The sequence below is a fragment of the Tunturibacter gelidoferens genome, from assembly GCF_040358255.1.
Classification (GTDB): Bacteria; Acidobacteriota; Terriglobia; order Terriglobales; family Acidobacteriaceae; genus Edaphobacter; species Edaphobacter gelidiferens.
The window spans coordinates 1,787,817-2,018,502 of sequence record NZ_CP132938.1 but is presented as its reverse complement, the minus strand read 5'-3'; the positions used below and the strand labels follow the sequence as shown (position 1 = coordinate 2,018,502).

At 56.5% G+C, this 230,686-nt stretch carries 182 protein-coding genes and 3 pseudogenes (2 of these 185 only partly in view); 95 read left to right on the top strand and 90 right to left on the bottom strand.

Going from position 1 to position 230,686, the window contains the following annotated elements; all coding sequences use genetic code 11:
• On the bottom strand, positions 1-1,391 hold the 5' portion of the coding sequence (locus tag RBB81_RS09000) for a phosphoketolase family protein (protein ID WP_353073440.1). The gene continues 1,027 nt to the left of window position 1, outside the view; only the first 1,391 of its 2,418 coding nucleotides appear in the window; the start codon lies at positions 1,389-1,391; its stop codon lies off the left edge, out of view.
• A 68-nt stretch (positions 1,392-1,459) separates the two neighbouring features.
• Entirely contained in the window at positions 1,460-2,659 is a 1,200-nt protein-coding gene (locus tag RBB81_RS08995; protein ID WP_179581608.1) for an acetate/propionate family kinase, read from the bottom strand.
• Between the two features lie 251 nt (positions 2,660-2,910).
• Here RBB81_RS08995 and RBB81_RS08990 point away from each other — a divergent pair, with 251 nt between their 5' ends.
• The 3 genes from RBB81_RS08990 to RBB81_RS08980 all read left to right on the top strand — a co-directional run bounded on the left by RBB81_RS08990 (position 2,911) and on the right by RBB81_RS08980 (position 7,137).
• Entirely contained in the window at positions 2,911-4,119 is a 1,209-nt protein-coding gene (locus RBB81_RS08990) for an O-antigen ligase family protein (RefSeq protein WP_353073439.1), read from the top strand.
• Positions 4,116-4,850, top strand: a complete 735-nt coding sequence (locus RBB81_RS08985) for an FkbM family methyltransferase (protein WP_353073438.1) — start codon at positions 4,116-4,118, stop codon at positions 4,848-4,850. The genes RBB81_RS08990 and RBB81_RS08985 overlap by 4 nt, the downstream gene beginning before the upstream one ends.
• A 67-nt stretch (positions 4,851-4,917) precedes the next feature.
• Entirely contained in the window at positions 4,918-7,137 is a 2,220-nt protein-coding gene (locus RBB81_RS08980) for a glutamine--fructose-6-phosphate aminotransferase (protein WP_353073437.1), read from the top strand.
• 58 nt (positions 7,138-7,195) lie between these two features.
• Here RBB81_RS08980 and RBB81_RS08975 read toward each other — a convergent pair whose 3' ends face one another.
• Positions 7,196-8,956 (bottom strand): hypothetical protein, encoded by a 1,761-nt coding sequence (locus RBB81_RS08975; RefSeq protein WP_353073436.1) that lies wholly within the window; start codon positions 8,954-8,956, stop codon positions 7,196-7,198.
• Between the two features lie 183 nt (positions 8,957-9,139).
• Entirely contained in the window at positions 9,140-9,277 is a 138-nt protein-coding gene (locus RBB81_RS08970) for a hypothetical protein (RefSeq protein ID WP_353073435.1), read from the bottom strand.
• A 211-nt stretch (positions 9,278-9,488) separates the two neighbouring features.
• On the opposite strand from RBB81_RS08970, the gene RBB81_RS08965 reads away from it, so the two are divergent.
• The 4 genes from RBB81_RS08965 (at position 9,489) to RBB81_RS08950 (ending at position 14,410) form a co-directional block, all read left to right on the top strand.
• The gene (locus tag RBB81_RS08965; protein ID WP_353073434.1) at positions 9,489-10,274 is read left to right on the top strand and encodes a hypothetical protein; all 786 of its coding nucleotides are present in this window, start codon (positions 9,489-9,491) and stop codon (positions 10,272-10,274) included.
• A 1,415-nt stretch (positions 10,275-11,689) separates the two neighbouring features.
• Positions 11,690-12,211 (top strand): S8 family serine peptidase, encoded by a 522-nt coding sequence (locus tag RBB81_RS08960; protein WP_353073433.1) that lies wholly within the window; start codon positions 11,690-11,692, stop codon positions 12,209-12,211.
• Positions 12,212-12,681: 470 nt separating this feature from the next.
• On the top strand, positions 12,682-13,545 hold the full coding sequence (locus tag RBB81_RS08955) for a hypothetical protein (RefSeq protein WP_353073432.1): 864 nt from the start codon (positions 12,682-12,684) through the stop codon (positions 13,543-13,545).
• A 433-nt stretch (positions 13,546-13,978) separates the two neighbouring features.
• Complete coding sequence (locus RBB81_RS08950; RefSeq protein WP_183789716.1) at positions 13,979-14,410, top strand: TetR/AcrR family transcriptional regulator; 432 nt, start codon at positions 13,979-13,981, stop codon at positions 14,408-14,410.
• A 213-nt stretch (positions 14,411-14,623) separates the two neighbouring features.
• Here RBB81_RS08950 and RBB81_RS08945 read toward each other — a convergent pair whose 3' ends face one another.
• The 5 genes from RBB81_RS08945 to RBB81_RS08925 all read right to left on the bottom strand — a co-directional run bounded on the left by RBB81_RS08945 (position 14,624) and on the right by RBB81_RS08925 (position 21,375).
• Positions 14,624-17,161: a beta-glucosidase gene (locus tag RBB81_RS08945; RefSeq protein ID WP_353073431.1), complete on the bottom strand. Its 2,538-nt coding sequence runs from the start codon at positions 17,159-17,161 to the stop codon at positions 14,624-14,626.
• Between the two features lie 793 nt (positions 17,162-17,954).
• On the bottom strand, positions 17,955-18,302 hold the full coding sequence (locus tag RBB81_RS08940; protein WP_179581601.1) for a hypothetical protein: 348 nt from the start codon (positions 18,300-18,302) through the stop codon (positions 17,955-17,957).
• A gap of 132 nt (positions 18,303-18,434) precedes the next feature.
• The gene (locus RBB81_RS08935) at positions 18,435-19,778 is read right to left on the bottom strand and encodes an ATP-binding protein (RefSeq protein WP_179581600.1); all 1,344 of its coding nucleotides are present in this window, start codon (positions 19,776-19,778) and stop codon (positions 18,435-18,437) included.
• Positions 19,756-20,451 (bottom strand): response regulator transcription factor, encoded by a 696-nt coding sequence (locus tag RBB81_RS08930; protein WP_183789724.1) that lies wholly within the window; start codon positions 20,449-20,451, stop codon positions 19,756-19,758. The genes RBB81_RS08935 and RBB81_RS08930 overlap by 23 nt, the downstream gene beginning before the upstream one ends.
• 342 nt (positions 20,452-20,793) lie before the next feature.
• Positions 20,794-21,375, bottom strand: a complete 582-nt coding sequence (locus RBB81_RS08925) for a TetR/AcrR family transcriptional regulator (RefSeq protein ID WP_179581598.1) — start codon at positions 21,373-21,375, stop codon at positions 20,794-20,796.
• A gap of 80 nt (positions 21,376-21,455) precedes the next feature.
• Here RBB81_RS08925 and RBB81_RS08920 point away from each other — a divergent pair, with 80 nt between their 5' ends.
• Positions 21,456-21,845 carry a DUF5367 family protein gene (locus RBB81_RS08920; RefSeq protein WP_353073430.1) on the top strand — a complete coding sequence of 130 codons (390 nt, stop codon included), beginning with the start codon at positions 21,456-21,458 and terminating at the stop codon, positions 21,843-21,845.
• 493 nt (positions 21,846-22,338) lie between these two features.
• Positions 22,339-22,614, top strand: a complete 276-nt coding sequence (locus tag RBB81_RS08915) for a hypothetical protein (RefSeq protein ID WP_179581596.1) — start codon at positions 22,339-22,341, stop codon at positions 22,612-22,614.
• Between the two features lie 115 nt (positions 22,615-22,729).
• Here the strand turns inward: RBB81_RS08915 and RBB81_RS08910 are convergent, their stop codons facing one another.
• Both RBB81_RS08910 and RBB81_RS08905 read right to left on the bottom strand, forming a co-directional pair.
• The gene (locus tag RBB81_RS08910) at positions 22,730-23,167 is read right to left on the bottom strand and encodes a hypothetical protein (protein ID WP_353073429.1); all 438 of its coding nucleotides are present in this window, start codon (positions 23,165-23,167) and stop codon (positions 22,730-22,732) included.
• Positions 23,168-23,190: 23 nt separating this feature from the next.
• The gene (locus RBB81_RS08905; protein ID WP_353073428.1) at positions 23,191-23,769 is read right to left on the bottom strand and encodes a DUF362 domain-containing protein; all 579 of its coding nucleotides are present in this window, start codon (positions 23,767-23,769) and stop codon (positions 23,191-23,193) included.
• Between the two features lie 12 nt (positions 23,770-23,781).
• Between RBB81_RS08905 and RBB81_RS08900 the strand changes: the two genes are divergently transcribed.
• Complete coding sequence (locus RBB81_RS08900) at positions 23,782-24,180, top strand: hypothetical protein (RefSeq protein ID WP_353073427.1); 399 nt, start codon at positions 23,782-23,784, stop codon at positions 24,178-24,180.
• A gap of 72 nt (positions 24,181-24,252) precedes the next feature.
• Here RBB81_RS08900 and RBB81_RS08895 read toward each other — a convergent pair whose 3' ends face one another.
• Positions 24,253-24,444, bottom strand: coding sequence for a hypothetical protein (locus tag RBB81_RS08895; protein ID WP_353073426.1), 192 nt, complete (start codon positions 24,442-24,444; stop codon positions 24,253-24,255).
• A 51-nt stretch (positions 24,445-24,495) separates the two neighbouring features.
• Positions 24,496-24,732 (bottom strand): hypothetical protein, encoded by a 237-nt coding sequence (locus RBB81_RS08890; protein WP_179581592.1) that lies wholly within the window; start codon positions 24,730-24,732, stop codon positions 24,496-24,498.
• 237 nt (positions 24,733-24,969) lie between these two features.
• Between RBB81_RS08890 and RBB81_RS08885 the strand changes: the two genes are divergently transcribed.
• Both RBB81_RS08885 and RBB81_RS08880 read left to right on the top strand, forming a co-directional pair.
• Positions 24,970-26,358 carry a di-heme oxidoredictase family protein gene (locus tag RBB81_RS08885; protein ID WP_353073425.1) on the top strand — a complete coding sequence of 463 codons (1,389 nt, stop codon included), beginning with the start codon at positions 24,970-24,972 and terminating at the stop codon, positions 26,356-26,358.
• Between the two features lie 1,064 nt (positions 26,359-27,422).
• Positions 27,423-27,953 (top strand): hypothetical protein, encoded by a 531-nt coding sequence (locus RBB81_RS08880; protein WP_183789734.1) that lies wholly within the window; start codon positions 27,423-27,425, stop codon positions 27,951-27,953.
• 166 nt (positions 27,954-28,119) lie between these two features.
• Here RBB81_RS08880 and RBB81_RS08875 read toward each other — a convergent pair whose 3' ends face one another.
• Positions 28,120-28,539 carry a VOC family protein gene (locus RBB81_RS08875; RefSeq protein WP_183789736.1) on the bottom strand — a complete coding sequence of 140 codons (420 nt, stop codon included), beginning with the start codon at positions 28,537-28,539 and terminating at the stop codon, positions 28,120-28,122.
• A gap of 82 nt (positions 28,540-28,621) precedes the next feature.
• Here RBB81_RS08875 and RBB81_RS08870 point away from each other — a divergent pair, with 82 nt between their 5' ends.
• The 3 genes from RBB81_RS08870 to RBB81_RS08860 all read left to right on the top strand — a co-directional run bounded on the left by RBB81_RS08870 (position 28,622) and on the right by RBB81_RS08860 (position 30,944).
• The gene (locus tag RBB81_RS08870) at positions 28,622-29,449 is read left to right on the top strand and encodes an AraC family transcriptional regulator (RefSeq protein ID WP_353073424.1); all 828 of its coding nucleotides are present in this window, start codon (positions 28,622-28,624) and stop codon (positions 29,447-29,449) included.
• 264 nt (positions 29,450-29,713) lie between these two features.
• Positions 29,714-30,118 (top strand): GlcG/HbpS family heme-binding protein, encoded by a 405-nt coding sequence (locus RBB81_RS08865; RefSeq protein WP_179581588.1) that lies wholly within the window; start codon positions 29,714-29,716, stop codon positions 30,116-30,118.
• 25 nt (positions 30,119-30,143) lie between these two features.
• Complete coding sequence (locus RBB81_RS08860) at positions 30,144-30,944, top strand: SDR family oxidoreductase (protein ID WP_183789741.1); 801 nt, start codon at positions 30,144-30,146, stop codon at positions 30,942-30,944.
• A 245-nt stretch (positions 30,945-31,189) separates the two neighbouring features.
• On the opposite strand, the gene RBB81_RS08855 is transcribed toward RBB81_RS08860, so the two are convergent.
• The gene (locus tag RBB81_RS08855; RefSeq protein ID WP_423248056.1) at positions 31,190-32,455 is read right to left on the bottom strand and encodes a sensor histidine kinase; all 1,266 of its coding nucleotides are present in this window, start codon (positions 32,453-32,455) and stop codon (positions 31,190-31,192) included.
• Between the two features lie 338 nt (positions 32,456-32,793).
• On the opposite strand from RBB81_RS08855, the gene RBB81_RS08850 reads away from it, so the two are divergent.
• Positions 32,794-33,156: a hypothetical protein gene (locus RBB81_RS08850; RefSeq protein ID WP_353073422.1), complete on the top strand. Its 363-nt coding sequence runs from the start codon at positions 32,794-32,796 to the stop codon at positions 33,154-33,156.
• Between the two features lie 261 nt (positions 33,157-33,417).
• Here the strand turns inward: RBB81_RS08850 and creD are convergent, their stop codons facing one another.
• From creD to RBB81_RS08830, 4 genes are all read right to left on the bottom strand, one after another.
• Positions 33,418-34,773, bottom strand: a complete 1,356-nt coding sequence (creD, locus tag RBB81_RS08845; RefSeq protein ID WP_353073421.1) for a cell envelope integrity protein CreD — start codon at positions 34,771-34,773, stop codon at positions 33,418-33,420.
• Between the two features lie 126 nt (positions 34,774-34,899).
• Positions 34,900-35,289, bottom strand: coding sequence for a transcriptional regulator (locus tag RBB81_RS08840; protein ID WP_353073420.1), 390 nt, complete (start codon positions 35,287-35,289; stop codon positions 34,900-34,902).
• Entirely contained in the window at positions 35,279-35,893 is a 615-nt protein-coding gene (locus RBB81_RS08835) for a hypothetical protein (RefSeq protein ID WP_353073419.1), read from the bottom strand. The genes RBB81_RS08840 and RBB81_RS08835 overlap by 11 nt, the downstream gene beginning before the upstream one ends.
• A gap of 82 nt (positions 35,894-35,975) precedes the next feature.
• Positions 35,976-36,710, bottom strand: coding sequence for an MgtC/SapB family protein (locus tag RBB81_RS08830; RefSeq protein WP_353073418.1), 735 nt, complete (start codon positions 36,708-36,710; stop codon positions 35,976-35,978).
• Positions 36,711-36,846: 136 nt separating this feature from the next.
• Between RBB81_RS08830 and RBB81_RS08825 the strand changes: the two genes are divergently transcribed.
• The 4 genes from RBB81_RS08825 to RBB81_RS08810 all read left to right on the top strand — a co-directional run bounded on the left by RBB81_RS08825 (position 36,847) and on the right by RBB81_RS08810 (position 38,685).
• Positions 36,847-37,188, top strand: a complete 342-nt coding sequence (locus tag RBB81_RS08825) for a hypothetical protein (protein ID WP_179581582.1) — start codon at positions 36,847-36,849, stop codon at positions 37,186-37,188.
• Between the two features lie 318 nt (positions 37,189-37,506).
• On the top strand, positions 37,507-37,767 hold the full coding sequence (locus RBB81_RS08820; protein WP_179581581.1) for a GlsB/YeaQ/YmgE family stress response membrane protein: 261 nt from the start codon (positions 37,507-37,509) through the stop codon (positions 37,765-37,767).
• Positions 37,768-37,923: 156 nt separating this feature from the next.
• Positions 37,924-38,466, top strand: coding sequence for a hypothetical protein (locus RBB81_RS08815; protein ID WP_353073417.1), 543 nt, complete (start codon positions 37,924-37,926; stop codon positions 38,464-38,466).
• Between the two features lie 42 nt (positions 38,467-38,508).
• Positions 38,509-38,685: a hypothetical protein gene (locus RBB81_RS08810; RefSeq protein ID WP_179581579.1), complete on the top strand. Its 177-nt coding sequence runs from the start codon at positions 38,509-38,511 to the stop codon at positions 38,683-38,685.
• A 57-nt stretch (positions 38,686-38,742) separates the two neighbouring features.
• Here the strand turns inward: RBB81_RS08810 and RBB81_RS08805 are convergent, their stop codons facing one another.
• From RBB81_RS08805 to RBB81_RS08780, 6 genes are all read right to left on the bottom strand, one after another.
• Positions 38,743-39,513 (bottom strand): hypothetical protein, encoded by a 771-nt coding sequence (locus tag RBB81_RS08805; protein WP_179581578.1) that lies wholly within the window; start codon positions 39,511-39,513, stop codon positions 38,743-38,745.
• Positions 39,514-39,699: 186 nt separating this feature from the next.
• Positions 39,700-40,281, bottom strand: a complete 582-nt coding sequence (locus RBB81_RS08800; protein ID WP_353073416.1) for a YceI family protein — start codon at positions 40,279-40,281, stop codon at positions 39,700-39,702.
• A gap of 70 nt (positions 40,282-40,351) precedes the next feature.
• A complete protein-coding gene (locus tag RBB81_RS08795) occupies positions 40,352-42,226 on the bottom strand; it encodes a CRTAC1 family protein (RefSeq protein WP_246373590.1) in 1,875 nt (624 codons plus the stop codon).
• 164 nt (positions 42,227-42,390) lie between these two features.
• Entirely contained in the window at positions 42,391-44,169 is a 1,779-nt protein-coding gene (locus RBB81_RS08790; protein ID WP_183789757.1) for a tetratricopeptide repeat protein, read from the bottom strand.
• A 218-nt stretch (positions 44,170-44,387) separates the two neighbouring features.
• Positions 44,388-45,365 carry a tetratricopeptide repeat protein gene (locus RBB81_RS08785; protein WP_348641591.1) on the bottom strand — a complete coding sequence of 326 codons (978 nt, stop codon included), beginning with the start codon at positions 45,363-45,365 and terminating at the stop codon, positions 44,388-44,390.
• Between the two features lie 194 nt (positions 45,366-45,559).
• Positions 45,560-49,204, bottom strand: a complete 3,645-nt coding sequence (locus RBB81_RS08780) for a TonB-dependent receptor domain-containing protein (protein ID WP_353073415.1) — start codon at positions 49,202-49,204, stop codon at positions 45,560-45,562.
• Between the two features lie 520 nt (positions 49,205-49,724).
• Between RBB81_RS08780 and RBB81_RS08775 the strand changes: the two genes are divergently transcribed.
• From RBB81_RS08775 to RBB81_RS08765, 3 genes are all read left to right on the top strand, one after another.
• The gene (locus RBB81_RS08775; RefSeq protein WP_353073414.1) at positions 49,725-50,930 is read left to right on the top strand and encodes a GntR family transcriptional regulator; all 1,206 of its coding nucleotides are present in this window, start codon (positions 49,725-49,727) and stop codon (positions 50,928-50,930) included.
• A gap of 140 nt (positions 50,931-51,070) precedes the next feature.
• Positions 51,071-52,921, top strand: coding sequence for a glycoside hydrolase family 13 protein (locus RBB81_RS08770; RefSeq protein WP_353073413.1), 1,851 nt, complete (start codon positions 51,071-51,073; stop codon positions 52,919-52,921).
• Between the two features lie 26 nt (positions 52,922-52,947).
• Entirely contained in the window at positions 52,948-54,747 is a 1,800-nt protein-coding gene (locus RBB81_RS08765) for a glycoside hydrolase family 13 protein (RefSeq protein ID WP_353073412.1), read from the top strand.
• Positions 54,748-54,794: 47 nt separating this feature from the next.
• Here RBB81_RS08765 and RBB81_RS08760 read toward each other — a convergent pair whose 3' ends face one another.
• Both RBB81_RS08760 and RBB81_RS08755 read right to left on the bottom strand, forming a co-directional pair.
• Positions 54,795-55,196 carry a hypothetical protein gene (locus RBB81_RS08760; RefSeq protein WP_183789767.1) on the bottom strand — a complete coding sequence of 134 codons (402 nt, stop codon included), beginning with the start codon at positions 55,194-55,196 and terminating at the stop codon, positions 54,795-54,797.
• Between the two features lie 282 nt (positions 55,197-55,478).
• Positions 55,479-56,285: a methyltransferase domain-containing protein gene (locus RBB81_RS08755; protein ID WP_183789768.1), complete on the bottom strand. Its 807-nt coding sequence runs from the start codon at positions 56,283-56,285 to the stop codon at positions 55,479-55,481.
• A gap of 338 nt (positions 56,286-56,623) precedes the next feature.
• On the opposite strand from RBB81_RS08755, the gene RBB81_RS08750 reads away from it, so the two are divergent.
• Positions 56,624-57,496: a GNAT family N-acetyltransferase gene (locus tag RBB81_RS08750; protein WP_183789770.1), complete on the top strand. Its 873-nt coding sequence runs from the start codon at positions 56,624-56,626 to the stop codon at positions 57,494-57,496.
• A gap of 338 nt (positions 57,497-57,834) precedes the next feature.
• Here RBB81_RS08750 and RBB81_RS08745 read toward each other — a convergent pair whose 3' ends face one another.
• Complete coding sequence (locus tag RBB81_RS08745; RefSeq protein WP_179581569.1) at positions 57,835-60,351, bottom strand: MGH1-like glycoside hydrolase domain-containing protein; 2,517 nt, start codon at positions 60,349-60,351, stop codon at positions 57,835-57,837.
• A gap of 33 nt (positions 60,352-60,384) precedes the next feature.
• Between RBB81_RS08745 and RBB81_RS08740 the strand changes: the two genes are divergently transcribed.
• From RBB81_RS08740 to RBB81_RS08695, 10 genes are all read left to right on the top strand, one after another.
• Positions 60,385-61,023, top strand: coding sequence for a hypothetical protein (locus tag RBB81_RS08740; RefSeq protein WP_179581568.1), 639 nt, complete (start codon positions 60,385-60,387; stop codon positions 61,021-61,023).
• A gap of 16 nt (positions 61,024-61,039) precedes the next feature.
• Positions 61,040-62,869 carry a tetratricopeptide repeat protein gene (locus RBB81_RS08735; protein ID WP_353073411.1) on the top strand — a complete coding sequence of 610 codons (1,830 nt, stop codon included), beginning with the start codon at positions 61,040-61,042 and terminating at the stop codon, positions 62,867-62,869.
• A gap of 282 nt (positions 62,870-63,151) precedes the next feature.
• Complete coding sequence (locus RBB81_RS08730) at positions 63,152-64,927, top strand: CRTAC1 family protein (RefSeq protein WP_423248071.1); 1,776 nt, start codon at positions 63,152-63,154, stop codon at positions 64,925-64,927.
• The gene (locus tag RBB81_RS08725) at positions 64,924-66,663 is read left to right on the top strand and encodes a CRTAC1 family protein (RefSeq protein ID WP_353073409.1); all 1,740 of its coding nucleotides are present in this window, start codon (positions 64,924-64,926) and stop codon (positions 66,661-66,663) included. Before RBB81_RS08730 ends, RBB81_RS08725 begins: the two co-directional genes overlap by 4 nt.
• A gap of 309 nt (positions 66,664-66,972) precedes the next feature.
• Positions 66,973-68,691, top strand: a complete 1,719-nt coding sequence (locus RBB81_RS08720) for a CRTAC1 family protein (protein WP_353073911.1) — start codon at positions 66,973-66,975, stop codon at positions 68,689-68,691.
• A 108-nt stretch (positions 68,692-68,799) separates the two neighbouring features.
• Positions 68,800-71,013: a tetratricopeptide repeat protein gene (locus tag RBB81_RS08715; protein ID WP_353073408.1), complete on the top strand. Its 2,214-nt coding sequence runs from the start codon at positions 68,800-68,802 to the stop codon at positions 71,011-71,013.
• Positions 71,010-71,336 (top strand): c-type cytochrome, encoded by a 327-nt coding sequence (locus tag RBB81_RS08710; RefSeq protein ID WP_353073407.1) that lies wholly within the window; start codon positions 71,010-71,012, stop codon positions 71,334-71,336. Before RBB81_RS08715 ends, RBB81_RS08710 begins: the two co-directional genes overlap by 4 nt.
• 77 nt (positions 71,337-71,413) lie before the next feature.
• Entirely contained in the window at positions 71,414-74,380 is a 2,967-nt protein-coding gene (locus RBB81_RS08705; RefSeq protein WP_353073406.1) for a sensor histidine kinase, read from the top strand.
• On the top strand, positions 74,373-74,999 hold the full coding sequence (locus RBB81_RS08700) for a response regulator transcription factor (protein ID WP_353073405.1): 627 nt from the start codon (positions 74,373-74,375) through the stop codon (positions 74,997-74,999). The genes RBB81_RS08705 and RBB81_RS08700 overlap by 8 nt, the downstream gene beginning before the upstream one ends.
• 11 nt (positions 75,000-75,010) lie before the next feature.
• Positions 75,011-75,535 carry a hypothetical protein gene (locus tag RBB81_RS08695; protein ID WP_353073404.1) on the top strand — a complete coding sequence of 175 codons (525 nt, stop codon included), beginning with the start codon at positions 75,011-75,013 and terminating at the stop codon, positions 75,533-75,535.
• A 114-nt stretch (positions 75,536-75,649) separates the two neighbouring features.
• On the opposite strand, the gene RBB81_RS08690 is transcribed toward RBB81_RS08695, so the two are convergent.
• The 3 genes from RBB81_RS08690 to RBB81_RS08680 form a co-directional block, all read right to left on the bottom strand.
• Positions 75,650-76,222 carry a hypothetical protein gene (locus RBB81_RS08690; RefSeq protein WP_353073403.1) on the bottom strand — a complete coding sequence of 191 codons (573 nt, stop codon included), beginning with the start codon at positions 76,220-76,222 and terminating at the stop codon, positions 75,650-75,652.
• Positions 76,219-82,788, bottom strand: a complete 6,570-nt coding sequence (locus tag RBB81_RS08685; protein WP_353073402.1) for an Ig-like domain repeat protein — start codon at positions 82,786-82,788, stop codon at positions 76,219-76,221. Before RBB81_RS08685 ends, RBB81_RS08690 begins: the two co-directional genes overlap by 4 nt.
• 570 nt (positions 82,789-83,358) lie before the next feature.
• On the bottom strand, positions 83,359-83,688 hold the full coding sequence (locus RBB81_RS08680) for a DUF962 domain-containing protein (RefSeq protein ID WP_353073910.1): 330 nt from the start codon (positions 83,686-83,688) through the stop codon (positions 83,359-83,361).
• A 127-nt stretch (positions 83,689-83,815) separates the two neighbouring features.
• Here RBB81_RS08680 and RBB81_RS08675 point away from each other — a divergent pair, with 127 nt between their 5' ends.
• Complete coding sequence (locus RBB81_RS08675; protein ID WP_353073401.1) at positions 83,816-84,307, top strand: hypothetical protein; 492 nt, start codon at positions 83,816-83,818, stop codon at positions 84,305-84,307.
• 21 nt (positions 84,308-84,328) lie between these two features.
• Here the strand turns inward: RBB81_RS08675 and RBB81_RS08670 are convergent, their stop codons facing one another.
• Positions 84,329-84,592 carry a hypothetical protein gene (locus RBB81_RS08670; RefSeq protein ID WP_353073400.1) on the bottom strand — a complete coding sequence of 88 codons (264 nt, stop codon included), beginning with the start codon at positions 84,590-84,592 and terminating at the stop codon, positions 84,329-84,331.
• Between the two features lie 189 nt (positions 84,593-84,781).
• Between RBB81_RS08670 and RBB81_RS08665 the strand changes: the two genes are divergently transcribed.
• A complete protein-coding gene (locus RBB81_RS08665; protein ID WP_353073399.1) occupies positions 84,782-85,396 on the top strand; it encodes an outer membrane beta-barrel protein in 615 nt (204 codons plus the stop codon).
• Between the two features lie 111 nt (positions 85,397-85,507).
• Positions 85,508-86,176 (top strand): BON domain-containing protein, encoded by a 669-nt coding sequence (locus RBB81_RS08660; protein WP_353073398.1) that lies wholly within the window; start codon positions 85,508-85,510, stop codon positions 86,174-86,176.
• Positions 86,177-86,838: 662 nt separating this feature from the next.
• Here the strand turns inward: RBB81_RS08660 and RBB81_RS08655 are convergent.
• From RBB81_RS08655 to RBB81_RS08640, 4 genes are all read right to left on the bottom strand, one after another.
• Positions 86,839-87,642, bottom strand: a complete 804-nt coding sequence (locus RBB81_RS08655; RefSeq protein WP_179581553.1) for a LytR/AlgR family response regulator transcription factor — start codon at positions 87,640-87,642, stop codon at positions 86,839-86,841.
• An 8-nt stretch (positions 87,643-87,650) separates the two neighbouring features.
• A complete protein-coding gene (locus tag RBB81_RS08650) occupies positions 87,651-88,127 on the bottom strand; it encodes a zinc ribbon domain-containing protein (RefSeq protein ID WP_406707434.1) in 477 nt (158 codons plus the stop codon).
• A gap of 68 nt (positions 88,128-88,195) precedes the next feature.
• On the bottom strand, positions 88,196-88,579 hold the full coding sequence (locus RBB81_RS08645; RefSeq protein ID WP_179581551.1) for a hypothetical protein: 384 nt from the start codon (positions 88,577-88,579) through the stop codon (positions 88,196-88,198).
• Positions 88,576-89,268, bottom strand: a complete 693-nt coding sequence (locus RBB81_RS08640) for an RNA polymerase sigma factor (protein WP_423248055.1) — start codon at positions 89,266-89,268, stop codon at positions 88,576-88,578. The genes RBB81_RS08645 and RBB81_RS08640 overlap by 4 nt, the downstream gene beginning before the upstream one ends.
• A 115-nt stretch (positions 89,269-89,383) precedes the next feature.
• On the opposite strand from RBB81_RS08640, the gene rlmB reads away from it, so the two are divergent.
• A complete protein-coding gene (gene rlmB, locus RBB81_RS08635; RefSeq protein ID WP_183789804.1) occupies positions 89,384-90,172 on the top strand; it encodes a 23S rRNA (guanosine(2251)-2'-O)-methyltransferase RlmB in 789 nt (262 codons plus the stop codon).
• Positions 90,169-92,115 carry a M1 family aminopeptidase gene (locus tag RBB81_RS08630; RefSeq protein WP_353073395.1) on the top strand — a complete coding sequence of 649 codons (1,947 nt, stop codon included), beginning with the start codon at positions 90,169-90,171 and terminating at the stop codon, positions 92,113-92,115. Before rlmB ends, RBB81_RS08630 begins: the two co-directional genes overlap by 4 nt.
• Before the next feature lie 486 nt (positions 92,116-92,601).
• Here the strand turns inward: RBB81_RS08630 and RBB81_RS08625 are convergent, their stop codons facing one another.
• Positions 92,602-94,311 carry an AsmA family protein gene (locus tag RBB81_RS08625; protein ID WP_353073394.1) on the bottom strand — a complete coding sequence of 570 codons (1,710 nt, stop codon included), beginning with the start codon at positions 94,309-94,311 and terminating at the stop codon, positions 92,602-92,604.
• A gap of 297 nt (positions 94,312-94,608) precedes the next feature.
• Positions 94,609-95,409 carry a signal peptidase I gene (lepB, locus tag RBB81_RS08620; RefSeq protein WP_353073393.1) on the bottom strand — a complete coding sequence of 267 codons (801 nt, stop codon included), beginning with the start codon at positions 95,407-95,409 and terminating at the stop codon, positions 94,609-94,611.
• A gap of 423 nt (positions 95,410-95,832) precedes the next feature.
• Here lepB and RBB81_RS08615 point away from each other — a divergent pair, with 423 nt between their 5' ends.
• Both RBB81_RS08615 and RBB81_RS08610 read left to right on the top strand, forming a co-directional pair.
• Positions 95,833-97,878 (top strand): S53 family peptidase, encoded by a 2,046-nt coding sequence (locus tag RBB81_RS08615; RefSeq protein WP_183789810.1) that lies wholly within the window; start codon positions 95,833-95,835, stop codon positions 97,876-97,878.
• A gap of 807 nt (positions 97,879-98,685) precedes the next feature.
• Entirely contained in the window at positions 98,686-102,945 is a 4,260-nt protein-coding gene (locus RBB81_RS08610; protein WP_353073392.1) for a chitobiase/beta-hexosaminidase C-terminal domain-containing protein, read from the top strand.
• Between the two features lie 31 nt (positions 102,946-102,976).
• On the opposite strand, the gene RBB81_RS08605 is transcribed toward RBB81_RS08610, so the two are convergent.
• Complete coding sequence (locus RBB81_RS08605) at positions 102,977-104,131, bottom strand: PP2C family protein-serine/threonine phosphatase (RefSeq protein ID WP_179581543.1); 1,155 nt, start codon at positions 104,129-104,131, stop codon at positions 102,977-102,979.
• Positions 104,128-107,721 carry a response regulator gene (locus RBB81_RS08600; RefSeq protein ID WP_353073391.1) on the bottom strand — a complete coding sequence of 1,198 codons (3,594 nt, stop codon included), beginning with the start codon at positions 107,719-107,721 and terminating at the stop codon, positions 104,128-104,130. The genes RBB81_RS08605 and RBB81_RS08600 overlap by 4 nt, the downstream gene beginning before the upstream one ends.
• 660 nt (positions 107,722-108,381) lie before the next feature.
• Between RBB81_RS08600 and RBB81_RS08595 the strand changes: the two genes are divergently transcribed.
• The gene (locus tag RBB81_RS08595; protein WP_353073390.1) at positions 108,382-111,138 is read left to right on the top strand and encodes an MGH1-like glycoside hydrolase domain-containing protein; all 2,757 of its coding nucleotides are present in this window, start codon (positions 108,382-108,384) and stop codon (positions 111,136-111,138) included.
• A 93-nt stretch (positions 111,139-111,231) separates the two neighbouring features.
• On the opposite strand, the gene glgX is transcribed toward RBB81_RS08595, so the two are convergent.
• Entirely contained in the window at positions 111,232-113,340 is a 2,109-nt protein-coding gene (glgX, locus tag RBB81_RS08590; protein WP_353073389.1) for a glycogen debranching protein GlgX, read from the bottom strand.
• A 443-nt stretch (positions 113,341-113,783) separates the two neighbouring features.
• Between glgX and RBB81_RS08585 the strand changes: the two genes are divergently transcribed.
• The 8 genes and pseudogenes from RBB81_RS08585 (at position 113,784) to RBB81_RS08550 (ending at position 124,525) form a co-directional block, all read left to right on the top strand.
• The gene (locus RBB81_RS08585) at positions 113,784-115,013 is read left to right on the top strand and encodes an efflux RND transporter periplasmic adaptor subunit (protein ID WP_179581540.1); all 1,230 of its coding nucleotides are present in this window, start codon (positions 113,784-113,786) and stop codon (positions 115,011-115,013) included.
• A 2-nt stretch (positions 115,014-115,015) separates the two neighbouring features.
• Positions 115,016-118,180 (top strand): efflux RND transporter permease subunit, encoded by a 3,165-nt coding sequence (locus RBB81_RS08580; RefSeq protein ID WP_183789824.1) that lies wholly within the window; start codon positions 115,016-115,018, stop codon positions 118,178-118,180.
• A complete protein-coding gene (locus RBB81_RS08575; protein WP_179581538.1) occupies positions 118,177-119,565 on the top strand; it encodes an efflux transporter outer membrane subunit in 1,389 nt (462 codons plus the stop codon). The genes RBB81_RS08580 and RBB81_RS08575 overlap by 4 nt, the downstream gene beginning before the upstream one ends.
• 360 nt (positions 119,566-119,925) lie before the next feature.
• Positions 119,926-120,309: a DUF3300 domain-containing protein gene (locus RBB81_RS08570; protein WP_353073387.1), complete on the top strand. Its 384-nt coding sequence runs from the start codon at positions 119,926-119,928 to the stop codon at positions 120,307-120,309.
• Complete coding sequence (locus tag RBB81_RS08565; protein ID WP_353073386.1) at positions 120,239-120,682, top strand: DUF3300 domain-containing protein; 444 nt, start codon at positions 120,239-120,241, stop codon at positions 120,680-120,682. Before RBB81_RS08570 ends, RBB81_RS08565 begins: the two co-directional genes overlap by 71 nt.
• Positions 120,621-121,419, top strand: a pseudogene (locus tag RBB81_RS08560) (DUF2950 domain-containing protein). Before RBB81_RS08565 ends, RBB81_RS08560 begins: the two are co-directional and overlap by 62 nt.
• A 1,025-nt stretch (positions 121,420-122,444) precedes the next feature.
• Complete coding sequence (locus RBB81_RS08555; RefSeq protein ID WP_179581537.1) at positions 122,445-123,737, top strand: PAS domain-containing sensor histidine kinase; 1,293 nt, start codon at positions 122,445-122,447, stop codon at positions 123,735-123,737.
• Between the two features lie 146 nt (positions 123,738-123,883).
• The gene (locus tag RBB81_RS08550; RefSeq protein ID WP_353073385.1) at positions 123,884-124,525 is read left to right on the top strand and encodes a response regulator transcription factor; all 642 of its coding nucleotides are present in this window, start codon (positions 123,884-123,886) and stop codon (positions 124,523-124,525) included.
• 135 nt (positions 124,526-124,660) lie between these two features.
• Here RBB81_RS08550 and RBB81_RS08545 read toward each other — a convergent pair whose 3' ends face one another.
• On the bottom strand, positions 124,661-125,011 hold the full coding sequence (locus RBB81_RS08545) for a response regulator (protein ID WP_179581535.1): 351 nt from the start codon (positions 125,009-125,011) through the stop codon (positions 124,661-124,663).
• A 365-nt stretch (positions 125,012-125,376) separates the two neighbouring features.
• Entirely contained in the window at positions 125,377-126,354 is a 978-nt protein-coding gene (locus RBB81_RS08540) for an OmpA family protein (protein WP_246373602.1), read from the bottom strand.
• A 375-nt stretch (positions 126,355-126,729) separates the two neighbouring features.
• On the opposite strand from RBB81_RS08540, the gene RBB81_RS08535 reads away from it, so the two are divergent.
• Together RBB81_RS08535 and RBB81_RS08530 are read left to right on the top strand one after the other, a co-directional pair.
• The gene (locus RBB81_RS08535; protein WP_257025358.1) at positions 126,730-127,473 is read left to right on the top strand and encodes a DinB family protein; all 744 of its coding nucleotides are present in this window, start codon (positions 126,730-126,732) and stop codon (positions 127,471-127,473) included.
• 170 nt (positions 127,474-127,643) lie between these two features.
• Entirely contained in the window at positions 127,644-127,937 is a 294-nt protein-coding gene (locus tag RBB81_RS08530) for a DUF1330 domain-containing protein (protein ID WP_353073384.1), read from the top strand.
• Between the two features lie 201 nt (positions 127,938-128,138).
• Here RBB81_RS08530 and RBB81_RS08525 read toward each other — a convergent pair whose 3' ends face one another.
• From RBB81_RS08525 to RBB81_RS08510, 4 genes are all read right to left on the bottom strand, one after another.
• Positions 128,139-128,567, bottom strand: a complete 429-nt coding sequence (locus tag RBB81_RS08525) for a hypothetical protein (protein ID WP_353073383.1) — start codon at positions 128,565-128,567, stop codon at positions 128,139-128,141.
• A 156-nt stretch (positions 128,568-128,723) separates the two neighbouring features.
• Complete coding sequence (locus tag RBB81_RS08520; RefSeq protein WP_353073382.1) at positions 128,724-129,152, bottom strand: ester cyclase; 429 nt, start codon at positions 129,150-129,152, stop codon at positions 128,724-128,726.
• 115 nt (positions 129,153-129,267) lie between these two features.
• Complete coding sequence (locus tag RBB81_RS08515; RefSeq protein WP_423248054.1) at positions 129,268-130,176, bottom strand: DUF4238 domain-containing protein; 909 nt, start codon at positions 130,174-130,176, stop codon at positions 129,268-129,270.
• A gap of 87 nt (positions 130,177-130,263) precedes the next feature.
• A complete protein-coding gene (locus RBB81_RS08510) occupies positions 130,264-130,764 on the bottom strand; it encodes a nuclear transport factor 2 family protein (RefSeq protein WP_353073381.1) in 501 nt (166 codons plus the stop codon).
• A 431-nt stretch (positions 130,765-131,195) separates the two neighbouring features.
• Here RBB81_RS08510 and RBB81_RS08505 point away from each other — a divergent pair, with 431 nt between their 5' ends.
• Positions 131,196-133,298, top strand: coding sequence for an alpha-galactosidase D (locus RBB81_RS08505; protein ID WP_353073380.1), 2,103 nt, complete (start codon positions 131,196-131,198; stop codon positions 133,296-133,298).
• 52 nt (positions 133,299-133,350) lie between these two features.
• On the opposite strand, the gene RBB81_RS08500 is transcribed toward RBB81_RS08505, so the two are convergent.
• On the bottom strand, positions 133,351-134,406 hold the full coding sequence (locus RBB81_RS08500) for a LacI family DNA-binding transcriptional regulator (protein WP_353073379.1): 1,056 nt from the start codon (positions 134,404-134,406) through the stop codon (positions 133,351-133,353).
• A 368-nt stretch (positions 134,407-134,774) separates the two neighbouring features.
• Here RBB81_RS08500 and RBB81_RS08495 point away from each other — a divergent pair, with 368 nt between their 5' ends.
• Together RBB81_RS08495 and RBB81_RS08490 are read left to right on the top strand one after the other, a co-directional pair.
• Positions 134,775-136,814 carry a hypothetical protein gene (locus RBB81_RS08495; RefSeq protein ID WP_353073378.1) on the top strand — a complete coding sequence of 680 codons (2,040 nt, stop codon included), beginning with the start codon at positions 134,775-134,777 and terminating at the stop codon, positions 136,812-136,814.
• Positions 136,811-137,977 carry a hypothetical protein gene (locus tag RBB81_RS08490; protein WP_353073377.1) on the top strand — a complete coding sequence of 389 codons (1,167 nt, stop codon included), beginning with the start codon at positions 136,811-136,813 and terminating at the stop codon, positions 137,975-137,977. The genes RBB81_RS08495 and RBB81_RS08490 overlap by 4 nt, the downstream gene beginning before the upstream one ends.
• Before the next feature lie 329 nt (positions 137,978-138,306).
• Here the strand turns inward: RBB81_RS08490 and RBB81_RS08485 are convergent, their stop codons facing one another.
• On the bottom strand, positions 138,307-138,465 hold the full coding sequence (locus RBB81_RS08485; RefSeq protein WP_353073376.1) for a hypothetical protein: 159 nt from the start codon (positions 138,463-138,465) through the stop codon (positions 138,307-138,309).
• A 280-nt stretch (positions 138,466-138,745) separates the two neighbouring features.
• Between RBB81_RS08485 and RBB81_RS08480 the strand changes: the two genes are divergently transcribed.
• Positions 138,746-139,198, top strand: a complete 453-nt coding sequence (locus RBB81_RS08480) for a hypothetical protein (RefSeq protein WP_353073375.1) — start codon at positions 138,746-138,748, stop codon at positions 139,196-139,198.
• Positions 139,199-139,228: 30 nt separating this feature from the next.
• On the opposite strand, the gene RBB81_RS08475 is transcribed toward RBB81_RS08480, so the two are convergent.
• From RBB81_RS08475 to RBB81_RS08460, 4 genes are all read right to left on the bottom strand, one after another.
• A complete protein-coding gene (locus tag RBB81_RS08475) occupies positions 139,229-139,954 on the bottom strand; it encodes an SGNH/GDSL hydrolase family protein (protein WP_179581526.1) in 726 nt (241 codons plus the stop codon).
• 51 nt (positions 139,955-140,005) lie between these two features.
• Positions 140,006-142,252 (bottom strand): alpha-galactosidase, encoded by a 2,247-nt coding sequence (locus RBB81_RS08470; RefSeq protein ID WP_353073374.1) that lies wholly within the window; start codon positions 142,250-142,252, stop codon positions 140,006-140,008.
• Positions 142,253-142,264: 12 nt separating this feature from the next.
• Complete coding sequence (locus tag RBB81_RS08465) at positions 142,265-144,694, bottom strand: glycoside hydrolase family 95 protein (RefSeq protein WP_353073373.1); 2,430 nt, start codon at positions 144,692-144,694, stop codon at positions 142,265-142,267.
• Between the two features lie 149 nt (positions 144,695-144,843).
• Complete coding sequence (locus RBB81_RS08460; RefSeq protein ID WP_353073372.1) at positions 144,844-148,383, bottom strand: TonB-dependent receptor; 3,540 nt, start codon at positions 148,381-148,383, stop codon at positions 144,844-144,846.
• Between the two features lie 563 nt (positions 148,384-148,946).
• Between RBB81_RS08460 and RBB81_RS08455 the strand changes: the two genes are divergently transcribed.
• Complete coding sequence (locus RBB81_RS08455) at positions 148,947-150,383, top strand: sodium:solute symporter family transporter (RefSeq protein WP_423248070.1); 1,437 nt, start codon at positions 148,947-148,949, stop codon at positions 150,381-150,383.
• Between the two features lie 91 nt (positions 150,384-150,474).
• Here RBB81_RS08455 and RBB81_RS08450 read toward each other — a convergent pair whose 3' ends face one another.
• Genes RBB81_RS08450 through RBB81_RS08435 form a run of 4 tightly spaced genes read right to left on the bottom strand, consistent with a single transcriptional unit; the run spans position 150,475 to position 154,303 of the window.
• Positions 150,475-151,275 carry an IclR family transcriptional regulator gene (locus RBB81_RS08450; protein ID WP_179581523.1) on the bottom strand — a complete coding sequence of 267 codons (801 nt, stop codon included), beginning with the start codon at positions 151,273-151,275 and terminating at the stop codon, positions 150,475-150,477.
• A gap of 47 nt (positions 151,276-151,322) precedes the next feature.
• Positions 151,323-152,681, bottom strand: coding sequence for an enolase C-terminal domain-like protein (locus tag RBB81_RS08445; protein WP_353073370.1), 1,359 nt, complete (start codon positions 152,679-152,681; stop codon positions 151,323-151,325).
• Positions 152,678-153,427 (bottom strand): glucose 1-dehydrogenase, encoded by a 750-nt coding sequence (locus RBB81_RS08440; RefSeq protein WP_183789857.1) that lies wholly within the window; start codon positions 153,425-153,427, stop codon positions 152,678-152,680. The genes RBB81_RS08445 and RBB81_RS08440 overlap by 4 nt, the downstream gene beginning before the upstream one ends.
• A 27-nt stretch (positions 153,428-153,454) precedes the next feature.
• On the bottom strand, positions 153,455-154,303 hold the full coding sequence (locus RBB81_RS08435; protein WP_353073369.1) for a fumarylacetoacetate hydrolase family protein: 849 nt from the start codon (positions 154,301-154,303) through the stop codon (positions 153,455-153,457).
• A gap of 223 nt (positions 154,304-154,526) precedes the next feature.
• Here RBB81_RS08435 and RBB81_RS08430 point away from each other — a divergent pair, with 223 nt between their 5' ends.
• The 6 genes from RBB81_RS08430 to RBB81_RS08405 all read left to right on the top strand — a co-directional run bounded on the left by RBB81_RS08430 (position 154,527) and on the right by RBB81_RS08405 (position 162,066).
• Positions 154,527-155,363 carry an amidohydrolase family protein gene (locus RBB81_RS08430; RefSeq protein ID WP_353073368.1) on the top strand — a complete coding sequence of 279 codons (837 nt, stop codon included), beginning with the start codon at positions 154,527-154,529 and terminating at the stop codon, positions 155,361-155,363.
• Between the two features lie 68 nt (positions 155,364-155,431).
• Positions 155,432-156,667, top strand: a complete 1,236-nt coding sequence (fucP, locus tag RBB81_RS08425; protein WP_353073367.1) for an L-fucose:H+ symporter permease — start codon at positions 155,432-155,434, stop codon at positions 156,665-156,667.
• Positions 156,664-157,761 (top strand): Gfo/Idh/MocA family protein, encoded by a 1,098-nt coding sequence (locus RBB81_RS08420; protein WP_353073366.1) that lies wholly within the window; start codon positions 156,664-156,666, stop codon positions 157,759-157,761. The genes fucP and RBB81_RS08420 overlap by 4 nt, the downstream gene beginning before the upstream one ends.
• Positions 157,762-158,697: 936 nt before the next feature.
• Positions 158,698-160,368: a sensor histidine kinase gene (locus RBB81_RS08415; protein ID WP_257025355.1), complete on the top strand. Its 1,671-nt coding sequence runs from the start codon at positions 158,698-158,700 to the stop codon at positions 160,366-160,368.
• Positions 160,365-161,087 (top strand): response regulator transcription factor, encoded by a 723-nt coding sequence (locus RBB81_RS08410; RefSeq protein ID WP_179581517.1) that lies wholly within the window; start codon positions 160,365-160,367, stop codon positions 161,085-161,087. The genes RBB81_RS08415 and RBB81_RS08410 overlap by 4 nt, the downstream gene beginning before the upstream one ends.
• A 31-nt stretch (positions 161,088-161,118) precedes the next feature.
• Complete coding sequence (locus tag RBB81_RS08405; RefSeq protein ID WP_353073365.1) at positions 161,119-162,066, top strand: PP2C family protein-serine/threonine phosphatase; 948 nt, start codon at positions 161,119-161,121, stop codon at positions 162,064-162,066.
• Between the two features lie 511 nt (positions 162,067-162,577).
• Here the strand turns inward: RBB81_RS08405 and RBB81_RS08400 are convergent.
• Positions 162,578-162,946 (bottom strand): hypothetical protein, encoded by a 369-nt coding sequence (locus RBB81_RS08400; protein WP_353073364.1) that lies wholly within the window; start codon positions 162,944-162,946, stop codon positions 162,578-162,580.
• A gap of 358 nt (positions 162,947-163,304) precedes the next feature.
• On the opposite strand from RBB81_RS08400, the pseudogene RBB81_RS08395 reads away from it, so the two are divergent.
• Positions 163,305-163,684: pseudogene (locus tag RBB81_RS08395) on the top strand (transposase); the annotation flags it as partial.
• 115 nt (positions 163,685-163,799) lie between these two features.
• Here RBB81_RS08395 and RBB81_RS08390 read toward each other — a convergent pair.
• From RBB81_RS08390 to RBB81_RS08365, 6 genes and pseudogenes are all read right to left on the bottom strand, one after another.
• Positions 163,800-163,982: pseudogene (locus tag RBB81_RS08390) on the bottom strand (YgjP-like metallopeptidase domain-containing protein); the annotation flags it as partial.
• Positions 163,983-164,026: 44 nt separating this feature from the next.
• Positions 164,027-164,224: a hypothetical protein gene (locus RBB81_RS08385; protein WP_353073363.1), complete on the bottom strand. Its 198-nt coding sequence runs from the start codon at positions 164,222-164,224 to the stop codon at positions 164,027-164,029.
• Positions 164,209-165,534, bottom strand: coding sequence for a type I restriction enzyme subunit R domain-containing protein (locus RBB81_RS08380; protein WP_353073362.1), 1,326 nt, complete (start codon positions 165,532-165,534; stop codon positions 164,209-164,211). Before RBB81_RS08380 ends, RBB81_RS08385 begins: the two co-directional genes overlap by 16 nt.
• A gap of 84 nt (positions 165,535-165,618) precedes the next feature.
• Complete coding sequence (locus RBB81_RS08375) at positions 165,619-166,122, bottom strand: hypothetical protein (RefSeq protein ID WP_353073361.1); 504 nt, start codon at positions 166,120-166,122, stop codon at positions 165,619-165,621.
• Positions 166,122-166,637 (bottom strand): hypothetical protein, encoded by a 516-nt coding sequence (locus RBB81_RS08370; RefSeq protein ID WP_353073360.1) that lies wholly within the window; start codon positions 166,635-166,637, stop codon positions 166,122-166,124. The genes RBB81_RS08375 and RBB81_RS08370 overlap by 1 nt, the downstream gene beginning before the upstream one ends.
• Before the next feature lie 220 nt (positions 166,638-166,857).
• Positions 166,858-170,259, bottom strand: coding sequence for a vitamin B12-dependent ribonucleotide reductase (locus RBB81_RS08365; RefSeq protein WP_353073359.1), 3,402 nt, complete (start codon positions 170,257-170,259; stop codon positions 166,858-166,860).
• 554 nt (positions 170,260-170,813) lie between these two features.
• Here RBB81_RS08365 and RBB81_RS08360 point away from each other — a divergent pair.
• Positions 170,814-172,328, top strand: a complete 1,515-nt coding sequence (locus RBB81_RS08360) for a glycosyltransferase family 39 protein (RefSeq protein WP_353073358.1) — start codon at positions 170,814-170,816, stop codon at positions 172,326-172,328.
• Between the two features lie 6 nt (positions 172,329-172,334).
• Here RBB81_RS08360 and RBB81_RS08355 read toward each other — a convergent pair whose 3' ends face one another.
• On the bottom strand, positions 172,335-172,811 hold the full coding sequence (locus tag RBB81_RS08355) for an HNH endonuclease signature motif containing protein (protein WP_353073357.1): 477 nt from the start codon (positions 172,809-172,811) through the stop codon (positions 172,335-172,337).
• 222 nt (positions 172,812-173,033) lie between these two features.
• Between RBB81_RS08355 and RBB81_RS08350 the strand changes: the two genes are divergently transcribed.
• Genes RBB81_RS08350 through RBB81_RS08340 form a run of 3 tightly spaced genes read left to right on the top strand, consistent with a single transcriptional unit; the run spans position 173,034 to position 175,302 of the window.
• Positions 173,034-173,681 (top strand): thioredoxin family protein, encoded by a 648-nt coding sequence (locus RBB81_RS08350; RefSeq protein ID WP_246373608.1) that lies wholly within the window; start codon positions 173,034-173,036, stop codon positions 173,679-173,681.
• Between the two features lie 59 nt (positions 173,682-173,740).
• The gene (locus tag RBB81_RS08345; RefSeq protein WP_353073356.1) at positions 173,741-174,391 is read left to right on the top strand and encodes a carbonic anhydrase; all 651 of its coding nucleotides are present in this window, start codon (positions 173,741-173,743) and stop codon (positions 174,389-174,391) included.
• Complete coding sequence (locus tag RBB81_RS08340) at positions 174,388-175,302, top strand: bestrophin family protein (RefSeq protein ID WP_353073355.1); 915 nt, start codon at positions 174,388-174,390, stop codon at positions 175,300-175,302. Before RBB81_RS08345 ends, RBB81_RS08340 begins: the two co-directional genes overlap by 4 nt.
• 57 nt (positions 175,303-175,359) lie before the next feature.
• Here the strand turns inward: RBB81_RS08340 and RBB81_RS08335 are convergent, their stop codons facing one another.
• Together RBB81_RS08335 and RBB81_RS08330 are read right to left on the bottom strand one after the other, a co-directional pair.
• Positions 175,360-175,620, bottom strand: coding sequence for a hypothetical protein (locus RBB81_RS08335; RefSeq protein WP_179581510.1), 261 nt, complete (start codon positions 175,618-175,620; stop codon positions 175,360-175,362).
• Between the two features lie 135 nt (positions 175,621-175,755).
• Positions 175,756-176,640, bottom strand: a complete 885-nt coding sequence (locus tag RBB81_RS08330) for a magnesium transporter CorA family protein (RefSeq protein ID WP_353073354.1) — start codon at positions 176,638-176,640, stop codon at positions 175,756-175,758.
• Positions 176,641-176,966: 326 nt separating this feature from the next.
• On the opposite strand from RBB81_RS08330, the gene RBB81_RS08325 reads away from it, so the two are divergent.
• Complete coding sequence (locus tag RBB81_RS08325) at positions 176,967-177,092, top strand: hypothetical protein (protein WP_257025352.1); 126 nt, start codon at positions 176,967-176,969, stop codon at positions 177,090-177,092.
• Positions 177,093-177,165: 73 nt separating this feature from the next.
• Here RBB81_RS08325 and RBB81_RS08320 read toward each other — a convergent pair whose 3' ends face one another.
• Entirely contained in the window at positions 177,166-178,017 is an 852-nt protein-coding gene (locus tag RBB81_RS08320) for a JmjC domain-containing protein (protein ID WP_179581508.1), read from the bottom strand.
• Positions 178,018-178,235: 218 nt separating this feature from the next.
• The gene (locus tag RBB81_RS08315) at positions 178,236-179,024 is read right to left on the bottom strand and encodes an ABC transporter ATP-binding protein (protein WP_353073353.1); all 789 of its coding nucleotides are present in this window, start codon (positions 179,022-179,024) and stop codon (positions 178,236-178,238) included.
• Positions 179,025-179,048: 24 nt separating this feature from the next.
• Between RBB81_RS08315 and RBB81_RS08310 the strand changes: the two genes are divergently transcribed.
• The 5 genes from RBB81_RS08310 to RBB81_RS08290 all read left to right on the top strand — a co-directional run bounded on the left by RBB81_RS08310 (position 179,049) and on the right by RBB81_RS08290 (position 183,963).
• Complete coding sequence (locus tag RBB81_RS08310) at positions 179,049-179,654, top strand: hypothetical protein (RefSeq protein WP_353073352.1); 606 nt, start codon at positions 179,049-179,051, stop codon at positions 179,652-179,654.
• A gap of 564 nt (positions 179,655-180,218) precedes the next feature.
• Positions 180,219-181,502, top strand: coding sequence for a hypothetical protein (locus tag RBB81_RS08305; RefSeq protein ID WP_353073351.1), 1,284 nt, complete (start codon positions 180,219-180,221; stop codon positions 181,500-181,502).
• 73 nt (positions 181,503-181,575) lie between these two features.
• Positions 181,576-181,986 (top strand): hypothetical protein, encoded by a 411-nt coding sequence (locus RBB81_RS08300; protein ID WP_353073350.1) that lies wholly within the window; start codon positions 181,576-181,578, stop codon positions 181,984-181,986.
• A complete protein-coding gene (locus RBB81_RS08295) occupies positions 181,986-182,666 on the top strand; it encodes a C39 family peptidase (protein ID WP_353073349.1) in 681 nt (226 codons plus the stop codon). The genes RBB81_RS08300 and RBB81_RS08295 overlap by 1 nt, the downstream gene beginning before the upstream one ends.
• 16 nt (positions 182,667-182,682) lie before the next feature.
• Positions 182,683-183,963 carry a transporter gene (locus tag RBB81_RS08290; RefSeq protein WP_353073348.1) on the top strand — a complete coding sequence of 427 codons (1,281 nt, stop codon included), beginning with the start codon at positions 182,683-182,685 and terminating at the stop codon, positions 183,961-183,963.
• 15 nt (positions 183,964-183,978) lie between these two features.
• On the opposite strand, the gene RBB81_RS08285 is transcribed toward RBB81_RS08290, so the two are convergent.
• Positions 183,979-184,344: a hypothetical protein gene (locus RBB81_RS08285; RefSeq protein ID WP_183767720.1), complete on the bottom strand. Its 366-nt coding sequence runs from the start codon at positions 184,342-184,344 to the stop codon at positions 183,979-183,981.
• A gap of 232 nt (positions 184,345-184,576) precedes the next feature.
• Here RBB81_RS08285 and acpS point away from each other — a divergent pair, with 232 nt between their 5' ends.
• From acpS to RBB81_RS08255, 6 genes are all read left to right on the top strand, one after another.
• Positions 184,577-184,957 (top strand): holo-ACP synthase, encoded by a 381-nt coding sequence (acpS, locus tag RBB81_RS08280; protein ID WP_353073347.1) that lies wholly within the window; start codon positions 184,577-184,579, stop codon positions 184,955-184,957.
• A 222-nt stretch (positions 184,958-185,179) separates the two neighbouring features.
• Entirely contained in the window at positions 185,180-186,265 is a 1,086-nt protein-coding gene (locus RBB81_RS08275; RefSeq protein ID WP_179581500.1) for an MlaD family protein, read from the top strand.
• Positions 186,266-186,462: 197 nt separating this feature from the next.
• Positions 186,463-188,541, top strand: coding sequence for a M13 family metallopeptidase (locus tag RBB81_RS08270; RefSeq protein ID WP_179581499.1), 2,079 nt, complete (start codon positions 186,463-186,465; stop codon positions 188,539-188,541).
• Between the two features lie 277 nt (positions 188,542-188,818).
• The gene (locus RBB81_RS08265) at positions 188,819-190,048 is read left to right on the top strand and encodes a beta-propeller fold lactonase family protein (RefSeq protein WP_179581498.1); all 1,230 of its coding nucleotides are present in this window, start codon (positions 188,819-188,821) and stop codon (positions 190,046-190,048) included.
• 105 nt (positions 190,049-190,153) lie between these two features.
• On the top strand, positions 190,154-191,476 hold the full coding sequence (locus RBB81_RS08260; protein WP_179581497.1) for a lactonase family protein: 1,323 nt from the start codon (positions 190,154-190,156) through the stop codon (positions 191,474-191,476).
• Between the two features lie 530 nt (positions 191,477-192,006).
• Positions 192,007-192,249 (top strand): hypothetical protein, encoded by a 243-nt coding sequence (locus tag RBB81_RS08255; protein ID WP_353073346.1) that lies wholly within the window; start codon positions 192,007-192,009, stop codon positions 192,247-192,249.
• A gap of 47 nt (positions 192,250-192,296) precedes the next feature.
• On the opposite strand, the gene RBB81_RS08250 is transcribed toward RBB81_RS08255, so the two are convergent.
• Together RBB81_RS08250 and pyrH are read right to left on the bottom strand one after the other, a co-directional pair.
• The gene (locus RBB81_RS08250) at positions 192,297-193,481 is read right to left on the bottom strand and encodes an acyltransferase family protein (protein ID WP_353073345.1); all 1,185 of its coding nucleotides are present in this window, start codon (positions 193,479-193,481) and stop codon (positions 192,297-192,299) included.
• 250 nt (positions 193,482-193,731) lie between these two features.
• Positions 193,732-194,436, bottom strand: coding sequence for a UMP kinase (gene pyrH / locus RBB81_RS08245; RefSeq protein WP_179581495.1), 705 nt, complete (start codon positions 194,434-194,436; stop codon positions 193,732-193,734).
• A 189-nt stretch (positions 194,437-194,625) separates the two neighbouring features.
• Between pyrH and RBB81_RS08240 the strand changes: the two genes are divergently transcribed.
• The 3 genes from RBB81_RS08240 to RBB81_RS08230 all read left to right on the top strand — a co-directional run bounded on the left by RBB81_RS08240 (position 194,626) and on the right by RBB81_RS08230 (position 197,017).
• Positions 194,626-195,090 carry a hypothetical protein gene (locus RBB81_RS08240; RefSeq protein ID WP_353073344.1) on the top strand — a complete coding sequence of 155 codons (465 nt, stop codon included), beginning with the start codon at positions 194,626-194,628 and terminating at the stop codon, positions 195,088-195,090.
• Positions 195,091-195,304: 214 nt separating this feature from the next.
• Positions 195,305-196,264 carry a hypothetical protein gene (locus RBB81_RS08235; protein ID WP_183789891.1) on the top strand — a complete coding sequence of 320 codons (960 nt, stop codon included), beginning with the start codon at positions 195,305-195,307 and terminating at the stop codon, positions 196,262-196,264.
• Positions 196,265-196,552: 288 nt separating this feature from the next.
• Entirely contained in the window at positions 196,553-197,017 is a 465-nt protein-coding gene (locus tag RBB81_RS08230; protein WP_353073343.1) for a hypothetical protein, read from the top strand.
• A 144-nt stretch (positions 197,018-197,161) separates the two neighbouring features.
• Here RBB81_RS08230 and RBB81_RS08225 read toward each other — a convergent pair whose 3' ends face one another.
• From RBB81_RS08225 to RBB81_RS08185, 9 genes are all read right to left on the bottom strand, one after another.
• Positions 197,162-197,746, bottom strand: coding sequence for a beta-class carbonic anhydrase (locus tag RBB81_RS08225; RefSeq protein ID WP_183789895.1), 585 nt, complete (start codon positions 197,744-197,746; stop codon positions 197,162-197,164).
• A gap of 70 nt (positions 197,747-197,816) precedes the next feature.
• Positions 197,817-198,257, bottom strand: a complete 441-nt coding sequence (locus RBB81_RS08220) for a hypothetical protein (protein ID WP_183789897.1) — start codon at positions 198,255-198,257, stop codon at positions 197,817-197,819.
• A 419-nt stretch (positions 198,258-198,676) separates the two neighbouring features.
• A complete protein-coding gene (locus RBB81_RS08215; RefSeq protein ID WP_353073342.1) occupies positions 198,677-199,339 on the bottom strand; it encodes a translation elongation factor Ts in 663 nt (220 codons plus the stop codon).
• A gap of 143 nt (positions 199,340-199,482) precedes the next feature.
• Positions 199,483-200,418 carry a 30S ribosomal protein S2 gene (gene rpsB / locus RBB81_RS08210; RefSeq protein WP_353073341.1) on the bottom strand — a complete coding sequence of 312 codons (936 nt, stop codon included), beginning with the start codon at positions 200,416-200,418 and terminating at the stop codon, positions 199,483-199,485.
• Between the two features lie 184 nt (positions 200,419-200,602).
• Entirely contained in the window at positions 200,603-200,998 is a 396-nt protein-coding gene (rpsI, locus tag RBB81_RS08205) for a 30S ribosomal protein S9 (protein ID WP_353073340.1), read from the bottom strand.
• Between the two features lie 76 nt (positions 200,999-201,074).
• A complete protein-coding gene (rplM, locus tag RBB81_RS08200) occupies positions 201,075-201,578 on the bottom strand; it encodes a 50S ribosomal protein L13 (protein WP_353073339.1) in 504 nt (167 codons plus the stop codon).
• Positions 201,579-202,160: 582 nt separating this feature from the next.
• A complete protein-coding gene (locus tag RBB81_RS08195) occupies positions 202,161-204,068 on the bottom strand; it encodes a hypothetical protein (protein WP_353073338.1) in 1,908 nt (635 codons plus the stop codon).
• 15 nt (positions 204,069-204,083) lie between these two features.
• Positions 204,084-205,226 carry an acyltransferase family protein gene (locus RBB81_RS08190; RefSeq protein WP_353073337.1) on the bottom strand — a complete coding sequence of 381 codons (1,143 nt, stop codon included), beginning with the start codon at positions 205,224-205,226 and terminating at the stop codon, positions 204,084-204,086.
• A 103-nt stretch (positions 205,227-205,329) separates the two neighbouring features.
• The gene (locus RBB81_RS08185) at positions 205,330-207,009 is read right to left on the bottom strand and encodes a hypothetical protein (protein ID WP_353073336.1); all 1,680 of its coding nucleotides are present in this window, start codon (positions 207,007-207,009) and stop codon (positions 205,330-205,332) included.
• 188 nt (positions 207,010-207,197) lie between these two features.
• Between RBB81_RS08185 and RBB81_RS08180 the strand changes: the two genes are divergently transcribed.
• The gene (locus tag RBB81_RS08180; RefSeq protein WP_353073335.1) at positions 207,198-208,202 is read left to right on the top strand and encodes a hypothetical protein; all 1,005 of its coding nucleotides are present in this window, start codon (positions 207,198-207,200) and stop codon (positions 208,200-208,202) included.
• Positions 208,203-208,657: 455 nt separating this feature from the next.
• Here the strand turns inward: RBB81_RS08180 and RBB81_RS08175 are convergent, their stop codons facing one another.
• The 3 genes from RBB81_RS08175 to RBB81_RS08165 all read right to left on the bottom strand — a co-directional run bounded on the left by RBB81_RS08175 (position 208,658) and on the right by RBB81_RS08165 (position 213,847).
• On the bottom strand, positions 208,658-210,592 hold the full coding sequence (locus RBB81_RS08175) for a sulfatase-like hydrolase/transferase (protein ID WP_353073334.1): 1,935 nt from the start codon (positions 210,590-210,592) through the stop codon (positions 208,658-208,660).
• Positions 210,593-211,063: 471 nt separating this feature from the next.
• Positions 211,064-212,155, bottom strand: coding sequence for an ABC transporter permease (locus RBB81_RS08170; protein WP_179581481.1), 1,092 nt, complete (start codon positions 212,153-212,155; stop codon positions 211,064-211,066).
• A 171-nt stretch (positions 212,156-212,326) separates the two neighbouring features.
• Positions 212,327-213,847, bottom strand: coding sequence for a hypothetical protein (locus tag RBB81_RS08165; RefSeq protein ID WP_183789919.1), 1,521 nt, complete (start codon positions 213,845-213,847; stop codon positions 212,327-212,329).
• Positions 213,848-214,193: 346 nt separating this feature from the next.
• Between RBB81_RS08165 and RBB81_RS08160 the strand changes: the two genes are divergently transcribed.
• The 3 genes from RBB81_RS08160 to RBB81_RS08150 all read left to right on the top strand — a co-directional run bounded on the left by RBB81_RS08160 (position 214,194) and on the right by RBB81_RS08150 (position 216,808).
• Entirely contained in the window at positions 214,194-214,610 is a 417-nt protein-coding gene (locus RBB81_RS08160) for a helix-turn-helix domain-containing protein (protein ID WP_183789921.1), read from the top strand.
• A gap of 352 nt (positions 214,611-214,962) precedes the next feature.
• The gene (metK, locus tag RBB81_RS08155; protein ID WP_353073333.1) at positions 214,963-216,135 is read left to right on the top strand and encodes a methionine adenosyltransferase; all 1,173 of its coding nucleotides are present in this window, start codon (positions 214,963-214,965) and stop codon (positions 216,133-216,135) included.
• Positions 216,136-216,328: 193 nt separating this feature from the next.
• Positions 216,329-216,808, top strand: a complete 480-nt coding sequence (locus RBB81_RS08150) for a hypothetical protein (protein WP_353073332.1) — start codon at positions 216,329-216,331, stop codon at positions 216,806-216,808.
• Between the two features lie 8 nt (positions 216,809-216,816).
• Here the strand turns inward: RBB81_RS08150 and RBB81_RS08145 are convergent, their stop codons facing one another.
• Positions 216,817-218,469 carry a hypothetical protein gene (locus RBB81_RS08145; RefSeq protein WP_353073331.1) on the bottom strand — a complete coding sequence of 551 codons (1,653 nt, stop codon included), beginning with the start codon at positions 218,467-218,469 and terminating at the stop codon, positions 216,817-216,819.
• A 272-nt stretch (positions 218,470-218,741) separates the two neighbouring features.
• On the opposite strand from RBB81_RS08145, the gene RBB81_RS08140 reads away from it, so the two are divergent.
• Positions 218,742-219,671, top strand: a complete 930-nt coding sequence (locus RBB81_RS08140) for a transglutaminase-like domain-containing protein (protein ID WP_179581475.1) — start codon at positions 218,742-218,744, stop codon at positions 219,669-219,671.
• Here RBB81_RS08140 and RBB81_RS08135 read toward each other — a convergent pair.
• Positions 219,653-220,177, bottom strand: a complete 525-nt coding sequence (locus RBB81_RS08135) for a DUF3455 domain-containing protein (protein ID WP_353073330.1) — start codon at positions 220,175-220,177, stop codon at positions 219,653-219,655. The genes RBB81_RS08140 and RBB81_RS08135 overlap by 19 nt on opposite strands.
• Positions 220,178-220,264: 87 nt before the next feature.
• On the opposite strand from RBB81_RS08135, the gene RBB81_RS08130 reads away from it, so the two are divergent.
• The 4 genes from RBB81_RS08130 to ahcY all read left to right on the top strand — a co-directional run bounded on the left by RBB81_RS08130 (position 220,265) and on the right by ahcY (position 225,099).
• Positions 220,265-221,386 (top strand): bifunctional transcriptional activator/DNA repair enzyme AdaA, encoded by a 1,122-nt coding sequence (locus RBB81_RS08130; protein ID WP_353073329.1) that lies wholly within the window; start codon positions 220,265-220,267, stop codon positions 221,384-221,386.
• Positions 221,387-221,416: 30 nt separating this feature from the next.
• Positions 221,417-221,701 (top strand): hypothetical protein, encoded by a 285-nt coding sequence (locus RBB81_RS08125; RefSeq protein ID WP_353073328.1) that lies wholly within the window; start codon positions 221,417-221,419, stop codon positions 221,699-221,701.
• A gap of 416 nt (positions 221,702-222,117) precedes the next feature.
• Positions 222,118-223,440 carry an MFS transporter gene (locus RBB81_RS08120; RefSeq protein ID WP_353073327.1) on the top strand — a complete coding sequence of 441 codons (1,323 nt, stop codon included), beginning with the start codon at positions 222,118-222,120 and terminating at the stop codon, positions 223,438-223,440.
• Between the two features lie 216 nt (positions 223,441-223,656).
• Positions 223,657-225,099, top strand: coding sequence for an adenosylhomocysteinase (ahcY, locus tag RBB81_RS08115; RefSeq protein ID WP_353073326.1), 1,443 nt, complete (start codon positions 223,657-223,659; stop codon positions 225,097-225,099).
• Between the two features lie 127 nt (positions 225,100-225,226).
• On the opposite strand, the gene RBB81_RS08110 is transcribed toward ahcY, so the two are convergent.
• The 4 genes from RBB81_RS08110 to RBB81_RS08095 all read right to left on the bottom strand — a co-directional run bounded on the left by RBB81_RS08110 (position 225,227) and on the right by RBB81_RS08095 (position 229,806).
• A complete protein-coding gene (locus tag RBB81_RS08110) occupies positions 225,227-225,565 on the bottom strand; it encodes a hypothetical protein (protein ID WP_179581470.1) in 339 nt (112 codons plus the stop codon).
• A 198-nt stretch (positions 225,566-225,763) separates the two neighbouring features.
• On the bottom strand, positions 225,764-226,501 hold the full coding sequence (locus RBB81_RS08105) for a DUF4397 domain-containing protein (RefSeq protein ID WP_353073325.1): 738 nt from the start codon (positions 226,499-226,501) through the stop codon (positions 225,764-225,766).
• Positions 226,502-226,749: 248 nt separating this feature from the next.
• On the bottom strand, positions 226,750-229,380 hold the full coding sequence (locus RBB81_RS08100) for a PP2C family protein-serine/threonine phosphatase (RefSeq protein WP_353073324.1): 2,631 nt from the start codon (positions 229,378-229,380) through the stop codon (positions 226,750-226,752).
• A 117-nt stretch (positions 229,381-229,497) separates the two neighbouring features.
• A complete protein-coding gene (locus RBB81_RS08095; protein ID WP_179581467.1) occupies positions 229,498-229,806 on the bottom strand; it encodes a ComEA family DNA-binding protein in 309 nt (102 codons plus the stop codon).
• 90 nt (positions 229,807-229,896) lie between these two features.
• Here RBB81_RS08095 and RBB81_RS08090 point away from each other — a divergent pair, with 90 nt between their 5' ends.
• The 3 genes from RBB81_RS08090 to hisG form a co-directional block, all read left to right on the top strand.
• On the top strand, positions 229,897-230,046 hold the full coding sequence (locus RBB81_RS08090) for a hypothetical protein (protein WP_179581466.1): 150 nt from the start codon (positions 229,897-229,899) through the stop codon (positions 230,044-230,046).
• Positions 230,047-230,135: 89 nt separating this feature from the next.
• The gene (hisI, locus tag RBB81_RS08085; RefSeq protein ID WP_179581465.1) at positions 230,136-230,477 is read left to right on the top strand and encodes a phosphoribosyl-AMP cyclohydrolase; all 342 of its coding nucleotides are present in this window, start codon (positions 230,136-230,138) and stop codon (positions 230,475-230,477) included.
• A protein-coding gene (gene hisG / locus RBB81_RS08080) for an ATP phosphoribosyltransferase (protein ID WP_179581464.1) crosses the window boundary here: on the top strand, positions 230,474-230,686 show its beginning. Its footprint extends 669 nt past the window's final position; 213 of the gene's 882 nt are visible here — the first part of the coding sequence; its start codon is at positions 230,474-230,476; its stop codon lies off the right edge, out of view. Before hisI ends, hisG begins: the two co-directional genes overlap by 4 nt.

The window sequence follows — 230,686 nt, the reverse complement described above, 5'->3', positions numbered from 1 at the left end:
CCGTCCGCATCCTCTGGCAGAAGCTTCGCCATCCAGGTCTTTCCACTCGCCTCATAAATAGCCTGCAACTTATTAGAAGCCGTCTCATCCGGTCCGAAGACGCGAAAGCTCGTCATGTTCCTCTTCATCGCATCACGCAAGAAATGTGCCAACACATCAGTCGGCGAAACCTCAATCTGCCCCGGCTTTTCCACCTTTACTGCATAGTCGCGAAAGTCCGGCAGCTCCATCGGTTTCCGCAGCAGGCCGCCATTCGCGTGCGGATTCGCAGTGATTCTTCGCCGCCCGACAGGAGCCATCTCCCTCAACTCCGCAATCAACTTGCCGGATTCATCAAACAAATCCTCAGGCTTGTAACTCTTCATCCACTTCTCAACCAGCTTCAAGTGTTTCGGATTCGTCACGGGATCGAGAACCGGCATCTGGTGCGCTCGCCACGAGCCCTCCAGCTTGTGCCCATCAATCTCCTTCGGGCAAGTCCATCCCTTCGGCGAACGCAGAATAATCATCGGCCACCGCGGCCGCTCCGGCGCTGTCCCCTTCGGCGCACTCCTGGCTTTCTTCTGAATCGCGCGAATCTCCTTCACGCAATCCTCCATCACTCCCGCCATCAACTGGTGCATCGTCGCCGGATCATCTCCTTCGACAACATGCGGCTCCCAGCCAAATCCCTTGAACATCCACTCCAACTCTTCGGGAGAAATACGCGCCAGCACTGTAGGATTAGCTATTTTGTAACCGTTAAGGTGCAGTATTGGCAGCACCGCACCATCCCTTACAGGATTCAAGAATTTGTTCGAGTGCCAGGACGTAGCCAGCGGCCCCGTCTCAGCTTCTCCATCTCCCACCACTACGGTCACAATCAAGTCAGGATTATCAAACGCCGCGCCAAACCCATGCGACAAGCTGTAGCCCAGCTCGCCCCCCTCATGAATCGACCCCGGCGTCTCTGGCGTGCAGTGACTCCCAATCCCACCCGGAAACGAAAACTGTTTGAAGAACTTCAGCATTCCCGCAACGTCTTCGCTCTTATCTGGATACACCTCCGAATACACACCCTCCAGATAACTGTTCGAAAGCGTAGCTGGCGCCCCATGTCCCGGACCCGACAAATAAATTAAATCCAAATCGTACTTCTTGATGAGCCGGTTCAGATGCACCCACACAAACGTCTGCCCAGGGTCCGAACCCCAGTGCCCCAACAGCCGGTTCTTAATATGCTCCGCCTTCAACGGCTCCCGCAACAGGGGATTCGCCCGCAAGTAAAGCATCCCAACACAAAGATAGTTGCACGCCCGCCAATAGGCATCCAGCTTCCGCAGTTCCTCAGCCGAAAGCGGCTTACCACCCTGACTCTTGTCTTTAACCAGTTCCTTGGACACATTACTCATAAATAACTCCGTCAATCGTAATCAGTAGATCCGGAAGCAATCCTAGAAAATTTGTAACCGGAAAAGACTCATTTCGCAGATTGGGCCATTCGATGAACATGCATCGCGATCATCCAATCTTCCTTAGCCGGAACGACAAGCACTGCCGTCACTGAGTCAGATGCACTTATCTGTCGGACAGCGTCGCCCCCTGCACCGTTCAACTCAGAATTAACAGAAATACCCAAATCGTCCATCCCGGCCAGTATCTCCGGCCGCGACCGCGTATCATGCTCTCCGATTCCACCAGCAAACACCACCGCATCAATTCCGCCCATCAACGCAATAAAGCCGCCCAGCGCCTTCTTCACACTCCGAGTAAATATCTCCACCGCCAGGCTTGCCTGTGCGTCGCCCTTCACCACCGCCTCCCGCACAGCCTTCATATCGTTCAGCATCCCAGAAAGCGCCACCATCCCCGCATCATGGTTCAGCATCTTCTCCAGCGCCGCAACCTGATCTCCCTTCATCTGCCGCAGCAGATAGAGCACCAGCCCCGGATCGAGATCACCCGGCCGTGTCCCCATCACCACTCCACCCGTAGGCGTCAGTCCCATTGTCGTGTCGATAGAGCATCCATCCACCAACGCCGTAACGCTGCATCCGCTCCCGAGATGCGCAATCACCATCCGCTTCGGAAACGAAAGCTCCTTCTCTGCGCGTAACTGCCGCACAATCGACTCGCAGCTCAATCCATGAAATCCATATCGCCGAACTCCCCGCTCGCGATACTCCATCGGAATCGGATACGTCGTCGCAGCCTCAGACATCGTCTGGTGAAACACCGTATCAAAGCAGGCATAATGCGCTACCCCAGGAAACTTCACCATCATGTCTTTGATCACTTCAATCACCGCAGGATCATGCAGAGGCGCAAACACCACCGCCTCCTCGAGATCCTTCAGCACCTCTTCGGTAATCCGCTGATGCCGGTCAAGCTTCGCTCCCGGATGCACGACCCGATATCCCACCGCATCCACAGTCGGCAAACCCTGCCCACTCACCGCTCCAACCACCAGCCCGATCGCCTCTAGCGCAGTCTGCGCCTTTACCTCGTTACGTCCTCCGCTTAAATCTCGTCCACCAGCGTCGCGAAATTTGAAACTCGCCTTCACCCCACCAATCCCGATCACCTCACCCTCAAACAACGACCGAGGTTCCTCTCCCTGAGCTTCAAACAGGGAAAACTTTATCGACGAAGATCCGCTATTGATAACGAGTATGTGCACAGCACCCCTGTCGCGAAACCCTTCCCTACGTTACACCCAGCCCATCACAGGCCCGTAAATTCTCCACAAGCGCGTTCCTCACCAGATGACGTCCAATGTCGAACATTTGTCTCGTCGCTGTAAAAAGATTGCAGTACCAGCCTGAGCCTCGACCTGCGGCCTCCAACAAGCCATAAACTCACAGCAGACCAAAAGGAGCGGCCCTTCGCATCCCGCAACCTTTTCTCATGGCATCCGCTCGCGCGCAGCTTATGGCATCAACAGTCGATAAAACCCGCGACGACCTCCCTCTACTATCCGCCGCAACTGGCTTCATCTTCGCCTTCAGAGTCTCGCTGACTTTCCTCTGGTTTCAAGATGAGCCTCAGTCAGGAACCATCGTCTGGCTGGCGCTAAGCTTGATTCTTCTCTCCCTCGCAACGCTCTTCACTATAGGCAGCGCAACAACCTCCACCGCGTCATATCGCACCACACCCATTCGCTGGGCCGCCGCCCTACTCAGCCTCAGCTTCGTCAGTATCTTCTGGTCCCAGGCACCCCTCGATGCGGCCGCCGGTTACTGGCTCTCCTGGGCCGCAGACGTCGCCACCGTCTGGATTCTCCTGCGTGACGGCGACCCTGAGATCAAAGCAGCGGCCATCATGAAAGGTTTCGCCTACGGAGCCTGCATCGTGGCCATCGTCGCCTGGGCCATCCCTGCCCGAGACGACTTGCGCCTCGGGGATGAGATCTTCCTGCATCCAAACACACTCGGCTTCCTCTTCGCCATCGCCACGCTGCTGGCAATCCACCTCGCACACGAGACCACGCTCTGGCGATGGCCCGCACTCTTCCTTGCGACAACGCTTCTGCGCACCATCAGCAAAAGCGCCATCTTCGCCTTCCTCCTGGCCTTCTGCTTCTATCTCCTCCGAGACTCCACTCTATCCCGCAAAATAAAGATCAGAATCGGCATCGCCGCTGCAGCCGTCCTTGTCTCTCTCTCCGGTCTTCTCGAGGCCTACTTCACCACCTACGCCGCAGGCACCGATCCCGAAACCCTTACCGGCCGAACCATCATCTGGGCCATGTCTCTCGAATACGCCCTCAAAAAGCCCCTCTTCGGCAATGGCTTCTACTCCTACCGATTCGTCGTCCCACCCTTCGGACTCTTCGAAGCCCAGCAAGCCCACAACGAACTCCTTCAGCAGTTCTTCGCCTTAGGAGCCGTCGGCGTCCTCCTCACGATTGGCCTCTACTGGACCTTCTTTCGCCAGGTTCGCCGCGCGCCTGCATCTCATCTCAAAACACTCGCCGGCACAATACTCCTCTTCGCTCTCGTCCGAGGCCTCACCGACACCCAGATCTACGACCTCTCTCTTCCTCTCTGGCTAATGATCATGCTCTCCATCCTGCTCTCCATCCGTACTCCCCTATCCCGGCCCGCAGAGACAGCCCTCTACGAGACTTCCACCACATGACGCACTCCCTCAAACGCTCCCTCCGCTCCGTAGTAGAAGCCACCGGCCATCAGATTCGGAAGACCGATGTCTACAGCTCGCAAAGACTCCGCTACCGCCGCCTCTTCTCTCTCCTCGACCTCAATCTCATCCTCGACGTCGGCGCCAACGCCGGTCAATTCGCAACCCTCTGCCGAACCATCGGCTACCGCGGCAACATCCTCTCCTTCGAACCCAGCAGCACTTCGTTCCAGAAGCTTCTTGCCGCTGCCTCATCCGATCCGCACTGGACCGTAGCCGGCATCGCCCTGGGATCCACGACTGGCGAAACGGAGATCAACGTCTCCGCCGACTCCTTCTGCAGCTCCATCCTCCCCATGCTCGACTCGCACCTCTCCGCCGCCCCCAGCTCCGGCTACCTCCACAAAGAAAAAGTCTCTATCCGCCGCCTCGACGACGTCCTCCCTCCCCCCGCCTTCACCAGCAAAGCTCTCCTCAAACTCGACGTCCAGGGCTTCGAGCTGCAAGTCCTCACCGGAGCCCCCAGAATCCTCTCCCAGGCCCTCGCCGTCCAGCTCGAGATGTCTCTCCTTCCCCTCTACCAGGGCGAAACCCTCATGCCCGAGATGTCCGCCACCATGTGCAATCACGGCTTCCAGCTCTGGGACCTCGAACCCTCCTTCCGCGACCCCGCCACCGGCAGACTCCTTCAGGTCGACGGCATCTTCGTTCGCAGCTCCGCCATTGCGTAACACCCTCCCCCAAAAGTCCCAGCCGCTTCCTCGCGCAAAATTCCTCGTCGCCATCTAAACTCATTCCATGTGTGGAATCGTTGGATACATTGGCCCTCAGTCTGTCGTCCCCGTCATTATTGAAGGTCTTCGCCGCCTCGAGTACCGCGGTTACGACTCCGCCGGCATCGCCGTAGCCGGAGGCCCCAGCGGCCTCGAACTCCGCCGCGCCCCCGGCAAGCTCCGCAACCTTGAAAACGTCATCCGCGACTCCCCCATCGACGGCACCTTCGGCATCGGCCACACCCGCTGGGCCACCCACGGCCGCCCCACCGAAGAGAACGCCCACCCCCACCGCGACGGCTCTGGAACCCTCGTCGTCGTTCACAACGGCATCGTCGAAAACTACCTCGCCCTCAAAAAAGAGCTCATCGCCAAAGGCCACAAGTTCGTCTCCGAGACCGACACCGAGATCATCGCCCATCTCATCCAGGACGCCTACGAAAACGGCGAGCCGCAAGTCATCGGACACGGCCGCGCACAAACCGCCAGCCCCTACGCCGCCAGCGAATCCGCCAACGAATCCGAAGCCGTCGTCACCACCCTCCACCCCGACGGCACCCGCCCCACCATGTCCCTCGAAGAGGCCGTCCGCCGCGCCGTCAAGCGCATCACCGGAGCCTTCGCCATCGGTGTCCTCTCTGCACTCGAGCCCAACAAGCTCGTCGCCGCCCGCATGGGCCCGCCCGCCGTCATCGGCATCGGCGACGGCGAATTCTTCCTCGCCTCCGACGTCCCCGGCATCCTCCACCACACCCGCAACATCCACTTCCTCGCCGACGGCGAAGTCGCCATCCTCACCAAAGAAGGCGTCACCCTCACCGACTTCCAGGGCGCGCCACTCCCCCTGAAAGTCCAGCGCATCACCTGGGACCCCATCCAGGCCGAAAAAGCCGGCTACAAGCACTTCATGCTCAAAGAGATCAACGAGCAGCCCCGCGCCATCCGCGACACCACCCTCGGCCGCGTCTCCCTCGACACCGGAAAAGTCTTCCTCGAAGCCATGCAGATCTCCGACGAAGACCTCCGCAACGCCAGCCAGATCACCATCGCCGCCTGCGGAACCTCCTGGCACGCTGGCCTCGCCGGCAAGTTCATGATCGAGCGCCTCGCCCGCCTCCCCGTCGAAGTCGACTACGCCTCCGAGTACCGCTACCGCGACCCCATCGCCGACCCCCGCGCCATCGGCCTCCTCATCACCCAGTCCGGCGAAACCGCCGACACCCTCGCCGCCCAGGCCGAGCTCATCGCCAAAGGCTCCAAAACCCTCGCCATCTGCAACGTCGTCGGCGCCGCCATCACCCGCAAAGCCCAGGGCACCCTCACCACCAACGCCGGCCCCGAGATCGGCGTCGCCTCCACCAAGGCCTTCACCGCCCAGCTCACCGCCCTCTTCGTCCTCGCCCTCCACCTCGCACAGGTCCGCGGCACCATCTCCGACGAAGAATCCCTCCACCTCGTCACCGAGCTCTCCAAACTCCCCGGCAAGCTCGCCTCCCTGCTCAACATCAACTCCCCCGACGCCCCCGGCTCCTCCGAAGGCGTAGCCGCCCCCACCCGCCTCTCCCAAAATGCCCGCTTCGGCTCCACCCAAAATGTTGGTCATAACAAAAATCTGTCATTTCGACCGGAGGCGCAAAGCGACCTCTCTGGCCTTACCCAAAATGTGTCATCCCGACCGGAGCGGAGCGGAGTGGAGGGACCCCCGCATTTTGCAACCGACCGCCGCTCCACCACGCGCCAGCCCCTCTCCGCCCAGTGCGAAGAGCTCGCCCGCCTCTTCCACACCTCCGACGACTTCCTCTTCCTCGGCCGCGGCATCCACTACCCCATCGCCCTCGAAGGCGCCCTCAAGCTCAAGGAGATCTCCTACATCCACGCCGAAGGCTACCCCGCCGGCGAGATGAAGCACGGCCCCAACGCCCTCATCGACGAATCCCTCCCCGTCGTCTGCATCGCCACCAAGGACCCCAACGATCCCTCCAGCGTCCTCAAGTACGAAAAAACCCTCTCCAACATTCAAGAGGTCACCGCCCGCTCTGGCCGCGTCATCGCCATCGCCATCGAAGGCGACACCGAGATCAGCCAGCTCGTCGAGCAGACCATCTACATCCCCCAGGCCCCCGAACTACTCCTACCCATCCTCGAAGTAGTCCCCCTCCAACTCCTCGCCTACCACATAGCCGTCCGCCGAGGCTGCGACGTAGACCAACCCAGAAACTTAGCAAAATCCGTCACAGTCGAATAGGTCCTATCGCCAAAAAATTTGGGAGAACACTACTGCTCGCATTTCGATAGTGCCTGACTTAGTCACAAATGCTGGCCCCGCCGTCCTTGAGAATCGCCGCCCGTGGATCCAATCCGTTATTTTTGCGCACCCATCGGCATGGACCGGGACAGTGAGCCTTAAATGCAACCCCATCGCCATCTTCGGCCGCTAGATAGCGTTCTCGAATTCCCTTTGCATCTATGAAACTAACCTCATCAGCAATAAAAGTAATAGGACCTGCTTCAATGTCCTCACCAAAGATCCGGAAATTCGTCCCATCTGGCGAATGATCAACTTTCATTGAGAATGAAGATTGCATAAGGCTTTCCAATACGCGATCCTGTAGCGCCAAGTCTTTCTTCAATACAGCATCAATGTTTACATCGCTGAAGTTTTCTCCAGTGGCAATTAGCTTCAGCGTGCTAAGATCGCCGACTTCGTTTTCACTGATACGTTCGGGGACTCGAAGAGACTTTCCAAAGGTCTTTGAGACTGTAGCAGCATTGCTTAGAATCCTACGTATTTCTGGAGATATCCCGAGACTGGACTTGAATTCTCTGCCTTCCTGTTTCAATATCACCCCTTCTATCTCCAAACTTATTACCTCTAATTCTCCTGTCCTTTCTAATGTGTCCAAAAACTGCATCACGTTATCGAGAACCTGAACATCAGCTCCTGGCAGTATGGGTGAGAAGTTGACGCTCGCACCTTCTTCGGAGTTGAAGCGTAGGATGACCGTAATTTCAATAGGCAGATTGCCCCGACTTGATAGGGTAATTTCCCCGGTTCCAGCGCGAGTAATTTTAAATGGGACGTAACGAAGCTCTTTCAAAAAAGCTCCAGATCCAGCAACAAAACGTAGCGGAGTTTCCTTTGCTGCAAGTTGTTCCGGTATTTGCGGAGTCATATCCATCCGAATTGCGGTAGGCTCGCTTCGTTGGATAAAAGAGTTCATCAACGGAGATGAGGATTGAATCTGTAAGACATTCCCCGGTAGCAGCGAAAATGGCTGACCTGTTTCGATAGCTTTTCCTAGCGCCATTCGATCTTCTGGCCTCATCTCAACGCTGAATCTAATAGGGTCCAGATTGAAAGATTTAGGATCACGCGCAAAAAGATGCGTTGTCCTTTCCCCTTCGTTGATGGACATCACCAAACCATGCTGATGGGGAGGCATTTGACGCATTTGCACATCACCTCCGATAGTAACGATAGATTTGAGCCGAGGTTCTATATCTGTGCTGCTATCAAGGTACTGCTGTGCGTACTCCGTCATTGCTGCGCCGAGTTGTTCCTGGCTCCTACCCTCGGTGAGCGTTACGATTTTTCTGATGTCCTGCATTTTAGAAAGGGCGTGCAGCGGAAAAAAAGCATCGCGAAGTCTTCTGTTGTGCTGGAGCTCAGTAACAAAGTTGGATGCCTGGATCAGTTTGACTCGATTAGGTCCTCCATAGGCATTTACGATTCTGGTCTGGAACCACTTGTGTTCAGGCGTCCGTAGATTGATTGGAAGGCACAAAAACCACAGCGAAGGGGCGTTTTCTTTGAATGCCCTTTTGATGGACTTAAGGATCTGCTGTTGTTGCGTCTGCTTTATCCGGTTGGGAAAGTGTTTGCTCTGCCAGATGGACGGGCCGGTATCGAGTTGCCCTTGGAAACTGTCTACGCCGCCATCTCCGCCCGCTCCATCAACGCGCTTAATTTCGGCTCCAGGATACTTAGCCACTAAATACTGGTGGACAAACGACTCAAACTCTTCTTTACCTAGTCCTCTAAGTTGCTGTTCAATCTCGTTCACTCGTCTCCCTAACTGCTCCACTGAATAATAAAACCAGAGAAAATACTACATCGATAGATATGAGAGTAGCTGGCGGGCGGGTGGCCCACACATAAAACCAACCCACACTTTGGGTGCCCATTCATGCAGTCTCACCGCATGAGTGGGCATTCGTGCGAAAGCACGAACCGCTCCAACAAAATGCTATTCGCCGCCTGACCCCGACTCCTCATAAATCGCGTGCAACTGTTTTGCCAGCATTACAGCTGTCAACTGTTTCATCGCAGTTAGATCGATGCCGCCCTCAGCGAATGCCTGATCCGCAGCTTCTTCATTGCTCACGAGTCTCTCAAATGCGAGTAGCCAAACACTACTCTCCATGAGAATATGAGCGAAAAGCCCGCATATGTCTTAGTGCCAGTCAAGCGCTTTCGACACAGCGGCCGGGAGGACAAGAGTGTCTTTTCTATCGATTCTATCGACGACAAGCCGCAGACTGAAGCCGGTCCGAAGGAGAGGCCCAACGATCATTCACAGAGCCATATTGTGTGTAGTGGTTACGGTTGCGTGCGCTGTTCCAACATTAGCCCAGTTCGAGCAAGAGGGTGAGGTCGGCTACCACTCAGTTGCTTGCATCAAGGTAAAGCCGGAGAAAGCCAGCGAATTCCGCGCGTGGGCGGCTTCAGATTTGCATAAGTACGCGCAATCAAGGGTGGAAACAGGATTCCTGTCAGGGTGGTTCCTATTGAGATCGGTTCAGCCTCAAGGCACATCTGCAGAGTGCGACTACCTGGAAATTTCAATGTATCCCACCACACCGCCCGAGCCCCTCAGTCCTGAGGCACTGGACGAGGTGCTAAAAAAGGCGCGGCTCACAATGACCGGACAGCAATTCATTGATCGCCGCGATTCCCTTGCCACACTTGTCTCGAACAGCCTCTTCCAGAATCGCGCCTCAGTGGGAGCTTCTCCTAAGATAGGAAACTATCTGGTAGTGAATTACATGAAAGCAGTGAACGTTGATGATTGGATTGCTTTTGAGAAGGAGGTCTGGCGACCGGTCGCCGAGGCAATGGTAAAAGATGGTAAAAGAACAGGCTGGTCGCTCAACGTACAGGTTCTGCCTGGGGGCGCCGATTTGAAATTCCAGGGAGTGGCGATAGATGTGTACCCACGTTGGGACGACGTCTTCAAAGCCGACCCGCAGGCGAGTGAGCGTTTTAAGAGGGTGCATCCAGACAGGGAGTTGGGAGCGACCTTCGGGCAGTTCCAAAAGCTGCGTACCCTCGTTTCAGTCCAATTGTTCACTGCAATCGACGCGGTGACACCGATAAAGTAAGCCAAGCCAAAGGCCCCGAGGCATCCGGGCGGGTGGCCCATACCTACTCTCGGGTGCCCCATATCTCGATTCTGAGATGTGGGCATTCGTGCGAAAGCACGAACCGCATCTAACCCACAATCTGGCGGGTGCCCATACATTAACCACCCCACAAACTTGGGTGCCCCATTCATGCAGTCTCACCGCATGAGTGGGCATTCGTGCGAAAGCACGAACCGCCTTCCCTCCCAAGCGGATAAAATCCGTCCATGCCCTCAGGCTTAGAACGACGGCGGGTGGCCCATACATAAAACCAACCCACAACCTTGGGTGCCCCATTCATGCAGTCTCACCGCATGAGTTCGTGCGAGCCTGGGAGCCGGGAGAGGACATGTGATCGGCACTAACCCTGCCCTCAGAAACAAAGCCAGAATTCCCAAAACGGGAAGCCCAAAAATAAATCTCAAAACCTGGCGCATTTTTCCATCCCGGAAAAATGACTGCCAAAACACCACGTCTACCACGCATTCCACCACGTTCTCACCACGAAAAAACCACCTCAAAACACTCTTTGTTCGCAAAATACCCTGAAAAACACCCCAACTCCCCGCCCAGAAAAAAATCTGAGCAAGCCGATGAATAGGCTTTCGATGATTGCCGCTCTTCCACTCTGGACGCGGATGTATGCCGTGGCTCGGCCTTCTTTGTTCGGTGAGTCAGCGGAAGCCGTCATGCGTGCGGAAGTGATAGCTTATTGGATACCGGCCACTCGGAGAGCCACTGTGCGATGCGCCACGACCACAATGCTCGCGGCTCCGATGATTGGGTAGGATCATTACGTTGGTCCGCTTGGGATTGCGGGCACAACGAGGGGGCTGGAGCGGCGATCAAGCTCGCAGTCAAGAATGGTTTGTCATATCCGGTTCCGATCCTCGAGGCGTGGCCGTCAAGAAAGCTGCCAAGAAGGCCGCTAGGTAGACGATGACTCCGTTTTTGCTCGTGAAAGCAATAAAACATTCAAGAGGTCTTCGATCCTGAGTTGCCCCTCTGCTGTGTTCCCGTTTTGTGTGGAGTTGACGCTTTTGACAGGAAAGGAGAGCTCAAAATGCCAATAAGCGTTCCCACATCTCCCATTGGACAGCCACATGACCCAACGTTGCGGAAGAAGCGGATCGTTCAAATCGAGTTAAAAGTTTCGCTGATGCCCTTGGGCGCGCGCGCTAAGTCGCCATCTGCGTTTCGATTCACCACACCGGACGGCGGGCATATTGCGGGGCTGCACGAAATTGTGCAGGAGCACGAGATGCATTCGGCTTATCCGGCAATCCAGCTGCGCTATCCCGGGAAGCTGAGACGACGGAAGAGAGGAGAAAAAGCGCGGCTCAGCCGATTTTGTGCATTTGCACTTTCCCGCGCATGCGGATGTGGAGGAGATCGTGCGCAGGCTGCGCTCATTGCCCGAAGTGACGCATGCGACAGAGTACTTCGGATTCTCGGCGCCATCAGGAGCTGGTCCTGGGCTCGTGGCGCCTGTGTTTCCCGCGGATCCACTCCTGGGGACAACGGATCAGGTCACCGATCCTGAGCAACAGTGGTACATCTTTCGGTGCAAGATTGACGGCGCATGGACGCGGGTTTCGGGAGCCGGAGTGGTGATTGCGGATGTGGATAAAGGTTTTTTTCTGGGACACGAAGACCTGATCAACCAGGTCGAGCGAACGTACAACGCATGGGATGGCACGACAAATGTTTCCGCGGGAGCAACGGATCATGGGACCGGTGTGCTTGGTCTGGCAGGTGCGGAGAGCAACACGGTTGGGATTGCCGGCGTGGCGTTTAGCGCCAAACTCTGGGCAATTCAACACAACACCGGCACCGGGCAGGAGCTTCAAGGCAACTCACTGGCGAGCGCAATCGATTGGGCAGCGCTACAGGATTCGGGTGGCAGGCGAGGGTGATCAACGTAGAGGCACAAACGCCTCTTCCAGCCCTTGGCAACTGTGAGCAGGATACCCTGTAGCTACGGTGATCCAGAATGCCATCAGCAAAGGTTGCGTGGTGTGCGTAACGGCGGGAAACGGAGGGCGGGATGCGGGCCTCGCGGACGATGGAGCGCCGATACCGCCTACCGGGTCCATCCTGGTGGGCGCAACGGCCTTTGACCCGGTTGACAATCCGCGCGCGATCGCGCCGGGACTGCCGAGCAACTATGGAGACCGGATTGTTGTGAGCGCGCCAGGGGGACGCCATGCACGACCTTACCTGCCGGAATCTCAGTCCCTCGGACTACACGAACCGATTCGGTGGGACCTCAGGGGCAGAGCCAAAATTGCGGGGACGATTGCACTGATCCTCGAGGCTAATCCCACATTGACGCACGAGGATGTGAAGACGATTTTAACCACGACCGGGATCCATCTTCGAGACGATGACACACAGAGGGATCGTGAGGGTGATGATTCTCGCGCCGGCTGCGCTCTGCACATCGCATGTCGCGGTGGCGCAGGGCGCAGCCGGCGGGGGAACCTCAGCTGGAGCGGCATCGATTCCGGCCAGCAGCGGAACCTATTCCATTGAGTCCGAGATTCTTGCATATAAGGCGCTTCGTGCTAACAGCACTGAGATAGCAGGCGAAGTCGTGGCGCTGCGTGGCTCCTACAAAGATGCCCAAAATAATGACCAAGGCCGGAACCTGATCCTAGTGCCTTCGTCATCGACAGCCGTGCCGGCGTTTCAGCTTTGGCGGTCGCACATGCTGATCGTACGCAATTTCCTCAAGCAGGCAAATGATCTGCTACAGGGAGGAGATGGCTGCCCGACCGGCCCTCCGGCAGCTGGAGCTGCTGCGCCGAGCTTTGCCGGATACACAACCGCGATCGGGGAGGGCGTGACGGCCTTGCAGAGCATCCTCTCGTTGTTTACCAGTAGCCAGAGCGTGAACGAATTTACCGGTACGATCCAGGACCAGGCGCTCATGCTGGCTGTTGCGCGCTCTTTAAAAAAGAGCGATGTAACGATTTTGACTCCTGACATCTATGGGCCTTCGACGATTGCTGCAATCGACTCAAACAGCTATCCGTTCATCTCAATCCTCGGTACCCTTATCGACCAGCACAGCGCGTTGCAGAAGGCTTACGTCTGCAATGCGGTGGCCGCGACGGCGGCCGGGCAGCTGCAACAGACCGAGATTGCGCGGGAAACCGACTACGCGAAGCTGGCAACGCTCAGCAACGCCGATGTAGCCAAGGCCCGGTCAATTCTGGACGATATTGCGATGCAAGCGGCATATTAGCCTTCCTGAGACAGAGAATTGGACTGCCACCGGATGACCTCGCAAAGATCACCACGGACGAGGAGGACATCGTCAGTCAGGTACAGATTGTCGGAAACCTGGGAGGCGCCGCTAAGCCAAGGAGCGACGCGCTCGGGATAATTCACAGCGATGACGTGGATATTTCAAACCGCGAGTTGCCGGTGATCACTCAGATCAACCTAAAGGTAGCGCGGGTCATGAGCTTAGTGACGGGGATCGAGTCGTATCTCGCCGGGCTGACTGGTGGGTCGATTACGCTGACACCTCCAGCGGCGCCTTCGTTCACAAACTGCTTCGCCGTCGCAAGACCGATGCCGCTATTACCACCGGTTATGAGTGCAATTTTCCTTCAAGCTTGCCCATGTCGTTCTCCTTTGGTAGTCATCTATAGCTGTTACTTGTTCGCTGTGCTTTGCGAGCATCACATGCAGCGAATGTCATCGAGGTAGACGCGTTCTATGCACACTCCGCTTCGAAGCAAGAACTCCAGGAGGCTGCAGTTGCCGACGGACAGGCCGTTTCGCTAGGCCGCGTGCAGCGCTGCGACACCAAGAAGGGCAAAAGATCGTACGCTGACCAGTATCTGAGCCTATGGCACCGAGATAATCCAGGCGACGGCTGCACCATGGCAGCACTGGGGCAGGAGGTGGCTCGCTCGACGCCTGAACTCAAAGGAGTGTTCGAGCAGGGGCTTGAGGAATATCTCTCGGCGATGGGTGGGAACTGGAAAGAAGCCATCTTTCAAATCGCCGCGATGATCGGTGGCGTCGTGCTGGCTCGCGCCGTACAGGACCCGCAGTTCTCTGACGAGATTCTTATGAGTGTCCGACAGAAGCTCAGCTGATCGAATCCGAATTGAGAACGCGACCACGTGTGCCGAGTCACCGTGCACTGCTCGAACTCAATCAAGGGCTTTCTAACTGATGCAATGAGCGCTAAATCGACGAGGCGCTCGTCGAGCATTCCAGATGTATCGGATGATCTCCAATCTTCCGGGTTACGGGCTATACGGAAGTAAACTGACGAGCCGACTCACAGGACTGAGGCTATTTTCGTCTCAGTTCGGTGCTGGGCTGGCGATCTGCTCCGCGACTCCTATATGAAGCGTTCGACTAAGTTGCACAAGGGTTTTGGCAAGGATTTCATTCACGGAGTTGCCGAGAGATAAAGTGTAAGATCCTGCATCGGCCTGCCAGTCACCGGCCTTCGTATCGAAGTATGCAAAGCTGCGAGGGTCGAGTTCAACCGTCACGTGCTTCCGCTCACCTGGGTCTAGTTCTACCCGAGAGAAGCCCTTCAACTCTTCAGCAGGTCTTGGTACGGATGGGTTCTTCTGCGAGACGTAGAGTTGCGCTACAGTCGCGCCGGCCACCCTGCCAGTATTCTCTACATCGAAACTCGCCAGAACATGACCATCCGCATTCGATGTTGTTTTAAGATTAGACATGGCGAAGGTTGTATACGAGAGCCCATAGCCAAACGGAAACAACGGTGCCGTCCCACTGTGCTCATAGCCGCGATACCCAACGAAGATTCCTTCCCGGTATACGATCCTGTTCGTGCCTGGGTCGGGATAGTAGTGAGCGAAGCTGGGGTTATCGGCGATGCGACGTTCCCAGCTGATCGGCAGGTGACCCGAAGGATTGACATCACCGAACAACAGTCTTGCGAAGGCATCTCCGCCCTCCTCCCCGGAGTACCACGTCGCGAGGATGGAACGAACCTTGTCCTTCCAAGGCAGCACATCAACGCTCCCACCTGCGGTGATCGTCACAATCGTGTTCTTGTTGACTGCTGCCACCTGCTCAATCAACTCCTGCTGACCGAGGGGAAGTTCAAAGCTGCGATCTCCACCCTCAGACTCCGAGGTATTGTCGAATCCAACGGCGAGCACAACCACGTCAGCCATCTGAGCCATCTTGATTGCGTCCGGGTCCACAATTGTGGCCAGACTGACGATACCCATGCTCACCCCAATGGACGAAGCTCGGCGCTGAGCATATACCTCTAGCACTACCTTGTGGGATACCTTAGTGAGATCTACCGTGGTCTGATTGAGGATGTACTTTGGGATGGTGACATTATCGAAGGTCAGTCGATCATCAATATAAAGACGGAAGCGACCATCCGTATGCACAGAAACGGCATGTAGCCCGGCCTGCTCAGGTGTGTAATAGCCAGTCCAACGATCCGACTCAGAAGGAACGACGAAATCAGAGCCCTTGTGTGAGTAAAAGGCGTTGATCTCCTGCTCCTCAGGCCTGCGATGTGCGCTCCCTGGGACAATAGCGACGGGCTCAATTGTGGTCGAACGTACCGGGCCTTGCAAATTGAGCTGAGAATAGTGCTCAACGGTAAGACCTGCTTGCTCTCCATCGCTTGTCGTCGTGAAATGAGTCAGGCGCGCGAACTGGTCCAGCGTGTACATCCCCCGAGCGTATAAGGTCTTTTTCTCGCCACCAAATATATTGCTGATTCCGGTAATAAGATTCGTATTCGCGAAGCTCACTACTTCGCCGCTGCCGCCCCCAGTCGTGAGGGTTTGCGCCGCAGTGGGACCGATGACCGCAATCGTTTGCACCTTAGTCCGGTCGAGCGGGAGAAGATTTGCCGTGTTCTGCAATAGAACTGTCCCTTCCAACGCAGCTTGCAGCGAGACCGCTCTGCCCTGCAGATTGTAACGAGGAATGCCCAGGTCTTTTGCTGGATGATCTAGCCACCCAAAGGTCGCTGCTACGCGCAGAATTCGCCGGACTTTGTCATCGAGCGTGGTCTCAGAGATCGTTCCATTTGCCAGATGCTGTTTGATCTTTTCGCGAGAGAAATACACCCCAAAGGGCATCTCGAGGTCGAGTCCGGCATTCGCCGCGGCGACGGTGTCATGAACTGAAGTCCAGTCCGACATCAGAACCCCCGGAAACTGCCATTGTTGCTTGAGAACCTCCAGATCGAGCGGACGGTTTTGCGTCATGTGATCGCCATTTGTGATGTTGTATCCGTCCATCACTGCGCCCACGTGCGCTTCTTTCACCGCCGCCTCGAACGCCGGCATGTAGATCTCGCGCAGGGAACGTTCATCGATGACCGAATCGCTGTCATAGCGAAGATACTCGGAGTTGTTTCCGAGATAGTGCTTTACCGTGGCTGCCACTCCCTCACTCTGAACGCCGCGAATATAACCAACTGCCATCCTTCCGGCGAGGAACGGGTCTTCTCCGAAATATTCGAAGTTCCGACCGTTCATCGGAGCACGATAGATGTTTACGCCAGGCCCGAGCAGAAACACTGCACCGCGAGATCGAGCGTCCCGACCCAATTCGCGGCCGAGACGTTCAGCCAACTCTGGATCCCATGTTGCAGCTAATCCGATGCCCGCAGCATACGCGATAGTAGGCGCTGGTATGTGTGCCCCTACAGGTCCATCGGCCATTTGGAAGTAGGGGATGTTCAATCGAGCGATGGCGTGAGTGCGAAAAGGGGTATCGCCGCTGATGAGGTCAATCTTCTCATCCGTCGTCATCCGTTCGAGCAGGTCGTTCACCCGCGCTTCCATGGCATGACTATCTGGAGCGGGAGCTTGCGAAAATGCAGCCACTCCTGGAATCCACAACGGGCAGACAAGACAAAAAAGGATCAGGACAGTGCGGTTCCCGGCTCTCATCAAAAATTGGCCTCACTCAGGGTTCGTTGTTCGACATCCTCGAACGTGATGGAATTATCCCAGACTTGAGGTACGTGGGGACAGAGACTGTTTGCTCGGGTACTGCGGAAACACTCGGCAGCGGGTATGCACGAGACCGCGTATCGGAAAAACCCGCGTCGATTCGCCAGTCCGAGTACAGGTGAACGCGCATCTCTGTACCGGTCGGTCAACGTCCGAGTTGCCGACCAACCGGGAACTACTCCATTCGTGGATTGCGCGGACAAAACAGATAGAGACTTGTCATCCGTCTGCGAAATTCGTGATCGATTTTGCGCGCGCCAAGTCCTACGCGCCGAGCTCTTTAGCATCACCAACGCCCCCGCCTTCTCACAGCCCAACGGCAGCTTCGGCGCCGCAGCGTTTAGCAGCATCACCAGCACCGCAACCGGCCCTCGCGTCTTGCAACTAGCAATCCGCCTCAGCAAGTAACCGAGCGACGGGTTCTCCAACGTTCACCTACAAGAAAGTGGATCGCGGCTCCCAGTACTCATCTTTATCGCGAAGCGTATCTTACTCGCGTGGAGTAACCTTCCTTGCGATGAAAAAGCCGTCGCTTATCGCCGATACAGACCTTTCACGCCGCAAAAAAAGCCCTTCGAAGAAGGGTGAATGGCGGTTACAACGTTATCTTTACTGTCCATTCATGGGCATGAAGTTGAATAGGTTCCGAAGGGGGTCTGTCGTCCTATTTTTCGGATGAGGACGGACCTTCAAATACCAAAGTCATGTTTCTCATGTGAATTGATTCGAGAGTTTCGACTGTTCCCTGGACTTTGGTATCCAATGCCTCGTTCTTATTGCTCTCCACGACAAGTTGGGCCGGTACCGTCGCGAGGACCTTGTGGTTTTGCGTAAACGTGACTTGAGTGTTGGGTCCGGTACCTGTCCATGTCACGTTGTAATCACCCGCGGCAAGCTGGGTGTTTCCAGCTTTCATCGGCTCGGGAATGTTCACTGTTTGGGAGTTCCTGCCCGCAAAAGCGGGGGCAGAAAGGAGTGTGAGCATCATTGCGAAACCAAGAGATCGCTTCATAGGTGTGTCCTCCAACGCCTTACAGATTTCCCTTTCGGGTCTGGCATTGAGAGAAGTACACCATGTTCAGTCGCCACTGAACCTTAAGAATTCTTAAGCCCGAACTGAAGAGATCGGCAGTGACACGTATCGTCAATCCTGCATGGTCGCTTTGAAAAACGGAATCCTAATTCGAACGCGCAGACCAGGCAATGCATTCTCTGCAGTGATCGTGCCATGATGCACCTGCACGGCCCGTTTTGCGATCGATAAGCCGAGCCCTGATCCTCCGCCCTGTGCGTCACGTGCCTCTTCAGCCCGGAAGAATGGATCGAATATCCTTGTAAGTGTGTCTTCAGGAACACCCGATCCGTAGTCACGAATTGCGATCTCCGCAGCGTTTGGATCTCCAACGAGGAACACATCAATTGTTGATTGTTCCGGCGAGTAACGAATCCCGTTGCGCATGACATTCTCGATCGCACGCCGCAGCAACTCACGATTGCCAAGAATTTCGCCGGCGGGCGAACCATTCAATGCGATACGACAACCCCGAACCTCAGCCTCCAAAGTGCTATCGCGAATGACTTCATCGAGAACCTCTCCGAGGCTCACAATCTCTAAGCCCTGGGCCTCAGGGTCGCCTTCGACGAGAGTGATCTCCACGATGCCAGCCACAAGCGAGGCGATTCGGTCCACATCGCGGTCTATGCGATCAAACGCCGCGTCGGTGTCCGTGGATTTTCTGCCCAACTTAGCGGCGAACTTTAACCGCGCTAACGGCGATCTGAGTTCATGGGATATGTCCGCGAGCAGTCTTCGCTCACTTATGATCATTCGCTGCAGGCGTTCGCCCATTTGATTGAACGAAGCACCTAGCTGTCCAATCTCATCCTGCCGTTTGCTAGGCACGCGAACAGATAGATTGCCTTGTCCGAAGAGCGCAATAGAGGCAGCTATCCTGCGGATCGGCGACACCACTGCAACCGAGGCCAGCCAACACAGAACGCCCGTGGCACCGAGCACCAGAAAATAGTACGGTAGAAACGTCCAAATCTGCGGACGGCTAGGCTGGCCTACTGCTGCAAACCAATACCGGCCGTCCTCGGATCGTTGCGCTGCGACCGAATGGCCACCGGTCCGGATGCGCCATTTGGACGCTGGATAAGGCGGTAACAGCTCTGCCTTACTGCCGCCGCCTATGAGATCGATACCATTTGCGTCGAGTAAATAATGATGTGCCCCAGAAATACGATCCAGGCCTGTCAGATAGTTTGCCAGCGCCTTCTGGCCGTCGTTGTTCAATATTCTGCTCGCGGTCTCCAGTTGGAGTTCGTCTAAGCGGTCATAAACAGGATCGAAATGCTTCCTCTCCAGACGAACTGAGATCTGTCGAAATACGAAGAACGACAGCGACAGCGTGCCCACCATCGCGAGAAAGACGGCGAAATAAAGAGACCTTGTTGGCGACAACCTAAGCCGCTCGCGCAAAGACATAGCCGACTCCCCGAATCGTGCGAATCAGACTTCGACCGCCCTCCAGCTTCTTGCGCAAATGGCTTATGTGGACGTCGAGAATGCGATCATACGGTGCTGCTTTGCGTTCGAACAGAGCCAGAGTTAATTCATCTCGCGAGACGACACGTCCTGCAGAGCGCATCAGTATCTCCAGTAGGTCGAACTCCATTTCAGTCAGTTCTGCGGGCGATCCCGCGATCCACACTTCGCGCTTAGTTGCATTGATTCGGATGTCACCGATGGTTACATCTTTGCTGCCTTTCGTAGCATCAGTGCGGCGCAATACCGCGCGGATCCGTGCCTGGAGCTCATCTGGATCGAAAGGCTTCGGAAGATAGTCGTCAGCACCCGCATTCAGCCCAAGAATCCTGTCGTGGTGCTGGACACGCGCCGTCAAAAGGATTACAGGGACGTCCTTTCTGCGTCGCAACTGTTGCAGCACACTGAAGCCATCAATGACGGGGAGCATGACATCGAGAATCACCAGATCATATGTTCCGCTGGCCGCAGAGGCGAGCCCTCGGCGGCCATCATATTCGCAGTCCAGGCGATGTCCGGCTCCGGCAAAAAACTCCTTCATCATCCCGCATAACTCTCTGTCGTCATCAACGACCAACAGCGATAGCTGCGCGTCTTTTTCCGCAGTCTCCATCGGCTATTAAGCCTCGCACGTTTCAAATGCGCGGCAACCTACCTTAAGGTAGCAACCCAATTCGCGGCCTGTCTACCACGACCTGGACCTCGCCCTCGTAAACACGCACCAAAGGCGACCTTCAGCCCTGGGGATTGTCTTCTTGTCCACCTGCGAGTAGATCCGCAGATTCGAAAAGGTCGACTGGGAAGGGACGGACGTGGAGCCGGATGTGAAGGTGAAGGCAGCGGATGCACTTGAAACGGTAGGTTTCTCCGAGGTCGCGGTAGTGTTTTGAGCGGATGACGGGCAATTCGGAAGTAATTACGCTACTTCTTGATTGCCGGTAGACCGAAAATCGGCTCAACCTATCCGATGCTGCTTTGTCTCTTTAGCGGACTTCCGGCGCGTCTCAAGTCTCGTGCATAGTCGGTTTAGCATGCGTCTTCCCGGTTCGGGGTTGCCGGTGATGAGGTATGCGAGAACTGCTCCCTGAAAGGACTGGAGTACCTCCTCCACCGCGTCCTTATTCGGCAGATACCTCAATAGCAGCTCAACCCATAGGCGCTGTTGCTCTCGGTAGAAGGATTTAGCCCGTGGAGAACCGTTCCATGCTCGTCGTGAGAGGTCCATGACTAGCAACAGGACTCCCTTGGACTCAGGATTCGTCGTCCTGTCCCAAAGTGCATTGAGGACTGTCTGTGCGGCGATTCCGGCCGGAAAACTTTCTGGAGCGAACTGGGCACGCAGTCGGTTCTCCAAAAGCGTCATCGCTCGTTCTTCAATGGCCTCTCGCCCTCCGAAGTAGTGCACCAGCATGCGCTTACTGATTCCAACGGCGCTCGCCAGCTGATCCAGGCTCAGGTCGAGTGTTCCAGACCGGATGAAGGCGCCGAGGCAGCTCTCGATGAGGTCGCTATGGTCCGTTGTTTCCTTTTTCGCCACTTGATCTCCAGAATGTACCATGTGGTACATTAACGGCGTGTACCAGGTGGTACATCCATCCTATCTCTGAGGGACTCCTGATGAAAACACAAGACAGTGTCGTCCTAATTGTCCTCGGCCTCATTATTTGGATTCTCGGTTCGGCCTACTACGCCTACCGCGGTCCCTTCGTCCTTGAGACAACAAGCCTGCGTTACTGGATCAGCTTCTTCATTTCGCCGTTAGTAAGTGCGATCATCTGCATCGCTATTCTCAAACTGCGTCACGTGCCGCCGTCTGCTTGGACTTCCGGTATGCTCCTCCTCGCGATTCCAGGGATGATTGGAGAGGCCGTCGTTCTCTCTCACCTATCGACATTCATGCCAAGGATTCAGGCCTCATCGGGAGGCCGCTACGGGGCTTTTCTATTCGCTGCATATGCGCTTGTGCTTGGAATAGCAGAAGTGGTCACATTAAGGGCGAACCCATAGCGGCCTTAGCAAAGGTCAAAAGCCTGCCCAGCAGAATCACTAGTTCCTGAATGACCGGCATCAATGTAAGTCAGTGTCAAGGGGACGCTGATCCTCAGTCGGGCTATCAGATTCAGGTGGACGGGAGTCCGGCATCTTCGGCGGGACCAGTGCGGCCGCGCCACTGTGGGCAGGCCTCATTGCCTTGATGAATCAGAAGCTCGGACAGCCCGTGGGTTCCTGAATCCCAGGCTGTACTCCATCGCTGTTACCCAAGCAATGCGACATCACCAATGGCAACAATCGTGCCTTTAAAGCCGGGCAAGGAGGGGATGCATGTACTGGACTCGGATCGCCGAACGGCGCACCGTTGGCCGCGGTACTTAGCCAGCCGTCCCCACAAATGCAGTCTGGACAGGAAGCAGGACACTCCGGATAGTTCATTCAGTTCGTTCCGTTAAGTATTCTCCTATCCGTTTCCACGCATCATAATGACCAGCAATCAGGAGGATTTATGCATACATTCTCTCTCCATTTTCGTCACGAATCTCCAGACGGTCCATGGATCGCCTCATGCCCCGTTCAAGCCGATCTGGAGGGCTTTAGCGGACTGACACGTAGTTTCGCCAGCGAAGGAGCAATGGTAACCGCTCTCGAGGCTGCCGGCGTAAAAATTGATCGGTCGAGAAAGGCTTTGGACGAAGTTCAGAACGGCCATGCGTCGTCCCTGGAAATTAGCCAGAATGAGGCACAGAAGCTCGGCATTCTTCACACCGATTCGCCGGAGTAGCCCATCCTCGCAGCTCTGTCTCACTATTCCGTGTGAGCAGCAAACGCCTATCGCCTGGGATAGTCACCTAAACCCTTATCCGTGGGTTCCTAATGGATCCGCGCAGTGGGTTGGTTCACACCCTCGAGCTTTTAGTGACGACCCTTCTGTTTAACCATTCTCCGGGTTCGGTCCAGCCAACATAGGGCAAGTCTTGAGGAGGAACAATCTTGTCGTAGGGGTTATCGTCAATCGGATCCGGCTTGCGATTGAACGTCGTGTAGGAAGTATCCACCCCCTCATGGATACGAAATTCATTGAGGTAGGTACCATCGGCCGGATTCAAATCTCCACTGCCATGATTCTTCGGGTCAGTATCGTGATACGCCACTCCTTCGCCTCCCAGGTCGTAATAGGCGCACAACACCCGACCTGGTATCTTCTGTGGGCCGGCTTGATAACGGCTGTCGTGATAGGGCACGCCCTTATACTGGCTCAAAAATGACTGAGAAAACGCAGTCGTCGCTAGCATCGACGCGGCGAGAAAACATGAGAAGAGGACTCTCCGGTTCATTCTTCAACTCCCGTCAATACCGGTCAAATGACCTTAAAAAGTTCGATCCCGTGCGCTTTTCCGAGATTGCCCGAGTACTTCTTGTCTGTTCCATTGTTCCAATGCTCAAATACCCCAAGGCTGCGGCATCGGATGCCATCGCGCTCTGGATCATAGAGCGTCTTGGAAGGTGGATCGTTTGCGAGAGCTGCTTCGCGCAAGTATTTGTCTGCGTTCGCGATATCCACGAGATCGGGCCATTCCGAAGTTAGGAAGTCGAAGCCCACCGAATCGATGGCCACGCCGTCAAGTGACGTGAAGATGCTGCTCGGCCAGGCATCGTTGAACGGCGCCATCTTCCACTTGCGACGAGGCGGACCATCCGCATTGTCGCTGCCAGAGAGCCCGTCGACGAGAAACAGAATGGTTTTCTCGCCGAGATCCTTATGACCCAAATAATCTACAAATGCAGCGTAACTTGCCGAGCCGTCAACGTTATGGCGAAAACCATCGTGCGCATTCTTGTGCCAGTCGGGGTTGATGCTTGTAGCCCCGAACAGATTCTTCGCGCAGAGCGTCACACCAGAGCTAACATGTCCTTTCAATAAGGCCGCATCGACCAAGTAGGAGCATCGATGACTGTGGTATCAAGCCCCGAAGCGTTCACCATCCAAAACAAAGGGCTCTCGGCTATTGGACCAACGGGAAGCGGTCTGGGCTACGGAGGAGGGACCGCTGGAATCGGAAATAGCCTGGCAATTAGGTTTGATATCCATAACAACTCCGGCGAGGGAACTAACTTAACCGGGTTCTATCCAGATGGGGCATCGCCAACGATACCCGCTATCGATCTGACACCTTCCAATATTGTCTTGATCAGCGGGGACGTTATACATTCGCATGTCAGTTACGACGGTGCAAATCTTACACTGCTAACTGACGCTACAACATCTGCAAGCTTTATTGCGACGTATGCTGTGAATATAGCCAGCGTAGTTAGTAGTACAACAGCTTACGTTGGTTTTACAGCATGAACTGGTGCTTCAACCATGAACGCGAACATCCTTGACAGGACTTATCACAACTAGCAGATGCAGGGCCCAGCGTTAGTCGTGATCGTGATCGTGGTCGCCGTGGCCCATGCTACTGATCTGCCTGCTGCGTCCGTCGCGATTGAGGTCCAGGAAGGAAATGAGATTTCCCAAGGTTTGATAGTGCTCTCGTTCATCAGCGATCACTTCCTTGAGAATCGCGACGCTTGGTTCATCGCCGAGCGCCTGGCGCAGGGCGAGGTTCACTCCGCCTATCCGTGTCGCCAAGGATTCGGCCTGTCCAGATTCACTCCCCGTTTACTTGGGCACTTGTCCACCGAGTTCCAGAATGCGTTCAGCCCAAAGGCCGGCATGATGCTTTTCTGCAGCGGCCAGACACGTGAAGCGTTCCGCCGCTGTGGATTTAGTCTCTCCTTTGGCCAGCGCCGAGTAGGTGTAATGGCCTTCCATCTCCGCCTGCCAGTTGGCCTCCAGCGCTGCGAGTAGTCTCTCATTGTCCGAATCGGTCTTCGCCTCTCCCTCGGGCCTGAGCAAATATCAATATTTTGACTACCTATTCGATTGTTGATTTCTTCCCCAATCAAGAAGATCCCGCCATGGGTGCCCCTCACGTCCGTAACAGACTAGTCACAAAAGACATTTTTGCAAACTGGAATTTTAGAGATGTTGATCGATGTACAATTACCGGCATTCCTGAGTCAGCGAGGGATAGATAACGTGCTGATAATACTCCGGAGCATTGCACTCAAGAGTTTCGGCCGAATCGTTGCTGTGGCCTTGGCCACATGTGCGTATACATCGGCTCAAACCAAAGCAGGCCCGGTAGACCCCGGCGTGCGCGGTGGCGTGGCCGGTGCCGGCGATCCGCTCAAGGGCCTTACTGCGGATGAAGCTGCGTTCTTCCAGGATGGAATGACGAGGTTCGCTCAAGTCGAGGCCGTGAGCAAAGGCGCGAACAACGGCCTCGGGCCCCGCTTCAACTCAAACCAGTGTCTCTCCTGCCACGCGCAGCCGACTGCAGGTGGATCGAGCCCTTCGCAAAATCCCCTGCTGGCAGTTGCCACCTTGAATGGCGCGAAGAACACCGTGCCCTGGTTCATCACGCAAAACGGTCCTGTCCGCGAAGCGCGATTCAAACGGAGCCCCAGCGGAGCCAGCGACGGCGAGGTGCACGATGACTTCGTGATCACCGGGCGAACCGACGCCCCCGGTTGCACCATCGCGCAACCCGACTTCCTGCCCGCGGGAGATCCGCTCACTGGCCAGCATGGCAATCGGAATATAATCTTCCGAATCCCGACTCCCCTCTTTGGCGCAGGGCTCATAGAATCGATCCCCGACTCAGCCATTCTTGCCAATCTGGCGTCCGATGCAACCACGAAGTCGTCCCTGGGTATCTCCGGCCATGCGAATGCACACCTGAGCGGAAATGTGAACCTCAGTGCAAACGATGGCACCATCACCCGTTTCGGCTGGAAGGCGCAGAACAAATCCCTCCTCATGTTCGCGGGCGAGGCCTACAACGTCGAGATGGGAATCTCGAACCAGCTCTTCCCGCAAGAGCGCGACGAGACGCCCGGCTGTCGCTTCATCGCCACTCCCGAGGACACGCTCAACTTTACGACTGCTTCGCCTACCACCGGATCCCCGACCACCGGCAATTCAAACACCGCAGCCCTCTCAGACATCGAAGCGTTTGCCAACTTCATGCGGATGCTGGCCCCGCCCACACCGGCTCCCGCCACCCCGTCCAGCGAAAAGGGACGCAACACGTTTGGGCAGATAGGATGCGCCCAATGCCACACCCCCTCGTTCACCACCGGCACAATGATCGCGAGCGGCTCCTCTAAAGTCCCGAGCGCCGCGCTCTCCAATCAGACCGCGAATCTTTTCTCCGACCTCCTCGTCCACCACATGGGCGAAGGTCTCGCCGATGGCATCACGCAAGGCGGTGCCGGCCCTGACGAGTTCCGAACAGCCCCCCTGTGGGGCGTCGGCCAACGTGTCTTCTTCTTGAATGATGGACGGACCACCAACTTGGTAGACGCCATCAGAGCGCACCAAAGCCGTGGCAGCGAAGCAAACAAGGTCATCGAACGCTTCAATAAACTAAGCACTCAGGAGCAGCAGGAGATCATCGATTTCCTGCGCTCGCTCTAGCAAGAACAGCACTCTCAACCCCGTTGCCAGCCGTGCACTCAAAGCTCGTCGCTTGGCTGCAAGCAGCGGATTCGGTCGGCGGTCAAGGATCGCATCGGAATCGAACCAAATCGCTGAGTCGCCGGAACGTTATGGAAGAGTTGCCGACTACCCGGCGCTAATCACTGAGGGGCTCAACGCTCTGCGTCAATAAATTCCCCGAACGCAGACGCACTTTGTGTTCTGCTACCTGGCAGCGTCTTCCAACCTCTTGTATTGGTTTGCTTTGTTGAGATCAACGAAGAAACCTCGGTTTTATTGGGCAAATCAAGCTGATGCAAGTGTACAGACCCTTTACGAGAAGTCCGCAAAACCAGCATTCACGCATGATTATTTGCCCCTAATCGCTGTACGGCTCGTCATAGTAATCCTTGATCCTCAACTCCGGGCCACTTTCTAGCAAATCATCCGGCTTCCTACGTCTAGAAATTTGTGAGGGGGATGCCGTCGATGACGAACTGGGTCTGGTACTCGGAGCCGCGCGGATGGAGGACGGCGTTGCCCTCGTAGAGCCAGCCGGGTTGGGTGTCGACCAGGTCCTGGATGGACCCTGCCGGGCAGGGAGGTTTCGCGGTCCTGTATCTGCTGCGAGCCGATCTGCATGACGGATGAGGGACGATAGGGATCGATCAGCGGTGCGGAGGCGTTGACCTGTACCGATGTGTTGACCGGGGCAATGGTGAGCTTGATGGTGTGCTCGGCGGGGACTGCGGATCTTACTTCGATTGTTTCGGTGGTTGCCGTGAAGCCCTGGCTCTCTGCGCGTAAGAGATAGATCCCATAGGGTAGGGTCTCAATATCAACTTCGCCACTTTTACTGGTTGTTAGTGAGTTGAGGTATTGGCTTGAGTTGCTGGAGATCGTGATGGAGGCGCTGTGGCTCGATCCGCCAGGTAACCACGTTTCCAGGATGCGCGGTCTCAAATCGCTAATTGGCGATTTTCCATCAAGTGGTCTGTCCTTTGTTGTTGTGAGTCCTTCGTGTTATTTTCGCCGCGTACTCGGATTGGTCTAGCGGGAGTTTTATGAAGCACGCCGTCCTTGGTTTTCGAGCCCATTTCGGATGGACCGCTCTTGTCGCGATATCGCTTGAAGACGGCTTTCCGCAGGTACTTCTGCGTGAGCGCCCTCACGCCGAGGCCCGCGGCTTCATCTCGGGCGTGCGCGCCGAAGCAAGACATCTCGCATATCGAGCCATCCAGTCTGTACTGGTAAACCTTCAGAAGCAAGGCTATGAACTCAAGCGCTGCAGTCTTCTTCTAGCTTCCGGAAGGCCGCTTCCGGGTCTCGCTCAAATCCTGGCGTCTCATGCGCTGATTCACGCTGCTGACGGGGAAATTTTCCGCGAAGCACTGCTCCACGCAAGCAAGCGGTGCGGCGTCGAGACGTTCACTGCGAAAGAGAGCGACCTGCTCGAACGGGCCGTGCATGCTCTTCGCCTGCAACCTGATGAGGTTGCCCGTCGTCTCGCCGATCTAGGCCACCCGCTTGGTTTTCCTTGGTCACAAAACGAAAAATTCGCTGTGCTTGTCGCTTGGGTTTCTCTCTGTAGGTGATTCGTGCCGAGTGACCGGCTACCCGAAAACTGAGTTTCAGTTGGTGAGAATAGGACCTTTCGCACATTGAGTAAGAAGGCGATTTCGCAACAGTTGACCCCTGTATGCTCGATTTAGCTTCCGGTTAGCCGACGATCCGGAACTTACCGGCACAGTAGGAATCGAATCAGAGGTCTTGTGTTCCGATCTTCAACTCAGGATGTTCTGAGATGCTCAGAATATTTCCGTCTGGGTCTTTGAACCAGGCGACCTTAGCGCCGGTAGGTGAAGTCCAGACACCCAACTCATCCTGATCCATACCCCCATAGCGCTCGAATTGGACTCCAGCTTGCCCCAAGTTTTTGACGGTTGCGCTGATCTCCGGGACTTGCCAACCCAAGACCGTGCCATGCGCTGGCGCAATCTCGTTAGCCATCCCAAGTCGAAGCATGATGCCGTTGGCGTCAAAGACCAACGCGAACGGCGGTTCTTCTATCACCAGCCGCAGGCCAAGCGTGTCCCGATAGAAAGCTCTTGCGCGGGATACGTCTACGATGGAGACGAATCCGATGATATTGTACTTGCCGAGTCCGAACGGTTGTGACATGCGACCATGATGAGCTTCTTCATCGGTTGTCGCAAGAGTGCCCTTACGTCATAATATATCTCTATTGCGACAGAGTACGCTTTTGACGGAATACGACCCGAAGCGCGGCATTTCTGTTGCGACGCTCGCCTATGAATACCCTTCCAGGTTTGAGGTGTTAGAACACGCACATGGGTCGGATCAACTGATCTACGCAATCAGTGGCCTCATGGAAATATCTTCCGATCAGAGCATGTGGTTGATCCCGCCGCATTTTGCGTTGTGGATTCCAGCCAGAACCCACCATCGGATTCACATGCCTGGACCTGTTTCGATGCGCACGCTTTATCTGCGAACAGGCCTGACCGCGAGATTGGATCCGCGGTGCGCCGTGCTGCACGTGACTCCGCTGCTACGAGAACTTATCGTGGAAACCGTACGCGTCAGTCAGCTTCGTGTGCGGAATCGCTACGAGTGCGCTCTTCGCGACCTGCTTATTTCTCAGATTCAGAAGGCCTCCCCGGTGCCCACCTTTGTGACGCTGCCACGAGACGCGAGAGCATTTGCTGTGGCTCAGGCAGTCTTGCGGAAACCGGCTGAGTCGATGGCGATGGCGGATCTATGTTCCGAGGCAGGTGTCAGTGTCAGAACGATCCAGAGGGTGTTTCGTAAGGAGATCGGCATCGACTTTGAATCGTGGCGACGACAGGTCCGATTGACCAAAGCCGTGGAGCTATTGGTTTCGGGATATTCGATCAAGGAAGTAGCCCACAAGGTCGGTTATTGTCAGCCGAGCGCCTTTGTCGAAATGTTCCGCCGGACATTTGGAACAACTCCAAAGGCGTGGATGTTAGCATTGGAAACCCTAGCCAATGATCCACCAACCACACACAAGCCGCCCTCAGCGCCCCAACGCTCTGGCAAGCAGTGATGATAACTTCTGTGTCTAAAAAAAGATTGGCCTGGATCACGGGCAAACCGGAAGGAATCGGACCACTTCTTGTTGACCGACAATCCACGCGTTACCAATGCCACCAGCCGGTAAGCATCAAGCAGCGACATTGGAAACAGTTCAAACTGCTCTAGCAATCCTGACGCTGCATTCTGGTTCCATGGACATTTGAAGCTTCCAGGGATACCGCCCTTGATATTATGGTCGCCGAGTCGTCTAGTTGACCCCAAAGGAGCAAAGGGCATGCAAATTACGACGGAGCAAGCGGAGCGCGTCTTGAAGGCTTCCATACTGAAGGCTCGCGAACTAGGAGTTTCAGTTTGCATCGCAATCCTTGATTCGGGAGGCCACTTGAAAACATTTCATCGTATGGATGGAGCATGGCTTGGAGTGATCGATGTGGCCATTAAGAAAGCGAAGACATCCGCTCTGTTCGAAATGGAGACGCAGGTCCTTGATAACTACAGCAAAGCAGGGGCAGATGCGCATGGAATTGAGCTCACCAATGGCCACCTTGTAACATTTGCCGGTGGAATCCCCCTTAAGGACGTCGATGGACAAATGATCGGTAGCATCGGCGTGTCCGGGGGGCAGGTGGCTCAAGATTATGCAGTCGCTCAAAGCGGTCAATCAGCATTGAAAGGCTAGCTAAAAGAGAGGAGAGGTAACTCACATGAAGGAAATATTGATCACGGGAGCAGGTTCAGGATTTGGCGAAGGGACCGCTCTCGGACTAGCGCAAAAAGGGCACAACGTAATAGCAGCTGTTCAGACCTGGCCACAAGTTACAGCTCTGCGTGAAAAAGCTGGCTCACTCGGCCTCAAAACACTAAGGGTCGAGAAGCTCGACCTGCTCGACACTTATGATGTCGCACACGCGCTGAAATTGAAGTTTGACATTTTGGTGAATAACGCCGGCATCGGCGAGGGAGGACCGATGTCTGAGATTCCCGTCGAGCTGGTGCGCAAGAACTTTGAAACAAACGTCTTCGCGGCTTTGGATTTTACACAGCGCGTGGTGAGGAGTTGGGTAGCCGCAGGCATTCATGGAAAGGTGGTATTCGTCTCCTCAGCCGTCGGACTTCTCACGGTCCCACCAATTCCCGCATATGCCGCGAGCAAGCATGCCGTGCAATCTATCGCTGAAGCGATGTACGAGGAGCTGAAACCCTTCGGAATTCAGGTCCAAACGATCAATCCCGGACCGTACCTTACCGGTTTCAACGAAACTGTGGTTGAAGCGGGTCTACGTTGGATGAGCGATGACGTCAACTTTATCAAGCGCGAAGCCTTCAAGAAAATCGTCGACGGGCTGCTAGGGAAACCAGAAGGGAGACTCGATCCAAAAGACATGATCGCAAAGATGGTTGAAGTGATCCCTTCTCGCGAGGGGAAGTTTCTCAACATTTTTCCTCCTTCGTCGGAAGACTGGGTCAAGAGCTACCAGCAGCAACTTTTCGATCGCACTATCTAACAGGCAACTATTGGCGAACGATGACGATCGAGCTTTCGTCATCGTTCGCGGTATGCGCATGGGAGTCTGCGCCGCTTCGATCTACCAACTAAGGGATAAAGCCCTTCTCATCAAGGGCGACACTGTTCCGCGGCCAGTCGGTGTTCGGGGGTTTGACTGCGACGAGGTCCACGTAACTTCCGAATTGCCGGCCATCCGCCCGTCATCCAAAATGACGTGAAGGTCCAGTTGTCGTACAACTCCCGCTAGATTTCTGCGATCGGCAGCGTTACCCGAAACTCCGTCCGGCCCGGTTGCGATTCGAAAGTGATCGCGCCGTCGTTGTGACGCACGAGGCGCCGGGCGATGTCGAGCCCGAGGCCAATTCCTTGTCCCATTGGTTTGGTGGTGAAGAATGGATCGAAGATTCGGTCGCGGATCTCGGCCGGAACGCCGGCGCCGTCATCGAGGATTCGCACCACAACACTTTGGTTCTCTCGATTCGCAAGCACCTGCACGTGGCCTCCATTGACCGCGGCGTCTAAGGCGTTGTCGATCAGATTTCCCCATACTTGATTCAATTCAGCAGCGAAGCCACGGACCTTTGGTAGTTCGGCCTCCAACTCCAGCGTTACATTCACCGACTTCTCATGCGCCTTCGACTGAAGTACCGCCACTGTGTTCGCCAGGCATGACCCCAGATCCACCGGGTCCGCCACGTTCGCCTGGTCCATGTGGGTAAATCCCTTCACCGCATTCACCAGGCTAGAGATGCGCGTTGCCGAATGCTGAATCTTCGAAGTCAGATGCCGCACCGCACAGTCGGCACCGGCCCACCGCAACACCGCGTTCAATGCCGGTCGCTCCACCCCAGCAGCCAGCAGCTCCAGCGCCTCAAATGTCACCTCGGTATCGGCGAGCATCTGTGCGTTCGACGTGTCCAGTCCGTGCCCGGCAAGCCACTCTTCAATCGCCTCTTCGTGATCAGACTGTTCCAGCGGAGAGCGCACCTCACGGCCCTGTTTCGCGATGCAGGACCTGCGAACCGCCTCCACAGCGGCAATCTGCTCATCGTTCAGCGTCTCCGCAGCCAGATCGCGCGTGGCCTCTTCGGAGTCTTTCAGACGATCCTCAAGCATCGCCGCGCAACGCTCGATCGCCGAGGCAGGATTATTGAGTTCGTGCGCCAAACCCGCCGAGAGTTTGCCCAGCGAGATCATCTTTTCGTTTTGCAGCTCACTTGAGGTAAAAAGCCGGGCGCGATCAAGCATCCTATGCACCAAAATCGCAGTGACTTCGTAACATTCTCGCGTTATCGACCTGAGATGCTCGCGGGGTATCGCGAAAACCTCCACAGGTTCCAGGGCACGCACATCTCCGGGCGGAGTCACCATCCGCGAATACGGCAACATACCCGTGACATCTCCTTCACGCCACTCAATAAATTTGCTCGGCCCGTCGCCACGATCGACAAACACAACCAGTCGTCCGGAAAGAATGATGTAAAGGCCCTCCACCGGGTGGCCCTTCATACTTAACGCGTCTCCAGTATTCAGATTTCGAATGGACCCATGCGCTGCCAGCCACTCCAGCTCGGTCCGGGACGCTGCGCTCAGAGTTCTGTGCTCCGCCGGCCGATCGATAAGATCACGTGCTATCACGGGCGTGCAATCTCCCTATAAGAGGAAAAAGCTGCTGCCTAACAACATATCAGAGAGAAAATCGCCTTTCGTGGGCGGCTCGTCCAGTCTCAGGAAAATCTTACGATCGGATTGGAGAGAATCGAAAGTCAAAAACGATCCAGGTTGCCGAGTGAGAAAACTTCCTACACCTATTCGAACACCTGATTGTCATTCTCGAAGCAGCTCAAATGGCCGAAGCGCGAGCGAATCTCATCGCCAAGTGGTCAGAGTTCACGGGTTCTAAAGCCGGCCTTCGTCAGACAGAGCAATTTGGTGACTTCGATCATCTGGATAACCCTGTCCTCACATACCTTGATCGACTCGTATCCGCCTTGCGGATGACGGTTAGCAACCAGATCACCAGCGAGGAAGCCTGGACGCTGACTAGGCTTGAAGAAATGCTCGAAGACACCAGTGCGCTAGTCCACCGACGAGAGAAAGCCCCTGCCAACGAACGTGACCAGTCCGTCCCATATGCAAGGAATGGATACTGCGTATTGTTTCGGAGAGAGCGTGGTGCACGCGAGCGATCCAAGGGAGCAGATGAGTAGTTTCAGCGATTCGTCGTACGGGCGGGGTCTCGAGAATAGACAATAGCCAACGGAGTTCGGTTTGTAACGGAAAGGCCGTGACTCCGCTGAGAAACAGACCTGCCATAAAAAGGACCAGCCAGAATCGAATCGCTCGGAGATGGTTACACGCCAGGGACTAAAATTCCTTTCCAAAGTCTGTCTGTATCTCGTTGGACTGCTCATATCGTGGTCTCAAGCTGAATTACTCCCCCTGCCGCTAAGGCCCATTCGTTTTTGACTCTACAGTCCCAACCCTTGCGTCGGACGCGGTGGTGGTGGTGCCACGGCGGCCTTCATCAAATCCGATCCACCTTTGTACCAATCCACCTTCCGCGTCACCACCATCACAACGGCCAGCACTGCGAACAACATCAGAGATCCCAGGATGAGCGCGTTGTCCTCGCTGATGAGCAGTCCGTAGACTGCCGCATAAAGGGCCGTCAGTATCGCTCCAAAGCCGACCCCACGCGTCACGCTTCGCAGGACATACGACAGATAGAACGTCAGCAACCCGATACAAGCCGCGCTGGCAATCAGGTAGGACAACGCAAACGCCATATGTTCCGAGAAGCTGACCAGCAGCAAAAAGAAGATCGCTAGCCCAAACCCAACCAGCAGATACTGCACCGGGTGAATCGGCAGCTCTTTCATCATCTCGAACAGGAAAAACCCGCCGAACGTTAGCACCACAAATAAAATTCCATACTTCGTCGCCCGATCGCTTAATTTGTACGGATCAATCGGCGTCAACAGACTCACATTCATCAGATCGATCGGCTTCACCGGGTTCGACTCCATCTGAACCTGCGTTCCTGTCGCCAACGAAGAAACATCCCACGCCGCCGAAAACCCGTTTTCGCCCACCTCTCGTGTCCGCGGCAGAAAGCGCCCGGCAAATAATGGAGAACGCCACGTCGAACTCAGTTCCACATGATTCGAATCGCCAACCGGTGCCACGCTCAGCTGTTCCGTCCCTGCCAGATCTATGTCGATCGCAAACTCCAAATGCCCATTCAGCTCCTTCATGCCGCGCAGAGGCACCCGTAGATTCCGCTGCCAACCCATTGTTGACTCAGCTCCTTGGAGCATCGTCTGTGGCGTCCCATTGACCACTACCGTCGGCGTACCCACAATCCCGCGCACGTCCTCAACGGACATCGCGAGGTATGGCTCACCCCACTCTACGGTTCCCGTCGTCTGCGGCTGTGCGATCTCCACCGTCCCCTTCAGATGCCCTGCAAACTCATATACCGTGACCATATACAGCCCATGCCGTCGCTCCGTCGGCGTCAACCTTCCGCGTACGTCCAGCACATGGGGAAACGACGTTGCCGTCAGCGTAGTGACATGCTCCACTCTCTTCTTGACTCCCTTCTCACCATCCTCCATCGTCACGGTCGTCTGTGTATACGGCCTAACCAGTACAGGCCCGATCACCGTCTGCGGCCCTGCATAGCTCGCCTCGATACTCTTCACCGCATCATCCCGGTATTTCTGTCGATCGGTGATCGTACCATTCACCATCGCCAAGGCAATCAAGATCGCACCCGTCACCACACCAATGACCAGCAGCTTCAACGCCAACTTGAGGTTCATCTCATCTCCTTTGGAAATCCGTGTGTCTTCAATGCGTCAATATGTTCGTGAATCAACTTTGCAATGCAAAGTGAATGGTTGTAGCTAGGATACTTTGCATCGTAAAGTAACCTCCGAAAAAAAGGTTTAGGCCTTGGAAGGAGTCAGACCGCGCAACTGGTTGGGGGAAGCCTCTTGTTTGCTTCCCTTCGCCGCGTCCTTCACTACACGTTCGAGCGTCGAAAGGTATTCAAGATAACGCTGTCGGCCTTCAGGCGTGATGCGGCAGATGGTTTGTGGACGGTTGTGGTCATGGCCTTTCACAATCTCAACCATCCCTTCTGTCTCCAGAACTCGCAGATGCCGACTCAGATTGCCGTCGGTCAGCGAGCAAAGCTGCTTCAAATCATTGAAGATCAGGCCCTTGGGATTTGTAATCAGAGACGTCAGAACGCTGAGACGGGCTCGCTCATGAATCACTCGATCAAGGCCTTCATAGGCGAAGCGCCCTTCGCTCGATGAAGCTTTAGTTTTCATCCGCACCCTCCGGTGTGGCAACGAACAGAATGCCGGCCACCAGCCACTGCCCCGCTCCATAGGCAAGACCCATGGTCCACGGAGCAAGTGCGCGGCTATCTCCGAAAGAAATGCAGACCAGCCCCGTGAGCAGGTACCAGGCCCCTGCGGCGATCATTGGGCGCGGTAGAAAACGACAGGACGAAAAGATGCCCAGGCTGAAGATCACCTGCCAGAGTCCGGGAAGCATCCAGACGACTGCAGGGACAAAGCGTACGAGAGCAATGGTGACCAGTACTCCCGCGCCAACTGCAGGGAGGAACTGTTCGACCGCCATACAGATCATCTCATCGGACAGACCAGAATGCATGCGGCGGGTTCGGGCATACATCTGCACTCCGGTCAATGCAGCTGATAGCACAGCAGTGGAGATCCAGATACCCGCGTATGCCGAGACGTGGTTGGCCGGGTCCGGCAGCAACACCGATTGCATTGACGCCGCCAGAAGTGCGATTACTCCCGTAGCTGCGAGCGTTGCAGGCCCATAACCCCGAAACTGCGTACTTTGGGCCATCTGCCTGCGTATGTTGCTGATGTCACCAAGCGCCTTATGGAGATCACTCATAGGGATTTCACTTTACATCGCAAAGTAGACCAGATGACAAGGTGCGTGTCAATTGCTGGGGCATTCCCGCGCAAACTCGGATCTACTCTGCCTCGCTACCAGTCTCGGTCCATTCCACCGATTGGGTCCAAGGAAATGTCCGCAGCTCTTCAACAATTTCGTCCAGAAGAGTGGCGTCATGCGTCTGCGATTCGAGAATGACCTGGATCACTGAGTTTTCCGTATCTTCAACCTTCTCCGAGAGTGTCTTTCGCAGTACCAGCGAGCGCGCAGCGATCTCGCGGGTCAATTGATACAGAGCCTCCCCCTGATGCTCCGTCTCGCAGAAGAGCCTCAATCGATAAAACGTGTGAGTCTCCAACACCGACAAAGACCGTTGATCGATATAGCGGGAGAGCGGACGCAACACCGAATTAATTGCTATTAGCAGAGCCGCCACAAACACCGCATCGAGCAATTCACCCGCACCCGCACATGCACCTACGGCGGCCGAACACCATAGCGTGGCGGCAGTATTCAATCCACGCACATTTCCGCCGTCTTTCATGATCGCCCCCGCACCCAAAAAGCCCACGCCGGAAACTACATATGCGATCACCTGTGTCGTTCCCGGAGCGATCGTCAACCCCAGATCGACGAAAGCCGCGGATCCAAAGCAGACCAGCGTATTGGTCCGCAAACCAGCCGCACGCTGACGCCACTGTCGTTCCGCTCCAATGCAGGCGCCCAGAATTAACGCCACCATTAGACGTGGAAACGTCGGCTGTTCCAGGATTGACGTCGAATCCGTCCACCAATGGAGCCAGGGATTCATCATAGATTACCTATTGGCCTCTCCCGTATAGCGTCGCACATTCACCCGGCGGAAGCGCGTACAGTGATTGGTGGCCGATCTCGCAAAATACCAACCGCCTGCGCGCTTCCCCACGGTTACAATTGCCGTGAGGTGAACCATGCGAAAAGCAGCTTCAACTGCGATCCTCGCGATCGCCGCCCTCACAACACTCCCATCCTTCGCTGACAAAATCAAGGGAGACTCCACCCTCAAAGACTCCCAACCCTACGGCACCAAGGACAAGGAGCATAAGCATCAAGGCTATGACCTCTCCTTCGACGCCCAGGGAAAGACCTACACCTGCCGCACCGACCCCAGCCATTCCATGAATGCCACCGACTTCGTCGTAGGCGGGCCCATCCACTACGAGATCGACAAAAACAAAGCCAATATCAAAACCCCAGACAACAAAAAAGTAGACTGCAAGATCGTCCGCGCCGAAATCTCTCCAGCCCCTTAAAAAATACCCAGATCTCAACGGCCCATCCTGATCTGCATCTATGGAGGTCTACCACGACGTATCGTAACTTTTCGAGCGCCTCGACCAGAGCGCCCTCATGCGCTACGTCTGGCGAGCGGTTTCCCTGGCCCCCTATACTGACAACCTTCCCTGAAATTTAACCGAATCTAGACACAAAATACTGAATACAAACAACTCGCGAGGACGCAAATGCCCTCTGATAGATTGCACCCCCGGATGTGAGCTGCAGGTATCGATCCGAACGCCACTCCAAAACAGCTGCGCGGGCCCCTATCTCAACTCTCAGGAGAGTACGAAATGTTTATCATCTGGTGGATCATTGTTGGCCTCATCGCTGGTTTCCTCACCGGAAAGCTCATGAAGGGCAGCGGCTATGGCGCAATTGGCGACATCGTCATCGGCATCATCGGAGCCATCGTAGGCGGCTTCATCATGCAGAAGCTCGGCTATTCAGGATCCGGCGGCCTTATCTACACTGTCATCGTCGCCATCGTCGGCGCAGTCCTTCTCACCTTGCTCCTTCGCCTCGTCACGGGCAACAGAGCTCGAAACTTATAAGCCAACTGTTCGAACGGATACTTCCAAAGCATCCCATCTACCCGCGTGCCCACTTCTCAATCCGGAGATGTGGGCATTCGTTCGAAGCGCGCGCAATCGTCTCACTCCCCTAAAGGTCGTATCGCTAAACCCCTCATGGCATACGAAGCTAATACCATGAGCCAATGGAAAGGCATCCTCCTCGCAATCAATATCTCCTTCGCAGCGCACGTTCATGCAGAGGACTGCCTGAACAACCTCCCCGCATCCATCCGTTCCGCGGTCGAGCAGGACAACTGGACCATCCTGCAGCCGCAGGACCTCGCAGGCACCGACCCTCAAAGATGGAAGGGCAATCATCCCGGCGAATGCCCTGGAGTAACCTCCGGAAACTTCTACCCCAAAGGCAAGACCTCCTACCTCGTGGCACTCATCCAGCGTGACCCCACGCAGGGAAGCGAGCAGAACAACCAGCTCGAAAAGCTCACTCTCGTCTACCTCAAGAAGGACAACCCCATCACCATAGCCGTCGTCCCTCCCACCCAGATCCCAGCCCCAATGGTCGTCTGGAAACTCCGCCCCGGTGGCTACCAGGACCTATACGGCTCCAAAAAAGTGACCATCTCGCGGGAATCGTTCGTCTACGAAAAACTAGTGGGCCCCGCAAACCAGTTCTACTACGACGGAAGCCACCTCAAATCCCTGGTCCTCTCCAGATAGACCCTCCCATATTCAGTCAGTCAAAGTGATAGGCTTCTCATCATGAATGGCCCCACCCTACAGGACCGCCTGGCCCACATCACCCAGGGCCTCGCCGAGGCCGAACGCAGATACGCCGCTGGGGAGCCCTATCCCGACCCCGAAGGCTCCTGGCCCCACAAGATCTCCCAGCTCAAGCAGCACCTGGCAGACGTTCGCGAGATGATCGCCAACGAATAGCACTCACACCGCCTGAAGAACAATCATCATTGGTCTCATTATTGGTTCCAGACTCGATCAATGCACATGAGCCACATCGTCATTCATCGAGAAGACATCTTTGAAGTCGTCCTCATACGGAAAGACGTGAATCATCCAGGTGAACATATAAGGATGGAAGATTCCGCCCTCAGCCTCGCAGGCATCTTTAGTGTGGATCGATCCAAACATGCCGAACTTTGGATGAGCAGCTTGATAGTCTTTCACACGGTCTGCTGGAGCCTCGCAGAAGTTGGTGTGCTCATGCCACCGCGCCACACTGAGCGGAATCCGCTCATTCAGCTCCTCCTCCGTTGCGTTCGGCCGCGCCGTATACATCACCCCCTCCAGCCTGTACTGCTTGTACTCAGTGTGCCGGTAAAGCAACGAAGTCGGCTTGCTCGGATCGAAGTGTAGATCGGACGCCCGGGCGTTGGCCTCATTGTTAAAGTGATACTGCGGCTGCTCAAGCTTAGGATTAGCAATGACGTATCCATCCGCCAGAGCCTTCCGGTAGTCCTTGTACCGCTCCATCGTCGCCTTCGCTTCGGCCACCACTTCCCGCGCCTTCACCTCGTCGCCAGGCTGCTTTGGCCACACCGGCGTGATGCTCATGTGGCCAGCCATGGCGGCCATGCTGGGCCCCATGCTCTTCATGTCAGCCATGTCGCCCATCTTGCCGCCGCTCATGTCCATCCCAGCCATACTGTCTTTCCCCTGCCCCTGTTGCAATCCGTGCCCCGGCAAAGCAACCAGCAAAACCGCTTCCACCAGCAGCGCCGCTGAAAACATCGAACGAATGTTGAACATCGCAATCTCCGTCACGACTATCTATGGCCGCCCAACTCGGCCACATCCATTCATTCACGATTCGTCGTCCGCGAACAGTTCCACCTCGCCAAGGTTCCGCATAGCCACCCTGCTAAGGGTCAAGTACAGAAAATCACATTGGACTAGCAGGCTCTCCGTAAGCAGAGCAGGGCTCGATGCAAGCGGCTATTCTTTATAGACCAACCGTGGTCCGCTGACCTGTTCTACCTTCAGATCAACATCCACTTCAACCCGGTCTGCGATCTTCACAAAGGGAATCCCACTCGTCATCCCATACTCTTTGCGATCAAATGCCATCATCCCTTTGATGACGCCCCGTCCCGTCCCCTTGCCTGAAACCGTCAGCTTTAGCGTCTCTGATTTCGAGACACCTCGTATGGAGAAGTCTCCCAGCACGTCGAACGATTCAGGGCCAGTCTGCACAATCTTCGTCGAACGAAATGTAATGTAGGGTGCCTGCTCAACATCGAAAAAATCCGCACTCTTCAGCTTCTTATCCTTCATCCCGCTTCCAGTATTTACCGTAGCCGCTTGAATTTGGATATCCAGAACGGCGGTAGTCACATCTCGAGACGAAAAGGTCAGAGACGCCTTCCACTTGTCGAAATCCCCCACGAGAGCGACCGAGGCCTTCACGTAAAACTTGATACTGCTGTCCTCGGGCGTTGTCTTAAAAACGGGGACCTGCGCATGGGTGGGCAGCGGCAGCAAGGCAAACGTCAAAAGAGTGAGAAGGGCTAGTCGCATGGAGCTTGAGTGTCAACTTTCCCCGCTGCCATGTCAAATAAAAAGCAAAGTAAAAAGCAAAGCGCAAACCCTAGCCCTTACGTGTCGCCACCTTCAGCGGGCCCGCCTTCAGGATCTTTCCACCTTCCTGCACAACATACAGCTGGTTCACCTCAAGATTCTTGAGTTGATCTATTTGCCCGCTAAGCCACCGTATCTCCACCAGCTCTACCTTCTTGGCTTGATCCAGACCGAAGTGCATCCGCATATCGTTTTGCGAAAAATAGCTCCCCCCGCTCCGTAGTTCATCAAGCTGTCTCGACGGCTTGGTCGCATCAGGTGTCGTTGTGGCAGTAACAATCACCCTGCTCCCAATTCCCGAACGGTTCGACTTCACTCCCACTAATTTGATCTTGATCCAGTTACGATTTAGTGTCGAATCGCAGCGCAGAAGCTGTGGCCCCGCGTTAATACAGTTCACAACGATATCCAAATCACCATCGTTATCGTAATCGCCAAACGCACATCCACGAGCGGGTACATCCTCAAGTATCCCAGGGCCACCTTTATTCGTAACATCCTGGAATCGGCCATTACGCAGATTGCGGTATAGATATTTATGTTCTGCGTACTTTAGATCGGCCTTTGACTTGTCCACCTCCGGATAAACATGGCCATTCGACATCAGGATATCGAGCCACCCATCGTTATCCATATCAAAGAAGCCGACGCCCCATCCAAGCAGCCGCGTATTCTCGCCCAATCCGCTGGGATAAGTATGGTCTTCAAACGTCGCATCCCCCATGTTGGTGTAAAGCGAATCAGTATCGCCAGAAAAATTAGTCTTCACAATGTCGAAGCTGCCGCTGTGGTTATAGTCCCCGATCGAAACGCCCATCCCCGCCTGTGGTTTAGCCTCGGCCGAAAGCGCCGCTCCCGCCTCGATCGCGATGTCTCGAAACGTTCCGTCCCTCTGATTTAAATAGAGCGTGGCTGGCGCCGAATCATTTGCAACATAGATGTCAGGCCAACCATCATTATCCAGATCCGACGCGGCAACACTAAGCCCATACGTCCCAACGGCGGTCCACATTCCAGACTTCTCGCTCACGTCACTGAAAGTCCCGTCGCCGTTATTGTGATACAGAATATTCCTGCCGCCAGCCAGTCCTGGCGGACCGCACGCTACCAGTATCCCCTTATAGGTACACGGCCCGTCTTCCGGCAGAGGCGCTGTCTTCAGATCGAAATCGACGTAATTGGCGACGAATAGATCTAGGTGCCCATCGCGGTCATAATCGACAAACGTGCACCCCGTATTCCAACGCACCTTTGGTCCAGGCTGTATAAGGCCCACCTGCTGTGTCACGTCCGTAAACTTTCCATTACCGTTATTGCGGTACAGCGCATTCTGACCGTAGTAAGTTACAAACAAATCATCGTTGCCGTCGTTGTTGTAGTCCCCCACGCAGCAGGCTTGCCCCCAGCCTGTCTTGTGCTCCAGGCCGGAGCCAGCCGTCACGTCAGTGAAGGTTCCATCTCGATTGTTCTTGAAGAGATGGCATCGCGGCTCCTGCCCCGCCGGAAAACCCTCCAGTCGCCACCCATTAACGAGGAACAGGTCAAGCCAGCCGTCATTGTCGTAGTCATAAAAGGCCAATCCACAACCGGTTGTCTCCAGCAGATACTTATTCTTTGCTTCCCCTCCATAGATAGTTTTGCTTGTAAGACCGGCTTCCTTCGCAACGTCGAGAAAACTCACGCCCAGCGGCATATCCTCTATCGGAGACTTCTCTCCAGGCGGAGGCGGTGCGGCCTTCGCATCATAGCTGCGTTCCTGCGGGCCAATGCCTTTGGGCGGGGGCGCAGCCTGCTGCTGCAACGGCGAAGCCAGTGCCAGAATATCTGCGAACGGCAGCACGAGAGCAGTGCGACTGAGAGATCGAATAAATTTACGGCGATTCAAGTCAGTGAATTTTGTTCTCAAGGTTGCCCGGATCCCATGAAAGGTGAGACTCAGTGAGTCATCCCTTCCTCTGTGCGCTGAATTATAGCGAACGCTTCAATCCACTGTACACAAGCTGTTCGTCGCTATTGATATCTGCTCTGTGCCGATTTCCTGGCTTGCGATTAGGGATTTCCCAATGTCTTCACTGCCTCAGCCTTCTGACGCTCCGCCGCCGCCTCTGCGGTCTTACCCTGCCTGTCCAGTGCCGCCGCAAGACCAAGATGTGCCTCCGCGTAATTCGCGTCGTAGCTCAATGCATCTTGAAACTGTGTAATAGAGCTCGCCACGTCGTTGTTTCTCAGCGCAGAGTTCCCCGCATTCGTAGCAACCTCCGCGCGCTGACGGTTCATGTTGCTCCGCATAAGCTCAGCTGCTTTCCTGCGTTCCGCTGAGGCCTCTCCCGGCTGATTTTGCTTGACGAGCACAGCCGCGAGCGTCAGGTGCGGATCAGGCTGACCCGGAAGTTGCCGGATAGCCTCCCGCAGAGCCGACGTAGCTTCGGGCAATTTGTTCAACTTGTCGTAGACACTACCCAGCGTCGCCCATCCGTCTCCATTCTCAGGACGAAGTTTCAGCGAGACATTCATCTCACGCGCCGCATCCTCATACCGTCCGGTTTGCATGTAGAGCACGCCCAGAAGATAAGGAGCCTCAGGCGCCGACGGATCAAGCCTCTGCGCAGTCTCTAACTCCGGGATAGCGCCCACCGCATCATCCTGCAGCTTGAACGCAAGACCCAGGTTGTAGTGCAGTTGAGGCGCGTCAGGCTCCAGTTTGAGCGCCCGACGCAGTTCCACCACCGCATCGCCAAACTGGCTCAATTGAACGTAGGCCGCCGCAAGGTTCTGATGCGCCGTCACACTCTCCGGGGCAAGCGCAACGGAGCGCTCCAGTACCGGCAAAGCATCTTTAGCCTCTTGCGCCTGGCAAAGCGCCATCCCGAGATTAGTCATGGCTTCGGCATTGTTCGGCTCGGCGGCAACTACTTTTCTCAGCAGCACAATCGCTTCTGGTGCCCTGTTCGATCGCTGTAGAGCGAGAGCAAGTTGATACGAAGCTGCGATAGAGTTTGGCTCCAACTCCAGCGCCTGTTGGAAGACCGGAATCGCCTGTTCGTCCTTCCACTCTGCCACAAGCGCTTTGCCAAACTCAAGAGCAATCATCGCATCCTGCGGAGCCAGTTGCGCTGCCTGCATCAACTCGGACATCCCGTCCTTGTCACCCTGGGCCTGCATCACCAGGCCAAGATGCAGATGCGCAACCGCTAAATTCGGATTCAGTTGAATGGCCTTCGCAAACTCCCCTCGTGCATGCGCCCAATCCTTCTGCTGCGCATGCAGCGAACCAAGCTCGTCGTGCAGCCCCGCGTTCTGTGAATCTGTCGTAAGCGCAGCTTTCATCTTTGTGACAGCAAGACCGATCTGATGATTCGCTGCAAGAGAACGTGCATATCCGGCGAGTACATACGACGGCAGCGGGCGCTTCTCGAGGCGCGCCTCCACCTCCCATCTGGAAAATAACGGGATCGCCTTCTCTGGCGAACCGATCTGCTCATACGCCATCGCGAGATTCATCTGCGCGGTGCTGTCACTGCTTTTTATCGCAAGCGCTCTTTCAAGTTCGTGAATACCTTCCTTCACCTGTCCGCGACTTACTAAAACTGCTCCGAGCGCGCTGTGCCCCTGCTCAGCCTGCGGAGCCAACTGGACCACCTGCTCGAAGTCGGCCTGTGCTGCACTCAAATCCTTTTGAGCCAAGGCAGCCTGCCCTGCCCGATACGCTGCATCTGCCTTCTTCAACGCCGCCGAAGGTTCCTGCGAGAACGCAACCTTCGAGAGAGCCATCCAGCCAATTAACATCGCCTTCGCGACAAAGAGCCCGTCTTGTGGAAGCTTATCCATGGGATTGTAGCGACCCCGATCTTATCTGTTCGAAGACTCCCCTGTCCTTCGCCAATGCCGAACTACCTGATCGGATGATCTTCGAACGCCGAGCGGCTCCGTATTGATAATCAAAGACGGACCAGACTCGCCTCCTACCCACCATGCAGTGCGAGAGACGAAGACCCGTCCGCGTCGAAACCCGCCTCGGCATTGTTCCTGACAAGAATGCTCCAACTTCAATGAAGTGTCTCGAGCTTAGGTTCGTTCGCAGCCTGTATCTTGTGCGAGACCTCGGTCTCTCGACTCGCGTCCTCTGCCCTTCCTAGCGACCGGTACGCCTGTCCCAGCAGACTGTGTGTGATGTAGTTACTAGAGTCCATCTTTTCGGCCCGTTCCAGGTACATCACCGCGCTTGCCGGATCTTGCCGCTTCAGCAAAACCTTCCCCAGCAAAATATACGGTCCCGTCGTGGTCGGTTCGAGCAGCAACGCACGCTGGAGCGATTGCTGCGCCTTCGTATAGTCCCCGGCTCGGCTATAAGCGTCACCCAGCCTGTCATAGATGCTCCCATCGAGCGGATTACGAAGCCGTTCCTTCTCAAACTCCGCAATCGCCGTATCCAGGTGCTCCCCAGCCAGCGCAACTTCGCCAAGCAGGGAATGCGCAAGCGGTAACTGCGGCTCCAGTTCCAGCGCCTTTGTAGCGAACTGCTGCGCCACGATCAGATAGTCCCGACGCAGCAGCATTCGCGCAGTCAGAAGATAGGCCGGAGCCGAATCAGCTGCGAAACCATACTGCGTCGCAAACGCCCGGCGTGCATTGTCGTACTGGTTGGTATCGATGTAACAAAGAGCGAGCACATAGTTGGGGTCCACTCTGGTCTGCGACGTCCAGTTAGAAGCAGATTCAAGAAAGGGGATCGCAGCCGCTGGTCTCCCCATCCGAAACAACGTCAGCCCTCGCAACTGCGCCGACTCTTCATCATGAGGATCCTGCTTCAAGGCACTCGCGAACGCAACGTCCGCATCCGTAAAGTCATTGGTCGAGTACAGAGCAAGACCGCGCAACCGATTGACGCCCGTCGGCACCGGCTGTTGCGCAGCCAGCACATCCAGTTGCTTCAGAGCATCTACTGCCAGCCCACGATCGATCATCGCGCGCAGCTGCGTCAGACTTGGTGTAGCCTCAACAGCGGCAGCGCCCGGTGAGGACACCAGAGGATCCGGTGCTGCAGGTAAAGTTTGTGTCGGACTCTGTGCAAGTCCAAATGGCAGGGATTGTGCCGCAAAGAAAGACAGGCAGCCCGATAGCACTACTTTAAGCACGTGACGCATAGAAGATCTGGACCGAGTGTAACCGAAACAAAAGGGAGAGCCGTAGCTCCCCCTTTTTTAAATCCCTGCTAGGTCTAGAACTGGAAACGCCCAGAGAACTGCAACTGCCTCGGATTGGCCGAGTTGTTCGGGAAGGGTCCGTTCGTAATCGAGCCTCCCTGGTCCACATTGCCGCCAGGTGTGCCCCAGTTGATATGGTTGAAGGCGTTGAAGCCATCCGCTCGCAGCTGGAAGGTTAGCTTCTCACGAATAAGGAAGTTCTTCTGAATCGACAGATCAGCGTTGAAGAAATGCGGCCCGAAGACCGTGTTCCGTCCCACATTGCCGATCTGGTCGAGACCCGGTCGCGAGAAAGGCCCGTTGCCACTATCGATATTATAAGTCTGGTAAAACAACAGGTTGTTACCCGGGATTCCTGTCTCTTGGGAGTGGAAACGGCGAGTATCGCCGTTCACTCGACAGGGCGCATCTGACGGAACCTGCTGGCTGCAGGTCGAATAGGTCAAGGTAAACGGCAAGCCGCTGGAGTAGTTGATCACCGGACTGATCTGGATCCCGCTCACGATCTGATTGACCACTCGGTTCGCGTTCGAGAGCAACAGCTTGTTCCTGCCAAACGGTAACTCGAACAGTCCGTAGACGATAATCTGCTGCTGACGCAGCGCGCCGTCGCGGCCCGCAACGATATGCTTGTCCCAGGACGAGTAGTTTACCGAGTCGCTAAGTGCCTGCTGCCAGGCATAGTTTGCATTGAGCGAAATACCGTGGGCATAAGTCTTTGCCACCGTTACCTGCAGCGCGTTGTAGTGCGTATCGAGATTGTCCGAGAAATCCGTTACATCGTTACTCCATCCGCAAGCGCCCGGAGCGAGGCCTTGCCCAGTCGGTTGCGAATAGTTCGGATCGGCGCAGGCCGCCAGCTTACCGCCGTAGTACCGCCGCAGCAGGTTCTGGTTGTTGACAGCGCCACCCGGGCCAACACCATTGACATACTGACTCACACCACCCGGAAGATTGGGCAGCGTCGGATCCCAGTGCAGTGCCTCACCGTTGAAGCTCTGATTTGAGGGTAAAGCGATTGCGGCCTCGTTCGGGTTGGTCGTATTACCCGAAATGTCGCCGAAGGTATGAGTTCCTTTATTGCCGACATAGGCGACCGTCATCGACAATGTGGGTGAGAACGACTGTTGCACACTCAAATTCCAGGCATCGAGAGTTGGCAGGCGAAGGGTCGTTGGCCGCGCGCGCGAAGTCACCTGATAACCCGGGTTCGGCAGCAGACCGCTCGCTGGTACTGCGACCGGCGTCGCCAAAGGTGGTCCCACTGCTAGGTCGAACGTAGAAGCCGTACCGCTGGCCGTGATGGCCTGGTTCTGCAGCACTGGAAGGTTCTGCGTTGCCGCGTGACCGAAGATCGAACCGAATACACCGATGTCGAAGCTGCGTCCGTATCCTGCCCGGATTACAGTCAAAGGAGTCGCCTGATACGCAACGCCGATGCGTGGGTTATAGGCGTTACCCGGGCGGTTGTAGTTCATGTTGCTGCCAATGTTGCCATAACCTGCCACCTGGAGGTAACCGGTGGTGGGGTTCAGAAGCGCTCCATTTCCCTTGGCGTTCACACTCTCTGGGAAGTACAGCTCATAGCGTAAGCCCAGGTTGACCGTGAGCTTCGAAGTAACTCGCCACGTATCCTGGGCGTAGAAGAAGTCCCGCTTCTGAAACTCCTTGGCATTTGTCGTTGTACTCACATATCGCTCAAACTCAGTTGGGCTGCCGAGTGCGAACGATGCAAACCCCAGTCCGGTCGATCCGTTACCCCCGTTCGACGATGGACCAGTACCGAAGAAAAGAAGACCCGTGCGGTCGTTGTCGCTTGGCACTCTCAGGTTGCGTGCATAACGCAGGTCCATGCCGAACTTCACGCTGTGGTTGCCTATCGTCTTGGTCCAGTTGTTCGCAAGCTGGAACTGGTCCTCGCGCTCGATCAGCGGGCAGTTGCAACGGTCCACGTTCAACCCGGCACCGTATTGCGGTCCCTGAGTTTGGCTGTTGTTCGGTGGTCCAAAGCTGCCGACTTCCGTTAGCTGAAACGACGGTGAACCACTCGTGATGGGATCTCCCAGATTCAAACCCGGCGCTCCAATGTTCGTAGCCAGATTTGTACCCGCGTCATACTTCGATGTCCCAATGTTGTACCGGAAGTAGCCAAGGCGAACGTCGGTAACCAACTTCGAATTGACGGCAATATCTACGCCCGCCGCTGCGCTGTCGTTTGCTCCCTGCGAGGTGCCACCATAACCACCCAGGCCAAACCCCGATCCTCCAGCAGCGCCAAAGATCGTCTTACCGGTAAGTGTATCCGTGAAGCGGCTGAAGCGTCCGAAGACATGTATCCGATCGTTGGCCGTCCAATCACCTCGAACATCCCACTGATCGCTGTTGAAGCCGCCGGTCCCGCTACCCGCATAGTTGTTCTTGATACCAGTGATTCCACCTACCGGAGAGCCGGCCGTATTCGGAGCGTAAGGCGCTAGAAGCTTGAAGAAGTTCACTGCCGGCACCGACAGGTCCGATGCCGGGATAACGTTGTTCGCGAACGCAACGGACTGGCCGTTTACCTGGTGGTAGAGCTGTCCGACTGCCGGAGTATATTCACTGAAATCGCATCCGGGCTGTCCAGTTACGGTTGTGGCCGCGCCAATGCAGGTCGAGACGAGGTGCGCCGTCGGAACAGTCTGCACGTTCGCTATACCAACCTTCTGCCTAACTCCTTGGTAGTCTCCAAAGAAGAACAACTTATCCTTGATGATCTTTCCACCAATCGATCCGCCAAACTGATTCTTCAATCCCTGCGGGAACGGGTTCGTCGCCGAAAGCTGGGATGGACCTTGTGAGAACGGCTCGCGGGCAAGGTTCGCGTTACTCTCGCGGTAGTCGAATGCCGATCCATGCCAGCTGTTAGACCCCGACTTCGTCTGCGCCGTCACTACCGAAGACACTGCCTTGCCAAACTCAGCGTCGAAGTTCTGTGTCGTAATCTTCGTCTCGGACAGCGAGTCGGAATTTGGATTGACCACAATAATTCCAAGGATCGGATCCTGGTTGTCGGTTCCATCCAGCTGGAAAGCGACTCCGGCAAACGCCTGGCCGTCCACTTCGATCTGCTTCGAACCCTGCGGATTTTCACTCGCCGCATGGCTCCACCCAAGCAGTTGTGCCCCTGGCAACAGCAGTTGCAAATTCGTAAAGTTCCTGTCCGGAATAGGAAGGTCTGTGATCTCCTTCGCCCCGAATGTCGTGGATACGTCCGCGCGGTCCGTCTTTAACTGGGGAATCGCGTCTGCGTCCACTTCAATGGTTTGATCGGATCCTCCGACCGTCAGAGCCGCCTCAACCTTGATAGAGGTGTCTGCAGTGACCCGAATGCCCTTCTGCTCAAACCCCTTGAAACCCGGCGCGCTCACCTTCACGTCGTAAAGGTCTGGGATGAGATGTTCAACAGTAAATTCGCCGCTCGCGTTCGACTGCACGTTGACCGACGTTCCTTTCGCATCGTCGATCACGGTTATCGTCGCGCCTGGAACGGCCGCACCCGTGGTGTCGAGGGTCGATCCAAAGATCGAACCATAAACCGCTTGGCCATATGCAATCGGCGAAGACGCCAGAGCACACACGGCAAAGAGCAACCCGACTGTTACGCGCGTCACAAATCTCATCTCAAACCTCCAAAAAGTGCTTCACGTTTGCTTACTGTTGGCAATCATCAATCATCCTTTAACTGCTGCCGAACATCACTTCAAAGTCGCTAGCGGCATAAATCTTTAACGGACACCAGGTAAACATCGCCTGCGTACAATCCGAAACAGTTGGCCCTTTGAATCGCAACGAAAAATACCCGACAGCTCTAGAAGATGTCAACGAGTTTGATCGGTAAATATTTGCAAGTTGTTGACAAAGCAACCCTCAAGGAACGGACGGGGCAAAAATGGGTAAAGTGGTCAGACCTATTAACGGGATTTATCCCACCTAGCCCTGAGTAATCGACCGTCAAATCGCAGATAAATAACAACTTATCCCGCATCGACGAAAATCAAATGGGCCTCGGGGTGCAGCTAAATATCAACCGAAAGGTTGACCACCTCCCGATCACCAAATCAAGCTCGCATTCGTCTGATGAAAGATTTGTCTATACATTATCGACAGATCCTCAAACCGAACCCTCTCGGAATGGATTACATGAAGAACGATCAGGGCCGCCGAATCGAGACCAGACCACCGACAGTCGCCGATTCACAAGTAAGCTCCGCTAGCAGGAAACAGTCTCCTGCTCCTCCCGTCATGCCAAAGTACCGGCAGGTCCTTGAAGATCTGCATTCCGCAATCAAAGCGGGGACGCTTCGTCGCGGTGATCGCCTCCCAAGCGAAGCAGAACTCGGAAAGCGCTACAACACCTCACGTATCACGGTGGCCAAAGCCGTCCATGAACTCCAGTTGCAGGGCCTCGTATCGCGACGACCAGGTTCAGGCACCCACGTGCTCGCTCCCATCGCCTCGACCGATCATGTATTCGGTCTACTGATTCCCGATCTCGGGAGAACCGAGATCTTCGAGCCAATCTGCAACGGCATGATGCGGTCGCCTCTCTCCAAACCCCACTCTCTCCTGTGGGGACACTCCATGGGCGAGTTAGCCCAGCAGCAGAAAGAGGCCGAGCAGCTCTGCCACAAGTACATCGCGCAAAAAGTCTCCGGAGTCTTCTTCGCGCCGCTCGAATTCACTCCGGAAAAAGACATCGTCAACCGACGCATCGCCTCTGCGTTCGATCGCGCAGGCATTCCCGTCGTGTTGCTCGACCGGTGCTTCGCGCCCTATCCCTTGCGTTCAAAATATGACCTCGTCGGCATCGACAATCGCAGTGCCGGCTTCCTCATCACGCAGCATCTGCTCCTTCATGGAGCAAGACGCATCGTCTTTGTCGCCAGGCGCCTCTCTGCCTCCACCGTTCACGGAAGAATCGCCGGCTATCGAGAGGCTCTCCTCTCTCGCGGAATCCACCCGCAACAGGACCTCGTACGCCTCGGCGATCCGGAAGATCCTCAATTCCTCCAGACTCTGCTCAAAGACTGCCACCCCGACGCAATCGTCTGCGCCAACGACATCACCGCGGCCCGCATCATGCAGGGCCTCGCCGCTCGTGGAATACGCGTCCCGGACGAGATCCGCATCGTCGGAATCGACGACGTAAAATACGCGAGCCTCCTGCCCGTGCCACTCACCACACAGCATCAGAACTGTGCCGACATCGGCGCCATGGCCATTGCAACAATGCTCCAGCGGCTGGAGAAACCCGATCTCCCCACACGCGACATCCTTTTGCAGACGAAAACCGTTCTTCGCAGCTCTTGCGGAACCCATCCCTCACCCAACCACAAACTTTCATAGATCTGCCGCCAATTAAACCCGGTGCGCTCAACCCATGCCGCGAAATTTTCCGCTCCACAGCCCACACCCAAAATGCCATGTCGATCGGTCGCGACCCGCATCCCAAATGCTATAGTGTTGCGAACTCCCCGGAGGCTGTTTTGACCACCAAGTTACGCCATCGCAACGCATCATCTTCAAGCTGGCTGCCTCTCCTCGCAATCCTTGCCACCAGCGCGCTCTGGACCTCCGGAAGCATCGCACTAGGTCAGACACCGCAGCCATCGACCGCAACCGCTGCCGCGCACAACGACGGCCCCTGGTGGAAGCATGCCGTCCTCTACGAGATCTATCCCCGCAGCTTTCAGGACTCCAACGGCGATGGCATCGGCGATCTCAACGGAATCACCCAGCGGCTCGACTACCTCAAAAGCCTCGGCATCGACGCCATCTGGATCGCGCCTATGTACCCCTCGCCCCAGGTCGACTTCGGCTACGACATCTCCGACTACCAGGCCGTAGACCCGCAGTACGGCACCCTGGCCGATATGGACCGCCTCATCGCCGAGGGCAAACAGCGCAACATTCGCGTCGTTCTGGACATGGTCCTCAACCACACCTCAGACAAACACCAGTGGTTCATCGACTCCGCCAGCTCCCGCACCAACCCCAAGCATGACTGGTACGTCTGGAACGACGGCGTCCCCGCCAACGGCCCCAACGTCACCGCCTATCAAAAGCGCTTCGAACACGAAGGCCGCGTACCGCCCAATAACTGGATCTCCGGCTTCGGTGGCTCCGCTTGGGAGTGGGTCCCGGCAGTTCACCAGTTCTACTATCACAAGTTCTACAAGCAGCAGCCCGACCTCAACTGGCGCAACCCCGCCGTCGAAAAAGCCTGCTTCGACGCCATGCGCTTCTGGCTCGACCGCGGCGTGGCAGGCTTCCGCCTCGACGCCATCCCCACCCTCTTCGAAGACCCCCAACTCCGCAACGAGCCCGAAGCCGGCGGCATAAATGCCCAGGGTGATCCCAACCTCAAAGACATCTACACCAGCAACCTCTCCGAGGTCCACGGAGTCATCCGTCGCATGCGCGCCATGGTAGAAAAATACCCCGGCAACCGCGTCCTCATCGGCGAGACCTATCTCCCCGACACCGCCGCGCTCAATGAGTGGTACGGCGGCGCCCGGCACGATGAGCTGCAACTCCCCATGGATATGCTCCTCGGCTTCCACGGTGACCACGACAAGCTCGACGCCACACGTTTTCGCAAACTCATCAACGAAGCCGAGACCCAGCTCAATGGCTCTCAACCGCTCTTCGTCTTCGACAATCACGACAACGTCCGCAGTTGGGATCGCTACAGCAACGGCGATCACAATCAGGCCATCGCAAGGCTCCTCGCCGCCGTGCTCCTCACCTCACGCGCCACCGCCCTCATGTACTACGGCGAAGAGCTAGGCATGGTCACCTCCACGCCCACGCGCAAAGAAGACGTAAAGGATCCCATCGGGGTCACCGGCTGGCCGAAAGAGAAGGGCCGCGACGGAGAGCGCACACCCATGCAATGGGACGACTCAAAAAACGCCGGATTCAGCAGCTCCTCCACAACATGGCTTCCCGTCCCATCCAACTACTCAACCATCAACGTGAAGGCGGAAGAGCTCGAACCCGACTCGCTCCTCAACTGGCACAAGCAGTTAATTGCGATGCGCAGGGACAACCCCACACTCCGCGATGGAAAACAGGTGATGCTCGATGAGTCGAACCCATCCGTCCTCTCCTACGTTCGCGAAGGTGTCGCTGGCAATCCTGCAATCGTCGTGGCGCTCAACTTCACCGATCAACCCCAGACAATCTCACTTGATCCCAGCAAAGCGAAGGTCTCCGGCAATACCGTAAACACGCTCCTCACCAATGCACCCGGTCTCAAACAAACCACCAGCCTGCAAAACATCACACTGCCGCCGTATGCCTCATGGATTGGACAGATCGGCTCCAACAAATAACACCAGCACGGCAAAAGGGGTCGCTAGTGAACGAACCGCGGTTTCGCACCTCAAGCATCACGAACTATCTCCTCTATGCAGCCCTTGCGCTCGGTGCTCTCATACCGAGCGCACATGCGCAGAGCACCGCTCAACACGCCCCCCCCGCAGCAGATCAAAAAAACACGGCAGCCGACCCATGGTGGAAGCACGGCGTCATCTACGAGATCTACCCCCGCAGCTTTCAGGACACCGACGGCGACGGCATCGGCGACATCAAAGGCATCACCTCGCGTCTCGACTACATCAAGCAACTCGGCGTCGACGCCATCTGGATCAGCCCCATGTACCCCTCGCCCCAGATCGACTTCGGCTACGACATCGCCGACTACGTCGCCATCGACCCCCAATACGGCACCATGGCCGACTTCGAGCACATGACCGCCGAAGCCAAGCGCCGCAACATCCGCGTCATCATGGACTACGTCCCCAACCACACCTCCGACCAGAGCGCATGGTTCAAGGAGTCGCGCTCCTCCCGCGACAATCCCAAACGCGACTGGTACATCTGGCGCGACCCCAAGGGCTTCACCGCCGACGGCAAACCCATCCCGCCGAACAACTGGCAAAGCTGGTTCGGCCACTCCGCATGGGAGTACGACGCCACCACGAAGCAGTTCTACTACCATCACTTCTACGTCCAGCAGCCCGACCTCAACTGGCGCAACCCCGAAGTCGTCAAGGCCATGATGGACGTCCTCCGCTTCTGGATGAATAAGGGCGTCAACGGCTTCCGCATCGACGCCGTCTCACGCCTCTTCGAAGATCCCGATCTCCACGACGACCCCATCCTGCCCGGCACCAACGCCTTCGGCGATCCCAACATCGTCCACAAGTACACCGACAATCTCCCCGAAGTTCACGACATGCTCCGCGAGATGCGCAAAGTCGTCGACGAGTACCCCGGCAATCCCGTGCTCATCAGCGAAGCCGACGAACCCAACATCCTCGAGCTCTCCAAGATGTACGGCGCCAACAACGATGAGGTCCAGCTCCCCATGGACTTTCAGGTAGCCGACGTCAACGAGCTCTCCGCACCAAAGTTCCGCGAACTCCTCAAAGAGGTCGAGAACAATCCAGCCCACGGCCAGCCCTACTTCTTCTTCGGCAATCATGACCAGGACCGCATCTGGGACCGCTACAGTCCAGGCGTCACCGACCCCGCCATGAAGGCACGCATCGCCCGCATGATGGCTGCCCTCCTCCTCACCTCTCGCGCCACGCCGCAGATGTACTACGGCGACGAGATCGGCATGGTCACCACAACTCCCACTCGCATCGAAGACGTTAGAGACCCCGAAGGCATCACCGGCTGGCCAAAACAGAAAGGCCGCGACGGCGAACGAACCCCCATGCAGTGGAACGACACACAGAACGCAGGCTTCAGCACCGCCGCCACCACCTGGCTTCCCGTCGCTCCCGACTACAAAACCGTCAACGTCGCCATCGAGTCTCCCGATCACGAGTCCATGCTCAGCTGGTACAAACGCCTCATCGAACTCCGCCGCACCAACGCTGCCCTCTACGAAGGCAGCATGCAGATGCTCAACCCCAACGAAGACGTCGTCTCATACCTTCGCCAAGGCCCACCCGGCAAGCCATCGGTCCTCGTAGCGCTAAACTTCTCCGAAAAACCCCAAACCCTGAAGTACGACTACGCCGCCCTCGGACTAACCAAAGGCGCAACCGCAACACTCGAAACCAACGACCCCGCAATCAACAGCGCCCCCCTCACCAAGCCAATCACTCTCGCCCCCTACGCAACCTGGATCGCCGAAGTCCAGTAAACACTGGCCGAAATGCAATCGGCTTTACAAATCGGCCTACCTTACCCTCAAACGAGGAGGCGAACGATGGCCACGCCAAAGGCGAACGCAAATCCATATCCGAAACTCTCAATCCGAACCGTTTGCTTGCCCTTTCGACGAAGCACGATACCCACCTGCGACATCACCAAACCTGTAACGACGGGACTGACTAACAGGCTGATTCCGCGAAACTTTGATGGGTGAAATATTGGGTGTGGAAAGAGCAAAAGGCTCGCAATCCCGAAGGCGATGCCCAGCAACAAGTAGCCTATGGCAGCTAGGATCGGATTGATGGCGGTTGATTCCTTAAGCACATTTCGAATTGATCGTACGATGAAAGCAACTAACGCTTCCGTGACAACCTGAAAGAACACCTCGTACAGCAGTTCGGCAGCGGCAGAAAGCAACGCAAGAAAGAATTCGTCCATACCTCGATATTATCGAAGCGTCTCCGGACCAATGCTTTCGGCAACTTCGGTTCTCATTTAGCGAGAACAGACCGATGCCCTCAGCGAAGGTTCACATCTGTGCGTTCAGGATCGGCCGCCTCGCGTGTAAATCGACGATTTAGCAACAGCTGAACTTGCTCTGCTTGCGTGTACGCTGGATGCCGCGCTGGTAGACTTCTCGCGCCCCCCTCACCAAATCAATCACCCTGGCCCCCTACGCAACCTGGATCGCAGAGGTCCAGTAAACACTGGCCGAATATCTCACGAGTCTTTATTCGCAAAGTACAGATACCTCAGTAGGCGCTTTTCGCCCGTTAAGGTATGTACGCAGGACAGGAACCGCTGCAGCCCCTCGAAGTTGATATTGCCTTCCGCTGCGACCAGTTCCTCTTTCCTTTTCTCCCGTGCATCATGCCACTGTTTCGCCACCCGGGACGCACCCTCGGTTGTGTCGGTTACGCGGAGCCGGCGAAACCCTGCTCGCTCGATGAGTCGTTCATTCTCTCCGGGCGGACTGTACACATAAAAGCCAATCGAGCTGCGCGTGGCGATCTCTTCGTTGGAAAGCAATCCGCCAACTACCAGAGCGTCACTGAACAGCATCCGTCCGCCGGGCTTCAGTATGCGAAACATCTCACCCAGCACCTCAGGACGTCTTGGAAGATGGCACAAAACGTCATTCGAGAACACAGCGTCAAAGCTACCGTCGTCAAAAGGCAGATTTTTCGAAGCGTCACACTGCTCAAAACGGACCACTGAACCAAGGCCTCTTGCCAGCGCAAGTTGGTTTGCATTGCGAACTCCCAGTGCATTAATATCTAACCCGACGAGGCGGCAGCCCATCTTCTCCGCAAGGTGCAAGGCATAGCCACCCGAACCGCACCCCACTTCCAGCGCAAACGAATCGGGTCTCAGGTCCAGCAGTTGGGGGATTTCGTTGGATTCTTCCGTTGTAACCCAGCTCGTTTGTCCAAAATCCTCGCCGTAGGTCTCGATGCGCACCTGTCGGTACGTATCCGACACATAATTTCCATACGCACTGTCATAGAGATCCACTTTCTGTGACACGTTAGAGATCCTCCTCAACCTGTTTCTATTGGTGGATGAATTGGCTAACAGACTAGCAACCTACTTTGGGATTTTCAAAAGCACGTAAAGCCAAACGAGCCTGACTAGGTACAAGTGAAAGGCAAACCGGAGGTAATCCTTAGTGCCCGCAAAGTCGGGTTTTCGGCAACGTCGGTTTTTATGTGGCGAGTACAGCCCCATGCCCTCAGCCGACGGTTCACAGCTGCGCGTTCAGGTCGCCCAATCCGGCGTGTAACAACGACCTTACTCCTGCTAGCGCCTACGCGGAATGCCGCACTGGTAGACTTCTCGCACCAAACTGGGAGGTGCGTTTCACAATGCCATCGAACGGTACGTCTGTCGCTGTCAGGCCTGCTACAGCAGAGGATGTCGCAACCTGTGGGCAGATCTGTTACGACGCCTTCGCCGCGATCAACACCGCTCACGGCTTTCCACCCGACATCCCCCAACCTGAGGTAGCGACGGGTCTCATCTCCTCGGTATTTTCAGACCCTGACCATTACTGCGTCGTAGCAGAGATTGACGGCCGGATCGTCGGCAGCAACATCCTGGACGAGCGCTCCATCATCCGCGGTGTTGGACCCATCACGATCGACCCAGCGGTACAGAATATGGGGGTTGGCCGTCTGCTGATGCAGGCCGTGATGGATCGCGCCCGCGATCGAGGCGCCGCCGGAGTCCGGTTGGTTCAAGCAGCCTTTCACAACCGCTCCCTCTCCCTGTACATCTCTCTCGGCTTCGACGTCCGTGAGCCCCTCTGCTGTCTGCAGGGGCGGACTCGCGAACGCAACATCCCGCGATGCCATGTGCGTTCTGCAACACCGGCAGATCAGGCTGCCTGCGACTCTCTCTCTCACCGGGTTCATGGCTTCAACCGTGCCCTCGAGTTGGAACAGGCGATCTCCGATGGCACAGCCCTTGTGGTCGAACGAGAAGGAAGCGTTACTGGATACACAACCCATCTCGCCCACTTTGGCCACTCCACTGCTGAGACGAATCTGGATATGCAGGCGTTAATCTCTTCGGCAGATTCCTTTGCCGGTCCCGGGATCCTCGTCCCCTCCCGCAACAGCGCGTTGCTGCGGTGGTGCCTGCAGAATGGTCTCCGCGTTGTTCAGCCCATGACGCTAATGAGCACTGGGCTGTATAACGATCCTGCCGGCGCGTGGTTGCCGTCCATCCTGTTCTAACTTCCACCCAGCACCGGCGCGACCCATCGAGAACCCTGGCAGCACTGAAAGAATCGCCGTGGGGACGGGCTAAAAACTTGTCAAGCCCCTGAAGCACTCAACTACATCCAACGCAAGTACTTACGCGTGGCGCATTAGTTCCACCCCAAAAGCTCTACTTAGATAGATACAGCGAAAGATCCCGCTCCCACAGCGGGTTCTTTCGTTTTAACCCATAAAACCCTTTAGAAAGAAGAATTTACCGATAACCCTTTTGGTATGACGATTTTGCAAATCCAAAATTTCATATCCGACTCAGAATAAATGACTTCCACGGAGATACCCCCCAGGGGTACCCCTCACCAGCTCAAGGTCACAGCACTCTGCTGGTAGCCAGTACCCTGGGGAAACTTCACAATCAGCTTCTCCAACCCGGCACCCCTACCTGCGGCAGCATCCACGATCGTCCCACCCTCAACATGGAGCCCCAGCTTGGCCTCATTACGCCGCACCGTCAGCTCGACAACCGTCCCCGCATCAGCCTCCAGCTCCAGCTTCAACGAGTGCGCCTCGGAGACCTCACTCAGCACCTTCATCTGCGACGTCCGCGCTCCCGGCAGTGGCAACCCATGCGGCACGGCAACCTCAATCGCCGGCAACGCAAAGACCACAGACGAACCATCAGCCGAAACCCGCGAACCCTTCACCGCGCTGGCCAGCCGAACCGCAGGACCAGAGAGCGTACTCACCTTCACCACCAGGCCGCGCGCCTCACGCTGGTACTCCAGCGAGCAAACAGATCCACCAACATGAAGCCGATCCACCGCAGCATGATCCCAATCCGCAGGCAGATGCGGATCAAGATGAAGCGAACTCGAGAGCCCATCCACCTCAATACCAAACAAACCACGCAACGCCGGAGTAATCACCATCGCCGAAGACCAGAGTTGATGACTCGTACTCCTCCCGAAAGGTTGAAAGAACGCACCCGACAGCAACTCCGTCACCGCGCCTAGGTCCTGCGCCGTAGTCAGATCGGCATTCTGCATCAGGTGCGCATACCCGGCCAGCGGATGTCCCGCACGATACTCCGCCACCGACGCCCACCCGGTAAACAAAGGCCAGACCGATCCCTGGTGATAGCTGATCGGATCGTAGAAAGGATCGCTCTCCGCCACATCCCTCAGACCCCAGTCGGTAGAAAAATCATGCGAAGCCCACCGTCGAAAGCTCGCCCCTGGATGAGCCAGCCCTTCACCACCATTCCACCACGCAATCGCCGGATAAACCGTAGCTGTACGATCAAGAGTCCCATCAGCGTTCCGGCTGAAGGCATAAGCCTGCCGCGCCGAATCGTAATACTCCGCCTCAATCTTCTTCGCCAACTCAACACCCCGCGCTGCGGCGGAGTCAGCCGTCGCCTGATCCCCCAGCAAACGAGCCAGCTTCGACATCGCAACCGAAGCCTGCTGATCCAGCAGCGCGAGGTAAACCTCCTGATGCGGCATCCCACCCGGCCAGCTCTCCACCCACCCGGTACCCTGCGAGTTGTCATAGATGCCATCACCATCGGAGTCATGCGTCGTCTCAAAACGCCACGCTTTTTCAACAACCTCCCGATGTTCACGGAGAAAACTGACATCTCCGCTGCTCTGCACATAGTCCAGCATCGCCGTCAGAAACAGCGGCGTCGAATCAGCCGCAGCATAAGCGTAAGAGAAATCCTTCCAGTCAAAGTAAGCCGCGGTCTGCGGATACTCGTGCATGATCTTCCCATCATCACGCTGCCGCTTCATCAGGAACTCAAGCTCATCGCGACTCAACCCAAAGTCGCCAAAGCCATTCACCGCATAAAGCGTATACAAGCTGTCACGCCCAAAGTACCAGCCAAAGCCGGGCCTCGCCGAGTCTCCGGACGAGTAATATCCCGCGACCAACCCGATCTCGCCGCCAGGCTGCGCCTTCGCCCTCAACTGCTCAATCGACATCTCAGCCCAACCGAAGTCATCGTTCAACCCGGCATCCGGAGTGCGAATCGCCGTCAGCCTGTCTCCCATCTGCCGGTATCGCTCCGCGTGCTTCGCATAGATCTGCGGCAACTCCGCATTCAATCGCTCCAGCTTCCCTTGCAGCATGCCGTTGGTAGCCGTCTCGACGGTATTTCCCATCGCCATCAATAGCGGAAAGTAGTGATTCGTATCTCGCTTGGGGTCGTAATGAAGCTTCAGCTCCAGCGGATAGAACTTGGGCTTCTCCTGATACGGAGCGAGAATCCCCGGCTGCGTGTTCGGCATCGCCACAGCCCCCGCCAGGTCAGGAAAGTCCGTATGAAGCACATAAAACCCGCCATCCTGTCGTCTCACCCACTCCGCAGATGGAACCCCCTGGCTACGCTGTGGCCACATAGGCCGCATCTCCGGCGTAAAGCTGAAGGTCAGATCCATCGGCCGCGTCGAATCGATCTGAAACATCACAACCGCACCTGTACCATCCTCTGCATCGTCCTGCGCAAACATAATCTGCTTTACCGTGAAGGCTATATGCGAATACGTAATCACCGTGTGATCGGGGAACACCCCGATCTCAGCAGCGTCTGCATTCAGGTCGATCGGTACCGAATAGCCCTCCACATCAGCTCGAATCGCGAAGTGGCTCAGCAACTTCACTGGCAGTATCCAAGCCTCAAACGTCCCCTCCTGCTGTCCAGGCATGACGCCGCGCGATCCCGCCACAGTAAATGGCTTTCCTGCTTCAACATGACGTTGAATCGCTAGCCCGTCTTCGTTCACCGGAAAAGCATCGACCGGCCGCAAAGCCCCAGTCTGGGCGGCCGCGATCCCGCCAAGCATTGCGACCAAAGAAAAAGCAGCCCGCATGGTGTCTCCCTCTCCAAAAGATCACCAGTCTACATGCTGGCACGCTCTCTCACGACGAAGTCCGACGCGACTGATAAGATGCCGCTCATGCTCCGTAAATCGTTGCGCTCCATCCTGCTGTTTAGCATCGCAGCTCCTTCTTTACACGCAGCGCCTCCAGCCCTTGGCCCATATCAGAACGATTCGACCCCTGTGATCGGAACGAGAGTTCTGACCGCCACAGAAGCAGCGCAGTTCCTGCCTGCCACGGTCTTTTTTCGAGGTCAGAGCGCGCCCATTCAAGCCAGAAACTCTGGGGGAGTGCAATTCACGAAGGACGCGCTTCTCCTAGTCGCCTTGGTGGATACGGCAGGCTACTCAAGTTCGGTCCAGGAGAAATATCAGGCCTATCTAATCACTGAGGCATCCATCGACATCCAAGGTCATCAGCTCCAGCCAGGAGCATATGGCTGCGGCTTCGTGGCTGGCAGTACCTTCGTCGTCATGGACATCGGAGGCCACGATCTCTTCTCCGTCCCCTCCGCCAAAGACGCCACCCTCCGCCGTCCAACTCCTCTGCAAATCTTGCCAGGGCCCGACAGCACCGGATACCGACTCTACATCGGCCGCGACTATGCCGTCTTTGCGCAGGCCCCAGCTCAGACCAGCAACCCCACTCCCCTCCATCCATGATTACAATCGGGCTGAGATGCAACTCCTCCAGACACCTTCGCTTCTGCTGTGCAGCGTCCTCGCAACGATCATTCCGCTAGCGCGGGCACAAACCGCCACCACGCCGGCAGCTTCTTCACAGACCGCCCCACCCGACAGAGTAAAGGAAGCCGAAGAAGCGTTTCGTGCCGGCTCCGCAGCATATCGTCAGAACGACCTACTTTCAGCACACATCCAATTTGCGAAAGTCGTAAAACTTGCACCCGAGGTTGCCGCCGGCCACAGTGCCTTCGGAACTGTACTACTTGCTGAGGGAAATCTCGCATACGCGGTGGACCAACTCGAACTGGCCCACAAACTCGATCCGCAGAACTCTGATGCCTCACTCAACTTGGCGATCACCTACTCTCAGCTTCGCGAATATCAGAAATCAATGCAGATGTTTCAACTCCTCGACGGAGCAAAGAGCGATGCGTCACAGGCGCTCACGCCCCAAGCCTCCATCGCCTACGCCGCCGCCCTCGCGGCAACGGGAGAGCCAGCCACCGCGCAAAAGCAGCTGGAGTCGGCTCTCTACAATTCGCCTGACAACGCGGCTCTGCACGATAGTCTAGGCACGATCCTCGCACAACAACAGACCTATAGTGACGCCACGGTCCAGTTTCAACGTGCTATCTCACTAGAGCCATCACTCGCAGCCGCGCACTATCACCTTGGCTCCGTCTTTCTAAATCAAGGGGACCTCGCAAACGCGGTCAGCGAGCTTACCAAAGCGAATAACCTGTCCAAAGAAAATGTCGAGTATGCACTGCAACTTGGTCGTGCCTTACTTGCAAGCGATCAGGAAGACGCGGCCATCACGGTACTGCGACATGCGATGGCCGTTGATCCTGCGTCGACGGATATCAAATACGAACTCGCCCTCACCCTGCAAGCGAATGACAATCCTCGTGAAGCTATACCTCTCTTTCAACAGGTCGCCGCCGCACGACCCCAGGACTCTGCCGTACTCACGAACCTCGGACTCGCTCTCGTACAGACAGGCGACGCAAAGGGAGCCATCATCTTCTACCTGCGAGCCCTTGCACTGGATGAGAAAAATCCGACCCTGCGCCAAGACCTCGGCGTTGCGTATCTTCAACAGAGCGATCTCAACCACGCCATCGAGCAGTTTCGTGCAGGTCTCCTGATCGAACCTGACAACTCACATCTCCACTACGATCTTGGACTGGCCCTGAAGTTGAAAGACGATCCAACCGCAGCGGTCGCGGAGTTCCTTCGCGCGGAGCAACTCGATCCCACGTTGCCTGATCCGCCCTACACGCTCGGCGTACTCTACATGCAGCTCGGACGTTTCGCAGAATCTCAGGCCGAACTCGAGAAGGCCACCGCGCTACGCCCCAACAACGGTGAGGCATGGGCGCTCCTTGGCAATGTCTACAAAAACAATAACGATCCCGAAAAGGCCGCATCAGCCTTGCGACGCGCCATCGATCTTCTACCCAACCAGCCCAGTCCACACATCAGCCTCGCCGCCATCCTCAGCCAGCAGGGAGACTCTGAAGGCGCAGCAGCCGAACGCAAAAAAGCCGCATCCCTCAGCCGTATCGCTGTCAGTCGACAACGTGCCAACTTTGCCCTCGACAGCGGCAAGGCACTCCTCAAGCAAGGCAAGACCGCGGATGCGATATTTCAATTGCAAACCGCAGTCGAAGCAGACCCAAACTACAGCGAGGCACACTCCGCGTTGGCCGACGCTCTCGACAGACAGGGACGAAGCGCCGATGCTGCGCTTGAGCGGCAGAAAGCCAAGAAGCTTCTCGCGAATACTTCCTCCGCTGGTGAGGTTCCTTCCGCTCATCCATAGAGCCGGTACCACAGATGCAACTGAGCCTTTTTCTCTGGAGGCTAGGCTTCGCTGCACCGTGTACCGATTTCAAGACTCTTTCAACCCGTTCCAATTTTGTGATTACAATTACCACGGCGAAGAGAGCGTCGAACGCCAGTGCCTGGCCATTGCCTTAGGAGCGTCCATTTGAATTGGTCTCGCCGTAACTTTCTTACATCGCTTTCCACCACTGCTCTGGTTCTTTCGCTTGACGACGTTCTGGCTCTGGCCGCGCCTCAGACCTCTCAGCCCTCCCAACAGATGGGATCGCGCCCCACTTACGACGCCGTACCCCGTGCCGCCCCTAAAGGACTCCCCTCCCCCGTCGCAGGCACTCCTCTCGGCATCAGCTTCATCGACGTCGCACGTCAGTCCGGACTCAACGCAAAAACGATATACGGCGGCGAACACAAAAATCGATATCTGCTTGAAACCACCGGCTGCGGCGTAGCCTTCTACGACTACGATCACGATGACTGGATCGATATCTTCCTTGTCAACGGCACTCGACTGGAAGGCTTCCCCAAAGGTCAGGAACCCATCTCCCGTCTCTTCAAGAACAATCGTGACGGCACCTTCACTGACGTCACCCTCAAAGCCGGGGTCGGTCGCGCCGGATGGGGACAGGGCTGTTGTGTCGGTGACTACAACAACGACGGATGGAACGACCTCTTCGTCAGCTACTACGGGCAGAATGTTCTCTATCGCAACAATGGCAACGGCACCTTCACCGACGTTACAGAGAAGGCTGGCCTCCTCCAATCTAAGACGCGCTGGAACTCCGGCTGTGCCTTTATCGATTACGATCGCGACGGCCATCTCGACCTCTTTGTCGCGAACTACATCGACTTCGACATCAAGACAGCACCCCTCCCCGAAGCCGCCGGCTGCGCCTACAAGGGAATTCAAGTAGCCTGTGGCCCACCCGGTCTCCAGGGCGGCAAGAACATTCTCTATCGCAACAACGGCGACGGCACCTTCACCGACGTCTCACAAAAAGCCGGCATGTGGGACACCATCGGCACCTACGGACTCTCCGTAGCTGTCTCCGACATCGACGGCGACGGCTGGCCCGACATCTACGTCGCCAACGACTCCACCGCCGCCACCTTCTACCAAAACCAAAAAGACGGCACCTTCAAAGATGTAGCCATCGAGGCAGGCATCGCATACTCTCCTGACGGCAAGCCGCAGGCCGGTATGGGCGTATCTATTGGCGATTTCAATCGCGACGGCCGCTTCGACATTGTCAAAACAAACTTCGCCGGCGACACCGATTCGCTGTACGTCAATCTCGGCGACGGGAACTTCGACGACCATACCTACATGTCTGGACTAGGCGTCAACACCCGCTACCTCGGTTGGGGCGTCGGCTTCTTCGACATGGACAACGACGGCTGGCCTGACATCTTCATCTGTAACGGACACGTCTATCCTGAGGTCGACGGAACCGCCATCGACGCGCCTTACGCCGAACACAAGTACCTCTACCGCAATCTGCGCAACGGACAGTTCGAAGAGGTGACCGCGCAAGGAGGACCCGGCATCACAACACCCGCCCCCGGCAGAGGTTGCGCGTTCGGCGACTACGACAACGACGGCGTAGTGGACGTCGTCGTCAACTGCATCAACAGCCTCCCCCAGCTGCTCCGCTGCGAATCGACGACGGGCCGCAACTGGATCAAGATCCGCACCGTCGGCACCAAGTCGAATCGCTCTGGCATCGGCGCGAAGATCAGCGTCACAACTCCAACACCAGAAAACGCCAAACCCTTTATTCAGATCGACGAAGTTCGAAGCGGCGGCAGCTACTACTCGCAGAACGATCTACGCATCCACTTCGGCCTCGACCACTCTGTCAAAGCAGATTCAGTCGAAATCAAGTGGCCATCCGGCACGACAGACAAACTTATCGACCTCGCAGCAAACCATCTTTACGTCATTCAGGAAGGTGGAAAGATTCTGAAGACGATTGCCATGGGCACCTCACCGCAGTCCAAAGCATTGATCAATCCAGCTACGACCCCAAAGCCATGAAGATTCGATTCCTTCTTCGAACCGCCGTCGTCCTGCTCCTGGTGACGACGGCCTTCGGAGAGCAGCAGCCCTACCTTCCAACACCCGATCATCCGCCGCCAGCCTGGTTTGTAGATGTCGCACTCAAGGCCGGTATCACCGTTCGCGACGTGAACGGGAGCGTCGAATCTAAACGCTACATCATCGAAGCCACAGGCTCAGGAGTTGCCATCCTCGACTACGACCGTGACGGATGGCCGGACATCTTCCTTGTCAACGGCACCAACTTACCTGGCACAACCACCGCAGCCGGACAAGCAAAACCCACCAACCACCTCTTCCACAACAATCACGACGGAACCTTCACCGACGTCACCGTAAAGGCAGGCCTCGTCTCCACTGGATGGGGGCAGGGAGCATGCGTTGGAGACTACGACAACGATGGATTCGACGACATCTACGTCACCGGCTACGGCAAAAACCGCCTCTTCCACAACCAGGGCAATGGAACATTCAAGGAGGTAGCGGAGCAGGCAGGCGTCGCCGGTACAGGCAAGGAGTGGGGCACCGGCTGTGCCTTCATCGACTACGATCGCGACGGCAAGCTGGACCTGGCCGTCGCCAACTACGTGCACTTCGACCTCGCTCGCACCCCAACACCCGGCCAAACCTCAGGATGCATCTGGAAGGGAGTGCCCGTCATGTGCGGCCCGCGCGGTCTCGAGAGCGCACCGAACATCCTCTACCACAACCTCGGCGGCGGAAAGTTTGCAGACGTAAGCAAGCCCAGTGGATTCGAGCGAACACAAGGCCACTACTGCTTCTCCATCACCACGCTCGACTACGACGACGACGGCTGGCCCGACCTCTACGTCGCCTGCGACTCCACTCCTGCCATCCTCTATCGAAACAACCACGACGGAACCTTCAAGGACACTGCCGCCGACGCCGGTGTAGCCTTCAACGAAGACGGTCGCGAACAGGCCGGCATGGGATCCACGGCAGCCGACTACGACGGCGACGGCAGACTCGACCTCTTCAAAACCAACTTCTCCGACGACACCTCCACCCTCTATCGCAACAATGGCGACGGCACTTATACCGACATGACCTTCGCCGCTGGACTCGGCATCAACACCGAGGCTCTAGGCTGGGGAGCTATGTTCGCCGACGTCGACAACGACGGGTGGCCAGACCTTCTTATTGCGAACGGCCATGTCTATCCTGAGGTGGACTCCGCCAAACTGGGCTCCTCCTACCGCGAACCCCGCTTCCTCTATAACAATCTAGGCAACGGAAAGTTCCGCGACGTCAGCAAGACCTCCGGCCCCGGACTCGTCGATCCACGCTCCAGCCGCGGACTTGCAATCGCGGATCTCTTCAACGACGGGCGTCTCGAAGCTGTGATCAACAACCTCAGCGATCGACCAATGCTTCTGGTCAACCTCGCGAAAAATCAGAATCACTGGCTCGGCCTTCATCTCATCGGGACATCCTCCAACCGCGATGCCATTGGCGCTCGCGTCACCATGAAATCTGCAAAACGCATCTGGGTCGACGAGGTTCGCGACGGTTCCAGCTATAACTCCTCAAGCGATCTCCGCCTCCACTTCGGTCTCGGCCAGGAAACGCACCTCACGAGCATTCAAATTCGCTGGCCCAACGGTCAGATGGAACTCTTCGACCCTCCCACTTCAGTCGATCGCATCCTCGACCTCACCGAAGGAAAGGGCCGATCCTCGTCATCAGCAAATTAACAATAGCGTCAGTGCGAACAACACTCTCAATCACGTCTACGGGATCGTATGGTAAACATGAGGCTGCAACCTTCCGGCAAATCGATGAATACCTGCACCTCCCTCCTGCGAACTCGTAATTCGAACTACAAGGACACACCAGTGACCCTTCCTCATCGAACTCGTTTCGGTTCCCTGTTTGCCGCCGCTGCTCTCTCCTCAACGCTCATCTGCAATGCTGCGGCATCGTTCGCGCAATCTACGACTCCAAACTCCCACTCGACCGACACACAATCTGATAAGCCTCAAGAGGGCGGCCAGGCGTCAGCAATGGGGGGAGCCAACACCGGTGGAGCCCACCCCGCAGTCCTCGACGAAGAGAAGAGACCCATCACGGCCGGGGGGTTTGTAAAGAGCGGTCCGATCATCTTTCAGGACATCGCCGGAAAAGCCGGACTAACCTCATGGACCCACACCATGGGAACTCCCGAAAAAAAATTCATCATCGAAACCAACGGATCTGGCGTCGGACTTATCGACTATGACAACGACGGCTGGCTCGACATCTATCTCGTCAACGGTTCAACCTACGACGCCATGAGCGGCAAAGCGATACCGCCCCACGCCGCGCTCTTCCACAACAACCACGACGGAACTTTCACCGACGTCGCCGCGAAGGCACACGTCACCAATGACCGCTGGGGAATCGGCGTCGCCATAGCCGACTACGACAACGACGGCTGGCCCGACATCAACGTCACCAACTTCGGCAAGAACCGCCTCTATCACAACAATCACGACGGAACCTTCACTGACGTCGCCGAGAAAGCGGGAGTCACTCTTGGCAACTGGTCCACTGGCGCCACCTGGGGCGACTACGATGGCGACGGCCGGCTGGATCTCTTCGTTCCTGGCTACGTTCACTACGACCTCGCGAATCAGCCCGGATCTGGCGGTAAAGAGGTCTCCTATAGCTTCTGCCAGTTTCGAGGTGAAAAAGTCATGTGCGGCCCGCGAGGCCTCAAGGGAGAACCAGACCATCTCTTCCATAACAACGGCGACGGCACCTTCACGGACGTGAGCGAAAAGGCCGGAGTCTCCGACAAGAACGGCTACTACGGTTTCTCCTCCGTCTTCGTCGATATCAACAACGACGGCAAGCCGGACCTTCTTGTCGCAAACGATTCGACTCCAAATTATCTTTACATCAACAAAGGCGACGGCACCTTCGAAGACGCAAGCTACGCCTCCGGATACGCGCTCAACGAGAATGGCCGCGAAACAGCCTCGATGGGTATCGCAATTGGAGACTATCGAAACAACGGCCTGCTCGATATCTACAACACAACATTTTCGGATGACTACAACCCGCTCTACCGCAACGATGGCGACGCCAACTTCACCGACATCAGCTACCAGATGGGAGTTGCCGAACCTACAATTCCATTCCTGGGATGGGGCACAGCGTTCTTTGACTTCGACAATGATGGATGGAAGGATCTCATCATCGCGAACGGCCACGTCTACCCGCAGGTCGACCACACAACCTGGGGAACCAGCTGGGCGCAACGCCCGCTCCTCTTCCGTAACATCGACGGCAAAAAATTCGACCTCGAACCCGCCGTCGAAGGCACAGCACTCACAAGTCTGTACGTCGGCCGTGGCATGGCCGTCGGAGACCTCTTCAACGACGGCAAACTAGATGTTGTCATCAACGCCTTGGACAGTCACCCCGCACTGCTCCGCAATGTCTCGCGAGACAATCATCATTGGATCGAACTGAAACTGATAGGCGGTCCAAAGAGCCCTCGAGACGCCATCGGCTCCACGGTCTATCTCACCGCGGGAAGCCAGAAACAACGCGGAGACGTAACCTCCGGAGGGAGCTTCGCCTCCACCCACGACCCCCGTGTCCACTTCGGCCTCGGCGACATCGCAACCATCGACTCCGTTGAAGTTCACTGGCCAAGTGGAACCAAAGAAAAGTTCTCAGTCACCAAGGTTGACCAGATCGTCACCCTGACAGAAGGTAAAGGAAGTAGATTCTAACGGCTTCCATCTCCCCGCCACTCAACCTTTCGATTGAGATCTCTACCGACCCGTAGGACGATGGCTAACAGTCTTATCGCTTCAATAGAATTTACGATTGCTATGAAAATGCCTTACAGCCGGGTCGGTCGCATCTTCTTCTGTACCGTGCTGTGCGGCACAATCGCCTCCTTTTTCCTGGCCTTGAAAAGTGATGGCGCTCACGCATCTGATGCCGTCACTACCCCCACGCAACGTGAGGTTTACACCGAATCAGTCAAACAACATTACAACTTCAGATTCGGCGCCGATCAGCCCTTCCTCCCGTCGAATGCAACCACCGACACCGGCCAGTTCATCAACCCCAAAGCCTTCCCCACAGCCAAATACTGCAGTCACTGCCATCAGGAGGCGCACGCCGAATGGCGTCAGTCCGCTCACGCCAACTCCTTTCGCGCCCCCTGGTACATCAGAAACACAAACCTGCTCACCGCGGAAAAGGGCATTGAATACACCCGCCACTGCGAAGGCTGCCACAACCCAATCGCCCTCGTCTCGGGCGCGCTAACCAAAGGCTCACCAGTAAATCGCAAGTTCGACGAAGACGGAATCACCTGCTCCGTCTGCCACTCCATCCAAAAAGTCGACGCTCGCGGCACAGGCAGCTACGTTCTGGCACAGCCCGCCGTTCTGGTCGACGAGAACAATCAACCCATCTACGGCGAGGTCTCCGACAAAGAGATTCTCGCAAATCTCGACCGCCACTCAAAAGCCGTCATGAAGGACTTCTATCGCACCAGCAACTTTTGCGCGGCGTGTCACAAGGCCGCTCTTCCAAAACAACTGAACGACTACAAATGGCAGCGCGCTATCTTCCTCTCCGACGAGTGGCAGCTCTCCTCCTTCGCCAAACAGTCGCCTCTTCCCTTCTATGTCAAAGATCAGGTCTCCACCTGTCAGACCTGCCACATGACCCGCGAAGATCTCACCAGCTCCGACTCGGGCGCCAAGAATGGCAAGCTGGCCTCTCACCGATGGTTAGGCGCTAACACCGTTCTGTCAAAGTTCTACAACTACGATACCCAGATGGAGAAGACCGTAGCCTTCCTCAAAGCAGGCGTCTTCAACGTCGACATCTTCGGCCTCGAGAAAAACGGAGGCAGGATCATCGCTCCTCTCGGCAACGACAGCTTCACCGTCTCCCCCGGAGACCTCCTTACCGCCACCATCATCATTCAGAACAAAGGCATCGCACACAGCCACGTACCCGAGCAGCGCGACATGTACGAGAGCTGGGTCGAATTCGAGGCCAAAGACGCCTCCGGCCACACCCTGATGCACTCCGGCGCGATCCAGCCCAATGGCGACCTCGACCCCCGCGCACACAGCTTCACCAATCGCCTCGTAAACACCAAAGGAACCATCAACGATCTCCACCAGGTCTGGGATAATCGCGTTGTGGCTTACAACAACACCATCGCTTCAGGCCGATCCCAGCTCGTCCGCTACCAATTCAAAGTACCCGCCGACGCAACCGGCCCCCTCACCGTCACCGCATGGGTCAACTATCGCCGATTCGATCAGCACTTCATGGACTTCGGCATGGGCAAACATTACGAGATGCCCGTCGTTGCCATGTCCGAGCGCACGCGCATCTTCACTCTAGGCGATAACCCGCCCGCGGTGGACCCACAGGACAATAAAGTCTGGATGCGATGGAACAACTACGGCATCGCCATGCTGGACGCTCAACAGTACGCGGAGAGCGTCCGCGCGTTCGAGCAGGTCGCCACGCTCCGCACCGACTACGCCGACGCCTTCACCAACATCGCAATCGCCAACTTTCAGTGGGAACGCTACGAGGCCTCCCGCGCCAGCCTCGACAAAGCACTTGCACTCAGCCCTCACAACTCGCGCGCACTGTACTACCTCGCCCTCGTCGAACGGAACCAGGGCCAGGTCGACGAAGCCATCGCTGATCTTCGCGAGGTCATCACAAAATTTCCAAACTCCCGCGACGCACACAGAGAGCTCGGCTTCTCTCTCTATCAACAGCGAAAATATGATGAGGCCCGCGCTGAATACGAGACTCTCCAATCCATCGACCCCGATGATCTCGCCGCCCACTACATTCTCTCCATCGTCTATCGCCGTCTCGGGATGAAAGAAAAAGCTTCACACGAAGCCGCAATGTTCGCCGATCAGAAGGATGATCCCACCGCTAGCACCTACGCGCTCGAGTTCCTGCGTAAACACAACGAAGTCGCATCGGAGACCGTCCCCTGGCACACCCACACCGACCTCGCCCCCGGGCCCGCACACAACGGAACACCTGCTCAATGACTTTGCTGCGGTCAGCGTTTATCCTGGCTCTCGCAGCTTCGTACTATCTGCCAGCATCCGCCGAGTCCGCGAAGCAGCGCGGAGCAGCAATCTTCGTGGATAATGGCTGCCAACACTGCCACACAATACGCAAGGTAGGCGGAATCAAGGGGCCTGATCTTTCCGGAGTAGGACACACACTTAACAAAGCCCAGATCCGAACGCAGATTCTCAAAGGTGGACGTGAGATGCCATCCTTCGCCGACATTCTAAAGGCGACCGAGGTGAACGATCTTGTTGCCTACCTGCACTCGTGTCGCGACAAAAAGCCCAAAGAACCATAAGCTCCGGATCAGGAAGACGTATCATCCGAAGTGAAGCGACTCCGGCCATCATGCTTTCGAACGCATCGAACCTCCGCATGAACTTGCTTTCGCGCCTCCATCTCGTCCTTCGCTCTTCCCTCTTCTGGATGTCATGCGCAATCGCAGCTCTCTCTCTCACCGCCAGCTCCCAAGTCCCTAACAACTTCGGCCATCAATCGTGGTCGACGGAGAACGGCCTCCCTCAAAACAGCGTTCATCAGGTCTTTCAATCCACAGACGGCTTCATTTGGATTGCGACCGAAGGCGGCCTGGCTCGCTTCAACGGCATCGACTTCAAAATCTTCAACCACGAAACCACTCCCGCAATTACCAGCGATGACATCTGCTGCTTTGCGCAAAGTCACACCGGCCCACTCTGGATTGCAACCTCCAACGGCCTCCTCCAATACTCGTCAGGAAAGTTTCACCGCTACACCATCGCGAATGGATTACCAACCGGTCGCATCACCAACCTAGCCGCGGCAGACGACGGCTTAATCCTGATCCTGACGACCGATGGCATCAGCAGCTTTGACGGGAGGCGTTTCTACATCATCCCCCTTCCCTCTTCCGTCGATCCATCTGCAATAGTCACCGCTCAGGACGGCAGTGTCTGGATCGCATCGAACTCTGGAATCTTTCAATATTCCCATGGCCGAGTTCTCCCACAACCGCTAGGCTCAACCTCTACGGCGAAGGATATTGAAGGCATCGGATTCTTCCCCGACCACAGCCTCTGGTTGCGCACCGGGACCAGCATCGCAGTCCTTCGAAGTGACCAAAGCCGAACCCTGTCGATAAGCCACGACCTTCCAGCTTCACGCATACAATCGTTGCTCTCCGACTCGCAAGGGCAACTATGGATAGGAACCAGCAAAGGGCTCTTCATGCTTGACAAAGTCGACAGCCATCCACAGGTCTTACCGGCCCTCGGCTCCAACAGTATCCTCTCTCTCATGCAGGATGAAGAGAGTAATCTCTGGGTGGGAACAGAAACCAGCGGCCTCCAAATCCTGAGGCGCCAAAATTTCCGCACCATTCCCGGCCTCTCCGATCACCCGATCACAGCCATCACTCAGGCAACCGACGGTGCAATATGGCTCGGCTCCAACAGCGACGGCCTCGACCGCTGGCAAGCCGGTAACATTCAACATCTTTACACCCGAACCGGCCTTGTCAGCGAAACCATCCTGGCTTTGGCTCCGGGAGAAGGCGGGAGCATGTGGGTCGGAACGCCCGATGGTCTGAACTATGTCAAGGGCAAGAAAATCCGGACCTACACCTCTGCTGACGGGCTACCTGACGATCTCATTCGGTCTCTTATGAGGGACGATGACGGCTCACTCTGGATCGGCACGCGTCGGGGCCTTGCTCACTGGCAAAACAACCAGTTCATCACTCTAACGCAATCGAACGGTCTCGGAAGCGATCTTGTAGGCGCTCTTCTCAGATCTCACGCCCCCGATCATGATCTTTGGATCGGCACCCTCAATGGACTCTCGCGCCTTCGGGGCGACAACATCACAACCTTCACAAAAAAGGATGGACTCTCTGGCGACACGATCACCTCTCTCGCCGAAGATCCGCACGGCACACTATGGATCGGAACGAAAGGGGCTGGCCTCAGCGTCATGACCACCGCCGGCTTTACACCACTGCGGCGAGACGACCTGCCCCAAACCATCGACTCCATCCTCGAAGACGACCGCGGCAACCTCTGGTTAAGCTCCAGTCGAGGCATCACCCGCGTCTCAGTTTCAGCGCTCATCAAATGCGGTTCGTCTTCAACCTGCGATCCTCATCCGGTCTCTTATGGCCGCGCCGATGGCATGCCAACCGAGGAAGCCATCGGCGTGGGTCATCCCGCTGCATGGAGGACCAAGGAAGGGCTCCTCTGGTTCGCCACCCGCAAAGGGGTCGCCGTCACCGATCCCAGTCACCTCGTAGAAAATCTCATCCCTCCCCCGATCGTCATCGAACGCTTCACTGCAGATGGTATGGACATTCCCCTGACAGGCACCGAACAAAACATCACTCCTGGCCGTACCAGCTTCGCGTTTGAATACGCCGCTCTCAGTTACCTAGCTCCCGCAAAGGTCCGCTATCGTTACATTCTCGATGGCTTCGATAAGCGATGGACCGAAGCCGGTTCCCGCCGCATCGCCTACTATACCAATCTCCCTCCGCGCCACTATCGCTTTCGCGTACAAGCCGCCAACAACGACGGCATATGGAATGAAACCGGAGCGCAGATTGCCTTCTTTGTGCAGCCTCCTTTCTATCGCAGACTCTGGTTTCTCCTGCTGATCCTTAGTCTCGCCGCCGCCGCTGCGCTCCTCCTCTACCGCCTCCGCGTCCGCGTTCTTCAATCACGGTTCCAGGCAGTTCTCGCAGAGCGAACTCGCGTCGCACGAGAAATTCACGACACCCTAGCTCAAAGCTTCGTCGGCGTCTCCGTGCAGCTCGAGCTCATCTCCCAGTTTCTCGCCCACACTCAAACTGACGCAGCGAGCAGACAGATCGACCAGACTCGGGCCTACGTCCGAGAGGGCCTTGCCGAAGCTCGCCGAAGCATCTGGAATCTTCGTGCTATTACCGCGCCAAACAGCTTGCCCACCCGTCTCGCCCACCTGGCTGAACAGTGGAATCAAAAAAAACTCAACGCCCACCTCAACATAACCGGCACTTACCGCCCTCTCCCCCAGCCCTTTGAAGACGAGATCTTCCGCATCGCTCAGGAGTCTTTGGCAAACGCAGCCCGCCACGCAAATGCAACTCAGGTCTCCGCCGATCTTCGCTACGATTCCTCTCGATTAGTATTAAGCATCTCCGACAATGGCAGCGGATTCGATACATCGGAAAGAGCTCCTTCATCAAACGGCCACTTTGGCATCCAGGGCATGCACGAACGCGCGGCTCAGATTCATGCTCAACTAACGATTGAAAGCTCTCCGGCAAACGGCACCATAGTCATGCTCGAAGCGCCCATCACAGAAGGAAAAGAGGCAGCAATCAATGCCTGAACGTATTCGTATCCTGGTAGTGGATGATCATCACGTCGTTCGTCAGGGACTCGTTGCGCTACTCAACATCATCCCCGACATAGAAGTGGTAGGCCAAGCCAGTGACGGCATTCAGGCGATCGAACTCTACCGCACTCTACAACCCGACATCACCCTGATGGATCTGCAGCTTCCAAACCTCGGCGGAGTCGATGCCATTCTGCAGATTCGCGCCGACAATCCCGCCGCAAGATTCATTGTGCTCACCACCTTCGACGGAGACGAAGACATCTTCCGCTCCCTCCAGGCCGGCGCAAAAGCATATCTGCTCAAAGGAATGACCGTCGACGAACTCCTCTCAACCATTCAAGCAGTTCACAGCGGAAGAACCCTCATCTCTCCCGCCATCGCAGAAAAGCTCGCCGAAAGAATGAGCACTCAAGCCCTTACCAACCGCGAACTCAGAGTTCTGGAGCGCATCGTGGCAGGCCGCGCAAACAAGGAGATCGCCTCCGATCTAAAGATCAGCGAAGCTACCGTCAAGTCCCACATCAATAGTCTGCTCGGCAAACTTGGCGTCAGCGATCGCACTCACGCCGCAACCGTCGCTCTCCAACGAGGTATCGTACATCTCAAATGACATCCCACTTGATGAAGTCGTCTCTCTTCGCTCTGTTTCTTATTCTCTTTCCATCATCTTTAGTCGTCGCTCAACCCAAGTCTTCCTGGCGAACAGCGACTCCATCAGAGTTGCAGGCTGTCTTGCCCGCACGCGCTCCAGTGGAAAAAGAGCGAATCGAAACAGAGATGCGCACCGCATCCGGCATCGTTAACTCAAATGGCAAAATCATCGCAGGTGTTGTTCTCATCACTGCCGGTTACTCAGCCGACGGAAAATATTCTCATTTCCTTTTAGTCCAATCACCTATTACCTTCGGAGAAATCTCACTTGCTGCCGGGAACTACGTAATCGGATGGCAACGTAGTGAAGATGCCCTCGTCGTTAGGTTCTATGATGCAGCAACTGGAGAGGAACATGGCGCCGTCACGGCTCATCGTCTAGCGACGGGCTCGCGCGTCGAATCTTTTCGCATCTGGCCCCCCTCCAACAACTCAATTCTTCAGATTGGCCGCTTCGCCATTCCCTACATCCTGGAAAAGCAACCGGCGAAATAACACTTCGTCGAAACCGAAGAGAGACGCCTCGATGCCACTATCGGGAAAGGCTGAATGTACTGGGAAGAAGGTCTTATTCATCTGGCCACTTCGAGCGACCTTCTTCACTTCTGTCTAATGGAAATGGACGGCGATCCCCGTGCTGGCTCCATACGGCCGCAGCGTACCAAACGGAAAATTAAGCCACCACTGATACTCAAAATCCACCAGCCGTACACTGTACCGACTCCTTCCAAGCGCCAGATCAACCCCACCACCAGGAGCAAGCACAAAGTAACTGCCGTCCGCGTAATCGTAAGGAAAATGAAAGCGCCCATCGCCGAGAAGAACCTTACCGTATGCGGTCATCCATCGTCTGCGGTATGGAAATTTCCCTCCGACAAGAAAAGTCGACTGATGCGTACCCACCTCTTCGTTGATGGTAAGAAAACGAACTTCGGCCTCGTAGCTGATCCTCTCCGAACGAGCGTAATCGACGAAGCCAGACCCGCCGCCGAGGTCACGTTTGCCATAGTCTGCCGCAAAGAAAGAGTAGGTCCCGCCAACCATCCACCGCGGCCCCGGTCCCGTAGCGGTCGGCAACGCCTGGGCATAAAGTACCGACGTTGCAGCGGCGAGCAAAAGTAGAACGACAAGCTCCCGCAACACTCTCGAAAAACACTGTGAGCCGCCAGGCCAATCGATCACTGGGTCACCGTCAAAGTCATCGGAGCAGACTGTGTCGCCGTCGTCTTAGCGCCGATGGCAGTTACATTGAAGATGTAGGTCCCGGCAGGAGTGCCATGCACATCGAGTCCGCCGCAGCCGGAGATCGCCATCGCTCCAGTAAAGAGCAATGCGAGCAGAAGTCCACTCAGCATCTTGTTCGCACGTCGTGACCGTACAAGCGACAGCCCGAGGATAAGCCCGCCTGGCAGAAAACAGAGCGCAATTCCGCCGGCCGAGGGCCCGTCCGCTTTTGCAACACTCCCCGCAGTCAGCGGAGAACCGGTATCAATCGTCAGGCTAATCGTCTGGTGGCCGTTCGCATCAAGCGACACTTGATCCGAAGTAAACGTGCAGGTAGCTGCTCGCGGCAGGCCCACACATCCCAGCGACAAGACATCGGTGAAGTTCTGGATCGAAGTCAGCGTCAACTGAATCGTGTTGTGTTGCGTGGTCTTCAACTGCATCGTCGGAGGATTCAAAGCAATCGTGAAGTTGGTCGCCTGAATCACCGTCAAAGACACAGCACTCGACACGGAACCCAAATACTGCGAGTCACCTTGATAGGTAGCGATCGGAGTGTAGGTCCCCAACCCCAGACTGGTAGTCAGTGTAGCTATGCCGGAAGCATTCAGGGTCGCACTGCCAAGCGTTGTGCCCCCCGAACTGAACACCACCGTACCCGATGGCGGAACCGCGGCATCGCCTTGTAATGTCGCCACCAGAGTAAAGGGCTTATTCTCAACGACCGGGCTCGAAGAGATCGTCAGAGTTGCCTTTGAAGTATGCAGCTGCACCACTTCAGTCAGCGCCGGAGAGGTCCCCGGAAAGTTTTGCGCGTCTCCGGCGTAACTTGCAGCCAGCGTGTGCGGCCCGAGTGCAAGCGTCGAAATAGTAAATGTTGCGATCCCCAAACTGCTAACACTCGACGTCCCTAAAATAGCGGACCCATCCGACAACGTAACCAACCCGGTGGGTGGGTTCGTGCTGCTGCCGGTCACCGAAACGGTAAACGTAATCGGGTTGCCAATCAGAGAAGGGCCTGAGCTTGTCCCGCTGATCGTACCCAGGCTGCTAACCGCAGTGAGCGTGACCACGGTGCGCTGTTCGATGTTCTGTAACACGGGATTAGAGGTGCTGGTCAAAGTATCGCTGTCGCCCTGATAGATTGCGAGCAATATATGCTGACCAGCGGCAAGAGAGGATGTCGTAAGAGTTGCAATGCCATTGACCCCAACGGAAGCGGTTCCGACAACCGTGGTCCCGTCTTCGAAGCTAACTGCACCTGTGGGCGCCGCACCCTTTCCAGTCACCTGCGCGGTAAGAATGAGGGGAGCGCCCGCAACCGATGGAGTGCCCGAGGTAGTAAGCACCGTCGTCGTGTTACTGTTCTGCACAGTCTGGACCAGCACCGGACTGCTGCTCGTCTGACTCACGCTGTCGCCGCTGTACGTCGCAACAATCGAGTGTTGTCCGGGACTCAGGGCATTCGTTGTAAATGTCGACGTCCCCGACGCCGCCACAATGCTGGTCCCGAGAACAGCCGTCCCATCACGGAACACGACAGTGCCAGTAACAGGAGAGCCACCACCGCCCGCCACCACGGTCGTGAACGTCACTGAAGTACCCGACAAAGATGGATTGCTGCTCGAAACAAGAGAACTGGCCGTAGGTTGCAGAATCGTCTGGAGCAGAGGTCCCGACGCGCTGCCAGGATGACTCCCATCGCCGTTATACGTCGCAATCAGCGTATGCGCGCCAATCGATAAGTTGGAGACGGTGAGGGTAGCCAGACCGTTCGCGTCGATCCCAGTCGTACCGATTCTGTTAGCTCCGTCCCGGAGGATCACTGTGCCGGTTGGTTGAGCTCCAGTACCGCTCACCGTCATCGCAAATGTAACCGCGTCCCCAAGAAGCGCAGGATTTTTATTGCTGTTGAGCGTGACCGCGCTCGTCGACTGTTGAATTGTCTCGAGAACTCCGGGAGAGGCAGCCGCACTGTTATTGGCATCGCCAATGTATGTCGCTACGATCGTATGTTGTCCCACCGAGAGACCGGAAGTCGAGAAGTTCGCGCTGCCATTCGCTGCAATTGGCGAAGACCCAAGCACTGTCGTGCCATCAGTAAACGTAACGCTGCCGGTCGGAGCAACGGTAGTCCCGCTCAGGTTGGCAGTAAAGACAACCGGAAGCCCGGCTACTGAGGGGTTGCTGCTTGAGACCAGGGTAAGACTCGGTGCACCTTTGTTCACCATGATGGTTTGAGGTGTCGAGGACGAGGCGGCATCATTCGTGTCTCCGCTGTAGCTGGCTGACAGAGTGTGTTGTCCTAGAGAAAGATTCGAGACGGAGAGGCTCGCAGATCCGTTCGCGCTAAGATTCGCAGTCCCGATAACGGTTGTGCCGTCGAGGAACGTCACTAGCCCACCTGGTATACCGCCCGATCCTGTAACCGTGACGGTCAAGGTCTCCGTAGAGTTCACCGTCGAGGTGACCGCGCTGACCGCCATCGAAGTCTGAGTTGTAGCGCGCTGCACCAACTGACTCAGCGTCGACGAGAGCGCTGCATTATTGTTCGTATCTCCACCGTAAGACGCGGTGATCAGGTGCGTGCCAAGAGCCAGACTTGTCGTATTGAATACCGCAACGCCCGCAGCATTCAGCGTGACCGCGGCTAAAGTAGCAGATCCATCATGGAAGGTAACTACTCCGGTCGGCGCTGGTTCCGAGCTCCCAACGGCTGCCGTAAAGGTCACATTGGCGCCGGCACTTACTGGATTCTGACTCGATGCAAGGGCAACACCTGTGACCGGCGAAACGATGTGGGTCAGGCCCGCCGACGTACTGCTCGCATCGTTCGTATCACCAAGATAAACAGCAGTGATAATGTGCTGTCCGACAATCAGCGTCGAGGTGCTCAGCACCGCCGTTCCGTTCGCCGTCAGTGAAGGACTGCCGATCACAGTCGAACCGTCCATAAACTGCACGGTTCCACCCAACGCTCCCGAACTACCAGTCACAGTCGCGGTGAACGTCACCGGAGCGCCCACCGGTGTCGTCGAAGCGCTTGCAGTCAGTGCAGTGGTGGTCGAGGCTTTCACGACAACCTGCGTAATCGCCGGCGACACGCTGGTTCCGTTATACGCATCTCCAGAGTAGTTGGCGGTCAACGAATGAGATCCTACGGTAAGCGAAGACAAAGAGATCGTACCCAGACCGGCGGCGTTGATCGGGCTCGTACCAACTGCGGCCGTGCCATCGTAAAAGGTCACCGAGCCCGTCGGAGCGGACCCATTCCCGGTAACCGTCGCACTCAACGTGATCGGCAACCCCGCAGTTGACGGACTTCCTGAAGTCGAAAGCACGACTCCGGTGGTCGCCTGTTGAACAATCAAAGTCAGAGCAGGCGTCGTTCCAAGATTGTTGTTATCCCCTCCGTAGACGGCAGTGATCGCGTGAGCCCCAGTGGAAAAGGAAGGCACCGTAAAGCTCGCGACACCCTGCGCATTCAGAGCCGCCGTGCCAAGCACCGTCGTGCCATCCATAAACGTCACGACACCCGTAGGAACGCCTCCATTGCTCGTGATCGAAACCGTGAGTGCGTCACTCTTGCCCGCGATAGAAGGGTTGGCAGACGCAATCAGCGTGCCCGACGTGACCGCCTGCTGCACCTTTTGCACGATCGTAGAGGAGATACTTCCAGCATAGATTGACGACCCGCTGTAGATCGCAAGAATCGAGTGTTGTCCAACAGCCAGCGAGTTCAAGGTAATCGTCACAGAACCACCAGTGACCGTCGCCGCACCAAGTGTCGTCCCCCCATCCATAAACGTCACGGTTCCTGTGATCGGGCTTGAGGGTATCGACGACGCCGGTGTGATCGTCGCAGTCAGTTGAATATTCGATCCGGCTGGAGCCGTACTGGCGTTTGAGGTAACTGCCGTCGTAGTGGCAATCTGTTCGATGGTCTCTTGTACCGCCGCAGAAGAGCTCGCGCCATTGTTGGCATCGCCTCCATACACAGCACGAATCGAGTGCGATCCAACGGACAGGGTAGAAAGAGTAAGAGCAGCCGCGCCGTGAATGTCCAAAGTCAGCGTACCCAGAACCGTTGTGCCATCCTGAACCGAAATCGTTCCCGTTGGTGTTACAGAACCGCTCCCTGTCACGCTCGCCGTAAATGTAACAGCAGTCCCAAACGAGACATCCGGGTTGCTGGTAATCAGTGTGGTCGCAGTCGAAGAAGCGACCACAACCTGATTGAGCGTGGGCGACGTACTTGCAATTGAATTTGCATCCCCACTGTAGCTCGCTGTTATGTGATGGGTTCCAACGCTGAGCGTCGACGTACTAAAGCTAGCCGCACCTGCAGCATTCAGATTGACTGTCCCCAGGCGAACTCCCCCGTCGAAAAAAGTCACACTCCCAGTTGGAATTCCCGAGGTTCCCACGACAAGCGCAGCAAAAGTCACACTGACTTGAGGAGACGAAGGATTCAGGCTCGACGTCAGCGAGACGGATGTTCCATCCTTCACAATCTGAGTCACAGACAAAGAAGTACCTGGCGCGGTATTGGAATCGCCCGCATAGCTAGCGGTAATGATGTGTGTCCCGCTCGCGAGAGACTGCGTCGGAAACAGTGCTACCCCCGCACTGTTCAGCGTGGCGGTCCCGATGGTCGTGCTTCCATCCAGAAAAGTAACGATGCCCGTCGGCGTCACTCCGGTACTCGTCACAGCAACGGTAAACGTAACAAGCGCTCCAGTAGCAGACGGAGAGCCGATCGTGTTCAAAGTAATCGTCGAGGGGTCGAGCGTGAGCACCTTGCCGCTCAGCGTCAACGTCTGCGGACTGTTCGGCGAGTCAGACGTAACAGTGATTACTCCCGTCACCGTATTACCGATTGTCGTCGGTGCAAACTGCGCGCCGATGATGCAGTTCAAAGCCGAAGTCATCGCCACGCTGGTCGAGCAGGTTGTGGCGACAGGATCCAGCTGCGTGTTCACCCCGGCATTCAGATCAGAGATGTTGAGCGGAGCGTTTCCATCATTCTCGAGCTCCTCATCCTGTGTGCTCGAGACACGCTGTACCCGGATTGTCGGAAAATTCAAGACTGCGTTGATGCTCTTGACCAGACGTATCCGATTGTGGAACACGTCGCTGACATAAAGATTCCCCGATCCGTCGAGCGCCATTCCATAGGGACCATACATGCCCGCCGCGTTCGCAGGACCACCGTCGCCACTAAAAGACTCCAGATTGCTACCGACGACAGTATCGATCTCACCTGTAACAGCGTTCACCTTACGAACCCTGTTGTTGCCTGCGTCCGCAATGTAAATATTGCCTGCAGCATCGATCGCCGTCGCCGCCGGACTATCCATCACAGCAGCGCTCGCCGCCCCTCCATCGCCAGAAAACCCAGAGGTTCCATTCCCTGCAATCGTCGTAATCGTCCCGTCGAGCGCGACCTTGCGAATGCTGTGGTTGTTCTGATCGGCGATGTAAATTTGACCGTCAGGACCAACCGTCGCACTCCACGGTCCGTTCAGACTCGCACTAACTGCCTGTCCCCCATCGCCTGCGTAAGCCGGCGTATGGTTGCCCGCAAACGCAGAGATGATCCCGGTAGAAAGATTGACGCGTCGGATCACATTGTTTCCGCTATCCGCAATGTAGAGATAGCCATTCACCGGATCGATCGCCACCGAATCTGGCGTATCCAGATGAGCATGAATCGCGAGGGCGCCGTCTCCTGAGTATCCCTGCACCCCCAGTACCCCGGCCACCGTCGTGATCACTCCCGTAGCCGCAGTGACCATACGAATCGCATGATTATTGCTATCGGCAAAGTAGAGATTGCCCGCACCATCTAATGCAACCGAGGTCGGCAGGCTAAGCGAAGCCAGTGTAGCCGGCCCTCCATCGCCGCTATTGCCTGCGCTGCCGTTTCCGGCGTACGTGGACATCAGCTGCGAGCCAGCATCTACTCGCCGAATGCGATTATTGCTCGAATCAGCGATGAACATATTTCCAGCCGGATCGACCGCCACTCCGAACGGAAGAAAGATCGGCGAAGACGTAGCAGGCTGGCCATCTCCACGGTAGATCCATGATTCATCTCCGGCCACCGTGTTGATAATGCCGGGAACAAATAATGCAAGTGGTCCACTTCCCGTCGCCACTAGCCACGTACTTCCCAGCGGCAGTCCAGACGCATCGAACAGAGCCACCGCACCTATATGCTGGCCAGGGTATTTTGGACTGAACGTCACCGGGAAGCTGCACGTCTGACCCACAACGAGCGCGCTTCCCGTCAAACAGGTGCCCGCTCCCGCAATAGCAAAATCAAGATTGGGGACTCCGCCCGTAAGCGCGCTGACCTTGCCGAGCTGGCCACCCGCTGTCACGACAACAGCAACCGTCTGAACAGCGGAGGTACTTCCAATAGCCGTCACCCCGGGCAATGTCACGGGCGAGGCATAGGCGGATGTCACGATGCCACCCAACGCCAGAAGAACAAACATCCCTGCCAACTGCGTCCGCATCCATCGCCTCGACGACTGTAGAGAAGTCCGACGCCGACTTGTTGAGAAACTCAAAAATAACCGCAGGCAGGAAAACTTTGCATCAAATCGAACAGGAGCGAGCATGGTTCACCTCTGAAGCTCAACGGCGGAGATGGAGGTTGTGACGTAGCTCCAAAATAGGGAGAAAAACGCCCGAGACCGCAAATCAGGACACATGGCCCTTTGGTAATCATGAGACCAGCCTGCAGTAACCGAATATTACCCGTAAGTTGCATGAGGACTCGCGACCGAGAGAATCTCTCCGTTGTCCAGCGCTCATTTTCTTTTTGAAGCATTGAATCGCGCACCAACGCAAAGTTAATGCAGCAGAGACAGTCCGAGCCAACGCGCAAGTGTCCCGCGTATTGCTCACAGCCGAATGGGTAACCAATCCGTGTTCAGCTTATCTATGATTTGGCACACAACTAGTTACCTTTTGTCGGCCGAGAGGATATATCCACGCCAAAAAGACGACAGGCCGCGACCCAGCCGTCAGCCTCTTTTCATTGCCTCGGTTCTCGAAGCATCCCCACAAGCTCCGCGAAGTGCCTAGGCCTTCCCACGCATCTTCGCTGCCCACCAGCGCGACCCCACCAGCAGAAATCGCCAGTCCTTCAAAAACTCCGGCGGCTTCCCTTCAATCGCGTGCCCCACAAACTGCAGCAGCCACCCAAAGCAAAACAGTCCGACCCCCACCCACAGCAATCGGTGCCACACAAGCGTCGCCACCAGCACCGGCAGCGACAACATAATAATCGGAATCCCAAACGTATGCGTCAGCCGGTTCAGCGGATGCTGATGGCTCTCCGAATACTCCGCGATCCAACTCTCCCAACTTCGTCCGCCAAGCATGGCGACACCATACTCTCGGCTCCTCATCACCCGCAATCAAAATCATCCACATCGCCGCCAAGCGGCTTTTCACGCCTCATCGCCGTCAAACCTAAGAACATCCACTTCGCAAGCCTCTCAGGCAAAAGCAACGGATGAAGGAGCAGTCATCAGCATGGCTAAAGAGTGGATCGAGAATCTCGCCCAGGACATCAAGCAAAAGTCTCACGACGCAGCCGAAGCTTACGGCCGCTCCAAGCACCAGGCCGGCATCATCACCACTCAGGGCAAGCCCTTCTTCACCAGCCTCGCCGCCTGCCTCGAGCAGGACATCACCGAGATCAAGCGCCACCTTCAAGGCGACGTTACCGCCTCCGACACCACCATCCAGACCATCAGCGCCACCGAGATTAAACTCACCCGCAGCCGCTTTCCTTGGTTCGACGCGCGCATCACCCACAACGACTCCACCATCATCCTCGACTACGCGAAGGGCCTGGGCGTCGCCGGAGACCCCACTCTCGATCGCAAGACCCGCCACTTCGCCTTTCAGGTCACGGATGACGACACCCTGTACATCCAGGACTCCTTCGCCGACAATCCAAAACGTTTCCACCAGCCCGAAGACCTGGCCCGACAAATCATCCAGATACTCTTCGAAGTCTAGCCACCCGACTCCGCAGCGCCATTACTCCCACTGCGAGCTGTGCCGCTCCAGCCACCAGCACGCAGAGTTTCCGTGCTGCGGAAAGATCGACCGGCTGCACGTCACCGGAGTCGCGCCCATATAGTCATACTCCACCTTGTTGCCCTTCAGCGGAGTAGCCAGAAACTGCTTTACCTGCACCACCCGGTACGCCGTCCCATGCGAGACGCGAATCCCCAACACCGCCCAATCCCCCACCCACAGCACCCCCGCCGCAACAGCCAGAGCCACCAGCAATCGAACCATCCGCCCAGTCCATAGTCCCATCAGCCAAAGTATGGCACATCGACAAAATAAGCATTGCGGCAAAAAGGCCGATAACTCTGTTCAGGGGGAGTTCCTTGGATGTTTCTCCCGCCTGACTCACAAAGCCCCCGGGCATTCGGCACTGCTTTACCGCAAGCAAGAAGTTAGAGGAAGAAGTCAGAGGATCGTATGAAGTTCAAATTGACGTTGACTCGGGTCGTCTTGTCGACCCTCCTCTTCCTGACACTCTCCCTGGCACATAACGCATTCGCACAGAGCTCCCCCACAGCTACCCAGCAGCTTCAGCTCTCAGCCTTCGTCGGAGGCACCGGCACCTTCACCAACTTGGCGGGTGGAAAAAACCTCGACATCACCGCCGGCGCTGACCTCACGCTTCTCTCCTTCCGTCTCTTCCGGCCCGCCGCTGAGATTCGCGGCTCTTATCCCATCGACGAAGGCACCATCAGCAGTCAGAAAAACTTCCTCGTCGGCCCCAGGGTCGAGTACCCCCTGGGCCGTCTCCACCCCTACGCCAACTTCCTCGTCGGCCGCGGCGCAATCGACTACCTCAGGGGCGGCTACATCTTTGGCAACGTCCGCTACATCAACTCCAATACCCTCGTCCTCTCCCCCGGCGTCGGCCTCGACTACAACCTCACCCATCACCTCGCCGTCAAAGTCGACTTCCAGTACCAGCACTGGGACACCCCCGCGGTACCCTCCGGCAGCATCCGCCCGAAGGCCATCACGCTCGGCGCCGTCTACATCTTCGACTTCAACCCGCGCCATCGCCATAGCCAATAGCTTTTCTCCGGGCGATCCAAAGCTCAAATCGGCGCCGGCCTCTGGACTCGACTCTCGCCATAGCGTATCTTTCTGCCGGAAGTCTAAATTCATAGCAACCGGAGAGAACAGATGATCCGCCTAACCCGTCGCGTGTTTCCGGCCTTTGCTGCATCTCTCGTCTTCACCCTCTCTGCTCCAACCGTCATCGCTCAGGAGCCCACGCCCGGCCCCACCTGGTCGCAGGAAGACACCGTCCGCATCGTTCAACAGGTGCAGAAAAAACTAGCCGGCCTCACCAATCTCGGAGTCTTCGACTGGCTGACCTTCGGCATCCACGGCAAAACACTCGTCCTCAAAGGCTTCGCCTCCCGTCCTACACTCAAAAGTGATGCCGAAAGAGCCGTCAAAGGCATCCAGGGCATAGACGCGGTCGACAACCAGATCGAGGTCCTCCCCTACTCGCCCATGGACGACCGCATCCGCGCCGAAGTCTACAACCGCATCTACACCCAGCCCTCCCTCAGGAAGTACAACGCAAATCAGGGCAACCTTGGACGCGCCATCGGGCCCGGAGCAGGCGTCGCCCTGGCCGCTGGCGGCATCACCAACTCCCCGCCCATGGGCTTTCACGCCATTCACATCATCGTGAAGAACGGCAACGTCACCCTATACGGAGTCGTCCTCAACCAGATGGACTCCTCCATTGCAGGAATGCAGGCAAACTCCGCCCCAGGCGCCTTCAGCGTCGACAACGACCTCATCGTCCAGGGCTCCGCCTCCAAACCAAAAGAGAAATAGAACTACGCCGCGCCCTTCCCGACACGGGAGCCGTTCCCCAAATCCGGCTCCCGCAACCCGTTGCCGCTCCTTTTGTCTGCCGTCGACTTTTTCTTTCCGCTGCAGTTGCCTGTCTTTTTGTTGTCATCCCGAAGGGTCTGCGGTTGCAGTTCACCCTCCCCTCAAAAGACAAAAGCATCAAAAGGACCAGCAGCAGCCCAGCCCTTTTTGTTGTCATCCCGCAGGGATCTGCGGTTGTAGTAACCCTCTTCCACACATCAAAAGCCGAAAGCAGCCGAGACACCCTGCTCCTCACCCATCAAAATCCTGTCAAGCCCCGTAATCCCCTAAGTCATACTCACACAAGGAGATCCACATGGCGTATTAGTTTATGTCTAACCGATATAATGGATCTAGCGACTCAAACAAGCCCCGGCGAGGCCGAGGCTTTCTTATTTCAGAGAGGAAACGAAGGACTTTTTGCTAAACGCTCTCGTACCTTGCGCTCCTAAGGAATTATTTGGCCGCAATCTTTCCGGAAGAAAACGTTTCGCCCATAAGTCCTTTATAAAGACGAATTTGCCCTTAACCCGTTTAGAAACACAATTTTGCAGAAACCCGCTATTGTTATGTATATGAAAATAGGTGACTTGCACCGAAATACCCCCCAGGGGGTACCCACCTCACAGATTGAACAGCTCACGAAGCCGCTTGGTCTGTGCTCTGCTGACCGGAATCTCCGTCTTCTGAGCATCGTCCATCCTTAGCTGGTAGCTGGACTTGAACCACGGTACCACCTCCCGTATGTGCTGAATATTCACCACATACGACCGGTGCGCCCTCCAGAACGTCTCCGGATCGAGCTGGTCCATCAGCTCCTCCAGCGTCCTGCAGTTTGAGTGCCCCTCAACCGCCCGCGTCACCACACTGATGGTGCCCTCTTCGATCGAGGCAAAACAGATCTCGCGCTGATCCACCAGCAGCAAACGGCTCTGCGCCCGAACAATTACCTTGCCCGAGTTGGCCTTCGGTGCCTGCGTCTGCTCCTCGACCAGCCGCAGCAGCGCGTCCAGCTTGGCCCCCGTCTCTAGCGCCAAGCCCGCCGGCTCCGGCGGAGCAACCCGTCGAGCCTGGGCCTTCTCGATCGTCTGCATCACCCGCTTTCGATCAAAGGGCTTCAGCAGATAATCGATAGCATTCACCTCGAACGCGCGCACCGCATACTGGTTGAATGCAGTCGCGAACACCACCTGAGGCATCGGAACCTTACGGTCCAGCAGCTTCTTCAGCACGCCAAAACCGTCAAGGCCAGGCATCTGCACATCGAGGAACACCAGATCCGGCTTATGCATCCGAATCAGTTCCACAGCTTCGATCCCGTTAGTTCCCTGCGCCAGAACCTCAACCCCGCCCGCGCGCTCCAGCAAGTACTGCAGCTCCTGCCTCGCCAGTGGTTCGTCATCGATGATGAGTGCAGTCAGTGACATGCTCGCAACTAGTCACTATATACGCGCAGCCGCGCAGGCGCATGGTCCTCGGCCAGATCGTGCCCGCACTGCGTGCAGTACACATCCGTAATCTGCACCCCGCGGAAGCAACGTCCACACACAGGAGCCAGCTGGAACTGGCACTGCGGACAGAAGTGTATGCTCGAGATAATCTCCGTACTGCAATGCGGACAAGGCATCAGCATCGGCTGTCGCAGCAGGAAGTACACCACCGCCCCGATCCCACCCGGAAGCACCACCACGATCAGCATCCACAATCCAGCCGGCATCCGGCGGCGCCGAACATCGCGGCTCACATACCCCACCAGCAACACGTAGCTGGCAAACGCAGTACCCCACGAGTAACCCATCAGCAGTCGCATCGGGAGCAACTCATGTTTGTGATGCGGCAACACTCCATGGAACAGATACTGCACGGCCCCAAACACCAGAATGGCCAGCACCACCGACCAGGTCGGTATCATGCTCAACTCATCCTCACTCCCTGCCCGGGTGACTTGCGATCGATCTGATCCCTGATTCCAAAATCTCATCATCCAGCCACCTCGCGCTTACGGGCACGGCGAAACAACACCAAAGCGAGCAAAGCCATCGACACAGGAAAAAACCACAAACATAAAACTAAAAACTGATTACTCGCATCCGGAAAACCATTCGACGATACATCGTAGGCGTCAAGCGCGCTCCAGACCGCAGTGCAGATGATTACAAAAAGGGCCGAACAAACGGCCAGTGGAATCCACATGCTTCGAACGCGATTGCGTCGCGCCGCGAGCGTCTTCGCCCGTTCCCGCACCACACGATGAGTCCGATTGACCACCGAGGCGCGAGCACCCATCTGCAGATCTATCAACTCTGCTCGGTGACTCAATCTAGAATCGTCTTGCGGCAAAGAGGTCTCGAGGGCGTTGCTCATATCCCGACCTCCGCAAACGAACGAGAGGATCGAAGCTGCTCCATCTCCGGCTTCAAAGCCGCCAGTCCGCGATAAAGCCTGGACTTCACCGTCGATAAAGGTGCCCGAGTTACGGTGGCGATCTCCTCCAAAGAAAGTTCTTCATAAAAACGAAGAACAAGAACCTCTCGGTAGCTAGGTTCTAGCTTCAGCAAAACCTCCCCTACTTCAGCGCAGTTTTCGCGGGATTGAAACTGCTCGAGCGGTGAAGGTCCTGACATCGCGACCTCAAACGGCCGTTCGTCTTCTTTCCCCTCACCCATCTCGTCAAGGCTGGCCATCACCCGCTTTCGCGACAAGTCAATCACCAGATTTCTCGCAATGGTAAAGAGCCATGTGTCGAACCGTGCTTTGCCGTTGTACTGTGCCCCTCGCAGCAGAACCCGCATCCACGTCTCCTGAAAGAGATCCTCGGCAACTTCACGCTTCCCAGTGAGGAAAAGAAGATAACGGAGAAGACGGTGCTGATAAAGCTCAATGAGTGAATCCAGTAACTCTGGACTCTGCTTCTTTAACCCTTGGGCGGTCGCTGCGTTTTCGCTTGAGACTTGAGCCCCGAGCGTCGACGTCAGCGAGATGGAACCACTTTGCACACTGCTAGAGACGTTCTTTCGGCCTAACAAGACTCGCGTTTTTCCCGCACGGTCCATAAAAGAGAAATTTCCTGTCAGAGATCCTGGAAGTCTATTCGCAGGCCCAACGTTGCTCTCTAGACATTCTAAGGCCTCGCTGCTTTTCTCCTGGCATGGGCGGTAGACTTGAGTGATGGAAGTTCTTTATGGCCTGCACCCTGTCGAGGAGGCTATTCGGTCGGGGGCGCGGGCGCTTGACCATGTCAGTGTGGCACGAGAGCGGCGGGATGAGCGGCTGGAGAGGCTGATCGAGCTGTGCCGGACGGCTGGCGTTCGGGTGTCGCTGGAGTCTCGGGACCAGCTGACCAGGCTGGCGCGGACGGATGCGCATCAGGGTGTGCTTGCGGTGGTTCGGGAGCGTAAGTTCCTGGGGATCGAGGACCTGCTGGCTCCGAAGGAGGAGGGGAAACACAGGTTCTTCCTCGCTCTGGATGGCGTCGAGGACCCGCACAACCTTGGAGCGCTGCTGCGGACTGCGGATGGAGCGGGCGTCGATGGTGTGATTCTGCCGGAGAGGCGTTCTGCTCCGGTGACCGCGACGGTGGCGAAGACCTCGGCGGGAGCTTCGGAGCATGTGCGGATCGCTCGTGTTACGAACCTGGTTCGTGCGCTGGAGCAGATGAAGCAGAAGCACGTTTGGGTTCTTGGGCTGGATGAGCGCGGAACGCCGGATTACACAGAGTATGACTTCAAGGGCGACTGCGTTCTGGTGCTGGGGCGTGAAGGCGCTGGGTTGCATGACCTGGTGAAGAAGACCTGCGATCATCTGCTGAGGATTCCGATGGCGGGACAAGTGTCGTCGCTCAATGTGTCGGTTGCGGGCGCGGTTGTGATGTTTGAGGCGATGCGTCAGCGCCGTCAAACTGCGGCTCCGCCAGCTGCTCGAAAGCCTTCGAAGGAACGTAAGGGATTGGGATCTTGAAGAGTTTTGATGTTGTTTCGGTTGTAGGTCGCCGGCTGGTTCTGGCGGCTGTGTTTGGAGTTAGTTTAGCGCGGGCGCAGGAGGCTCCTCCTGCCGATTCGCCTCCGCCACCACAGGGTAAGGTTCTGTTCGATCGAAATCTGGATTCGCCAGAGGTTGAGAAGAAGGAGAAGCCTCCGGTAAGCCAGGCGGCGGTCGAGGTCAGCGATGCGGAGCGCACCTCGCTCACCTTCACTTCGTACGATCTGGATGTTCATCTGACTCCGGCGCAGTCGCTGCTGGGGGTTCATTCGAGATTCTCCGTGAAGAACTCGGGGAAGGCTCCGCTGACGAGGCTCGTGTTTCAGATCTCGTCGGCACTGAGCTGGGAGAGTTTTGCAGCGCAGATTGAGGGGCGCGTGGTGCCTCTCACTTTCACGCAACATGCGATCGATACTGACGCCGATCACACGGGGAAGGCGACCGAGGCGGTGGTCTCTTTGCCCCAGCCATTGGAGTCGGGGGCGAGTCTTGCGCTGACGGGCTTCTACTCGGGCGAGGTGGTGCAGTCGGCAGAGCGGCTGGAGCGAATTGGTGCGCCGCTCGACCAGGCTGCGAATGCGGACTGGGATCAGATCACCGCGGAACGGACGGCGCTGCGCGGGTTCGGCAGTGTTCTGTGGTATCCGACGGCTGCGGCACCGGTGTTTCTGGGTGATGGAGCGAAGCTGTTCCAGAGTGTCGGGCTGAACAAGCTGCAGCAGGCTGAGGCGACGGTGCATATGCGACTGACGGTGGAGTATGTCGGCGATGCGCCGGATGCTGCGTTCTTCTGTGGGCGTCGGGAGCAGTTGGTGAAGGTGAGTGAGAACCAGAATCTGCCGGTGGCTGAGTCTCCGGGGGTGGCGACGGCTGAGTTCTCCGCGCGGCCGTTGGGATTTCGTACCTTGAGTCTCTTTATCACCGATCGGGCGGGTACTGTGACCGACAACAGCCTGATCTCCGCGGTGACCGACCACTACGATGCACTGCCGAGCTATGGCGCGGCTTCGACGAAGGTGCAGCCGCTGCTGGTCGAGTGGCTGGGAGCCGGTCCGCTGAACGTGCTCAACATCCTCGATCACGACGGGCAGCCGTTTGAGGACGATGCTCTGCTGGTGGTGCCGATGCGTGCCGCGGCAGCAGAGGTGCTGGCTCCTTCGCTGGTGCATTCGTTGAGCCATGCATGGTTCGGCTCGTCGCACGTCTGGCTGGATGAAGGCGTGGCGCAGTGGATGTCGCTGTTGTGGATCGAGCAGAGTCAGGGGCGGGAGGCGGCGGTGAAGCGACTGCAGCAGGAGGCGAACACACTGTCTCTTGTGGAGCCGGGGCCTTCTTCCGGCTCGTCTACCGGAACGTCGTCCAGTTTGTCGGCCGGCTCCTCCGCCTCCGATGCCGGGCAGAGCCTGATCCTTGCGAGTGATGAGGTCTACTACCGGACGAAAGCTGCGGCGGTGCTTTGGATGCTGCGGTCGGTGGTGGGCGATGATGCGTTGAAGCGGGCGCTGCAGACCTACCGGACCGACAAGATGGACAGCGACCCGAAGGAGTTTCAGCGGGTTTTGGAACGAAGCGCCAAGCGGGATCTGGCCTGGTTTTTTGATGATTGGGTGTATCGGGATCGCGGCCTGCCGGACCTTAGCATCGCCAACGTGACGCCTCGTGCGCTGGCCAAGATTGGGGACAAGGGCAAGGGGTTCCTGGTGTCGGTGGACGTGACGAACGACGGGGATGCGGCGGCTGAGGTGCCGGTGACGGTGCGATCGGGGGCGTTGACTTCGACACAGAGGCTGCGTATCGCGGGACGGTCGAGCGCTTCGGTACGGGTCGTGTTCGAGGGTACGCCGGATGAGGTGATCGTCAACGACGGCAGCGTGCCGGAGGTAACGGCTTCGATTCACACCAAGCAGATTGTGGCGCACTGAGTTCTCCTTTCCCGGGAGGGTACCCCCTGGGGGTATTTTCGCGTAAGTTATTTATTTTCATGAGATTGACGTTTTATGATTTTTGCAAATTCTTCATATGAAAAGGGTTACAGCTAAATACGTCTCACCAAAGGGTTTATGGATTAAATGCAAAAACCCCGGCTGCTGGACGGGGTTTTTTCTTTGCTGCTTCCAGTATAGCTGATGGCTGGTAACTGATACGCCAAGTCTATCTTGTTGTGTGGGCTTGGGTTAGGGGTTTTGGAGGCTTGACAGATTTTTCGGCGGGCAGGCGACGACAAAAAGCAAAGGCAAAAGCAGATCCCTACGGGATGACAACAAAAGGACAGGCAACGGCAAAAGCAAAGGCGAATACAGGGATTCTTCGACTGCGTTGCTCACAAAAGCGTGAGCAACTTCGCTCAGAATGACGTTATCTATTGTGGAGGGTGAGACGTAAGAGCAAGTGCGGTACAAAGGGAAAAGCTAGCGATGTGGTCGGGGAACTGGAGGGCGGGGTGAGGTGTCGGTCCAGGTTTGGGGCTGGCCCCAAGGGCGGGAGGCGGTGAGGTCGATGCGGTAGGGGCCGGCTGCCCGGTTGGTGGGCAGGACTTCGGCGAGGCCGTCGCCTAGCTGGGGGAGCGCGGTTGCGAGGGCCATTATGCGTGCTGTGGAGGCCATGCCGGTGAGGTGAAAGGTGCAGCCTGCGGCGTCGAGGTGGCCTTCGAGCGTCGCGGGATCTTTGCCGCCGAGAGCGAGAGAGACAGGCTCCAGCTGAAAGCCATCGGCAGTGGGAGGAGTGGGTTTGTGATGTTTGGTTTGTGGAGTTTTTGGGGCAGGCGCCGTGGTGGAGCGAAAGGCAACATCGCCCGTGACCAGAGAGGTGGGGCCGGCGTGGGGATTGATGAGGCTGCTGTTGCTCAGAAGCAACTCTCCGTGCCAGGGTAACGTGCCGGAGGAGGCGGGAGCATAGGAGAGATTGCCGGTGAGAGCGCCGGCGGCAGAGATGTCGGCGGGGACGCGGGCGCTGGCTACCCGAAGCCACTCGAGGAGCGTTGCGGCGGGGAGGCCAGGGGTTCCGATCTGCAGGTCTGCGGACTTCGGGTTGCGGAGGTCGGGGACAGAACCGGTGAGTGCGACGATGGGCGCATCGGAGGAACCGGCTGGCGGCCAGCTGCAGCGAAGATCCTGGAAGGAGTGGAAGTCGGCGGTGGCAGAGCCGAGGCATTGGAGATCGATGTCCATGGGCTGAGCGGGCACGAAGTCTGCGCGGCGGGTGTCGGTGAGGCGGAGGCGGGCTTGTACGTTGCTGTTGCTGACGGTGCCCTGGGCGTTGGCGGTAAGAAGCATTTCGCCGCGGATGCCGGCGTCGCGGCCAAGGAGGAGGCGGCTGGCTCCGCCGAGCGGCGCGTTGCGCCACTCGCCGCGCAGGCTGATGGGGACCTGATCGAGCGAAGCGGCTCGGCCGAGAGTGCCTTCGAGTTCGAGCGTGCCGGTGTCGGATACGTCGGTGTCGGTGCGGGCCGGACGAGCGGAGAGGCGAAGATGCCATTGCTGCGGGTCGGGGAGCCAGAGGGCGAAGTCAGCTTCGGTGAGGGAGATAGGAGACTTTTCGCGGTCGAGTTTGAGGTTGAGACGCGCCCCAGTGGCTTCGATGTAGGGGAAGCGCGGGGCGGGACCGGCCTTTCTCTGCGCGGTGGGAGCGGCGGAAATGTGGGCGGCGTGGAGGAGGATGCTCTCGAGGTTCCACTTCCCTGCCGCGGTGTGGACGAGGTTGACGCTGGGTTCGGTGAAGCTGATGGTGGAGAACTCGACGCGGCGGCTCCAGAGGGAGCTAAGGCGAAGGGTGGCGCGGACGGAGTTGGCACGGATGACGGGCTCGGAGCCGAAGGCTGGGTCTTCGTCGACGACGAAGTTTTCGAGCGTGAAGCCGGGAAGGGGAAGGAGGTTGAGGGAGACCTTGTCGAGGTGGACGGGGCGGCCGAGGCTGTCGCCGATGCTGGTGGCGATGCGGCGCTGATAGCGGTTAACGCTGATGTAGGGAGGGAGCAGGATGAGCAGCATCACGGCAAGAATTACGAAGGCTAGGTAGAGGAGGCGGCGCAGCGCGTGCGTGCTGAGGGACGGAGCGGTGTCAGCTTCCGCGGCTTCGCTATGGTCGAGGGAGGGCACGTAGTTGGGGCCGGTTTCCTGCATGAGTAGTCGTCTGAGTTACCTGGAGCCAATCTTCAGTTTGCCTTGCTGCGAGAAGCTCTCCGGAAAGCAATCGCGAATCCCAATGCCGCAAATGCAACCGCTACCGGCAAACCATAAAGAAAGGCTGTCATCCCGGCCATCGAATTATGCTGCGGATAGCGCCAGACGGCCCAACGAAGGTAAGCAATATTGAAAATAACGAACGTGCCAGCGAAAGTCGCACCTGCCACAACGCCTGAAAGAACGATCCTTATTACCATGGAATCAGATCTAGTTATCTGCAATTGACCCGTCTCGTCACTTGATGAGATGAAGCGTGCGCTTCCAGCGTGTTTCGTCGAAGATGTGGAGGATGATGTGGCCCATGAAGCCGAGGCGCTCGCCTATGCTCTGCTTGTTGATCTGGTCGGCGGGGGTTTGGAACGACCAATAGACGAAGAGGGGGCGGCCTACGATGTTTTCGCGCGGGACGAAGCCCCAGTAACGGCCGTCGAGGCTTTCGGTGCGGTTGTCGCCCATGGCGAAGACCTTGCCGGGGGGGACGATGAGGTCGCCGTCCTGAATGTGGTTGGTAAGCTCATAGGCCCAGCTGGCGGTGACGTTGCCGTAGTTGTCGGGCGGGACGGCGGGAAAGTCGTCGCGGTAGGGATCGAAGGCGTGCTGGGGGTTGTCGTCGGTGGCGGGCATTCCGGCGTAGGGCTCGTTTTGGGCGACGCCGTTGAGATAGACGACGCCGTTACGGAGATGGATGCGGTCGCCGGGGATGCCGATGGTGCGCTTGACGAGGAAGAGATCAGGCTCGCCGGGCTTGAAGAAGACGATGATGTCGCCGCGGCGGACGTCGCGATAGAAGGTGAAGGGGGCCCATTTGGCGGGCGGGGCGAGGGAGATGCGGTCGACGAGGACGTGGTCGCCGATGAGCAGGGTCTGCACCATGGAGGCGGAGGGGATCTCGAAGTTCTGGAAGATGAAGGTCATCACGAAGAGACCGATGGCGAGGACGGTGCAGATGGAGGCGAGGGACTCAAGAGGAGTTTCGGCCTGCTCCTGCTGGGCGACGTCGGGGGTGGTGGCTTCGGTTGTGATGGTTTCGGGCAAGACTCTTCTCCACAGATGCAGCTTTCAGTGTATCGCTGATGGCGGGAGTAAGGGGGAGATTCGTCTACCGCGAAACCGGTTTCAGGCTTCGCCGCCCACGAGAAAGTACACCGGAAGCTTTGGCCACAAGATGCCATGAGCGAAGTGCGCGAAGACAAAAACGAGGAGGAGACGGTGACCCGCGACCGAAGCGCGAACATTTCCGTTCGGAGGCCACCCGAAAATTCCGTGGTCTCGACCGTGAGTGGAGCGGCCAGAGATCGCGGTTCGGATGCGGGCTCCCAGAGGTGGTTGAGATCGATACGAGGAGAAAATTTCCTACACCGAAAAATAGTTCAAGTAAATACAGAAATAGTTGTAGACACTACTTAGTTACTATTTTACGCTCCTGAGGTAACTCGCACGACCTGAGAGGTGACACCGATGGCTCACGCAAAGCTATTTTTAGGCACATTACTCGGAGTTGGGATCCTAGCCGCCGTTCCGCTCTTCGGAGCTTCTTCTGAAGTTAGCGGATCCACCATCACGAACAACACACCCAAGTTCACGGCATCGGCCAAAAATCTGGGAGCCGTCGACCCTTCCACGGTGATTGAAGTCAGCATCTGGCTCAATCCCCACAACAAGGCCGATTTAGACGCGCTGGCGAAGGATCTTTATGATCCCGAGTCTCCCAACTATCGCCATTGGCTCAGCAAGGCTGAGTTCACTTCAAAGTATGCGCCGACCGCAGAGGAAGCCAAGACCGTCATAAATTTCTTCACGTCGAATAAGCTGACGGTTGTGAAGGTGGGTCCGGATAACTTCTTTGTCCGGGCACGAGGCACCGTAGGCGCAGTGAATAGTGCGTTCCATGTGTCGCTCAACAACTATGAAGTCGATGGCAAGACGGTGCGTGGCAATTCAAAAGATCCCTATATTACGGGAGAGGCAGCCGCACTGGTAGGCTCGGTTGCCGGCCTGGACACCATGGAATACAGCCATCCTGTGGTGACTAAGACTACAAGTCGTAAGCCTCCCGCGGCGCCCTCTGGTGTCGAATCTTCCTCGACAGCGTTAGCGACCTCGGCCGTGGGCACGTCGTTACCGTTCAACTCGGATTGCTTTCCCGGCAAGACCACTCAGACGTTCAGTACGAGCGGCGGCCTACCAATCGCCACTTACACTGGCAATGGTTATACGACCAGCTCGGCTGGGTGTGGTTACACGCCTGAGAACATCCGAGCCGCGTACAACCTCAACGCACTGTATGCCGAGCACTTCGATGGGAGCGGGCAAACCATCGTCATTATCGACTGGTGCGGATCGCCGACCATTACCAGCGACGCGAATGCTTTCTCGGCGCAATTCGGCCTGCCGAAGCTGACGTCGAGCAACTTCAAGATCATCTACACTCCCACTCCTTCTTATTGCGAGGCACCGGATCCGGAGATCAACATTGATGTGGAATGGGCTCACGCCATTGCACCTGGAGCTGCGATTGATTTGGTGGTCCCGCCGAGCGCCACTTTTCAGGATGTAGACCAGGGGTTCTTCTATGCAGTCAACTATCAACTGGGCAATGTCATCTCGGGCAGCTATGGAAGTGAAGAGCTCTATACCCCGACTAGCGTTCTGGTCACCGAAGATCTGATCGCCGAAACCGCAGCCGTGCTGGGAATCTCTGCAAACTTCTCCACTGGAGACAGCGGCGATTTCACCTTCGATTTTCCGCAATTTAATCCGGCGTCCGTGAGCGCCCCTGCAGATTCTCCGTACGCGACCGGGATAGGCGGTATCAGTCTGGCGCTGAAATCGAATAACACCATCGCCTGGCAGTCTGGTTGGGGAACCAATGAAAATCTGGTCGCGGAGGAGGGATTTGTTGAAGATCCGCCGACTGGGGGTGGCTTCTTCAACTTTGGTTCGGGAGGGGGCGTCAGCGCAGTCTTCGCAAAGCCTTCTTATCAGAGTCAGCTAAAGGGTGGTGGACGTCATCTTCCAGATATTTCGTGGCTGGCCGATCCATTCACGGGCGCATACATTGCGATCTCTGAACCAGGCGTGCTTCCTGAGTTGCAATACGCGGTTTATGGCGGCACAAGTCTTGCCTGCCCGATGTTCTCCGCGCTATGGGCCATTGCCAACCAGGAAGCTGGGGTGCCGCTTGGGCAGGCCGCGCCTTATTTGTACTCATTGCCTGCATCAACGATCACGGACATCGTCCCTTACAGCTCGAAGACCAATGTGACGGGAGAAGTTGTGGATTCAGCGGGGAAGAAAAGCTATTCGGCTGTAGCATTGGCCTCTCCGCTCGAAGGCTCGACGAGCTTCGAGAGTGTCCTGTGGGACTACCCGTTGCTACAAGATACCGCCCTGATTTTGACGTTCGGCACGGATAGCGGTCTTAAAACAGCGGTTGGTTGGGATGACGTAACAGGTGTGGGAGTTCCCAACGGGAAGGCTTTTGCCGACTACTTCAAACGGTAGCGGCGTCTTATTCTGAAACTCATGCCGGGCGTACCTTAGCGCCCGGCATTTTTCTCTCGGATAGCAATAGGCTGTGCGGAACACTATAAGTGATTTCTCCCCTGGATCGCATTCAAGGACTTATCAGCTCACATTACTCATAAGCTGATATTCGATGTACCCAAAAGATGAACTTATCCTTTAGTTCAGCCACAAGATGGCATCTCCTTTGATGCGGCGGTTCCGAACGGAACGGCGGCATTTGGCGTCTCGGCCTGCATGTCATCGCGAATCTTCTCTGCGAATTTTGACCATTTCAGCCTTATCGTCGCGTGGCTTGTAGTTGAAGGCCACGACTACGACACCTACCGTTTGCCGGCCAGGTCTTTCACCATGTTCGAAATGATTGTCGTTGACCTCCAGGTTGCGCTTTCGTGCCCGGGACGCACATTCGCGTTGATAGCACTGAAACACGAAGTAGTTTCCCCTGTGTGTTGCGCTATTTCAAAACCGGCTGCCTGGCCGAAGTTATTGACTACTCAATACGCTAGAGAAAACGTCCGATCTAACTTAGTCCCAGCAGTAACTAAGTACGATTACTTCTTTGTGCCTGGGTAACGCGTTGAAATCAGTTATATTTTGCTTCCGAGACGCACAATAAGTCGACGCACGCGAATCACTGACGTAATGATTTTTTCTCTGCCCGGGGCTTCAAAAGATCTGGGTAGTTCTGTTTCCTTTGATCGTCTCGTTGAAGCCCGTTGGAAGGTGTACGCATTTCTTTCCTCCTCAGCGAACCAACAATTCAACAACGCTAGAGGTGAGTCCATGGTTCTATTTCCCTGTCTGCGAATAAATATCCTGCACCCTGTCGTCTCGAGTTACGTTTCGGGTTATTTGAATAAGGCTACTAGCTGCTTTCTAAGAGCTTTACTTCTGCTCTTCATGCTCGCGGCGGTGACTGAATTAGCGTTTGGCCAAAGTGCGACTCCGGTGAATGTGCCCACCTGGCGATACGACATTACCCACACGGGAGCAAACACGCAAGAAACACTGCTTACACCGGCTAACGTAAACAGCTCCTCATTTGGTCTACTTTTTTCAAGGTCGGTCGATGGGTACGTCTATGCACAGCCCCTGTACATCAGCGGTCTGACGATGAGCGATGGGCTGGTGCACAACGTTCTGTTCGTTGCGACAGAGCATGATTCCGTTTACGCCTTCGATGCCGACTCCAACGCTGGCGCAAACGCGCAGCCCTTGTGGCAGATTAGTCTGCTCAGCCCGACTTATGGTGCTGCATCAGGTGCAACTACGGTTCCAAGCGCGGATGTCGGTTCGACCAATATTGCTCCGGAGATAGGCATCACCAGCACTCCGGCGATCAACCTCGCAAGCAATACGATGTATGTCGTTGCGAAGACGAAGGAGAGCGGCGCGTATGTCCAGCGGCTGCATGCCATCAACATTCTGACCGGAGCAGAGCAGCCAAACAGTCCCACGGTTATTCAAGCAACGGTGCCTGGCACAGGGAGCGGCAGCTCAGGGGGACAACTTGCGTTCAATGCGTTGCGGCAACTGAACCGGCCGGCGCTGACCTATTACAACGGGATCGTCTATGCCGCGTTCGGATCTCACGGCGACATCGGGTCCTTTCATGGGTGGCTATTCGCATTCGATGGCACGACCCTGGCGCAGACCGCGGTGATCTGTATGAGCCCCAATGGATCCGACGCCGGCGTCTGGGGCTCGGGTGCAGGACTACCAATCGACAATGGAGGCACAGCCGGACGAATGTTTTTGGTTACGGGGAATGGCACGAATTCCGCCTACCCACCGTTCAATCCCGGGGTGAATCTCGGCGATAGTATCGTGGCGCTGAGCCTCGCGAACGGAGGTCTAGCTGTTACTGATGCGTTCACCTCTTTCAATCAGGCCAGCTTGTCGAGTTTAGATCACGACCAGGGCTCGGGCGGGATCCTCATGCTGCCGGATCAGACGGGGGCGAATCCGCACATCCTGATCCAGGCAGGAAAAGAGGGACGCATTCTGGTCCTGAACCGAGACAATCTTGGCGGCTATCTTCCCGGAGGCACTTCGAACACAAACGCTTTGCAGGACATTACCGGGGAGATTAATGGCTTGTGGAGCACACCTGCCTATTGGAATGGAAATGTCTATATTTGGGGGAGCGGTGACTCCGCCAAAGCATTCAGTCTCAATAATGGAGTACTTACACCTGCCTACACCAGCAAGAGTACCGTCTCGACAGGTTATCCAGGAGCAAGCTTTGTAGTATCTTCCAATGGCACGGCGAACGGGATAGCCTGGGCTGTAAAGACAGGTGGTGCTTCCGAGATACTGTATGCCTTCGATGCAACCAACCTGGCGACGATCTTCTATGAGAGCGATAAGCAGGCGCGCGACAACGCGGGGCCCACTAACAAATTTGTAGTACCGGTTATCACGAATGGACATGTTTACGTGGGTGCCGCACACCAAGTAGATGTCTTTGGATTACTGAATGGGGAGTCTGTTGCCGCGACGCCGACCTTCTCGCCGAAGGCTGGCGCCTTCGAACTTCCCCTGCCCGTCTCTCTCAACACGACAACACTTCCCGCGAATATCTACTACACCCTGGACCAAACTGTTCCTACGACTGCCTCCAACATCTATACTTCGCCGATAACTCTGACAGCGGCGACAACTATCAAGGCCATCGCGAGCGCAACCAACTATCTTCAGAGTCCGATATCGTCTGCGACTTTCACACTTCCGACGCAAACTCCGGCGCCGAACTTCACACCCGCTGGCGGAACCTATACCTCATCGCAGACGGTGGTGTTATCAGATGCAGATGAGTCGGCCACCATTTACTACACGCTAGACGGTTCTACGCCGACGACTTCCTCCACCGTCTACACGGCTCCTATCACGGTCGCAACGAATACGACGATAAATGCTATCGCTTTCGATTCGACGCGGAAGAACAATGACCTGTCCACGGCGGCCTATGTCATACAAGCCGGCAGTTCGAGCATAAACTTTGGCAGTGGCTTTGCCAGTGCCAGCGAGCTCACGTTCAACGGCACTGCGGTCGCAGGGAGCGACGGCAGCCTGGAACTCACCAATGGAGGTACTTACCAGGCTGGAAGTGCATTCAACCAACCCATCAACGTTCAAGCCTTCACCACGGATTTCGCATTCCAGTTGCTCAATGCTATTGCAGACGGCTTCACTTTCACGATCCAGAACGCCGGCGCAACTGCGCTCGGGAGTAACGCGGGAGCGTTAGGCTATGGCAATCCTAAGGGTACAGGCATCCCGACGAGCGTCGCTGTCAAGTTTGATATCTACAGCAATCAGGGGGAAGGCAATGACTCCACCGGCTTCTATACGGATGGGGCGCTTCCTGAGATGCCTGCGGCGGATATGACATCGAGTGGCGTCATTTTAAGAAGCGGTGACACGATGCACGCGCACCTGACTTACGACGGCACTACTCTCACTATGACTTTGACGGACCAGCTGGTAGGCAAGACATTTACCTACAGCCAGGCGATCAATATCCCCCAGATTGTTGGAGGGAATACCGCGTATGTAGGGTTCACGGGCGGCACGGGCGGGTCGACCTCAATCCAGAAGATATTGAGCTGGACCTACGCTTCTCAGCCGGGAACGTCTCCGACCGCGACCCCAACTTTCAGTCCCGCAGGCGGCAACTATACAACGGCGCAGAGCGTTGTGCTCAGCGACGCTTCGACGGGCGCCGTGATTTACTACACGACCGACGGATCTTCGCCGACGACTTCTTCTGCCGTATACAACGGAGCGATCCCAGTAAGCAACGGGACAACAACCGTCAAGGCAATCGCTGTAGCTCCCAGCACTCCGCAGAGTGCAGTAGGTCAAGCGACCTATGTAATAAGTTCTGTCACGGCGGCACCTGTCTTTAGCCCTGCCGCTGGTACTTATGCTTCTGCAACCAACGTAAGCATAAGTGACACCACGAGCGGAGCTGTCATTTATTACACGACAGATGGCACCACTCCAACTACATCTTCCACGGTGTACAGCAGCCCGATCGTAGTGGGCACAGGCACCACTACAGTCAAGGCGTTGGCGGTCGCTTCAGGTGCGTCGCAGAGTGCGGTTAGTTCAGCTACCTATTCGGTCTCAGCACCTGCCACGACGCCGCCCGTATTCTCTCCTGCGCCGGGTAGTTATTCGACAGCGCAGAGCGTTACACTTTCTGACTCCGCCTCGGGCAGTACTATCTACTACACGACGGATGGATCCTCACCGACGACGAGTTCTTCGGTCTACAACTCGTCCATCCAGGTTACATCGACAGAGGTCATCCATGCGATGGCAATCGCGCCGGGCCTGTCAGCGAGTGCCATTTCTGTTGGCGGATATACGATCCAGGCAACCCCTCTAGCGATCAATTTTCCGAGTGGTTTCGCTGGGGCAGGAAGTAGTTTCGCCCTGAATGGAGTGGGAGCCCTCAATGGCTCGATGTTACAGATCGCGAAGGCAGGCGTGACCTATTCGCAAAGTGCCATATGGTTTGCGACACCTGTCAGCGTCGCGACATTTACGACTGACTTTGATTTCCAGATCCTAAACGGCGTTGCCGATGGTATGACTTTTGCCATCCAGAACCAGGGACTTTCCGCTATGGGGCCGTCAGGTAGCGGACTCGGCTACGGTGCTGCCAAGCCAGGCGGACCTGTTGGAATCGGCAAGAGTCTCGCCATCAAGTTTGACATTTATAGCAACAATGGCGAAGGCACCGATTCCACCGGATTCTACACAAATGGGGCATCGCCAACGATACCGGCTATCAATCTTGCTCCTTCGATTGTCTTGAAGAGCGGACATACTCTCCATGCCCACGTTACTTACGACGGAACAACACTTACACTGCTGCTTACTGACCAAAGCACGTCGGCCAGCTTTACCACCACGTATAACGTAGACCTGAGCAGCGTAGTTGGTGGCCCGACCGCCTATGTAGGCTTTACCGGGGGTACTGGTGGTTCAACCATGAACGCGAACATCCTTGACTGGACCTACCAGAATTAGCAAGAGACCCTCGAGGCGCGCGGGTGTAGCTTCAATCGATTCTCACCTGGATGGCAACGATCGTCATATCGTCATCCAAGTCTTCGGGCGACCCTCGAGCGGACCAGCGTGACAGTTCCTCGAGAAGGTGATCGGCGAAGTAATCTGCGGAAGTGCTGTCCTCGGTCTCCAGAAACTGCTTGAAGCGTTCAGTGCCAAACTCGACTCCCGCAGGGTTCGCCGTTTCCGGAATTCCGTCGGTGTAGAGCAAAATTCGATCGCCGGCCTTGAGAGGTAGTTCTCTCGAAGAGTAAGTCGCGAAGGAGAATTTTCCGAGAAACAACCCATTTTCTTCAATACTGCGCAAGCCCTCGGGTCCACCCCACAAAAGTAGAGGCGGGTGACCGGCACCGGAGTAGGTCAGCGTTCGGTTCTGCATATCGATAAACAGGTACGCCGCCGTGACGAAATGGTGTTCGAACTTTCCGCATAGCGCCTGATTCAGACCCAATAGTACCCGCGCCGGATCGGAAGCGTGGCTGACCTCGGATGACAGCGCAATCTTCAACATCGAGGCGATAAGCGCGGCAGGCATTCCATGTCCCGATACATCGGCTACAAGAATGCCGATGCGTTTCTCATCTACCACGATGAAGTCGTAAAAGTCGCCAGCAACGGAGGTCATGGGGATGTAGCGCGCAGCTATATCGAGACCTTCGATCTTCGGGATCGTGGCTGGGAGAATCGATAATTGAATCTTCCGCGCTGTATCCAACTCTTTTTGAATCGTGAGCAACTGCAGGCTGAGCTGTTCACGAATTCCACGAAGCACGAGGTGAGTTTGAACACGCGCCTTTACGACCGCAGGCGAAAACGGTTTATGGATGTAGTCCACTGCGCCGACATCAAAGCCCTTGGTCTCCTCCTCAACTTCTGTCTGTCCGGTAAGAAATATGACGGGGATGTCGCACGTTTCCGGAGCCAGTTTCAGACGTCTGCATACTTCGTACCCATCCATCTCTGGCATCATGACGTCCAGCAGAATCAGGTCCGGGGGAGGCGTAGCTTTTGCGAGTTCCAGGGCTTTTGCGCCGCTGGTTGCAACGCGAATTTTGTAGATGTCTTTCAGGATTGCATTCACGATTTGAATATTGGCCGGAGCGTCGTCCACCAACAGCACTGTCTTCTTCTGATCGATCTGATTCATTTCTTGTCCCCATTTCGTGTGCAACGTTGGGCAATCTCATCCAGCTTCACTAGTGCTGAAGCAAAATCGAAGTCGTTGATTGATTCGCTCAGAGCGTTCAGATAGGGCTCCTCGACAACCCCTGCAACTGCGTGCTGCAAACTGAGAAACGACGCTTCGGCGTCGCCGTCACTTGCTTCGAGCAATCTCCGGAGCTGGGCAATCGCTGTTGCTGCGGTTTCTTCAGAAAAGGGCGAGATTTGCACCGTCTCCTGCCGAGCGGTTGTTGAATCGCGTAGAGCCTTCTCAATAGCTTGAACCTGAGTGCCCATCACTCTCGCAAACTCGAGGAGCAATGCAGGGACAGTTTCCTCATCGCCATGAAGCGCCCTCTCCAGTTTCTGAGCCACGGTCTGCACCTCGGAGATTCCGAGGTTGCCGGCGACGCCCTTCACGGTATGGGCAATGCGTTCTGCCAAGTTGCGATCGCTGCTTTCGAGCGCGATTGAGACTTGGGCGGCCGCGTCGGCTTGTTTAGCGGCGAACTGCCCGAGCAGGTCGCGATATAGCCGTCTGTTCCCGGCGACGCGGTTGAGGCCATCCGCGATTTTAACCCCTGGGATTTCCGGCAACACTACTTCGTTGGACGGTTTTGAAATGACAGCCGGCGTTTGAAAATCGAGGCTCTGTTTGGGCCTGGGCTTAGCCCATCGGAGCAAAGTCGCAAACAAGTTATCGGGATCAATCGGTTTCGACACGTGGTCATTCATGCCTGCGTCGAGACAACGTTGACGCTCTTCGACCAGGGCGTGAGCCGTCATCGCGATGATTGGGAACTTCCGCAAACGCGGGTCGCTTCTTAGGAGCCTGGTTGCGGTGAACCCATCCATCTCGGGCATCTGCAGGTCCATGAAGACGACATCGAACTCCGGATCCTGGTCTCCAGCGGTCAGGATCTTCACGGCTTCACCACCGTGGTTGGCCACGGTTACGATTGCTCCGGCGCTTTCAAGAAGTTCAGTCGCAACCTGCTGGTTCATCTCGTTGTCTTCGACCAGCAACACACGGATTCCCGTGGCATCGTGCACGGTGGCCTTATCCCCCCTGTCACGGGAACGGGGCTCATCTACTCCAGCAATGCCGAATAGTTCTATCAGAGTGTCATAGAGCAATGACTGATTGATCGGCTTCAACAAGTAACTTTCGATACCAATCTCCTCTGCCTGAGTTCTGATTTCATCTCGTCCGAAGGCAGTGACCATCACGATTTTCGGAATATTTTGCAGGCGGTCGTTACGTTTGATGATGCGGCTCGCCTGAAGGCCGTCCAGTCCCGGCATGTGCCAATCCATCAGAACTAAACGATAAGGATCCGCCGAGTCAGCTGCGGCTATTTCGCGCACGGCATCTTCACCTGACGAGACGGAGTCTGCGCGAAGTGCGAATACACGGAGTGCCTCCGTGAGGATCTCACGTGCCTGCGCATTATCGTCCACCACTAACGCTCGGATGCCCGCCAGATCAGCGATCAAGCGTTTGCGTTTGTCTTCCGATCCAATTCCAAACCAGATTGTGAAATGGAAGGTGCTGCCTACGCCCGGTTCACTCTCGGCCCAGATAGACCCATCCATCATTTCAACCAGTCGCTTGGAGATGGAAAGGCCGAGGCCGGTGCCACCGTACTTTCTCGTCGTCGAAGTGTCGGCCTGCGCGAATGCCTGAAACAGTCTGGAACTCTGCTCGGGTGTCATCCCGATACCGCTGTCGCGGACTGAAAACTTGACCTTGACCCGCTCTGCTAGTTGCTCTTCGAGCGTAACCGTTACTAACACCTCGCCGCGCTCCGTAAATTTGACCGCGTTGTTCACCAAGTTGATGAGGATTTGTCCGAGGCGCAGTGGGTCGCCCATCAAGTTATGCGGAATGTCATGCTGCGAAGCGATCAGGAATTCAAGGTTCTTGTCTTGTGCTTTTTGACTTACGATTGTCGATAGATTGTCGAGAACGTCTTCAAGCCGGAAGTTTATTTTCTCAATATCGAGCTTGCCCGCTTCGATCTTGGAGAAGTCCAGGATGTCATTAATGATCCCAAGCAACGAGTGCGCGGCGAACTTCACCTTGGTCAGGTAGTCTGTCTGTTTCGGGGAGAGATCGGTCTTCAAAGCGAGGTGCGTCATCCCAATGATGGCATTCATCGGTGTACGAATCTCGTGGCTCATGTTGGCCAGGAAAGCAGATTTGGCTGTGGTGGCGGCTTCGGCCGCTTCCTTGGCCACCGCCAGATCGGCAGCCTGGATCTGGGTTTGCTCGAGCAATTTTATAGTAACGAGCTTGCTGGCCAGGATCTTTGTATTGAGGGCAACCGTTGGTAAGAGCGCGTCCAGAAGCGCCTGCTGATTCTCCGATACAGGGGCTGAAGGCGCCAGCTCGATGACCGCCAGCACGTCACCTTGATTCATAACGGGGACAAAAAGAACGCATGCGGGCGTTACAGCACCCGCTCCAGTGTTGACTTGGAGAAGTTCGTCAGCCCCAGAGACGATCCTAAGACTGCGCCTCTCGGCTGCCGCCTGTCCCACGAGGGCTTCGCCGAGAACAAATTCTCGCGGTTCTGTGGAGACGTCCGTTGCGAAGGCTCCGACACGAGAGAAGAGCGTGTGGTCTTCATTGGCCAGGTAGAACGCACCGTACAGCAGATTTAGCGTCACTGAGATTCGCGACAGCAGGACGGTGGCGAATGCTGCAAAATCCTCTGTCGACTGTAGTCGCTCCGTCGTAAAAGCCACCTCCGCTTTTATCCAGCCCAGGATTTCCCGCTCACGGGCAGCGATCTGCAAGGTATTCAACGCACGGCTCATCTCTCCAATTTCATTGGGACGGTCGAGATTCGCTACGGGCAGGTCTAGTCGTCCTTCTGCTACGTCCAGGATTCGGGTCCGGAACGACAATACGACCTTTACAACTTCAACCTGAACGATGGAGAGGGCGATCGTGAAAGATGCAGCTAGACCGAGAATGATCACGATCCACGTAATCAGAATTGTGAGGTGAGTTTTATCGGTGAGTTCATCCGACCGTTGGTCAACCGTCGCGTGAACTTCATCGGCCAAGTCGGTTAACGCTTGTCGGCCCTTGCGGAAGTCCGGATCGAAGACCTCTCGTGCCAGCTTGATCGCTTTGTCATTGTCGCTGTTCAGGGCTGCAGCTCGAATGGGACCAGAGTCCGACACGCCCTGGTCGAAGAGAGTGGTGGCGGCATTGATCTTCTGCGCTACGTTGGGGTCTTCTGCAACGGCTAATGCGACAAATGAATGAAATTCGACAGCGGTCCTCTCAAGATCTGCGTCGACCGCCCGCTTTCTGTCGACGACAGGTTCGGCAATTTCTTGATAGATTAGCTGGGCGAATCGGTTGCTTAGCCCCCGAGCGACTGTCAGGTTGTGGAGTGTCTTGAAATCGGAGCTGATCAGATCGCTATAGCGCGTGTCGATTGTCTTCATCTCGATCGTCGCGTATAACGCTGCCAAAATTACCATGATCGCCAGCGGGAGCAGGGCTACGAATATCTTGGTCCGAATTTTGAAATTCGATAGGAGACCCATAATTTCCATCTGCTCCGGGAGATGGCCAATTGTAGCTGTCGAAGCTGGGCATGGCACGGACTTCGATAAACGGGTTAAATCTGCGTGTTAGCGCACGGGGGAACTGGGTGGACGATGCGGTCTAATCCACTGACGTGCGTAAACGCGGATTGCCGGCGACTGAAAGGAGCGAACAAGTATCTATGCACTTCGAGAAGGGACAGACGCCTCAGGCGAACGCATTCCAGCGACTCACGATGTACAATTCGAGGCAATTGTCTGCGACTAATCGAATCCATGGATTTTCGATCGAAGACCGGGCAAGCTGAAGTTTATCTAGGCCGGCACACTGGACAGCTATTTCAGCGTACCCACCTAGTAAGGACAAGCAGCCGAATGGGTTCGGCCGCCTAGGGAGTCTGTGGGGTTGTTCGTTCCCGGAAACCAAGGTCACCTCAGTGCAGATAGTTTCTCCCGGCAAACGATAGCTTCGTCGAAGTGCATCTCTCCAGCTTCCAAACGACCGCAAAGAAGAGGGTAGGCCATGAACAGGAACAGGTACGGATTACAAACGCGCCGTTTGGGGCGAAGACCGGCAGTTCGTTCGCGGGCAGAAATCGTTAGCAGAAGATTACGGACAAACTAGAACCTAGAGGATCATCTTGTTTCGGCAACGCCGAAGGAGGGTCGATGACAAAGGAACAGCGCAGACTGAATGAAGCTCGCACGAAGGAACACGCCTGGAAGAAGTGGGGCCCCTATTTGAGTGAACGGCAGTGGGGGACGGTTCGTGAAGATTACAGCGAGGACGGAAACGCCTGGGATTACTTCACGCACGATCAGGCGCGATCGCGGGCGTATCGGTGGGGTGAGGACGGGATGGCAGGCATCACCGACGATCACCAGGTTCTCTGTTTCGCGTTGGCTCTGTGGAACGGCAAGGATCCGATCCTTAAAGAACGGCTCTTCGGGTTGACGAACAGCGAGGGCAATCACGGCGAGGACGTGAAGGAATACTACTTCTACCTCGACAGCACGCCTACACACTCTTATATGAAGTACCTCTATAAATACCCGCAGGCGGCGTATCCGTATACGGACCTCATCGAGACAAACCGTCAGCGCGGCCGCCATGCGCTGGAGTACGAGTTGCTGGACACGGGCATTTTCAACGAAGACCGATACTTCGATGTATTTGTTGAATACGCCAAGGCCGGACCGGACGATCTGGGCATACGCATCAGCATTGCGAACCGCGGACCTGAAGAGTCCACGCTGCACCTGTTACCAACGCTTTGGTTTCGCAATACGTGGTCGTGGGAAGAAGGCGCTGCCAAACCGATAATGGCAGCGGGGCAGATGGAGGGTGTGAGCGTGATTTCGGCTCACCATACTGACCCGCTCTTCCAGGAGTCGTTGGCCGATTACAACCTCTATTGCGAGGGAGCGCCACCACTGTTGTTCACCGAGAACGAGACCAACAATGCAAGACTCTTCGGTGGTAAAAATGCTTCTCCTTATGTCAAGGACGGCATCAACGATTTCGTCGTAAGCGGCGATACTCAGGCAGTAAACCCGGCAAAGCAAGGGACCAAAGCTTCTCCACATTACATCCTCAATATCGGTTCCGGCAAAACCCAGATTGTGCGCCTGCGTTTGTCGCGGTCCCTTCCGGACAAGGCCGAAAGTCCCTTCAAGGCCTTCGACGAGGTCTTCACCGAACGCAGGCAAGAGGCGGATGAATTCTACGACTCCATCATCCCGCCCTCAGTGAAAGCAGATCCTGATCGCGCCCTTGTGATGCGACAGGCGCTGGCCGGCATGCTCTGGAGCAAGCAATATTTTTACTACGATCTCAACAAGTGGCTAAAGGAACATCATGTCGGACCATGGTCACCGCCCGAGGCGCGCAAGAAGGTGCGCAACAGCGAGTGGTTCCACATGGAAAATGACGATATCATTTCGATGCCTGATAAGTGGGAATACCCGTGGTATGCGGCGTGGGACCTTGCATTTCATATGCTGGCTTTCCAGTCGGTGGATTCTGATTTTTCTAAGTCGCAACTGGATCTGATGCTGCGCAATGATTATCTTCACCCCAATGGGCAATTGCCGGCCTATGAGTGGAACTTCGGCGACGTGAATCCTCCGGTGCATGCGTACGCCACCATGCAGATTTACCTGACGGACAAGGAGCGAAACGACGGTGAAGGAGATCACGAGTTTCTTATTTATGCATTTTCCAAACTGCTGATCAACTTTACCTGGTGGCTCAACCGCAAGGACCGTACAGGAAACAATGTGTTTGAAGGCGGCTTCCTGGGGCTGGACAACATAGGTGTGTTCGATCGCAGCTCGCCACTCCCTACGGGAGGGTATCTGGAACAGGCTGACGGGACCGCATGGATGGTGTTCTTCAGCCAGCAGATGCTGCGCATTGCCGTGGAACTCGCGCTGTTTAATCCCCTCTATGAGGAATTTGTCATCAAGTTCTTCGAGCACACCATGTGGATCTCCGGGGCGATGGACCGGATGGGCGAACATCTGGACAAGATGTGGGACGAAGAGGATGGATTCTTCTATGACGTGCTCCGTTTGCCGGATGGGCAGGCTTTCCGTTTGAAGGTGCGATCCATGGTCGGCCTTTTGCCTCTGGCGGCGGTCGTGATCTTTGAGGAAGACGTACTTGAAAAATTGCCGGCGTCCCGGAAACGGATTAGGGAGTTTATGCAACGCCATCCCGAGCTTGCGGCAAACCTTCACATGCCGGCCACGCCAGGTTTGGCGGGCAGACGCATGCTCGCCACCGTGAACGAGGAGAAGTTGCGCCGTATCCTGGCGAGAATGCTCGACGAGAATGAATTCTTCGGACCGCATGGCATCCGCGCGCTCTCGCGCTGTCATCTTGAGCATCCCTTCGTTTTCGGGCTCAGCGGTCAGGAGTATCGCGTGTCCTATCTACCGGGCGACTCTGACAGCGGCATGTTCGGTGGGAACTCCAACTGGAGGGGACCGGTCTGGATGCCGGTTAACTTCCTGCTCTACCTCTCATTGCTCCGGCTGGGTGCTTATTACGGCGATACCTTCAAGGTGGAGTGCCCGACTGGCTCCGGTAAACTCATGACCTTGTTTGAGGTCGCGCACGAGCTGGCAGAGCGGCTCATCGGAACCTTTGTTCGCGGCGAGTCTGGGCGCCGGCCGGTGTTTGGCGGGACGGAGAAGTTCCAGACCGACCCGCTCTGGCGAGACAACATCCTTTTCTACGAGTACTTCCACGGCGATAGCGGCGCTGGTATCGGCGCGAGTCATCAAACCGGGTGGACGGGCTGCATTGCAAGGATTATCCAGTCAAACGGCCGCTTCACGGCAGACATGCTCGGCGAGAAGGGTATCGAGCGCCTTGCCATCCTGATGGGCCAGGAGGAGAGTGACTCAGACGAGCGATGATGGCATTTCCTTTTATTGAGGCAACTGAGCTTTTGGGGCGCGCAGAGAAGTTCAATATCTCTCAAAGACCTCCATGCCATGCGAGCGAGATTCTCAGTTGGGCAGTCTCGTAAAAAGGACGACGACGGAATGGGGTGCAGCGGAATACTCGAGACTCGGTACAGGTTCAGCCGCATTCCAGTCAACGATGTCCGCCGGTGAATCGAGACTCGTATCGATCCATCGCCTCCAAGGATTTTCGGTCCATAGATTCATAAACGGCAGCTCAAACTCCAGAGCCTCCCAGTAGCTGTTGAAAGCGATATAGAACATCAATTTTTCTTTGGGAATCTCCGCGCTGAATGCCAGGCTGTGCGAGGACGGACTCCAGTCAGGTTGTCCAACCTTAACTCCGTGCCAGGTCTTATTAGCATCAAACAAAAATCGTTCCAGGCTTTTGCGATCGGCCTCCGGCTCGACATCCCTCAGAAGCCGTCGAGCTATGAGCAGTTTCAGAAAGCGATGGACCTCCGCATGTTTGTCGACTAATCCCCAATCAAACCAGCTGATTTCATTGTCCTGGCTGTAGGCGTTGTTATTGCCTCTCTGGGTGCGTCGCACTTCATCTCCCATTAGAACCATGGGTACACCCAGCGCAAGCAGGGTCACCGTCAAAAAGTTCTTCACCTGTTTATTGCGCAGCTTTTCGATAGCCGGATCGGCCGACGGGCCCTCGACACCGCAATTCCAGCTTCGATTGTCGTCGCCTCCGTCACGGTTAGCTTCGCCGTTCGCCTCGTTGTATTTGCGTTCATACGAGACTAAGTCGTTCAGAGTGAATCCATCGTGGCAGGTGACAAAGTTCACGCTCTGCTCTGCCTCACGCTTCTTATGACCATAGACTTCCGGACTGCCAAGAAAGCGATCCGCCAGGCGAGTAACTGTGCCGTCCTCAGATCGGAAGAAGCTCCGAATGTCATCTCTAAACCTTCCATTCCATTCCTTCCAACTGTCTCCGATAAAACTGCCGACCTGATATAGCCCAGCCGCGTCCCACGCTTCGGCTATAAATTTGGTTCCTGCCAGCGCAGGATCTGTTTCTATATCCCACAACACAGGGGGATTCGCCATGGGTTGGCCGGACGAGTCGCGAGTAAGGATGGAGGCCAAGTCGAAACGAAAGCCATCGACGTGCATCTCTTCGACCCAGTAGCGCAGGCTATCAACGATCATGCGCCGCACAATTGGGTGATTCCCATTCAACGTGTTGCCAGTTCCTGTGTAATTCGCATAGCGAGAGCCGCCTTCCAGGATGTAGTAGGCGTTGTTATCCAACCCACGAAAGCTCAGAGTCGGTCCACTCTCGTCACCCTCCGCGGTGTGGTTGTACACGACATCGAGAATTACTTCGATCCCGGAACGATGGAGTGCCTTGACCATGTCCCGGAATTCATCCACTGGGCCGAGACGCTCCTGTCGTGAACTGTACGCGCGATGTGGCGCAAAAAAAGACACCGGTTGATATCCCCAATAATTCACATGGCCTGGCGGGCAGTCTTGTGCATCGAACTGAAAGATCGGGAGCAGTTCGACTGCCGTGACCCCCAGGTCTCGGAGATAGGGTATTTTTTCGATGAGGCCTGCAAACGTGCCACGGGTGTTAGCCGGTAAGCCGGAGTTCTGGTGGCGGGTAAACCCACCCACATGCATTTCGTAAATCACTGTTTGTGAGGACAGCCGGTGCAATGGCCGGTCGCCTTCCCAGTCGTAGACGTAACCGCCTACGACTACGCTTTTCATCGAGGTTGCGGCATTGTCGCCTCCATCGTGGGCGGACTCGCGGCTGTAACCGACGGGAACGACTACTTCGCGCCCATATGGATCTAAGAGCACTTTGGACGGGTCGAAACGCGGTCCTTGCGATGGGTCGAAGGGCCCATAAACACGATATCCATACAGTTGTCCCGGCCGCAATCCAGGTACGAATACGTGCCAGTAGTGGTATGTGCGGTTGGCCAACGGATCGAGACAGAGGATTCGGGAAGGCGGCCCATCCTCGCTGTCGAAAAGCAGTAGATCTACTTGTGTCGATCTACGGGAGTACAGGCTGAAGTTGACTCCACCCTGCACCACCGTGGCGCCTAACGGCGCAGTGTGTCCCGTAGCCGACAAAACCTGCTCCGAGTTCGGAGTGTTAGATTTGCGATCATAGCCGATTTGCATCTTCCACCATCCTTGCTTATTGCAAAGGGTTGTTCAAACAGCGGTCACTCCTGCACACTGCGACTACAGGGCAATCGCTTTCGCAAGAAGCTCTAAAGGGCAGCAACGAGATCGGCGGAAGCCAGGCGCCCGAAGGCGCCAGTGTTTGCCGACGATGGGCCTGGCGGTTGGCGCATTAGCTGTGTTCTCATGCCGGTCGCCTGTCTCAGTGCTATCCGCAACTAACTTGTCGCGACCGGCAATGATACCTCTCTCATATTTCCTCTGCTCGGCCATTTGCTCCTGAGGATTTCAGACCGTTTTCATTCTTCAGATCTCATTCAACGAAGAAATGTGGATTCGGGCCTAGCAATACTGCTAGTCGTGCCGTTGATTGAGATGAGATATAAAGCGGGCAACACTATATCGGTGATAGCTCGGGCAAGTCCGGCGAGGAGAAAACGATGGGAGCGCGACCTATGGTTCGGAGCTTTCCCTTACACACAGGCAAGCTTGAGATGTTCTTTTGGCCAGGTAGGCGGAGCCGCGGCTTCGATATCGTCTCGATTGTTGTGGGTATGTGCCTACTGATGGCCGGCGGCGGTTGTGAGGAGAAGAAGGAAGCCGGGCCGCCGCCGAAGCCCCCCGAGGTCGAAGTAAGTGACGTGGTGGAACGGGATGTTCCTATCTATGAGGAATGGGTGGCTCAGCTGAACGGCCAGGTCAATGCGGATATTACTCCCAAAGTGCAGGGATATCTGCTGAAGCGTGACTATCAGGAGGGTTTTTTCGTCCACAAAGGGCAACTACTTTATGAGATCGATCCCCGCCCGTTTGTCGCCAGTCTCGACCAGGCGAAGGCGCAGGTAGCGGTCGCAGTTGCGCAGCAAACCGAAGCGGAAAACAACGTCACGCGGGACCGCCCACTCGCTGAACAGCACGCTATTCCGCAAAAGCAACTGGACACTGACATATCTAACCTGGCGGCGACGACGGCGCAGGTCAATGCGGCGAAGGCAAGCATGGTCCAGTCTGAGTTGAATCTGTCCTGGACCAAGGTCGTATCTCCCATCGATGGCCTGGCCGGCGTCTCGAATTCGAACGTTGGCGACCTGGTGGGCACTGCAACCAAGATGACGACTGTCTCCCAGGTGAATCCGATCCGGGCATACTTCAATATCAGCGAAAGCGACTATCTTGGCAGAGCACAGGCGATCGCGCATTTGGTCCGAGGGGGCAGAGCACAAGGAAAACCTATTCCGATCGAGTTCATACAGACGAACGGGACCACTTTTCCGGCAAAGGGCAAGATCGTTCTGGTAAATCGGGAGATCGCATCGCAGACCGGCACGATCCAGATTGCAGCAGAGTTTCCCAACAAGGACGGCATCCTGCGCCCGGGCGGTTTTGGCAACGTTCGTATTGAAACCGGAACAAACGAGCATGCCCTACTGGTCCCACAGGCGGCGGTCATTGAAGTCCAGTCGATGTATCAGGTTGTTGTCGTCAGCCCGGAGAACAAAGCCATGTTTCGTCCGGTCAAGGTCGGAGAACGAGTCGGACCGAATTGGATCGTGACAGAGGGGCTGAAGCCTGGAGAGAAGATCATTGTCCAGGGCTTCATGAAGGTCCGTCAAGGTACACCGGTTACCCCCAAGCCATACGTCGTTGCGTCCGAGGCTGAGGGCAACTGACCATGTCCAAATTTTTTATTAATCGACCGATCGTCGCGATTGTGATTTCGATCTTGATGGTCATCGCCGGCATTGTTTCGATGTTGGGACTTCCAACTTCCCAGTTTCCCAATATTGCGGACCCGCAGATCCAGGTCATAGGCAACTTCACTGGTGCCGACGCCCAGACAGTCGCGCAATCCGTAGCGACCCCGATTGAGCAGCAGATGTCCGGCGTCGACAAGATGAACTACATGTACTCGCTGAACGCCAGCAATGGGCAGATGACGCTGACGGTGGACTTCGGCATAGACACGGAGGCGAGCACTGACCAAATTCTGACCCAGATGCGTGCCTCGCAGGCCAACTCACAGCTGCCGAGCGCAGTGCTGAACCAGGGCATAACGGTGCAGAAGTCCACAGCGGCACCGTTGATGCTGATCGACCTCAGCTCCCCGAAGGGCAGCTATGACAACATCTTTCTGGCGAACTATGCCACGATCAATTTGAACGACGCGCTGACGCGGGTGCCTGGAGTCGCTTCGGTATCTGTCTTCGGCGCTGGCCAGTATGCAATGAGGTGCTGGGTCAATCCGGACAAACTGGCGAACCTCAAGATCACCGTTCCGGAGATCATCAGCGCGATCCAGGCCCAGAACAATGTGAATCCTGCGGGGCAGATCGGCGGCAATCCCGCTCCGCCGGGACAGCAGTTCACGTATACGGTGCGCGCTCCCGGTCGCCTTCCTTCTGCGGAGGATTTTGGCGAGATCATCGTTCGGGCAAGGGCCGGCGAAGGCATTTTGCGCTTGAAGGACGTTGCACGCGTGGAGTTGGGAGCGCAGAACTACAACATGATTGGCCGTCTAAACGGCAAGCCCGCAGCGCTGGTGGCGGTCTACCAAGCCCCCGGCGCAAACGCGGTCGCGACTGCCGCCGGAGTTCGTGCGTTGATGCTGGAGTCGAAGACCCGCTTTCCCGAAGACCTCGACTATATTGTTGCGCTCGACACGACGCTCGCAGTGACTGCCGGGATCAAGGAGATCGAGCATACTCTGCTGGAAGCATTAGGGCTGGTCATCCTTGTGGTCTACATTTTTCTACAGGGGTGGAGGGCCACGCTTATCCCGCTGCTGGCGGTTCCGGTTTCGCTGGTCGGTACCTTCATGATCTTTCCGTTGCTGGGTTTTTCGATCAATACGCTTTCGCTGTTTGGTTTAGTGCTCGCAATTGGGCTGGTGGTCGATGACGCTATCGTCGTCGTCGAGGCGGTTGAGCACCACATCGAACACGGCATGACGCCACATGACGCGACGATCAAGGCGATGGAAGAAGTCGGCGGCCCGGTGGTAGCGATTGCGCTGATTCTGGCTGCAGTGTTTGTGCCGACCGCATTCATTCCTGGTATTACGGGTCGGCTTTATCAGCAGTTCGCCGTCACGATCGCGGTGTCGGTCGCCTTCTCGGCTTTCAATGCGCTAACGCTTAGCCCCGCCCTATCGGCAATGTTGTTGCGGCCAAGGAAAGAGTCTCGCGGCCCGCTGGGGGCGTTCTTTCGCGGATTCAATCGCGTCTTTGGCAGAGTCACAGATGGATATGTCAATACTTGCAAACACCTTATCCACAAGGCGGGTTTCGCATTTCTACTCTTGCTGGTCTTTGTAGTCGGAGCGGGCTACTTTGGGCATAAGACACCGGGAGGCTTTCTTCCGGATGAAGATCAGGGCTATATGTATGGCGGACTTCAACTGCCGAACGCGGCGTCCCTAGACCGTACTTCAGAGGCGTCGAAGGTGGTTGAGAAGATCATGTTAGATACCCCGGGTGTTGAGAACGTCAGCTCGGTGATTGGCTACAGCATGTTGAGTGGCGTCAATACCACTTACAGTTCCTTCTTCTTCGTCTCGTTCAAAAATTGGGAAGAGCGTAAGACTCCTGAGGAAAGCTACCTCGGAATCAAGCGGCACCTGATGGGCGCGCTGTCCAGAGTTACTTCGGGGATAGCTTTTGCCTTCCCGCCTCCGGCAATTCCTGGCGTCGGAACATCGGGTGGATTCACCTTTGTCCTGGAAGACCGCTCCGGCAGTCCGATTGAGTTCCTCGCGAAGAACGCCGAAGTGTTCATGGCGGAGGCCCGCAAACGCCCGGAGTTGGCTGGTGTGATGACCACGGCACTATTTGGAGTGCCGCAGGTGGGAATTACTGTGGACCAGGAAAAGGTGCTTACTCAACAAGTAAACCTGGCAAATGTATACCAGACACTGCAGACGTTTATGGGCGGATCCCTCGTGAACTATTTCAACCGTTTTGGTCGCCAATGGCAGGTCTATATCCAAGCGGAGGGTAATTATCGAACCTCAGCAGACAACCTGGGCAAATTTTATGTGACCAACGGCAGCGGAGAGATGGTGCCTCTGAGTACGCTGACGGGAAACGTACCACGCAGCGGACCCGAATTCATCATGAAGTACAACCAATTCCAATGTGTCCAGATCAACGGTTCGGCCGCCCCTGGCTACAGTTCGTCCCAGGCAATTGCGGCGTTGGAAGATGTCTTCAAAAAGACGATGCCAAACCAGATGGGCTTCGACTATCTGGGCATGTCTTATCAGGAGGTGAAGGCGGCTCAAGGAGTCAGTCCGGCCGTCGTCTTCGGGCTGTCCTTCTTTATCGTGTTTCTGATCATGGCCGCGCAGTATGAGAGCTGGACGCTGCCACTCAGTGTGCTGTTGGGCGTTCCAATCGCTGTCTTTGGAGCGTTCGCTGCGCTTTATCTGCGACGGCTCGACAATAACGTTTATGCGCAGATTGGCCTAGTTATGCTGATCGGGCTGTCGGCCAAGAACGCCATCCTCATCGTTGAGTTTGCAAAGGCTGAGTACGAGGGCGGCAAGTCCTTGATCGATGCGGCGCTCTCTGGCGCGAAGCTAAGGCTGCGACCAATCCTGATGACCGCGTTTGCCTTCATCCTTGGCTGCGTTCCGCTATGGACGGCTTCAGGTGCGGGTGCAATCTCCAGGCAGGTGTTGGGAACGGTAGTGATTGGCGGCATGCTGGCGGCTTCGCTGCTTGCAGTCTTCTTTATTCCTGTTTCCTTCGATGTCGTCGAGCGTTTCGGCAATCGCTTCGGCAAAAAGAAGGAGCCGGAAGCGATTCACGAACCTATTTCGAAAGGCACTCCACAATGATCGGCATAAGACCATTCGCCGCGATTATGTTGGTGCCACTGATGGCCGGCTGCAAAGTTGGACCGAACTACAAGCGCCCGGTGGTGGTTACACCGGATCAGTATCGCGGGGTTGCGCCGGACCTGTCCAATCCAACGGGAACACAGCCATTTGCCGAGATGCAGTGGGAGACGGTCTTTCAGGACGAGGCGTTGAGAGCACTTATTAAGGAGGCTTTGGCCAATAATTACGACATGCAGATCGCCGCCTCCCGCATCCTGCAGGCCCAGGCAGTGGTAGGGATAACTCGTGCTAACCAGTTGCCCAACGTCTCGGGCTCAGGCGGTGTCAACTATCAGCGTAATGCGATTATTCCGAACGGACCGACTCTGGATTCGCTTAGTATTCAACTGAATTACATTGTGGACTTCTGGGGAAAGTACCGTCGTGCCACCGAGGCTGCACGTGCGCAGTTGCTCGCGACCACCTATGCCCGGTACGTGGTTCAAACAACTCTGATCTCCGACGTGGCGGTCGCCTATTTCCAGTTGCGACAGTTCGACGATCAGCTGGATTATGCGCAGAAGAACGTCGCAGCCGACAATGACATCTTGCGGCTTAACACCATCAAGTATCAGGGTGGCGACAGCGCGATTACAGATGTGTACCAAGCCAACCTGCTATTGCAGCAATCTCAAGCTCAGGTGATCAGCAGCCAACAATCCATCGCGCAATCTGAAAACCAGATCAGTATTTTGCTGGGACGCAACCCGGGACCGATCTCCCGCGGCCTCAACCTGGTCGATCAACCGCATCTGGCTACTGTGCCCACCGGACTTCCTTCGGCCCTGCTCGAGCGACGCCCCGATGTGCGGCAGAGCGAAGAAGCATTGGTTGCGGCGAATGCCAACGTGGGAGTGGCCAAGGCGGCCTTCTTCCCACAGATATCTTTGACGGGCCAGTTCGGGGCGCAAAGTACTGCTTTAACCAGCTTCCTCCAGGGGCCGGCGACCGTCTGGTCGCTGGGTGGAGAGGTGCTGCAGCCCCTGTATGCCGGTGGTGCGATCACGAGTGCCTACAATCTCGCATGGGCACAGCGTACCGAGACAGAGTTGATCTACAAGCAGACAGTTCTGAATGCATTTGGCGACGTCGCCAACAGCCTGGTCGGTTATAACCAGGCTCGACTCTTTCGGATGAAACTCGAGGAGCAGACGAACACGTACGAGGAAACTGCCCGCCTTGCGAACGTCCGTTTTTCGGGTGGAGTTACGAGCTTCCTTGAAGTGCTCGTTACCCAACAGCAATATTTCACTTCGGAGCTGGCGTTGGCGCAGGCCTGGAATGCCGAGATGCAAAACTACGTCCAGTTGTACCAGGCGCTAGGCGGAGGCTGGCAGCCGTAACGTTATTCCATACCTGGTATCTGACCTCCGCCTGTTCGGAGGCCCGATCTGTGCGCACGAATACGGCAGTACCGCTAGCGATAGATCTGAGAGCCCACGGCTTGGACTTATCGCACTAGTATTTTTGGCAATAGCCATTTTTCTCGATCTGGATAGAGTGAAGCAACAAGAGATCGATGTCGAACGGAGCTAATCTTCCGTAGTTGAGTGTTTCATTGGCGGTTACAACTTAGAGTTAATCAGCGCTGCTGTTGAGGAGCCTTAGCAGCTCTTTTGCGATGTGATGGATTGGCGATCGATCGAATTGTAACAACCGAGGGCACGGTCTCCGAGAATGCTTACGAGAAAGGCTGCCAGATCATGAAAGTGAGAGTGCTTCGAGAAAGTCCATCCTTTGGGAGCATCCGCGGCGTAATCGCGGTTCTTTGCGTGCTGCTTTTGTTGCCTGGCGATTTGGCGACATACGCTCAATCGTCGCCCCAGCAAGATTCGCCGCCGGAGCAAGCTGCGGCGAAGATTCCGAATGACCAATTGGACTCTCTGGTGGCTCCCATCGCACTTTATCCTGACCCGCTGCTGGCCCAGGTTCTAGCTGCGTCCACCTACCCTCTCGAAATCGTTCAGCTCCAGCAGTGGTTGGGGCAACATAAGGATCTGAAAGATAAAGGCACTGGTGACGGCTGTCGAGAAGGAAGACTGGGACCCGAGTGTCCAAGCTATGGCGCCCCTGCCCGATGCGGTTAAGCAGCTTGCAGAAAACATCAAGTGGACTACCGACCTGGGTAACGCCTTTCTTGCGCAGCAGAATGACGTGATGGACGCGGTGCAGCGCATGCGCATGAAAGCGAAAAACGCGGGAAATCTTAAATCGACCGAGCAACAAAAAGTAGAGACGAAGGATCGCGGCGGATCTAGTCAGCAACAGCCGAGCACGATGAATCGTGGCAGCGGCGGCCCAGATCGTATCGGTAACCGAAGCGTTCCCAGCGGCGGTGGGTCACGCGCAACTTGCGCAAACGTCATTTGCCACGCCGAAACAGGCTGCCGACGCTCTCATCCAGGCGGCTGCGAACTACGACGTGCCCGCTCTTATGGGGATGTTCGGATCGGATGGTAAGGATATCGTTTCGTCGGCGGATGCGTTCGAGACAAAAACTCTGCTGCCTCCTTTGCCGTGGAAGCTCGCGAAAAGACTGAGGTAGTCGTAGATCCAAAGAACCCGAATCGCGCCGTTCTTTCCGTCGCCGACGAAGAGTGGCCACTCCCAATCCCGATCGTCAGAAAAGAGGCGAAATGGTATTTCGATATTAGGACGGGCCTCAAGGAGATTCTGCTCCGCCGCATCGGGACTAACGAACTGGACGCCATTACTATCTGTCGAGGCTACGTGGAAGCACAGAAGGACTACGCGGAGGAGATCCACGACGACTCCGGCGTGAATGAATATGCACAGCGAATTATCAGCACGCCGGGGAAACAGGATGGGCTCGCCTGGCAAAATCCGGATGGCAGTTGGGAGGCCCGATCGGCGAGGCTGTAGCGAAGGCCCTTGATGAAGGCTACGAGGACAAACACAAGCCGTTCCACGGCTACTATTTCAAAATATTGAAGGGGCAAGGTCCTGATGCGCCCTTAGGAAAGCTCGACTACATGATCCGGGGGACGATGATCGGCGGATTAGTCCTCGTAGCCGTACCTGCTGAATATCGCGTCACGGGCGTGAAGACCTTCATGGTTGATTACGACGGAGTTGTCTATCAGAAGGACTTGGGAAGCGACTCCCTCAACATCGTCAAGAGCATGGAGTTCTACAATCCAGATAAGACCTGGCGCCCCACATCCGACAATTGGTGACATCTGGACATTAGGCGTCTAACCTTGGACGCACGTCTTCCGGCAACGTCACACGGCATGCTCGGCGAGAGGTCAATTTCCTCGGGCCTTCAGTAGTCCGTCTCGGTAATGGCCGTTTGCGTTCAATGAAAGCTTGCAACGTCGCCCTGAATAAGTTTCACACGGTTATTTCGTTTACCAGGGCCTGTGATGGTTACGAAGGCAGATCCAATTAGAACTTTATTGTGAAGCAAAATGAGCCGCTGATGCAGATCCCTGGTGGCCGGTAAATTCAATACTTGAAGGGTAGCGCTTCAGCTATCCAATCCGCAGGAGATCTATTGCGATCTTGCTCAAAAGGATCAGCAGATTCCAGGTTCACTGCTAGTAGATTCAATAACTCATTTTCGATAAGCCGCAATCGGAGTCAACTTTCGCGCGCGACAGCTTGCCTCATAAACCATAAGGCCTTCACATACCTAGAACTCTTGTGGCTCGTGTAGGCTTCTTCCATTCGGAGCAGGCTGGCGGGGCGAACAAAGGCTGCGCAGTCAATCCCTTGCTGCGCTACGCCTTGGAAACGCAAACCATCGATAAGCTGCTTGCCTGGAGGGGGTTGGGACAGGGAGGTTTGGTTAAGGTTAGTTAAGTGCTTCAAAGATAATATTGCGAAGGGTACAATTTTAACTTCGCACTTGTTGTTTTTGGGAGGACAATAGGGATCAGCACCAGGTCGTGGTCTGCTCAAAAGTTTAGATTGTACGACTAATTGCAGACCGACTGAACATTACCCCGAGCCAACGGCCTCCGCCAAGAGGCGAATGGTTTTGCAAGCGGCTCTTGTCCAGCACTGAGCGAGTTCTTCTCTCCGGCTTCCGTGTCTTACAGGCTAAAATCTCGCTTCGCCCCAGCATTTTTTTAAACTTCCTGACTTCTTGGCACAAAAAGAACCTTGACTTGGCATACAAGAGTGACCAGCACGTACGACCATACGTCCTTCGTCTTAAGGGTAACTGCTCCTGAGTCGGAAATGAAAGGCAGGGTTCATGCGTTGCGACTTACAAGTCTCGAACGATGTTCCTGAATGTGCGTCAAAGCTCGGGCCCCGCCTGTCCATCGATATGATTGGAGATCCCAATGCCTTGGATGAGGAGTGCTCCACATCTCCGACGATGAATCGGATCAACAGCACTCTATCTCACCGAGGGGGAACTGCGCCTTATCGAATTCATATCACCGGCGCAGCAGATCGAATCGCCTTTACTCCCAGCAGAGATCCAGCGGAAGCAATGGATGAGGCGAGTGCTCTTCATCAGGCCCAAGACAACTTTGCGGCAGTGTTTAGTGCGAATCCTTCTGTTCTTTGCATTATTCAACTTAGCAGTCTCGTCTATCGTGAAATTAATGACTCATACGAGCGACGCACTGGGTATAGCCGCAGTGAGGTCCTCGGTAAACCATGTATCGGCGTCGGCTTGTGGAGCGATCTAGATGATCGCGACCAGGTATTCGAAAAGCTCATGCTAGAGGGCAGCCTCCATGGCCATCAAGGTAACTTTCGGACCAAGGCCGGAGAACCCTTCATAACACTTCTGTCCGCTCAAATCATAGAGTTTGACAATGAGCTCTGCGCATTGGTAGTTGCAGAAGACATTACCAAGCACCGGCAGGCAGAAGAAGCCAGGATGGCACTCATTCAGCGTCTTGTTAACACTCAAGAAGTAGAACGCACCCGCGTTGCCAGAGAACTGCACGACAGTATCGGCCAGTCACTGGCACTATTCGGCATGGAACTCGAGGCGGCCCGACTGACTTTGAAGCTTACACCCGATGGGGACGAGAAAATGAAACACTTCTGCGTGAAGATAAAAAATCTTGGTCACGCGGTGGGTACCCTTTCGCATCAACTCCACTCTTCAGAGCTCGAGTTGCTTGGTCTCGTCGTGGCCATAAAGGGTTTGTGCCGAGAATTTACCGAGCGTTACAACATTCGGGTCGACTGTGTGTGCTCCGACCTTCCGGACAAGCTAGATGCTGACGTTTCGCTTGGTCTCTTCCGTGTCGTACAAGAGGCGCTGCATAACGTCGCAAAACATAGTCAAGCAAAAAAGGTAGCAGTAGAGATACGCGGGGCTCCTGACTCCGTCTATCTCAACGTATCTGACGACGGTATCGGCTTTGTCGCGAAAAAAGCTGCTGGGACGCGAGGGCTGGGACTAACCAGCATGCATGAAAGAATATTCTTGATTCGGGGTGAACTCACCATTACTTCGACACCGGGAACAGGAACTCGGGTCGAGGCGAATGTACCTCACAGGCAACATCAAACTAGTCGCTGACACAGCAACTACATTTCCTATCGTATTTAACTTTTGCAGCAAATTATTCGCTATCCCCGATGAGTCAAGAGCTTGGGAATCGTGTTAGTCTGTCACGCCAAGGGCCCCGTAGATATCCTCGATCTTCTGGATAGGGAGTGTTAGACATGGAGCATAGACCTAACGCACGTCTCTTAATAGCAGACGACCACAAGCTTCTCGCAGAAGCGTGCAAATCGATTCTTGAGCCTCGGTATCAGATCATCGGCATCTTTACCGACGGCCGGTCCTTGCTGCAGGCTGCCTTCACGTTGAAGCCGGATGTCGTGATTCTCGATATTGCCATGCCGGGTCTCAATGGCCTTGACGCTGGCGAGCAAATCAAACGCAAGATGCCTCTTGTAAAACTAATTTTCCTGACCATGACACTGACAGCCGAAATGGCGGCTGAGGCCTTCCGCCGCGGAGCCTCTGGCTATGTTCTGAAACAGTCCGCAGCTCAAGAATTGATCGTAGCCGTCAACAAGGTCATACATGGCGAATCGTATTTGTCGCCATTGATAGCGCGTGACACTGTCAGTTGCCTACTCTCTCAAGGAGAACCTCACCGCAGAAAAATCACTGGCCGGCAAACTGAAGTGCTGCAGTTACTGGCGGAAGGCATGTCGATGAAGGAAGTAGCAACCATCTTAAAGATTAAACCGGGAACGGTCGCGTTCCAAAAGTATCGGATGATGGAGACACTTGGAGTCAAGACCAATGCGGAGTTGCTCAAGTACGCCATGCAGCATCAGCTTTCTTGCGCCTAAAAACAGCAAGTTCTAACCGTGACCAATTCGCCCCTCTACACCCGACTCCGTTCTAGTCATACTAAAATTCTGGCTCCGTACTTCCTCGGTGTCTATCGCAATTGAGAAGAGGGGCTCAAAAGCGGGCTTTAGCAATCACGTTTCCGAATTAGAAAAGAATTGATTCCCTTCAGCGACTGCATGAAGCGCGTTCACCAGGTCACGGCTTATCTGAGACTTGAAAACATAACCGAAAGCGCCTATTTCTATAGCGGCACGGACAAACTCAGGATTCTCGTGAACCGACAAGAAAACGATCCTGGAAGGACATCCTCTCCGCCTCAACTGGTCCGACACTTGAAAAGCTGTTAGATCTCCAAGTGAGATATCAAGCAGAATAATGTCAGGACACACAGTGTCTGATTTAGCAAGAACTTCTTCCCCACTTGCCAACGCATCTACAATCACAAACTCTCGTTGCAATAACTGAACGAGTGCAGCCAACATACGAGGGTTATCGTCTGCTAACAAAAGCGTTATCACGAGCTCCACACCTTCTTCGTTCGGGTAGATGTCCTACAAGGCCGCCCTCTCAATGAAGACACCTTTTGAGAACTCCAGTCGCAAAATACCGCAAATTATCGACGGGAGGTGCCCATCGCCGAATGGCGTCGATTCAAGCTATCTTCATGACAAGTATGGTCGTGTATTTCTGCGCAAGCAGGGCGCAGAGCAAAAGAAAATGCAGAGATTCCGATATCAATCCACAAGCGAACAATCGAAAAAAGAGACTTGACGCGATCGAGCTGTCTATCGGGTTTTCAATAGCGACCGGTACGTCAGGTTTACCGGATCTAGTTAGCTCCTGTTACTTATGTGCCGGCGATTCCCTTGTTCTGCAGTACTCTGACGACGACTCGTCTGTTTTGAGTCTCGCCTTCGGCCGTCTTGTCATTGCCGATCTGCCTGCTTTCGCCCATAGCTCCGGGCGCTAACATATTGGTCAGAGGAACGTGTCCCTGCTGTTGAAGAAATTGTGTGACCTTGTTGGCTCGGTCTTCGCTTAGTTTCTGGTTGAGCGAAGCGCTGCCAGATGATGAGGCGTAACCTTTTACCTGGATCGTGTACGCGGTAATAGACTTGGCCTTCTCAGCTAATTGCAGTAACTGTGGCTTGTACTTTGGATCGACGGTTACCTTGCCATTCCCGAAGTAGACCGTCAGTTCGTCCATGATGTTGTAGTCATCCAACTGTCCAAAGCGTTTGTTGGCAGCCTCGATAGCCGCCTTGTTGCTGTCGATTTTCGCTTGCGCCTGGGACAATTGTTGCTGCTGTTGCTGCATGGCTTGTTGCTGCCGCTCAAGCGCTGCTTTCTGCTCGTCTAGTTCCTTTTGACTCTGTTGGATCTGCTCCTTCGCCGGTTGCAAGCCAGCCTGTATAGTTTGCGCATCTTCCAGATCATTGCCCTTGAACTTGACCGAGCTTGCTACAAGTTCGTTTTTGGAATCGTAAGTCCCCTCTACTTGAACCTGGAGACCCGGTATCAGCGCGGTCATCGACATCTGCTTGCGGCGTGCTTTGAACACTCCCTGGATTTGGGCCACCTGTGTCGTGTCTGTCAGCAAGACCACCAGCTTCGGCTCATCTGAAGTTTGCAGCGTCATGCTGGCCCCATTTCGCCCGGTTATCAATCCACTGACCTTGGTGGATTGAGCCAACGCGGTACCGCAAGATAAGAGAAGAGAGACCAGGGGACCCGCTAAAATCAAGGTCTGCGCGCTTCTTTTCATAGTCCGCTCCTTCTGTTGCTCGTGTTCAGACTCGATTTTCGACCGGCTCAGATCGATCATGTAGTTGGTATTGTGCGGTTGTAGCGCGTGCGAGAACAATTAGCAGAAATGCTAGTGATGGATCGGAGAATTTCCATCTTCACAAAAGTGGTGGGTTCGTGTTGGGCTTACAACAATTTTTTGTGGGTGGTTTTGTGGTTTTTGTTGGGGTTTTTGAGAAAAACGGCTGCCAAGACGTGGTGTTTTGATGGAGAAGTTGTGGTGTTTTGTGTGGTGAATGTGGTGATTAAGCAGTCATCGTTTGTGGTGATGGGGAATGTGACACGGATTCTGAGTTTATTTTTTGGGTTTCCCGTTTTGGGAACGAGGACCGGTTGGGTGTGCGGAATCGAGGTCGGGTGTAAGCTTGGTGTCTCGTAAAAACAGGAGGTTCAGATGCACTACGCTTCTACGCGCCGGACGTTTCTTGCTCACTCGGCTTTAGGTGTTCTTGCGGCTGGTGTGCCGTTGTTTGGACAGGGTGCTCAAACGGCCCAGCCTACTAGCTCGGGGCAGTCGCCTGCGCCAGCTCCGCCGCCGGCCAAGCGCACGCCGATGCCTCGCACTGCGCCGCCGTATGACAAGGCGACGATCAACATGATCGGGCCGAGGCCGGGGTATACCCCGCAGATCGGCACGATGGTTTCGATGCTGACCTGGATGGAGGGCGCTGTGCTGGGGCCGACTCGCGACCTCACGCAGGAGCAGCTCGACTACCTGTTCGACAAGAATGCGAATACGATTGGTGCGCTGATGCTTCACCTGGCGGCGACTGAGGTTCTGTACCAGAGGATTACGTTCGGGAACGAAAACTTCGACAAGCTTCCGGCGGACTATGAGGCGAAGTGGGGTCCGGCGATGAATCTTGGTGCAGCTGGGCGGGCGACGATCAAGGGCCATGACGTCGCCTACTATCAGGACGCGCTTCGTGAGGCTCGCGAGAAGACTTTAGTTGAGTTTGCCAAGCATGATGATGCGTGGCTCACCACGGCTCTGAAGGAGCCTGGTTGGGGCGGCGGCCCGGTGAACAACTATTGCCTGTGGTTTCACGTGTGCGAGCATATCTCGCACCACTCCGGCCAGATTGACTTCCTGATCAAGCGGCTGCCCGGGGCGAGGAGTGATGACGCTGCTGGTTGAGTATGACTAGATTCGTTTTTGATGGTGGACGCTGGCGGGTTCGGTTCGAGCTTTGCTAAGGCCCACTCATGCGATGAGACTGCAGGAGTGGGGCACCCGGCTGCCGGAGAGGATGAGTCGTTTGCTGGCCGGTCGCATCCAAGTTGCGAATGGATTCGAGAGAGGACGACATGAAGAAGGGTTATTGGGTGGTCTCGTACCATACGGTTGGTGACGAGGCGATGATGAAGAGCTATGTGGAGTTGGCTGGAGCGGCGCTGGCGCCGTTTGGGGCGCGTCTTCTGGTGTCGCCGAAGAGTGAGGTTACGGCTTTGGAGGCGGGGTTGAAGCAGATGACGGTGGTGGTGGAGTTTAACAGCTACGCGGATGCTTTGGCGGCGCATGAGACCGCGGATTATAAGAAGGCTCTGGCTGTGCTTGGGCCGGGCGTGAAGAGAGATTTTCGGATTGCTGAAGGAGCCTGATCGCACGGTCCTGTTTGAGGATGCTGCGAAGGTTCGAGCTTCGCTCGAATGCCCACATCTCAAAATCGAGATATGGGGCACCCGGCTTGATGGTTTTTCCGATTCGCTGAGGTGAGGCGGTTCGAGCTTTCTGCATCCCACCCTTCGCAGAGTCGCGAAGGATGGGGCACCCGGGCTTCGGGAGTACTCCCTGAGCCGGGTTTAGTTTTGTGGGTTGGATGGGGACGGGGTGGTGTCCTCGTCGTGATGGCCGTGGTGGAAGATCTTGCCGATGCCGCGGCCTGTGCCCTTGGCGACTTTGCCGGTGCCTTTGGCTGCGCCGACGCCGACGTCTTTTCCGGCGACGCCTGCACCTTTGCCGACGTTGCCGGCGGCGTCGATGGGATGGAGGGTGACGAGATCGCCGGCGCCTTTTCCGACGCCCTCGGCTGCGGCTCCGGTTCCCTTAGCGGTGCCCTTGCCGATGTCGCCGGCTCCGCTGCCTACGTCACCGCCGGGGCTGCGGGGTTGGGGCTGAGTTTGAGTCTGGGTGGGCGTGGTCTGGGTGTTCTGGGCAGAGGCGCTCTGGGTGTGAGTGGCGAGGGATAGGATGAGGAGCGCGATAAATAGAGTGGGGAATGCGTGGCGCACGATGGGCCCTCCTCCTTGATTGGATGCGCCTAGGAGGGCGTAGGAAGCGGGTTCGGGGGAGGGTGACGGACGGTTCGAGCTTCGCTAGAAGGCCCACTCATGCAGTGAAACAGCATGAATGGGGCACCCGGATGATGGGAGATGGATGACTTATTTTTAGATCTGAGCGTCTCGCTCCTGGAGCTGGAGGGTTAGTTTAGTCATGTCCATGGAGTTCCAGCCTTCTGTCATGATGCCGTCGCGGCAGGTGATGAAAGAGGCGCCGGGCAGGGTTGCAGTTTTGCCGGTGGCGGGAAAGCCGAGGCCGTCGCCGGTGTGCTTCATGGTGGCGGTCCAGCGTATGGCGACGAGATCTCCTTCGGCGACGAGGTCGTCGATGGTGATGTGAATGTCTCCGAAGGCGCTATGGAACTGGCGGTGTATGGTCTTGAAGGCTTCCGGGCCAATGAGAACGGAGTGGGGCTCGGGAAAGCCGTAGCCTTTGCCTTGTGGGTGAAAGAGTTCGTCGATGGTGGATTCTTTGCCCTGGTTCCAGACTTCTTCGAACCAGCGTTGTGCAAGGGCCTTGTTGGCGGCTAAGGACATCGTGACACCTCGGTGCTGGAAAGACTAGCACGGGGATGAGTTGGGGGCCATGAATGCGGTTCGAGCTTCGCTCGAAGGCCACTCATGCGATGAAACTGCATGAATGGGCACCCGCCTAAAGGTCGAAGAAACTTTCGTTGGCATCAGCAGGTGTGCCCTTGAAAACATCTCGATGAAATTTGTAGATTCCACCGTAGGTCTGGACCGTCTCGTCAACCCATGGAGAGTGGTGCCGACCATAAACGCGTCTTGACATCGTTAGAATCTGCGCAGCGTTAAGTTCTCGAACTATCTTTTCATCGGCGAATTCCGTAATTGCTGCATTGTGGGAGATTCTAATGACGCGATGATGAGAAATTGGCAGAAACCATTCGGCCATCGGCTTACTGATGCCTTCTCCGTAGCTTACTTTTCCGAAGCGATCTTTGGTGATTGAGACAATCGGGGTATCCGAGATAACAAAGCTTTCATCAGCCTTACAACGAATGGCGGACCACCTAAGATCGACTAATTTTGAAGCGAGGGCCCCTGTTGCCCTGTCGATGTCGTTCACGTATCGCGATTGGACGGCGGTTTCGGTCAACATTTCTTCAGTACTACGCAAGAGCGCAGCTTTGACCTCGGCCATCGCGACCGGTTTACGGGCAACAACGCTAATTTTCGCGGTATACCCACGAAGCCGTGTTGGATCTGCTGCAATCGAACTATATTCAGAAAGCATTCCGCTCATCAGAGACTCGTTGCCGCTACGTAGAGCAAGAGTTCGATGAAAAATGTGAGATACATAACGAGCGGTTATCTCTCGGATCTCTCTGCTGTCGAAAATGTGAAGATTAGCATCTATTGAAGGCAAAATTCTGTTGAAGGGCGCTTCATATTCACTATTGAATCTTTCATCAACTTCCTGTTCGCTCTCGCCGTTACTTGCCCCAGCGAAATAACCACGCTCGACACATTCGCCGTCCAAATTCTTAGACGTTCTTGCGGCACGCCCCTTCTCGTACACCCAGAGCGCACGGCCCACCCTTGAACTCTTGTCCTTGAAGGTGAAGCGTTCGAGCAGATGCCGCGTTGGTGCATGATGTGATCGAATGTTAGCCCTCTAACTTGCTTATCGTCCCGAGTCGACGTGTGCGCCCGTGTTCACCCACTGGCCCTCTCGCTTGTGAAAGACCTCGGTCGAGCGGCAGTTGAGAGATTCGCGCTTGCCGTCGCTCTCCATCGTGATGCGTACGAGGGAGTAGAGGACGGCGACGTCTCCGAACTCCTGGATCTCGGTCTTCGGGAAGTCCAAGGAGACGAGTTTGCCGTGATGTTCCGCGAAGTGCTGAGCTCCGGCCAGGAACTCTGCTTTGTCCTGCCAGTGTTCCTCTCCAGGATTGATCGTCAGGAAGTCTTCCCCGATCAGCTTCTTCAATTGCTTTTGATCGTTGTCGAAGTAGCTGTTCCACACGAGCAGGCGAACCGTGAGCAACTCGTTGCGCTCGCTTTCGGTCGGCTTGGTGTGGGTTTGACCATTGCCTGACATTTGACCTGACATTTGACCTGACAAGGGAAGCACACCCAACGCAAGGATCGCGACTGCGCAGAAGAGGACCTTCGTGAGTTTCAAGTGATCATCTCCTACCGGATATCTGGCTCGTGTGACCGTTAGGGATACTGTCGCAATCAGTATCGCTTCCGCGTCTGTGCGGTGACGTTTAAAGTGAACGTTTTGCTTCGTTGGATTCAACAACTTGCGATGCGATGCGAGCGTCTGCCTTCGATGATTGTAAATATCCAGATTGAATGAAAGCGAACTGCTACTCCTATCCTCTGCCCAACAGAGGATGAAAGCGGCGGACCATCTCATTCGTCGGCTAATCGTCAACAATTCATCTTTATTGAAAAGTCACTTGCCAAATCTTTCGGGATAGGAGTATTTTTCATTGGCGCAAGTTAATCTTCACTATTGAAAATCTAAAAGTGAGGACTGACACGCGCAACTATTCGCAATGGGAGATCCGAATGCTGAGAAAACCGCTTTTCTGGATGCAAACTATCGTGAAATCTCGCCTCTTACTTGCCACAGCGCTCATAGCCTGCGTAACCGGAACTCACGCGCAGGTGAATGGAGTGGGCCAACGACCGTATCTCGGCTGGAGCACCTATAGCCAACAGACAATCACTCCCACCCAGACCTTCCTCACCCAGGACAGCATCATCGCGCAGTCCGACGCTCTGCGGCAGTCCGGCCTGCAGCCGCACGGATACATTTATATCAACGTCGATGCCGGCTGGACCGGTGCTTCAGACGCCTATGGCCGTACGCTGTTCGACACGACACGCTTCCCCGACGTCGTCGCGATGATCCAGCATATTCATGCCAACGGGCAGAAGTTCGGCATGTACCTGAACCCTGGCGTCGGCACCGATCAGGTAGCAGCCAATAAGCCAATCCTAGGTACCCCTTACCACCTCCAGGACATCATCGTGAAGCCGGCGACCATCGCCAACGCCTTCGGCGGAGGCGACAAGATCGACTACACCAAGCCCGGAGCGCAGGAGTACATCAACTCCATTGTCGACCTCTATGCCTCGTGGGGTGCGGACTTCATAAAACTCGACGCTGTTACGCCAGGCTCCTATAACGACAACACCAACATTGACAATCGCCCCGACGTAGCTGCATTTTCAAAGGCAATTGCGCAGAACAGACGGCCAATCTGGCTGACAATATCCTGGGCGCTCGATCAGGATTACATCGCAGACTGGGAGGCGACCAGTAACTCCAGGCGCATCGAAGGCGACGTGGAGTGCGAGGGAGATTGTCCGTTTCTGACAGAGTGGAATCGCATCCAAGTCCGCTTTCTCGATCTTCCCAGTTGGGAATCGGCCGCGGGACCCACCCTGGGATGGAACGATCTTGACTCCCTTGAGATCGGTAACGACGCGACCGATGGCATCACACCCCAGGAGCAGCAGACGTCGATTAGCTTCTGGGCTATGGCCAACGCACCGCTCTACATCGGGGGCGACCTGACGAAGATGTCAGCGACAGGTAAGAAGATTCTGGGCAACGACGAGGTGATAGCTGTCGACCAGTCGGGCCATCCCGCGCAACAGATCCGCGCAGGCTTCACGCCAATCTGGGCTTCGAATCTGGGCAATGGCGAATATTACGTCGCTCTCTTCAACCTGAACGCCGCACCTACTCGCGTGACCCTGCCCTGGAGCAATCTTGGCTTCGCCGCCACGCTTACCACGCGAGACCTGTGGAGCCACACAGAGCTCGGACCCTCGCTGCTTGAATACTCGACCATTCTCCCGGGCCATGGCGTTCGCCTGCTAAAGGTGCGTAGTGTATTCAACGTCCCTCCATCCAAGTCCACCAGCTATGAGGCTTATCTGGCCACGCTCACCGGTTCGGCCCAGGTCGCCGATTGTCCCTTGTGCTCGGAGGGCAAGAAGGTTGGTTACATCGGTCTCGGCCCGAACAACAACGTTTTCTTCGACGACGTAAAGGTCGATCGCGACGGCGTCTACAACATGGAAGTCGATTCGGCTACGCTGGGCACCCGCTCTTACATCATCAACGTCAACGGAGGCCCCGCAATCACGCTCAACTCCAGCGGTGGAAGCGGCAACATTCCTTCCAAGCTGACCATTCCCGTGAAGTTGAAAAAAGGCGACAACAGCATCGAGTTCGGCAACCCGATCAGTTATCCTCCCGATCTCGACCGTATCGTGATCAGTGGAAACGGAACCGCGTCGTATCCTGAGACGCAGACCTACGAAGCGGAACTGGCAACGCTCGGTGGCTCTGCAAGCGCAGGGTTCAACGGCAATGCCTCCGGGCTGGCCAAGGCCGGAAACATCGGCGGCGGGGTCGGAAACAGTGTGACCTTCTCTGATGTCGAGGTGCAATCCGCTGGCACCTACAATCTTGAAATCGACTATTTCACGCAAGGGCCACGATCGTTCTTCGTCACCATAAACGATCAGCCGGCCAAAGAGCTCGACCTCAATGGATACAGCTTTGGCACGCCGACGAGCACTGTTATCCAGGTACAGCTTACGGCTGGCAAGAATCAGATCGTGTTCGATAACCCGTCGAACTACGCACCCGATTTGGACTCAATCACCATTTCGCCGCTAACCTTCTAGTTGGTACTAAACGTTCGGGCCTCTTCGTAAATAGAAGAGGCCTTTTTTTCGCTTAATGCTTCGTCGTTTTACGAAGTGGACGGCCTGTCGATTGACGAACGATAAGTTCAACAGGAATGTAGAGCTGTCTGCCGGAACCGCCTCGCCCGAGGCGCATCTCCTCTAAAGCTCCGTGACAGCTTTGGGCGATGAGCTTGCGAGAAACGCTCATGGTTGTCAGACTCGGCGATACCAGGTCATCCAGTTCGATGCCATCGAACCCGACTACGGAGACCTCACCTGGGACAGAGATGTTCAGTGTACGTGCCGCCCGAAGAGCTCCCAGCGCAGTCAAATCATTGACTCCAATGACTGCAGTTGGCCTGTCGGCCAGGAGCATGAGGTTGCGCAACTCACGGTCTCCGCCGTCCGCACGATAGTTTCCATGGCGGAGATACTCGTGGCGGACTGTAATTCCGTGCATCTTTAGCGAGGCTTGAAAGGCCTCCAATCTCAACTTCGAGATCATGAGTCCCGGCGAACCGCCGATGAAAGCGATCTTTTGGTGTCCAAGGTCCTTCAAATAACCGACCGCTTGCCTCATTCCCTCCTCATGCATCAGACTCACGTCACTGAAGCTTGGGCCGGTTCGACGGCTATCAATGGCCACCGTAGGAACCTTGCGAAGCGTCAGCAATTGATAGGGCTCCAGTTCGTCGAGCGATGGGAGAACCACGACGCCGTCGACAAGTCTCATTAGCAATTGACGGACCGACGTAAGAGCCCCACCAACACTGGCCTCTGCGTTCGCCAGCAGAACAACCTGCCCGTTGGCTGAGGCTAGCGCCTCAAATTCCCGAAGGAATTCTGAAAAGAATGGGTTTGTCAGGTCCGGAACGATGACACCGATCGCATGACTCTGCCCATACTTTAGCGTGCGCGCCGATATGTTTGGGACAAAATTGAGTTTCGCTACCGCGCGTCGTACTGCGAGCGCAGTCTCCTCTGTCACGAGCGAAGAGCCGTCCAAGGCGCGCGAGACCGTGGCTACTGAGACGCCTGCTTGACTTGCCACATCACGCATCGTCGCAGGCTTTTTAGGACCTGACTTCTCGGCCTTCTGGCGCATGGATTCCGTCTCCGCGACTGCGAAATCTGTTGCTAAAACTTCAAATTTGCCACGATCCATCTCCCGCTCAGTCTACGCGATTGTCGAGAGCAGCCCGACGGAAACATCGGCCAGGAACACCTTGCGAGGTTGACACACTTCAAAGCGGCGCTATATTGTGAGTTTGATTGTAACCGGATACATTTTAGATCCAAAAACAGTCGCCAAGATGACTAACCCGATGCTTTGACTGCAATCCATGGGTCGCAGACCTCTTTTTGAGAGCCTCCATGATTCTGAAGCTGAATCGAACATCCACGGCATCATTAGTCTTCTCTCTTGTTCTCGCGTGTGCGGCGACCAATTGCATTCGCGCGCAGAGCTCTAACGTGTCTTACACGAAAACTGTCGTGGTGAACGTCGATTCTACAACGGGCGAAATCACTCTGCGATGGCGGGATGGAAGCCAGTTACATGGGCTCACGTCAAATGTAACTCTGACCGACGGACGTCTGCTTACCACTGACGCGTACACAAAGCACAAAGTCATTTACGGCGCGCACGAGATCACGATCGAACACACTCAGCTTGGTCTGCCTTCACTGATCCAGCGTGTTTATATCTCAGCCGGAAGGCCGTGGGTAGAGATCCAAGCTGAACTGGATGCCTCGACCACTCCTGTTGCGACTAATCGCTTCGTCGCAGTGCGGGTACAGGGAGAAGGAGCATTCCAGATGATGCACCAGGACACACTGCGTGTGCTCCACGTGCCGTATGACAATGATATGTGGTTTCGCTTCAACGCCGTGGCTCTAGATCAACCCGACCAACGTGTCACAAGCAACGAGGTGACGACGATCTATGACAATGCAAGCCGTCGGGGCTTTGTTTTCGGATCGTTGACGCACGATGTCTGGAAGACTTCGCTGGATGTCCACGCAGAGAATGGATGGTTGAAAGACGTCGAGGTCTTCGGCGGTTTGCAGGGGCAACTTGGCGAACGGAGCGATACGCATGACTTTATCGCTCATGGCGTCGTGAGCGGCGATAAGGTGCTGTCTCCCCGCGTGATGGTGGGGGAGTTCAGTGACTGGCGTAGTGGCATGGAGGCTTACGGCAAACGGAACGCCGAACTGCATCCACCGCTCGCCTGGTCCGGTCCGCGCCCCCTTGGCTGGAATAGTTGGGCCGCGTACGCCGACAAGATCAATCGCCAACGCTACATCGCTTCCGCACAGTTCGTACGCGACAAGCTAAGCCCTGAAGGATTTTCGCGGAAGGTGGTCTACATCAACTTCGATGCTTTTTGGTCTAGTCTCGACGGGGTTGCTCTCGAAGACGCGATGGCCACTGTGAAATCGATGAGATCGAACGACGGCACCGTCTTCGAACCAGGCATCTATTGGACTCCATTCGCTGCCTGGGGCGGCGATCTCGACGCATTCGTAGAGGGCACGAATGGAAAGTACCGGTATCGCGACATTCTGCTTAAAGGGCCTGACGGCGCATTTTTGCCGACCGTTGACGGTGGCAAACCTATTGATCCGACCGCGCCGGGCACACGTCTGCGGACGCAGTTCTATATCGACACGCTCGCGAAGATGGGCTTCAAGTATCTCAAGCTAGACTTTCTCAGCCACGGCGCACTGGAAGGCAAACACGCTGATCCCGCGATTCAGACCGGAACCGAGGCCTATAACCTGGGCATGCAGGACGTTTTGAAGGCGAACGCCGGGCGCATGTTCTTGAGCCTTTCCATCGCCCCGCTGTTCCCTTCCGGCTATGGCCACGCAAGGCGACTCTCATGCGATACCAAAGGTCACATCAGCGGCAAAGATCAATCCACAGAATATATGTTGAATGCGTTGACGTATGCCTGGTGGACGGACGAAAGTCTGTACATTATCGATCCCGACCACATCCCATTAGGGACCAAGGCCGATGAGGGCGCACGCAATCTCGTGGAAGCTCGAAGCCGCCTTCTATCGACGATCGTCAGCGGAGGCATGATTTTGGATAGCACGCGGCTGGCGGACGATCCTGAGGGGCAAGCAATGGCGTTGCAGGTCTATAACAATCGCGCTCTCATGAAGGTAGGCGATGAAGGGAAGGTCTTTCGCCCCGTCGAAGGCGACACAGGGGATGCTGCCGCAAGAGTCTTCGCGCGATCATCCGCACACGGTTATTACATTGCCGTGTTCAATTACGACGACAAGGAGACGCACACCATCCAAGTGAATCTCAATCGCATCGATCCCGAATTCAAGGGCTCTGTTGCACGCGATGTCGCCTCCGGCGCCTCCGCTCCGGTGTCAGGAAGCGACATTCCAGTCGTTCTGACACCCTCCGAATCGCGCCTGATTGAGGTATCCGGCCCGAGCGAGAGGATACGAGGTGAGAGCAGAGGCGCGAAGAACAAGGTGAGATGAGCATGGAACGCGAGTGGAGTAGAGAGATGTTCCGTATGTCGTGTGAGCGAGCGATCAGCCGTCGCGAGTTCTTGCGCTCAGCCGCGGGCACGGGCACTGCTGCAGCGATGTTCTTTGCATCGCCATTGCGAGCGGCAGCCCTTCCTCCTGCACCGAAGACACTCGTTGTGACCTTTGGTGGCGGAGCCCGAGATGAAGAGACGTTCGCTCCTGAAGGTCAACGTTACATTCCCCGTTTGCTGGAAGAACTTGCACCGCAGGCGACGTTCTACACACAGGTGGTCAATCGTGGGATCCTAGGCCATTATGTCGCCAACGCGGGCCTTGCAACCGGTTGTTACGAAACCTTCGACAACTTCATGCCGATCGCACCGAGCAACCCGACGATCTTTGAATACTACAGACAGGATCGGCAACGACCAGCATCGGACGTTTGGGTGATTGCTCCCAGCAACGGCTTTGACCACATTGGCGAGAGCAATCACAGGCTTTATGGCCGCGGGCTCGGTGCAACGGTTGTGCTGCCCAAGCAACTGCTCACCCTCGCCAACCACCACGCCGTCACCGACTATGACCAGCTCCTTCGGGACAACTACGAGTCGCCTATCGCTTCACTACTTACAGCGAAACGCCAGGATTCGCTGCATGGAATGGCGGAGTTGATGAAGCTTTCGATGGATGATTTCCTGGCACATGCGCGCAAATCGCAAAGCCCGGATGAGTTGTCGCTGTATATCGCGCAGCACGTGATGCAAACGGTAGCGCCTAGCCTGCTTTGGATCACCCTGCATGACATAGACATTGCCCATTCCGGGGCCTTCTCGCTTTACACCGAAGCGATCACCCGCACCGATCGCATCTGCGCGGACCTGTGGAAGACTGTTCAGTGCAGCCCCGAGTACGCGCGCAAAACGAATCTGTTCATACTGCCGGACTTCGGTCGTGACTCGGACATGAGCCCCGGCGGCAATGGGTTCCAGCACCACCGTACAGGCGACGCACTCTCTCGTACCACCTGGCTTATGGCAATGGGCCCGAACATTCGTCAGAACGTCACAGTCGACCGGCCCGTACAGTCCGTGGACCTGGTGCCTACGCTCGCACATCTGCTTGGCTGCAACGCGCGATTCAGCCGCGGGAACCTGCTGACAGAGGTTTTATGATCTCCTCGTCAGCTTCGCTCCAATCGTCCGACTTCGCGCAATACCCGCCACAGGCGCGTGATCTTGCTCAACGATATCTGCCCACGTTGACCAGCTTGCCGGTTGCCTTCCTCGCCGTGTTTCTTCGAGAGCTGATGGGCTATGACTGGCAGTTCCCAGTCGAGCGCGCTGAGACAGAGGCGCAGCTGCATACGTTACGAAAGAGGAGCGAGCGTCCCGACCTTCAGCAGACTCTGGCTCGTTTCGAAGCTCTTCCGATCGCCCCATGTTTTCAACGCATTGGATGGGCCGCGCAGCCTTCGCGCGCGGTGGAAGAGATGACAGCATTTCTATGGAGCGCGGAGGCCATGGATGCCTTTCATGTAGCCGGAGCAGCTTACGGCGATCAACTCGCGCAGATCCGTATGCAGCAGGAGAAGGTCCGGGATCGACTTTCTATCGTTATTGTCGGCCGGGATGCTCCCGTCGAACAAGATCTGTTTCGTCATCTGCGTCCGCATGGAACCTGCTTCGAAAATGTCCGTGCCACGGGCGGCCTGAAGGCAGTCATGTCGCTTCTGGAGAAGCGTGCACAGGCTGACCCTGTTCCTTATGCCCACTGGTACGTGGACGGTGGACAGACGGAAGATATGCGCGCTCTAACGGGTGTTATCTCCATCTCTTACGGAAGCCTCGCGCCAACGCGGGCGCAACTTGCTTCAATATATGGTTACTGCACGCTCGTTAGGCTCGGTTGGTCCGGAAGAGCTGCGCAGCAGGATGATGCAGATGGTGCCGACACAACTCGGCAATTCGCCGGGGGGTTCAGACGAAGTCCTTCGTCACTTCGAACTAAGTATCTTGACGGAAGGGGCCGGCACACAGATCTTCAGCACGACGTTCGTCCAGTGGACGGCCCGCGAGTTGCTGCGACGTGCACGTCCGGACACGCTGGTTCTGCGATATGCCCCGCGGCAGGCAGAACGGCCGATGAATGAGTTGATTTCGGTCGAAGATGCCGAACAGGAGCTGGACCCGCGCGGATCGCTGGTTGACGCTGAGATGGGCGCCTACTACACCTGGATCAACCTGAACCGGCTGCAGGGTGAGGAAAACTGCCGGTTCATTGCGTGGCACGAGTCAGGTACAACGGCAATCGTGGTATCTCCTACTCTTGCGAAAGGAACGGTTTCGACACAGTCCTGCGATGTCGAGCAACTTCTTCGTTGGTCGTTGGGATAAACCACCGAACGATCTTTTCCGAAAGCCGCCTCACTTCCGCAGGGCCGCGCGAATCGTTTCGGCGGCCTGATCACCCATGAAGACCGCGCCTGCGGGTCCAAAATGTACTGTGTCCTCGTAGGTGTCCAGATGCCTCATCATGAGCGCGTGCTGGTCATCAATCGTGATCCCAGCCGAAGAGAACAACGCGAGGGCAATCCGGTTCCGCTCGTTGATTCGCTCATTCGTGGCGCCATTGAAAGCTTGGATCTGCACGGGCGTGATCGTCGCCCAGATCATTGCATGATGATTCGAAGCGATCTGCTCAACGCTGTGCAGCAGATCAGGCAACGCAGCCTTGTACTGCGCCTCTGTGTAGTCCCATCCATGCATACCGTTGTTGAAATGAACCACTTGGAAAACGACATGCTCCATGGCTGCGAACTCCTCAATTTGTCGCGGAAGTCGCGGATCCCCCACTGAGGTGGAGACGGCCATGAGATAGACATTCGCGGCCCCTTTCAAGTCCTTCGTAACTTCAGGAAAGTAGTTACGCGTGATGGAATCTCCGAGCAGCAGCACGTTTGGAAGAGCCGGATCTGCGCGCAGTGGCCGCACCTCCCACGTCCACTCAATCTCTTCCGGAATGGAAGTCTGTCTCTGACCCTGGGCAAGCAGCGTCGCTCCGGCGAGCAACGCTGCTATCGCAATGGACCAGTAAATAGCTTTGCGGTTGCCATTATGAGTCAGGTTGCGCAGACGCGTGGATACGTGCAAATCATCCTCCTGATGATGACTGCTCTTAACTTAGCGCACGAGCGCTCATGATTACTTCGTGCGGGTCAAGGTGAATGCCAGCGCCTGAAAATCGCCGCGGAGTTTGAGATCAAGCCCATGATTCATCCAGTACGAGCCGGAAGCGGCGGTGGGCGTTCCGTCGCCAACGTCTCCGGCGATCATGGATAGGGTGTAGGTTGCGTTCTCTTCGAGTCCGCGGAGCTGAAGGAGCGGAAATGGATAAAGCTCGCGGCTGGAATGAAGGAAGGCAAACGTGACAGCTTGTTTGCCATCACGTGCAACAGTCTCCGTGACGGACTGCTCGCTGTTGTTCTCCGGAGTAATCAGCCGGTAGAGAGAACCGCGTTGAACCGTTTCACGAATGGACTTGTATGCAGCGACCATCTTCCGGGCCTCGTCCAGGTCTTCGCGCGTCCATTTGTTCAGGTTGGCTCCGATGCCGAGCGACCCCTGCATGGACGACAGGAAGCGATACTCGAGTGAGAGTGACCGACTGTTCACCCAGGTGGGTGAGTCCGTCACCCACGCCATCATGACTCCGGGCGAGTACGCATAGGTGAAGCCGTTCTGGATGAGCAGCCGGTCGAAAGCATCGGTGTTGTCAGAAGGCCAGACTTCATCGGTGTAGCGCATGACACCTAGATCAACACGGCTACCACCACCGGAGCAGGACTCGATCTCCACATTCGGATGCTTCTGCCGCAGCTCGGCGAGGATGGTGTAGAAGTTATTGGTGAAGTCGACGTAGACGTTCTTCTCTGTGTCGGGCGCAACCGCCGGCCAGCCGGGTTCGGACCAGTTACGGTTGTAGTCCCACTTGAGAAAGGCAATGTCGTTCTGTGTGAGCAACTTGTCGAGAAAACTGTAGATATACGCCCGCACATCGGGCCTGGCCAGATTCAACACCAGCTGGTTGCGTCCCTCGGTCCGCGGACGATCTGGGAAGTTCAATACCCAGTCAGGATGATTGCGGTAAAGATCGCTGTCTGGGTTCACCATTTCAGGCTCTACCCACAGACCGAAGTCCATGCCTAGAGAGTGCACCTTATCGATGAGCGGCTTGAGACCGTGCGGGAACTTTTGCGGGTTCACGTACCAGTCGCCGAGGCCAGCATGGTCATTCTTGCGTTCGCCGAACCATCCGTCATCCATCACAAAGCGCTCGACGCCGATGCTTGCAGCTTTTTCGGCGAGCGCCATCTGGCCAGCCTCATTTACGTCAAAGCCAGTTGCTTCCCACGAGTTGTAGAGGACGGGTCGCAGCTTTAGCTTGGGATGGCGAGGCAAGATCGAGTCAATTTCGTAACGATGCATCAGCCGCGATGCACCACCGATGCCGTGGTCAGAGTAGCCTCCATAGAAGTTCGGCGTGGTGAGCTTTTCGCGAGGCTTGAGCAGATAACCGAAGTCGAAGGCATTCGGGCCGCCGGTAACGCGCACTTGTTGGAGTTGATCCTGCTCCACAGATATCTGCCATGACCCGCTCCAGCCGAGAGCGCCGAACCATACCTCACCTTCATCCTGATCGCCTGCGCCTTTGCGGTCGATGGCGAACCACGGATTATTCTGTGCGCCGGTTGTACCGCGGCGGCTCTCGAGTACGGTTTTACCGGGCTCAATGTGCCGCTCCTGCACGTTCCATTCGCCCGCCCAGCGGCCGGTGAGATAGCGAAGCCGATAGTCGGTGCCACGCGGGAGACTCCACGTGCCTGCTGCAATCTGTTCCACCGTGAACGGAGCATCGGTGCGATTTTCTACCGTTGCGGAGCGGCGAAGGATTCCCGTATCCTCATCCGCCTGGTAGTCAAGCACGACATATACCTCGCGCGAGATGTCTTTCATTACTACGGAAAGCCTATCTCCATCAATGTGATGCGAAACGTACTTCAATGCAAGGTCTCGGTTGCCGTCCGGGAAGGTGATCTTCAGATCCGGGTCGACATAGAGTCCACCTCCCCACCCTACATACTCCTGTGGAGTGACGGTGACGGGAAGTTCAAAGGATGAAGCCTCAGGCGTACTGTGTGCAGCAGCAAAGTGATCGCTTGCAGTGAGATGCTTGCCCCAATACAGGTTCTGGAGCCCCTTTACTTCGTTAATACCGAACACATAGGTGCTGTCAGCGGCATCGATGCGAAATACACCAGAGGTGGAATCGAATTGGATGGTAGCCGGCGTGGTTTGGGCGCTCACGTTGAGGGCGACGCAAGGAGATAGGGCCAGTGCCAGAGCGGCGATACGTACCCGGAGAACCGAAATGGCAGTGCAACAATTCATGAATACAAGCTCCTACGTTTGGGTGGCAGAGTCGGAGATGACGGCCGCTTTATCGAGGAAGTTCTCCGGCCGCAATCGGACCTGTTGACCGGCTTGCAAATGAATTTGAGTGATTCGGTCGCGATAGCGGACGGGGACTGACCCGCTTCGTCTCGCGCCGATCGTAGCTGAGCTAAGTTTGCCGTCGCGCCATTTCACAGCGACCACATAACCACCTCGTGCGCAGAGACCACGAAAGGCTCCATTTCTCCACGGTGTTGGCAGCGCAGGTAGTAACTCGATCTCGCCCTCTTGAGACTGCAGCAGCATCTCGGCAATCCCGGCGCTTCCAGCAGTGTTACCGTCGATAGCGAAGATATTCGAATCAGCTCCGGCCACACCCGCGCTGGAGTATGTCATTAAGTTGTCGTCCGCTGCTTTCGCGATGAGACTTACGAGATGCCGGTGAGCCTCTTCGCCCTTTAGCAATCGTGCGTAGTAGACCACCAGGTTCGCTCGGCCCCACTCACTCTGTTCCCAGTGCGGCGCGCTCATGCGACGCTGGATCGTGACTTCGGATGCACTGGCCAGTGCAGGAGTGGTGCGCGGCGAGATCTGATGCAAGGGATAAAGCGACGTGAGATGCGAGGTGTGACGATGGTTCGGTTCGGCGTCCTCGAAATCTTCCATCCACTCCTGCAACTGCCCGTGCCGGCCGATCTGTAGCGGCGGCAGCTTCGCACGGGCTGCCTCCACCCGCGAGCGCAGGTCGGCGTCGGTCGATAACGTAGCGCAGGCCTCCACGACCATGCTGAATAAGGCGTGAACGAATACGCGGTCGATTGTATTTCCCATCGACTCCGAGGCGTGTTGCCCGGACGGAGTGATGTACCAGTTTTCCGGTGAGTCGGACGGTCCAGTCACAAGCCAGCCATGTTTCGGCTCCTCCACCATGTACGCAAGGAAGAACTCGGCGGCTTCACGGAGTACCGGATACGCCCGGGCTCGAAGAAATTCTGTGTCGCGCGTGAACTCATAGTGCTGCCACATCTGCGTGGCAATCCAAAGGCCGGCTGTCACGACGATGCCCCACCCTATGCCGCCCGGTGCGGTGTAGCCCCACGGGTTGGTGACCGTATGCGCGACCCAGCCGGGTGAGCCGTACATCTCCCTTGCAGTCGCCTTACCTGCGGAGGCAAGACCTTCAATGAGCCCGAATAGCGGAGCATGACACTCTGAAAGATTGCAGACCTCTGTCGGCCAGTAGTTCTGTTGGGTGTTGATGTCCAGATGGAAATCGTCGGTCCACCCCATGCTGCTGGCTAGCCCATCGTTCCAGATCCCCTGCAATGCAAGTGGAAGAACAGAGTCCGCGCGAGAACCCGCAATCGTGAGATAGCGACCGTATTGAAAGAAGAGAGTAACAAGCTCGGGATCGTCGCCACCGTCCTCAAGAGCCCTGCGGCGTGCGTCTGTTGGCTGAAGCCGCGTGCTCTCGGAGCTGGAGCCAAGGTCCAGCGACGTGCGGCGATACAGGGGCTGATAGTCCTCGAGGTGCGCCTGGCGAAGTTTTGCGAACGACTTGCCTGAGGCTCTTCGCAAAGCCTCTCGCGATGTCTTCTCTCGGTTGTCTCCGCGAAAGCTCGTGCCGGTGGCCAGCAGAATCGTTACAGCATCCGCGCTGGAGACAGTGATGCCCTGAGCCGTCGCGGACGTCGCACCTCCCCGGGCAATCACCTGCGCTCGAATCTGGATTGCCACCCCGTCATGACCGCTGCTGTGCTTATGTTCGAAGCAGCTTCCGTTGAGTACTAATGTGTCCTGCCCCTCTGTGCTTGTCGTATTTGGGATCTCGCCCTTACTGAAGGTCATGCGAAAGGAGATCGCACTTCGCTGGTTAGCGGTCAGCTGTAGCGCGATTACACCGTCAGTATGCGTTGCGAAGATTTCGCGCACGAATTGAACGCCGCCGCATTGGAACCGAACCGCAGCGATAGCGTCGTCCAGGCTGAGGGATCGTCTGTACTCCACCGGCTGGTCAACGTGCTCGAATGCAAGTTGTAGATCCGGCAGCGGCAGGTTGGTACCGAAGTTCTTCATGCGGCCGGGAAGGTATTTGCTGCATAGCGTTTGCGCTTCGTCGTACTTGCCTGCAAAGAAGAGCTCACGTATCTCGCGCAGGTGTGGGAGCGCTTCCGGGTTGACCTCACCTTTTGCGGGGGCGCCGGACCACGCTGTCGAATCTGACAACGCGATCCTCTCGTTCTGGATGCCACCGAAGACCATACCCCCGAGGCGGCCGTTGCCAACAGGCAGCGCCTCGAGCCAGCGCTTTGCCGGCTGTTTGTACCAGAGTTCTTCGGCGATTGCTGTCGAGCCCTTCTCCAAAAGACCGGCGGACGCGTGCTGCAGGGCAACCAGCGCCAGACTACCTTGCATGAAGCTGCGTCTGTCGATACTCAACCGCCTCTCCTCATCTGTTCGACTCCACTCCATCCCAAAGAGGACGATGCCTCCGACCGTCCGAGGACCCCTCCCCGGTCAGAAAACACTCGACTCCGTAAGAACATAGGGACTTGGAGGGCCGTAAAGAGTACCGCCCTCCAAGCGAGCTAGAACGTGTACTTCAGCGAGAGCTGAAGGAACCGAGCATCAGGTGTGTTGTTCTGGAAAAACTTCGTTCCCGTGATCTGGCCAGCTTGCGGTCCGATACCGGTATTCGCAGGATTTCCATTCGTTGGGTGGTTGAGCAGATTGAAGGCGTCGGCGCGGAATTGCAGCGATTGTTCGCGGAAAGTGGGGAAAGTCTTGAACAATGACATGTCCACGCGCGAATAGCCGGGGCCATAAATCTGGTTTGAGCGACCGCCAAGAAACGCGACAGCGGACGCGTAATCCGTGACGACAGTTGAACCCGTAATAAGGTTTCCCGGCAAAGGATTTATGAAGGCACAGGGGTTATACCAGTTCGTCCGTGTCTTTACCTTTGTAGGACAAGAAGTCAAGCTGGGATTATTAGCCGTGTCTGGAGTCCCGCCCGACTTGAACGGATCACCAACGAGGAGGGCACGCGCGGTTCCACCATTCGCAGTAGAGATGCTCGGCGACACTGTGAAAGGAGTGCCAGTTTGCACCGCAAAGACCACGCTTGTGGACCAGCCGCCAACGGTATATTCCGCGAGACGGGAGTTGTTCAGGAACGCGCGGCCCTTCCCGAACGGCAGTAGATAATTTCCGTTCAGCGTGAAGCGGTGACGAATGTCGTAAGGCGAGTTCGTCCATTCCTGGCCATACGGAATCAGCGCCATGTTGCGGTCACCGACTGCTGTCGAAAGTCCGCCCGCGTCGCTTGTGTCATCGAGCGCGTGCGCATAGGTGTACGTCGCAAGGAAGGTCAAGCCGTGCGACGTACGCTTTTCCAGCTTGGCTTGGAGTGAGTTGTAGTTGCTATCGCCGCCGAAGTGGATTGTTCCAATGCCACTGAGGTCGGGAAATGGTTGGTACTGCTGCGTCGATACGCCGGGAGCAAAAAGACCGCGTATTGTGTTGGGATCGTAGTAGGTCGAGAGGTGTCTGGATGAGTTGGCGACGTAACTGACGGTCGCGGCCAGGTTCGGGGTGATGGACCGCTCCACCGTGAGGCTGTAGTTGATGGTGTAGGGTGTCTTGATGTTCGGATCAATGCCGTGCAAGCCGGGAAAGGATACGAAGTTCTGCAGTCCAACCCCGGTGGCTGCAACCAGACCATTCTCCAGCGAGATGCCCTGCGACAACAGCGATGGACAGCTCCCTGAAGCGCAGTCCGGCGTTGGGAGATTGGCTCCGTTTGCCCAGGGGAAGTTCGTTCCCAGATTGGTGTTGCCCTGGCTCTGCAGGCCACCGTAGAAGAGTCCGAAGCCGGCGCGGACGACGGTCTTCTCATCAGTTCGGAACGAAGCACCCAGGCGCGGCGCGAAGTTAAAGCTCTGCCCCGTCGCCAGCCGATCATTGTCGTTGTACTGCAGTGAGACGTGGTCCTTGGCCAGCACGGCGAGGAACGGCGCGCCGAGATCCTGATTGCGTGACCGGCTGGGAAGCTCATAGATGCCCGTTCCAGTACCGATGCCCAGATTGCCTGTCGAGATGAAGTTCGCCTGATTGCCGGCGTTCTCCTTATATGGCTCATAGTGGTCATAACGGACGCCAATATTGAGCGTCAGCCGTGGCGTGACCTTCCAGTCATCCTGCAAATAAGCTGCGTTGTACCACTGCGAATCATTAATCGGCGGGCTGTTCGCAATGGCGGCGGAGTTCATTTGCCCAAGCAGAAAGTCCGCCGGACCTGCGCCTGTTGTGATGGAACTTCCCACCTTACCCGTGTACTGGCCGTTGAAATAGTACTGGCCAATCGGGTTCGGGGCGTAGCGATCGAAGACGCGAATCGATTGAAATGATACGCCCGCCTTGAGGGAATGGTTGCCAATCGTGCGCGTGACGTTGTCCAGGATTTGATAGACGTTCTGGGCCTCGTCCTGTGTGCCAACCGAACCCCACTGGTTGATCTGGATCGGACCATATCCGAAGTAGCCCAGTGGAATGCCACCCAGTCCGGGACCGTTGTTGGGAATGCCACCCAGTCCAAGCGATGCCGCCAAGGAGTAGTCATTGGCGTTGGGTTGGTGATATTGCGAGACGATCCAGTTGTAGCCAAAGCGGAACTCATTGACGAGGTTCGAGGTGAAGGCATGCGATTCGCTGAGCATGAAGTTCTCAGCCAGATTCGTATCGTTCGCACCGCCAAAGCCGCCGCCATCCAGCACCGGACCAAGCGGCAGGCCGTTCGTCTTGATCTCGTGCGCGTAGCTGAAACGCACGTAGGCCTGGTCCTTCGCGCTTATATTCCAGTCCAGTCGCTGATCCCACTGTACCGTGTTATCCGTCCGAGCGAGGTTCACGCGGTAGTTGTTGTAAGTCAGTCCCGATACGCCGAGGTTCGGCTGTGGGTACATGTTGATGATTTTCTGCGCAACGGGATCGATCTGGTTCTGGCAAATCACATTGTTAACACCGTTACAGGAAAGCGTGGTCGCGCCGCCCGAGTTCGGCGCATAGAGCTGAACCGGCACACCCTGGTTGTTGAGATTGGTGTTCAGCAGTTCAGAGAAGTTGCCGGTGCGCATCAGCGCTGTCGGAACCGTGGTCGTGGTGGGTAAGGCTACCGAGATTCGGTTGGCCTCGACGTCGCCGAAGTAGAACAGGTGGTTTTTCCAGAAGGGCAGGCCGATCGTACCGCCGAATTGGTTCTGGTGATAAGGCGAAATGGTGCTTGCGTCCCAGTCCTTCGAATCAAGGTTGGTATTGCGGAGATACTCCCAGAGATCGCCGTGAATGGCATTCGTTCCAGACTTTATGCTGGCGTTCATCACCGCGCCGGCGGAGTGACCAAACTCGGCGCTGAAGTTGCTTGTCTGGATGCTGAACTCGGCGAGCGCATCCGGGGGCGGACGCATTACGAAGCTCGAACCGTTGAGGAAGTCGATCAGATTGGTGTTATTGTCGACACCATCCAGGACAAAGTTGTTTTGCTCGGCGCGCTGACCATTCGCAACGAAGTCGCCCGTACCGCTGCCGCGGGTGCCTCCGAACGGAGGTGCGACGCCAGCCGTCAACTGCGCGATGTAGACCCAGTTGCGACCGTTCAGCGGCGTGTTGTTGATCGTCTCTGTGCTGATGACCTGTCCTACCGCAGCTTCCTGAGTCTCCAGCAGAGGGGCACCAGTGGTCACCGTGACCGTCTCGCTTGTAGCGCCCGGCTGTAGCTTCAGGTCGATGTTAAGGCGCTGCTGAATATCGACGTGCAGGTTCTGCTGCTTCGTGGTCGAAAACCCGGGTGCGGAGGCACTCAGTGTGTAGTCGCCGATCTTGATTGGAGAAAAGACGTAGACACCGCTCTCATTGGCCTGGCGTTGCAGCACTAATCCTGTTTCCGGGCTCGTAAGCGTAACTTTCGCATTTGGGATCGCCGCACCCGAAGAGTCCTGCACGACACCTGTGATAGCTCCCTGATCCACCTGGGCATGTGCTGAACCGCATAGGGATAGAAGAAGGAGCAGCCAGAACATCGGCCACGACTTCCCTATCACCAGAAGACGCTTTTCAAATCTTAGAGCCACGTTTTCGCCTCGCATGTATATTTGCCTCCAACCTGCGCCGTAGATTTGCTCCTCGGCGCCTTGCTTCTGACTTCCGCAATTCCTGAGACCTCTGCCACTGACGGGTTGAATAAAATCTCGAGTGGTTCGAATTGCCTGAGTGGTACCCGAGTTGATGTTTCGCATACAAAAATGAATCCGGTTACATTTCGATGAGAAAAGTACAGAAGCCGTATCTCGTTTGTCAATGAAAAATTAAAAGCACAGGTGAAAAATGACTAGCTCCTCGCTGCACACATGCTCAACCCCGCCTCTACAGGCTTCTGCTATCCTTCGCCGGAAGCAGGATTGACGCTTGAGGTTGGAAGCAATGCTGAGATCAGCGTGCGGCCCATGGATCATGGGCCGCGTCAATACTCCAGTTTATAGGTGCGGCCAATATACGAAAAGCTAGAACCATCCTCGAACTTCTATTGCCCGGATATCTCGCAGCCTCGCTCCTGATCGGATGGGCAGCGAGGCGCAGATTTCGGGGAGCAAACTCATACCTCAACGCGACCCGATCCCTGCCTTCGGGTGTTGTCGTGCTCTCTTATGTCGCCGCTAACTGTGGAGCATTCGAGGTTATAGCGCTAAGCGCGGTAGCAGCCCAGTATGGGGTAGTGGCGTTTCACTTCTATCTGATTGGTGCTATCCCGGCACTCCTGTTTTCGGCACTTCGATTTCTGCCACTCTACCGTACCCTTTCGATCCGGAGCGTGCCGCAGTTCCTGGAAATTCGCTACGGACCCCAAATGCGTCTCCTGAATGCTTGCGTGGTCGCCTGTTCCCTCCTGCTGCTGGGCGGGGTGTCGCTTTTCGCTGTAGCCCAGTTTCTCGAGGTGGCAGTCGGATGGAGCTTCATCACTGGAGGCGTCGCCACTGCGATTGTCGTGCTGGTTTATATCCTTTTAGGCGGACTTCGCGCGACTATCTACAACGAAATGCTACAGCTCACCGTGGTGCTTCTCGGACTCCTGCCTATCGGCTTTCTAAGTATTCGGTACCTGCTGGTTACAACCAGAACGGACCAAGTCTCGCTGGGCCACCTGTGGGTGGGTATGCCGACCGCGTCTGTGTCCAGTCCATTTGATGTTCTTGGGCTAACCGTGGGCTTAGGATTCGTACTCGGGTTCGGATACTGGTGTACCGATTTCGTGCTGATGCAACGCGCCTTCACTGCCCGCACGGAGTTAGCAGCGCAACAGGTGCCTCTGTGGAGCGGATTGGCGAAGCTCTTCTTTGCCCTGCTCATCGTTTGCCCGGGATTGGTCGCAGCACGCCTCTTCACTCAATTGGGCACCACCGCACGATACGAGCAGGCTATCCCGTTGCTAATGCAAAGGGCATACGGCCCAGTCATGCTGAGCGTCGGATATACCGCACTCGCCGCCAGCCTTCTGTCAGGGGTCGCTGCCAACGTCGCGGCATTCGCTTCAGTATGGACAGAGGACATCTATCGTACGCAGCTATGTCCCGGCCGTCGCGAAGAGCACTACCTGATCGTTGGCCGTTGTGCGGTTGTTTTTGCCGCCACTCTCGCAGTTCTCGATTCCTCCATCACGTTCTACTTCAGCAACATGATGGAGCATGTGCAGCTGATCTTTACTATCTTCGGCACACCGTTCTGGGCGATCTTTCTGGTCGGGATACTCTCTCCGCGCATCACAACGCGGGGCGCTTTTGCTGGCTTCCTTGCTGGAATGTGCGCCTCGATCTTGCACCTGACACTCTCTATCTCAGGCTATCTGCGCTATGGATCGATGATGAGCGCCAGCTTTCATTCGGCCATATACGCCTTCTTTGTAACCTGCCTTGTGGCCGTGGGCGTCAGCATATTCGGGCGGTCAGATTACGAATCCGGAACAGGGCCAACGCGGTGGTCACAGTTGAAATCAACTCACCGGATGTATAGGTCGACGTGGGTACTCGCGATGATACTCATTGCTCTCTTGCTTAGCCTTAACTGGCTGCTCCGATAAAGACGTTGAGCATGCAATGTGGGATTTAAAGAGCGGTGCGGGTTGGTTTTGGACTTGTTCAAGCGATGACCTTCGTCGTCTCTTCGGACTTTCAATTCACGGGCAGTCTCCCGCCGATAGCATGAGTAATCTCCAGGCAGGCCTGCTTCAGGATCTTACTTCCTTCGGCAAGACCTATCTTGGACTCGTTGTATTGAATGTAAGGAACCGTCAGAGCTCCGATGGCCGAGGCACGCTCATCAAAGATTGGACAGCTGATGTTGACAACACCACGGACCAAATAGCTCGGTTGTGTCTCATGCCCCTGCCGCCGAATGCGGGACAGGTGTTTCTTTAGATCTTCGGGAACCTTTTTACCCGTGGTGCTCTTCCATTCGGTCAGAGTGCGCTCAAGCTCTTCGTCTCCAAGGTGGGCAAGAATTACGTAACCAGACGCTGCTTCCATCAGGTCCACCGTCGAGCCGAGTTTGACGTAAAACCCCACCGGCGTCGGCGCATTCACCTGCGCAAGAATCGTAACCTGAGCACCTTCAATGATGCCTATGTGGCACGATTGATCCATTTGTTGCGTGACACGATGGATCACTGGCAGAGCTTCGGTGATTAGCCTCTCCGTCGGCGGATGCTCCTGTACCAGCGAGAAAAGCTTCAACGTCAGCGCGTAGCGATCGCCGTCGGTCTGTGCAATGTATCCTCGCTTTTCCAGACACACCAGCATGCGGAATATCTCAGACACTGTGCGATTAAGATGGCGTGAGATGTCGCTTTTGCTCAGGGCACCCGGATGGTGAGCGAGCAGTTCAATGACATCCAGCCCCTTTTCCAGAGCTGGCGTAGCATAAGTATTCTTGGCCGGTTTAGAAGCGGTCTTCACGGTTTTTCTGGATGCCATATTGAAGGGTCGAGAGGCGAACTCAGAATAGCAGATGCCTTTGCAGCCTACCGCCGAACAGCCTGACGTGCCGCCATCACTTTGCCGAGTGGCCAGCCCTCCTCCGATGACCAATAGATTCCATGAGGAAACGCATACGTCTGGAGCGACTCCGGCTTGATCTCAATGCTGTAGCCTGGCACCTCCGGCAAATAATATCGTCCACTCCTTACATCGACCGGGGTCACGAAGTGTTCGTGCAGATGGTCGACAAACTCAATGACCCGGTCCTCCATCGTTTCTGAAACGTACAGAAAATCAAACGCCGAGAGATGCTGCACATACTCGCAAAGCCCAACGCCTCCGGCATGTGGACAGACCGGAACGCCGAACTTCTTGGCCATCAGAATGATTGCCAGGTTTTCATTCACGCCCGCCACGCGACAGCTGTCGATCTGACATACGTCAATCGCTTCTGCCTGCATCAACTGTTTGAACATTACCTTGTTGTGGCAATGCTCGCCAGTCGCAATACGTGTGGGCTTTGTCTCGCGGCGAATCCGTGCGTGCCCAAGAATGTCGTCAGGGCTAGTTGGTTCCTCCATCCACCACGGTTGGAGCTCCTGCAAAGCGCGAATGCGTGTGATGGACTCTTCTACTCCCCACTTCTGATTGGCATCGAGCATCAAGCGGTTTTGCCAACCGATCGCCTCTCGTACTATGCGGCCACGGCGAAGATCGTCTTCGGGATCTCCTCCGACTTTCAGTTTGAAGTAGGTCCATCCGTCAGCCAGTGCTTCTTGCGCAAGTCGACAAATCTTCTCATCACTAAACCCGAACCAGCCCACAGAGGTCGTATAGGCCTGATAGCCTTGCGTGCGGAGCAGCTTCAAACGACCAGGCATCGTCTGCTTCGCCGCGCGAAGAATCTCGAGTGCCTCATCTGGCGAAAGAGCATCATCGATATAACGGAAGTCAATGGTAGATACGATCTGCTCTGGCGTCATATCTGCGAGCAATAACCAAAGCGGTTTCTCTTCCACCTTGGCGTAAAGATCCCACACCGCATTGATCACGGCAGCAGCAGCCAGATGAATAACACCCTTCTCTGGTCCAAGCCAACGGAACTGGCTATCTTCGAGCAGTTGACGGGAAAACGCCGCGAAGTTCTCCGTAATCTCGCTCAAACGACGTCCAACGACAAAGCGCGAAAGATATTCGATCGCTGTAACGCACAGTTCCGTTCCTCGGCCAAGCGTGAACGTGAGACCATGTCCACGAAGACCGCTGTCCATCTCCAGAATGCAATAAGCAGCGGAGTAGTCTGGATCTTTATTGACCGCGTCAGAGCCGATGCTGTACTTCGAAGTAGGAAAGCGAAGATCAATTGTGTGGACCTGAGTAATACGAGGATCGCTGACGTTCATGCTGCTGTCCACCCTCCATCGATTGCAACGACGGCACCGTTGATAAACCCGGCTTCTTCCGAACAGAGATAGCGCACAAGGGACGCCACATCCTCAGGAGTGCCTAGGCGGCCGATCGGTTGACGAGACACGAGTTGCTCACGAACCTTCTCTTTTTCGTGTGCGTGATACTTCTCCAGATAGCCTTCGACGAATGGTGTTTGCACAGTTCCCGGAGCAACAGCATTCACCCGCAACTCCTTCGGGTAATCCACTGCAAGCTGTCGCGTCATTGCCAGCACCGCTCCCTTGCTCGCGCAGTACGCAAAACGTTGCTTTACCCCAACCATTCCAGCGACCGAACCGATATTCACAATGCTTCCATGAGCTTGCAGAATTAGAGGCAACATCGCCTGCGTCACAAGAAAAATGGAGTAGACATTTACCTTCATTAATCGGTCAAAATCCTCGTAGCTCACCTCTGCGACAGTTCCTACATTCCCGATGCCTGCGTTGTTCACCAGAATGTCGAGCCTCGGCAAACTAGCAGCAGCGGCTTTCACGCTGGCCTCATCGGTGACATCGATCTGCAGTGCTGTTCCCTGCTTCAGCTGGTCAGCAAGCGACTTAGCCGCCTCGAAGTTGAGATCTGCAACCACCACTTCTGCGCCTGCACGGTCCAGTTCGCGGCAGGTCGCGGCTCCAATGCCGCTTGCTCCGCCAGTCACCAACGCTGATTTTTTATTCAGCCCAAATGCTTCTGCCACGTTGTCTCCTCCACGTGTGGTGATGGATTAAGCCTCGGCTCGCGTCCTGTTACGAAGCTTGCCCAGCCCTGCAATCGTAATTACGATCTCTTCGTTATCGCGCAGCCAGCGCTGCGGAGTGCGTCCGAGACCCACTCCCTGCGGAGTTCCTGTGCTGATAATGTCGCCAGCTTCGAGTGGAGTGAGCGAAGAGATGTGTTCAATGAGCTGAGGGATACGGAAGATCAGGTTCTTCGTATTGGAGTTCTGTAGCACCTCCCCGTCAATCGCAAGCTGTATATCGAGCGCATGAGGATCGGCAATCTCATCGCGTGTAACCACTGCAGGTCCTAACGGAGTGAAGGTAGGAAAGCTTTTCCCCAGCGTCCACTGCGAGGTCGCAAGCTGCACGTCGCGCGCGCTGACATCATTCACAATCGTGTAGCCGAAAACATGTTTTTCCCAGTCACGCGCAGCAATGCGATATCCGGGCTTGCCGATTACTACAGCAAGCTCTGCTTCATAATCAGGCTGCGCAGAGTTCTTCGGCAGGATCACCTCGGTATCCGGTCCTGTCACCGATGACGAGAGCTTCATAAAGACCGTCGGGACCACGTGTACCGTCATCTTCGATTCAGCGGCGTGCTCCTGATAGTTTAGGCCAACAGCAAAGATGCGCGGTGGCCGTTGGATAGGAGCTAACAGATGGATCTCGTCAAGTGCATATGACGCGTTGCTACTCGTGGCGCCGCGGATAGCCTTGAGTGCATCTGCATCGCCCTCAATCAACTCCAGCGTGCTGCGAAAGCCATATTCCGTGATGTCGTACACCTTTTTTGACTCAAGCACGCCGGGCCGAGGCATACTGTTTCCTTGCGCAAACGTTACTACTTTCATGAGCTCCTCTGATTCAATTCGACTCCTGACGTCAGATCATCATTACTGTTCGCAGGATAAAGGCTTTTCAAACTACAGCGTTCTCGTTATATACAGCAGAGACCAGAATACGCAATATTATATGCGGAAAATTGTTTTTACTAGTAAATGATATTCTGGCCTGCGCCTGAGTTCGTCCAGAGATCGAGGCGCTGAAACTTGGCACCTTAACGGAGTCATCACTTTGCGTATCGATAGTCATCACCATCTCTGGAGATACGACCCGGCTGAGTACGACTGGATCTCGGATGAGATGTCAGACCTCCGCCGCGACTTTCTGAATTCGGAGCTTCGCTCGCAGCTTATCGAGGCAAAAGTGGATGGAAGCGTCGCGGTCCAGGCACGCCAAAGCCTCGAAGAGACGCAATGGCTCCTCGAAATGGCGCAGGAGGCCCCTATCCTCGGTGTTATCGGATGGGCGCCGATCGCGGCAAAAGACTTCCCTTCGATTCTTGACGATCTGAGGCAGAATCCTCTACTGAAGGGCTTGCGCCACGTCGTTCAGGCCGAACCTTCTCAGTTTCTAACAAGCGTTGACTTCCAGAGAGGAATTCATCAGCTCGCAGGGACCGGCCTTGTCTACGATCTTCTGGTCTATGCTCATCAGCTTCCCGAGGGCATTGCGTTCGTCGATCAGTTTCCTGCTCATAGCTTCGTTCTCGACCACATGGGCAAACCTGCCATTGCGCGGCATGAAATAGATCTCTGGAGTCGCAATGTCCGCGAACTGGCCCAACGACCAAACGTCACCTGCAAGGTATCTGGACTCGTCACAGAGGCGAACCCAGCGACGTGGACCCCGGAGTTGCTACGGCCTTATTTCGATGTGGTGCTTGAGAGCTTTGGCCCAGAGCGTCTGATGATTGGAACAGATTGGCCTGTCTGCACCGTCGGTAGCAGCTACTCGGAATGGTGGCATATTGTCGAAGGGTGGACAGCATCGCTCTCCCCTTCCGAGCAGGCCTCCATTCTCGGTGAAACAGCAACCCGTGTCTATCGACTCTCCGGAGCAAGCGCCTGATGCATCCTTCTCTCCCTTTACGGACCGCAGAGACCAGCGAGATCTCGTCCTTTCTTCCAAAAGGCCTCATGCGCCCCTTTATTTTGGCTACCGGCCTGTTCTTTCTCTGGGGTGTCCCCAACAATCTGAATGACGTTCTGATTCGCCAGTTTATGAAGTCGTTCGCCATAAGCCGATTCCAAGCTGGGTTGGTGCAATCCGCTTTCTATCTTGGCTACTTTCTTCTTGCCCTGCCTGCTGGATTGCTCATCAAACGATACGGTTACAAATCGGGTTTTATCACTGGCCTCCTATGTTTCGGTCTGGGTTGTATGCTCTTCTGGCCTGCGGCCATGACCAGCAGCTATGCCTTCTTTCTCAGCGCACTCTTCATCGTGGCAAGTGGCCTCGCCTTTCTGGAGACTGCAGCCAATCCCTTCATCGCGCAGCTAGGTCCAGCCACCAGCGCAGAGCGCCGACTGAATTTTTCACAGGCTTTCAATCCTATTGGTGCAATCAGCGGCGTCCTTATCGGGACACGTTTCATCTTTTCCGGGATCGAGTTGACACCAGCGCAAAAAGCATCCATGCTCAGCAGCGGCACATACGTTGCCTATCTCCATCACGAAACCCAGCGAGTCGTCACTCCATACTTAGTGCTTGGTGTCATCGCTCTGGCCTGGGCAACTCTGATTGCTGTCACCCATTTTCCCCGCATCCCACGAGTAATTGAAGCCGCCGCTCCGTTATCCGGTTCGTGGAAACGACTGTTTCGTCATCGTCTGCTGATGTACGCCATCGTCGCGCAGTTTTTCTACGTGGGCGCGCAAGTTGGTACATGGAGTTACTTCATCCCATACGCCCAGGAGTACACCCACGTCTCAGAGCGCACCGCCGGACTTCTGTTGACTGGAACCCTTGTAGCCTTCGGCATCGGCAGGTTCGGCTCGGCGTATATCATGCAATGGCTAGCTCCCGCAAAGCTTATGACGGCCTATGCCATCCTGAACGTTTTGCTATTGGCTATTGGGATCTTGGCCTCCGGCTGGTATGGCCTGTTCGCGATTCTTATGACCAGCTTCTTTATGTCGATCATGTATCCCACCATCTTTGCCATTGGCATTCGCGGTATGGGAGAAGAGACAAATCTCGCCGGATCACTGATCGTCATGGCCATCCTCGGTGGCGCTATCTTGACCCCCGTTATGGGACTCATCTCCGAATATTCCGGCAGCATGGCTGCTGCATATCTCGTCCCCGCCGTCTGCTACCTAGTAGTTGCAGCGTTCTCATCACAGACCCCCGCCGTGGAGACTACAGCATGATCCAGGACTCAGTCCTTTCCGCGATTAAGGCGCACGCTTCGCCGCCAATGCCCAAACACAGCCGCCCTATCGTTATCATCGGGGCGGGAGGCATCGTTCGGTCCGCACATCTGCCTGCGTACCAAAAAGGCAAGTTCTCGGTCATAGGTTTGATGGATCAGAGTCTTGAACGAGCAGAGTTACTGGCTAAGAGTCACGCCATCGCTCGCACCTTTGACAATATCGACAGTGTCGTGCAGTTCGCGCCCGATGATGTCGTCTACGACATCGCCGTACCTGCTTCGCAACTATCGCATATCCTTCCTCACATTCCTGATGGGTCCGCTGTCCTGATGCAGAAGCCTATGGGAGAGACACTCGAAGAAGCACGCATCATTCGCTATCTTTGCCGGACCAAGGGGCTCACGGCCTCAGTCAACTTCTCCCTGCGTTATTCCCCTAACAATCTGGCTATCTCAGCCCTGGCAAGGGCAGGTTTGCTGGGAGATCTCCATGATCTTCAGGTTCAAACCACTACCTATACCCCCTGGGATCTCTGGACCTTCCTCGCCACCGCCCCAAGAGTTGAGATTATGTATCACAGCATCCACTACTTCGACCTGATTCGTTCCTGGCTCGGAAACCCAAATAGCGTGTACGCTAAAACCGTAAACGACCCTCACACAGCTAACTTGGCCGCAACCAAGACCATCGCAATCCTGGACTACGGCGGCAACATGCGGGTTTTCGTTGCGAGTAATCATCACCACAACTTTGGCCAGAAGCATCAGCACAGCTTCGTCCAGTGGGAAGGTACTCGTGGTGCGGCTCGCATCAGCATGGGCTTGAATCTGGACTACCCAATGGGGGTTCCCGACACAGCCGAGTTTGCCGAGCGGGGATGCACTGAGGACTGCTGGCAGGCACTTCCAGTTGCCGGAGCTAACATTCCCGACGGCTTTATCGGGACGATGGGTGCCCTTCAGGCCTTCGTCGAAGGCTCAACATCCAGCCTCCCAACCCACTACGAAGACGCCTTTCAAACCATGGCGCTGGTGGAAGCGCTCTACCGCTCCAGCGAGCAAAGCGGAGAGGTTCTGCAGCTTGGTGACTGACACTGTCTCCAAGTGCAGCCAATGAAAAGAGCTCAATTAGAGGAACGAGTCGCTTTTATGGCCTGCGAACCCCAAAAAAGACTCATGTCATCCTGGACATACTCAGTAAACATCTGATTATTAGCTACTTAAACGATCCAGAGCCACTTTCATTTTCGAACCAAATGCGTATGCGTCTAACCGAGGGCCATTTTCCTCCGTCTGGTGCATGAAAAAGTCGGGCGCGGGCGGCAAGTTTCCTTTCCACTGCGGCTTAGGCGCCATATAAAAAGTAGACAGCCCAGGCATCATCATTCCATCCCAATACTTGCTTGTACTGTTGACCCAGCAAATCATTCCCACCCCAATATTGATGTGCCCACGGGGCGGCGACTCGGGTACCTTATCTTTTCCGACCTGAGCCGGAGCGAGCTGCTCGCTATCAAATCATGTTCGGCAAAACGCATTTCTTCTTGCCGCGCGCAATGGAATGGTCCCAAACACTGCGCATATCCTGCTTCATTTGGCGACCGCCGCCACCTTGATCGTTCTTCTCATGAAGTGAGGACGGCAAATCAGTTCACGATCGAAGTTCTCGATTGGTCGGGATTTGGTTAGATTCCGATCCGATCACTGACCGCCGATCGAATCCGCTGCTTGCAGCTGAGGTATCGGTCAGTTGTCTGAACCGAGACATGTCCCAGCAGGAACTGGAGCCGGCACTTCCGGTTGGCGACTCGCTCCAGGGAACCATGACGACTACGAGCAGCGTCTAATCAAGGGCTTAGGTTTAGAACATCTTGCTCTTGGGCTCTTTTTTTGATGGTCCTGTGAGTTCACAACTTTTTGCAATTTGTTGCGCGCTTGTGACATCGCCGAGTTTTCTTGCTTATTCTTCAATCCGATGGAGATGGGGCGTTTCTCAGAGCGCACGGGCGCCTCTCCGAAAGAGTAGATATGGTGAAGTTCCAAGTTCGCCGATGGTCCGATCGCCCCCGCATGTTGGTGTTCATGCTGGGAGTTATGTTGCCCGCGGCCGCGCTCATCGCGGTCGGTGTGTGGCACCTGAGGACCATCCAGCGTGAAAAATCGATCGAGGCTGTCTTTCAACGGGAGTATCAACAGGTCTTAGCTATCGCTGAAAAGCGGATTGACGCGCGCGCTTACGAGATCACGGAAGAAGCAAGAGCAAAATTTCCCGCTGCGAACCATGACGACGAACTCGAGGCTTTCCTGGTGTCACACAGAGACATTGCGCATGCATTTCTGTGGTCCGGGAAAGGCCACCTTGAGATTCGATCTCAGCCCGATCGAATGAGTGATCCTGAGTTTGTTGAAGACGGCAAGAAGCTCTCATCCATGGTTGGGCATTGGTTTGATATGGAGTCCAACGACTGGATCGGCAAGCTAAAGAAGATCGAGGCGACAGAAGGACGACACGTCTATCTCACCAGCAATTGGTTAGCCAGGGGCGACAAGATGCAGTATCAGTCTCTGGTGGTATTCATGCCTCGCGGTTCGACTACGGAGCATCCCGCTCTGGCAGGGTTTGTCTACGATACCGACTATCTAAGTAACAAGTTTTTTCCGCAAGCTCTCAACGAAGTGCTGCCAAATCAAAACGAAAACGATACATCCCATCAACCTGTGATGATGGTGCGGACCGCGAAGGACCGCGAGCCGATGGCTTCGTCGCTCTGTTGGGATGGAGGTTCGCCTGAAGTGGAGCGCGGTTTTGACGGTGTGTTCCCCGGACTGATTTTGGGAATTAAGCTGCGCGGGACCACGATTGCTAACATCAGCAGCCACTTTATTCGGACGGCCTTTCTTATTCTCGGAGCGCTTTCCCTGCTGATGGGCGGAGGAATGCTGCTCGCCTATCGAAATGTCTCGCGCGAACTTGCACTTGCGAAGTTGAAGTCTGATTTTGTCTCGAACGTCTCGCACGAGCTGCGAACTCCTCTGGCGCTCATCCGCCTTTACGCAGAGACGCTCGAACTGGGCCGCATCTCCAACCCCGAAAAGCGTCAGGAATATTACGAGATCATTCGCAAAGAAAGTGAGCGGTTAACTTCGCTGATCAACAATATTCTGGACTTCTCGCGTATCGAGTCTGGCAAGAAAGAGTACGACTTCCGCGAAACGGATGTGGCCGATCTGGTGAGGGGCACGCTGGAGTCATATCGTTTTGAAATCGAACAAAACGGTTTCCAGTTCGAACAGAAGATCGATAACGATCTACCGCAAGTGAGTGTGGATCGCGAGGCGATTGCGCGTTCGCTGCTGAATCTGGTGAACAATGCAGTGAAGTACTCGGCGACGGAGAAATACCTTGGGGTAAACCTCTACCGGCACAATGGCGACGTCAACCTTGAGGTTGTCGACCATGGAATCGGCATTCCCGCGAAGGAGCAGCCCAAAATCTTTGAGAAGTTCTATCGAGTGGGCGATCCAATGATGCACAACACCAAGGGAAGCGGACTGGGGCTGTCTCTGGTACGCCATATCGTGCAGGCACATGGCGGTGAAGTTGCAGTTGAGAGCGAACCCGGTCGAGGCAGCAAGTTCACTATTACTCTGCCAGTGCAGACTTCAGAGGTCCAGCAGGCGAAAGGGATGCCGGCATGAGACAGAAAGAGAAAACGAAAGTAACAGAAGCACCGAAGCCAGCGAGAATTCTTGTCGTGGAGGACGAGCCCAATATGGTGGCTGGACTTCGAGACAACTTCGAGTTTGAAGGGTATGAAGTAATTACAGCGGGCGATGGGATCGAAGGCCTTCGGAGAGCGCTAGAAGAGTCTCCCGACCTTGTGGTCCTGGATGTCATGATGCCCCGCATGAGCGGACTGGAAGTATGCAAACAGCTACGCGCTCAACGTGGTTCGATCCCGATCATCATGCTGACTGCCCGCGGCCAGGAATTAGACAAAGTGGTGGGCCTTGAACTTGGCGCGGACGACTATGTGACCAAGCCGTTCTCAATCCGCGAGTTGTTGGCGCGAGTGAAGGCCGTGCTGCGACGCACGGCTGTGGTTCCCAAACATCAGGATCAACACTCGTTCGGTAACGTGGAAGTCGATCTGCGGCGTCAACGAGTGCTCAGGTCAGGCAAGGCTCTCGAGGTTTCCTCCAAAGAGTTCGAGCTGTTGAAGTACTTCATCTGTCATTCGGGCGAAACGCTCAGTCGCGATCGTCTTCTGGAAGAGGTTTGGGGGTACGAGAATTTCCCAACTACCCGGACGGTGGATACGCACCTGGTACGTCTGCGCCAAAAACTTGAACCCGATCCCGAACAACCACAGTACTTTCTCACGGTGCATGGAACAGGGTACCGGTTCGTCGGCTAAAGCAACGATCAGAACCTAAGAGGCATGGATTATGAACGACGGTAGAGTACTACCTAAAAGTGAAGGCAAGTTCCGGACTAACGGCGGGCACCAAAGTTACAGCATGCCCCAATCCTCGATGGTGGCGTCGATGCCGCCACTACTATCGAGTGTGCCACTAGCGGACGAGAGGGACTCGCTTCTGCGAGAGAAACTTGATCTCCATTTACAACTGTTCGAGGCCGCACAGATCCAACGCAAACTAAGCGGCCCGCGCGAGTTGCGCCGCAGCTGTTTACAGTTCGCAAGCGAGGTCTTCGCGGCGCGCTTTCTCGCCGGGGATTTCACGTCGTTCTTGCAAAGCGGGTCCAAGGTTCTTGTAGCGCACGGAGACATCGCCGGTAAAGGCGTTGCGGCTGGAATGTGGTTCACCAATCTGGCGGGGCTTTTGCAAAGTTACGACCGTCCACATTCTGACCCCGCAAAGATCGCCTCGGAGATAAATCGCCACCTCTGCTATCTGCGGCCGGTTGCACCGTTCGCCACGGCATTTCTCGCGCGGGTTGACTGCAATCTTGGAGAACTGACCTACTGCAATGCCGGCCATTTTCCGCCGATATTGCTTCGCGCGGATGGACGGACTGAGCTGCTCGAGAGAGGTGGTCCGCTGTTAGGTGCTATCGAAGGTGCGAAGTTCGAGTTGGGCAGACTGATTCTCGAACCCGGAGACACGCTTGTCGCATACTCCGATGGTGTACTTGAATGCCGTAACACTGCAGACGAAGAATTCGGACTGGATCGGATCGTAGCGGCATTACGAGGCGCCAAATCGCCGTTCGCTCAAGCCACGCTCATGATGCTCCTTGCCACCTTACAAGACTTCGCGAACGGTAGTCCGCTTTGCGACGATGTCAGTTTGACAGTGATTCAACGCGACGCGACATGCCGCCCCCGACGGCACTTGCCGGATGATTCGTATTGCTCAACCCACACCTTATGAGATATCTCAGCGCGCTACTTTCGATCGCCTATTTTCAGCAGATTGCAGCATCCCAACTCTTGCCAGGTTCGGTGCTTGAGCCGGAAATGTGTGTCAATTGGCGACAACACGGCGAGTGCACTTAGTGAGAAGTTCTGTCATTCCTTTACACTGAGTTCCGGGCGGTTGGTCGGCAACCCTTCCTTTACGCGCCCGAACGGCCAACGACGGGTAAGGTGCGGGTTGCCAGTAATCCGCCCAGAACCCAGAAAGTCTTGTGTCTGGATTGTTCGGTGAGCGAGTTGACGATTTGTCAATCCCATGCGCGGACGCACGGCTAATCGTTCTACGGAGTATTAGACCGCTTTCGATCAGTTGCACACATCAGAGTAATCCCTCGTCTCAGATCCAATCCATACTTATCTGCGAGGTGCTCCTGGCGTTCACCGCATATTGCGTGGCCCATCTCATGGGTGACCGCATAATCGAGGATACTTCCCGGTGGCAGTCCAAATCTGCGAGCCAACATTTCCTATCGAGAATCCACGGTTTCAAAGAGTTCCTCTTCCAACACGGTGACGCGAGCGCTGAGTTCGCTGAACGCGGGCGATTCAGGGTCCCCGCCCAATTCCTTTATCGTCTGCCTCCAGCGTGCTGAACCTGCGAGCACGAATGTCCACTGGCCCATTCTTTCAGTTGGATATCTTTCGAGAACCTTTGCCAGCAACGCGGCGCTCGTAAGACATTGTGATGGGTCGTAGTCAGTTGTGCAGGAGAAAGAGATAGCGTGCGAGAGAGAGGCAGGACGGTTTGCGAGTTCTATCGGCAGAATTCTAATGGAGGTCCTTTGCGCATTGAGTGCGGACACCCAGAGAAAGATGACAGCAGTGAAGATTTTCATGGCGGATACCTCATCGGTTCCGCCTACGCTGCTCCCTTCGACCTGCTACCTCAATGCAAGGCAGGTCGAAATGTGTGTCTCAAGAAGATCACCCACTAAAATTTGATTTATTACTGAGATAGGGGGACAGTGAGGCATCGAGCCGCGTTCACAATGTCCTACGATGATGATCTGTGAACATAGCTTTTCGGGTCTTGAGCGAACCCGTTCTAGCCCACTACCCCCTGGTTCGCTCGACCTCAAAACAAAATAGTTTTACATCATCGATTTCGTCGAGCAAAATCAATGGTGCTCCTAGAGTGCCCGGCCTTTTTTGTACCAGTTCTCATGAGAGAGACTGTACAAAAAGGAGCGGAACATGGCGAAGGGAAAGAAGCATACGCCTGAGCAGATCGTGAGTTTGCTGCGGCAAATCGAAGTTGCGGTAGCGAACGGCAAGACGACTCCGGTAGCGTGCCGGGAAAACGGGATCACTGAGCAGACGTACTATCGATGGCGGAAAGAGTACGGTGGCTTGCAGGTGGACCAGGCGCGGCGGCTGAAGGAACTGGAGCAGGAGAACGCGAAGCTGAAGCGTTTGGTGTCGGAGTTGAGCCTAGAGAAATTGGTGTTGAAGGACATCGCCTCGGGAAACTTCTAAGCCCTGAACGACGGCGTTGTGCGGTAGATCATGCTCAGGAACAAGGCATGAGTGAACGGCGGGCGTGCCGGTTGGTGAACCAGCCACGTGGCACGCAACCCCTCGACCTTGAGACTGGTATGCGGCTGGCACGGCGAATCGTCGGGAAAACTCTATTCTCCCACTGGTCGTTTCGGTGATTTCAATTCTATAGTCGCGTCCGAGGTAAGGCGCGGACTCTTCGTTGACAACTTCCTTACCGGGTGCGGATGGCTTCTCTTGATATTTCTGCGGATGATGAAGTTTGGCGAACAACCATTGCCGCTTCGAATCCACTAGGGTATTCACCACTTCGTCAGACACACCCTCTGGAGCGTGAACAATGATCGACCGGTCTCTTTCGACCGTGATCGTCATTTTCCGGCGCTTCGAGGAGCGGACGATTTTGTATTTGAGTTCCATTAGGTGGCGTAGAGGATGGCGTCGTTGTTCTTCTCCGCGAGTTCAATGACGCGGGTGACGATGTGCTCCCGATTCTGTACGACGTTTGGCAGCTTCGAATAGTCAGGCTGAAGCAATGTCGTCTTTATATGAGCCTTGAGTTTGTTGCGAGCAGGAATACTCTCCCAGAATCCAATCAACTTCAGCTCGCGCTCCACTTCTCCAAAGATGTGCTGCGTGAGAGACACCAGTGACGAGATCTCATCTTCGTCGAGCTCTGCTTCACCAAAGACTTCTTTCTCAACATACGGAAGAAGGGCATCTGTTTCTTGCGGTTCAGTCCAAAAGTCGGCTCTTTTCCAGCACCGATGATCCGCTGACGGAGCTTCTCAAGTTCCTTAAATATCTCATTCCAATTATCATCGAACTCTAGAAGAATGATTCTAAGTGCTTCGGCGAATGAAGCTTGTAATTCGGGATCATCATTAAGGTCAACATCAAGATGATGCCGGATCGCGTGTTCGATCTCCGCTGCCTTTGTCTTAGTCCTCTTCCTGCTACTGACATCCTTTTCAAAATCTTCGTCAAGAATTGAAATTGGCTCAACCTTCAACTCAATGCCCCTGGACACAAGGAAGGCATCCGTAATCTTCCGCAGTTTCGGAGGTATGCCCTTCATACTGAGACGTCCATCGCGGAAATGCTTTCCAGCAAGGACGTTTACCTCTGCTAGCCTCTCGTAGGCGGCCATAAAACCGAGAGCCTCTTTGGCCGGAAAGACTACATTCAAACACTTGGTAAATTCCTTAAACAGACTCATGAATTCAAAGCGCAGGTCTTCGTCGTAGAACAAATCGAAGAAGGCGTCGTGGTCGGTCAAATCGGTGAGGCCATGCTTATTAAGAAAGTCCACGATTGCGGCGTGGCTCGCCTGGAGTTCTCGTAGCTCCTGCTCGGGGAAGCTGAGTACATCAAGCACTTCGTTCTGTTCGCGCTCGTCATAACTATCGATCGCCTTCTTTAGGTGATGACCGATACCGACATAGTCGACAACAAACCCTCTGTCTTTAGCGGCACCGCTCACTCGGTTTACGCGAGCGATAGCCTGAAGCAGACCGTGCTGAACAACAATCTTGTCCAAATACATCACCTGCTCAACCGGTGCGTCGAAGCCGGTAAGCAGCATATTGTTGACAATCACGATGCCCATGTCGCCGTTCACATCCTGATCCTCAACGCCAAAAGGGAGCTTGAAGCTCTTGATTGTTGCCTCGTGCTTCGAGCGATCTGAGTAAGCCTTCAGATGCAGTTCATCGTTGTGGTTGCCTGAAATAACTACATCGCTCTTCAGTCGCTTAAGCTGTGTGACATCCAGCTTAAGGGGATTGTCCTTCTCCAAGACGGCCACAATATCGGTGACCGCGGTATCCACATGCTTCTTATATCGGACAGCAGCCTCTCGGGAGGTGGCAACGATTTGAGCCTTGAAGCCGTTTGGGAACACGTGGGTCAGGTAGTGCGCCACCATGTCCTTACCGGATCGATCCACTTCCAGTCGGCGTGCTTGCTCGTAAAGGCCTCAAGCTGCCGATAGGTATCGCGGAACCCGGAATCAGCTCTTGCTAAAAACGCGAAGCTGTCGAGTAACATAATCGATTCCTCTGGAGTTTTGATGCCTGGAGAAGACTACTTCATTGTCTGATCTGGCGCCGATTAGCGTGCTTATTTCCACGTCCAGACCTGAGACAGGTAGTTTTAGCCAAATAACGCGTTGGTGATTGTAGGTACTGTTATGTTCGAGAAGTCCCTTTGCGGCGGATTCGGTAGCTGCACCCCCGAACAAATCAGCGTCAGGAATGTGCGACTGAAAACGGATTTTATTGTGATCTTCATCCTCGAGTTCCGCATCACCTAACCGATAGATGAGTCCATGTTTTTCTTTCTCATCGAACAACTTCTTATTGATGTTTTTTAAGCTCCACGGACTAAATCGATCTAATGGAACAGCTACGCCAATGGCCCTTTCCACGATGCGCCTAAAGGCTTCTTCGCGTTGCATCGAGGAGTCACGTGGAACCCTGATTTCGAGAATATCCGGCGCGTTCCAACGAGCCATCAAGACGTATCTATATTCTTCCGGCGCAAAACATGCAGAATGCGCGTAGCGCTCTCACGAATGATTTCACCAGTCGCCACTTCGCGCGTTTCGTGACCGTAGATCTTCATCACCCAATCGGAGGGCTTCACTCTGCCCCACGGTCGAACTTCCGAGATCACCTGACCATTTTTTTTTGGGGAGAGTATTGGCTCGAGAGGTGCGTTCTTTCCTAACAAAGCAGCGCGTGCGTAATCAGGGGTCAATAACTGTGTAACGTCTTTCGATGGACATCGAAGATAGAAGATATGTTGCGGTCCATTTTCTTCCGCCTCACGAAGCACTTCATATAAACGTTCAACATCGAGCGAATGGCTGTCGAGGGCCTGCTTGACATTCTTGTAAACAAGATCTTCCTTGCTATCGGCGCTTAACTTTACGTTCTTGTTCCCGATAGCCGGGCGAAGCGCTTCTTTAATCTGCTCGATTGTGCAATGGTCGAAAACCAGTTCAAGCAGGCGATCGTATTTCGCCACTTTGAAGCTCCTCTTTTTGCAATGCTTGGTTCTGAATAACGGTAGACTGCCGCGGCCAAAGATGAAAGCCCCGTCTTCACGGGGCTTTCATCTTCGAGCGCGGTGGTGCCCCCCCACCACCACGACTTTAGCCTTAGGGGACCAAAACTTTAGCTTTATGGGGCCAAACTTCAGGCTTATGGGTAAACCCACACTTTTCGTGTTTTTACCTTCAAACACCCTAGCTGCAGCCTGAGGTGCTGCCGCAGGACATGCAGCGGTAGCAGGATCCGCTGCGGGTCATGATGGCTCCGCAGGTGGCGCAGGAGGGTGAGTCGCCCATCTCGTACATGGACTTCATGGCGTCGGAGGCGTGGTAGATGCCGCGGTCTTCGAGGGACATGGGGTTGGAGGATTCGAGTCCGCTGCGGGCGGTGAGGTCGGGGGCGATTCCCTGCTGGGGTGGGGTGGTGGCGTGGGTGTGCTCGTGGCTGTCGTAGGTGCTAAAAGCAACAGCAGATCCCTCCGCTTCGCTGCGGGATGACAACAAAGAAGACTGTGACGATGGCTCAGCGACCGGAGATGAGGCTGTGAGGTTGGGGAGGAGCGACGACTCGATGCGGTTGTTGGGGGCGTTGACGGTGCCTTCCACGGGGATGCTGGTGGGGATGCTGGACTGGCCTTGATTTTGGGGGCTTAGGCCGGCGAAGAGGTCGAACTGGTGCCCGGAGAGGAAGCGGATCTGTATCCAGCGGAAGATGTAGTCCATGATCGACTTGGCGTAGCCGATCTGCTCGTTGCCGGTCCAGCCGGAGGGCTCGAAGCGAGTGTGGGCGAACTTCTCGCAGAGGACACGGAGAGGAACGCCGTGCTGGAGGGCGAGGGAGACGGCGGTGGCGAAGGAGTCCATGAGTCCGGAGACGGTGGAGCCTTCCTTGGCCATGCGGATGAAGATCTCGCCGGGCTGGCCGTTGGGGTATAGCCCGACGGTGATGTAGCCCTCGTGTCCCGCCAGGCCGAATTTGTGGGTGACGGAGGCGCGCTCGGCAGGGAGACGGTGACGGACGGCGCGGGGAGGAGACTGGGCGTCGACGGAGTCAGAGTTCTGGAGGGCGGCTTCGGCGATCTGCCTGAGCTGGGTTTCGAGGTTGTGGATGCGGACGTGGGCGGCGGTGGCGGTCTCCATGGCCTCGGTGAGCTGCTGGCGGGTGGCGGCCTTGGCGGCTTCGACGGCTTCGTCGATCTCGGTTTGGGCTGCGGCTGCCGGGGCTACGGCGGCGATGGCGTTGGTGCCGCGGGTTCCCTTCTTGTCGGCGTCGGTTTGGGCGGTGACGTTGAGGGGCTGGGTTCCCTTGGAGTTGTCGCGGTAGATGGCTACGGCCTTGAGGCCCTGGCGCCAGCTCTCCATGTAGGCTTCGGCGATGTCGTCGACGGAGCAGTCCTGGGGGAGGTTGACGGTCTTGGAGATGGCTCCGGAGAGGAAGGGCTGGGTGGCGCCCATCATCTTGATGTGGCCCATGTAGGAGATGCTGCGGGTTCCCTTGGAGGGCTTGAAGCTGCAGTCAAACACTGCCAGGTGTTCCGCCTTGATGGCGGGGGCGCCTTCGATGGTGCCGGTGGCGTCGATGTAGCTGACGATGGCGTTGACCTCGGACTCGGAGTAGCCGAGCTTGATGAGGGCTGAGGGGACGGTGTTGTTGACGATCTTGATCATGCCGCCGCCGACGAGCTTCTTGTACTTGACGAGGGCGAGGTCAGGCTCGATGCCGGTGGTGTCGCAGTCCATCATGAAGCCGATGGTGCCGGTGGGGGCGAGGACGGTGACCTGGGAGTTGCGGTAGCCGTGCTTTTCGCCGTGGGCGAGTGCGCCGTCCCAGGCGTGGCGGGAGGCTTCGATGAGCTGGTCGAGCTGGGGGACGAAGAAGGGCTCGCTGCTCTGTTTGGACTTGCCGATGTTGTTGACCTCGGCGCGGTGCATGCGGACTACGTCGAGGAAGGGCTCGCGGTTGACGTAAAAGCCGGGGCAGGCTCCGCCAGCGATTTCAGCCTGCTGGGTGAGCGGGGTGGCTGCGCCGAGCGGGGGGCAGGTTTCGGCGATGCGGGAGGACTGCCAGTAGGCGTCGCCGCAGAGGATGGAGGTGAGGGTGGCGGCGAAGTCGCGGCCGGCGTCGGAGTCGTAGGGGAGACCGAAGGCCATGAGGAGCGCACCGAGGTTCGCGTAACCGAGGCCGAGGGGGCGGTAGTCGTGCGAGTTCTTCGAGATCATCTCGGTGGGGTAGCCGGCGGAGTCGACGATGATCTCCATGGCGGTGGTGACGATCTCGATGGCGTGACGGTAGCTGGGGATGTCGAACTGGCCGCCAGGGGTGAGGAACTTGAGGAGATTGAAGGAGGCAAGGTTGCAGGCGGAGTCATCGAGGAACATGTACTCCGAGCAGGGATTGGAGGCGTTGATGCGGCCGGTGTTCTTGCTGGTGTGCCACTTGTTGATGGTGGTGTCGAACTGCATGCCGGGGTCGCCGCACTGCCAGGTGGCTTCGGCGAGGTTGTGCATGAGGTCGCGGGCCTTGTACTCCATGACGGGAGTGCGCTCCTTGACGGTGCGGGTGACGAAGGTGCCGTCGGACTCGACTGCGCGCATGAACTCGTCGTTGACGCGGACGGAGTTGTTGGCGTTCTGGAAGAAGATGGAGCTGTAGGCTTCGGAGTCGGGACCGCTGCCGTCGTAGCCAGCCTGCATGAGGTGCCAGGCCTTCTGCTCTTCCTTCACTTTGCACTGGATAAAGTCTTCGATGTCGGGATGGTCGACGTTGAGGATGACCATCTTGGCGGCGCGACGAGTCTTGCCGCCGGACTTGATGACGCCGGCGAAGGCGTCGAAGCCGCGCATGAAGGAGAGCGGGCCGGAGGCGGTTCCGCCACCGGAGAGGGTCTCCATGGAGCCGCGGATGCTGGAGAGGTTTGATCCCGCGCCGGAGCCCCACTTGAAGAGCATGCCCTCGGTCTTGGCGAGGGTGAGGATGGAGTCGAGGGAGTCCTGCACGGAGTTGATGAAGCAGGCGGAGCACTGGGGCTTGGTGTAGCCGGTGACGGAAAACTCGACCTGGCTGGTGGTGGCGTTCCAGTGCCAGTTCTGGGCGTCGGAGTTGGGCTCGAGGCGGTCGCAACCGACGTTGAACCAGACGGGGGAGTTGAAGGCTACCTTCTGGTTGAGGAGGAGGTGGGCGAGCTCGGCGTAGAAGGTGTCGGCGTCAGCCTGGGAGGCGAAGTAGCCACCTGCGATGCCCCAGTCGCGGATGGACTCGGCGACGCGGGTGATGAGGGCGCGGACGCCGGACTCGCGCTCGTCGGTGCCGTTGAGGCCGTGGAGGTATTTGCTGGCGACGATGTTGGTCGCGGTCATGGACCAGTCGGCGGGAACCTCGACGCTCTTCTGCTCGAAGATGGTCTTGCCCTTGAAGTCCTGAATGATGGCGTCGCGGAGCTCCCAGACGATCTCGTCGTAGGGGGAGACGCCCGGCTTGGTGAAGTGGCGATCAAACGTCAGGCCCGGGGTGCGCTGATTCTTGAAGCTGGCTGCTCCGGGTGCGGTCTGGGTGCCGTTCTGGCCTTGAGTGTGGGTCTGGTTTGGGATGGTCGCCATGGGGAAGTACTCCTTCTAATTTGATGAAAAATCTGGGCTGCCGATGCCTCCCGGAGGCGTTCGGCCGGGAGGTAAAACTAACGAGTAGAGCGCTGGATATGTATCCGGCCTGAAGGAGCCGGCGGCGTTCTGGGTCGTGAAATGTAAGGATCTTTGGCCGTGTTTTGCGTGGCTGCAGTCGTGAAAGTAACGCCCCTTATGGGGTGTGTCAAGTATAAAGCACAACATGTTGTGTTGGCTGTGCGAATACCCCTATTTATGCGGGGTTAATGTGTCAAAACGGTGAAAACTGGGGTTTTTGCTGTGGATTTTGCATAATGTGCGCGTGAATAGCCGTCTTTACCGTTCTGTAATGGGACAGGTTTGAGGGTAGGCTCGAACAGGGCTAAGAGCAAGGGACACCGGTGTGGATGGGCGTGGAAATGTAGGAAAAGTGGACGGCTCATCGGCAAAGATTTGGGTGTAAACGGTGTGAAAAAACGGAACCGGTGTGAACTCCCGTGTAATGTGTTGCGTAGCTTGTCGGGACACAACGATCTAGGGCGGAGGGACTCTTGGTTCGGATAAGGAGCGGCTCGGAGTCCGTGACGCGGGCAGATAATTTGGTGCTGGTGGGGATCGCGCTGGTGGTGGCGCTAGTTCACTTGATGACGAATGGGCGGTACGGGTTTCACCGGGATGAGTTCCAGTTCCTGAGCGATGCACGGCATCTGGACTGGGGGTTCGTTGCTTATCCTCCGTTTACGCCATTCGTCGAGCGGGTGGGGTTGCAGCTGTTTGGGGTATCGATGGTGGGGTTGCGGCTGTTTTCGGTGATCGCGCAAGCCGTGGCGATTGTGATGACGGGGCTGATGGCTCGCGAGTTGGGGGGTGGACGGCTGGCGCAAGTAACGGCCGCGCTGGCGGTGGCGACCTCGGGACTGCCGGTGTTCGAGGGGACGGAGTTTCAGTACTCCTCATTCGACTATCTGTGGTGGGTTCTGATCGCTTACTTCGTCATTCGGTTACTGAAGACGGAGAACCCGCGGTGGTGGATCGCGATCGGCGCGTTTGTCGGCCTGGGGTTGATGACCAAGTACACGATTGTGTTTTTTATTGCGGGGATCGTGAGCGGAATGCTGCTGAGTTCGGCTCGGCGTTACTTTGCGAGTGGGTGGTTCTGGGGTGGAGTCGCGATTGCGCTGCTGATCTTTGCGCCTAACTTTATCTGGCAGGTGCGGCATGGGTTTATCTCGGTGCATTTTTTGCAGCATATCCACGTGCGGGATGTCAGGCAGGGGCGAGCTAATGGCTTCGTGTGGGACCAGTTCAAGATTTGCGCAAACCTAGCGGCCGCTCCGTTGTGGATTGCCGGCGCGATCTGTTTTTTGCGAGACAAGCGATATCGGATGTTGGGATGGATGTATCTCGTGCCGTTCGTTCTGTTTCTGTTTGGGAAGGGGCGTGGGTACTATTTGGCGGCGGCGTATCCGATGCTTTTGGCGATGGGCGCGGTAGTGGGTGAGCGGTGGGTAGCGTCGATGAATAGGCCGCGGAGGCTCGTGGTGGAGGGATTGTTCTTTACCGGGGTGATGGCATGGGGGGTGCTGGCCTACGCGATTCTTGTGCCTTTGGCATCGGACGGGCCACTGAAGCAGTTTGCGCTGAAGATCAACGGTGACATGCGGGAGGAGTTTGGGTGGGACGAGTTGGTGCGGACGATCGCGGGGATTCGCGACTCTCTGCCAGCCGAGCAGCGAAGTAATGTTGGCGTGTTGACAGGCAACTATGGAGAACAGGGCGCCGTGGAGATTCTTGGTCCTGCCTTCAATCTGCCGATGCCGATCAGTTTGACGAACGCGGCGTGGCTGCGGGGATATCCTGCGGTGCCCCCTTCAACGCTGATCGTGGTTGGGTTTTCGCGGGAGGCTGCGGACAGGGCGTTTACGTCGTGCAGGCTGGCGGGACATAACGGGAACTCGGAGGGCGTTAAGAACGAAGAGAGGCAGTCGCATCCGGATATCTTCGTGTGCGGGCCGCCGCGATTGTCGTGGCCGGAGTTCTGGAAGGAGTATCAGAATTATGGGTGAGAAGAGCTAAGAGGCTCGGATGAGGCGGAGGCGCTGACGAAGCTGGGCGGTGGCTTCGCGATGGCAGAGGAGGCAGAGGGTGCGGAGGTTGTCGAGGTCGCACTGGCCGCCGCCCTCGGCTACAGGACGGATGTGGTCGGCGTCCCAGAGGGTGCGCCGGGCGGTGATGGACTTCATACCGTAGAGTCGTAGTCCGGCGGCGCGGGCGGGTCCTCGAGATCGCTTGAGTGCGTTATAAGCGGCGATGGTGTCGATGGCGCATACGTGGCAGATGCCACGGTCCCGGGCGAAGACCTGGTCGCGGAGGTAGCCGGGGTCGGTGCGGAGACGCCACTGGTGGACACAGTAGTCACTGCAGAAGGTGCGGCGGCGTCTGGAGATGATTTCAAGTTCGCACCAGCGGCAGAGGGGCAGGTTGTTCGGGCCGACCGGCAGAGCATGGCGTGTGGTGCGACCGCCGGGGAGAGTGCGTGGGATGATCACGATGCTTTCAGGATAGGGCCACGGAACGAAGGGCGGAATTGCTGAGACAGGTTCTCGGTGGTCGGGATGCTCTAAGGCACGATGGAATGCCGGTTAGGCCGTGATCGATCTCGAGGGCCGACCAGTGGGGAGAAGCCGTACGGGAAGCTGAGATGGACCGTCAAGTCGGGTTCGGCTTCAAGTAATTTGGCCTCGCGGTTCGGGATGTAACGAGAGTTGGCTATGATCGTTGAGGTAGTGGAGGGTGTGATGTCCAGAACACAGTCGACGATGGTCTCGCTGGGGAGTACGGCTCCGGCGTTCGAGTTGTTGGATGTAGTGAGCGGGAAGGCTGTGGGTCGGGATGATGTGTTCGCGACGGCTTCAGAGGATGCGCGGGCGGACGCGGCAAACTGCTCGACCACCGGATGCCACGGGCTGCTGGTAATGTTTCTTTGTGTGCACTGCCCGTTTGTGAAACACGTGGAGGAGGAGTTGGCGCGGATTGGGCGGGATTACGAGCGCAGGATTGCGATTGCGGCGATCTCGTCGAATGATGTGGAGGCCTATCCGCAGGATGCGCCGGCGGAGATGAAGAAGCAGGCGGAGCGGCTTGGGTTCCGCTTTCCTTACCTGTATGACGAGACGCAGGAGGTGGCGCGGGCGTATGACGCAGCCTGCACGCCGGACTTCTTTTTGTTCGATGCGGGAATGACGCTGGTCTATCGCGGGCAGCTGGATGATAGCCGACCTCGTCGTGGGGACTCGGGGAATGACCTGCCCGTGACGGGAAACGACCTGCGAGCTGCGATGGATGCGGTGATTGCGGGGAAGCGGCCGGATACGAATCAACGGTTCTCGATTGGATGCAATATTAAGTGGAAGGAATAGATCGGCGCTTTTGTAACCGTTTGGGATACCGATTTGCTGATGTTGAAAAAGGGGGAACTATGGATGCCGTATTGGAAGAGTTGAAGGCGGGGATTCGAAAGTTTCGGACGGACGTTTATCCGGAGAATAAGGATACCTACGTGAAGGCTGCAAGCGAGCCGCAGAAGCCGCATGCTTTGATTGTGACCTGCGCGGACTCGCGGATCGATCCCGAATTGATTACGCAGTCCCAGCCAGGGGATATTTTTGTGACGCGAAACGTCGGCAACCTGGTGCCGGCCTATGGCGAGATGCTGGGCGGCGTGAGTGCGGTGATCGAGTACGCCGTTTCGGCGCTGAAGGTGCAACATGTGGTGATCTGCGGACACTCTGACTGCGGGGCGATGAAGGGTTTGTTGCACCCTGAAGGGCTGGAGAAGTTACCAACCGTGAAAAGTTGGTTGACGAACGCGCAGGCGGCGTTGAGCGTGGCAAACTCATTGGCCAGCAAAGACGACCGGCAGAGTGATTTACTGCGGCAGTTGACTGAGGAGAATGTGCTGCTCCAGTTGCAACATCTGCGGACGCATCCTTCGGTAGCCGGTGCGATGGCGCGGGAGGAGCTCACGATCTCGGGTTGGGTGTACGACATTGGCAAGGGCGAGGTGAGGATCTCGGAGGACGGAGGCCGGGCGTTTGTGCCGGTGACGATTGAGGGCGAGGGCAAATGATCGTTCCGCGCGGACGACAGCTGGCTGCGATGCTGAAGTACGTTGGCATGCCGTTACTGCTGCTGGTTCTGTACGACCTGGCGGTGGTGGCGGCATACAAGTTGATGCACTGGAATTGGATCGCCCTGCCACATATTCCGTTGGCGTTGTTCGGATCTTCGATCGGAATTATTGTTGCGTTCCGGAACCAGTCTGCCTATGCGCGATGGTGGGAGGGGCGGATTCTGTGGGGGGCGATTGTAAACAACTCGAGGAGTTGGGCGCGTCAGGTGACTACGAGTATGTTGACGCTGAAGAGTGGCGATGCTGCTGAACTCAAGGAGACACAGCGGCGGATGGTGTATCTGCAGATTGCGTTTGTGCATGCTCTGCGGCAACATTTGCGAAAGTTGGAACCGTGGGCTGAGTTGGCACCGCTGCTTGACGAGCACGAACTGGAGGCTCTGCGGGTGGAGAAGAATGTGCCGCTTGCTATACAGCAGCTGATGGGGAAGTTGCTGCTGGAATGCCAGACGCGGGAGTGGGTGGATGCGTTGCAGTGGCGCGCCATGGACGAGAGTTTGAACGATCTGGCAGATGCACAAGGCGGCGCGGAGCGGATTAAAAACACACCGATGCCGAAGCAGTACGACTACTTCCCGCAGCTCTTTGTACAGATGTACTGTGTGTTGCTGCCGTTGGCGCTGGTGACGAGCATGGGATGGTTCACGCCGCTCGGATCGACGCTGGTTGGTTTTATCTTTCTGGCACTGGACAAGATCGGTCAGGATCTTGAGGACCCTTTTGAGAACACTATCTTCGATGTGCCGATGACTTCGATTTCGACGGCGATCGAGATAAATCTTCGTCAGTTGCTGGGCGAAACCACGCTGCCGGCGGCGACGACACCTATTGACGGCGTACTTTGGTAAGCGTCAATGCTAAGGAAAGAGCCCCGGTCCAGCGCCGGGGCTCTTTTTTGTGGAATGTCAGGCGTGAGAAGCGCCATCGGAGCCATGAAGTTTCACAAGTTTGTTGTAGATGCCAAGGATCAGAAAAGGCGCAGCCCATTGGCCGACGAACAAAGCGTCGTGGTGTTTCTTTGCGGCCTGGAAGCCGACAGAAACGGCCATTGAACCAAGTGCCAAGGCCAGATAGACGCTGGAGGGCACTTGCGAAGTTACCTTTTCGATGGCTGCGGTTATCTGATCTTCCTGAACATCCCCTTGGCTTACACGATAGTCGGTCATGAACGAATCTCCTTGGCGGCTTTGCCGTCGTATTTCAGAAGATGCAGGATTATGGTTGGCTGCGGGGATCTCTTTCAGACTAGTTTTGCTGGGTCAACAGGCGTTTGATTTGCTTTGATGAGCTGGAGTCGCGAGCTACAGCCAGTCCAGCTTGCGGAGGACGAAGAGGAGGATCGCCGTGGCTAAAACGGTTATCCCGGCAACCCACTCGGCTCCGTGAGGAGAGTCTTCGAAGGGCAGACCTTTGAGATTCATACCGTAGATACCCGAGATGGCGAGCGCGGGCAGGGCGATGGTACCGAGGACGGTGAGTACCTTCATCACTTCGTTCGTGCGGTTCGAGACAGATGAGAGGTAGATGTCTAGAGTGTTGTTGAGGAGGTCGCGCTGGGTTTCAACCGAGTCGAGCAGCCGAGCAATGTGATCGTAGGTGTCGCGTACATAGGGTTGATAGTCAGCATCGATGATGGTGTTGGGATCGCGCTGGAGATGGAGCGCGGCGTCGCGTGTATTGACGAGGACGCGGCGAAGGTCGATGAGCTCTCGCTTGATGGCGAAGACGGCCTGGAGGATCTCGGGTGAAGGATCGTCGAAGACTTTGTCCTCAAGCTGGTCGATGCGGTCGTCGAAGTGATCGATGGCGGGGAAATAGAGGTCGACGATGGTGTCGAGGATGAGGGAGACGAGTTTTCCGGGGTGCTCTTCGTCTCCGTCGCGACGCGCACGGGTTAGGGCCTGCTCGGTGGTGGGACAGGTGGGGTCGGAGATCGTGATGAGAAAATCTTTGCCGGCGAAGATATCGACGGGGGAGAAGGAAGGCATCTCTTCGCCGGGGTTGTCGGGGTCGGGGATGAGTCGGACGGGTTTAAATACGGCGAAGGTGTAGTTGGAACCGGAGTCAACCTTGACGCCCTCGTCTGGGTTGCGGGCGTCTTCGAGGTGGAGAGGGTGGAGGTCGTACTGCTTGGCGAGCGCGTCCAGCTTCGGATCGTTTGCGTCGTCAAGTTGATACCAGGGCATGGGATTTCCTTGTTTGCAATTCGACTCCAGGGACCGGTTACTCGAGTCCATCGTACTGCGGCTTGCATCTATGATCTAGAAAACACCCCCAGATTCTGGAAAGCGAGACCCACCTCTGATGCAGATCCGGTGCAATGTTCGTTTATCCGTGTTGCTGTTGATGGCTTTTGGCTTGGCTTGAGCGCGGAGTTCGTTCCAGCGCAGAACCGCTGCCAGTGCGACGTCTGGGTATGATCCGCGACTGACGTTTGGCCGCTCATATTGCCGGATCCGGTGAATGGACACCGCTCGAGCGAAAAGTTACGCGTGCCGTTGCCCTTGGAGACATGGATGCAAAAGGGAGGTACACGTGGACGCTTGAGAATAAAGCGCCGATTGCTGAGGTCGTGGTCGATCCGGACCATGTGTTGCCGGATGATGATCGCAGCAATCATGTGAAAAAGACGGAGTAGCTTTGGTTTGCTGCCTCGGCAAGAAGAATCCCTGCGGTGACAGGGATTCCTGACGTATCAAATGACTTGGGACCTACTTGTGTTGCAGTCCCTTGAGTGTCTTGGTGATTGTTTTGGCTCCGGCAAAGACGGCCATCTTGGTGTTGTCGATGACCTTGCTCTTGCCTGGGGGCGTAGGGTTGAGGCCGAGTTTGCGCAGCTGATGATTGACGCGGAATAGATCCCTGTCAAAGGCAATTGACTCGTAGCCGATGCTCAGCGACATCGAAGATGTGGGACCGCTTTCGACCATGTGGGGGAAGTGCATGGGGATGTGGACGCCGGTTCCGGGCTCCATATCGAAGCGTTGGCCGCGCGACCTGATCTCTTCGCGGAATGCGATCTCGTTCTGCGCCCAATACTTTTCTATATCGAGGTCTTTGAGAATTTCTTTGTCGCTTCCATCGAAGATGTAGATAGTCTTTGTGCCCTGAATCTGAAGGAGGAAGCTGTCTTCGCTGTCGATGTGATACGGGGTGAACTCGTTTGGAGAGGTGAGGAAGAGTGTCTCCATGGGCGCGCGATACTCTTTGGCGAGATCGACATGGGTGAGCTCGGATAGCTCCTGCGTCATGGTTTCGAGGACTTTATCGTACTTTGGCTGGGTGTGAATGAAGCTGAGCTTCATCCTCATCCGGCTGAGGTCGGAGTGCCGGAAGGCTTCGACCAGGCTGGCCTTGTGGTCCTCGCTGCCCCACTCTCTGAATTTTCTATCGAGATAGAAGAAGCCGGATTTGGTGTTGTCGCGGCTCCAGATTTCGGCGAGCTTCTCCACCGATTGGGTCGAAAAGAGATCGTTGGAGTCCAGGTTATGGGAGAAGAGAAAGGGCTTTCGCCTGAAGCAATCAGAGAATTCTTTTTCTGGTTGAAAGTATGTGTAAGTCACGATAAACCCCCGGCAAATCACTGCAATCAAAATCTAGTTTCGACAAGCGAATGGTACAGGGGAGCAGTATCCACTTCAATTTTAAAGTGATTATCTGCGCGATTTGTGCAGTACTGTCAGGGGTTTTAGCGTAAGTAACCAAACATCTAGTTACTACTCATAACTAGTGAGCCAGCAAGCAGTTACTTCGCAAATTCAGGCGCTGGTTAGGAGGGATACTAGCGGGTAACGGTCTCAATATGAGTAATTTCGCCATCGCGCATGTGGAGGATGCGATCGGCGATCTGAGCCGCCTCTGGGTTGTGGGTGATCATGAGGACGGTCTGGTTGAGCTCGCGGCTGGATTGACGGAGCATCTTGAGGACAGCATCGGAGTTCCTGGTATCGAGGTTGCCCGTGGGTTCGTCGGCGAGGACGATGGCTGGGCGGTTAATGAGGGCGCGGGCGATGGCTACTCGCTGCTGCTCGCCGCCGGATAGCTCGTTGGGGCGGTGGTCGAGACGGCCTTGGATGCCGAGCATCTCGGTGAGGTGGGTGAGGAGAGGCCGGTCGAGCTCTCGCTTGGTCGAGGCGCCGAGATTGGCGATGTCGTGGGCGATCTCGATGTTGCCCATTGCCGAGAGAGTGGGCAAGAGATTGAAACGCTGGAAGATAAAGCCAATCTTTGCCCGGCGGGTACGCGTGCGTTCCGCGTCGGAGAGGGTGGCGAAGTCGATGCCGTCGATGAGGACGGAGCCGGTTGTGGTTCCGGTGAGTCCGCCGAGGATATAGAAGAGCGTGGATTTTCCGGAGCCGGATGGGCCAACGATGGCGACGAACTCGCCGGGTGTGATGGCAAAGTTGACCTTGCGAAGAGCGGGTACCTCGAGCTTGCCGGAGCGATAGGTCTTGCCGAGATCGCGGGCGAGGATGACGGGCGTTGCGACGCTGCCATCGGGCGTCGAGAGAAGAGGCGTTGTGGAAGAGGAGTCGGGCTGGGGGGACAACGTGGAAGAATGAGGAGACATGTACGTATAGGAAGTCTATCGCGAATGGGGTGGGGAGTGAGGCTGACGGAGCTTTTGCTTGTTGGAGTGGGGGGATGGACGGCGTTGGGCTTGGTGGGCGTGGGGGTGTCGTGGCTGCGAGGTGAACGGCTGCGAGTGCGTCGTGGGATAGCGTGGCTGGCTGGGGTTTGGGTGGTGTATCTGACGGTGTTGATTGGAGTTTCGCTGGGACAAAAGCAGAGAGTGGTCGCGGTAGGGGAGCCGCAGTGTTTTGATGAGATGTGTTTTACAGTTGTCCGAGTGGACGAGGTAAGAGGATTTCTGGTTCGTGATGGGCGGCGCCTGGTGCGAGTGACTGTTCGGGTTACAAATCGGGGACGGTCGGCCCGGAGCGATGGTTTGATCCGGGTTTACTTGACGGATGCGCAGGGGCGGCTGTGGGAGGAGTCGGCTGGAGTCAATGGGGTGGGGTTGAGTACGAGGGTGTCTGGAGGAGACTCTGTAATGAGCGAGCCGGTGTTCAAGGTAGCCGGAGATGCAACGGGCTTAAGGCTGATTTTGACGCATGGGTGGAAGCAGCCGGGGGCGTTGGTTATTGGTGACTCGGATAGCATGCTGCACCGCAAGACGGTGGTCGAACTTGGGCGCTGATTGAGGGCTCCGGCGCTCCGAGACTAAGACGTTGCAAGAGAATAAGACTGAGTAAGTTACGGTGGGAGCGGACGAGAGGGTTACCACCGTGGCACACGTGTCGAGAGAATTGTTTTCTCGAAATTTGCAAGTTGCTGCATGGTGTCAAATGAGATACGCAAGATCCCCTGTGGAATGCGGGGGCAGAAATTGGCACTTGAATTGCATATACCGCTGTCGTCGGAAGTCTGAAAGATACTTCTGAAACGGGCTCCATCTGTCGCGCACTATCTATTGCAAGACAGAGATGACATTCATTAGTAGTGACAGGCTTCATGCACGAACTACATTACGAACGCGATCGGCTTGAACGACAGTCTCATCGCATGTATCGCTACGCTTTTTACGTTTTACGCTGGTTTCATTCAGCCTGAGTTGAAGCCTTAATCCGAACATTTACGCGATGTCCCCACTGCGCCCGCTCGCTTGCGTGCGCCCGCACTGTGGTGCGTCAATCTTGTCCCCTATGCAGCCGGCCTTGCTGCGTAGACGGTCGTGCTCGTCAACAATGCCCAGGAGGCAGAAGTGAATAAACTCATTTGCACTCTCGTTACCGCATCGGTTCTTGTCGGCGGCTCCGCTTACGGCCAGAACAAGACCAAACCAACGAACCATAAACAGGCAAAGCAGGCGCTGCTTGATAACCAGATGGACAAAGTTACCGCCGCCGGCGAAGAGAACTCTGCGATCGCGGCTAATAACTCGACCGTGACTGAAAACAACTCAGGCACGGTGAATCTCGCTGGAACCGCACTGATGGGTGCAAGCGGCATCAACATCGTGAGCTCGTCTGACGCGCTTGTTGCCAATGGCGTGAACGTATACGACAGCAGCGCTTTGACCAATGCTTCGACCAAACCAACCGACGTGACGCAGGCCAACAGTATCTCGCAGGATAGCTCATCGACAGCCGTTCTCTATGGCTACAAGCGGGGAGAGAACAGCCAGCTGAAAGTCAGCAAGAGCTCGAATGTGAGCGATACGAAGAGCTCTACGTCGAGCCTTAACGCTTCGCTGACCGCCAGCAAGACCGATAGCTTTGCTTATGCGAACGATCTGACAAAGAGCAAGAGCTTCTCTGACACGTATACCAAAACGAAGTCTGCAGCTCTGACGTTGAATGCTTCTGAAAACAGTGCAAACAGCGCCAACGATACAGCGGCTACCGGTACTACCGCTAACACCGCAACGTCAGGTACGGGAGGGAGTGCCGCAACAACAGGCAGCTCCACCTCCACCAACAGCGCTTCGAGTGGCGGAAGCACCTCCTCAACCGGAGGCTCTGCGATGAACAGCACAAAATCAGCTAACAATGGGTCAGCGACCAACGGCACCACCAACACGGCGAACACAGATACAAGCGCCTCGAACAGCGCCGCGTCGTTGGCGGCCACCGCGAACCTGGCGTCGAGCAAGAGCAACACTGTTTCGGCAACCTCGACTAAGACTCACAATGTAAGTGTGTCGAACGACTATTCGAGCAGTCTTGCGACGACACTTGCGGCGAGTGCTTCAGACATGAAGTCCTACACCGCAGTGAAGAGCAAGTCTGTAAGTAAGGATATAGAGGGCGCAGTCAGCTTCGATTACGCCGCCGCGAAGAACATCGCCGTCGATGGATCGACGATCGACGACACCAATAGCTACAGCGTGATACTTGCCGGTTCGGCAGAGCAGAACGCGAAGGCGTTGAACATCGTCAACGCGGCCGGCGGTATGGTTGCCAATGGGCTGAACATTGCCCACACGACCAACCTCACTACCATGCCGACCCTCAGCCAGGTCAACAGCATCTCGCAGTCTCGCTAAAGACGGCCGCAGGGAGGGGCTCTTCAACCAGAGAGCCCCAACCTACGCTTCTCTGTGGCATCAAGGAGGATTTATGCGTCGTCTTTTCGTAGTTGCGAGTCTTGCGTTGCTGACCCAAGCAGGACTAGCTCAGAGCGCAGCACGGCATACTCCCCAACCGTTGAACGATGCCGCTATGGATCGGATCACGGCAGCGGGTGTTTCAGCAAGCTTGTCGAATGGAGTCGTGCAGTTCCAAGGATCGGCGTCGACTGCCAACGGTCTGGTGACAGGTGCTGGCACACTGCAGGTGCTGACCGGTCCGCTGACCTCAACCACCAACATGGGCACGCTCACGTTGAATGGCAGCGCGCAACAGAACCTCAGTTCGCTGGTCAACATCAACGCGGTGAACTCCAACATCAATGTGCTGCTGAACCTGAACGTCAATCTGAACTCGACGGTAGGGACCATTGTGCAGTCCAACCTGACTGGAAAACACTGATGAATTGCTTGCGATCGATACTTGCTGCTGGATTGGCGAGTCTTGTTCTCTTCCCTGCCCCCGTACGCGCCCAGAAGACGGGAGAAGCACCCGGGGTGCAGGGGAGCAAGAACATTCGAAGCATGAAAGAGATTCGCGATGAGGGCGTGGTGAAGCAGCGTTGGGACGTAAGTTGCGGCGCCGCGGCGTTGAGCACGCTTCTTACTTACGACTTCAAGGACGATACGCCAGAGACTTCGATCGTGGTTTGGCTTCTTCATCGTGTGGACGCAAAGCGCGTCCGTTCGCGTGGCGGATTTTCGCTGCTGGACCTGAAGCACTTTTCCGAGGCGCGGGGATATCATGCGGAGGCCTTCAGCGGTATGTCGATTGAGGATCTGGCGCTGGAGAAGACTTCGGTGATCGTACCGATACGAGAGAAGGGCTTCGATCACTTTGTGGTGGTGAAAGGTTTTGTTGCAGGGCACGTGATTCTGGGCGATCCGGGCTTCGGTAATGTGACGATGCGAGTCGACCGGTTTCAGACTTTGTGGAAGGACGGAATCGTCTTCGTGGTCCATCCACCAGACGACCGGATGATCGGGGAAAAACGTCTTCCTGTGGCAGCGCGGTTGGTACCGGATGAGTCGCTGATCTCGCGCAAGATCGGAGTTACGGCTCCGAGCAACTATTTGTACTGAGGGGAAAGGCGGCTCGATGTTGCGGCGAAGAGTTCTACCAGGCCTTGTGGTGTTGCTGGCGGCTGCGGGATCGCTCCCGGCACAGACGACACCAGCTAAAGTTGCCCCTCAGACACAAGAAGTCGCCAAAGCAGCGACTCTGACGAAAGACCCGGTGGATTTGAAGCTGCAGGACGCACTGCGAGAGCGCGATGCCATCATCCGCAACCTGCTGGAGCGAGTAAATGAGCTGGAGTGGCGCATCAACGGAGGATTTACCACTCCGGCCAAGGTTGAGGAACGTCCTGCTTTGCCGGCCAGCTCGACTAGTCGAGTGATTAATTCGGTAGTGTCGACGTCAACCTACGACAGCACGGAGAGGCAGGCAACGGAGGCTCTCGACCAAGCGTTGATCTTGCGCGGCGGATTGCTGTTACCTTCCGGAACTCTGGAGGTCGACCATACGACTTCTTATTTCAGCGCCTCGTCTGACCATGTGACAGTGAATGGGTTCGCGCTGCTGCCAGTGTTAGTCGTCGGCGATATCGCTTCTGAGCGTATTCGGGAGGATTACCTGCTGCCAAACTTTACGGCCAGACTGGGGCTTCCGCATAAGTTCCAAGGGGATTTCACGATTCCCTATGGATATGAACTGATCAGGACGGTGGATGCGAACAATGTTCAAACCTCTTCGAGCAGTTTTGGGTTGGGCGATATCTCTGCGGGTGTCTCCCGGCAGTTCACGGTCGAACATGGAAAGGTTCCCGACATACTGGCGAGTGTGCGCTTTAAATCGACGACCGGGAAAGATGCCTTCAATCTGCAGAGCAACTTGACGGCGCTCGGGACCGGGTTCAATGCGCTTCAAGGAAATCTGACGCTGTCGAAGTCGAGCGACCCGGTAGTGTTCTTTGGAAATCTTTCGTATACGGCTAATTTGCCGGGGAATCATACCGTTTCGGCGAACGATCCAACCAACCCTTCGGCAACGATGGTGGGACACTTCAAGCCGGGTGATGCGGTGGGATTCCAGCTTGGATCGATCCTGGCACTCAATCCAGAGGTATCGATGACGCTGGGCTGGGATCAGCGGTTCACGCGTAGCACCACGTTAAACGGGGTGGATATTCCGGCGTCGTATCTAGTAGAAGGAGCGTTGCGGTTTGGAACAACGTACGTGTACGCGCCGGGGAAAACGATCGACCTGAGCTTCGGCGTGGGGCTGACGCCGGATACGCCGAATCTGCAGTTCTCCGTGGGTGTGCCGTTTCGGTTCGGGCTGTGGGGGGCGAAACCAAAGAAGCTGGACGTGCACTAGGACCGTGAAGGATGATCAGGCGCACTCGCCAGCGGAGAGAAAGAGCGACTGGAGAGTGGCGTCTTCGAGAAAGCTTATCTCCAGACGGATGGTGATGATCTGACCGAGGTCGGCCGGAGTGGTGAGGTTTTTGCGACACGTGCAGAGGTGGGTGAAGCCGAGGTGGCCGGCGCGGGTGAGCTCGAGGCCCGAGGAGATGATGGAGGCGTAGAGGTCGATGACGGCGCGAAGCTGGATCTCGACGCGGAACTCCATGGTGGTGGGCGAGAGGGTTCTGCGGTTGAGGATCCAGCCTCCGCAGTCTGCGAAGGCTGAGGTGAGCGAGGGCAGGAGGCCTTGGCGCTCTTCGTAGCTGAAGCCCTGAATATCAAGCGATTGCATGGGAATGTTGAGCCTCTGCCGATCGAAGGTGTGCTTGCCGATAGGGTGTTCATCGGAAGGGGAGGGTGGGAGCGTGAGTCTCTAGTGGGGTACTGTGGTCATGTGGCGCTTGCGGTTTGATAATGTTGAAAAGAGATGACTTGCGATATCACTTCGAAAACTTTGCTCTCCGACGGCGGTTTGTCTGCTTTTAGTTTCATGGATGTAGTAGATAGCGGGAGCGAGGTTCTTTATGGTGCTTGGAGTAGGAACGGATTTGATAGAGACGAAACGGATCGAGGAGAGCATCGATCGGTACGGCGAGCGGTTTCTGGAGCGGGTTTTCACTCCTGGAGAGATCGCCTACTGCATGCGTAAGAAAAAGAATGCCGCAGAGAGCTTTGCGGCCCGGTTTGCTGCGAAGGAGGCCGGTGCGAAGGCTCTCGGGACCGGAATTAGTCGAGGCGTTACGTGGAAAGAGCTTGAAGTGCGGCGCGAGGCGAGTGGCAGACCCACGCTACACCTGAGTGGGAGGGCGGCAGAGTTGGCTGGGGCTATGGGCGTGCACAGGGTACAGTTGAGCTTGACCCATAGCAGGGAGCTAGCGATGGCGGTGGTGGTCGTTGAAGACTAAACCGCTGCGGGTAGCGGAAGTTGAAACCATTAGAGTGGTTTGGGCATCCATAAGAGATCAAGCACTTTAGCGCGACGTGATTCCCTGTGCTTTTCCTGAGGTGATTGGTTGGGAGGGTAATGTATTCTCCTAGTTACTGACACCCTGATTGCACTACAGGTGGGAGGCGGTGGTGCGACGCCGTGGCAGTGAAGTTTTGCAAAAAGGTCTTAAAGGAGAGCTATGCCCAGCCAGCAGGAGGTCCGGTGGTCGCAGTTGAAGGTGGGCGTGATTGTACTGATTTCGACAGTGGTGCTGGTGACCCTGCTGTTCCTGATGACGAGTTCGTCGGGTCTGGGAATTTTTTCGCATAAGCTGACGGTGGTGACGTTCTTCGAGAACTCGGCCGGCCTGAAGACAGGTGCGGCGGTGAACCTGGAAGGCGTGACGATCGGGACGGTGAAGTCTGTGACGATCGACAACTCACCAGAGCACAAGCTGACTCCGGTGAAGGTGGTGATGAAGATGAACGAAAAGTTCGCCACCAATCTGAAGAAAGATTCGAAGGCTTCGCTGTCGACGGTGGGAGTGCTGGGCGATACGGTGGTGGATATCAATAGCCAGTTTGCCGTGGGGCCGCCACTGCAGGACGGTGATGTACTGAAGACTCTGGAGACGCCTAGTTTGACCGATGTCGTGAAGGCGAGCCAGGGAACGATCGAGAGCCTGAATGTGATTCTGGCGAAGATGAACATCATCGTTGACAACATTCAGTCGGGGAAGGGCTCGGTCGGGCAGCTGATCAATAATCCTGATTTGTACAACAAGGCGAACAATACCGTCGATGAGCTTTTGAAGCTGGAGAAGAATATCAATGCGGGTCGCGGGTCGATCGGCAAACTGATGACCGACGACACGTTGTACAACCGGCTAAACGGCACAGTGGCGAAGTTACAGAGTATTGCTGAAGGGATCGACAGCGGCAAGGGCACGGCGGGCAAACTGATAAAGGACGATACCCTTTATAAAAACCTGAACTCGACGCTTGCGCATGCGAATTCGCTGCTGGCCGATGCCGACGCTGGCAAAGGTGGGATTGGGCTCATGCTGAAAGATCCCAAGTTTCGCCAGGATCTGAGCAATACGCTGACGCAGGTAAACACGCTGGTGACTGGAGTGAACGATGGTCGAGGTACGCTGGGCAAACTAGTGACCGACGATGCCGCCTACACCAACCTGAACAAACTGCTGGAGGCCAGCACGGATCTGGTGAAGACGATTCGAAGCGATCCGAAGAAATACCTGACGATCCATCTGAAGATCTTTTAGAGAAGGTGCAGCAACAAAGATGACGGGTTTGGGCTCTGGCCTGAGCCCGTTTTTTTCTGCGTTTTACGGACCCCGAAACTTTGCGATACAGTGTCTCGTCTTTGTAGAACCGCTGAGAGTTGCGTTTTTGAGTAGACGAAGAATCGTCTCGCTCTTTGAATAGTTGCTCTTTATGGAGAGTTGTTGTGAGGAGAGAGATGATTTCTAAGTCTTTTGCAAGTGTGCTGATACTGTCTACGGGAGTTTGTCTTGGGCAAGCGTTTACTAGGGCAGATGCAGCCGGTGGGCCAAGTTCGGAGCCGAAGCAGCCAATCATCTTCGACCTTTCCGCAATTGATAAGACCGCGGACCCTTGTACCGATTTTTACCAATATGCTTGCGGCAATTGGCTGAAGAAAAATCCTATACCTGCAGATCAGGTACGGTGGGGAAGGTTTAACGAGTTGGCGGAGCGAAATAATTATTTGTTGTATACCGAGTTGAGGGCTGCCGCCGACGCTCCGAAGACTCCCCTGCAGCGGAAGTACGGGGACTACTTCGCTGCGTGCATGAACGTGGATCTGGCGGACCAACTGGGGGTGAAGCCGTTGAAGCCAGTATTGGCGGCGATTGAATCGTTGAAGGACAAAAAGCAACTGGCGACGACTGTCGCAGAGTTACAGAGAACCTATTCTGTGGGCGTGTTTTATGGGTTGAATGTGCAGCAGGATCAGAAAGACTCGAGCCAGCAGATTGCGAGCGCGATCCAGGGGGGCCTTTCGCTGCCGGACCGGTCGTACTATCTGACTGAGGATGAGAGGAGCCAAAAGCTACGGGATCAGTATGTCGAGCACGTCGCGAAGATGTTCGTGCTATTAGGCGATGCTCCTGAGAGAGCTGCGGACGAGGCTAAAAGTGTAATGACCATCGAGACGGCGCTCGCCAAGGGCTCAATCGATCGCGTCGAGCTGCGAGATCCGGCGAAGCGGTACCACATTATGTCCAGGCAGGACCTCGAGGTGCTGTCTCCCGATTATGATTGGCAGACCTATTTGCAAGAAGTCAAGATCGGAGAGTTCAGTACGCTGAATGTCGCGACGCCGGACTACTTCAAGGCGATGAATGTAGCGATCGATACGGCGAGTTTGGATTCGATCAAGAGCTATCTGCGCTGGCAGGCGTTGAGAACCGCTGCGCCTGCTTTGTCGAAGCCATTTGTGGATGAAAACTTCAACTTTTTTTCAGCGACGCTGCAAGGCCAGAAGGAACAGACGCCACGTTGGAAACGTTGTACACGCGCAACGGATGCGGCGCTGGGTGAAGCCGTGGGCCAGGATTGGGTGAAACAATACTTTCCTCCCGATGCGAAGGCCAACATGGACAAACTGGTGGTGGCGCTTGAACAGGCGCTGGGACAGGACATACAACAGCTGCCATGGATGAGCGACGCGACGAAGGTAGAAGCGAAGGCAAAGCTCGATGCGATTCGGAACAAGATCGGTTATCCGGAAAGCTGGCGCGACTACAGCACATTGACTGTTAAGCGCGACGACTACCTTGGAAACGTGCAGCGGGGTCAGAACTTTGAGCGGGCCCGCAACTATGCCAAGCTAGGCAAGCCGGTCGACGAGAAGGAGTGGGGTATGACGCCGCCTACGGTCAATGCGTACTACAGCCCTCCGAATAACGATATCAACTTCCCTGCCGGGATTCTGCAGCCTCCCTTCTTCGACAACAGCAAAGATCCAGCGGTAAACTTTGGCGGCATCGGTACTGTGATCGGGCATGAGATGACGCATGGTTTCGATGACCAGGGATCGAAGTACGATCCGAAAGGAAATGTGCGGCCGTGGTTCACAGCGGAGGACCGCGCGAAGTTTACCGAGCGTACCGATTGCGAAGCGAAAGAGTATGACGGGTTCAAGGTTGCCGAGGGACAAAACCTCAACGGAAAGCTAACGCTTGGCGAAAATACGGCAGACAATGGCGGGATTCGCATTGCATTCCAGGCGCTCGAAGCAGCTCTAACGCAACAGGGAGCCGCTGCTGAGCCGGGGTATGTCGATGGGAAGCGTGATGGTTATACCGCGCAGCAGCGCTTCTTTATCACCTTCGGACAGCTGTGGTGCCAGAATCAGACGGAACAGAACGCGCGTGTGCTGGCCAAGACCGATCCGCACAGCACAGGCGAGTGGCGGGCGAAGGGCACGGTGCAAAACTTCGATGAGTTCGGCAAGGCCTTTGGCTGTAAAGCAGGACAACCAATGATGCCGGTGAACTCCTGTCGCGTCTGGTAGAGGATAGAAGTGAGGCAGAGGCCCGGGCTGCGGGCCTGGGCTTTTCGTGTTCGCTTTAAGATCGGGGGAGCTGGAGTAACCATGGCGTGGTGACCTTGCGCGCGAAGGATAGACCAACCAGAATGAGCGGCATAAGTGGCACAAAGTCGCGACAGCTTCTACAATAAGCGAAGGAATCGTACCCTACAGAGTTGCTCGCGGCAAAAGGTGGACGGAAGACGTTCACTGGCGAGGATTAAGGAAGCGCATGAAGTTGAGCAGGATTGGCCGGGTTTCAATGGCCTTGGTAGTGTCCGTAGCGATGGGTCTGGGCATGACGGCGTGCGGTGGCGGCACGATCGGGTTCATGTGGGTTCTTGGAACGCAATACAACCAGATCGCCGGCTTCAAGATCGATGACTTTACGGGAAATCTGACAACGATTCCTCATTCGCCGTTCACCTCTGGCGGAGCGAACCCCGTGTCGATCGTGGTGAAGCCGGGTGGCCGCTTCGTCTTTGTGGTCAATAAGGGGGGCGGGAATGGAACAACAACCAACCTGCCTTGCGGAACCGCGGGCAGCATCAGCGAGTTCAGCGTTGGCGGACAGGGTGTGTTGACCTTCCAGCAGTGCTTCACAAGCCAGGGGACTACACCTGTCTGGGCAGCGGTCGATACTACGGGTAACTTCCTGTATGTTCTGGACCAGCAGGCACCCTCGCTCGATGGGGCTCCACTACCTCCGAACGGGGACATCACGGTGTTCTCGATCGACCCGAACACCGGCCGATTGACACTGGTATTGAACCAGCAGATCAAGGATCCCGCGACGGGCTTGCAGCTGACGTACTTCCCTGTTGGGCAAACGCCGACAATGTTGGCGGTCTTGGGCGGATGCGTGTTAACGCTCAATACAGCTGACCAGACCGTCTCTCCCTACGCGGCTGGAACCGCCGGACAGCTGACGCTTACGACTACGCAAAAGTACAGTACGAATGCTCTACGGCCTACGTCGATTATTGCCGGTGGAGGCAATATTTACATTACCGATGCAGGTGCTCCCAATACGAACAGTCCGGGGCAGCTTCTTCCGTTTACCGTTGGGGCCACTTCGTGCTCGTTGAACACGATCAACAACGGAGTGGGTACCAATCCCTCACCGGCGGCAAATCCGGTCTATTCCTTGGTCGGCGGGACAGGCTCTGCGAAGAACTTTGTCTATGTCGCGAACCAGTCGACTACCGATACCACGAATGCGAACAGCTCGATTTCGGCGTTCAATATCCTGTCCAACGGAGCACTGCAGTTGCTGAACGATCCGGGGAACAACCCGTACCCGGTCGGCGCAGGGCCGGTTTGTATGGTCGAGGACCCGTCGAATCAATACATCTACACGTCAAATGGAGATGGGACGGTGACCGGGAAGCAGATCTCGACAACAGGCACCCTGTCGGATCTGCGCAGAGGGTCGAAGTTCACGGCGACCGGACAGACGACGTGCCTCGCAGTAAGCGGAAACGTAAACTAGCTGGCAGAGCGGCAGCTGGAGAACCAGGACAGAATGTCGGTAGGAATTCTGAGTATCGGGACAGCAGGAACGGGCGGAAACGATTTGCCCCGGAGTTAGGCAAGCATGAAGTGGAATAAGATGGGTCGCGGAACAGTGGCCTCGATATTGTCTTTTGCGTTGGTGAGCGTAACGGCGTGCAGCCGCGACTACACGCTGGCGTATGTATACGTGACGACTGCAAAACCGTTGACGAGCACCTCTCCTAACGGTGGGATCAATGCCTACGCGGTGGACTTCCAGATCGGATCACTGACGCCGCTGGCAGATTCACCGATACCGGCAGGCAGAAATCCGGTGACCCTGGTTGCCTCGCCGAATGGGCTAAATCTGTATGTCGTCAATCACGACGATTCAACCATCGGTGAGTACTCAATCGGAACCGACGGGAAGATCTACCTGCAGAACACGTACAACATAACGGGAAGCAATGCTACCGCGGTTGCGATGGATGCGGCAGGTGCTTTTCTTTATGTCACCTTCCAATATCAGCTGGGTCCAACTGGACAGCAGCTGTACTCGACCGCTTCGCCTGGGCCTGGCGGTATCACGATCTTTCCAATCAGTTCCAAGGACGGCTCGCTGGGAACTCCTAAGACCGTCAACGTCGGCAACACCCCAGTCGGGGTTGTGGTTAGCCGTCCGCGCTGCGAACCGTCGGCCGCCTACAATGCCGGAAATCCGACCTGCACTTTGACCGACGGCACGGGATCTGGACTTCAGACCTCGTTTGTTTACATCATCGATCAGGAGACACCGACGACGCCTAAGGCTGCGTTGCTTGGCTTCTCACAGAACATGTCGACGGGGTTATTGACTCCTACTCCCGGGACCACGATCACGACCGATGCTACGGGCAAGACGGTGGCAACCGGTTATGGCGTGGGGATCACACCGAGCGCGATCGCGGAAGATCCTTCCTCCCGGTTTGTGTATGTCACGGACCAGGCGGCCAATGTGCTCTACGGCAAAACAGCCAATGCAGATGGGTCGCTGACCCCGATGGTCAATAACCAGTTCCCAACGGGTCTCTTCCCGGTGGGTGTGACGGTCGATCCGCGTGGCAAGTTCCTGTATGTCGCGAACTTCTCCTCTGGAACGGTTGGCGCTTATACGATCGATCAAAACTCGGGGAATCCGACGGGGTCCGTCGGTTCTGCTTCGACGGCCACGGGCACGGGTCCAACCTGCGTTGCGATCGAACCGGCACTCGGCGTTTACCTCTATACGTCGAACAACCTCGAAGGCGATGTCTCGGCGTTTCAACTGGCCCCTCAAAACGGCACGCTGAAGCAGGTGCAGAATACGCCGTTCCCCTCGGGCGCACTGCCGACCTGTGCAGTGGCAGTGGCGAATGGTTCGCATCCGACGCAGATCATAGTCGAGTAACGGCGTTCCCGGTTGTGCTGAGAGCCCCGCTATTGCGGGGCTTTTTTGCGCTCCTGGCTATTGGCTTCCTTCTGTTTCCTGAAATTCCCGTGACTCGGGTGCGACTGCGTTCTTTCGACTGACTGAGGCCGTTGGTCAGTACCTATACTGCTTCCCTTATACCTTTCTGTGAGGCACCCCCCCCCCCCTGGTATTACGCCGTAACTCATTTATTTTCAATGATTTATAAAACATTGCTTCGCGCAAAATCGTCATTCGAAACGGGTTACGGCTAAATTCGTCCAAGCAAACGAGTTAGGTTAATCCCCCTTAAACATAAAGCCCTCGGATTTGTCCGAGGGCATCTCTTTTGAGCTCTGAATTAAGTATAGCGGATCGACCGAAACTAATACGCCACGCGTTTCTCCTTGTCTGGCGCGGTGATTGGCGACTTTGGGGCTTGACAGGATTCTTGGGGGTTCTTGGACGGCTGGAATGGCAGGCACGACTCAGGTAAGGCCAGCGAGACTAGGCGGTGGCAGGGGAATCCGGTGGAGAAAAAGGAAGAACAGCAACAGCAGATCCCTACGGGACGACAACCAAAAGAACAAGCAACTGTAGCTGCAACGACAAAGACAGAAGCAGATCCCTACGGGATGACAACCAAAAGAACAAACCAAAAAGAACAAGCCAAAAGGACAAGCCAAAAGGACAAGCAAACAGAACACAGCAAAAGAACGAACGAAAAGAACGAACGGCGCCAGGAAACAATCGTGGAACGAATAATGACTTGAAACTAGGGCGCGACGGTGCATCGGGAGCGTTGCGGCTGCGGAGGTCGCTAGTTTGAGACGGGTGACAGCATGCGGGGTTTGCGGGAGAAGCGTGTGAGGATGGCTTTACGGGCAGGGGTTTCTACGAAGTGGAAGGCGGCCAAAGCCAGCAAGATAAGGATTACGTAGGAGAGCCAAGGCTCGAGGGCTGACAGGTGCAGTCGCTCCGGCACACGGTAGATGTGGAGGAGTTGGAAGACATTGAAATGGAGCAGGTAGAGGCAGTAGCTGCTTTCACCGATCAGTAGGAGAGGACGCCAGGAGAAGATGGCCGAGATTGCGTGAGGCCCACTGAGGCCGAGGACCAGGGCGGCGAAGACGGGGGTCATCAGGCCGCCGTGCATGAGGAGATAGGGTGTGCGGAGAACCAGGGTGTAGAAGAAGACTCCCACAAGGGCCAGGCTGGCAAAAGAGAGAAGGAGGCGCTGACGTGAGGTGATGGTGAGGGCGTGTTGGAGTTTGCCCAGGGTGACGCCAATGAGGAAGGTGCAGACGTACGGGAGTGGGGTGTACTTGAGGAATCGAATGAGCTGGGTGGAGCTGTAGCGGTCGACCGGACCGACGATGTGGTCGGGGTTGAGCCAGAGATAGAGGGAGTGGGGGAACAGGCCGATGATCCAGAGAGCTGCGAGAAGAAAGACGAGCTGGATCGGCTTTTTGGGCCACGGAAGACGAATGAGCCAAGGGAAGGCGGCGTAGAGGACGACTTCGCTCGAGAGAGTCCAGGCGACGGTGTTCCAGAAGGTGGCGACGGAGGGACTCCAACCCTGGAGGACGAGGGGGGTGAGGATGATTCCCTGCCAGAACTCGAAGCGGGAGCGGGCGTGCCACTCGTCCTGCACCATGCGGAAGGAGATGAGGAGCACGAGGAGGTAGATGGGGTAGAGCCGGGAGAAGCGGGCCAGCCAGAACTCGCGTTTGACCAGGGTGTTTGCGCGGTCGGCGTAGTTGTAGGTAAGGACGTAGCCGGAGATGAGAAAGAAGACGCCGACGAAGACGTAGCCGTTACCGATGATGGGATAGAGGAGGCCGAGGTGTGGCGGCGTGAAGTGGAAGAGAATGATGAAGATGGCCAGCAGAGTGCGGATACCGGTGAGAGCCGGCAGGGGCGGCTTGCGGGTGGTGATGGCCGCGGGTGGTTGGGCAGGGGTCTGCGGCTGCTCGATCTCTGGTTCCAGAAGGCTGGGATTCACTATACGTCCTGCTTGAATGGGATAGTACCGTTCAACTCTGTCTAACGCGGTTTCTTAGGATTGGACGCGCGAGGGTACACGGAAGACGACATAATTCGCATCAACTTCGTGATTTCGAGCCGGAGGTCGTGGGATCACGGCAGATTTCTCCGCTGCGCTGCGAAAGGATACGTAAGGGCAAGAACAAACGCAGATCCCTAGCGGGATGACAACAAAAGGACGGTAACGGCAAGAACGACCGATCTCAGCCTCAGGCTGTGACGAGGGAGCCGATTTTTTCGCCGCTGACGACGCGAACGATGTTGCCGGGCTCGCGCATGCTGAAGACCATCATGGGCATGTTGTTGTCGCGACAGAGGGAGACGGCGGTGGTGTCCATGACGCGGAGGTTGAGGCGGAGCATTTCGCTGTAGGTGATCTGTTCGAATTTTGTGGCTTTGTCATCGACTTTGGGGTCGGCAGTGTAGATGCCGTCGACGGAGGTGGCCTTGAGGAGGATGTCGGCTTTGATCTCCATGGCGCGTAGGCTGGCAGCGGTGTCGGTGGAGAAGAAAGGGTTGCCGGTTCCGGCGGCGAAGATGACGATGCGGTTCTTCTCGAGGTGGCGCATGGCGCGGCGGCGGATGTAGGGCTCGGCTACTTCGTGCATCTCGATGGCGGACATGACGCGGCAGAAGAGGCCCAGCTTCTCGATGGCGTCTTGAAGGGCGATGGCGTTGATGACGGTGGAGAGCATGCCCATGTGATCGGCGGCGACGCGGTCCATGTCGATGGCCTGCTGGGCGACGCCGCGGAAGAAGTTTCCACCACCGACGACGATGGCGATCTCGCAGCCGAGGGCGTGGACGGCGGCGATCTCGGCTGCTATTTTGTGAATAAAGACGGCGTCAATGCCAAAACCTTTGCCTGCGGCCAGAGCTTCGCCTGAGATCTTGAGGAGGACTCTTTTGTACATGTCAGAACTAAGTATCGCATGGTGCAGGGGGGAGATTATTGGGTGGTTAAATTCGAGCCTATAGACGGCTCGACACCAGATTTTGTTTACAACTTTGGTGGAGCTTGTAAAGGTTGTGCACAACTTTGCGGGTTAAGGTGGGTATTGCTGGGTGCGGGCACGATACGACGCAGCCCAAGGAGAAAGTAAATGTTCAGCAAAGTACGTTTGATGGTTTTGACAGCCGGTATTGTTGCAGCGGCGGTGCCAATGACGATGCAGGCACAAGAGGTTCCGGGACCGCACCCTGCCTATCTGCATGCGCTTAGCGATCTTCGCGCGGCTCGGCATTATCTGAATGATGGATGGGCATGGGCGCCGGTGAAGCGAGAGGATAATGAGGCGATTCACCACATCGATGCGGCGATCAACATGATCAAGCAGGCTTCGATCGATGATGGTAAAGGCTTGAACGATCCGTTCCACATCGATACTGGTCTGAGCGCGCATGACCGGTTCCGCAAAGCTAATGAGCTTCTGCTTGCGGCGCACAGGGATCTGGAGCGCGCCGAAGATGTACCGCAGGCGCGTCAGCTTCGGAACCATGCGATCGCGGAGATCGATTACGCACATACGATCGTGGACAATGCGGAGCGGACGGCTCACTGGGAGTAGACGCTGTCGCTTGAAATGCCAGAGGGGAGCGTTAGTGCGCTCCCCTCTTCTCTTTGTGCTTTAGTCTGAGCACGCCTGGAGCTCTTTTTTCATTCGGGTGATTCAGCGGAAGAGAGAATTGAAAGATGGAGAAGAGGCTGTGATAATTTCGTTCTGAACTGCATAATCCCAGGGCCTTTTTTTCTATTCGCGGGTAGATAGTGGAGGAGGTGCGATGCGTCGATGCCGCTGGTTGTCGGTGGGTTTCTGTTCGCTGGCTTGGGTTGTACTTGTTTTGGTGGGTGCGTCTCGCGTGGCGGCGCAGAACCCGGAGGCTCTTTCCTCTTTCTTTGAAGGCAAGCAGGTGGTTGTGAAGATGGATATGCCGGGGACGCAGAAGGGTGTGGACATCTATCCGAACCGGCCTCAGCCGCTGGACGCGAAGAGCTATGGAGACCGGTTGAAGCAGTTCGGGGTGTCGCTGCAGCGGGGCGATACGGTGATGGTCACGAAGGTAAAGGTGAACAAGGATAACGTCGAGTTTCAGCTTGGCGGTGGGGGATATGGGACAGCGGGGGATAACACGGATACTGCGGTCCACTTCACGCCAGCGGAGAAGAGCGACCGGGAGAAGGATCTGGAGAACCAGATCAGCAACGAAAGCGATCCGGATAAGCGGCGCTCGTTGCAGCGTGAACTTGATTATGTGAGGTCTGAGCGCGAGAGGCGTAATCGGATCGATAGCGCGCGAGCCCAGGATGATGCTGAAAGAAGGACGGGGCAGGTGGCGATGAAGCGGCAACAGGGTGGGTCGCGATTCAATATCAAATTGAACGCACGAGCGATGGGGGATTCATTGACGCCGCAGGTGATTGAGAGTGCGCTGGCGCAGTATGTCTCGTTTTCGGGAGACGCGACGGGGGCTGACGGGGCGCATCCCGCTGGAGGGGCTCCGGGCGAAGGTACGGGACTGGCGGTGCATCCCTCGGACAATGGTGCTGATCCGGCGCAGAGTTTGAAGAAAGGGATGAGCAGAGAGCAGGTGGAGGCTCTGTATGGCCCGGCGGTGGAGGCGCATGACCGAACAGAGAATGGGATGGGGATCACCTCATGCACGTATAAGAGCAAGGATGAGAGGGTTCAGGCGGATTTTGTGAATGGGGTGCTGGTGCAGTACTCCGTGTCTTCGCGTTGAGGCGCGGACTTCGGGAGGATCTTGCTCATGGCGTGACACTCCTTGATCGTGGTTAGACGGCTGCGGGATTATTTCGCTCACTGGTTTTCGCGACGATGACGCGTTCCGTTGCTGTGACTTACGGGTCGTACTTCCCAAAGGCCAACACTTGCATCTATCACTGGAGTATTGTCTGGGTCTTCGCTCGTGCTGTGCGGACGGGCAGTTGCGAGTTTGGGCGAAGACCACGTCCTCCAAGATGGTTTGAGATTTTACGCAACACTCCAAAGGCATAAGAAGGAGATAAATATGGCATTGAATATGCGGTTTGCAATCTTAGCCGCTACTCTGATGGTGACAGCGGTCCCGGTGGTTCAGGCACAAGGGGCACCTGGTGCTCACCCGGCTTATCAGCATGCGCTCAGCGACCTGCGTGCAGCGCGGCGGTATCTGAATGAAGGAATGTCGGCGCCAGAGCCGGTGAAGCGCGACGCCGATGCGGCGACAAAACACATTGATGCGGCGGTGAGCGAGATCAAGCAGGCGTCGATCGATGAGGATAAGAGCCTGCATGATTCCTATAAGGTCGATCCGGGCCTGAGTCCGCGGGAGCGTTTCCACAAGGCCAACGAGCTGCTTCTGAGCGCGCACAAGGATCTGGAGAACGCGGAGGAGCTGCCGCAGGCGAAACAACTTCGAAACCATGCAATCGCTGAAATCGACTACGCTCATACGATTGTGGATAACGCTGAGAAGGCTGGGCATTGGCAGTAGAAGGTCGTCAGCCTGCTTAACTAGTATGGATTGAGAGAAGCCCGGACAGTGTCCGGGCTTTCCTGCATGGTGAGCGCTCAGGGTAAGTGGTTTGCTTCTGGGTTTCGACGCTCAGGGTCAGGTTGACGACCTTCTTCGCCAGTTTTATAGAAGGGCTTGGCCGGCTGCAGTCGCGGCGGAGACCTCTATGAGTTTGCCGGATTTTACGTCGTAGATGTAGCCGTAGATGGGGATGGACTTCGGCACGAGCGGGCTGGTGCGGATGCGAGTTACATCGGCGAGAACTGACTCGGCCTGATCTTTGATGGTGAGGAACTCGACGAACTCGGCTGCTGTGGAGCCTGGGCCTTTGCCCACATCTTTGAAGCCTTCGGGGGTGAGGGCTGCGGTTTCGAGACTGTTGGCGAGGAGGCCGCGGATGACATCGTTGGTGAAGAACTGCATGCCGCAGTCGGTGTGGTGGATGACGAAGAACTCTTTGGTGCCGAGAAGCTTGTAGCTGATGACGAGAGAGCGGATGGCGTCGTCTGAGGCGCGGCCGCCGGCGTTGCGAATAACGTGGGCGTCTCCTTCGGCGAGGCCTGCGTATTTGGCGGGGTCGAGGCGGGCGTCCATACAGGTGAGGATGGCAAAGCCGCGGGCTGGTGGGAGAGCTAGTTTGGATTTTTCGCCGAAGTTGCTGGCGTAGGATTCGTTGGCGGAGAGGACTTCGGTAAGGATCTTACTCATGGTGGTGTCTCCTGAGTGTGCTGGTTCGATCGTGGGTTGTGGCGAATTTGTGGTGGGATGATGGTGCGGATTATTCTGCGTGGGGATCGACGATGTGGATGGGGAGATCGTAGTGGTTCGAGGTAAGTTCCCATCGGCGGTTCTCTTCTTTGTGGAGAGTGTTCTGGTCGGAGAAGAGTTGGTGCAGGACTTCGCCTTCGTGAGTGGAGGAGGGTTGGTCTTTGTAGGTGATGACGATTCGGTAGTCCCAGCGGCTGTCCTCCGAGGTGTGCAGACCGGGGCCATAGACGGTGTAGCTGGTGATGTACCCTAGCTGCTGCTCACGGTCGAGGGCGGCGATTTGATACTTGCGGAAGAGAGACCACCACTCGTCCTGGTGGCCGTACTGGACTCTGTAGACCCACTCGACGAGATAGGGCTTTGCGGGAGTGGGTGCTGTGGCTTGAGCCTTAATCGTGATGGGTGCGATGAGAGTGAGGACAGCGAGAGGAAGGCTTATGAGTCTGCGCATCGGTGTAGTCTCCGTGATTGATCGTCGTTGGCTGAGATGTCGGCGCGGGAAGGGATGCCTGACCGGAGGTCAAAGCGGGAAAAGAGCGCTTGGATGTTCGACTGACGATTGATCTGGAGGGGTCTGCGGTGCCCTGAGGTGTCGTCAGCCTAGAGGCTGGGCGGACAACAATAACGGGCTGCAGAGGCGAAGTGCATGGTTGGAGATTAGTGGAGGTGAGGTAGCGAGTCAAGCGAGGACTGTTCAAGGAAGAGGCGCCGGCTCAGGCAAAATGCAGGGGCCTCTCCACTACGTCGCGCGATAAGACTGCGCGACTTCGGTCGCGATGACGATTCTTCGCAGTTAAAACTTGATGACAGGCTAAAAACATAAAGCCCGGGCTGGTGGCCCGGGCTCTTTGTATCGATGATGGTTACAGATTAGGAGGCGGCTTCTTCGGTGACGGCTGCCTTGGCCTGGGCTACGGTCCAGTCGGTGGCGCCTACCTTGAAGCGGGCGAAGCGGCGGACGCTGATGTTCTCGCCGAGCTTGGCGACTTTGCTGGCGATGAGCTGGCCGATGGTCTGCGAGGCTTCCTTGATGAAGGGCTGGTCGAGGAGGCAGAACTCTTCGTAGAACTTGGCGAGCTTGCCGGTGAGCATCTTCTCGATGATCTCGGCGGGCTTGCCGGAGGCTGCGGCCTGGGCGCGGTAGACGTCCTTCTCGCGCTCGAGGTCGGCTTCGGTGACGTCCTCGCGACTGACGAAGCGGGGGTCTACGGCGGCGATGTGCATGGCGACGTCGCGGAGGAGTTCCTGGAAGTCGTCGGTGCGGGCTACGAAGTCCGACTCGCAGTTGAGTTCGAGGAGAACACCGATCTTGCCGCCGGCGTGGATGTAGGTTCCGACTGCGCCTTCGTTGGTGGTGCGGGTAGCCTTCTTGGCGGCCGAGGCCATGCCACGCTTGCGGAGGACGACGAAGGCGGCTTCCATCTCGCCTTTAGCCTCTTGCAGCGCTTTCAAGCAGTCGCCCATGGGGGCGCCGGACTTTTCACGGAGTTCTTTGACGAGTTTTGCGTCGATCTTTACGGCGGTTTCAGTCATTGTGCGTTTCCTTGAGTTGCGGTTTTCTGCGAAAGGGGGCGCGGGCTGGATGCCCGCGCCCCACCAAAATAACAAGAGACGGTTACGGCACGGCTAATGCCCTGCTTTTCCCTTGCGACGGCCTTTCGGCACGATAGATGGTGCTAGACGGCGGCCTGGGCTGAGATGGGCTCGGACTCGGCTTCGGGCTCGGAGGCGGCCGAAGGAGCCTTGCGGATGTTTCCGCCGAGGACTGCAGCGAGGTCGACGGTCTCGTCTTCTTCGGGAGCAGCTTCGGTGGGCTCGGCGGCGGCGTGGACTTCTACGCCTTCGCTCTCGCCATCTTCACCGACGTACTCGGGAGAGACTGCGAGGGGCTGAACGTCAGCGGACTCGGTGGCGAAGGCCTTCTCGGAGACCATCTGGACGCCTTCGTAGGCGGAATCGGCGATCTTCGTGGTGAAGAGGCGGATGGCGCGGAGGGCGTCGTCGTTGCCGGGGATGACGTAGTCGACGACGGTGGGGTCGCAGTTGGTGTCGACGACGGCGACGACCGGGATGCCGAGCTTGCGGGCTTCGGCGACGGCGATGGCTTCGTTGTTGGAGTCAACGACGAAGATGGCGTCGGGAAGGCGCTTCATGGTCTTGATACCGGCGAGGTTGGTGGTGAGGTGCTTGCGCTCGCGCTCGAGCTTGATGACTTCCTTCTTGGTGAGGAGCTCGTAGCGACCGTCGGTCGACATGTCGTCGAGCTCGGTGAGGCGCTTGACCGACTTCTGCACGGTGACCCAGTTGGTGAGAAGACCACCGAGCCAGCGGCTGTTGATGTAGGGCATGCCGGCGCGGGTGGCTTCTTCGGCGATGGCATCCTGCGCCTGGCGCTTGGTGCCGACGAAGAGGATGAGCTTGCCGGTGGAGGTGAGATCGGTGACGAACTTGGAGGCCTCTTTGAACATCTTGAGGGTCTTCTGCAGGTCGATGATGTAGATACCGTTGCGCTCGCCGAAGATGTACTCCTTCATCTTTGGGTTCCAGCGCTTGGTCTGATGCCCGAAGTGAACGCCAGCTTCGAGCAGTTCTTTCATAGTGATATTTGCCATGTAGCTCCTTGGTTTAAGACAGCCGGACCGGTGCTCCGGTGCCTGGATTGATCCCTCGTAAGGGAGATTTGACTCCTTGCCGCAAGGGTTGAAGCCTGCGGGTGATGCGAAAGCCAGCTTTTAGCTATTAGCCGTTGGCTCTTAGCTAAAAGCTAAAAGCCAACAGCTAAAGGCTGCATTCCAATTACCGTTTGGAGAACTGGAAGCGAGCGCGAGCGCCCTTCTGACCGTATTTCTTGCGCTCTTTACCACGCGAGTCGCGGGTAACGAGGCCTTCTGCCTTGAGCGCCTTACGGAGCTCGGGGTTGAATACCATGAGGGCGCGAGCGATGCCGAGCTTGACTGCATCGGCCTGGCCCATGACGCCGCCACCCTTTACGGTGGTGATGACGTCGAAGGTCTCGCCGATGTCGGCGATGCCGAGGGAGCGCTTGGCGGCTGCGCGCTGTTGAGCGGTGACGAAGTAGATGTCACACTCTTTTTTGTTGACGGTGAATTTGCCGCTGCCTGGACGCAGGAAGACGCGTGCGATCGAGGACTTGCGACGGCCGGTTCCGTAGTACTGAATCAGATCTGCCATGGTGCTCCTTGAACTTTTGAAAACCCGGGGCTGATGCCCCAAAACTCGTTAGCTCCCATGATTCGGGAGGGGAAGCTTAGCCTTCGAGGGAGTGAGCCGGATGAGTCGGCACCATGACCTTGGAGGTGAGAACCTTGGGCGCGTTGGAGGCATGGAAGTCCATGGCAACGGGCTGCTGGGCGAGGTGGGGGTGCTGTGCTCCCTTGTAGACCTTGAGCTTGGTGGCCATCTGGCGGCCGAGCTTGGACTTGGGAAGCATGCCCTTGACGGCCTGCTCGACGATGGCTTCGGGGCGACGGGCGAGCAGCTTGATGAAGGACTCTTCGCGGAGACCACCGGGGAATCCGGTGTAGCGGCGATAGAGCTTCTGGTCAGACTTGAGGCCGGTCAGCACGATCTTTTCGGCGTTGATGATAACGACGTGATCGCCCATATCGATGTAGGGGGTGTAGAGGGGGTTGGTCTTGCCGGCGAGGACCGAGGCGGCCTGAGTTGCGAGGCGGCCGAGGGTCTTACCGCTGGCATCAAGCACGTACCACTTGCGCTTAATATCTTTGCCACTCGGAATCGTGGTGGACATCGTTTGGGTTACTCCTTGTTTCTGCCGTCTTCAGTGTTCGGCGTGGTGCGTGAAGAAAGTGGTTCCGTTGATGATTCGCTAATAGGAAAAACTGAAAAAGCTCGAAAGAACGTTTGTTTCCAGAGCAAGGCGACGTGCGGGAAGGGAGAATTTCTCTCCAAACACGCGGAAAGGCCCGCTTGGCCTGGACTACAGCTGGACGACGCACAACCTATGGGATGGGTGCTTCAGGGGCGGCTATGTTGAAAGCTGCTCCCCAGTGGATCCACCACGGATGTCTCGGTGACCTGACTCGCCTGAGAGTAGAGCTGACACAGACGTACAGACGCGAGACTGCGCGAGATTTAATCTTACTGGCGCTTCGGGGGTGCGTCAAGGATTGTTTGGTGGGTTTTCAGGGGTTTGGTGAAGAGAAGTGGCCTGCCGGCGGGCCCGCTACGCGCGGTGCGGTCACTTCGTGACGGGTATACCCCTTTGGGTGGCGCTCCCGTTGGTCGCGAGGAGATATTTTGCCGACCATCGGGAGGCCGGGCGGAGCTGGTATACATGTCACGAAGTGACCGCCGCCCGCGTAGGGGTTGTCTAGCGTTGCTCAGCGAGGTCAAGGACGTAGATTTGGCCGTCGTCGTAGAGATGGCGACGGGTGTGGGCGAGCTCGGCGTATTGCTGATGGGATCGGAGGAGGATGGCCTGCTCGCTGTGGATCCACTGGGTGCGGCTGGGGTCGTGAAGGACTTTGATGGCTTCGTGGTCGAGGGGGATGAAATCGGCGTAGGAGCAGACGAGATAGCGGAGGTTGTGGGCGAGGAGATATTGGGCGAGGAGGTCGCCGTCTCCCTGGGAGGGCCAGCCGGGGGGGAGGCTGGCGGCTCCGGGGTAGTCTGCAATGCTGATGGCGTTGGCGCGGTAATCGAAGAGGAAGCTGTTGGTGACGGTGGCGAGGGTGCCGGCGTCGGTGGGGATGGCTCGCTGGACGGCGGCGTATTCGGCTGTGACGCTGGGGGGGACGATGGGGGTGTCTTGCAGTGCGGCTTTGAGGCCCAGGGGGATCTGGTCGAACTCGTTGGTGAATTTGTTGCGCCAGGTGGTGATGGCGGTGTAGGCGATGAAGAGGATGGTGACGGTCTGGAGGATGGGCCAGCGGCGGGAGCCGGGGAAGGTGTTGCGGCGGCGGCTGAAGACGATGTAGAGGAGGAGCATCGCGGGGATGATGCAGGGGTAGTTGTAGCGGCGAACGGAGTCTCCGCCAGTGCCGATGCCGACGAGCAGGGTGGCGCAGAGGGCGGCAGCGGAGAGCGCGAGGATGGCTTCGCCTTGCTCGTCGCGGTCGCCGAGATACCATTCGAGGGCTAAGAGGAAGAGGAGGGGGGCACAGAAGGGGACGACCTTGTGCAGGATGATGGAGAGGCCTGCTCCTGAGGGCGCAGGATAGAGGCCGTAGGCACTGTATTGGTAGCCCTTGCCGAGAGAGGGATAGAACCAGGTGCCGGAGGTGGCGTGGCTGGCGATCATCCAGGGGGCCATCACGATGAGGCAGGAGAGGGCGGCGAGTAGGAGCGTCTTGATGCCTGAGGAGAGGCTTCGGCGACGCGCCTGGAAGAGAGCGAAGCAGCTGACGAAGATGACTCCGTGGGGCAGATAGGTGGACTTAGTGGTGGCGAGGACGCCGGTAACTGCGCCCAGGAGAAGGGCTTGGAGGGTCGGGTTGGCGGCGAGGAGCTTGCGGTTGGCGGCCAGATAGACCAGGGCGAAGAAGAGGGCGCTGGGCAGCAGGACGAAGGTGAGATTGAAGACGAGCTGAGGGGTGACGAAGAGAAGGAGCGCAAATAGGGCTCGCTGCGGTGGGGTGAGGCGAAACTCGGCGGCGAGAGAGAGGGAAAAAAAGGCGAGGAGGATGAGGCCGAGGGCGCGGTCTGCCATCTGGACGTCGGCGAGTGGGAGGACGGCGAGGACGAGGGTCTGAAGGAAGTAGTTGCCGCCGATGCTGGACATGATGCGGCGCTCGCTGAAGGGGTCGGCGGCGTAGTGGTGGAGCTGGAGCATCTTTGCCGGTGCGGCGAGGTAGAAGTTGTAGTCGTCGGAGGCCTGGTAGGACTGCGTATGGACCGTGGCGGCGATGCGGACGACGAAGACTAAGGCTGCGGCCAGCAGGAGGATGGGGACGGCTTTTGATGCCGCTGAGGGCTTCTGGAGGAACGGGGTTGAGCTGGGTGTGTCGGTTTCGTTGATGGTGATGCGCAGGAGAATGGCGGCGAGAAGGCCGAGGATCGTGAAGGAGATCAGGACGGGGGCTGTGATGGCATGCAGAAGATTGAGGCAGCCGCCGAGGAAGATGACGACGCCGAATCCGCTGGTGGCTGCGAGGGTGACGGAGGGTCTGCGGATAGCGAAGAGGCGAAGGAAAAGGGCCCCGTAGCCCGCGATGGAGAGGAAGAGGAGAGCGCACCAGACGAGGGCCTCAAGGAAGTGCAGAAGCGAAGCTGGGGTCATGAAACGTTCTCCAGTTTACTTATGAGAATCGGACGCGACGGGCAGCAGCGTCGTCGGTGTACGGGGTCTTGCGGGAGTTGTGAGTCGGCGACCGAGCTGCATGGTGGGGCGCTCGACCAGGCGGTAGAAGATCTCCGTGACGAGGAGGGTCGTCACGAGATAGAGGAGCAAGAGGAGATCGAGGCGGACTCGTCCCATGAGGGTGTGGATGAGGGCGAAGAGGATGGTTCCATGGATGAGATAGAGGCTGTAAGAACGCTCTCCAAGGTAATGGATGGAACGGCTAGTCAGGAAGCTGTGAAAGAGACGATTGTTGATCGCGAAGACGATGAGCATGACGGCTCCGACGGCGACGAGCCAGTCGAACATGTCCTGAGGAATGGCGGGAAAGCGTTGAACCAGGCTGCTGGCGTTTCCGAAGCAGTAGAGACTCAAACAGACGAGAGCGACGATCGCGACCTGACTGAGTGTGAGCCGGGCGTACCAGCGGTTGACTGCAGGAAGATGCTTTGCCAACAGCGACCCGATGATGAAGAAGGCCGCGTAGTGGAGGGTAAGCATCGTGTTGACGGCTGTCTCGTGAGTGCAGAGGTGCACTATGTTGGAAGATAGGTCGGCCAGGGGGAAACAGGCGGCGGAGAGCGCGGCGGCAGTGAGGATCAGCCAGAGAGAACGAAGACGAAGGACAGCGACTGCAATGAGGGGGAAGATGAGAGAGATCCGCATCTCGTAGACAAGGGACCAGAAGGCAGTGTTGAACTGAGACCAGTCGTAGTTGCCGAGAAAGAGAACGTGCTGCATCACGAGATGCGAGGTGACAGGCTCTGACCAGGTGGAGTTGATCCAGTAGTTGTCGGAAGGCTTAGCCGGGAGATAACGGTCAAACAAAACGGCGAGGGCCAGTGCTCCCAGGTAAGGGAGGTAGATGCGGCAGATTCTCTTTAAAAGGAAAGATCCGTAGTCGAGGCGGTTCTTTTTTTGATAGGGGAGGGTGAGGACGAAGCCGCTGAGGAAGAAGAAGAGGATGACGGCCTGATGTCCGGCGATGAGGATTCTGAGGGGGGGTCCGGATGAGGAGGTGGGTGACGTTGTCTGGACAGATGCGCGAAAAGTGGTGGAGAACGACGGTGAGAGCGGCCACGCCACGGAGAGAATCAAGCTCGTAGAAGCGCCTGGATTCGCGCTCCGGGCGCTGATTTGTCTCGTCTCGCATGGTCACGCCAAGTATAGCTTGGGGACTGATGAGCAATGGCGCGGGGCCTTAGTGTTCGAGTTGGATGGGGCTGGGCTGCTGGCCGAAGCTGGTCTGAAGGAGTCGCGGGATGACGGGTTTGCGATGGCGGCGCGGTGGCGTGCCGGGGGTGGCGGGGTCGAGGCGGTAGAGAATGAGGAGGTTGCGCTCTGGATCGTCCATGGCGGGGAAGGCGGCGACGCGTTGCAGGTGATAGGTGGGGGTGAGGGCGTCCATCTTGTCGTCGTCAACCTGGTTCCAGGCGACGTACCAGCCGGGGTGGTAGGCCTTGACGCGGACGGCGAGGTCCATGGTGCCGAAGTCGTCGCAGATGGAGGGCAGGCCGGTCATGAGGGAGAGGTTGGAGCCGCTGATGGAGAGGATGAGCGGGTTGTGGGTGTGGTCGGCAGAGACGATTTTGCGGATCTGGGCGGCGGCGGAGGTAAAGGTGTAGTCGGGGGTGCGGACGTAGTGGAGGGTCTGGCGGGCGTCGGTGACAGTGAGTACGGCCAGGACGGCTAAGATGCTGGCTGTGCCGAGGCGGCGAAGAGCAGACAGGGGTTCGGAGTTGGGTTGGGGGAGGGTCCATAGGGTGGAGAAGACGACGGGAATCAACAGGGTGAGGGGGATTGCGAGGACGAGGTAGTAACGGGGCTGGAGGTTGTTGTGATAAGCGAGGAAGGCTGCGTAGCCCGCTGCCCAGAGCAGAAGGGCTGGAATGAGTGGGTTGCGGAGGAGGCGAGGACGGAGGAGGAAGGCTGAAAAGATGGCGAGGAGGGCCAGGGGGTAGAGAATGTTGCCGATCCAGAGGCCGTCGGTGATGGTGTCGCCGAGGACGGAGAGGGCGGTGGCGGGGGTGATGCCGGTGTAGGCGTTGGCGCTGAAGAGATAGTGATAGTCGTCGAGGAAGTGGGGGCGGACGATGAAGGCGTAGTAGGCGATCCAGGTGATGGCGGCCAGGGCTGCGGCGGGGAGTATCAGGCGGAGGAAGGGGCGAATGCGGTACCCGGCACGGGCCCATAAGATCCAGGCGACGGAGGGGAGGAGGAAGATGGCGGTGGTCTTGGTGAGGACCATGAGCGGGAGAAGTAAGCCGAGAGAGACGATAGGGATAGCTTGATGGAGGCGGGTGCGGAGATTGGTGGGGAGGCTCTCTGGCTGCAGGTCGGCGTAGGAGGCGGCGAGGAGGGCGAGGAGTGTGAGGAGGATGAGCAGGGGCTCGAGGATCGCCATGCGGGTGAAGACATAGCAGAAGGGACTGACCGCGAGGAGGAGGACGGCGATGGCAGGAGCGAGGGTGGTGGTGGGTTTTTGACCGGCAGGGGCTGTGAGATTTTGCCAGCGGCGGAGCAGAAGATAAGAGGCGGCAAGAATGAGGCCGAAGATGGCGACGGTGAGGCCGCGGGCGGCGGTGAGGCTGACGCCGGTGAAGCGGAAGAGGGCGGCTTCGAGGAGGGGCCAGATGGGGAGGGCGGCGGCGGGGTTGAAGTCGCCGGGGACGTACCAGTGGCCGCGCAGGAAGTGGCGGATGGCTGCGTCGCCGTACCAGCCCTCGTCGGTGTACTTGGCCCAGTCCATCCAGGGGGAGTGGTTGGGAAAGTCGGCGCTGAGGTGGAAGGCGTGCAGGATGAGAAAGATGGCCGAGACGAGGAGGAGGGCCGCCTCAAGGGCGCGAAGAATGGGGAACGGGATGGAGCCTGGCCGCTTCATTGTGTACAGGAGGTTAAACGCAAGTCTGATGTAAGAGTTCAGGGTATTACAGAATTAGTACGGAGGGATGCAAAGAGTTGCGCAAGGGTTGATATCTGGGGTAACGGCTGGGCCCGTGTGGGGGTTGAGGACTGTGACGGAGTGCTATTCTTCCACTCAAACGCAGTGGGGAAGCGAGAAGAGAACGGATGATGGAGGGCCCAAAGAAGGTCGTCAGCGTTTTGCTGAGTCTTATCGTTCTGTCTGCGGGCTTTCTGGATTACTGGAGCTACAGTCAGGCGTTCCATACGGAGCCGGGGATCTGGATGGACGTGGTGGGGGGGACCGCAGATGCGCCCAACCAGTATCGAGTTGGGGTGATCGATACGGCGTACTTTCTGGCTCAACATACACATCTGTCGCTTCGGTACATGCTGACGGTTCTGGATGTGATCGCGGGTTTTATTGCTTTGTTTGTGCTGTTTCTGGTGCTGCGGCGTTCGACTGTGTATCGCGAGGCCGGGCGGACGGGACAGTGGTTTGGGGCGGCGGGGTTTGTGGTTCTGGTGCAGTTCTATCTGGCGTGGCTGCTTTGGTATCAACGCCCCGAGACGTTGCCTACGGCGGCGATTTTGGCGCTGGCGGTGCTGCTGCTGGCTGTGCCTTTGCGTGTCGGCACTGCGATGGTTGGGTTCTTGCTGTTGGCTGTGGCGCAGGGATTTGTGCGCGCCGATGTCGCGTTTGCGCTGCATGCGGGGATTCTGCTGGTTTGTCTGACGCCTTTGGGGCGGGGATTTGCGCTGCAGCGGGGGGTGCAAGCGAGCACGAGCGTGGTTTCGCTGCTGATGGTGGTGGGGATTCAGTATTGGCTGATGCGATGGATGTTTCCGCAGACGGGCTATGGAAGAACGGCGGTGTTTCAGCTTCTTTTGAATTTGAGTTCGGCGGCTTCGTGGATTCCGTTTTGGCTGTTTATGGGGCCTTTTGCCTGGACGGTGTGGATGGTTGTGAGGCGGCGGGAGCGGATGGAAGCGGCTGGGGTGGGGGTTTTGGCGGGAGCACTGATCTTTCTGGGGATGTGGCTGGTGGTGGGGAGGGTGAAGGAGGTGCGGATCTTTCTGCCGTTTGCGCTGGCGCTGGCGCCGCTGACGGTGGAGTTGGCGATGCAGCGGTTTCTACCGGTGAGGGTGGATGCGCCGTCGGGATCGCTCTGAGCTGTTGGTTGCTGGTGGATGGTGGTAATGAGGTGGTTTTCTGGTGGTGAGATGTGGTGTTTTGACAGCGTCTTTTTGTGGTGGAGGACGCGCCAGTGGCGGCTTTTCGCGTTTTGGCGGTGGATTTTTTATTGCGGGTGCGGCAGGCTAAAAGTGGGGGGATTTGGGGCGGCTGTTTGTCAAGGGGTAGGCTTTTTGGAAGTGGGTCAGTCTCCGGTCAGCTCGTTACTCGGGAGCGATGCGGAACTGTTGAGCGTGCACGAAGTTCAACGAGTGCATTTGCGATTTGGCAACAATTGAGAAAGAAGTGCGGCAACTTCCGGCTCGCCAACCACATACTCGGGACGCTAAAGATGTCAGCGGCTGGCTACGAAAAGGCGTCAGGTGTTGAACAGAAGAAAGAGGGAGACGCGGAATGAGCGCCTCCCTTGAGTTTTTGCGGCTCGGTCGATTGATTAGAATGGCCCGCCGTAACCGAGCAACAGACGCAGGCCGTTGCCTTTCTGCCAAGTGGAGTCCGGCTGGTTCTTGATGAAGTCGCGGAATGCGACGTGGGCGATCTCCGATTTGATCTGCTGAAAGCGCAGCGACTTGGGATCGAGGGGATTGCCGGGCAGAGGTGCGGCGAGCTCGTTGGGCAGGTAGTTGTTGATGAGCGCCTCGTAGCCCTCCTGGGCACGGGGGTCGTTGGGGTGGCTGAAGAGCTCGAGCTGACCGGCTTTGGTGGAGTAGTCGTAGAACTCGAGCTGTACGGTGGTGGGGTCGATGGTGACGGAGAGGGGCTTCCAGTCGGCATAGACACCCACCTTGGCGTCTTCAGTGCGGAGGGCGAGGATGTTGGTCGGGGATCCGTTGAAGTTGTAGAAGTCGGGAGCGATCTCGTCGGTGGCGAAGAGGAGGTGGTCCCTGCCTGGAGCCCAGCGCGACTTCAGCATAGAGTACATGTCGTGGCGGTTGGTGTAGATCTGGTCATAAGGATGCTTCGTTAGCCAGGTTGTGTCGCCCTTGTTGCCGAGGGTGACGAACATGTTCAGCAGGTCGACGGAGGAGCAGAGGCCGGTTCGAATGGTGTTGGTGTCGCCAGTGAAGCGGCCACTGGGGTCCATGACGATGAGCGGGATGTGGGTGCACTCCTCATAGACGGTGCCGATTTTGCCCTGAACGAAGCCGTGCGCACCGCTGTATTCGCCGTGGTCGGAGGCAAAGATGATGACGGTGTTGTCGATGATGCTCTGCGGCAGCTTGTGGAGTTGATCGAGGACGTCACCTATCTGTTGATCGACGATCTTAGTGACCTGGGTATAGCTGTCCAGACCGCGTTGCCAGTAGTAGAAGGGCGCGTTGCCTACACCGAAGCCGAGGTTTCCGTTGCCATAAGGATCGACCTTGAAGCCGAACTGAAATAGGTCAGGAGCAATGCCTCCCCAAATGGCGGCTGAAAACTGCTGAATGTAGGTATGCGTGGTGGGTTTGTTGAATGCCGCGTAGTTAGTGGGATTTTGCCAGTTGGGGGGAAGGAATGGGTAGCCCTGAGGAGGAGGTGATTTGAGCTTGTTGATGTTCCAGTTAACGATCGGCGGAGTGGTGGTGTAGTCGGTGAACTGCTTGAGTTGGGCACTTGGGGGTTTGTTCTGGTTGTAGTTCGCGAAGACGTTGGTGTAAGTGAGGAACTCGGTGCCAGCTGGATAGAATTCGCGGTCGTGCGGGTTGACGTAGCCGACGGTCAGACACCATGGGGCATCTGTGGTCTTGACGTTCTGCAGGTAGGAGACGGCCTGGTTGGTGGTGTAGGCGTCGTTGTGGTATGGAGGAGGTTCCGTTGGGTTTGGGGGAGGCGGGGGGGGAATGGGGTCGCCGTAAGTGCCCTGGAGGTTGAATCCGACTACGTCCGGGGGACTGTTCCATGCGAATCCGTAGGGGGCGGTGTCGCTGGGGCCGCTGGGGATGGAGACATGCCACTTTCCGTAGTATGGCGTGGTATAGCCGGCTGCGCAAAGGAGCTTGCCGAAGGTTGGAAATGCCGGATTGAGAACCGGCAGATTGGGATTGGAGAGGATGGTGCTGATGAGCCAGCTTTGATGGGAGTAGAGGCCGGTGAGGATGGTACCGCGAGCGGGTGTGCAAGCGCATGCTGCGGTGTGGTAGTTGGAGAACTTTACGCCGCCTTTCCATACGTACTTATATAGATTCGGCATGAAGCGTCTGAAGTAATCTTCGGCGCTGTTTACGCCAGCGGGGAAGACGGTGGGCCAACGTAATTCATCGACGAGGATGAAGAGGATGTTGGGTTTTGCTCCTGGTTCGGTGATGTTTTGAGAGAAACCAAGGCGACTGGCGACGCCGGCGCCTGCGACGGCGGCGGTGGTTTTCAGGAAGTCTCTGCGTTTCATTGTCTATTCTCCAATGGAATGAAATGCGTTACTGGTGAGAGTGAACTTCGGAGAAGCCCGAAGCCGAAATAGCAACCCACGTAGGGAGATAACCGAGACACAATGGTTGACCTGAATTTGTTCCAGAGCCCCTTTAGCTGATGCACCATGCGGCAAACAGCTTTTCGAGAGCGGAAGGGCTCTCGATGAGGCGCCGTTTTAGTGGAATGAATCGGGTAGCCGGTGGATTCCTGGGGGATTCAGGGGGGCAATAGATTCTTGGGGGACCAGGGCCGACGAGAGTCGCGAGGGAAGATCACTTACGCGACGGGCAAATTTTACGCCGGGTGCCAAGAGGGGTCAATTCAATACTTGGTAAAGATCGAATGGATCGGTGTGCTTTTTTAGCCCTCTACATTAGGCCTCTACATCAACCCCAGCCGCGAGCAAACTTCTGCGACCGAGGAAGACTGGGTAACGTCCAAACAGTTCTTACTCGTAGGAGAGGGCGTCGATGGGGTCTTTGCTGGCGGCTTTGAGGGCTGGGTAGAGTGCGCCTAGAAGGGCTCCGATGAAGGCGATGGCGGTGGCCTTCCAGACGTAGGGGACGTTGATGACGAAGTCGAGCGTGGGGAAACGGGCTTCTAGCGCGGCGCTTAGGGCGAAGCTGGCCGCGATGCCGAGGACGATGCCGATGGTGGCGAGGACGCCGGTCTCGCGGAGGACGATGCCGACGATGTAGGAGCGGGAGGCTCCCATGGATTTGAGGATGCCGATCTCGCGGGTGCGCTCCATGACGGCGGTGTACATGGACTGGAAGATGACGAGGAAGCCGATGATGACGGCGATGCCGATGACGACCTGAAGGCCGATGTTGAAGCCGGGAAGGCGATCGGGCGAGATGGAGGAGAGATACTCCTCGGCGGTGGCGACGTTGTAGGTGCTCATGCCGGGGGTGGCGAGGATGTCCTTGCGGACCTCGTCCTGGTACTTCGGCTGGTCTTCGGTGCGGAGGTAGAACATGGTGGCCTTACCTTCGGTGCCGGTGAGCGAGCCCATGGTGTCGATGGGGACGAACTTGCGGCCGCCTTTGCCGTGGGCGACGATGCCGGAGATGCGGAAGGGGTGGTTGAGGATGCTGATGTGGTCGCCGACCTTCTTACCTGCGGCGGCGTAGTCGTCGAGGATGACGTCGTCGGGGCCCTGGAAGGGTGTGCCGGAGAGGAAGGTGAAGGGGAGGAGCGCGTCGAAGCTTTTGAAGTCGATGCCGTAGATGGTGTCGAGGGAGCTGTTGATCTGGACGTTGACGGGGGCGGAGACGATGACGTGGGGGATCTTGGCGAGGACGTCCGCGACCTTGATGGAAGCTCCGGCGGGGCTCATGCCGATGAGGTTGCTGGCGGTGTTGGGCCGGACGAACATGTCCATGCCGATGCCGTTCTGGCGGGTCTTGAAGCCGTTGAGCTTGCCCATGAGGATCGCGGTGATGGAGAGGATCATGATGACCTCGATGGCGATGGCGAGGCAGCTGATGAGCGAGCGGAGGGGACGGTGGACCAGATTGCCGGCTACTAATTTATTCATTCTTGTATCAGTGTATGGGAATGTCCTGCCGGACGGGCCTCCTGCGCGGAGGGCGGCCACTTCGTGGCGGGTATACCGCTTCGCCTGGTCCTCCCGTTGGTCGCAAAGGAAGTTGATTCCGACCAACGGGAGGACCAGGCGAAGCTTTTAAAAAGGCATGCGAACGCCCGCTTATCGTGCCTGATCCGGCTCTGCGGGAGGGGGGAGGAGAAGCCGTCCGGCGATGCTTCGGACAGATCCTCCCCGACGGAGTTCGATGCCTTCGGGGCCGATAAAGAGGGTTCCGATCAGGGGTGCAACATAGGCGCCGACGACTGCGGCAAAGACGATACCGAACGCGGCGTAAGTGGCTGTGTATACCATGTTGCCGATGTCGCCCTCCGGGGCGGTGTGGCTATAGAGGACCAGGACGAGGAGCCCCCAGGGGGATTGCCGGGTGTCTCCGCAGAGTGATTCGAAGACAAAGAAGAGAAGGAACCAGATGGCAGGGGCAAGGAGAAAGATCCCCTTCCATCCTGCGAGATGGAACGCGGTGGAGGTGGAAGAAAACGAGACGCCGGTGCTCTCATCCTGTTCTCCGAGGAGCCCGACTTCATGCGCATAGATGTTTCCGCTGAGCAGGATGGGTTTATTCGGCCAGATAAAGTGAGGGACCAGATTCTCAAAGGCCTCGAAGATGGGGTAGAGGCCGAAGGTTCCAAACTCCGCGGTTCGGTTGATGAGAGCGTCATCGACCGAGATCATTTGCAGGCGATCGAAGAGTCCCTGAGGGTTGTTGAAGTAGCCGAGAACGCGGTTGTCATAGGACTCGGCGGAGGTTTCTAAGAACTGCTGGCGGACGTAGCCCAGGTTTGAGAGGAGCGAGATCGCAGTTGAAACGCTGGCGCCCCCGTTCTCCTCACGAAAGTTTCTTCCGTATTGGGCGTAGGGGACGAGGTATCGAAAGACGAAGATGGTCACGAGGATTGCGCCGGCGACCTGAGCGCGATTGAGTTTGTATCGCTGGGAGGCTATAGCAAGCACCCAGCAGGCGAAGGGAGCGAACATTCCTTCTTTCGAGAAACCAAAGACGCCAATAATGAACATGATGGCGCCGGCGAGCAGGACGGGCAGGTTGACGCTGCGTCTGCCGCCGCTGCGGCGAATCGTGTTGATGACACCAAGTACGATCGCCATGGGGAAGAAGCGATTGAGCTGACCGAGAGCGCTGAGGACCGACCCGCTGCCGGAGGGGATCAGGCTAAAAGCGATATTAAGGACAAGGCCCGCGATGAGACTGCCGACGGTAGCTGTCTGCATCTTGGCGTCAGTGACCATTTTTCCCAGGAGCGCGCGCCGGGGCGCGAATCTCTTCGTGAGGTAGACGGCCACCAGCATCATGCACATTCCGGCGAGCAGGACTCTGATGGTGAGGTCCGGAGCGAAGAGGTTGGAGTCTGCCGGCTCATCGAGATAAGCCTTTACGCAGAGACCAACGATGACGCCGAGTACGGAGTTGAAGAAGATGAAGGCGCCGGAGGTTCGAGTGAACCCTCCGGCGACGTTGAAGGCGTGGGTGGCGACCAGAATATAGAAGAAGCAGCCGAGAGCGAAGGTAGGGCTGGTGCCTTGAGAGAGTTGGATGACCAGGAGGGTCGCCGCAAAGAAGAATACGGGGACGATCGGAATGCTTTCGGGAAAGGGGACGCGCACTCGTTCTCTTTCTCAACCAGGACTGGGACGGCTTCGAGAAGGTCTGCGATCGCAGGTAGGGAACTCTACGTTTGGACCGTCAAAAGCTGGAGGATTTTCGATCGACGCTTCAACTGCGATGATAGCGATTGGGCAATGGATCGTCAAAGGAATCCCTCTTAAGTGGGAGTGGATAGGGATGACTTCGAAGTAAACATGCCTAACTACTCTGGTTCCAATATGGTAAGCGGGCACGCGTAACCCAAAAGTAGCTTTGACTTTGACAAATGACCCGGTCTATTCTTCGATGAATTAGCGTGTGCCGCGCAGGAATGAGGCCTGCGCCGATAAGGGTTAGACGGAGCGAATGGAACGATTCGGCGACGAGCTACGACGGGAGCGGGAGAGACGCAAGGTCTCGATGGAGAGGATCTCCGACGAGACGAAGGTGTCGCTGCGTCACCTGGAGGCGCTTGAGGCCGGAGAGTACGACGCTTTGCCGGGCGGAGTGTTCCGAAAAGGTATTGTTCGCAGCTATTTAGCAGCGGTGGGGTTGGAGGAAGCTCCGTGGATCGAACGGTTCGAGGCGACCCTGAGGGAGAGTGGCGCGGGCAGCGAAGATACCGATTGGACTGAGTTCGCGGAGAATGTGCGAAGGAACAGAAGTGGTGTCGAATCGAAGACGAACATTCGATGGATGGGCGTCGGAACCATGGTGACGATGCTGGGGGTTCTGGGCTGGGCGGTGTGGAAGTTTGCGCTGCATGGACGGTTGATCCCCTGACGGAACTCTTTTCTCTTGCCTGATTTCTCTTGCCTGAGTGCAGTGACGTTTCGCTGGCCAAGCGCACCTGTCTGATGCTCGGTGGGCTGTGTTTCGTGTTGATGATGTTTGCGGGGACAACGCTGGTTGCGGTGGCCAGCTACGTGGTTTACGAAAAGCAGTGGATACGTTGAAGGGCGATTTTCGTATCAGCGAAAGAGGGAGTTTGCCGGTTGATGCAGGATATCGCCGTTGAATGATCATCTTCGCCGACGGATGCGTCCCTTTGCCCGGTTGGGCGAGGGTGGGTAGAATAGACAGAACGCACGCTGTTACGGGCTAAGTGTCCGGGCAGGTACTCTTTGGAGGAGTTTTGGCTAAACGCGACCGTTTTTTGTTTACGAGTGAGTCTGTCACTGAGGGGCATCCGGATAAGATCGCAGATCAGATCTCCGATGCGATTCTGGACGCCTGCCTGGCGCAGGATCCCTATAGCCGCGTGGCGTGCGAGACGCTGACCTGCACGGGTCTGGTGGTTATCGCCGGGGAGATCACGACGAAGGCTTATGTCGATTTCCAAAGCCTAGTGCGCGGGACCGTTGCCGCGATTGGGTATGACAATGCGCTGTATGGGTTCGATTCGAACACCTGCGCGGTGATCTCGACGATCAACAAGCAGTCGGGCGATATCGCGATGGGTGTGGATACGGGCGGGGCGGGCGACCAGGGCATGATGTTCGGGTATGCGACGAACGAGACGCCGGAGCTGATGCCGACGCCGATCTCGCTGGCTCACAAGCTGGCGCAGAAGCTGAGCGAGGTTCGCAAGTCAGGGTTGATGTCGTACCTGCGGCCGGACGGCAAGAGCCAGGTGACGGTGGAGTATGACTCGGATAACAAGCCGAAGCGGGTGGATGCGGTGGTGATCTCGACCCAGCATGCGGAGAATGTCGGCAACGAAGAGCTGCGCGCGGATATCTTGAAGCACGTGATTCAGGCTGTGATTCCGGCGGCGTTGCTGGACCAGGATACGAAGTACCACATCAATCCGACAGGCCGGTTTGTGGTCGGCGGACCGATGGGCGACACGGGTTTGACGGGTCGGAAGATCATCGTCGACACGTATGGCGGCATGGGACGGCACGGCGGCGGAGCCTTCAGCGGTAAGGATGCGACGAAGGTGGATCGTTCGGCGGCGTACATGGCGCGGTACGTGGCGAAGAACATCGTCGCGGCTGGGCTGGCGGATCGTTGCGAGGTGCAGTTGGCCTACGCGATTGGCGTGGCAGAGCCGGTGAGCGTGCTGGTGGATACGTTTGGCACGGGCAAGGTCGATGAGTCGAAGCTTGAGGACCTGGTTCGGAAGAACTTCTCGCTGACGCCGAAGGGCATCATCGAAGGGCTCGATCTGCGTAAGCCGATCTTCAAGGCGACGGCCGCGTATGGTCACTTTGGCCGCAAGGGCGAGGGCTTTACGTGGGAGAAGACCGACAAGGCTGCTGCGCTGGCGGAGCAGGCTGGGGTGAAGCAGGCTACTGCGAAGTAAGCTGTGTTGAATTAGCTGAAGAAAGGGCGGGTCTTCGGGCCTGCTCTTTTTTTGGGGGGAAATGTCGACTTGCCGAGGACCGTTTTTGCGAAGGTTGAGACGCAAGCCGAAGGGACGGGTGTCGTATTGGCCGGAGATGGGGTACTCTGGTCGGGCTTGACACTTCCCTTGAAGCATTCGCATCGATCAACCTATGGCGCCAGCAAAGAACATGCAGGAGTTAGCCGATAGCGAGCTCGCCTCTTTGGAGCAGGTGAGGTCGTCTCTCTCAAAACTCTGGCTGATCTCCGCATTAGTGATTGGCCTGGTACTGATTGCCCAGTCCTTGTCGGGCCATTACGGGGAAGATCCTGAGCCAGCGTGGAAGTGGTTTCTGGGGTCGGTCATGCCGACGGTGGGCGTTATCGTCGGTGCGCTCTGCTACACGGCGCTCGACGCGCGACGGCTGAAGTATGTGGTGAGACGATCTTTTTTGAGGCTGTGTTATGCGCTCTCGATTGTCTACCTGCTGCTGGTCGTACTGACCATCGCGATAGAACCTTTCGTCGCGGCGGACTCTTTTGAGCTGATGCGAATCTCCAAATACTGGCTGGCTCCTGTTCAGACTCTGGTGGCTTCAGTGATTGGGGTGCTGTTCTTCAAGGCGGCACCACTGGAAAGCTCGCTGACGTAATGCGTGTCTCAGCGGAGCGAGAGAGCTGACCAGATACCTGCGTTTTTGAGCTGCGTACGAGCGTCCGGCGCGCTGTCCTCGACAAAGAGCGTGCCGTGGTCGAGGTCTCGCCTGAACTCATAGATGAGAGCCGTGCAGTTGTAGCCGGGAGCGATGGCTGTGGAGGCGACTGAGCTGTCGAGTACGTTTGACCCCTCTGTAATCCATTGCCGCGCCTGGGTCTGCTCCGGCATTGCGCCACTCTGACTGAAAGGTTTGTTCGAGATGACGAAGACGATGACCCGGTAGAAGCCAGGGCGAGCGTTGAAGAGAGCCTTCGCCCATTCCTGGAGAGAAGGTTGGCGCAGCTGTACCTTGCCCAGAGCCCAACGATCCGGAGGCGGCAAGGGCGCGCCGGTGGAGTCGATCTGCTCGATTCGTGTGACAAGGGCGAATCCACCGGGGACGGAGTAGTAGCTGTGCTCGACGTAGCCTTTGGATTCCAGCGCAGAGAGGAGAAGGTGATTGGCATCGTCGATCGAATGCAGGGGAGGCTGCTGCTTGAAGAGGTCTTCGGGAAGAACCTGCATACTGGTGCTGGGTGGAGGCGGCCAAGGGAAAGAGGGCGAGAGGGGCCGTGACGGCGCTTCCATATTTTTTTGGAATTCGTCCCGCATGCTCTGGTTAGCCGACGCGGAGTACCTGTTTTGCTGTTCGACGGTGCGCTGCATCGACTGCAGGATGGAGAGCGTGCCCGAACGAGCGGCTACGGCGCCATCCGCTGCGAGGACCCGACTCCTCGCTTGAATGAAGACCGGTTGTTTAGGGTTTTTGAGATAAGCCTGAGAGTACGCCATGTAAGCATTAGAGAAGAGTTGTCCGGTTGCGGTGGAGGAGTAAGGCTCGAGGTTGGCGACTGCCTCATAAGTGACTCCCAAGGAATAGAGCCTGTAGGACTCGTCCAGTGGGTTTGGGAGAGGGCCTTTGTGGGTCAGCATGGTGAACATATCGAACCACCGTCCTTGTTGGCCGAGCAGGCTGGCTTCGCGAAGCGATCCTACGGGAAGAGGCACCTCGATCTCCTGCTTGCCGCCGAAGAACTCTTGCGTGAAGAGGCTGATGAAGTTGTCGACCAGCCTGGCGTTTAGCAGCTCGGCGTCTGGACTTTGAAGGGTCGCGCGCCCGGAGTCAAGGGACGCCTCGACGTTGAAGGTTTTTTTGCTGTCCTGGGTGGCTCCAGGCTCGCGCAGGACACATGTCACTGTCAGGAAGCCATTCCAGTTGTTGTCGGCAGCCGATTGGGGTTCCGAGGTCGCTTTGGGCTGCTCGGGCGGTGCGGCCTGTGCTCTTGAGTTCCGGTAATTGGAGAGAGAGAGATCGATTCGGGTGGCTATGTCAGAAGCGTTGACGACAGAGATTCCGCGCGAGGCAAGAGTGGCCGCAACCCTGGTGGAGAGGCTGGTTGCCAGTTCGGGGTAACCGACTCCGCTGATATTGAACGCCACGCGCTTCTCGAAGAGAGGGAAATCAGGAGGCGTTTGCTTGACCAGTTTGGCGGTGAGGCGATCCGTAGTGCCGAACCCCTGCGCTGTTGCCTGAGCCGTGCAGACCTGGAGCGTGCAAAACCCTAGGGAGATCGCAAGGAGAGCGCGGGTATAGCGATTTGGCAGAGGGCTTTGCATTTGCAGGGCCTCGGAAGTAAACGGACCTTACGAGATGCGCCATTTTACCGAAAGAGCCTCAACCTGTCGCCGAGTCAAATTTTCTGCACGGCGCGATGTACGCACCGTCGCGTTGCCCTTTTGTGTGAGGTCACGCCGCGGGATCGACTCGAACTGGTGAACTTGCTTCTTTCTTTTTGGTGGTGGGGTTCAGGGGGAGATGCAGTAGACTGCTGGCTATCGCTTAATTGCATCACATTCAATACCAACCCCAATAGAGATGAGGGTTTTCGATGCTTGTTAAGTCTGAATACGATATTGAATTTCATCTTCCTATGCCTACTCCAATGGTGGCGATGTTGCATCTGCACCCGTCGCTGGAGCCCCAGGTGCGCGCGGGGAATGAACTGAAGGTCGAACATATCGACCAGGACGCGAAGACAGATGTTCCGTTGTCGGAGTACCACGATGTGTTTGGGAATCGGTGCACGCGGTTTGTTACGCCGGCGGGTGCGATTCGTTTGAGCGGGACGAGCGTTGTGGAGATGGAGGGGTTGGCCGATCCGATCAACGCCTATGCGCAGCAGGCTCCGGTGGAGAATCTTCCGTCTGAGGTATTGCAGTTTTTGCTGGCGAGCCGGTACTGCGAGGTGGACATGTTTGGGCCGATCTCGCAGGATCTCTTTGGCTGGATGACGCCGGGGTGGACGAAGGCTTCTGCGATACGCGACTGGGTGCATGAGAAGGTGATGTTCAACTACAAGACGGCACGGCCGACGAAGACGGCGATGGATGTTTATGCGGAGCGGATTGGAGTTTGCCGGGATTATCAGCATCTGGCGATCACGCTGTCGCGGTGCCAGAATATTCCGGCGCGGTATGTGACGGGGTATCTCGGGGATATTCGCTGGCCCTATAGCGGGGCGGGGGATTTTAGCGCATGGTATGAGGTGTTTCTTGATGGGCGCTGGATGACGATGGACGCACGGCATAACGAACCGAGGGTGGGGCGAGTGCTGATGGCTGTGGGACGGGATGCTGCGGATGTGGCGATTACGACTTCATTTGGGAATGCGATTTTGACGAACTTTTATGTGGACAGCTATGAGGTGCTCGCGGATGGGACGACGGTGCCAAGCCTGCCAGGTGCGATAGCGCAGGAGCCTCTGGTGACGTCGGCGAATCGCGGCTCGGCGGGAGCGGTTCAGGGTTTGGCGGAGTAGAAGGTGTAGGTGGCGGTGTAGGGTACGCGGGTGGTGGCGGTGCGGTGTTGGGCGTCGCACCCGGTGGTGGGAGCGATGCCGCCGTGGGTGTCAGAGCGGCGGATGAACTCTACGCGGGTCATGACGCCGGAACCGGTGGGGCTGGCGGCTTTGAGGAGAAGCCAGGGGATCGCTCCGGGTTCGGGAGATGGGCTTTTTTGCAGGAGCTCGCCCTTTGTGGAGCTGCCATCTTTCGAGATCCAGATGGGGCCTGCGCCGTGGGTGCCGACTACGAGGCCGGATTCGTCAGTGAGGGTGGCCTCGGGGGCCTTGAAGATCCATTGGGGGCCGGAGTCGGTTTGCTGGCAGGCGTAGATCTGTGCTCCCTTGCCGGTGACGGTGAGGATGGGGCGTTGCGTGGGCGGCGGGATGGTGATTGACGGATCGGTGGGGCTTTGAGCGGAGGAGAAGGCCGCAAAGATGACAGTTGCGGAGACGGAGAGAGGGAGAGAGGTTCGCAGTTTCATCGACCGTAGTTTACGCCGTAGAGGTTTCACTACTTTGAAGACACGAAACGGAGTGTGCGGATCTTCGGTGGGTGGGAGGATACTGGAATGACAGAGACAATGACGATGACGAGTGCAGCGAAGAGCGATGTGGTGGTTCCGAGTTACTTTCCCGGGAAGCAGTGGCAGCAGGTGCTGGGGCGGGATGCGAGCGCGGATGGGCAGTTTGTGTACGCCGTGAAGTCCACGAAGGTGTATTGCAAGCCTAGCTGTGCGAGCCGGCGGCCTTCGCGGAAGAATGTGACGTTCTTCCCTACCCCGGCGCTGGCTGAGGCTGCGGGATACCGGGCTTGCAAGCGGTGTGAGCCGGAGAGTGCCGAGGCGAAGGCTGATCCGCAGGCGGGTGCGATTGCGGCGGTGACGGAGTATTTGAAGGATCATGCGGAGGAGAGGACGAGGCTGGCGGATGTGGCGAAGGCTACGGGCGTGGGGCGGCTGACGATTCTGCGTGGGTTCAAGCGCGTGCTGGGGGTGAGTCCGGGGCAGTATGCGAAAGAGGCTCGACTGGAGCGGTTCAAGAGCAAGGTGAGGGAGCCGAAGAAGGTGAAGGCTCCGATTACGGATGCGATCTATGAAGCGGGGTTCGGGTCGAGCAGCAGGTTGTATGAGAAGAGTAAGGCGACGCTGGGGATGACTCCGCGGGTGATGCGGGAGGGTGGGGCTGGGTTGTTGATTCGGTACTGTACGGCGGCTAGTCCGTTGGGGCGGATGCTGGTAGCGACGACGGATGTGGGGATCTGCTCGATTGCGTTTGGGAAGGATGATAAGGAGCTGATTGCTGGGTTGCGGGAGCAGTTCTCGAGGGCGCAGCTGGTGGTGGCTAAGGGAAATACGGGATGGCTGGCCGATGCGGTGGCGTTTGTGGCTAGTCAGCTTGGGGAGCATCCGCTGGCGGCTACGTTTCCACTGGATGTGAGGGCTACGGCGTTTCAACAGCGGGTCTGGAAGGCGCTGCAGGCGATTCCGCGGGGGGAGACGAGGAGTTACTCGGAGGTGGCGTTGCAGCTTGGTGCGCCTACGGCTTCGCGTGCGGTGGCGGGGGCTTGTGGGGCGAATCCAATTGCGATTGCGGTGCCTTGCCATCGCGTGGTGGGTAAGGGTGGGGCGATCACTGGATATCGATGGGGCGTTGAGCGGAAGAGGCGGCTGCTGGAGGCTGAGCGGGCGTGAGGTTTGCTGGTGAGCGACAATGATTGCACGATGAGTGCTGCCAGGAGCAAACCGCTGCCGGATGGGTTCAAGAGTTGGATCATAGCGAGCGTATCGGTGCTGCTGTTTTCGCTCATGCTCTTGCTCGGGGATATTGTTGCGGCGTTCGCTTATTTTTCCGAGAAGACGAATCCGCTCTGGGTCACGCTGCTGGGAGTAACGGGTGCATTCGGCGTGGCACTTGGGTTCGCGGGGCTGTTTGTGCTTTTGGCGTTCGCAGGATGGCGATCTTATTCAGAGTCAAAGCGAGTGCAGATTATTCCGCCGGCGCGTTAAAGCGATAGCCACGACTAATGGATCGATCCGTCGAGAGTGAGACAACGCTAGAAACTAGCGCCTCCCCCGCCGCTATCTCCAGCGCCGAACCCAGTGAAACCGGAGTCGGACGGAAATGGGGACTGTGTCAGAGCTGGGAGGATTTAGGTAGGGATTCGGCGAACTGCCGGTGTTCCAGTAACGTCCCCATGTTTTCGCAACTCGCTTTTCGGCTGACCGACAGTGTCGGCAGCTCTGGAGGTATTGAGAATGCGCAGGACAGTACTGGGGAGTGCGCTCCACACCCAGGAGCTTGCGCATAAGTCTTCAAACTGAACATTTGGGGATTGTACTCACAAAGAATGCTCTCAATTACTGCCTTGTGTTCACCCGAGAAGATTCTCGATCTTGCGCACGTGAAAGATTAGAGTAAAGCGATGTCGAAAGCGGTTCCTGAGATGGCGGTGGATGGACGGGCGCTTTATTCGAAGATTACCTGGCGGCTGATTCCTTATATTTTTCTGCTTTACATTGTGGCGTATTTGGATCGGGTGAATGTGGGGTTTGCTGCTTATGATCTGCAGCAAGATCTGCACTTCAGCAATACCGTGTATGGGACGGGCGCGGGGATTTTCTTTCTTGGGTCGGTGCTGTTCGATCTGCCTAGTAATTTGATGCTGACGCGTGTTGGTGCGCGGATATGGATTGCGCGGATCATGATCTCTTGGGGCGTGATCTCGACCTGCATGATGTTTATGCACTCGAAGGAGTCGTTCTATGTGCTGCGGTTTTTACTGGGTGTGAGTGAGGCGGGATTTTTCCCGGGGATGATTATTTACCTGACGTATTGGTTTCCTACGCAGGAGCGGGCGCGGGCGGTGGCGAAGTTTATGACGGCGACTTCGCTGGCGGGAGTGGTGGGTGGGCCGCTTTCGAGTTATCTGCTAAAGCTGGATGGAGTGGGGGGATTGGCAGGTTGGCAGTGGCTGTTTGTATCGGAGGGAGTTCCTACGATTCTGCTGGGGATATCGGTGCTGTTTGTGTTGAAGGATGGGCCGTCGAAGGCGGGTTGGCTGCGGCCTGAGGAGCGCACGTGGCTTGAGGGGGAGTTGCAGAGGGATAAGGAGCGGTTTGGGGCATCGACGCACCATAAGCTGCTCGATGCATTTCGATTGCCGGCGCTTTGGGTGCTTGCGGGTGTTTATTTTGTGAGTCAAGTGGGTGTGTACATCGTGAATCTGTGGATGCCGCTTATTCTGCAGAGCTTCTCGCATGGCGGGGAGCGAGATGCGATCTTGATTGCGCGCTACGCGACGTTTCCTTATCTGGCGGCAGCGGTGATGACGGTGGTGGTGGGGTGGAGTTCGGATAGACGGAATGAGAGGCGATGGCATATTGCTGGATGTCTGACGTTGTCGGCGGTGGGGTTTGCGTGGGCAGCGTGGGCGCATGCTTTGGTAGTTGCGTTGTGCGCGATGACGCTGGCGGCGATTGGACTCTGGAGCATGATGGGGCCGTTCTGGACGTTGGCGACGAGCATGCTGAGTGGGACGGCGGCAGCGGGGGCGGTGGCGATCCTGCAGATGATTGGGGGAGTGGGGGGATTTGCGGGACCATATATGACGGGGCGGCTGCGAGATGCGACGCAGAGCTTTACCGGGGGGCTGTATCTGATCAGTGCGATGGCGCTGGGTGCTGCGGGGCTGGCTCTGGTGGCAAGGAGTAAAGAGACTCGGGCGATTGCGGAGAATGAGCACTAGGCTATTTTCGTGGGCCAAGTTTTCTTGATTGCTTTGCATCCCTGAGATGTCTAACGGCTGCGTGATTTTGATAAACACAGAGCATGGTCATCTCACTGAAAAGACTTAGGAAGAGTTCGATGGGGCCAATTGCAGCGACGCTTATTTCATCGGGGAATAATGGTTGCGATGATATTCTGGATCAAGTAAAAATTCAGCATTTTGAGGTTTCCTATTATGGCGACAGCGACAGTCGATAAGGCAGCAGCGGACTACAAAGTAGCCGATATTTCTCTGGCGGATTTTGGCCGGAAGGAGATTGAGATCGCCGAGCAGGAGATGCCCGGGTTGATGTCGATCCGCAATAAGTATGCCGCGGGTAAGCCGCTGGCTGGCGTTCGCGTGACGGGCTCGCTGCATATGACGATCCAGACGGCTGTACTGATTGAGACGATGGTGGCGCTGGGCGCGAATGTGCGCTGGGCGAGCTGCAACATCTTCTCAACCCAGGACCATGCGGCGGCGGCGATTGCGGCGGCAGGCGTGCCGGTGTTTGCCTGGAAGGGCGAGACGCTGGAGGAGTTCTGGTGGTGCACGAATGAGTCGTTGAAGTTCCCTGATGGAAAGGGTGGACTGCTTGGTCCACAGCTTGTGATCGATGATGGCGGCGATGTGACGCTGCTGATCCACAAGGGCGTTGATATGGAGAAGGGCGACAAGTGGATTGACTCGCCTTCGAGCTCGACCGAAGAGGATGTGATCAAGGCTCTGTTGAAGAAGGTGCATGCCGAGCATCCGAGGCGCTGGCGGGATGTGGCGAAGGAGTGGCGCGGCGTTTCGGAAGAGACGACGACGGGCGTCCACCGGCTCTACAAGATGCTCGAGAAGGGCACCCTGCTGGTTCCGGCGATCAATGTAAACGATTCGGTTACAAAATCGAAGTTCGACAACCTGTATGGCTGCCGCGAATCGCTGGTGGATGGCATCAAGCGCGCGACTGACGTGATGATTGCGGGTAAGGTTGCAGTCGTTTGCGGATACGGCGATGTGGGCAAGGGCTCGGCTGCTTCGCTGCGTGGCCTTGGGGCGCGAGTGGTCGTAACGGAGATCGATCCGATCAATGCGCTGCAGGCTGCGATGGAAGGGTACGAGGTCACGACGATTGAAGAGACGCTGGGCCGTGGCGATATCTACGTTACCTGCACGGGCAACGTGGACATCATTACCGTTGAGCATATGAAGCTGATGAAGGACCAGGCGATTGTGTGCAACATCGGCCACTTCGACAACGAGATTCAGATGGAGCCGCTGAATGCGCTGAAGGGCGTGAAGAAGCTGAACATCAAGCCTCAGGTGGACAAGTACACGTTCGAGAGCGGCAACAGCATCTTCGTTCTGGCCGAGGGCCGGCTGGTGAACCTGGGCTGCGCGACTGGGCATCCGAGCTTTGTGATGTCGAACAGCTTTGCCAACCAGACGCTGGCGCAGCTTGATCTGTGGAAGAACAAGGATACGTACAAGATCGGGATCTACATTCTGCCGAAGAAGCTGGACGAAGAGGTTGCACGGCTGCATTTGGAGAAGATCGGCGTGAAGCTGACGACGCTCTCCAAGAAGCAGGCGGATTACCTGAGCGTTCCGGTGGAAGGACCGTACAAGGCGGATCACTACCGGTACTAAGCTTCAAGACGAAACAAAGGGCCGCTGAGGAGTTCCTCGGCGGCCTTTTTGTTTTGCTGCATGGAGAGAACAAGGCACGTTCATTCAGTATTCAGGATTGCAGTGGAAGATCGGGGAGGCGTATCCGTTACCGCACCTTGTTGTTGTGCTTGTCGCGGTAGATGCGGCGGGATTCCTGGTTCTGCTGCTTGTGAATCGTCTGGCGGTCGGATTTGGTGAGCTGGCCGTTGTCCTGGGCGCGCATACCGCGCTCTTCTTTATTGATGCCGGCTTCCTGATGCTCGAGGTGAGCGGTTTCGCCGGCGGTAAGCTGGCCGCTCTGAACGCCCTGGCCGATACGCTGCTGTTGGTCGGCTTTGCGCTGGTTGATGTTGTAGTCGTTCTGGCCAGGGGTGGGGGTCTGCGCGAAGATAGCGGCGGGGGCGAGAGTGAGAGAGGCGATGAGGGCAAGTTTGGTGAGGTTCATGGTGGCGCTCCTGTAATTTATTGCGGTCGCTTCAATCTTGCTGCTACCGCTTACGGAGGGAATAGACACAGGGGCTTTGCGGGTGTTGTGGTAAATCGAAGAAGTATATTTCTTCGAAACGCCGCGACTTTCGCGCGCTCTATGGGTATGCGCGAGGCTTGCTGTGGATTTACTTTGCGAGAACGGCCTGGCGGGCGTTTAGTTCGTGGCGGGGTCGAAGTCGCTGGCGGTAATGACCTGGAGGCCCGGTGCGGAGGCCGGCTGTTGATCGATGAGGATGATGGTGTGGGCTGAGCCGGAGGAGTATGTGACTTGCGAACCGTTGTAGATTGCGAGAGAGGAATTGGGGGGGACGGTCCCTGCGGGCAGCATGACGAAAGAGTAGGCACCGGCCGGGATGTTGAGGTAGCCGGTGTTCGCGCCGAAGGGAATGCTAGTCACGATGGGCGCGACGGCGGTGAGTCTCTGACCGGCGGGGACGAGATAGATGTCGACGGCGCCCGAGCGCGTGGCCTGGTTGAGGAAACGGAGCGCGATCTGGCCCGGGGGTGCGGGTTGGCTCTGATCGGTGAGGGTGAGCTGTTGCATGGAGGCGGCGGTGCTGCCGATGAGAACGGTGTATTGGCCGGAAGAGGCGAAGTTCATTCTGGATATGGAGAGAAGCTGCCTGGTTCCGGCGGTGTTTGCAGCGATGGTGTCGCTGCCGGGCGAGAGCGGAATGTAGGAAGTGATGGTGCCGAAGCCGAGATTGTGAGCGAGGGCGTTGGAGCCCTGATAGATGTCGAGCCTGGGAGCGTCAGGGGAGGCGGTGACGACGCGAACCTGAGGTGCGGGAGCGGTGTTGACGATGGCTCCGCATCCGCTAAGTGTGAGCAGGATCGCTATGGCCGCGGCGACGCGAGCGACGGGTCGGACGAGATGAATGAGATTGAACATAGACCGTCGACTGGTGATCCTCAAGTTGATGGAGGCGCCGCGCTGCTTCCACTTTACTCGATTTCACTACGCAGGAGAGTGCAGAACGGATGGAGGGTATGACCAATCTGTGGGATACGGGGTAATCATCAGATTTTGTTTGTGATTGCCAGGACTTTGTAACGCGCGAGTCGGACCGATTGCCGCACGGTGCAGAGATGCGCTGATTCACTTCATAAAGCGGCGTGACTGGATTGCGGTTGGAGATTTCAATTATTGGTAGCTGTGCGGCTGATGGTGCAGACGAGGAGGGTCATGTCGTCGTGCTGCGGAGCCCCGGCGGTGAATTTGTCGGCAGCGTCGAAGATGCAGGTGAGGAGTTGGTCAGCGGTTGTGGTGCACTCCGGGCGGTTGAGGAGTTGGCGGGCCGATGCAAGCATGTTGTCTTCGCCCCACTCTTCTTCATCGTGGTTCATGGCTTCGGAGATGCCGTCGGTGAAGGCGAGGAGGACGTCACCGGGATGCAGTTGGAGCGTCGCTTGGGAGTATTCGGCGTCGAGGAGGAGGCCGACTACGGTTCCGGTGGGTTCGAGGACGATGGTTTCGGTGCCGCGGAGGACGTAGGGAGGGTTGTGGCCGGCGTTGACGTAGGTGAGGAGATGGTTGATCGGATCGTATTCGGCGTAGAAGAAGGTGGCGTAGCGGTTAGCCGTGGAGGACTCATAGACGAGTTTGTTGACATTCGAGATGAGCGTGGCGAGATCGCTCTGCTGCAGGCCGGCTATGCTGCGAAGACTGGCTCGGAGGCTTGCCATGAGGAGCGCGGCGGAGATCCCTTTGCCAGAGACGTCGCCGAGGGCGAGGGCTAGACGGGAGTCTGCGATTGAGTCTGAAGGGAGGAGGAAGAAGTCGTAGTAGTCGCCTCCGACAACCTGAGCGGGGCGGCAGAATCCTGCGAGATCTACCCCTGAGAGTTTGGGATAGGTCTGCGGGAAGAGGCGCTCCTGGACCTCGCGGGCGATCTCGATCTCGCGAGAGATGCGTTCGCGCTGGGCTACTTCGGTGGTGAGGTTTTGGAGGAGCTCGGCGTTTTCGAGGGCGAGGCCGGTTTGGGAGGCGATGGTCTGGAGGAGCTGGCGGTCGGTTTTGGTGTAGGGCTCCTCGGAGCTTTTGGGGCCGAGGGCGATGACTCCGGCGAGGCGAGTGCGGCCGGGTAGCGGGACGAGGAGCTCAGTGGACAGGTCGTTGAGGGCGTTGCGTTCGGCGTCGGTGGCGTCGATGAGCCAGCTGGAAGGGTCGTCGCGATAGACATTGGCGGGGGCTTTAGCCCGGCTGAGCGTGGTGATGGTGGTCGAGGCGGCCGGGAGAGAGAAGAACTGGGGTCCACCAGCGGCGGGCATGGCCATTCCGGTGGCTAGTTGGAGATGATAGGTATCGCCGGAGCGGAGGAAGACGGCGATGCGGTCGATGTGCAGGGTTGAACTGAGGCGGCGTGTGATGGTTTCGAGGAGCGGAGCTACTTCGGTGAAGTTGCGGGCTTCGTCGGATAGCTCGGAGAGAAGCTGCTCGGTGGAGTAAGCCTCGCGGAAGAAGCGCTGGTCGATCATCTGTTGCAGACGTTTGGAGACGACGAAGCGGAAGGCGAAGAAGACTCCGATGATGCAGAGAATGCGAATAATGTCGTTGCGTTGATGGTCGGGGTGCCTGAAGAAGTCGTTGAGGGAGAAGGCCAACCAAATGGCGAGTCCAACTCGTACCACCGTAAGAGATTCGCGGGCGAAGGCGTAGCGGGTTCCCTGGCGGATGATGATGCGAAGATCCATTGCACGCTGTACGACGACAACGTAGGCGAGCGAGAGCGGGAACATAAGAAGAGTGAGGAAGACGGAGATATTGACCCACTCAGGGATTCCCTGTCCAACGTCGCTTTCGCGAAAGATGGATACCGCAAGGAGGAGAAACAGTGGGGTGAGTCCGACCGAAGTTCCGACTAAGAGAACGCGGAGGCGGCGACGGGCATCTCCGGTGGCTTGCCCGATCTTTGGACCGAGATTTAAGAAGAACCAACAGATTGCGATGGCGCTCAAGACATTTTCCGTAACGTTGACGGGGTACATGTAAGGAACGAACCAGGAGATCGAAGCGAAGCTCCACATGTCGCCGTAGTTGGCGATGAAATCCGTGGAGCAGAGGAGGATGAGGGGAATCGCTATGACCCATTTGACCCAGGGGAACTTGATATCGGTTTGTGAGCGATCAGGAAAGTAGACCCCAAAGAACATAAGGCAGATCGGCATTGCCGCCTGCGCCACGATATTCCAGGTCAAGGCGAGGGGAAGGAGGTAGGGTCCGACGATCAGGGTCGGGTTGATGATAAGAGCGTCGAAGTAGCAGAGGATCCCCAGAATTAGCCAGGCATTTAAATTTCTCGGACGAGCGAAGACCACCCACAAACCGATGAGAAGACAGAAGAAAGGCAATACGGCGAATACGACGTTGACTGAGATTTGGAAGGGCGAGAGCTTCTGGGACTGAGGCGCGGCTAGTCGGATGCTGGTTGATTCGATTGCTGCGTCAGAGCCGTGGCGGTAGGTGATTGTCATTGGGTCGCCCGGCGAGGCGCGACGGATTTGGCCGAGAAGCATACTGCGACTGGTGTACGGCTGGCCGTTGATAGTGAGGATGGTGTCGAAAGGTTTGATACCTGCGGCAAGAGCCTCTTCGCGGAGGTTGGTCGTGGTCGCCAGGCGCGCGCCGCTTTCGAACGGGGCTCGAACGATGGACTGGCCGTGCACGAAAACGTTGAAGTCGCGAATAGCAGCACCGTACGCATGCAGAAGCGCAAGTGCGGCTACGACGGCGAGAAGAAAATACTGGAGGCGTGCGGATCTCTGGGGCATAGGCCAGTTGGAGAGATGGTAGCAGCGGCGTGGGAGTTTCGAGGATAAAGATAACGGGTTAAATGGGACGGGCATCCTGGTCCGGATGCCCGCCTGAGCAAGGGCTCGAGCTACCGCCTATTTTTTGGGGTGGCTGGCGATGATCTGGTCCTTAATCTTGTCGTAAGTGGCCTTGGGGAGGACGCCCTTGGTGACGAGCTGATTCTTTGCGGTGTAGGGGCGTCCGTCGATGATGCGTTTCGAGTAAGCATCGCCGATGCCTGGGAAGGCCTTGAGCTGGTCAGCGGTGGCGGTGTTGATGTCGAGCGGCGCGGCGGCTGCGGCGGCGGCTGGCGTGCCTGCTTTGGAGGCCTGGGCAACCGAGAAGACCGGGGCGACGAAGAGCAGGAGCGCGGCGGCGAGAAGTTTGTGGCGAAGAGTGAGCATCTTGGATCTCCTACTTTGGGCTGAATACTTTACAGCGGAAGAGTACGAGAGTGTGTGGGCTGCGTCAACGAACAAGTTGGGTTAAGGGCGATGAAGTGTGCGGCTGGCGCTGCGCGGGTTGACTTCTCCAAGGCTGAACGCTACCCTGAAGGGGAGATGAGCAGACTGCACCTCCATCACGGCCATTCGCATCATCACGCAAAGAGCGTGTTGGCGGCTGTGTCCGGAGTGGCGAAGTAACGAACGCTTACTAAGGATTTCGAAAGGCCCGCTGACGCGCATACCGCGAGCGGGCCTTTTTCTTGCGCGGATGAAGATGGGAGACTGAGATGGTGAATACAGTGAAGATAGATTTTGCGAAGATGGATGGCCTTGTCCCGGGTATCGTTCAGGATGCGAAGACGGGCGAGATGCTGATGCTCGGTTTTTTGAATGAGGTCAGCTACGCGAAGACGCTGGAATCTGGATTTGTCACTTTCTGGAGCCGGACGCGGCAGAAGCTTTGGATGAAGGGTGAGACCAGCGGTAATCGGCTGCGGGTGATCGAGGCGTCGACCGACTGCGACAACGATGCGCTTTTGTTCAAAGTTGAAGTCGAGGGCGATGGGTTGGTTTGTCACGAGGGTACAGTGAGCTGCTTTACGAAAAATATTGCGATGGAGGCGAAGTGAGCGAAACGAAGCGGTTGAAGCTGGGAATACCGAAGGGCAGTCTGCAGGACGCGACGATTGCGCTGTTTGAACGCGCTGGGTGGAGGATCTTCGCTAACGGGCGGAGCTACTTCCCTTCTATCGATGATGCGGAGATTGAATGCATGCTGGTGCGGGCGCAGGAGATGGCGCGGTATGTGGAGCATGGGGCGCTGGATGCCGGGCTGACG

What these genes read in the sequence shown, in the direction of transcription:
- RBB81_RS08735 (WP_353073411.1), top strand. Translation starts at nt 61,040, where the DNA reads ATGCAACTCCTCCAGACACCTTCGCTTCTGCTGTGCAGCGTCCTCGCA.
- RBB81_RS08645 (WP_179581551.1), bottom strand. Translation starts at nt 88,579, where the DNA reads ATGAGCAACGCCCTCGAGACCTCTTTGCCGCAAGACGATTCTAGATTG.
- RBB81_RS08315 (WP_353073353.1), bottom strand. Translation starts at nt 179,024, where the DNA reads ATGTCTCCTCATTCTTCCACGTTGTCCCCCCAGCCCGACTCCTCTTCC.
- RBB81_RS08125 (WP_353073328.1), top strand. Translation starts at nt 221,417, where the DNA reads ATGAGTGCTGCCAGGAGCAAACCGCTGCCGGATGGGTTCAAGAGTTGG.
- RBB81_RS08285 (WP_183767720.1), bottom strand. Translation starts at nt 184,344, where the DNA reads ATGCAATCGCTTGATATTCAGGGCTTCAGCTACGAAGAGCGCCAAGGC.
- RBB81_RS08090 (WP_179581466.1), top strand. Translation starts at nt 229,897, where the DNA reads ATGAAGTGTGCGGCTGGCGCTGCGCGGGTTGACTTCTCCAAGGCTGAA.
- RBB81_RS08760 (WP_183789767.1), bottom strand. Translation starts at nt 55,196, where the DNA reads ATGGACGAATTCTTTCTTGCGTTGCTTTCTGCCGCTGCCGAACTGCTG.
- RBB81_RS08335 (WP_179581510.1), bottom strand. Translation starts at nt 175,620, where the DNA reads ATGACCGACTATCGTGTAAGCCAAGGGGATGTTCAGGAAGATCAGATA.
- RBB81_RS08780 (WP_353073415.1), bottom strand. Translation starts at nt 49,204, where the DNA reads ATGAGATTTGTGACGCGCGTAACAGTCGGGTTGCTCTTTGCCGTGTGT.
- RBB81_RS08120 (WP_353073327.1), top strand. Translation starts at nt 222,118, where the DNA reads ATGTCGAAAGCGGTTCCTGAGATGGCGGTGGATGGACGGGCGCTTTAT.
- RBB81_RS08310 (WP_353073352.1), top strand. Translation starts at nt 179,049, where the DNA reads ATGGGGTGGGGAGTGAGGCTGACGGAGCTTTTGCTTGTTGGAGTGGGG.
- RBB81_RS08810 (WP_179581579.1), top strand. Translation starts at nt 38,509, where the DNA reads ATGAATGGCCCCACCCTACAGGACCGCCTGGCCCACATCACCCAGGGC.
- glgX (WP_353073389.1), bottom strand. Translation starts at nt 113,340, where the DNA reads ATGCAAATCGGCTATGATCGCAAATCTAACACTCCGAACTCGGAGCAG.
- RBB81_RS08575 (WP_179581538.1), top strand. Translation starts at nt 118,177, where the DNA reads ATGATCGGCATAAGACCATTCGCCGCGATTATGTTGGTGCCACTGATG.
- RBB81_RS08215 (WP_353073342.1), bottom strand. Translation starts at nt 199,339, where the DNA reads ATGACTGAAACCGCCGTAAAGATCGACGCAAAACTCGTCAAAGAACTC.
- RBB81_RS08380 (WP_353073362.1), bottom strand. Translation starts at nt 165,534, where the DNA reads ATGGTGGCGCACTACCTGACCCACGTGTTCCCAAACGGCTTCAAGGCT.
- RBB81_RS08715 (WP_353073408.1), top strand. Translation starts at nt 68,800, where the DNA reads ATGCCTTACAGCCGGGTCGGTCGCATCTTCTTCTGTACCGTGCTGTGC.
- RBB81_RS08910 (WP_353073429.1), bottom strand. Translation starts at nt 23,167, where the DNA reads ATGAACCGGAGAGTCCTCTTCTCATGTTTTCTCGCCGCGTCGATGCTA.
- RBB81_RS08450 (WP_179581523.1), bottom strand. Translation starts at nt 151,275, where the DNA reads ATGGCATCCAGAAAAACCGTGAAGACCGCTTCTAAACCGGCCAAGAAT.
- creD (WP_353073421.1), bottom strand. Translation starts at nt 34,773, where the DNA reads ATGAACCTCAAGTTGGCGTTGAAGCTGCTGGTCATTGGTGTGGTGACG.
- RBB81_RS08830 (WP_353073418.1), bottom strand. Translation starts at nt 36,710, where the DNA reads ATGATGAATCCCTGGCTCCATTGGTGGACGGATTCGACGTCAATCCTG.
- RBB81_RS08330 (WP_353073354.1), bottom strand. Translation starts at nt 176,640, where the DNA reads ATGCCCTGGTATCAACTTGACGACGCAAACGATCCGAAGCTGGACGCG.
- RBB81_RS08720 (WP_353073911.1), top strand. Translation starts at nt 66,973, where the DNA reads ATGGGGGGAGCCAACACCGGTGGAGCCCACCCCGCAGTCCTCGACGAA.
- RBB81_RS08825 (WP_179581582.1), top strand. Translation starts at nt 36,847, where the DNA reads ATGCGAAAAGCAGCTTCAACTGCGATCCTCGCGATCGCCGCCCTCACA.
- RBB81_RS08490 (WP_353073377.1), top strand. Translation starts at nt 136,811, where the DNA reads ATGAGCATGGAACGCGAGTGGAGTAGAGAGATGTTCCGTATGTCGTGT.
- RBB81_RS08130 (WP_353073329.1), top strand. Translation starts at nt 220,265, where the DNA reads ATGACAGAGACAATGACGATGACGAGTGCAGCGAAGAGCGATGTGGTG.
- RBB81_RS08920 (WP_353073430.1), top strand. Translation starts at nt 21,456, where the DNA reads ATGAAAACACAAGACAGTGTCGTCCTAATTGTCCTCGGCCTCATTATT.
- RBB81_RS08955 (WP_353073432.1), top strand. Translation starts at nt 12,682, where the DNA reads ATGACACACAGAGGGATCGTGAGGGTGATGATTCTCGCGCCGGCTGCG.
- RBB81_RS08610 (WP_353073392.1), top strand. Translation starts at nt 98,686, where the DNA reads ATGGTTCTATTTCCCTGTCTGCGAATAAATATCCTGCACCCTGTCGTC.
- RBB81_RS08705 (WP_353073406.1), top strand. Translation starts at nt 71,414, where the DNA reads ATGAACTTGCTTTCGCGCCTCCATCTCGTCCTTCGCTCTTCCCTCTTC.
- RBB81_RS08260 (WP_179581497.1), top strand. Translation starts at nt 190,154, where the DNA reads ATGAAGTGGAATAAGATGGGTCGCGGAACAGTGGCCTCGATATTGTCT.
- ahcY (WP_353073326.1), top strand. Translation starts at nt 223,657, where the DNA reads ATGGCGACAGCGACAGTCGATAAGGCAGCAGCGGACTACAAAGTAGCC.
- RBB81_RS08470 (WP_353073374.1), bottom strand. Translation starts at nt 142,252, where the DNA reads ATGAATTGTTGCACTGCCATTTCGGTTCTCCGGGTACGTATCGCCGCT.
- RBB81_RS08275 (WP_179581500.1), top strand. Translation starts at nt 185,180, where the DNA reads ATGCCCAGCCAGCAGGAGGTCCGGTGGTCGCAGTTGAAGGTGGGCGTG.
- RBB81_RS08545 (WP_179581535.1), bottom strand. Translation starts at nt 125,011, where the DNA reads ATGTTGGCTGCACTCGTTCAGTTATTGCAACGAGAGTTTGTGATTGTA.
- RBB81_RS08585 (WP_179581540.1), top strand. Translation starts at nt 113,784, where the DNA reads ATGGGAGCGCGACCTATGGTTCGGAGCTTTCCCTTACACACAGGCAAG.
- RBB81_RS08300 (WP_353073350.1), top strand. Translation starts at nt 181,576, where the DNA reads ATGCGTCGTCTTTTCGTAGTTGCGAGTCTTGCGTTGCTGACCCAAGCA.
- RBB81_RS08270 (WP_179581499.1), top strand. Translation starts at nt 186,463, where the DNA reads ATGATTTCTAAGTCTTTTGCAAGTGTGCTGATACTGTCTACGGGAGTT.
- RBB81_RS08415 (WP_257025355.1), top strand. Translation starts at nt 158,698, where the DNA reads ATGGTGAAGTTCCAAGTTCGCCGATGGTCCGATCGCCCCCGCATGTTG.
- RBB81_RS08625 (WP_353073394.1), bottom strand. Translation starts at nt 94,311, where the DNA reads ATGCAGGAAACCGGCCCCAACTACGTGCCCTCCCTCGACCATAGCGAA.
- rlmB (WP_183789804.1), top strand. Translation starts at nt 89,384, where the DNA reads ATGGAAGTTCTTTATGGCCTGCACCCTGTCGAGGAGGCTATTCGGTCG.
- RBB81_RS08555 (WP_179581537.1), top strand. Translation starts at nt 122,445, where the DNA reads ATGCGTTGCGACTTACAAGTCTCGAACGATGTTCCTGAATGTGCGTCA.
- RBB81_RS08235 (WP_183789891.1), top strand. Translation starts at nt 195,305, where the DNA reads ATGCGTCGATGCCGCTGGTTGTCGGTGGGTTTCTGTTCGCTGGCTTGG.
- RBB81_RS08400 (WP_353073364.1), bottom strand. Translation starts at nt 162,946, where the DNA reads ATGAAAATCTTCACTGCTGTCATCTTTCTCTGGGTGTCCGCACTCAAT.
- RBB81_RS08095 (WP_179581467.1), bottom strand. Translation starts at nt 229,806, where the DNA reads ATGCTCACTCTTCGCCACAAACTTCTCGCCGCCGCGCTCCTGCTCTTC.
- RBB81_RS08140 (WP_179581475.1), top strand. Translation starts at nt 218,742, where the DNA reads ATGCTTGTTAAGTCTGAATACGATATTGAATTTCATCTTCCTATGCCT.
- RBB81_RS08180 (WP_353073335.1), top strand. Translation starts at nt 207,198, where the DNA reads ATGATGGAGGGCCCAAAGAAGGTCGTCAGCGTTTTGCTGAGTCTTATC.
- fucP (WP_353073367.1), top strand. Translation starts at nt 155,432, where the DNA reads ATGCGCCCCTTTATTTTGGCTACCGGCCTGTTCTTTCTCTGGGGTGTC.
- RBB81_RS08725 (WP_353073409.1), top strand. Translation starts at nt 64,924, where the DNA reads ATGAAGATTCGATTCCTTCTTCGAACCGCCGTCGTCCTGCTCCTGGTG.
- RBB81_RS08710 (WP_353073407.1), top strand. Translation starts at nt 71,010, where the DNA reads ATGACTTTGCTGCGGTCAGCGTTTATCCTGGCTCTCGCAGCTTCGTAC.
- RBB81_RS08220 (WP_183789897.1), bottom strand. Translation starts at nt 198,257, where the DNA reads ATGCGCAGACTCATAAGCCTTCCTCTCGCTGTCCTCACTCTCATCGCA.
- RBB81_RS08340 (WP_353073355.1), top strand. Translation starts at nt 174,388, where the DNA reads ATGATCGTTCCGCGCGGACGACAGCTGGCTGCGATGCTGAAGTACGTT.
- RBB81_RS08935 (WP_179581600.1), bottom strand. Translation starts at nt 19,778, where the DNA reads ATGTCTTTGCGCGAGCGGCTTAGGTTGTCGCCAACAAGGTCTCTTTAT.
- RBB81_RS08435 (WP_353073369.1), bottom strand. Translation starts at nt 154,303, where the DNA reads ATGAAAGTAGTAACGTTTGCGCAAGGAAACAGTATGCCTCGGCCCGGC.
- RBB81_RS08100 (WP_353073324.1), bottom strand. Translation starts at nt 229,380, where the DNA reads ATGCCCCAGAGATCCGCACGCCTCCAGTATTTTCTTCTCGCCGTCGTA.
- RBB81_RS08265 (WP_179581498.1), top strand. Translation starts at nt 188,819, where the DNA reads ATGGCCTTGGTAGTGTCCGTAGCGATGGGTCTGGGCATGACGGCGTGC.
- RBB81_RS08670 (WP_353073400.1), bottom strand. Translation starts at nt 84,592, where the DNA reads ATGGTTCGATTGCTGGTGGCTCTGGCTGTTGCGGCGGGGGTGCTGTGG.
- RBB81_RS08600 (WP_353073391.1), bottom strand. Translation starts at nt 107,721, where the DNA reads ATGGAAATTATGGGTCTCCTATCGAATTTCAAAATTCGGACCAAGATA.
- RBB81_RS08540 (WP_246373602.1), bottom strand. Translation starts at nt 126,354, where the DNA reads ATGATCGATCTGAGCCGGTCGAAAATCGAGTCTGAACACGAGCAACAG.
- RBB81_RS08485 (WP_353073376.1), bottom strand. Translation starts at nt 138,465, where the DNA reads ATGACGAAACAGATCTTGTTCGACGGGAGCATCCCGGCCGACAATAAC.
- RBB81_RS08730 (WP_423248071.1), top strand. Translation starts at nt 63,152, where the DNA reads ATGGGATCGCGCCCCACTTACGACGCCGTACCCCGTGCCGCCCCTAAA.
- RBB81_RS08880 (WP_183789734.1), top strand. Translation starts at nt 27,423, where the DNA reads ATGAAGCACGCCGTCCTTGGTTTTCGAGCCCATTTCGGATGGACCGCT.
- RBB81_RS08595 (WP_353073390.1), top strand. Translation starts at nt 108,382, where the DNA reads ATGACAAAGGAACAGCGCAGACTGAATGAAGCTCGCACGAAGGAACAC.
- RBB81_RS08350 (WP_246373608.1), top strand. Translation starts at nt 173,034, where the DNA reads ATGATCGTTGAGGTAGTGGAGGGTGTGATGTCCAGAACACAGTCGACG.
- RBB81_RS08790 (WP_183789757.1), bottom strand. Translation starts at nt 44,169, where the DNA reads ATGGATAAGCTTCCACAAGACGGGCTCTTTGTCGCGAAGGCGATGTTA.
- RBB81_RS08660 (WP_353073398.1), top strand. Translation starts at nt 85,508, where the DNA reads ATGATCCGCCTAACCCGTCGCGTGTTTCCGGCCTTTGCTGCATCTCTC.
- RBB81_RS08150 (WP_353073332.1), top strand. Translation starts at nt 216,329, where the DNA reads ATGGCGCCAGCAAAGAACATGCAGGAGTTAGCCGATAGCGAGCTCGCC.
- rpsB (WP_353073341.1), bottom strand. Translation starts at nt 200,418, where the DNA reads ATGGCAAATATCACTATGAAAGAACTGCTCGAAGCTGGCGTTCACTTC.
- RBB81_RS08850 (WP_353073422.1), top strand. Translation starts at nt 32,794, where the DNA reads ATGGCCGAAGCGCGAGCGAATCTCATCGCCAAGTGGTCAGAGTTCACG.
- RBB81_RS08615 (WP_183789810.1), top strand. Translation starts at nt 95,833, where the DNA reads ATGGCTCACGCAAAGCTATTTTTAGGCACATTACTCGGAGTTGGGATC.
- RBB81_RS08990 (WP_353073439.1), top strand. Translation starts at nt 2,911, where the DNA reads ATGGCATCAACAGTCGATAAAACCCGCGACGACCTCCCTCTACTATCC.
- acpS (WP_353073347.1), top strand. Translation starts at nt 184,577, where the DNA reads ATGGTGCTTGGAGTAGGAACGGATTTGATAGAGACGAAACGGATCGAG.
- hisI (WP_179581465.1), top strand. Translation starts at nt 230,136, where the DNA reads ATGGTGAATACAGTGAAGATAGATTTTGCGAAGATGGATGGCCTTGTC.
- RBB81_RS08535 (WP_257025358.1), top strand. Translation starts at nt 126,730, where the DNA reads ATGCACTACGCTTCTACGCGCCGGACGTTTCTTGCTCACTCGGCTTTA.
- RBB81_RS08225 (WP_183789895.1), bottom strand. Translation starts at nt 197,746, where the DNA reads ATGAGTAAGATCCTTACCGAAGTCCTCTCCGCCAACGAATCCTACGCC.
- RBB81_RS08740 (WP_179581568.1), top strand. Translation starts at nt 60,385, where the DNA reads ATGCTGGCACGCTCTCTCACGACGAAGTCCGACGCGACTGATAAGATG.
- RBB81_RS08480 (WP_353073375.1), top strand. Translation starts at nt 138,746, where the DNA reads ATGGTGCCGACACAACTCGGCAATTCGCCGGGGGGTTCAGACGAAGTC.
- RBB81_RS08605 (WP_179581543.1), bottom strand. Translation starts at nt 104,131, where the DNA reads ATGAATCAGATCGATCAGAAGAAGACAGTGCTGTTGGTGGACGACGCT.
- RBB81_RS08680 (WP_353073910.1), bottom strand. Translation starts at nt 83,688, where the DNA reads ATGAGGAGCCGAGAGTATGGTGTCGCCATGCTTGGCGGACGAAGTTGG.
- rplM (WP_353073339.1), bottom strand. Translation starts at nt 201,578, where the DNA reads ATGTCCACCACGATTCCGAGTGGCAAAGATATTAAGCGCAAGTGGTAC.
- RBB81_RS08135 (WP_353073330.1), bottom strand. Translation starts at nt 220,177, where the DNA reads ATGAAACTGCGAACCTCTCTCCCTCTCTCCGTCTCCGCAACTGTCATC.
- RBB81_RS08110 (WP_179581470.1), bottom strand. Translation starts at nt 225,565, where the DNA reads ATGAACCTCACCAAACTTGCCCTCATCGCCTCTCTCACTCTCGCCCCC.
- RBB81_RS08700 (WP_353073405.1), top strand. Translation starts at nt 74,373, where the DNA reads ATGCCTGAACGTATTCGTATCCTGGTAGTGGATGATCATCACGTCGTT.
- pyrH (WP_179581495.1), bottom strand. Translation starts at nt 194,436, where the DNA reads ATGTACAAAAGAGTCCTCCTCAAGATCTCAGGCGAAGCTCTGGCCGCA.
- RBB81_RS08410 (WP_179581517.1), top strand. Translation starts at nt 160,365, where the DNA reads ATGAGACAGAAAGAGAAAACGAAAGTAACAGAAGCACCGAAGCCAGCG.
- RBB81_RS08800 (WP_353073416.1), bottom strand. Translation starts at nt 40,281, where the DNA reads ATGCGACTAGCCCTTCTCACTCTTTTGACGTTTGCCTTGCTGCCGCTG.
- RBB81_RS08915 (WP_179581596.1), top strand. Translation starts at nt 22,339, where the DNA reads ATGCATACATTCTCTCTCCATTTTCGTCACGAATCTCCAGACGGTCCA.
- RBB81_RS08145 (WP_353073331.1), bottom strand. Translation starts at nt 218,469, where the DNA reads ATGCAAAGCCCTCTGCCAAATCGCTATACCCGCGCTCTCCTTGCGATC.
- RBB81_RS08230 (WP_353073343.1), top strand. Translation starts at nt 196,553, where the DNA reads ATGGCATTGAATATGCGGTTTGCAATCTTAGCCGCTACTCTGATGGTG.
- RBB81_RS08295 (WP_353073349.1), top strand. Translation starts at nt 181,986, where the DNA reads ATGAATTGCTTGCGATCGATACTTGCTGCTGGATTGGCGAGTCTTGTT.
- RBB81_RS08185 (WP_353073336.1), bottom strand. Translation starts at nt 207,009, where the DNA reads ATGAAGCGGCCAGGCTCCATCCCGTTCCCCATTCTTCGCGCCCTTGAG.
- RBB81_RS08290 (WP_353073348.1), top strand. Translation starts at nt 182,683, where the DNA reads ATGTTGCGGCGAAGAGTTCTACCAGGCCTTGTGGTGTTGCTGGCGGCT.
- RBB81_RS08325 (WP_257025352.1), top strand. Translation starts at nt 176,967, where the DNA reads ATGGATGCAAAAGGGAGGTACACGTGGACGCTTGAGAATAAAGCGCCG.
- RBB81_RS08580 (WP_183789824.1), top strand. Translation starts at nt 115,016, where the DNA reads ATGTCCAAATTTTTTATTAATCGACCGATCGTCGCGATTGTGATTTCG.
- RBB81_RS08775 (WP_353073414.1), top strand. Translation starts at nt 49,725, where the DNA reads ATGAAGAACGATCAGGGCCGCCGAATCGAGACCAGACCACCGACAGTC.
- RBB81_RS08655 (WP_179581553.1), bottom strand. Translation starts at nt 87,642, where the DNA reads ATGTCACTGACTGCACTCATCATCGATGACGAACCACTGGCGAGGCAG.
- RBB81_RS08750 (WP_183789770.1), top strand. Translation starts at nt 56,624, where the DNA reads ATGCCATCGAACGGTACGTCTGTCGCTGTCAGGCCTGCTACAGCAGAG.
- RBB81_RS08175 (WP_353073334.1), bottom strand. Translation starts at nt 210,592, where the DNA reads ATGAAACGCAGAGACTTCCTGAAAACCACCGCCGCCGTCGCAGGCGCC.
- RBB81_RS08875 (WP_183789736.1), bottom strand. Translation starts at nt 28,539, where the DNA reads ATGTCACAACCGTTCGGACTCGGCAAGTACAATATCATCGGATTCGTC.
- RBB81_RS08815 (WP_353073417.1), top strand. Translation starts at nt 37,924, where the DNA reads ATGAGCCAATGGAAAGGCATCCTCCTCGCAATCAATATCTCCTTCGCA.
- RBB81_RS08865 (WP_179581588.1), top strand. Translation starts at nt 29,714, where the DNA reads ATGCAAATTACGACGGAGCAAGCGGAGCGCGTCTTGAAGGCTTCCATA.
- RBB81_RS08840 (WP_353073420.1), bottom strand. Translation starts at nt 35,289, where the DNA reads ATGAAAACTAAAGCTTCATCGAGCGAAGGGCGCTTCGCCTATGAAGGC.
- RBB81_RS08650 (WP_406707434.1), bottom strand. Translation starts at nt 88,127, where the DNA reads ATGATACCGACCTGGTCGGTGGTGCTGGCCATTCTGGTGTTTGGGGCC.
- RBB81_RS08695 (WP_353073404.1), top strand. Translation starts at nt 75,011, where the DNA reads ATGAAGTCGTCTCTCTTCGCTCTGTTTCTTATTCTCTTTCCATCATCT.
- RBB81_RS08835 (WP_353073419.1), bottom strand. Translation starts at nt 35,893, where the DNA reads ATGAGTGATCTCCATAAGGCGCTTGGTGACATCAGCAACATACGCAGG.
- RBB81_RS08745 (WP_179581569.1), bottom strand. Translation starts at nt 60,351, where the DNA reads ATGCGGGCTGCTTTTTCTTTGGTCGCAATGCTTGGCGGGATCGCGGCC.
- RBB81_RS08900 (WP_353073427.1), top strand. Translation starts at nt 23,782, where the DNA reads ATGACTGTGGTATCAAGCCCCGAAGCGTTCACCATCCAAAACAAAGGG.
- RBB81_RS08980 (WP_353073437.1), top strand. Translation starts at nt 4,918, where the DNA reads ATGTGTGGAATCGTTGGATACATTGGCCCTCAGTCTGTCGTCCCCGTC.
- RBB81_RS08985 (WP_353073438.1), top strand. Translation starts at nt 4,116, where the DNA reads ATGACGCACTCCCTCAAACGCTCCCTCCGCTCCGTAGTAGAAGCCACC.
- RBB81_RS08345 (WP_353073356.1), top strand. Translation starts at nt 173,741, where the DNA reads ATGGATGCCGTATTGGAAGAGTTGAAGGCGGGGATTCGAAAGTTTCGG.
- RBB81_RS08530 (WP_353073384.1), top strand. Translation starts at nt 127,644, where the DNA reads ATGAAGAAGGGTTATTGGGTGGTCTCGTACCATACGGTTGGTGACGAG.
- RBB81_RS08160 (WP_183789921.1), top strand. Translation starts at nt 214,194, where the DNA reads ATGGAACGATTCGGCGACGAGCTACGACGGGAGCGGGAGAGACGCAAG.
- RBB81_RS08405 (WP_353073365.1), top strand. Translation starts at nt 161,119, where the DNA reads ATGAACGACGGTAGAGTACTACCTAAAAGTGAAGGCAAGTTCCGGACT.
- RBB81_RS08940 (WP_179581601.1), bottom strand. Translation starts at nt 18,302, where the DNA reads ATGAAGCGATCTCTTGGTTTCGCAATGATGCTCACACTCCTTTCTGCC.
- RBB81_RS08805 (WP_179581578.1), bottom strand. Translation starts at nt 39,513, where the DNA reads ATGTTCAACATTCGTTCGATGTTTTCAGCGGCGCTGCTGGTGGAAGCG.
- RBB81_RS08375 (WP_353073361.1), bottom strand. Translation starts at nt 166,122, where the DNA reads ATGGCTCGTTGGAACGCGCCGGATATTCTCGAAATCAGGGTTCCACGT.
- RBB81_RS08445 (WP_353073370.1), bottom strand. Translation starts at nt 152,681, where the DNA reads ATGAACGTCAGCGATCCTCGTATTACTCAGGTCCACACAATTGATCTT.
- RBB81_RS08685 (WP_353073402.1), bottom strand. Translation starts at nt 82,788, where the DNA reads ATGCGGACGCAGTTGGCAGGGATGTTTGTTCTTCTGGCGTTGGGTGGC.
- RBB81_RS08420 (WP_353073366.1), top strand. Translation starts at nt 156,664, where the DNA reads ATGATCCAGGACTCAGTCCTTTCCGCGATTAAGGCGCACGCTTCGCCG.
- rpsI (WP_353073340.1), bottom strand. Translation starts at nt 200,998, where the DNA reads ATGGCAGATCTGATTCAGTACTACGGAACCGGCCGTCGCAAGTCCTCG.
- RBB81_RS08105 (WP_353073325.1), bottom strand. Translation starts at nt 226,501, where the DNA reads ATGTTCAATCTCATTCATCTCGTCCGACCCGTCGCTCGCGTCGCCGCG.
- RBB81_RS08365 (WP_353073359.1), bottom strand. Translation starts at nt 170,259, where the DNA reads ATGGCGACCATCCCAAACCAGACCCACACTCAAGGCCAGAACGGCACC.
- RBB81_RS08240 (WP_353073344.1), top strand. Translation starts at nt 194,626, where the DNA reads ATGTTCAGCAAAGTACGTTTGATGGTTTTGACAGCCGGTATTGTTGCA.
- RBB81_RS08855 (WP_423248056.1), bottom strand. Translation starts at nt 32,455, where the DNA reads ATGAAGGGCCACCCGGTGGAGGGCCTTTACATCATTCTTTCCGGACGA.
- RBB81_RS08860 (WP_183789741.1), top strand. Translation starts at nt 30,144, where the DNA reads ATGAAGGAAATATTGATCACGGGAGCAGGTTCAGGATTTGGCGAAGGG.
- RBB81_RS08195 (WP_353073338.1), bottom strand. Translation starts at nt 204,068, where the DNA reads ATGACCCCAGCTTCGCTTCTGCACTTCCTTGAGGCCCTCGTCTGGTGC.
- RBB81_RS08570 (WP_353073387.1), top strand. Translation starts at nt 119,926, where the DNA reads ATGAAAGTGAGAGTGCTTCGAGAAAGTCCATCCTTTGGGAGCATCCGC.
- RBB81_RS08820 (WP_179581581.1), top strand. Translation starts at nt 37,507, where the DNA reads ATGTTTATCATCTGGTGGATCATTGTTGGCCTCATCGCTGGTTTCCTC.
- RBB81_RS08500 (WP_353073379.1), bottom strand. Translation starts at nt 134,406, where the DNA reads ATGCGCCAGAAGGCCGAGAAGTCAGGTCCTAAAAAGCCTGCGACGATG.
- RBB81_RS08640 (WP_423248055.1), bottom strand. Translation starts at nt 89,268, where the DNA reads ATGGACCGTGCGGGAAAAACGCGAGTCTTGTTAGGCCGAAAGAACGTC.
- RBB81_RS08930 (WP_183789724.1), bottom strand. Translation starts at nt 20,451, where the DNA reads ATGGAGACTGCGGAAAAAGACGCGCAGCTATCGCTGTTGGTCGTTGAT.
- RBB81_RS08520 (WP_353073382.1), bottom strand. Translation starts at nt 129,152, where the DNA reads ATGTCCTTAGCCGCCAACAAGGCCCTTGCACAACGCTGGTTCGAAGAA.
- RBB81_RS08550 (WP_353073385.1), top strand. Translation starts at nt 123,884, where the DNA reads ATGGAGCATAGACCTAACGCACGTCTCTTAATAGCAGACGACCACAAG.
- RBB81_RS08665 (WP_353073399.1), top strand. Translation starts at nt 84,782, where the DNA reads ATGAAGTTCAAATTGACGTTGACTCGGGTCGTCTTGTCGACCCTCCTC.
- RBB81_RS08675 (WP_353073401.1), top strand. Translation starts at nt 83,816, where the DNA reads ATGGCTAAAGAGTGGATCGAGAATCTCGCCCAGGACATCAAGCAAAAG.
- RBB81_RS08170 (WP_179581481.1), bottom strand. Translation starts at nt 212,155, where the DNA reads ATGAATAAATTAGTAGCCGGCAATCTGGTCCACCGTCCCCTCCGCTCG.